Here is a 227,171-nt window from a genome sequence, read left to right as displayed (position 1 = left end):
CCGCGCGGCCGATGTCGCCGCTGAGCACGATCAGCCCCGGGTCGAGGACGACGGCGATGGCGGCGCAGCCGACGGCCAGCCGGGCGGCCACCTCGTCCAGGTAGCGGTCGCCGCCGTTGCGTACCTGGTCGGCGACGGACAGGCCGCTCACCTTGTGGTGCTTGGCCAGGCCCTCAAGCGCCTCGTGGCCGACGAGCCGCTGGAACGAGCCGGACTGCGGGTGGCGGACGTCGGTGGGCAGCGGTTCGCCGGGGACGGGCAGCCAGCCGATCTCGCCCGCGCCGCCGGTGAGGCCGCGGTGCAGCCGTCCCCCGAGCATGACGCCGAGGCCCTGGCCGATACCCGCCCAGATGACCGCGAAGTCTTCGTGCCCGGCGGCGGCGCCGTAGCGGTGCTCGGCCAGCGCGACGAGGTTGACGTCGTTCTCTATCGTCACCGAGGCGCCGAGGGTGTGGCGCAGGCTGGCCAGCACGCCGACGTGCCAGTCGGGCAGGTCGTGGGAGAAGCGCACGTCGCCGGAGCGGGGGTCGACGACGCCACGGGTGCCGATGACGAATGAGCGCAGCTGCGACTGGCTGATGTTGGCCGAAGCACACGCCCGTTGTACGGCAGAGTGCACCGCTTTGACCGGATCCTTGGCGCCCCGCGGATTGACCGTCACCTCGACCACGATTTTACCTGTGATGTCGGCCACACCGACGGTCAGGCTGTCGGGCAGAACTTCCAATCCGGCGACATAGGCGCTCGACGGAACCACGGCGTACAGGGCGGCGTGCGGCCCTCTGCCGCCGGCGCGCTCGCCGACCACCTCCACGAGCCCACGATCTTCCAGTCGGGCGAGGAGCTGGCCTGCGGTTACCTTGGAAAGTCCCGTCTGTTCCCCCAGCTCGGCGCGGGTCAACGGTCCTTGGTAAAGGAGCAGTTCGAGTGCCGATCTGTCGTTCAGCCGGCGCAGCAGCCGCGGGGTTCCCGGGCTTCGGCTCATGAATGCGCCTCCTCTCGTCACGATCGGCTAACGGTCTGTTTCTTTTAATAAAGTTTCTTGTTAGTTTAGCAGCAATCGTTCGGACTGACGATCAGCCAGCCTGGTGCCGACCGTAGGCCAGCACCATGGAAGGGAGAACCCTGTGAGGATCGCGAAGATCACAGCCACTACGGTCACCACAGCCGCTCTGGCTCTTGGCGTGGCCGCCTGTGGAGGCTCCGAGGCGCCGAAGACCTCCGCGGCACCGTCCGAAGGCGCGTCGAGCGCCGCACCGGGCCAGAAGTTCGCGGGTCAGACGCTCACGATGTGGCGTCTGGGCACGCCGAAGGACGTCTCGACCAAGCTCATGAACGACATCAACACCAAGTTCAAGGAGCTCACCGGCGCTGACGTCAAGGTCGAGTTCGTGCCGTGGCCCGACGCCCAGAAGAAGTGGACCACCGCCCTGGCCGCCGGTGAGGGCCCGGACGTGACCGAGTTCGGCAACGACCAGGTCGCCGCCTGGGTCAAGCAGGACGCGCTGCAGGACATCACCGACCTCGCCAAGTCGACCCCCGACTTCCAGTCGATCCCGCAGAACCTGTGGAGCTACGAGACGATCGACGGGAAGATCTACGGCGTTCCGTGGGGCGGCGGCACCCGCGCCGTGCTCTACCGCAAGGACTGGTTCGACGAGCTCAAGATCGAGACTCCGAAGTCCTGGGCCGACATCGTCGCGGCGGCCAAGAAGATCCAGGAGAAGAAGGGCAAGGACGTCGACGGCTTCGCCTTCAACGGCGGCTCCGACGCCAACATGTCCCTCTCCCCGTTCGTGTGGTCGGCAGGTGGCGACTTCGCCGCCTCCGAGGGCGGCAAGTGGGTCGGCAAGCTGACCGAGCCCGGCTTCAAGGAAGGCTTCCAGTTCTACACGGACCTGGTCGCCAAGGACGGCGTGTCCGGCAAGTCCAGGCTCAACCTGAACTCGATCGAGATCGGCCAGCGCTTCGCCGCCAACAAGGTCGGCATGTTCGTGACGGGCGGCTGGGACATCACGACCGTCAAGGAGCAGAGCAAGGGCAAGATCGACGAGTCGAAGATGGCCTTCTTCTCGCTCCCCAACAAGGACGGAAGCGGACCGGCCCCGGCCTTCCAGGGCGGCAACGACATCGCCATCTGGAAGGACACCAAGAACCCCGAGCTCGCGGCCGAGTACATCAAGCTCGCCGCCGGCAAGGAGTTCGGCACCACCTACGCCACCTCGGAGGGCCTGCTCCCGCTCTACCCCGAGGCCCTGGCCAAGCTCGGCGAGGACCCGATGCAGAAGGCGTTCACCGACACCTTCGCGGTCGCCAAGGGCTTCCCGGCCAGCCCCAACTGGGCTGAGGCCAACGACACCAAGGCCGTGCTGCAGAACGCGGCGCGCAAGGTGATCAAGGGCGAGGCGACCGTCGACGAGGCTCTGGCCGCCGCCAACACCGAGCTCGAGTCCATCCTCAACCAGCAGTAAACGATGAGTGATACGTCAACCATCGCCCGAGGCGGAGGTCACCGCGCCTCCGCCTCGGCGCGGCGGGCCAAGCCGCCGCGCCGGCCCAGCGGACTGCCTCCGCGGTTTGTCCCGTACGCCCTGCTCCTGCCCGGCCTATTGGTCATCGCGGTGCTGTTGCTCTATCCGCTGTACCAGATGGTCGACATGTCCTTCCACAAGGTCGGGCTGCGGCAGATCCGGCCGAGGAACCCGCTGCCCGCGGAGTTCGTCGGCGCCGACAACTACACCGCGGCGTTGCAGTCCGACCTTTTCGGCGTGTCCGTCCGCAACACAGTGATCTTCGCGGTCGTCACCGTGGCGCTGACGTTGGTCCTCGGCACCCTTGTCGGGCTGCTCCTGCACAAGCTCGGCCCGAAGATGTCCACCACGGTCATCGTCGGCACCATGGCCGCCTGGGCGGTTCCGCCGACCTCGGCCGCCGTGGTCTGGAAGTGGCTCTTCGACGCCGACGCTGGTGTGGTCAACTGGTTCCTCAACCTGCTGCCCGACTGGTTCTCGCAACTGCTGTTCGGACGCGCGGAGTGGGCGGGCGTGCCGTGGCTGAACGACCCGCTCGACATCTACTTCGTGCTGGTCGTCACCGTGGTGTGGGCGTCGTTCCCCTTCATCGGGGTCTCGATCCTGGCCGGTCTGAAGAGCATCCCGAGCGAGCTGTACGAGGCCGCCCGAGTGGACGGCTCCACCGCCTTCCAGACCTTCAGGAAGATCACCTTCCCGCTGCTGCGGCCGGTCTTCTCGGTCCTGGTCGTGCTCTCCATCATCTGGGACTTCAAGGTCTTCACCCAGTTGTTCATCCTGGCCGGCGGCACCAACATGCCCCGTGAGGCCTTCAACTTCTCGGTGTGGAGCTACATCGAGGCCTTCAGCCCGCCGCCCGACATGGGCCTGGGCTCGGCCATCGCCGTCGTGCTGACCGTGATCCTGCTGCTGATCACGTTCGTGTACGTACGGCAGATCGTGAAGACGGAGGACGTCCGATGAATCCCGTGACCCGCAAGAGGCTCGGCAAGATCGGCCTCAACACGGCCGGCATCGCCGTCTTCCTCTTCGCGATCTTCCCGGTCTACTGGATGATCACGGCTGCCTTCAAGCCCAACGACCAGCTCAACAGCACCTCGTTCATCCCGTTCCCGATGCCGCCGACGCTCGAGCACGTCGAGCGTGCCTTCACCAAGGGCATCAACGGCAACTCCATCTGGACCTACATGATGAACAGCGTGATCGTGTCGGTGAGCACGATCATCATCGGAGCCGTGTTCGCGCTGCTCGCCGCCACCGCGGTCGCGCGCTTCCGGTTCCGCTTCCGGACGAGCTTCCTCATCCTGCTGCTGATCGTGCAGATGGTGCCGTCCGAGGCGCTGCTCATCCCGCTGTTCCTGAACGTGCGCCAGATGGGCCTCTACAACGAACTGCTCGGCCTGATCGTCATCAACGTCGGCCTGACGCTGCCGTTCTCCGTATGGATGCTGCGCACCTTCGTGGCCGCCGTCCCGAAGGAGCTGGAGGAGGCGTCCTGGATCGACGGCGCCAGCCGTTTCACCACCTTCTGGCGGGTCCTGTTCCCGCTGGTCGCGCCGGGCCTGGTGGCCACGAGCATCTTCTCGTTCATCACGGCCTGGAACGAGTTCGTCTTCGCGCTCACGCTGATCGAGGACTCCAGCAAGTTCACGATGCCCAGGGCGCTGTCGTTCTTCGTCGGACAGCGCTCGACGGACTGGGGCGGCATCATGGCCGCGTCGACACTGATGACGATCCCGGTCCTGATCTTCTTCCTGCTGGTGCAACGCCGTATGGTCTCCGGCCTGGTGGCCGGGGCCGTCAAGGGCTAGCACCCCGCAAGCGGCTCGCGCCGCCCGCCGTACAGGCCGCGGCGCGAGCTCACCAACCTCTGTGATGAGGAGATATGAGTCAGAGTGATCGGGGGCTGCGCCGCCTGGCGGCCGGCACATTGCTCGTCGCCTTCCAAGGCACCACCGCGCCCGACTGGGTGCTGAGGGAGCTGGAGCAAGGCCTCGGCGGCGTCACGCTCTTCGGTTTCAACGTCGGCAACCCCGCCCAGGTGGCGGAGCTGACCGGCACCCTGCGGGCGGCCGGGGAGCCCGTCATCTCGCTGGACGAGGAGGGCGGCGACGTCACCCGTCTCGCCTACCACGTCGGCAGCCCCTACCCGGGCAACGCCGCTCTGGGCGCGGTGGACGACGTCGAGCTGACGCACCGGGTCTACCGGGCGATCGGCTCGGAACTCGCCGCCTGCGGGATCAACCTGGACATGGCCCCCGACGCCGACGTCAACACCGCCGACGACAACCCCGTCATCGGCACCCGCTCGTTCGGCAGCGACACCGCGCTGGTGGCCCGCCACACCGTGGCCGCCGTACGCGGCCTGCAGTCGGTGAACGTGGCCGCCTGCGTCAAGCACTTCCCCGGCCACGGCGCGACCCGCATGGACTCGCACCTGGCCATCCCCATCGTGGACGTCACCATGGACGTCCTGTACGAACGCGAGCTCGCACCCTTCCAGGCGGCCATCCAGGCAGGCGCCAAGTCCATCATGACCGCGCACGTCGCGGTGCCCGCGCTCACCGGCGACACCCCCGCCACCCTGTCCGCCGCCGCGCTGAGCGTGCTGCTCCGTCAGGAGCTCGGCTACGACGGCGTCGTCGTCTCCGACGCCCTCGACATGCACGCGATCACCAAGAGCGTGGGCCTGGCGGGGGGCGCCGCGCGCTCGCTGGCCGCCGGGGCGGACATGCTGTGCCTGGGCCCCGTCCCCGGCTACGACGACGTCCAGCGCGTCATCGCCGAGATCGCCGCCACCGTGCCGGTCGAGCGGCTGGAGGAGTCCGCGGCCCGGGTGGCCGCGCTGCGCGAGTGGTTCGGCTCCGGCACCGCCCCCACAGCCGAGCTGAACGTGGTCGGCCTGGCCGCCGCGCGCCGCGCGGTCCGCCTGACCGGCGCCACGAACCCGCTCACCAACCCCCTCGTGGTCGAACTCGACACGCCGCCCACGATCGCCGTCGGCGACGTGCCGTGGGGCCTGGAACTGCCCGAGGCGGAGACGGTCAGGCTGAAGCCCGACGACGCGGACCCGCTGGGGATCTTGGAACGCGCCAGAGGCCGCTCGCTCATCGTCGTCGTCAAGGACGCCCATCGGCACACGGCCAGCCGGCGCCTCGTCACCATGCTGGTAACCGCCCGGCCCGACACCACGGTGATCGAGATGGGCCTGCCCGTGTGGCAGCCCGAGAGTGCCGCCTACATCGCCACGTATGGCGCGGCCAGGGCCAACGCGATGGCCGCCGTCGAACTCCTCACCGCCTGACACCCGGTCCTGGGCTGACCGCGAGTGGGATGACAACCCGTGGGATGACCCAGCGCCGGCGCGACGACCGACTCCGTGGCGCCCTGAAGGGTCAACGGCCCGTAGGTCGGCGTTCAGGCGGCGGCTTCACACGCACCGCCTGAACGCCTGCCCTCCGGGCCCGAACCCCTGGGCCCGGGGACCTTGGCCCGCTACGCGAGCGTCCCGCCCGTCCAGCCGGTCACGGCCGTCCGTAACGCGGCGAGGAACAGCGAGGCGTCCCGGCCGTTGATGAGCCGGTGGTCGTAGGCCAGCCCGATCAGCGCCGGAGCCCCGTCGGCCGGTGAGGTCACGGCCAGCGCGCCGGCCGTGCCGGGGAAGACGAACGGGATCGCCATCTCGACCTCCCCCTCGGTGTGCAGGGTCACGACGAAGTTGGCGCCGGTGAGGTCGGACTCCTTGAAGTCGCCGGTCGTGGCGGCCAGCCGGTGCTTCATGAGCGTGCCCGCGAGGTCCTTGAGGGTACGGCCGGCCGCGTCGTGCACCACCGGCACGTACAGGCCCTCCCCCAGGTCCACCGTCACCCCGATGTCCGGCGTGGCGGACAGAACCGCATGGTTGCCATCAAGCCTGGCGAAGAACAGCGGGAACTCCCCGTGCAGCCCCGCGACCGCCTGGACGAAGATCTCGGCCACGCCCACGGGCCGCCGGACCTCCTTGGTCAGGGCGCTGGCTCGCTCCAGCGCGGGCGTCAGGTTCATGCGCACCGCGACGTAGGCGGCCGGGATGGTCTGGTGGGACAGCTCCACGGCCCTGGCGACGGCACGTTGCACGCGGGGCAGTTCGCGCCGGTCCGCCTGGGTCAGCAGGCGTTCCACGTCGGCCCGCCGTACCAGATGCACGCCTAGACTCGCGACCTGCTCGGGCGTGATGCCGTGCTGGTCGATGAGGACCTGGGCGGGCGCGGTCACCAACGGCCCGGAGCCCGCGGAGGGCATGGCGGGCGGGGAAGGCTCGGCGGTGGAGCGCGCGGAATCCAACGTGGGGGCCGCGGCGGGGTCGGAGCCGATGGTGGCGATGACCTCGTCGGGGCGGCACCAGGCGCCGGCCTTCATCGCGTGGCGCAGGACGCCGGTGGTGTCGGCGGGGAGTTCCTCGGTCGCCTTGGAGGTCTCCACGAGCACGACCGCGTCGTCCTCGTGCACCTCGGTCCCGTCGGGAACCAGCCACTCGACGATCATGTACTCGGTGTCGTTGTTGTTCAGCTTGGGCACGCGCAGCTCAGCCACGGATGACCTCTCTGATGACGCGGTGGATCACGGTCTCGTCCACGACCACTTCGCGCTCCAGGTGGGCGGCGGTGGGGATGACGGAGTCCGCGGAGTGGACGAGCGTCACCGGGCCGGCCAGCCGGTCCCAGTGCCGCCGGTGGACGGCGTGGGCGACCTCGGCCCCCCAGGTGCCGCCCGCGGTGCTCTCCTCGACGACGAAGACGTGCGGCGCGGCGGGCACGTCGACGTCGAACGGGTAGAGGCGCGAGGGGACCAGCAGGGTGCAGGAGATCTCCTCTTCCATCAACAGCGAGTGCATGGCGGCCAGCGCCCGGTGGGCCATACCGCCGGGTGCGACGATCACGCAGTCGGGCCGGGTGTCGAGGGAGACGCGGGCGACGCCACCGGTGTTCTCGACGGTGAAGGGGGGCCGCACGGTGTGCATGGGGCGGGTGTAGAGGACCTTGTCCTCGAACAGGACGCACGGCTCCTCGCGGGCCAGCATCTCCTGGAGGACGGCGAGGTTGTCGTGCAGGTGCGACATCTCGTACAGGGCGAGGCCGGGGATGCCGACGAAGTGCTTCTGCAGGCTCTGGCTGTGGGTGGGGCCGTAGCCTCTGCCGCCGCCGACGGGGCAGCGCACGATCATGCGCATGGGTACGCGGGAGCCGTACATGGAGACGGACTTCGAGGCGAAGTTGAGCAGTTGGTCGAAGGCGAGTGCGGCGAAGTCGCCGAACATGACCTCCACGATGGCGCTGTCGCCGCACAGGGCCAGGCCGGCGGCGACGCCGGTGATCGCGCTCTCGCTGATCGGGGTGGCCAGCACGCGGCCGGGGTGGCGGGTGGACAGGCCGCGGGTGACCTTGAAGGCGCCGCCGTAGGGGTCGAGGACGTCCTCGCCGAGCAGGTACAGGTCCTGGCGGGTGTCCATGAGGGTGTGGAGGGCGGTGTTGAGGTTCTCTGCGACTCTCATGGGCGCGCCCATCGGGACGGCGGACGGGCGACGACGTCGGCGGCGACGGCCTCGACACGGGCGCGGGCGGCCTGGTCGAGGCGTTCTGCCTGCTCGGGGTGGGCGGCGGCGTAGAGGGTGCGCCAGTCGCGCAGTTCGCTCAGAACCTCGGGCGGACGGGTGTCGTCGCCCTTGCTGTGCGGGCCGATCCGATGGGTGGCGAACTCCGCGATCAGCGGGTCGCCCTGCCGTACCCGCGCGATCAGCGGTTCCAGCGCGGTGCGGATGCCCTGCAGCTCGAAGCCCTCCACCAGGTGGTGGCCGATGCCGAAGGCGGCGGCCCGGCCGGCGATCGTGCCGGCCAGGTGCGAGGCGATCGGGGTGGACTGGGCGATGCCGTTGTTCTCGACCACGACGAGGACGGGCAGCCGCCAGAGCGCGATGATGTTGAGCGCCTCGTAGACGGCTCCTTCGCCGAAGGTGCCGTCGCCGATGTAGACGAGCGCGAGCGCGCCGGAGCCCGCCCGCGCGAGGTGCAGGGCGACACCGGCGGCGACGGGCAGGCTCTCGCCCTGGACGCCGGTGGACAGGTAGCCGTCGCGGCGGATGTGCTGGCTGCCGCCGACGCCCGCGCAGACCGCGCCTTCGCGGCCCATGATCTCGGCCAGCAGCCCTTCGAGGTCGCCGAAGCGGGCCAGGTAGTGGCCGTGGCCGCGATGGTTGCTGAAGACGTGGTCGCCGGGGGTGAGCAGCGGGCGCAGGGCCACGGGCACGTACTCCTGGCCGAGGCAGGTGTGCGTGGTGCCGTTGAGCAGGCCCTGGGAGAACAGGTCGAGCAGCTTCAGCTCGAACGCCCTGATCTCCAGCATGAGGGACAGGTCCGCGTCGTCGAGCTTCGGCACCATCGCCCGGTCGAGCGTGGTGGTCATCGGCGCATCACCTCGACGAGCCCGGCGATGGTCGGGTTGTCGAAGAAGTCGTCCAGCTCGATCTCGACGCCGAGGCGCTTGCGGACGCGGGCGATGATCTGGGTGATGGTCAGCGAGTGCCCGCCGAGGTCGAAGATGTCGTCGTGCGGCTCCACCGGCGAGAACTTGAGCACCTCCTCCCAGATCGCGGTGATCTCCGCGAGCAGCGGGTCGCCGGGCGTGGCCTCGGCGGCGGCCTGCCTGGACTCCTCGGGCGCGGCGGTGGCCAGGTCGTGGAAGGGGGTCAGTTCCTTCAGGGGGCGGCCGGGCTCGATGCGGGCCAGGAGCGCCTGGAGGTCGGCGGCGACGCGGCCGGGGTCGGGCAGTTCCCGCGGGTCGTGGCGCAGGCTGGCGGTCAGGCCCTCGGGGCCGTCGAGGAGCTGGAGCTGCAGGGCGCCGCGTACGGCCTCGTTGAAGGCCAGCCACTCGACCTGCCAGCCGGGGATCTCGGGTCCGGCCTTGCGGTAGCTGACGCTGACGGGGGCCAGCGACGCGTGTGGCCTGATCCCCGGTACGGCACGCGCCACGGGCACCTCGCGGAAGCCGTACACGAGACGCAGCTCGGCACGCAGCCCGGCGGCGAAGTCCCCGAACGTCGTGTCGGGAGACGGTTCGCCGAAGACCGGCACCTCGTTGACGAACGCCCCGATCCGTCCGGTCTCGGCGGGCGTGCGGGTGGACAGGTCGACCGCGGTCACGACGTGCTCGTTGCCATAGGAGCGCAGCAGCGTGTGCAGAGCCGCCAGGACGACCTCGAACCTGGTCAGGCCGGGCAGCTCCGGCGGTTCCAGCGTGAACTCCAGCACGCCGCCCTCGCCCGCGCGGCGCGAGCGCAGCCGTCCACCGGGCACCGCCACCTCGCCCGGCTCCCGCCAGCGCGCCGACCAGAACGCCTTGGCGTCCTCCAACTGGGCGGCCACGCGCTCGCGCTGGGCGGCGGCGACGTCGAACGCCGGCAAGGAGGCGGGCTCGCGGCCCTCGTAGAACGCGGCGAGGTCGGCGACCAGCACGTCCTTGGACTGGCCGTCGAAGACCAGGTGGTGGGCGAGGACCAGGAGGCGGTCACCGGCCAGCGTGAAGCGGATCAGCGGCCCCTTCTCCAGGTCGAAGGGCCCGTCGACGGGCTGCGCGTCGAGCGCGGGCCGCAGGGCCGCGGGGATCAGGTGGGGCACGCCGGAGCGTTCCTCGACGGCGCAGGCCAGCAGCGGATGCCGTTCCACGAGCCTGGTCACGGCGGCGGCCAGGCGCTCGCGGTCGGGCGGAGTGGCGAAGCGGACGGTCAAGGGCATGTGGTAAGCCGACCCGGCGCCCATGGTTTCCATGATCCACATGCCGTGCTGGGTGAAGGTCGCTTCGGTCATCTAACAACCTCTCGAAGTGCGTGTTTGTCCACTTTGCCGTTGTGGTTGCGCGGCAGAGCGTCGAGGGAGATGAGGCGGACGGGCAGTTCGTGGGGAGCCAGGCGCTCCTTGAGGAAGATCCGCAGCTCCTCGTGGGTCACCGGGCCGACGACGGCGACCGCGACGGCCTTGCCGAGCGTCGGGTGCGCCACGTCGAAGGCGGCAGCCTCGGTGACGTCGGGGTGCTGGTAGACGGCGTCCTCGACGTGGATGGTGGAGACCTTGTAGGCGCCGGACTTGATGACGTCGCTCTCGCGGTCGACCAGGTAGAGGTAGCCGTCCTCGTCGAGGTAGCCGAGGTCGCCCATGCGGACCCAGCCGGCGCGGAAGACCTCGCCGGTGGCCGCGGCGTCGCCGTAGTAGGCGCGGACCGCGGCGGGCGAGCGCATCCAGACCTCGCCCGTGGTGCCGGCCGGCAGGGGTTCGCCCTGCGCTGTGGCGATCTTCACGGCGCCGCCCGAGGCCGGTCGGCCCACGCTGGACGGTCGGTCGGGGTCGAAGATCATGACGGTCTGGGCGGGCGCGGCCTCGGTCGAGGTGTAGTAGTTGGTGATCGTGGCGTGGGGGAAGGCGTCGCCGAGCCCCACGGCGATCTTGGCGGGCAGCGGCGCGGCGGCCGAGCCGAGCAGCAGCACGCTCGACAGGTCGTGGCGCTCGTGCACGCGGGCGGCGAGCATCTCGATGGCCATGGCGGGGACCACGAAGACCGTGCCGGCCTCGTAGTGCTGGATGAGCTGGGCGAAGCGGCCGGGTGTGAAGCGGGGCAGCGTCACCGTCTCGGGGTGCGCGTCCACCGCGTTGACCAGCATCCACTGACCGGCGTTGGTGCCGATCGGGAAGGCGTGGGCCAGGTGCTTGCTGTGGGCGAAGGGGCGGCGCCGGCCGCCGCAGCCGTGGGCGAGGTTGGCGTGGGTGGCGGAGACGCCCTTGGGGCGCCCTGTGGTTCCGGAGGTGTAGAGGATTTGGGCGAGGGACCCGGGCGCGGGCAGCGACGGCGCGGCCGCGGCGGCCAGGACGTGCGGGACCTCACCCGGGCGTAAGACCGCGCTCGCGCCGCAGTGGGCGAGCATCGCGTCGATGTCGGCCCGCGCGAGCCGGTCGGACAGTGGTACGGCCACGCCGCCCGCCTTCACCGCCCCGAAGAAGGCGACGGCGTAGTCGAGCCAGTCGCCATTGCCATAGACCAGCCCCACCCGGTCACCCTCGCGGACTCCCCGTTCGACCAGCGCGGCGGCCAGGTCGGTCGACCTGGTCTCCCACTCACCGAAGGTCAGCGAGCCCGTGCCGTGGACGGTCATCGCCACGCGACCGGGGTCCGCGGCGGCTCGCGCGCGGAGAAGGGATGGAAGCGTCACGCTCACGATCGCCCCCAGGCTCGGACGTCTTTCTATTAGGAAAGTTTCCTTTTATTTCAACGAGCGCCAGTCTCGCACGCTGCCGCGACGGAGACAAGCCCCGAACCCCTTGCACTGCTGGCCTTGCGGTCTTCGGAAGATCCATGGAACACTCAACAGTAAAGAATCTTTCCAGTAAGGTGCTCTCCATCCAGGAGGCCGGGCAAGTGATGATCAAGGAAAGACTCGCCGAGCTCGTCGCGGAGTCGTCCGACGGTGAGATCAGCGCCCAGGAGGCGCTGACGGCGGGAGTACCGCTCAGCGCGCTCGGACTCACCTCCATCGCGCAGTTACGCCTGATCGACGCGATCGAGTCGGAGTTCGGCGTCGAGATCGACCTCACCGACGAGGGCGTGGCGCTGCTCGACGACCTCGACGCGCTGGCCGGGCGGCTGGCCGCGCGATGAGCGCCGACTTCGCCGCGCGCGACTCGGGCACGGCGCCGCTGACCTGGGGGCAGCGTGCGATCTGGGAGGCGATCCAGCGCACCGCCCCCGACGACCACTACTTCAACTTCGGCCGGGTGCTCAAGGTGCCGGGCCGGCGCTCGGCCGCCGAGGTCACGAGCGCGCTGGGCGCTCTGGTGGAACGGCACGGCGCCCTGCGCACCCGCCTCGGCGACCGGGCCGAGCAACGGCTCTTCGCCAAGGGCGGCCTGCCCGTCGAGGTCGTCGAGGGCGACCCGGGCAAAGTGCTGGACGACCTGGCCGCCACCCGGTTCGACTACTCCGCCGAGTGGCCGCTGCGCGTCGCGCTCGTGGCCGACGGCGACGCGGTCACCCACGCGGTGCTGGTCTTCTGTCACCTCGCCGCCGACGGGATCGGCGCCGAGATCGCCGTCCGCGACCTGCGCGCGCTGATCCTGCGCGGCCACGTGGCCGGGTCCCGCGCCCCGCAGCCGCTCGAACTGGCCCGCTGGCAGGGCGGCGCCGAAGGCCGCCGGGTCGCCGAAGCGGCCGCCGCGCACTGGGCGGAGGAGCACCACCGCGCGCCCGCCACGATGTTCGCCGAGCCGGGCGGCGAGACGAGCACGCCGCCCATCTGGCGGGCGATGCTCCGCTCCCCCGCGCTGGGCCTGGCCGTCCGCGCGATCGCGTACGCCCGGCACACCTCCACCTCGACCGTCCTGCTGGCCGCCACCGCCCAGCTCGCCGGCCGGCACTCCGGCCACGACACCTGCGCGATGCTGCCCATCGTGGCCAACCGCTTCCGCCGCGACAGCCTGGGCATCGTCAGCACGCTCTCCCAGGAGGGCCTGTTCACGCTGGACGTGAGCGGCGAGTTCACCGACGTGCTGAGCGCCGCGGGACCCGCCGCGATGCGCGCCTACCGCTCCGCCTACCACGACCCCGCTGACCGGGCGCGCGTGGTCGCCGCCGAGAGCGAGCGCAGGGGCGAACCCGTCCACCCCAACTGCTGCTTCAACGACATGCGCCTGGCCGACCCGGGCCCCGCGCCCTGCTCGGCAGCCGAACTCGACAAGGCGCTGGAGGACAGCGCGCTGGAGTGGCCGATGAGCCAGGACATGCTCAACTGCAGGTTCTGCGTGCACGTGACCGGCGAGGGCGTCTCGCTGACCGCCGACACCCGCTACCTGCCGCGCCCCGCCATGGAGCGCTACCTGCTGGACCTGGAGTCCCTGCTCGTCGAGACGGCCCGCCGATGACCGTCAGCGCCTACGCAGCCGCCACATCCTGCGAGCAGGGGTCCTCACTGCGGTTCACGCTCTCCGCGCCCGCCGGCGTCGAGGTCGCCGACGTCGCCGACGAGCGCGTCCTCTTCTCCGGTACGGCCACGCGCGACTGGAAGCTGGAGATCGGCGCGGACTGGCCCAGCTCCCTCTACCGGGCCCGGTTCGGCGCCGAGATCCCCTGGCCGCAGAGCCTGCCGGGCGGGCGTCCCTGCCCCGACAACGAGGTCTACTTCGTCGTACGGCAAGCCGTCGCGACGTCCCCGATCCTGGTCAGCCTGCCGTTCACCACCTGGCAGGCGTACAACAGGTCCGGCGTGCCCGGCGAGGGCGTCTACTGGACCGAGTCCCCGCACCGGGCCGCCAGGGTCAGCTTCGACCGCCCCGGCGTCGGCCCCTCCCCCGAACGCTGGGAGCAGGGCATGCTGCGCTGGCTGCGCCCGGCCGGCTACGACGTGGCGTTCTGCTCCAACCTGGACCTGCATGACGGGCTCGACCTGCTGACCCGCCACCGCGTGCTCGTGGTGAACGGCCACGACGAGTACTGGACGGCCGGCATGCGCGACGCCGTCGAGGAGTTCGTCCGCCTGGGCGGCAACGTCGCCTTCTTCGCCGGCAACACCGCGTGGTGGCAGATCCGGCTGGAGGACGGCGGGCGGACCATGGTCTGCCACCGGGACGCCATCGCCGACCCGGTCGCCGATCCGCGCCTGGCCACGGTGGAGTGGTCGGCCGCCGGCCGTCCGGAGAACTCCCTGACCGGCGTCAGCTTCCGTGCCGGGGCGGGGACGTGGGGACCGTACATGCCGCGCATGCTGGAGGAGTCCTACACGGCGCGCTTCGCCTCGCACTGGGTCTTCGAGGGGACCGGGCTGACCGACGGGGACGAGTTCGGGCGGGGCTGCCTGGGCTACGAGACCGACGCGGCCGAGTTCGAGGAGGTGGGCGGGGTGCCGCGGGTGACCGCACGGGACGGCACGCCAGCCTCGTTCGTCGTGCTGGCCACCGCCGACCTGCGCCACTGGGCCTCCTACGGCCAGGGCGGCATGGCCACCATGGGCGTCTTCACCAGCGGTCTCGGCCAGGTCTTCACCGCGGCCACCGTCAACTGGGGCAACACGCTGCACGACCCGGTCGTCGAGCGCATCACCAGAAACGTCATCGACCGCTTCTCCGCCGAGGAGAGCGAGCGGTGGGAGGTCATCGGCCCGAGCGCCGACCTGCGGGCGATGGCCGTGTTCGGCCGCACCCTGTACGCGGCGGGAGCAGGCGGCAGGCTCCTGAGACGCGAGCTGTGCGGCCAGAACCTGCCCTGGGCCGCCACCGCCGCCACCGCCGACCTCCGCGGCCTGGCGGTTCCCAGGGAGGCCGCCGGCGGCCGCGGCGTCGCCCTCTACGGCGTCTCCGCCGAGGGCCGCCTCCTGCAACTCGACGGCACCGGTACGGCCTGGCTCGACCTGGCCCCGGCCCCGGAGAACCCCGTGGGCCTGGCCATAGCCGACTGCGCCTTCTACGTGGCCACCGCCACCGGCGAGCTGTGGCGCCAGCCCTTCGGATCCTCCGGATGGGAGCCGGCCGGATCCTCGGGCGGCGCCGTCAGCCTCGGCGGGATGAACGGGCGCCTGTTCGCGGTGGACGAGCGCGGCCTGCTGCTGACCATGCTGCCCGGAGGCGCGTGGGAGGAGCACGGGCTGGAGGTCCCCGGCACCGTCCTGACGGCCCATGCGGGGCTGCTCGTCGCGGGCGGCCCCGGCCTGCCGCTGCGCCGGCGCCCGCTCAGGAACATCGGGAAACAGCGAGAACCCGGCGACAGAACCGCCAGACATGGCGAGAGCCCGGCGACATGAACCGCCGGACATAGCGGAAGCCGGCCTGAATGCCGGACATAGCGGGAGCCGGCGGTAAGAACCGCCGGCTCCCGGGTGCTCAGGCAGGGTGTGTTACCACCACCACCCTCCTCCCCACCAACGCCTGCGGCAGCCGCCACCCCAGCGGCGCCATCTACGGTGACGCCTCCGCCTGTGGCGACGGCGGTGGCCATGGCCCCAGCCATCCCAGTCTGTCGAGAAGCCGACATTCGCCATGATTCCCCTCCTCATGAACAAGCTCCCTCTGACGGGAGCCCCTATATGCCGACAAATCGACGCTAACACCGCATAAGTCACATATAAGGAGATAAAGGGAGTATTGGTGCGTTCTTGGCGTGCAGCCCCTCAAGCCCAAATCCGCATGGGAACGATCGGTGGAAAGTATCTTGAGGCCTTGGCATTACCGAGGTCAGAAGCGAGCCGCCCAGACCAGTTCGTGCATAAGGGGCCCCGGCATCGCCAGCACCTCCCCGAAATCGGTGGCCAGCGGCGCCAGCTGGGAGGCGTAAGCCAGCACCGCCCGGCGCTTGGCCACCCACGCCTCGCCCTTCAGCGACGGCGCGCGGCAGGGCGCGATGGCACAGGACAACGCCCTGATCGGCGCGCCCGCCCGGGGATGCTCGGCCAGCGCGCCCGCCGCCGCCTCGGTGCCCCACTCGGGCACGACCGAGGCGTACGGCAGGTCGGCGTAGATCCACGGCGCGGGCAGCCCTGCCCCGGCCAGGGTGTCGAGCGCCTGGTCGCGTACCTGGGCGTGGTCGGCGTTGCCGATGCCCATCGGGATCAGGATCCTGGTGGCCGCGCCGGCGTGGGCGCGCAGGAATTCGGCCAGGCCGGCCAGCCGTACGCCGTTGGCGGGCAGATCCGGGTTGTCCAGGACGAGCTGCTCGACGCCGAGCAGGTCGCACGCCCTGGCGTCCTCGGCCCGTCGCTCGCGGGCGGCCTCAGCGGCCGAGGTGAACCCGCACAACCGCTCCCACGCCGACGGCGCGCGGCCGTTCGGCGGCGCGCCGCCGAACACGGTCACGAACACCGCCGGGCGGGGCAGCGCGTTGAGCAGCCCCGACACCGACAGCGCGGCGTCGTCGAAGTGTGGCGAGAGCACAATCGTGCGAAAGCTCACTATCTGGCTCCGTTTCGCGTCAGCGCCAATCCCCGGCTGCCGCGTTTTCGGACGTAGGCCAGGCCGTCGCAGACCTGTTCGAGGGCGGGCGGGGCCAGTTCGCGGCGTTCGGCGACCCGCCAGACGTCCTGCTCGCGCACCCATGGCCAGATCGTGTCGGCCATGCGCTCCTCGGCCAGCGAGATGAGCAGGACCTCCGCGGGCAGATCGTGCAGCACGTCGAGGTCCTGCCCGTAGTACAGCATCTCGCCGAGCAGGTAGACCTTGGCCGGCCAGCGGCGGTGCGCGGCCAGGTCCTCCAGGCTGTCGGGCAGCGCCGCCACGCCGTGCTCGCGTTCCAGGCGGTCGCGGAAGAGCGGATTGGGCTCGGCCGCGCGCACCTCATACCCCTTGGCCAGCAGCCGCGCGGTCAGCGCCCCCTGGCAGGCGCCGACCTCGACCACCGGCCCGTCCTCCGGCACGCACCAGCGCGCCACCCACGCCGCCGTGGCGTCCAGACGGGCCATCTCGTACGGCGAGCCGCGAAACTCCCACGGGTCGTCGGCCAGCGCGGCGTCCTCCCCGAGGCTGGCCGTGAGCGCGTAGAGCCGGTCGGCCCGCCCGGCGTCCACCCGGAAGAACCGCTCCACCGAGGGCACCCGATCGGTGGTGACCAGCCGCTCGGCCACCCGGCTCGCCAGCAGCGCGGCGCCGTGCCGTACCACGAACTCGATCTTCGCGGCCACCTCGGCCGGGGTGAGCGCGGCGGCCTGGTCGGCGAGCACCTGCAGGTGCGCGCTGTCACCCGCCGAGCAGAGCGCCGCGCCCGCGCTCCGCGCCACGGTCCATCCGTGGCGCGCCCGCCGCATGCGGTGGTCGGCGGGCGAGTGGGTCCACACCACCGGGGCGCGCAGGGCGGCCAGGGCTTCGGCCACCTGCTCGGGTGTGGGCGGGGCGGCGGTGTTGCGGCCGGGCTCGACGTACGGCGCGAGCAGGCCGAGCCGCTCGCGCAAGGGCAGTCCGCCCGGCAGGACGAGCGCCGCGGCAGGCACCCCGACCAGCACGTGGACGTCGTCGTCCGGGTGCCGGGTCAGGACGGAGACGAACTCCAGGGCGACGTCCTCGGCATGCAGGACGGCCAGGACAGGCAGCATGGTGGTTTCCCCCGTGAAGTGGTGTCAGCCGGGCCGGATCGCGGCGATGGCCTCGCGCAGCGCCGCCGGCGGGCGGTCGCCGAAACGCTCCAGGTAGGCGGCGGTCTGCTTGGGATCGTCCTTGAGGAACGGGAAGTCGCTGGCGACCATGTGCCGGATCGCCAGCAGCGGCACCGGGCTGCCGAGCGGCCTGAAGTCGGGGTTCCAGAGTCCCGCCTTGGGCGGCGGCCCAGGGTAGAACTCGCCGATCATCAGCCCGGCCTCCACATACTCCTGCTTGAGCTGGAGCTGCGCGGCGTCGATCAGGTCGGCCGCGCGGGCGTGGGGCAGGTCGGGCACCAGCACCAGGATCGTACGGAACTGCGGCGAGACGCCGGCGGGCGCCACCAGCCGCTGGAACCAGGAGCGGTATCCGGCCAGCAGGCCCGACAGCTCCTCCACGGTCGGCTCGCCGGGGCAGACGGCCAGGTAGAAGGTGCCCCGGTCGAGGGAGGTCTGGGCGTAGGGGCAGACGGGGCCTTTCCTGCCGAGGGACGGATGGGGCCGGGTCAGGTACGCGCGCGCCCAGTCGACGATGGCGCGCAGCGGCTTGCCGTACATCTTGACCAGGTCGGAGTCCCCGTCGAGGTCGGCCACTTCGATGAGCGCGCGAGTGGGGTCGGTGGGATCCGTGAGCATGGTTTAGCGGACCTTCCTGGCGAGCATGGCGACGGCGGCGAGTCCCGCGGCGCCCGCCGCGGCCCAGCGCAGGACGGCGTCCTGCCGCTTGGCCTTGGCGAGCGCGTCCGCGTAGGGCGTGGTGGTGTGGGAGACCATGGTGTAGAGGGGAACCCAGCGGCCGGGGAAGATCCTCGCCAACGTCAGATCGGCGCGCTTGCGCGCGTGGTGGAGCGGCGAGCGGACCCGCTCGCGCAGCTCGACGAAGTTCTGCCTGGACAGCTCGTCCAGGACGTCGGTGTGCGGCCGGCGCCGGTGCTCGAACTCGGCGAAGGCGGCGGCCAGGTCGTCGGGATGCTCGTCCAGGCAGGCGTCGAGCACGGTGCAGTCTTCGAGCGCGGAGTTCATGCCCTGACCGTAGAAGGGGTAGACGGCGTGGGCGGCGTCACCGATCAGCACGACCTGGCCCTCGTGGTGCCACGGCGCGGTGCGGATCGAGACGAGATGGCCGACGGGGCGCTCGGCGAACTCCTTGGCCAGGTCGGGGATGAGCGCGAGCGCGTCGGGGAAGCGGTCGGCGAAGAACGCCTCCGGGTCGGTGATGGCGGCGAGCTTGTCGTAGGGCAGGAAGAGGGTGGCGGTGGCGGAGCCGTCCAGGTTCGGGTGGGTGACGATGAGCCCGTCGTCGCCGCCGGGCCACACGTGCAGCGCCTCGTGGTGGCTGGGCATCCTGGGGATGGTCAGCTCTTTGTACCCCCAGGGCAGGTACTCCTGGCGGAAGTCGGCGCGGGCGCCGCGGTGCATGAGCGTCCTGACCGTGGAGAACGCGCCGTCGGCGCCCACGACCGCGTCCGCCTCCGGCAGGGCGCTCAGGGTGGTGTCGAAGTGGAAGGCCACGCCGGCCGCGTCGGCCTGGTTGACCAGGCTGATGACCAGGTCGCGGCGGCGGATCGAGTGCAGGATCTCCGTCTGGCGGTTGCCGTAGGGATGGAAGGCGACCTTGCCGTCGGGCGCGTGTACGGCCCGGCCGCGCATGGGCACGGTCAGCGGCTGGATCTCGGCCATGAGCCCGACGTCGGTGAGCGCCCGCATGCCGCGGGCCGACAGGCCGAGGTTGATCGAGCGGCCCTCTTCGTCGTCGTAGCGGCGCGGGTCCGGCCGGCGTTCGTAGACCTCGACCTGGTGGCCGCGCCTGACCAGGTAGCAGGCGAGCAGGCTGCCCGCGGGCCCCGCCCCCACGATCGCGATCTTCACTGCGCCTCCCGCCGCGCCACGAGCAGTTCGTCGGTGCCCGGCGCCGACAGCGGCAGGCGCTCGACGCCGCTCAGCCCGGCCGCCGAGGCCCAGCCGGCGACCTCGTCGAAGGTGTACAGACGGCCGCCCTGGGTGGCGGCGAGGTTGAGGCTGAAGCCGCCCAGCAAGGCGGTGTCGTGCGCCCTCGCGCCGTCCGGCGGGTCGGCGAAGGGTTCCAGGACGAGCAGGACGCCGCCGGGCCGCAGCGCGCGGGCCGCACGGGCGACCAGGTCGGCGCCGGCCTCGGGGTCGAGGCCGTGCACGACGTTGAACAGCAGCACGGCGTCGTGGCTGCCGTCGATGGGGTCGGCCAGGTCGCCGGGGACGAGCTGGATCCGCTCGGCCAGCCCGGCCTCATCGACGTGGGCGCGGCCCTGCGTGAGCGCGCCGGGCAGGTCGACGACGGTCGCGGTCAGCTCGGGCGCGGCGCGGCAGAAGGCGATGCTGTAGATCGCGTGCCCGCCGCCGATGTCGAGGAGGCTGCCGCCGATCTCCGGGGCGGCCTCGACCACCGCGGGGGCCAGCATTCCGGCCAGCCCCGCCAGCATCGTCTGGAAGTCGCGCACCCGGTCGGGGCTGCGCTCCAGCCAGGGGTAGAACGGCTCGGGCGGGCGCCCGGTGCGTACCGCGTCCTCCAGCCCTTGCCACAGCTCGCCGAGCAGGTCGTGCCAGACGGCCAGGGTGGGCGCGAACCCGCCGTCGGCGTTGCGGTCGAGCCACGGGCTGGCGGGCGGGCCCGCCGTATAGAGGTCACCCGACTTGCGCAGGTAGCCGAAGCCCACGAGCGCGTCGAGCAGAACGGTCAGAGGCTCACCGGGCAGGCCGAGCTTCGCCGCCACGCCCGCGGCGGACTGCGGGCCGGCGCCCAGAACCTCGAAGAGGCCGAGCCGCTGGGCGGTCCCTGCCGCGCGGAAGGCCATGGCGCCGATCAGGTCGAGCATGGCGCCAGGGCCTTGGTTCAGATCACGAAAGGAATGAAGTACGTCAGGATCTAGATAGAGCGGCATCCGAGGGCTCCTCGATGTCGGGCAGTTCCGTCTCCACCCGGCGCAGGCGCGGCTGGAGGTAGGCCAGAGGCGCGAGCACGAGCAGCCCGGCCCCGGCGATCAAGAAGATGAAGGCGATCCCGCGGCCGGGACCGGTGCCGATCAGCGCCCCCACGCTGTCGGCCAGCGCGCCGCCGGGCGCGAGCATCGGCTCGAAGACCCGGTCGGCCAGCGGCCCCGCGGCCAGGTAGGTCAGGACGGTGGCGGCCTGGGTGACCATGCGGACCGCGCTGAGCACGCGGCCCAGCTCGTTCGGCGCGGTCTTGAGCTGGATGACGGTGATCCCGGTCCCCTGCACGAACGGCAGCGTGAACAGGAACGCGGGGGCGACCACGGCGATCAGCCAGGGCGACGGGCTCAGGCTGTGGGCGGCCAGCAGCACGCCGCCCGCGACCATGAAGACGAGCATGCCGCGCACCCGCTGTTTCGGGCCGCCCCAGGCGCTCATCACGAGCCCGCCGGCGAAGATCCCCCCGCCGCCCGCGGCCATGAGCACGCCGAGCACGGCGGCCGAGCCGAAGGACAGGATGAGCGGCTGGACGAGCACGCCGGCGATGCCGAAGAACAGGTTGTAGGCGGCGAGCAGGACGACCAGCCAGAACAGTCCTCGCCTGGTTCGCAGGTAGGACAGGCCGAAGGCCAGGTCGCGCAGCCACGGCTCGGCCGGTTTGCCCTCGCCGGGCCGGGTCACGGCCTTCGGCAGGGGCACCAGGTGGAGCACCACCCGGGAGATCAGGAAGGCCGCCAGGTCGATGACGACCACTCCGGTGAGTCCGACGGCGACCAGCAGCGTGCCGGCCAGCAGCGGCGAGGCGATGCGGACGGCGTCGGCCACCTGCATCATGCCGTTGGCCCTGCCGAGCTGTTCCTTCGGCACCAGCAGGGGCATCATCGAGTGGTAGGCGGCCATCTGCGCGGTGCCGAAGACGGCGCCGACGGCGGTGACGAGGTAGATGTGCCAGACCTGCAGCCCGCCGGTGGCCAGCAGCACCGCCAGGGCGCCGGTGGTCAGCGCGGCGCCCAGGTCGGCGCCCATCATGAGCTTGCGCCGGTCCCAGCGGTCGGCCAGCGAGCCGACCAGCGGCGCGAAGACCACCTCCGGCAGGATCGCGCAGAGCGTGATCGTGACGAACTGGGTGGCGGAGCCGGTCTGCTGGAAGACCCAGACACCCAGCACGAAGCCGGTGATGCTGGAGGTGATGATCGACAGCAGCTGGGAGGACCAGATGATGACGAAGGTCCTAGGCACGACATCCTCCCGGGAGTGTTCCGGAGTCGATCAGGTCGTCGAGGTAGGCGTCGAGCAGGGCGGGCGCGGGCGGGCACACCAGCCCCGCCTGGGCGAGCCTGGCCTCGGTGGCCGAGCAGTCGAAGCGCGGGCGGTGTTCGTCCCCGTGCGCGTCGCCGTACTCGGCGAAGTAGGCGGGGAAGGCGGCGACCGGCAGCTCCTCGCCCTTCTCCAGCCGCTCGCGCACCTCCGCCCGCCACTCCGACGCGGGTGACAGGGCCACGGCGACGCCGTGCGCGACCATGCCGTCCGCGAGCTGGGCCGAGCTGAGCGTGCCCGGGTTGTAGTAGTGGAAGTCGCCTTCGGCTCCGCTCCTGGCCAGGTGGCCGATGGCCGCCGCGACATGGTCCACGGGGGCCATGTCGAGATGTTCGCCGTCGGGAACCGTGCCGAGCAGCGCGCACGTGGCCAGGAACCTGGCCAGGAAGTCGTTCTTTGGCACCTTCCCGGTACGGCTGTCGCCCGAGATCCGCGCCGGCCGGTGGATCGCCACCGGCAGCCCCGCCTCCCTGGCCGCGGCGGCCAGCCGGTCGGCCACCCACTTGCTCTGGTCGTAGCCGAGGTGCAGGTGTTCGGGGTCGGGCAGCAGGTCGCCCTCACGCACCACCCGCTCCCCCGGCGCCAGGTAGACGCCGAGCGTGGAGACCAGGTGCACGGGCGTGGCCGAGCGGGCGGCCAGGCGCAGGATCGCCAGCGTGCCGTCCACGTTGGCGGCCTTGAGCCGGGCGTAGGGGCGGGTGAAGTCGACGGCGCCGCCGTTGTGCAGGATCAGGTCCATCTCGCGGGCGGGCCTGATCGGCCCGGTGGCCAGATCACCGGGTTCGGGGACGATCCTGTCGGTGAACTCCTCCTGCCACAGGCCGTGCGCTTCGAGGTTGCGGCGCAGGCGGTCGGCGGGGGCGGCGCCCCTGACCAGGCAGTGGACGGTCGCCGTCGAGCGGGTCAGCAGATCGGCGAGGAGGTGGGCGCCGAGGAAGCCGGTGGCGCCGGTGAGCAGGACCCGGCCGGGTTCGCGGCGGGGGCGGGCGGGGACCACGGCGTAGTCGGCCGGCAGGACGGCGTCGCCGTACAGGCCGGGCGGGGCGGTGGCGGGGGCGTGGCCGTCGAGGGCGGCGGCGAGCTCGGCCAGGTCGGCGCAGGCGAAGAAGACGGGCAGTTCGACGCGGACGCCGGTGGCGTCGGCGAGGCGGGTGACGGTGCGCGGGGTGAGCAGGGAGTGGCCGCCGAGGTCGAAGAAGTTGTCGCGGCGGCCGGCGCGGACACCGAGCACCTCCTCCCAGACGGCGGCGACGGTCTCCTCGGTGGGGGTGCGCGGGCTCTCGTAGGCGACGGCGGCGATCTCGGGCTGGGGCAGCGCGCGGAAGTCGATCTTGCCGTGCGCGGTGAGCGGCAGGGCGTCCAGCGCGACGGCGGCGGCGGGCACCATGGCGGGTGGCAGCCGGTCGGCGAGGAAGGCGCGTAAGTCGGCGGTGGAGGGCGGGTTGCCGGTCAGGTAGGCGACCAGCCGGCCGCCCGCGGCGGTCACCACCGCCTCGCGGACGCCGGAGTGGGCGAGGCAGGCGCTCTCGACCTCGCCGGGTTCGATCCGGACGCCGTTGATCTTGAGCTGGCGGTCGGTGCGGCCGAGGAAGTCGAGCGTGCCGTCGGCGTGGCGGCGGACGAGGTCGCCGGTGGCGTACATGGTGGCGCCGGGCAGGAACGGGTCGGGCTGGAAGCGGGCGGCGGTCTGCTCGGGGCGTCCGAGGTAGCCGCGGGCCACGCACTCGCCGCCCAGGTGGAGCTCGCCCGGCACGCCGACCGGCGTGGGCCGGCCGTGCCGGTCCAGCACGTACGCGCGCACGTGCGGCAGAGCCGTGCCGATCGGCAGATGGGTGCGGCCGGTGAGCTCGCCCCCGTCGACGGTCCGGTAGACGGTCGCGCAGACCGTGGCCTCGGTGGGTCCGTAGTGGTTGTAGAAGGCGACCCGGCCGCCGGTGAGCGTGGCCCACGCGCGCAGCCGGTCCAGCGGGACGCTCTCGCCGCCGACCATCATGGTGGTGAGCGGGCCGGTGTTCACGGGGCCGTGGCCGGTCAGGTCCTCCACCCACTGCTGCCACAGGGCGCTGGCGGTGTCGACCATGGTGATGCCGAGCCGTTCGCACAGCGCGAGCACCGCGGGGCCGCCGAGCGAGGCGGGGTCGGGGTGCAGGACGAGCGCGGCGCCGCTGACCAGCGCGGGGAAGATGTCGCCGACCGAGGCGTCGAAGCTCAGCGGCGGCACCATGAGCACGCGCTGGCCGGGGCCGAAGCCGTGCGCGTCGCGGAAGGACATGGCCAGGCGCGCGGCGGTGCGGTGCTCGACGACGACGCCCTTGGGCGTGCCGGTCGAGCCGGAGGTGTAGATCACGTAGGCGGCGCCGGGTTCGCTCGCGCCGCCGGGCAGCCGCTCCACGCCCGTCTCGGAGATCACCGCGGCGCAGCCGTCCAGCATGAGCCGGGTCCTGGCCTCCGGCTGGGCCGGATCGACCGGCACGTACGCCGCGCCCGCCTTGAGCACGGCCAGCAGCGCCACGATCGCCTCGGGCCCGGCGCGCATCCTGATACCGACCAGCTCTCCCGGCGCGACGGCGAGTTCCTCCGCCAGCAGGCCGGCCCGCCGGTCGAGCTCGGCGTACGACAGCAGGTTCTCCTCGGTCACCACGGCCGGCGCGTCGGGGGTGCGGGCGACCTGCTGGGCGATGAGCCCGTCGAGCCGGTCGGGCAGCACCAGCGCCAGTTCGGCGGCGGTGAGCATCCGCAGCTCGCTCAGCCGCTCGCCGGGCCGCTCCACCATCTCCTCCAGCAGCCGCCGCAGGTGCGCGGCCATCCGCTCGACGGTGGCGGGTTCGAACAGCTCGCTGCCGTAGGTGAGCATGAACTGCAGGTGGCTCTCGTAGACGACGACGTCGACGGCCAGGTCGAACTTGGCAGGGGCCAGCCCCGAGATGACCGGGGTGCGCTCCAGCCCGGCGAGCGTGAGGCTGCCAGTGCCGTCCGTCAGTCCTTCGTCCGGGTTGTCGAGGTTGAGCATGGCCTGGATGAGGGTGCCGTCCTCGCCCTGCCGGCGTAACGCGGCGACCACCTCGTCGAAGGGCACCTCCCGGTGCGCGAACGACTTCAGCACCCTGCGGCGCACCCGCTTGATCAGGTCGCGCACGGTCGGGTCGCCGGCCAGGTCGGCGCGCAGCGCGAGCGTGTTCACGAACGGGCCGAAGACCTGCTCGAAGTCGACGTCCTCGCGCCCGGCGACGGGGATGCCGACGCAGAAGTCCTCCTGACCCGAGTACCGGGCCAGCAGGGTCTGGAAGGCCGCCAGCAGCACCATGAACGGCGTGCACCGCTCGGCCCTGGCCAGCGCCGTCACCCGCGTCCAGAGCTCGGCGGGCATGCGGTGGATGACCAGGTCACCGGCGCCGGTGGGCGCGGCCGGGCGCGAGTGGTCGGCGGGCAGGTCCAGCGCGGGCACGCCGCCCAGGTCGGCGGTCCAGAAGTCGAGATGCGCGCCGTGGTCCTGCTCGCGCTGGCGCCGGGCATAGTCCGAGTACGGCGGCGCCACCGGCAGTTCCGGCGCCGGTCCGCCCGAGGCGTGGGCCGCGTACAGGGCCGACAGCTCGGGGAACAGGATCCGCTCCAGCGACCAGGCGTCGCCGATGATGTGGTGCAGCACGAACACCAGCACGTGCTCCCGCTCGCCGACGCGCAGCAGGCTCACTCTGGCCAGCGGGCCCGCGGCCAGGTCGAAGGGGCGGTTGGAGCGTTCGGACAGCAGGGCGGGCAGGTCGGCCTCGGTGGCGTCGAGCAGTTCGACGGGGACGGGGGCGGCGGGGCGCACCACGGCGGAGGGGACGCCCTCTGCCTCGGGAAAGACGGTTCGCAGCGCCTCGTGGCGGGTGGCCAGGTCGGTGAAGGCACGCTCCAGGGCGGCGACGTTCAGGGGGCCGGTCAGCCGCTCCGCGACGGCGATGTTGTAGGACGAACCTCCGCTGGAGAGGCGGTCGAGGAACCACAGGCGCTCCTGCGCCCTCGACATGACCGCACTGTGCATGAAGACCTCTCCTTGAGCACCATTTGGGAGGTTCACAAACTCTTAGGAAACTTTCCTATTTATTAGCCGAGTTTGATGCTATACACAGGTGATGACCACAGACAAGGACTTGGCATGACGTCATGGGTGAGCTCGCGGAACGCCGAGAGTTCCGCGCTGGCCGGGCTTGCCGACGCCGTGCTGCAACCCGGATTCAAGGGCACGACTCTGCCCGATTGGGTCCGCAAACGCCTTGCGACCGGCTTAGGCGGCATCGCCCTCTATTCGCGAAATTTGGTAGAAAAAGGACAGATAGAGGCACTTACGGCGGCAATCCGGGCGGAGAATCCGGACGTGATCCTCGCGCTCGACGAGGAAGGCGGCGACGTCACCCGCCTGGAGGCCTTCACCGGCAGCTCGCGGCCCGGCAACCTGGCGCTCGGCGCGGCCGACGACCTCGTGCTGACCCGGGGCGTCGCCCAGGGCATCGGGCGCGACCTCGCGCGCGCGGGCGTGAACCTCAACTACGCGCCGGTCGTGGACATCGACGCGGGCCTGGACAACCCCGTGGTCGGCACCCGCGCCTTCGGCGCCGACCCCGAGCTCGTCGCCCGGCACGCCGCGGCCTGGGTCACCGGCCTGCAGGCGGCGGGCGTGGCCGGGTGCGCCAAGCACTTTCCCGGCCACGGCGCCACCGCCGTCGACTCCCATGACGCGCTGCCCACCGTCGAGCTGCCCGCCGAGGAACTCGCCGTCACCGCCCTCGTCCCCTACAGGGCCGTCATCGCCGCGGGCGTCAAGGCGATCATGACGGGCCACCTGCTGGTGCCCGCGTACGACGCCGGCGCCCCTGCCACGGTCAGCGCGCCCATCATGATGCGGCTGCTCCGCGAGGAACTGGGCTTCGAGGGCCTGATCGTCACCGACGGCATCGAGATGCCCGCCGTCTCGGCCGCGTACGGGCTCGGGGGCACCGCCGTACGGGCGCTGGCCGCCGGGGCCGACGCGCTCTGCGTGGGCGGGGAGAACGCCACGCCCGGCGTGGTCGGGCTCCTGCGCAACAGCATCATGGCCGCCGTCAACGACGGCACCCTGCCCGAGGAGCGCCTGGCCGAGGCCGCCGCCCGCGTCCGGTCCGTCTCCGCGTGGGCCGCCCGCCACCGCGACCCCTTCCCCCGGCTGCCCGGCGACGACGGCTCGGAGGCCGCCGCGCGACGCGCGCTGCGCGTGAGCGTCCGGCGTCCGCCCGCCGGATCGGGCCCGCCGCACGTGATCGAGCTGGACGCCCCCACCAACCTCGCCATCGACCCGGTCACCCCCTGGGGCCTGGGCGTCCCCCTGTCCCGCCTGCTCCCCGGCACCACCGTGCTGCGGCTGAGCGCCCCGGGCGCCGCCGAGCTGGACGAGGCGGTGCGCGCGGGCGCCGGGCGCCCCCTGGTGATCGTCCTCAGGACCGCCTACCGCCACGCCCACCTGACCGGCGCGGCCGACCGCGTCCTGGCCCGCGTCCCCGACGCCGTCGTGGCCGAGCTCGGCGTGCCGGGCGAGCAGGTGCCAGGCGCCGTGCACGTGGCGACGTCCGGCGGGACCACGCTGTGCTGCGAGGTCGCCGCCGAGGCCCTGGCGAACCTGCTCAGGAACTGAGCAGTTCCTCCCTGGCCTGGTCGAGCGCGGCCAGCACCGCGCCACGCAGCACCGGGTTCTGCTCCATCGTGCTGGTGACGACCTGCGGCCGGACGGGGCAGATCCGCGCCACCGCCTCCTCCACCCGCGAGGTCAGGGCCGCGCCGCCCGCGTGGCCCACCTCGCCGGCCAGCACCACCAGCCCCGGGTCGAGGATCACGCACACGGCCGCCACGCCGAGGGCCAGGCGATGGGCCAGCTCGTCGAGCAGCGGGTCGCCCCGCTCCCCCGCCGCCACGGCCACCCGGACCGCCTCGCCGGCCGAGGCGGCGGCGAAGCCGTACCCCTTGGCGAGCTCGGCGACCACTTCGGCGCTGACGAGCGACTGCAGGCCGCCCGCCAGCGTGGGCAGGCGGCCGGGCACGGCGTGGATGTCCTGGGGCAGCGGCACGCCCGGCACGGCGAGGTAGCCGATCTCGCCCGCGCTGCCCGAGCGGCCGCGGTGGAGCTTGCCGCCGAGCATGACCGCGAGGCCGAGGCCGCGGCTGGCCCACAGCAGCACGAAGTCGTCGATGCCCTGCGCCGCGCCGTCGGAACGCTCGGCGATCGCGGCGAGGTTGACGTCGTTCTCGATCGTGACCTCGCGCTTGAGGTCGCCGGCCAGCGCCTCGTGGATGCCCTCGTGCCAGCCGGGCAGGTCGAAGGAGAAGCGCACGTCGCCGCTGCGCGGGTCGACCACGCCGGGCGTGCCGATCACGACGCCGCGCAGCTTGGCCAGGCTGACCTTCGCGCTGCGGCAGGCCTTGACGATCGCGCCGTGCACGACCGGCACGGGGTCGTCGTGGCCGTTGGGGTCGACGCTGACCTCCGCGATCGTGCGGCCGTGGATGTCGGCGATCACGGTGGAGATGAGCTCCGGCCCGACCTCCAGCCCCGCCACGAACGCGCTTGAGGACACCACCGAATAAAGGGCGGCATTGGGCCCGCGCCCGCCGCCCTGCGTGCCGACGACCTCGACCAGCCCCCGCTCCTCCAGTCTGGAGAGCGTCTGCGAGGCCGTCACCTTGGACAACCCCGTCAGATCGCCGATCTGGCCCCGCGTCATGGGGCCGGTGGCCAGCAACAGGTCGAGCGCGGCCCGGTCGTTGATCTCTCTCAGCAACCTGGGCACACCAGGACGTCGCTCCACGCTGTATCCCACCGTCATTCAGTCAAGGTTGTTGGAAGTTTAGCGCTCCAGCTCTTGCGAATCATCGCAGGCGAACACGAGGATGGCTCATGACCATCCCCCGCGGCCCGCTCCTGCTCGGGCTGGGCGTCACTTTGCTCTTCGATGTGCTGCGTGTCTTCCTGCCCTCGTTGATCACGCTCTTCGGCCGCGCGGGCGAGACGCCACCCGAGCTGATGGGACTCTACGCCGCCGTATGGTTCATTCTGCCCTTCCTCGCCGTTCTGGTCAGGCCGAGGTGGGCTCTCGCGGGTGGCGCGGTCGCGCTCGTGCTGGCCCGCCTGCTGCTCCAGGCCGAGATCTCGCAGCTCTACGTCGCCTCGGCGGGCGTCAGCGCCGGTCTCGTCTTCCTGTACGGCAGCGCCCGCACCATGCCCAGATCCTGGGCCGCCCCCGGCGTCATGGGCGGCCTGGCCCTGTCGTTCACCGTCCACTTCCTGCTGGACGGCGTCGACCTGGTCTGGCGCGACGGCCCGGTCGCCTGGCTGGCGACCGCCACGCTGTGCGCCGCGTTCCTAGCCCTGACCTGGAGCTTCCGCCCTTCGGACGCCGATCCGGCCCCGTGGTCGGTGTGGTTCCTGGCGGGCCCGGTGATGCTGGTCGCCGGCATGTCGGCCACCGCGCAACGTACCGGCTCGGGTCCGGGCGGCGGCTGGCTGTGGGTGATGCCCGTGGTGCTGGCGCTGGTCTTCTCCCCCTACCTGGCCACCCGGCCGCCGCGCTCGTCCTGGAGCGCGATCGCCTTCGGCGTGTTGTGCGTGGCGGGCACGGTGTTCCTGCAGCCTTGGGCCGTCGTGGCCGGCGCCGCCGTGCTGATGGCGGTGCCCGGCGGCCCGTCCAGGCGGCCCGGCGCGGCCGTGCTGAGCGGCGGGCTCGTGTTCTTCGTGGGGTTGTTCGTCTACTACGCCGCCTACGACATGAACCTGGGCTTCCCCAACCGGGTCGTGCCCGTCGTGGCGGGCCTGCTGATCGCCGGCGTGGCATTGTCGGCATATTACCGGCACCGTCCGCCGCCTTACGCCCTCGGCCGCATCTGGCCGCTCAGCGCCGCCGCGGTCGTGGTGGCGCTGCTGGCGGGCGCGACGGCCTACCAGCCGGAGCCGGCCGTACAGGCCAAGCAGGGTGACACGCTCAAGCTCATCGCCTACAACATCCGCATGGGCTTCGGCCTCGACGGCCGCCTCTCGCTCGACCGGATCGCCTCCTGGGCCGCCGCGCGCAAGCCCGACATCGTCCTGCTCAGCGAGGTGGATCGCGGCTGGCTGCTCAACGGCGGCCACGACGACCTGGCCCGCATCGCCCGCGGCCTCGGCATGAGCTACTACTTCGCCCCGGCAGCCGACGAGCTGTGGGGCGACGCTCTCCTGACCAACCTGCCCGTCGGCGCGCTGACCTCGCACAAGCTGGGCGGGCACGACTACCCCACCGGCGCCCAGGCCCAGACGTTCACGGTCGAGGTGGGCGGCAAGGAGGTGGGCGTCGTCAACACCCACCTGCAGGCGCCCGAAGGCCAGGCGCCCGAGGTGGCGGCCATCGTCCGCGGCCTGCGCGCGGGCGGGCGGCCCGTGGTCCTGGCCGGAGACCTCAACCTCCGGCGCGGCGACCCGGGCATGCGTGTGCTGGAGTCGGCGGGCCTGACGGACCCGCTGGTCGCGCTCGGCGACCCGCCCACCTCACCGGCCGACGCGCCGAAGGAACGCATCGACCACGTGCTCGTCAGCGAGGGTCTCACGGTCGTGTCGGCGGAGGTGCCGCCCCTGCCGCACTCCGACCACCTGCCCGTTTTGGTGGTCCTGCGCATAACCAGTGTTGACCACCAGGGATAATCGACAACATGCGCCTTTCCGCTCGTGTCGACTACGCCCTCCGTGCCGCCGCCGAACTCGCCGCGGCCGGGGCCGGCCCCACCACCGTGGGCGAGCTCGCCAAGGAGCAGGACATGCCGCCCAAGTACCTGGAGAACATCCTGCTCCAGATGCGCCGCGCCGGGCTGGTGCGCGGCCAGCGCGGCCCGGAGGGCGGCTACGTCCTGGCCCGCCCGGCCGGCGAGATCAGCCTCGCCGACGTCATCAGGGCGGTCGACGGCCCCCTCGCCAACGTGCGGGGCGAGCGCCCCGAGCACGTCGGCTACCGGGGGCCCGCCGAATCGCTTCAGGCCGTCTGGATCGCGCTGCGGGCCACCGAACGCGCCATCCTCGAAGAGGTGACGCTCGACCAGGTGGCCACCGGCACCCTGCCCGAGCGGGTCCGCCAGCTAGCCGCCGACCCCGCCGCCTGGGACTGACCCCGGGACCTGCGCCGGGCCTGGGCCCGGATCGTGGCCTGGATCGGGGTCGGGCCCCCGGCTCGCGCCGCGGGCCGCCGCCCGGAGCAGCAGCAGCGCGGCCAGCTCGACGATCGCCGCGGCGGCCGGGAGCACGGCGCTGCCCCATGCCTCCAGGAGCAGGCCGCCGAGCGCGCCGCCGCCGGACACGCCCACGTAGACCGCGCTGCTGTTGAGCGCGAGCGCCTGCGGGCCGGCCGTACCCGCGAGAGCCAGCAGCCGTGTCTGGGCGGGCGGCGGGATCCACCACGAGACGCCCGCCCACACCGCCAGCAGCGGCAGCAGCGCGAGCAGCGGCACCGGCCGGACGAGCCAGCACGCGGTGAAGGCCGCCATGACGGCGGTGAAGCCGCCGACGCCCACCAGCAGCGCCCGGTCGGCGCCCCACTTGTCGGCCGCCCGGCCTCCGAGCTGCCCGCCGGCGAGCCCGGCCACCCCGGCGAGTACGAAGATCCAGCCCAGCTCCGCCGCCGACACCCCGGCGAGGTCGCGCAGGTAGGGGGCCAGGTAGGTGAGCACCATCATGCTGCCCATCACGATCGCGACGATGCCTAGGAGTCCGAGCAGCACGGGCCGCCTGGCCAGCGGGCGCAGCCGCTCGGCGATCGGCATCGCCGGCGTCGGCGGCAGCTCGGGCAGCGTCCAGCGCACGGCCACCAGCGCGACGACGCCCAGCGCGCCCCCGAGCCCGAACGTGGCCTGCCAGCCGAAGGCGCCGCCGACCCAGGTCCCGATCGGTACGCCCAGCGCGAGCGAGCCGGTCAGCCCGCCCATCACCAGGGCCAGGTACCGCCCGCCGCGTCCCTCCGGCGCGAGCGCGGTGGCGATGGCGTAGGCGGCGGGCACCACCGCGGCGGCGGCCAGCGCGGCCAGCACCCGCAGGCCCATGAGCAGCGCGTACGACTCGGTGAAGGCGGCGGCCCAGTTGGCGGCCACGAACACCAGCAGCGCCCAGGTGACCAGCCCTCTGCGCGACCAGCGCGCGGTCACCACCGAGGCCACCGGCGCCCCGAGCGCGAAGGCCAGCGAGAACACGGTCACCAGCTGGCCGGCCGCCGCTTCGCTGACTCCGAGGTCGGCGGCGATGGCGGGCAGCACACCGGCGATGACGTAATCGTCGGTGGCGAAGGCGAACGTGGTGAACATCAGCGCGAACAACCACGCGGGCATGACTCTCCCCTCGATAAAGGTAACACTCGTTACCCATATAAGGTAACGAGTGTCACCCCACCCGCGTCAAAGGGAAATCCGGATGGCCAGGACGCCCGACCCGCAGCGCCGCTCCGAGCTGCTCGACCAGATCGTCGACTACCTCGCCGACCACGGCCTGTCCACGCTGTCCATGCGGCCGCTGGCCGAGCATCTGGGCAAGTCCACGCGCGTACTGACCCATCACTTCTCCGACAAGGAAGAGCTCCTGTCGGCCACCATGCGCCGCCTCGACGAGCGTCACCGCGCCTGGCTGCGCTCCCTGCCGGGATGGGAGGGCGGCGACAGCGTCGGCACGATCGTGCGCCGCACCTGGGACTGGCAGCTGCGGGAGGAGAACCTGCCCGTCGCCCGCCTCATCCACGAGATCGAGGGCCTGGTCGCGGGCGGCCGCCTGGCCGGGCACGTGCCGGAGCTGCTGTCGGACCGCTCCGCCTTCGTCGCCGGGCTGCTGCGCGAGCGGGGCGTACCGGAGAAGGACGCCCGGCGCATCTCCACGCTGGTCAACTCCGCCTACACCGGCCTGCAGCTCGACTTCCTGACCACCGGCGAGCGCGAGCGCGTGGAGGGCGCGCTCGACCAGCTCACCACGATGCTGGACGCGTGGGTGGCCGAACATGCCCGAGGGTGACGCCGTCTACCGCACCGCCGCCCGGCTGCGCGAGGCGCTCGACGGGCGCGTGCTGACGCGCACGGACTTCCGCGTGCCGCGCCACGCCACCGCCGACCTGTCCGGCCGCACGGTCCTCACCACGGCCTCGTACGGCAAGCACCTGCTCACCAGAGTCGAAGGCGGCCTGACCGTGCACACGCACCTGCGCATGGACGGGAGCTGGCGGATCATGGAACCGGGCCGCCGCCTGCCACCCGGCGACCAGGTACGCCTCGTGCTGGCCACCGCGGAACACCAGGCCGTGGGCCTCAAACTCGGCATGGTGGACCTGGTCAAGGACGAGCGCCAGATCATCGGGCATCTGGGCCCGGACCTGCTCGGAGAGGGATGGGACGCGGCGGAGGCGGTCAGCCGGCTGCGCGCGCGACCGGAGAGAAGCATCGGAGAGGCGCTGCTGGATCAGCGCAATCTCGCGGGCATCGGGACGATCTACCGGGCCGAGACACTCTTCCTGCGCGGCGTGTGGCCATGGCGGAAGGTCGGCGAGATCGAGAGTCTGGACAGCCTGGTCTCGCTGGCGCAGCGCTTGCTGGACGCCAACAAAACACACGCGGGCACGGTGACCACAGGCGACCGCCGTCCGGGCAACCAGACGTGGGTCTACGGCAGGGCCGGGCGACCCTGTCGCCGATGCGGCACCCGCATCAGCCGCGGGGAGATGGGGGCACAACCACAGGAACGCCTGATCCTGTGGTGCGGGAACTGCCAGCCGCGCTAGGCGGCCACCATGTCCTTCACCTCGGGGAACACCGAATCGGAGATCGAACCGGGGACCGACTCGGAAAGGGGCAGACGCTCGTGCTCGGGCGCGTCGGCGAGAACGGGAGCAGCCTGGAGTTCGGCCAGCGCGAACTGGTCGGACACCTCACGAAGCACCTGCGACAACGGCACACCCAAGGCACCGCAGATCGAGGCGAGCAGCTCCGACGATGCTTCCTTCTGCCCACGCTCGACCTCGGACAGGTATCCGAGCGAGACACGCGCAAGCGTCGACACTTCCCGAAGGGTGCGACCCTGACGCACCCGCAGCCGCCGCAACACGTCACCGAGCAGCTGACGCAGCAGAATCATCTGTCGCTCCCTCCCCGGCGCGGATGTCGGCACCACGCCTCGCGCGATCGGACTCTTCTTCTTGGGTTCGTACATACTCCTCGCCGTCATCATCGGGCGTCGCCGCTGCGTCGCACGTGGCTTGTCAGGCCCGCCGGCCGGGCGCTCAATGCTTGCTGATGGCTCACGGACCTCACTCACAGCTCCACCGTACCCGTATCCACCGACACCGCGTCAGACCGTGCTTGGCATGTTCGCTGGGGACGTAACACGGTAATCACCCGGAATGTTCCCCATTGCTCCGCTTCAGCACACCTGCGAGGAGATCGACAGCCTCGTCCACCGTCCTTACCCGGATCTCCTGCCTCGACCCTCCCCGCTCCAGATTTCGCCGCCAAACCTGGTCACCAGGTCCGCTCACGGCGATGTGCACGGTGCCCACGGGCTTGCCGTCCTGCGGGTCGGGTCCGGCCACGCCCGTCACGGCCAGGCCGTAGGTGGCACCGCACAGCTTCGCCGCGCCCCGGGCCATCGCCGCCGCCACCTCGGGGTGCACGGCGCCCTCCCGCCGCAGAAGATCCTCCGGTACGGCCAGCAGCGCCCGCTTCAGATCCGTGGCATAGGCGATCACCCCGCCACGGAACGCCCTGGAGGCCCCCGGCACGCCGGTGAACGCCGAACCCAGCAGCCCACCGGTCAGCGACTCGGCCACGGCCAGGGTCGCGGACTGGCGTACCAGGAGATCGAGGGCCTCGGCGGCGCGGCCGGCGCTCACTCGCCCCGCACCCGCCTGGCCACGCCGCGCAGCCGGATCGCCCGGAACACGTAGTCGACGCCCGTGCCCACGGTGACCACCACCGCCGCCCCCATCACCACCCAGCGCACCGGGTCGGAGCCCCAGGGCAGGATGTACAGGACGATCGCGGCTATCTGCAGCACCGTCTTGACCTTGCCGCCGTAGCTGGCCGGGATGACCGCGTGGCGCAGCAGGACCAGCCGCAGCAGCGTGATGCCGAGTTCACGGCCGAGGATCACGATCGTGACCCACCAGCCCAGCTCGCCCAGCACCGACAGGCTCACCAGCGCCGCCCCGGTCAGCGCCTTGTCGGCGATCGGGTCGGCGATCTTGCCGAAGTCGGTGATCAGGCCGTAGCGTCTGGCCAGCTCTCCGTCGAGATGGTCGGTGATCGAGGCCACCGCGAACACCCCGAGCGCGGCCAGCCGCCAGCCCATGCCGGGCAGGAAGAGGCAGACAACGAAGAAAGGGACGAGCACCATCCGGACGACCGTGAGGACGTTGGCGATGTTCCACGGGCTGACCACCCGGCGCTCGTCCTTCGTCATGGACCGGCCTTGATACGCGCGATCAGGTCGACCCCCTCGGCGTCGACCGCGACCGCGCGCACGATCTGGCCCGGCACCAGGCCGATGCCCTGAACCGTCACGGAACCATCCACCTCGGGGCCCTGGTGGGCCGCGCGGCCCTCGTAGCCGCCGTCGCCGAGGTCTTCTTCGATGAGCACGTCGAGCTCGGTGCCGATGCGCTCCTCCGCGCGCTGCGCGGTCAGCTCCTCGGCCAGCTCGGTCAGCGTCCGCACCCGCTCGTCGACGACGTCCTGGGCGAGCTTGCCCGGCAGCGAGGCCGCCTCGGTGCCGTCCTCGTCGGAGTAGCCGAAGACGCCGATCACGTCGAGCCTGGCCGCCTCAAGGAAGCCCACCAGCTCGCCGAACTCCTCCTCGGTCTCGCCGGGGAAGCCCACGATGAAGTTGGAGCGCACGCCCGCCTCCGGCGCCTTGTCGCGGACGGCGTCCAGGAGCTCCAGGAAGCGCCTGGGGTCGCCGAAGCGGCGCATCCGGCGCAGCACCGAGCCGCTGGCGTGCTGGAAGGACAGGTCGAAGTAGGGCGCGATGCCCTCGGTGCCGGAGAGCACGTCGATGAGGCCGGGGCGCAGCTCGGCGGGCTGCAGGTAGCTGGCCCGCACCCGCTCGATGCCCTCGGTCGCGGCCAGCTTGGGCAGCAGCTTCTCCAGCGCGCGCAGGTCGCCGAGGTCCTTGCCGTAGGACGTGGAGTTCTCGCTCACGAGCACGAGCTCGCGGACCCCGCGATGGGCCAGCCAGTCGGCCTCGGCCAGCAGCTCCTGCGGGTCGCGCGAGACATAGGCGCCGCGGAAGGCCGGGATCGCGCAGAACGAGCAGCGGCGGTCGCAACCCGAGGCCAGCTTCAGCGAGGCGACCGGGCTCTCGTCGAGCCGCCTGCGCAGCACCCTCGGCCCGCTGGCCGGCGCCAGCCCCTCGGGCAGGTCGCCGTGACCTGGGATGGCGGATTTGGGCGCGCTGGCACGATCCACCGGCGAGATGGGCAGCAGGGTACGGCGGTCGCGTGGCGTGTGCGGCGTCAGCGACCTGCCGTCGAGCACGTCGTCGAGGCGCTCGCCGATCTCGGCGTAGTCGTCGAAGGAGATGACCGCGCTCGCCTCGGGCAGAGCCTCGGCCAGCTCCTTGCCGTAGCGCTCGGCCATACATCCGGCCGCGACCACCTTCGCGCCGGAGTCGGCGGCGGCCAGCAGCGTGTCGATCGAGTCCTTCTTCGCAGAATCGATGAAGCCGCACGTATTGACGACGACGACATCGGGGTCGTCGTCACCGAGCTGCCAACCGGCAGCCTCGATGCGCGCGGCGAGCTCTTCGGAGTCGACCTCGTTGCGCGCGCAGCCCAGGGTGATCAGCGATACGGACTTTGACATGGTGAACACTACGGTATCGGGAGTTGGCCACTACCTTCACCGTGGCCGGGGTGCAGATGGCCCGAACGAGCGCCGCACCGTCTCCCCACGCCCGCCGGGCTGGCCCAGATCCTTGCCGTTGACCTGCAGCAAGACCGCTCCGGCATCGCCGAAGAGCAGCTTCATCTGAGTCGGTGCCCGCCACGTCGAGCTCTTGCCCGCCACCAGTGTCCCGGCGAACAGCTTGCGCCCCTTCGCGTCCCGCACGTTCAGATAGGACGAGCGCTTCGCCTCCACCTTCACCACGACAAGATCCTTCATCGCGGGTACGGCCGGCGCCGGCTTCTTCGGCACCGGCGGCGGCTCGGTGAACGGCGTGTTGGGCGGCACGCTGGGCGCGGCCGAGACCGGCGTGACGTCGGCGACCCGCGTCTCCCCCGACCCGCCCATCACCCGCACGACCCCGAACACCACCACGATCGCCAGCGCCACCCCCAGCGCCATCGTCCAGTTGGGCCCGCGCCGCTCGCGCAGCTTCACCCGGCGGTCGGCCTGGAAGATCGTGGCCGCCCGCACCGGCATCGGCACGCCGCCGTGATGCTCGTCATAGAGGTGGACCATGGCCTCGGGATCGAGGCCGACCGCCCTGGCTATCGCCTTGATGTGCCCCCTGGCGTAGAAGTCGCCCCCGCACAGGGAGAAGTCATCGCGTTCTATCGCGTAGATCAGCGCCTCGCGCACGCGCGTGGTCGCGCTGAGCTGACCTACCGTCAGCCCCGATGCCCGTCTGGCCGCCGCCAGCGTGGACCCAATGCTCTGCTCCTGCACGGCAAACGCCTCCCCGCCCCCGACGTTGCGTAGTGGTCCATATTCAACCAGTAATCGCCGGGCGGGGAAGCATTGGGGTCACTCGCCGCGCAGGTCGGCCAGCAAACCCGCGAGTTCGTCGGGCTTCACCATGACCTCGCGGGCCTTGGAACCCTCGCTCGGGCCGACCACGTTCCGGCTTTCGAGCAGGTCCATGAGACGCCCGGCCTTGGCGAACCCGACGCGCAGCTTGCGCTGGAGCATCGAGGTCGAGCCGAACTGCGTGGTGACGATCAGCTCGGCCGCCTGCAGCAGCAGGTCGAGGTCGTCGCCGATGTCCTCGTCGATCTCCTTCTTGACCGTCACCGCGGCCACGTCGTCGCGGTACTCGGCCTGCATCTGCCCCTTGCAGTGCTCGACGATCGCCGCGATCTCCTTCTCGGAGACGAACGCGTTCTGGATGCGGATGGGCTTGCTCGCGCCCATCGGCAGGAACAGCGCGTCGCCCTGGCCGACGAGCTTGTCGGCGCCGGGCTGGTCGAGGATGACCCGCGAGTCGGTGAGGCTGGAGACGGCGAAGGCGAGCCTGGAGGGCACGTTGGCCTTGATCAGGCCGGTCACGACGTCCACGGAGGGCCGCTGGGTGGCGATCACCAGGTGGATGCCGGCCGCGCGGGCGAGCTGGGTGATGCGGACGATGGAGTCCTCGACGTCGCGCGGAGCGACCATCATCAGGTCGGCCAGCTCGTCCACGATCACCAGCAGGTACGGGTAGGGCTGGTAGACGCGCTCGCTGCCCGGCGGCGGCTTGAGCTGGCCCGCCCGCACGGCCTTGTTGAACTCGTCCACGTGCCGGAAACCGCTGGCCGCCAGGTCGTCGTAGCGGCGGTCCATCTCGCCCACGACCCAGTCGAGGGCCTCCGCGGCCTTCTTCGGGTTGGTGATGATCGGGGTGATCAGGTGGGGGATGCCCTCGTAGACGCTGAGTTCCACCCGCTTGGGGTCCACGAGCACCATGCGGACCTCGTCCGGGGTGGCGCGCATGAGGATGCTCGTGATCAGCCCGTTCACGCAGACGGACTTGCCGGCGCCGGTGGCGCCCGCGATGAGCAGGTGCGGCATCTTGGCGAGGTTGGCGACGATCGTGCGCCCCTCGACGTCCTTGCCCAGGCCCACGATCATCGGGTGGTGGTCGGCCTGCGCCACCTGTGCCCGCAGCACGTCGCCGAGCGCGACAAGATCCTTGTCCGCGTTGGGAATCTCCACCCCGATCGCCGACTTGCCGGGGATCGGCGACAAGATCCTGACATCCGCCGATTTAACGGCGTAAGCAATGTTTTTGGTGAGAGCGGTGACCTTTTCCACCTTCACGGCGGGCCCGAGCTCGATCTCGTACCGCGTCACCGTCGGGCCGCGCGTGAAGCCCATCACCTGCGCGTCGATCGTGAACTGCTCCAGCACGCTGGTCAGCGCGTTGACCACGACGGTGTTCGCCTTGGTCTGCGGCTTCGGCGCCGACCCCGGCTTGAGGCTCTGAAGATCCGGCAGCTGGTACGGCCCGGCCTGCGGCGACAGGACAAGTTGCTCCACCTTGCGCGGAGCCGGGCTCGGCTCCGGCAGCTCCGGCTTGCGGGCCTCCGGGCCGGCCGGCGACTCCTCCTCGTCCGTGAGCCCCGGCACGATCTCCGGCGAATGGTCGCCGCGCTTGTCCTTGTCCTTCTCCGCCAGGACCGGCGTGTCATAGGGCTTGACCAGGTCGCCGGCCTCCGGCTCGCCCGGCTTCTTGGCCCTGGTCCGCTTCTTGCCCTGGTCGCCGGGTTGCGCGGGGCCGTGCCGTTCGAACAGAAGATGCTTGAGCTCGGCCAGCCGTTCCGGAATGCGGTGGACCGGCGTGGCCGTGATCACCAGCACGCCGAAGCCCGACAGGATCAGCAGCAGCGGGATCGTGATGAACGGCGGCAGAATGCTGTGCGGCGGCGCCGAGACGATGAACCCGATGATGCCACCGGCCTCCGACACCTTGTCCATGCCGTCGGTCTTGGTCCCCGAGGGGTACGGCACGCCGTTCGCGACGTGGATGACGCCCAGCACGCCGATGAGCAGCGCGCTCCAGCCGATCACCATGCGGCCGGTGTCGGCGTTCTGGTCGGGGTGGCGCAGGAACCGCCAGGCCAGCAGCCCGAGCAGCAACGGCAGCGCCCAGGCCAGCGACCCGAACACACCCTGGACCACGGCGTTGACCACGTCGGAGACCGCGCCCCTGGCGTCGCGCCACGTCATGGCGGCCAGCACGATCGCACCCGCCAGCACCGCCAGACCCACACCGTCACGCCGATGGGCAGGGTCGAGCTCACGGGCGCTGGAGCCGAGCGCACGGGCGGCGCTGCCGATACCGTTGGCCAGCAGCATCCACAGCCCGACGATCAGCTTGCCGATCATCGTGAAGATCCAGCTGATGGGGTCCTGGTGGGTCACGGACGACTTGCGGGCCGAGCCCGTCCCCTTCGCCTTGGGGCGTCCCGCCGACGAGGACGGCCGCTTGGCAGGGGTCGCCCGCGACGAGTTCGACCGCTTCGCCGGCCCCTTCGGTGCGCTTTTCGGCGTACGGGTGGCCATGATGCCAAAGGTACGTCCCCAACCCCCGCCACGGCACAGAGGCTCGCCGTTGCGCCCGAAAAATCCCCTTTCCCCCACCCACCCCACTGGCCCCCGCCGCAACGCGAAGCCGGCACGGGTGGCGAGGGGCGAGGTCAGGGGGTGGGGTGGAGGGTGTCGAAGGCGGACTGCATGGCGTGGACCCGGTCGGCCAGGTCCTTGATGGCGTCCCTGAGGCCGTCGTCGTCCGGGACCGCCACCGTCAGCGTGGTCAGCTGGTCCTCCACGGACTTCAGGCGGTCGGCGAACGTGGTCAGCGCCTGAGCGTTGCGGGTCAGGTCGGGGTCGTTGCGGAGCAGGTCGCGCAGCAGGGCGGCCTGCTCACGCAGCATGTGGCTCTTGCGGGACAGTTCGATGAACACCGCCACCTTGCTCCGCAGCACCCACGGGTCGAAGGGTTTGGTGATGTAGTCCACGGCCCCGACGGCGTAACCGCGGAAGGCGGCGCCCGAGCCGGTGTCGGTTCCGGTGAGGAAGATGATGGGCACGTCACGGGTCTGGTCGAGGCGTTTGATGTGGGCGGCGGTCTCGAAGCCATCCATGCCGGGCATCAGCACGTCCAGCAGCACCACGGCGAAGTCGTGGCGCAGCATCAGCTTCATGGCCTCCTGCCCCGACCTGGCCTTGAACAACTGCTGCTGCAGCGGCCGTAGCACCGCCTCCAGCGCGACCAGGCTCTCGTCCTTGTCGTCGACAAGGAGGATCTTGACCTGGCGGATCATTCTGTACTCTCCTCCGCTTCGGCGACGCGCTCGCCGTCGAGCCAGCCGCGCATCACCTCCAGCAGGTGATCGAGGTCGACGGGCTTGGGAACATAGTCGGACGCGCCGCAGGCGATGGTCTTCTCCCGGTCGCCGGGCATCGCCTTGGCCGTCAGCGCGATGATCGGCAGGTCGGTGAAGCGAGGCATCTGCCGTACGACGCCGAGCGTCTCGTAGCCATCCATCTCGGGCATCATCACGTCCATGAGGACCAGGGCGATCTTCTCCTCGCGTTCGAGCGCCTCGATGCCCTCGCGGCCGTTCTCGGCGTAGATGACCTCCATGCCGAGGCGGCCGAGGACGTGGGTGAGGGCGTAGACGTTGCGGATGTCGTCGTCGACGATGAGCACCCGCTTGCCGGCGAAGGCGGCGCCGACGGGGCCGTCGACGAGCGCGCTGAGCTGGGCCGCCGACTGCCACAGCTCGTCGCCGCTGTCGACGACCGGCCATTCGGCCTGCGGCGGCGGGGCGGCCCGGGTGTCGACGGCCTTGCGCAGCGGCTCGGTGGGCAGCCACGCGGGCTCAAGAGCCGCGGGCTCGGCGCCGCCCGACTCGACGGTGACACTGGTCGCGGGGCAGACGGCGGGCACGAACAGGGTGAACGTGCTGCCGCGCCCGGGTTCGCTGACGGCGTGGATCTGGCCGCCGAGCAGCCGGGCGATCTCGCTGCTGATGGACAGGCCGAGGCCGGTGCCGCCGTACTTGCGGCTGGTGGTGCCGTCGGCCTGCTGGAAGGCGCCGAAGATGGCGGGCAGCTTGTCGGCGGCGATGCCGATGCCGGTGTCGGAGACGGCGAAGGCGATCACGTCGCCGGGCCGGGTGTGGCCGTCGTCGCCCTCGGAGGCGAAGGCGCCGACGTTGGAGACGGCCAGGCGTACCTCGCCGCTGCTGGTGAACTTGACCGCGTTCGACAGCAGGTTGCGCAGGATCTGCTGCAGCCGCCGCTCGTCGTTGAACATCTCCCGCGGTACGCCGGGGTGCACCTCGATCTCGAAGGTGAGACCCCGGTCGACGGTGAGCGGGCGGAAGGTGGCGTCGACGTAGTCGAGGACCTTGCTGAGCGACAGGTTCTCCGGTCGCACGTCCATCCGGCCGGCCTCGATCTTGGACAGGTCGAGGATGTCGTTGATGAGCTGGAGCAGGTCGCTGCCGGCGTTGTGGATCGTGGAGGCGAACTCGACCTCCTGCGCGGACAGGTTGTTCTCGGGGTTGTCGGCCAGCAGTCTGGCCAGGATGAGCAGGCTGTTGAGCGGCGTACGCAGCTCGTGGGACATGTTGGCCAGGAACTCCGACTTGTAGCGCGAGGAGGTGGCCAGCAGGTGCGCCTTCTCCTCCAGCGCGGCGTTGGAGCGGCGTAGCTCTGCCTGCTGGCGCTGGAGTTCGTCGGAACGGCCCTGCAACTGCTGGGCCAGCCGCTGCGACTCCGACAGCAGCGACTCGGTCCTGGCGTTGGCGATGATCGTGTTGATGGCCACGCCGATCGTGACCACGAACTGGTCGAAGAAGGCCAGGTGGACCTCGCTGAAGCGGCTGAAGGAGGCCAGTTCGACGACGCCGAGCACCTTGTCCTCGAACAGGATCGGCAGCACGACCACGCTGGCGGGCGCGGCCTCGCCGAGCCCGGTGTGGACCTTGATGTAGTCGGCGGGCACGTCTTCGAGCAGGATGCGCTTCTTCTCCAGCGCCGCCTGGCGGATCAGGCCGGGGCCCTCGGTGCCGGGGTCGGGGAGCACGTCGCGGTCGTGGGCGGCGCCGTACCCGGCGATGAAGGCGAGCGCGCCGCCGCGCGCGTCGAGGTCGGCGAGGTAGAACGCGCCGAACTGCGCGCTGACCAGCGGGGTGAGCTCGCGCAGGATGAGGTCGGCGACCTCGACGAGGTCGCGGTGGCCCTGCATGAGCCCGGCGATGCGGGCGAGGTTGGACTCCAGCCAGTCCTTGGCTCGGGTGGTCTCGCGCAGGTTGGCGACCATGAGGTTGACGTTGTTCTTGAGCTCGGCGACCTCGCCCTTGGCTTCGAGGCTGATGCTGCGGCTGAGGTCGCCCTGGGCGACGGCGCTGGCGACCTCGGCGATCGCGCGCACTTGGGTGGTGAGGTTGCCGGCGAGCTCGTTGACGTTCTTGGTGAGGCGTTCCCAGGTGCCGTAGACGCCTTCGACCTCGGCCTGGCCGCCGAGGCGGCCTTCTGAGCCGACCTCGCGGGCCACGCGGGTGACCTCGGAGGAGAAGGACGAGAGCGTGTCGACCATGGTGTTGATCGTGGTCTTGAGCTCCAGGATCTCGCCGCGGGCGTCCACGTCGATCTTCTTGGACAGGTCGCCGTTGGCGACGGCGGTGGCCACCTGGGCGATGTTGCGTACCTGGGAGGTGAGGTTGGAGGCCATGAAGTTGACGTTGTCGGTGAGGTCCTTCCAGACGCCGGACACGCCGCGGACCTGGGCCTGACCGCCCAGGCTGCCTTCGGTGCCGACCTCGCGGGCCACCCGGGTGACCTCGTCGGCGAAGGCGGACAGCTGGTCGACGGTGGTGTTGATGGTGTCCTTGAGCTGGAGGATCTCGCCCCGGGCGTCGACGGTGATCTTCTTGGACAGGTCGCCGTTGGCGATGGCCGTGGTGACGACGGCGATGCTGCGTACCTGGGAGGTGAGGTTGGAGGCCATGAAGTTGACGTTGTCGGTCAGGTCCTTCCAGACGCCGGACACGCCCCGGACCTGCGCCTGACCGCCCAGGCGGCCCTCGGTGCCCACCTCGCGGGCCACCCGGGTCACCTCGTCGGCGAACGCGGACAACTGGTCGACCATCGTGTTGATGGTGTCCTTGAGCTGGAGGATCTCGCCCCGGGCGTCGACGGTGATCTTCTTGGACAGGTCTCCCTCGGCGATGCCGGTGGTGACCTGGGCGATGTTGCGTACCTGGGAGGTGAGGTTGTCGGCCATGAAGTTGACGTTGTCGGTCAGGTCCTTCCAGACGCCCGAGACGCCCTTCACCACCGCCCGCCCGCCGAGCTGGCCCTCCGTGCCGACCTCGCGGGCCACGCGGGTGACCTCGTCGGCGAAGGAGGAGAGCTGGTCGACCATGGTGTTGATGGTGTTGGTCAGCTCCAGGATCTCGCCCTTCACCTCCACGGTGATCTTCCGCGACAGGTCGCCCTGGGCCACGGCCGTGGCCACCTGGGCGATGGAGCGCACCTGGGTGGTCAGGTTGTCGGCCATGAAGTTGACGTTGTCCGTGAGGTCCTTCCAGACGCCGGACACGCCCCGGACCTGGGCCTGACCGCCCAGGCGGCCCTCGGTGCCCACCTCGCGGGCCACCCGCGTCACCTCGGCGGCGAACGCGGACAGCTGGTCCACCATCGTGTTGACGGTGTCCTTGAGCTGCAGGATCTCGCCCTTCACGTCAACGGTGATCTTCCGCGACAGGTCACCCTGGGCCACGGCGGTGGCCACGGTGGCGATGTCGCGTACCTGCGTGGTCAGGTTGGAGGCCATGAAGTTGACGTTGTCGGTCAGGTCCTTCCAGACGCCCGAGACGCCCTTCACCACCGCCCGGCCGCCCAGCTGGCCCTCCGTGCCCACCTCGCGGGCCACCCGCGTCACCTCGTCGGCGAACGCGGACAGCTGGTCCACCATCGTGTTGATGGTGTCCTTCATCTGCAGGATCTCGCCGCGCGCGTCCACGGTGATCTTCTTGGACAGGTCGCCGTTGGCCACGGCCGTGGTGATCTGGGCGATCGAGCGCACCTGGGAGGTGAGGTTGTCGGCCATGAAGTTGACGTTGTCGGTCAGGTCCTTCCACGTGCCCGAGACCCCGCGCACGTCGGCCCGGCCGCCGAGCTGGCCCTCCGTGCCCACCTCGCGGGCGACCCGCGTCACCTCGCTGGCGAAGGCCGACAGCTGATCGACCATCGTGTTGATGGTGTCCTTGAGCTGCAGGATCTCACCGCGGGCGTCGACGGTGATCTTCCGCGAGAGGTCGCCCTGCGCGACCGCGGTCGTCACCTGCGCGATCGAGCGCACCTGCGTCGTCAGGTTGGAGGCCATGAAGTTGACGTTGTCGGTGAGGTCCTTCCACGTGCCGGAGACGCCCTTCACCTCGGCCCGGCCGCCGAGCTGGCCCTCGGTGCCGACCTCGCGGGCCACCCGCGTCACCTCGTCGGCGAACGCGGACAGCTGGTCCACCATCGTGTTGATGGTGTCCTTGAGCTGCAGGATCTCGCCCCGGGCGTCCACGGTGATCTTCTTGGACAGGTCGCCGTTGGCCACGGCCGTCGTCACCTGCGCGATCGAACGCACCTGCGTCGTCAGGTTCGACGCCATGAAGTTGACGTTGTCGGTGAGGTCCTTCCACACCCCGCTCATCCCGCGCACCTGCGCCTGACCGCCCAGGCGGCCCTCGGTGCCGACCTCGCGGGCCACCCGCGTCACCTCGTCGGCGAACGCGGACAGCTGATCGACCATCGTGTTCACGGTGAGCTTGAGCTCCAGCAGCTCGCCGGTGGCCTCGACCGTCACCTGCCGGGTCAGGTCGCCCCTGGCCACGGCGGTCGTGACCACCGCGATGTCGCGCACCTGCGCGGTCAGCCGCCCGGCCATGGCGTTGACCGCCTCGGTCACGTCGCGCCAGCTGCCCTGCATGCCCTGCACCTTGGCCCGGCCGCCCAGACGGCCCTCGGTGCCCACCTCGCGGGCCACCCGGGTCACCTCGCCGGAGAACAGCGCGAGCTGGTCGACCATGCGGTTGACGGCCTTGCCCATCAGCCGCAGCCCGCCGCGCAGCGGCCGGCTGTCCTCCTGCAGGTCGACGCGCTGCGACAGGTCGCCGTCCGCGACGGCGTTGAGCACCCGGGTGGCCTTGGCGGCCGGGATCACCAGGGCGTCGATGAGCGAGTTGACCGCGGTGACGTTGCCCGCCCAGGAGCCGGCCCCCTGACTGGGGCTGATCCGCTCGTCGAGGTGGCCCTGCCTGGCGACCTCGGTGCGGACCCTGTTCAGCTCTCTGGACATGTGCTCGTTGCGCTCGACCACCTGGTTGAACGCGACCGCGAGCTCCGCCAGGACCGGGTCGTCCGGCACCGGCAGCCTGCTGCGGAAGTTGCCGTCGCGCAGGCCGTGCAGGGCGACGAGTAACGGGCGCAGATCGGCGGATTGGAGCGCTCCAGGAGCAAGCGATGTGACCATGGCCGCCTTCTTCGCAACTGGAAGTATCAGCGGCTTCAGTCTGCCACTCTGAGTGTGACCGAACTGCCACATCGAGTGATGTTCTAGGAAGACGCGTGGACGCCGCCCGGGTTACGAGCACGGCCTTCGACGGGACGCCCCATGCCCCGGCCGCGGCACGCCGCTTCGTGCGTGACGTTCTCGCCGAATGGCACCTCAGCCACGTCGAAGCGGACGCGGTGCTGCTGACCAGCGAACTCGTCACCAACGCCGTCGTCCACGCGGGCACGGCGATCGAGCTGACCTGCCGCCTCGACGAGGCCGCCACCCCGCCGCGGCTGGAGATCGAGGTGGACGACCACCACCCCTCGCGCACGGTCCAGTCCACCGGTGCCCTGGCCACCTCCGGCCGCGGTCTGGCGCTGGCCGGGATGCTGGCCGACGCGTGGGGGGTCACCTACTCCCGCTCGGCCAAACGCGTGTGGGTGCGCCTGGACCTCATGGACGACGACGGTACGCGGGAGACGGGCGGGCCACCGGCCGCCGCCCCCGCGATCGCCGCCGCGCCCGTGGAGTCGCTGCACGTGGGGGTGATCGTGGCCGACGCCCACGGCCGCGTGCTGCTGTGGAACCCGGAAGCCGAGGCGCTGCTCGGCCGGCCGGCGAGCGAGGCGGTCGGGATGACGCTGGCCGAACTGGTCGCCTGGCGCGGCCACGGCGGCTACGCGCTGACGCTGGACGACATGCTCGGCCTGGGCCGCTGGCGCGGGGCGTCGTGGATGCGTCACCGCGACGGCCGCCTGGTTCCCGTGTACGTCTCCCATCTGCGTACCGGCGGGCGGGCGAGTGACCGCCGGGTGGTGTGGATGGTGGTGGCCGAGGACCACCGCTACGTCCTGGCGCCGCCGTCCACGCCGCTCAGGCGCGAGGCGGGCGAGCGGATCATGGAGGTGCTCGGGCGCGCCCGTCCGCTGACGGAGCGCCTGCAGGCCACGGCCCAGGTGATCCAGGCCTCGTCCGGGGCGGACGCCGCGTACGTGCTGGTCAGGAGCGAGCACGACGACGGCTTCGCCGTGGCGGGCGGCGCGGGCGCGACGGCGGGGCCGGTGAGGGTGCTGGGCGCGGGGGTGTTCTCGCGATCGGGCGCGAGCCCGAGCATGGTGGACGATCTGCTGAGCACGGACGTGGAGCTGGCGCGGCAGCTGCACGCCAGGTCGCTGGCGTGCGCGCCCCTGCGCACGGCCGGTGAGGTCCACGGCTATCTCGTGGTGACCGCGACCGAGCCGGGCCGCTTCGACAGCGCGCTGGCCGCCGGGCTCCAGCACGTCGCCGACCAGGTCGCCCTGCACGTGGAGCGGGAACGGCTGGCCGAAAGCGACCGCGCGCACCGGGGCCGGCTGTCGTTCCTGGCAGAGGCGGGCGAACTGCTGGCCGGCGTGCACGACGAGGAGCTGATCGCGGCGCTGGCGGCCCAGCTCGTGGTGCCCAAGCTCGCCCAGTGGGCGGCGGTGTATCTGACCGATCTGTCGGGCGCGACCCGTCTGGCCCATGTCTGGCACTGCGAGGAGCGGCACAACGCCGAGCTGCGCCGCGTGCTGCCGGCCAGGCCGCAGCCGGAGCTGGGCGAGACCGACTGGCCTCCTGGGGCGGCGACGGTGCTGTCGTTCCCGCTGCTGACCGGCGACAGGTCGCTCGGGGCGCTGGTGCTCGGCCGGGCCGAGCCGATGCTCTCCCACGAGCTGGCCGACCTGCTGGCCGACCTGTGCCGGCTGGTGGCGCTCAACCTGCACACCGCCATGCTCTACGCCCGCCAGGAGAGCACCTCGCGGGTCCTGCAGCGCAGCCTCCTGCCGGTGACCACCTCCTCGATGCCCGGCCTGGAGTCGGCGGTGGTCTACGAGCCGGCCGAGGAGGGCGCGGACGTGGGGGGCGACTTCTACGACCTGTTCGCGGTCGGCGACCGGTGGTGTTTCGCGCTGGGCGACGTCTGCGGCAGCGGTCCTGAGGCGGCGGCGGTGACCGGTCTGGCCCGCCACGCCGTACGCCTGCTGGCCAAGGAGCGCTATCCGATCGCGGCGATACTCGACCGGCTCAACGCGACGTTGATCGACGAGGCGGAGGAGGGCCGGTTCCTGAGCCTGCTGTGCGGGGAGCTGACGCCGCTGCCGCAGGGCGGCGCGCGCTGCGCGATCGCCTCGGCCGGGCATCCGCCGCCGCTGGTGCTGCGCGCGAACGGCGTGGTCGAGACGGTCGCCGCGCCGCAGCTGCTGCTGGGCATCGAAGGCTCGGCGGAGTTCTTCGACGAGAGCTTCGAGCTGGCTCCCGGCGACGTGCTGCTGTGCGTGACCGACGGGGTGACCGAGCGGCGCGAGGGCAAGCGGCTGCTGGACGACGACGACGGGCTGGCGAGGTTGCTGGCCACGTGCGGAGGACTGAGCGCGCACGCGGTCGCCGAGCGGGTACGGCACGCCGTCGACACCTTCGCCGCCGAGCCGTCCCGCGACGACCTGGCGGTGCTGGTGCTGAAGGCGGTCAGGCCGTGAAGCGGTAGGTGGTGCTCGACTCCATGCGCTCGCCCGGCCGCAGCACGGTCGAGGGGAAGCGCGGCTGATTGGGCGAGTCGGGGAAGTGCTGCGTCTCCAGGCAGAACCCGGAGAACGGCCCGTACGGCGTGGCCGTCGGGTCGAGCATGCCGCCGGCGTAGAACTGCAGGCCCGGCTCGGTGGTGGCGACCTCCATGGCCAGCCCGGAGATGGGTTCGACGACCCGGACGCCGCCGTCGAGGACGAAGCAGTGGTCGTAGGCGGCGCCGTACCTCTGCCCGATGACCGTCGGGGTGGTGAAGTCGAACGGGGTGTCGCGCACGGACGCGAGCTCGCCCGTGGGGATCTTGCCGCCGTCGACGGGCAGGTAGCGGCCGGCGTCGACGCGCAGGATGTGGCCGCGGACGTCGCCGCCGCCGGCGAGGTTGAAATAGGTGTGGTTGGTGAGGTTGACGACGGTGGGGGCGTCGGCGACCGCGGTGTAGTCGAGGCGGAGCGCGTCGCCGTCGAGGGTGTAGGTGACGGTGGCGGTGAGCTCGCCCGGGTAGCCCTGGTCGCCGTCGGGGCTGGTGAGGCTGAGGGTCACGGACTTCGGGGAGGTTCGCGCGACGGCCCAGTCGTGCTTGTCGAAGCCCTTGAAGCCGCCGTGCAGGCTGTTGGCGCCGTTGTTGACGGGCAGGGTGTGCTCGACGCCGTCGAGGACGAAGCGGCCGCCGGCGATGCGGTTGGCGTAGCGGCCGACGACGGCGCCGAAGTAGCGGCTGCGGGTGAGGTAGTCGGCGGGGTCGTCCAGGCCGAGCACGACGTTGACGCCGCCGACCTCCAGCGACTGCAGGACGGCGCCGTAGGGCAGCACGCGGGCGCGCAGCGCGCCGGACGCCAGCTCGATCATCTGGGGGCCTCTCCGGTGGATTCGCGGACGATGAGCGCGGTCGGCAGCTTGACGGGCCCGGTCTCCGCGCCCAGGAGCAGGTCGACGGCGGCGCGTCCGGCGGCTTCCGTGGGCATGGCCACGGTGGTGAGCTTGGGCCGGTTGAGCCGGCCCGGCAGGATGTCGTCGACGCCGACCACGCTCACGTCGGCCGGCACGCGTACGCCGAGGTCGGCCAGGCCCTCGATGAGGCCGAGCGCGACCAGGTCGTTGTAGGCGAGCACGCCGGTGGCGCCGGAGTCGGCGACGGCGCGGGCGGCGGCGATGCCGCCCTGCTCGGTGGGCTGGTTGGGCCCGATGACCGGCACGTCCCCGGCGGCGACGCGCATCTCCTCGCTGGTCCACGAGCCGGCCGGGCCCCTGACGTAGGCCAGGCGGCGGTGGCCGAGGCCGCGCAGGTGCTCCAAGGCGAGCGCGGCGCCCCGGGCGACGTCCATGAGGACCCAGGGCAGGCCCTCGACCTGGCGGTTGACGACGACGAACGGCACGTCTTCCGCCAGCCGGACGATCTGGTCGTTGGCCAGGCGCGGGCTGCACAGGATGACGCCGTCGACCTGTTTGGCGAGGGTGCGGAGCAGCTCTTCCTCTGCCCTGGGGTCCTCGTCGGTGTCGGCGACGAACACGTGGTAGTCGTGGCTCCTGGCGTGGCTCTGGGCGGCCTTGATCAGCGGCGGGAAGAACGGGTTGGCGATGTCGGCGACGATCAGGCCGAGGTTCATGGTGCGGCCGGTGGTGAGGGCGCGCGCGGCCCGGTTGGGCCGGTAGCCGAGCTGGTCGGCGGCGGCCAGGACGCGGTCGCGGGTGGCCGGGTTGACCAGGTGCGGGGCGGAGAAGCTGCGGGAGACCGTCGAGACGTGCACTCCGGTGGCGCGGGCCACGTCTCTGATCGTCACCGCCATGGCGTTCCCCCTGCAAACGGTTGCCCACAAACCTTGACGGTTGCGATTGCGGCCGTCAAGGTCAATGCAACCGTTTGCTTTAGGAGAGATGATGACGCGTACGCTCGTGACCGGGAGCGCGGGCAGGCTCGGCCGTAGCGTGGTGAGCGCCCTCGCCGCGGCGGGACACGAGGTGATCGGCATCGACCAGGCGCCCGGCACGCCCGCGCAGGCCGCGGCCACGCTGCCCGCCGACCTGACGGACCTGGGCGAGGCGTTCGAGGTCATGACGCGGTTCCGGCCCGGCGCGGTGGTGCATCTGGCGGCGATCGCGGTGCCGTTCAGCAGGAGCGACGCGGTCACCTTCAAGGTCAACAGCCAGCTCGCGTTCAACGTCTGCCAGAGCGCCGTCCGCTCCGGCGTCGAGCGCGTCGCCGTCGCCAGCAGCCCCACGGTCATCGGGTACGGCACGCCCGGCTGGACCCCGTCGTACCTGCCGATCGACGAGGCGCACCCGCTGGCCCCGTGGAACGCCTACGGCGTGTCCAAGCAGGTGGCCGAGGAGGTCGTCAAAGGCTTCGCGCGCACCGCGCGGACCCGGCTGGCCGTCTTCCGCCCCTGCTACGTCGTGGCGCCCGAGGAGTGGGAGGGCGCGCCCACGCAGCAGGGACACACCATGGCCGAGCGCCTCGACCGGCCCGAGCTGGCCGGAGTCTCCCTGTTCAACTACATCGACGCGCGCGACGCGGCCGACTTCGTGATCACCCTGCTGGAGCGGCTGCCGGACATCCCCAACGGGGAGGTGTTCTTCGCCGGCGCCGCCGACGCGCTCACCCGCGAGCCCTTGTCGGAGGTGCTGCCCAAAGTGGTGCCGAGCACGGCCGGGCTGGCCGACACGGTGGGCGAGACGGTCTTCTCCTGCGGCAAGGCCGAGCGGATGCTCGGGTGGCGGGCCGCGCGCAGCTGGCGGACGGAGCTGGCCTCGTGATCACCGACGTCGTCGTCTCGCCGCGCACCGTCCCGCTGCGCCGTCCTTGGGGCGCCGACGTGCCCTCCAACCACCTGCTCAAGGTCGAGGTACGGCTGGCCGACGGCCGCACCGGCACCGGGTTCTCCTGGACGCCGCAGATCGGGGCGCGAGCCGTACAGGCGCTGCTGGAGAACGAGGTGCGTGCCTTCGTCGCCGGCCGCGAGCCCGACCCCGGCGTGCTGTGGGACCTGCTGTGGCGGCACCTGCGCGAGGCCGGCGGCGGCGGGCTGACCACGATCGCGATGGCCGGGGTGGACCTCGCGCTGTGGGACCTGCGCTGCGCCGGTACGAGCCTGCCCGACGCGCTGGGCCGGCGGCGCGCGTCGGTGCCCGTCTACGGCAGCGGCGTCAACATCCACTACAGCCTGGACGAGCTCGTCGCGCAGGCCGGGCGGTGGAAGGCGGCCGGGTACCCGGGAGTCAAGGTCAAGGTGGGGCGGCCCTCGCTGGCCGAGGACGTGCGCCGGGTGGCGGCGGTGCGGGAGGTCGTCGGGCCGGACGTCCTGCTCATGGTCGACGCCAACCAGCGGTGGGATCTGCCGTCCGCGCGGCGGGCGATCGCGGCGCTGGCCGAGTTCGGGCTGTACTGGGTGGAGGAGCCGCTGCCGGCCGACGACATCGGGGCGCAGGCCCGGCTGCGGGAGTCGGTGCCGGTGCCGATCGCGGTGGGCGAGAGCGCGTACACCGTCTACGACTTCCGCGACCTGCTGGTGGCCGGGGCCTGTGACGTGGTGCAGCCGAACGTGGTGCGGGTGGGCGGGCTGACGCCGCTGCTGCGGATCGCGGAGCTGGCCCGGACCTTCGATGTCCCGACTTTTCCGCATCTGCTGCCGGAGGTGTCAGGGCAGGTGGCCATGGCGTTGCCGCTGCCGTGCATGGTGGAGGAGGTGGAGGACGCCTCGTTCGCGGCCCTGGGGGTGCTGGCGGAGCCGTACCCGGTGGAGATCGTGGACGGGGAACTGCGCACGGCGGGGAACCCGGGGCTCGGCCTGGTCTGGCGCTGAGCTCACCAGGCTTCGCCCAGGGGTTTGATGCTGAACATGCCGCCCGCCCTGTCGTGGAGCGGTTCGGTGAGGTCGGGCTCGCCCTGGGCGGCGAGGATCGGGGCGGCGTAGGTCTCGGAGTCGTCGTGGGAGACGTAGCCGATGGCCTGGGCCTCCTCCAGCGACCACCAGCGGCGGGCGTTGTCGGAGACGCCCCACACCACGTGGTAGCCGGGCGCGGTCAGCGCCGCCTCGACCAGGCGGGTCAGGTCGCCGGGCGAGATCCAGGTGGCCAGACCGCGGGTGTCGCCGGAGGCGTCGTTGCAGGTGCCGAGCCTGATCACGGTGACGTTCATGCCGAAGCGGTCGTGGTAGAGGCTGCCGAGGGCCTCCATGACGACCTTGCTGACGCCGTAGAAGGTGTCGGGGCGGGGGAAGGCGTAGTCGGGCAGGTCCTCGCCGGTGACGGGGCGGGTGTGGAACCCGGCCGCGTGGTGGCTGCCGACCAGGACCACGTGGTTCACGCCTTCCTTCCTCGCCGCCTCCAGCAGGGCGTGGGTGCCGTTGATGTTGGCCTGGACGATGTCGGCCCACGGGTGCTCGCGGCTCTGGCCGCCCAGGTGCAGGACGGCGTCCACGCCTTTCATCGCCGCGGCCAGCGCGGGCTCGTCGTTGAGGTCGGCCCGCGTGAACTCCTCGCCGGGACCCAGCTCGCCGGGCGGCAGCGGGTGCAGGTCGGACAGGCGGACGGTCCTGGACGGGCGGGCGAGGCGGGGCCGGAGGAGGGTGCCGACCTTCCCGGCGGCCCCCGTGACGAGGATGCGCATGAGGACTGTTGTACACAAGTCTGATCGAAATTCACATCCTTGAATATTGACCGTGACACGGGTGCGTCGTTACGTTCACATGAACCAGCTCCACATTTGGAGAACACGTCCACATACGTGAACAGGAGGCGGTCTGATGTCTCGCAACCTGATCGGGGCCGGCGTTGCCATGGCTCTGGCCGTAACAGTGGTGGGTTGTGGATCGCAGTCAGGCTCCGGCACCGGTACGGACGCCCTCGAGATCTGGATCCGTCAGGTGCCCAACTCCCCGTCGCACAAGACCGCCCAGAAGTTCGTGGCGGAGTTCGAGAAGGCCAGCGGCGTCAAGACCAAGCTCGTCTCCCTGTTCGACGACTTCGAGACGAAGCTCCAGCAGCAGGCCCAGGCCAAGGACCTGCCGGACGTGGTCATCAACGACACCGCCCGGCTGGGCAACATGCAGCACCAGGGCTGGCTGCGCGAGGTCGACAAGGCCAAGCTGGCCGGCCAGGACAAGGTCACCGAACTGGCGTGGAAGGCGGCCGCGGCGGGCGACGGCAAGCACTACGCGGCGCCGTTCTCCGCGCAGTCGTTCGCACTGATCATCCGCAAGGACTGGCGCGAGAAGCTCAAGCTGGAACCGCCCAAGACCTGGGAAGACCTGGCCGCGCTCGCCAAGGCGTTCACCGAGAAGGACCCCGACGGCGACGGCACGGCCAACACCTACGGCTTCGTCGCCCCGGCCGGAACCAAGCGCGGCTACGCCTCGTGGTACGTCTCCTCGCTCGTCTACGCCAACGGCGGCGACTTCATCAAGGCCGACGGCGGCGGCAAGTTCAGCTCCAGCGTCAGCGACCCCAAGACGGTCGAGGCGGTCAAGTGGATGCAGGACCAGTTCTGCACCGCCAAGACCGTCAACCCCGGCGCGGTCAGCAACGACACCACCGTCACCCACACGGTGTTCGAGAAGGGCCAGGGCGGCATCTACCTGGTCGGGCCCTACGTCCTGGCCCGCTTCGTCAAGAGCGTGGGCGACGACAAGATCGAGGTCGTCCAGGTGCCCAAGGGCCCGTCCGGCGGACCCGGCACGCTCGGCGAGGGCGAGAACGTCTACCTGATGGCCGGCTCCACGATGGAGCCCGAGCAGCAGAAGTTCGCCGAGTACGCCATTTCCGTCGCCGGCCAGAAGATCGGCATGAACGGCGACAACGAGGGCCCGATCGTCCGCCTGCCCGTCAACCAGGGGGTGGACCTCGCGGCCGAGCGCAAGGACCCGCGCTGGAAGGTCTTCGCCGACGCCTACCCGAGCGCCGTCTACACGCCGCCGGTGCCCGACTGGACGCCGTTCCGCCAGAAGGCCGCCGACGCCATCAACGCCGCCTGGGCCGACTGCGGCAAGGACGTCAAGGCGACGCTGGACGAGCTCAACACCACGTTCACCACGGAACTGACGACCCAGAAAGCGTCATGACCGCCACGTTGTCGCCCCCGCGCACGGGGACCGAGCCGCGCCGCCGCCACAAGCGGATCCGGCGGCGCGGAGCGCTGGTCCCCTGGCTGTTCCTCACTCCGGCCCTGCTGCTGTTCCTGTACTTCAAGTTCATCCCGATCTTCGTGATGATGAAGGACAGCTTCTTCGAGGTCCGGCCCTTCCTCGGCAACCGCTGGGTCGGGCTGGAGAACTACGAGAACGCCCTCACCGACAGCGCCTTCACCTCGGCCATGTGGCACAGCGCGGTGCTGGCCCTCCTGACCACGGCCGGCTCGATCGTGCTCGGGCTGGTGCTGGCCCTGCTGGTCGAGGGCCCCGCCCGCTATCTGTGGTTCGTCAGGACCGCGGCGTTCCTGCCGGTCGTGACCACGATCGCGGCGGTCGCCGAGGTCTGGCGGATCATGTACCACCCGGGCCCCGACGGCCTGCTCAACACCGTGGCCGGCTGGGTGGGCATCGGGCCCCTGTCGTTCCTGTCCAGCGAGGACAGCTCGCTCTGGTCGATCATGGTGATGATGATCTGGCGCGGCGCGCCGTACGACATGATGATCTTCGTCGCGGGGCTGGTCGGCGTGGACCGCACGCTCTACGAGGCGGCGGCCGTGGACGGGGCGACCGTGTGGCAGCGGTTCTGGCGGGTGACGCTGCCCGCGCTGCGGCCGGTGTTCTGGATCCTGTTCACGCTGGCGGCCATCCGCGGGCTGCGCGTGTTCGTCGAGGTGTACGTGCTGACGAACGGCGGGCCGAACGGCTCCTCCGAGGTGCTCATGACGCTGATCTACAAGGAAGGCCTGCAGAACAACCGCTTCGGGCTCGCCTCCGCCGCCTCCGTCGTCCTGTTCCTGGCGACGCTGCTGCTGACCGTGATCGTCCAGGTGCTGCGCAGAAGGCAGGCGCGATGAGGTTCGACAGCACGCTCGGACTGGAGAGCAAGCGCGGGCCGCTCGCGGTCACGCTCAAGACCATCCTGTACGCCGCCATCGTCATCGTCTTCCTCGGGCCACTCGTCGGCCTGCTGATCAACGCCTTCGGCGCGGTGCCCGACCCGACCCGCTTCTCCCTGCCCGACAGCTTCTCCCTGGACAACTTCATCCAGGCGGGCAACCGCAAGGTCTTCCTCTACCTGCTGAACTCGTTCGTGGTCGTCGGGTTCGGGCTGCTGCTGCAGATGATCGTGAGCGTCTTCGCCGCGTACGCGCTGGCCCGCAAGAAGTTCCGCGGGATGACGGTCGTGCTGCTGCTCATGCTGGTCACGATGATGATCCCGGAAGAGGTCATCATCCTGCCGCTGTCGGCGGTGCTCGGCGAACTGCCGCTCATCGGGACCCGGCTCATCGGCACGTACGCCGGGATGATCCTGCCCATCGGCGCCTGGGGCTTCTCCATCCTGGTCATGACCGAGTTCATGAAGGAGGTCCCGGTCGAGCTGGAAGAGGCGGCCAGGATCGACGGCGCGGGCGAGATGCGGACGTTCTTCACGATCATCCTGCCGCTGTGCCGGCCCGCGATCGGCGTGATCGGGGTGTTCGGCTTCACCATGATCTGGGACCAGTACGTGCTGCCGCTGATCGTGGCCACGGACTCCGACCAATGGACCCTGCCCATCGCGCTGCGCTCGCTGCGTTCCGACGAGGAGGTCGGGATCGGCGTCCTGCTGGCCGCTTCGCTGCTGGCGCTGCTTCCTTCGATCATCGCGTTCCTGGCGTTCCAGCGGCAGTTCATGCGCGGTCTGACCAGCGGTGCCATCAAGGGTTAAGTGTCCATGTATATGAACGCCATCCAATATCCTGGACCCTATGGAGTCCTCGATGGTCAAGTCAGCCGAGCGAACGGTTCGCATCCTGGAGACGCTCGCCGCGTCCCCGGACCGCCTCTCCCTGTCGGAACTGCAGACACAGACCGGCTTCCCCCGCAGCAGCCTGCACGCGCTCATGCGCACCCTGGTCGAGCTGAAGTGGGTGGAGACGGACGGCGCCAAGTCGGCCTTCGGCATCGGCCCGCATGCCCTGCTCACGGGGACGGCGTACCTGGACAAGGACCAGGCTCTTCCCTTCGCGCTGGAGACCCTGGACGACCTGCGCGACGAGATCGGGCACACCGTGCACTTCGCCCGGCGCGACGGCGCGCACGTGCTCTACCTGGCCACGCGCGAGGGCCGCAGGACACACCGCGTGATACCGCGCGTCGGCCGCCGGCTGCCCGCCCACGTGACCGCGCTCGGCCAGGCGCTGCTCGCCCAGCTGACCTACGACGAGGTCACGGACCTGCTGCCGGACGAGCTGGTCGGCTACACGCCGCACACGCTGACCGACCACGGGAAGCTGGCCAAGGAACTGGAGCAGGTCCGCACACGTGGGTGGGCGCTCGAAAGCGAGCAAGGGACCCCTGGTGTGAAGTGCGTCGCGGTCGCGGTCGACTACCGCATCCCCGCGACCGATGCCATCAGCTGCTCGATGCCCACCGACCTGGACGACGACAAGCTCGACAAGGTCATCGACGCCGTGATCCGGCACACACGCAAACTGATTGCCACCCTGCGCAGGGAGGGCATTCGCTAGAAAGGACCGTACATGCGTCTTGATGGTGTTCTCTTCTTCCCGGTGACCCCCTTCGGAGCCGACGGCGACGTGGCGGAGACAGTGCTCGCCGAGCACGTCGCGCGAGGGGTCGCGGCCGGGGCGGGAGGAGTGTTCACCGCGTGCGGCACCGGCGAGTTCAACGCGCTGGACCTGGCCGACTACACGCGGGTCGTCAAGACGAGCGTCGCGGCGACGGCGGGCAACGTGCCCGTCTTCTCCGGCGCGGGCGGCGTCTCCGGGCGCGCCTACGCGCGGGCCGCCGCCGAGAGCGGCGCCGACGGGCTGCTGCTCTTCCCGCCCTACCTCGTCTCCTCCCCCACACAAGGTCTCGTCCGGTACGTCAAGGACGTGGCGGCCGAGACGGATCTGCCGCTGATCGTCTACCAGCGCGGCACCGCCCGGTTCACGCCCGAGGCGGTGGCCGAGCTGGCCTCGCTGCCCAACGTGATCGGGTTCAAGGACGGGCTCGGGGACCTTGATCTGCTTCAGCGGATCATCCTCACCGTCCGGCAGGCCACTGACCGGGACTTCACGTTCTTCAACGGGATGCCGACGGCGGAGCTGACCGTACCCGCCTATCGCGGGCTGGGGGTGACGCTCTACTCCAGCGCGGTGTTCGCGTTCGCGCCGGAGATCGCCCTCGCCTTCTACAAGGCGGTGACCGGCGGGGACGAGGAGTTGACCCGGGCTCTGCTCACCCGGTTCTATCTGCCGTTGGTCCGGCTGCGGGATGTTCAGGCCGGGTATGCGGTTTCGCTGGTCAAGGCCGGTGTTCGGCTGCGTGGGCTGGATGTGGGGGGTGTACGGCTGCCGCTGCTGGATCCCGCTCCTGAGCATGTGGCGGAGCTTGAGCGGATCATCGCGGCTGGGTTGGAGCTGGCGGGGGCCTGACCGGTGTTGCGTTCTGGCTTTCGCGTTGACCGGTTGGTGTTCGCTTTGACCGGCGTCTTCGCGCGTATGTTCGCGTTGACCGGTTGGTGTTCGCCTTGACCGGCGTCTTCGCGCGTTCGTTCGCGTTGACCGGTTGATGTTCGCCTTGACCGGCGTCTTCGCGCCTTGTTCGCGTTCGACCGGCGCGCCTTGCGGCGTTGCCGGGGCGCGCGCTTGCGGCGTTGTTGGGAGGCGCGCTCGCGGGAGCCTTTGAGCGGCGGCCCTGGGGGCTTTGGGCGGCGTGCTCGCGGGACCTGGCTACCGCGAGCGCGCGGAGCCTGAGGGATGGGCGGCCGCCGCCGGGCTCGAAAGGCCCGGCGGCGGATGGTTCACACGCGCTGCCAGAGCGCCGGCACGTTGGGCGGCTCCCAGCCGGCTTGCGAGGTGTGGGACTGCAGGCACCGGTAGCTGGAGCCCCCGTACGTCACCCCTGCACCGGCTGTGTACCCGACGCCCGGAGCCCAGGTACCGGTGGGCGGCGGGGTACTGGGAGGCGGAGTGCTGGGCGGCGGGGTCGTGGGCGGGACCCCCGGCACACGGAGCACGAAGTCGAACGTCGCCTCCCGGCGCCCGCCGACCGTCCGGACGGTCATCAGCAGAGCTGGGTTGAAGATGGTGTCGGTGTTGTTACGCGGCTCGCCGGGGAAGTACAGCTGCGTCGTGAGCACGGGCCGGTTCGGCGCCTGCGCCTTGACGTGGATGTGCCGGGTACGCCCCGGGTAGAGGCCGGGCACGATCGTGGTCAGCTTGAAGGCCCCGTTCGCGTCGGTGAACTGGTGGCCGCGGTAGTTGAACCCGACGTTGTCGTAGTTGCCGTTGGTGTCGCACTGCCAGAAGTCCAGCAGAACGTTGGCGAGAGGCTGGCAGGCCAGCCCGAAGACGTATCCGCTGACGGTCAGCCCGGTGCCGGATCCGGGGATCGTGCTGCGCCGGGGCGAGTTGGGCTTGAAGTAGGGGCCTTCCGTCTGCGCCGGCGTCGGGTCGTCGCCGTCGTCGCAGAAGGGCGTGGGGGTCAGTGGCCCGCCCTCGGCCCAAACGGTGCGGGCCAAAGCGGGCGCCCCCGCCGCGAGCAGCGGCACCGGTGTGGCGATGAGGGCTGCTTTCAGAAGGGTTTTGCGGGAGATTGCGGGGGTGTTTCCCTCTTCTTCCATGGGGGGTCCTTCTCCTTGTCAGAGTTGGCCCCAAGTTCGCATCGTGGACATGACTGGAGAACCCTTCATATCTCTATAACGTGGCCCTATGTCAATGTTCAAATCTGAACAACACTGGCGTATGGCAAGACCTGCCAGAAAGGAGCGCCCGCATGCCGTACCCCCTTGAACCTACTCCCGAGGACGCGCGCGCGATGGGAATGGCCGCCCTCGAGTTCGTCCAGAGTTATGTGAACGGCCTCGCCGACCGGCCGGCCAGCGACTTCGACGGCGCCGCCGAACTCGCCGCCGAACTGCGTGAACCCGCGCCCGAACAAGGCCAGCCGTTCGCCAAGCTGCTCGACGTGGTGGCCAGAGGCGCCACCACCGGCGTCACCACGGCCGGACCCGGCTACCTGGCCTACATTCCCGGCGGCGGCCTCTACGCCTCCGTCCTCGCCGACTTCGTGGCCGCCGCCGCCAACAAGTACGTGACCGTCTGGAACCTCGCGCCCGGCTTCTCCCAGATCGAGGCGACGGTACTGCGCTGGCTGTGCGACCTGTTCGGCTACCCGGCCGCCGCGCGCGGCGTCCTGACCTCGGGCGGCTCGCTCGCCAACTTCTCCGCCATCGTCACCGCGCGCACCGCGCTCCTGCCGGAGAACTTCCTCGACGGCGTCATCTACGTCACCGGGCAGACCCATGCCTCCTGCGCCAAGGCGGCGATGCTCGCCGGGTTCCCGCGTGCGAACGTGCGGGCCGTACCCACACGGAACACCCTCTCCATGGACCCGCAAGCACTCGACGCCCTGGTCGACGAGGACCGCCGCGCGGGCCGCCGGCCGTTCCTGGTGATCGGCAACGCCGGCACCACCAACACCGGCGCGGTGGACCCCCTCGACGCGCTCGGCGCGCTCGCCCGCCGGCACGGCCTGTGGTTCCACGTGGACGGCGCCTACGGCGGCCCCTTCCAGCTCACCGAACGCGGCCGGGCGGCCTTCCGCGGCATCGAGACCGCCGACTCGATCACGCTCGACCCGCACAAGGCCATGTTCCTCCCCTACGGTACCGGCGCCCTGCTGGTCCGCGACGGCGCCCGCCTGCGCGCCGCCCACCACGTGGGCGCCGACTACCTCCAGGACCTCAGCGCGGAGGAGGACATCCCGAACTTCACCGAGTACTCCCCCGAACTGACCCGCCGCTTCCGCGGCCTCGCCCTGTGGCTCCCGATCAAACTCCACGGCCTGGCCGCCTTCCGCGCGGCCCTCGACGAGAAGCTGGATCTGGCGAGGTACGCGTACGAGGAACTGGTCGCGGCGGGCTTCGAGGTGCCATGGGAGCCCCAGCTGAGCACGGTCGCGTTCCGTGTACCGGGCGACGACGACCAGGCAAGCCAGGAGCTGTTGCGGCGGGTGAACGCGGGCGGACGCGTGTTCCTCTCAAGCACGCTGGTGGGCGGACGCTTCTTCCTGCGCCTGTCGATCGTCAGCTTCCGGACCCACCGAGACCGCGTAGAAGAAGCCCTCCAAGCCATCGGCCACCCCCACCAGCCCTAGCCACCCCCACGTAAGCCAATCCCCAGATCCCAACAACCGGCTCCGCCTCCCCAAAACCAGACGCGGAGCCACTCCCTCACACCACCGCGGACCCACAACCGGCCCTTCTACACGGTGCGTCCAACCACAGACACACCGCCACTCCGTCACACCGCCGCGCGTCCAACCGCAGCCGACCCTTTCACCCCCCAGCACACGTCCGACCCACAGACGCGAAGCCACTCCTTCACGCCACCGCAGACCCACAACCGGCCCTTCTACACGGTGCGTCCCACCACAGACACACCGCCACTCCGCCACACCACCGCGCGTCCGACCACAGCCAGCCCTTCACCCCGCCACGCGTCCGACCACAGACGGACAGCCAGTCCTTCGCGCCCGAGCACAGCCGACCCTTCACCCCCGCCACGCAAGCCCGGTCAGGTGCGGAGCCGCCCGTCCACCCGCTGCGGGACACCCAGCGGGTTGCCATCCTGCAGTTCGAGCGGCAGCAACTCAGCCGGCCAGTCCTGATAGGCAGTCGGTGCCAGCCACCGATCGATGGCCGTGGCACCAACCGAGGTATGGGCCGCACTGGTAGAGGCGGGCCAAGGCCCACCGTGATGCATGGCCCAGCAGACCGCCACCCCGGTCGGCCAGCCGTTCCAGATCAGCCGCCCGGCCTTGCGCCCGAGCACCTCAGCGACGGAAGCCGCCTCCTCGGGCACGGTGCCGTGCACGGTAGCCGTCAACGACCCTTCCAGCTGCTCGAGTACGGCCGGCAGCTCCGACACTTCCCGATACGTCACCACAATCGACGCAGGCCCGAAGCACTCCTCGGCCACCCGAGGCAGCTTGTCGGCGAACTCCCGGATATCGGCGACAAAGACCGTGGGCGTAACCCCCCAGGCCCCCTCACCCGCCTTCCCCTCGGCCAGTACCCGCAGCCCAGACAGCCGCTCCAGTCCGCCCAGATACCCGTCCCTGATCCGCTCGGCCAGCATCGGCCCGCCCGTGGTCTCCCTGACCGCCGCCGCCAGCCGATCGAGCAGCCCGGCATCCTCCGGCACAAACAAGAGCCCCGGATTCGTACAGAACTGCCCCACCCCCAACGTCAGCGACCCCGCGAACCCGCCGGCCACCTCCTCCGCCCGAGCCGAAGGCAGCACCACCACCGGATTGACGCTGCCCAGTTCCCCAAAGAACGGAACAGGCGTTTCCCGCTGGTCGATCAGCGCCTGAATTGCCTTGCCCCCCGCAACCGACCCGGTGAACCCGACCGCCACCACATCCGGATGCCGTACGAGCCCCGCCCCAGCCCGCATCCCATGCACCAGCCCAAGCAGGTCCGGCGAAGGCAGCGCCGACCGCACCACCTCGGCCACCAGCTCCGAGGTCCGCGGATGCCCAGGATGCGCCTTGACCACCACCGAACACCCAGCTGCCAGCGCCGAGGCGGTATCCCCTCCCGCCACCGAGAACGCGAACGGGAAGTTGCTGGCCGCGAACACCGCCACCACACCGGGCAGCGGCCGCTTCATCCTCCGCACATCCGGCCGGGGCGGCGTCAACGACGGATCGGCATGGTCGATAATCGCCTCGACATGACCACCATCCCTGATCACCTGCGCGAACAGCCGAAACTGCCCGGCACTCCGGGCGATCTCCCCCCGCAGCCGCACCTCACCCAGCGCAGTCTCCCGCTCGGCCACCACCCAGAGATCGTCCGCCCGCGCGATCAACGCATCAGCAACGGCCTCAAGCACCCGAGCCCGCTCATGCACCGAAGCACCCCGCCACCCACCACCCCCGCTTGCCCCGCCAGCCGTACTTGCCCCGCTAGCTCCACCAACGCCACTTGCCTCGCCGACCCCACCCGCCCCACCGACCCCGACAGCTCCGCTCGCCCCACTGACCTCAGCGGCCTCACTCGCCTCACCGACCCCCGCGGCTCTACTTACCCGACTGGCTACGGTGACGGCTGCGGCTGCGGCTGCGGCTGCGGCTGCGGCTGCGGCTGCGGAGACGATCGTGTTGACGCCAGCGCTGTCGGTCTCGGGCAGCGCTTCGCCCACGGTCTCGCCGGTCCTCGGGTCATGTCCGTAGATCATTGCTTGGCCTCCCAGTGCAATATCACACTTCACAACCTATCGCTTGACACCCCCACAGGGCGATTCTTACAGTTGCGACACCTGTCCACAAACCTGTCTTTCGTTCACATATATGGACGGCGGTTTTATGATCATCCAGGAGATCCGTGTCACGCCTGTCGCGTTCCGAGACCCGCCGCTGCTGAACGCCGCCGGCGTCCACGAGCCCTGGGCGCTGCGCACGATCATCGAGGTGATCACCGACGGCGGCCTGTCCGGCCTCGGCGAGACCTACGGGGACCTCGACCACCTGACGAAGATGCGCGAATGCGCGCCCGCCCTCATCGGTGTGGACGTGCACCACACCAACGAGATCTACACCCGCATCAGCGCGATCGCCGGCGACGTCGTCAGCGACCTCCACGGCCTGACCGGTACGTCCACCAAAGAGAAGAGCATCGATCGCATCTTCTCCCCCTTCGAGGTGGCGTTGCTGGACATCCGGGGCAAGGCGGCCGGCGTCCCGGTCTGCGACCTGCTCGGTGGCCGGGTGCGGGAGGCGGTGCCGTACAGCGCCTATCTCTTCTACAAGTGGGACAGCCACCCGGGCGGCACGCCCGACCGCTTCGGCGCCGCGCTCGACCCCGCGGGGCTGGTGGAGCAGGCCGCACTTTTCATCAAGGAGTACGGCTTCCGCTCCATCAAGCTCAAAGGCGGCGTTCTCCCACCCGATGAAGAGATCGCCGCGATCCGGGCGCTGCACGAGGCGTTCCCCGGCGTGCCGTTGCGGCTGGACCCCAACACCGCCTGGACCCCCGAGACGTCCATCCGCGTGGCCCACGAGCTGAATGGCGCGCTCCAGTACCTCGAAGACCCCTGTCCCGAGATTTCCGGCATGGCGAATGTCTCGCAAAATATCGTGACAAAGCTTGCTACCAACATGTGTGTCGTCACCCCCGAACACCTCCCACCGGCCATCGCCTCCGACGCGATCCAGGTACTGCTGCTCGACCACCACTACTGGGGCGGCCTCACCCGCTCCGCCCAGGTCGCGGCCCTGTGCGGAACATTCGGTCTGGAACTGTCCATGCACTCCAACTCCCACCTCGGCATCAGCCTGGCCGCCATGACCCATCTCGCCGCCGCCACCCCCAACCTCACCTACGCCTGCGACACCCACACTCCCTGGCAGGACGGCCAGGACGTCGTCGCCCCCGGAGCCCTGCGCTTCGTGGACGGGGCGGTGCCGGTGCCCGACGGTCCAGGACTGGGGGTCGAGCTGGACCGCGAGGCCCTGGCCACGATGCACGAGCAGTACCTGACCTGCGGACTCACCTCCCGAGACGACACCGGCTACATGCGACGCTTCGACCCCGAGTTCGTGGTGAAGCGAGGCCACTGGTGACCACCCCGAGGCCACTGGTGACAACCCCGAGGCCGTTCGCGACCGCCGCAAGGCAGCCGGCAGAGAGGAACCCCCGGTGAACATCGCCTACCTCTACCCCTGGGACGTCGTAGGCGACCCCACCGCCCCCGGCCGCATCGCCGACCTGGGTGTGGAGGCAGTGGCTCTGGCCGTCTCTTACCACTCCACCCGCGCCGCCACGCCGTACCACCCGAACCACCGCGTTCTGGACGTATCCCACTCAGCCTTCTACCTGCCCATCCGCGAAGAGGCCTGGGGCACCTTGGTCCCCGCCTCTCCCTCATGGACAACCCCCGACGCCTACCTCACGGCCCGGGACGCCCTGAAGGCGGCAGGCCTCAAGGTCCTGTCCTGGACCGTCCTCACCCACAACTCGTTCTTGGGCAGCAAGCATCCGGGCGTCGCCACCCGCAACGCCTTCGGCGACCTGTACCCCCACGCGCTCTGCCCCGCCCACCCCGAAGTCGTCGACTACTGCGAACGTCTGGTCAGCGAAATCCTCACCGTGGGCGAACCCGACGGCCTCATCCTCGAATCCTGCGGCCCCATGGGCTTCGGCCACCAGAACATGCACGAGAAGACCGCCGGAGCCGACTGGAACGGCCCCCTCTGCGACCTCCTCTCCCTCTGCTTCTGTACGGCCTGCGCCTCCCGCTACCCCGAAGGCACCCAAGAGCACGTCAAACAAGTCATCGACACCCAGCCCAACCCCCTCACGACAGAACAGGCTCTGGCCGACCACGCACAGGCCATCCAAGAGGTACGGCTCAGCCTCTCCACCCACCTACGCCAACGCCTGATCACCGTCTCCCGCGAGCTCTCCCCCGAAACCCCGATCACCCTCCACGCCAACCCCGGCCCGTGGGCCGCAGGCGCCTTCGCAGCCCTCCCCAACGGCGAACCCGGCGCGGACGTCCTGGTCGGCAACTGCTGGGGCGACCCCGCCTCCGACGCGGACCGCCTCACCACCCTGGCCAACATGGCCACCACCCCGACCGAAAACACCACCGGCCCCCAGCGGATCGGCGCCTACGTCCTCGCCCTCCCGCCCCGCCCGGCCGACGCCACGGTCCTGGCCGACCAGATGGCCACGTACGCCAAGGCAGGCGCCACCGAGTTCCACCTCTACCATGCGGGTCTCGCCTCCCCCGCCCGCCTGTCCGCCCTCCGCAAAGCCCTCAACCGCTGAACCACACACCACCAAGCCTGAAGCCGCTTCGCCCCGCACCCCTAGATCCCTGCAGGCCAAGCGACCCAGCCCACCCCGGCACGGGCCAACCCACCCAGGCCAACCGGCACTGGCCCAACCGGCCCGGCCAACCAGCACGGGCCAACGGCCCCGCCTAGACAACCGGGGCTGGCCCACGACCTGCCCCAGACCACCAGCGCAGCCCAATGGTCCAGTCCGACCGGCACAGGCCAACAGCCGGAGCCCCGTACCGACAAGCGTCGGTCGTCCGGCAAGCAGCCCGGACAACCAACTGCGGCCGGTGGAACCCAGTCAGCCGTCCACCCCCTGCGGAGCGGCTCAGGCTGCAGCCATGCGAGAGACCGACACCGCCGAATTGGCGGCGCCCAGCACCCACACGCAGGTGACCCGCGATGGCCAGTGCACTAACCCACACGCACGTGACCCAGCCAGCGCACCAAGCTCACGCAGGTGACCCGAAGCAGCCAGCGCGCAGAGCTCGCATAGGCGACCGGCACTGCCAAGCGGGCCGACCCCAAACAGGTATCTGACGCTAGTCAGTGCACGATGCCTCGACCGCGCAGGCTCAGGACCAGCTCTCCAGCCCCGAACCCCCGCAGGTGCCCAACCTCAGCCCGTGACCTGACTCATCCATCGCTCATGCGCTCCGCCGAACGGCCCTTCGCCCTCGGTGACCGCCTTGAGCACCCACCGGGCCGACTCCTCAGCCGCCGCGATCACCTCAGCCGGATACCCAAACCGCACCTGATGCTCGGCGAACTCATCCTCATCATCCAGATAGATAACCCCGGTCCGCTTCTTCACCACGTCGAGATCCAGATCCACCATGGTCACGATGCCGTCCCGCCATTCAGGCACCGTCGTGACGTCCACGTAGATGGCGGTCCGGTGCGGTTCGGCGTTGAACAGCGCCACCCACCACTGATCCCGTGGAAACAACATCACGAACGGCTCTTCCCACACCACCGGCGGTTCGTGTCCCTTTGCCCCGACGGTTCCGGCCCCGGCGCCCACCCAAACGCCATGGGCGTCTTCTCCGAGCCGCCGGGCCGCATGGTGCCAGTGAAGCGAACCGTCAAATTTCCGGAATTCCACCCTCATGTCACGTGACGCTATCGTGCCGCTCCGACGAGGCCGCTCTCGTATGCGGCGATGACAAGTTGTGCCCGGTCACGAGCGTCCAGCTTGGTGAGCAGGCGACCGATGTGTGTCTTGATCGTGGCCAGGCTGAGGTGCAGGTACCCGGCGATCTCGTGGTTGGAAAGTCCTCGAGCGATCAGCGTGAGCACTTCCCGTTCCCGCTCGGTGAGCCCGTCGAGCCCCCCGAACGTGGGCGCGGCAGGCGTCCTGGTGAACTCCTCGATCAATCGCCGCGTGATGGTCGGCGAGAGCAGCGCCTCTCCCGCCGCCACCACGCGGATCGCCGACAGCAGAGCGGCCGGAGGGGTGTCCTTGAGCAGGAAGCCACTGGCCCCGGCCCGCAAAGCCGCATACACATACGCATCAAGGTCGAACATCGTCACGATCAGCACCCTGGCCCCACCGCCCCCGAGCCGCCGGGTGGCCTCGATGCCATCCATTTCCGGCATCCGCACATCCATGAGGACGACATCCGGCCGCACCACCGCGGCCAGCGTCACCGCTTCGAGTCCCGTGGCCGCCTCGCCGACGACCTCCAGGTCGGGCTCAGAGTCCACGAGCAGCCGGAAGCTCCCTCTGAGCAACGCCTGATCGTCGGCCACCAGCACCCGGATCACTGACTCTCCCTGCTCACCCGCCCCGCTCACTGAACTCCCCACCCCGGCGGCCCGTCCTCCCTCGGCGACCTCACGCGCTGAGCGGCTCGTCTCCTCCCTGGACCCTCCCAACGCTCCAGCCAGCATTCCGGACGACTCACCCACGCCCGCGACCGACGTGTCCTCCACGGGATTCCGTGCGGCCGACCGCGCCCTGACCGCCCTGCTCATGGAACCTCCCCGTACGGCAGGGCCGCCCGCACGCGAAAGCCCTTGGCTCCCGGCCCGGCCTCGAAGGCTCCGCCGTACATCATGACCCGCTCCCTCATCCCGACCAGCCCGTGCCCCGCGCCCGTCGCCGGCAGCACACGCCAGCCGGGACCATCGTCCGTGACCTCGATGAGTACCTCCCGCCCGTCTGCGGCCACCGACACGCGGGAGCGAGCGGGGGCCGCGTGTTTGACCACGTTGGTGAGCGCTTCCTGGACGATTCTGTAGGCCGACAGACTCACTCCTTCCGGCACTTCGCTGACATCACCGACGTCGAGTTCGACCTCGACGCCGCCGAGCCTGGCTCGTTCGGCGAGTTCGGGCAGGCCGTCCAGACCGGGTGCCGGGCCGAGGTCGGGTTCCTCGGCGGAGCGCAGCACCCCGAGCATGTGGCGCATCTCGACCATCGCGTTTCTACTGGCCGTCTCGATCACGCCCAGCGCCTCGCGCGCGTCCTCGGGGCGGGTGGAGAACACGTGGCTGGCCACGCCCGCCTTGACCGTGATCAGCCCCACGCTGTGGGCTACGACATCGTGCAGTTCGCGGGCGATGCGCAGCCGTTCCTCGGTGACGGCCTGTTCCGCCCTGCGCGCCGCGTCTCGCGCGGCGAACGCACGGCGCTCACGGATGGCCAATCCAAAGGTGAACGAGATGCAGATCGCGGCCAGGGTCGACGTGGTCTCGCCCATGACCCAGGTGACTCCACCGGGTACGCCGGCGATGAGCAGCGTGACCAGGGCCAGGACGCTGAAGATCGCAATGGAGTTGATCGGCAGTCTGCGCGAGGAGGCGGAGGCGACCAGATAGGCGGCGTAGGCGGGCGCGACGTACGCCAGACTCGGGAAGCCTGACATGATGGCGGCCACGACCGCCGCCGTCACGACCGCGAACACCGCGACCGGCCACAACCGGCGCACCGCCAGCGGCACGGCGAGCGCGAGTGGCAGCGCGAGCCGGATCCAGCCGGGTGCGTCGGCGCCCGCGGTGCCGGCCAGGTAATACAGCGCGCACACCCATGCGAACGCGCAGTCGAGCGCGATGAGCTGGGCGCGGCTGAGCCGCCTGGCGAACAGGTCCACGCGAAGAAAGGTATCCGGAGGTCAGGCCGGGCGCGTCATCCCACGGTCTGACTCTGCGAGCCCCGAATGACACCGTGGTCTGACGGATCCCAGTCCGATGTGCGAACGGCCCGCCGTACCGCACCCTTGATCGCGTGATCGAACTCAGGCAACTGACCAAACGATACGGAGACACGCTCGCCGTCGACGAGCTGAGCTTCCGCGTCGAGCCGGGGCACGTGACCGGCTTCCTCGGCCCGAACGGCGCGGGGAAGTCGACGAGCATGCGGCTGGTGCTCGGCCTCGACGCGCCCACCTCGGGCCACGCGCTGGTGAACGGCGGCCGCTACGCCGACCTGCGCCGTCCGCTCCACGAGGTGGGTGCGCTGCTCGACGCCGGCGCCGTGCATCCGGGCCGCAGCGCCTACAACCACCTGATGTGCCTGGCACTCAGCAATGACATAGGTGCGCGCAGGGTCGCGCAGGTCCTGGAGCTGGTGGGCCTGAGCGGCGTGGCGCGCAAGAGGGCGGGCGGGTTCTCGCTCGGCATGAAGCAACGGCTCGGCATCGCGGCGGCGTTGCTGGGCGATCCGGGGGTGCTGATGTTCGACGAGCCGGTCAACGGCCTCGACCCCGACGGCGTGCGCTGGATCCGCGGGCTCATGCGCGGGCTGGCCGAGGAGGGCAGGACCGTCCTGTTGTCCAGCCACCTGATGAGCGAGATGGCGCTGACCGCCGACCGCATCGTCATCGTCGGCCGCGGCCGGCTGGTGGCGGACGCGACCGTGGCCGACCTCACCGCCGGATACCCCTCCCTGGAGGAGGCGTACATGGCCCTGACGGCCTCCAGCGTCGAGTACGGAGCCGCGCGATGAGGGCGGTCCTCGCGTCGGAGTGGCTGAAGCTGCGCTCGGTCGGCTCCACAGGCTACGCGGTCGGCGCGGCCGCGCTCACGATCGTGCTCGGAATCGTCTGGACCCTCTATGTCGCGAGTCTGGCCGACGCGCGCGGCTCGATCAGCGCCGCGGCTCCAGAAACGGGATTCCTGCCGCTGGTGCAGGTCAGCCTGGCCGTCCTGGGCGTGCTGGCGATCACCTCGGAGCAGGCGAGCGGCATGCTCAGAACCAGTCTGGCCGCCGTGCCCCGGCGTGGGCGCCTGCTGTTCGCCAAGGCCGCGGTGGTCGGCGGCGTGACACTCGCGGCGGGCGCAGCCGTCCTGATCGCCACCTACGCCACAAGCCGCCTCATCGCGGGCGACCGCGCCCTCGGCTTCAACGACATCGGGCTGCTCGACGGCCTGCCCACCGTGCTGGCCTCCGCCCTGTCGGTCGCGGTGCTGGCGCTGGTCGGCCTGGGGCTGGGCGCCGCCACCCGCTCGACGGCCGCCGGCATCGTCTCGGTCGTCTCGCTGCTGTTCGTGCTCCCCGGCGTCGCCACGTACCTGCCCGCTCCGTGGAACACGCGCGTCGCCTCGGTCATGCTTCCCAACCTGGTGCCGCAGATCGCGGGCGACCGCCTGTCCCGCCGCCTCGGCGACGGGGTCCTGCCGCCGTGGGCGGCACTACTCGTCCTCATCGCGTACGGCGTCGCCGCGCTGTTGGCCGGATACCTCCTGTTGAGGAGGCGCGATGCGTGAACCGGCACCACCTGGCGAGCAGGCAGGACCCGTGAGCCGGACATCCCGCCCGGAGCACGCATGCCCAGGAGAAGGGAGACGTGGATGAGTGTGCTGGCCGCTGAATGGCTCAAGGTGAGATCGGTCCGCTCCAGCCATCTGATCGTCGGCATCGGGCTGGGCTCCGTCCTGCTCGCCGCAGGGCTGGCCTGGATGGCGATCGGCATGTACGACGATGCGTCGCCGTCCATGCGGGGCAGCGCCCGCATCGCGGAATTGGAGGAGGTGGTGGTGATCGTTCCGCAGTTGTGCCTGGGCATCCTGGGCGTACTGTCGTGGACGTCGGACCGCGTGCTCCAGACCAGCCTGACCATCGTGCCGCGCCGCTGGCCCGTCCTGGTGTCCAAGGCGGCGGTGGCCGGCGGGCTCGGGCTCGTGGTGGGCGCGGTCACGGTCTTCGGGACGTTCTTCCTGTCCCGCGGAATGCTCGCCGGGCGCTACCCGGTGACCGGCTTCGCCGAGTCCTGGCCGATTCTGGTGCCGACCAGCATCTCCGTGGCGGTCTTCGCTCTGCTCGGGGTCGGGCTGGGCGTGATCATGAGGTCTGCGGCGGGAGCCGTGGCCGTCCTCGTCGGGCTGGTCTACGTCATTCCGATGATCGGCGGCAATCTGCCCGAGCCGTGGAGCGAGCGGCTGGGTTCGGTGATGATCGGGGCGCTGCCCAGGGAGATCGCCGGTGCCTCGCTGGCCTCGTCGGTCTACGGCGAACTGCTTTCCCCGGTCGCCGCCGCGCTCGTTCTGGCGGCGTACGCCCTGCTACCTCTGCTCGCGGGGGCCTGGTTGTTAAGGCGTCGTGACGCCTGACCGCCCGCACAACCTGACCACCGTCAAACCTCGAAGCAGAAGGGCACCGGCATGGCCCGAGGATCCGGGCCCGGGTACGGCCCCGCCGTACCCGGGCAGGGGTGCGGCGTCGCCGTACCCCTGGAGAGGGTGCTAGACCTCCACCACGACCGGGATGATCATCGGACGGCGGCGGTAGGTGTCGCTCACCCAGCGACCCACCGTGCGGCGCACCACGCGGCGGATCTCCTGCATGTCGACGACCCCGTCGGCGGCCTTGGCCTCGAGGGCCCGTTCGATCTGCGGGATGAACTCGTCGAACTGCCTCGGGTCGATCCCGGAGCCCCTGGCGTATATCTCAGGGCCGGCGGTCAGTTTGCCGGTCTGGGAGTCGACGACCACGACCACCGAGATGAAGCCCTCGTCGCCGAGGATTCTGCGGTCCTTGAGCGAGGTGTCGGTGATCTCGCCGACGGACGACCCGTCCACGTAGACGTAGCCGGCGTGGACAGCACCAACGATCTTCGCCCGGCCGTCGATGAGGTCGACGACGACGCCGTCCTCGGCGATCACGATGTGATCGTCGGGAACGCCGGTGAGCGAGGCCAGCCTGGCGTGGGCGCGCAGGTGGCGCCATTCACCGTGGACCGGCATGAAGTTGGAGGGCCTGGTCAGGTTGAGCACGTACAGCAGTTCGCCCGCGGCGGCGTGTCCCGAGACGTGCACCTTGGCGTTGCCCTTGTGCACGACGCGAGCGCCCCAGCGGGTCAGGCCGTTGATGACCTTGTTGACCGCTGTCTCGTTGCCCGGCACCAGCGAACTGGCCAGCAGCACCGTGTCGCCCTCCGCGATGCGGATGGGGTGGTCACGGTTGGCCATGCGCGACAGTGCCGCCATCGGCTCGCCCTGGGAGCCGGTGCAGATGAGGACGACGTCCTCCGGCGGCCATTCCTCGATGTCGCGAGAGTCGACGATCAGCTCCGGCGGCACCTGCAGATATCCGAGGTCACGGGCGATGCCCATGTTGCGCACCATGGAACGGCCGACGAGCGCGACCTTGCGGCCGTACTTGGCGGCGGAGTCCATGACCTGCTGCACGCGGTGGACGTGGGAGGCGAAGCTCGCCACGATCACGCGCTTGTCCGAGGTACGGATGACCTCGTCCACGACCGGGCCGATCTCGCGTTCGCTGGTGACGAACCCGGGCACTTCGGCGTTGGTCGAGTCGGACATCAGCAGGTCGACGCCCTCGGAGCCGAGCCTGGCCATGGCGCCCAGGTCGGTCAGCCGGCCGTCGCTGGGCAGCTGGTCCATCTTGAAGTCGCCCGTGTGCAGCACCAGCCCGGCGGGCGTGCGGATGGCGACCGCGAGCGCGTCCGGGATCGAGTGGTTGACGGCGAGAAACTCGCAGTCGAAGGGCCCGAAGCGGTCGCGCTGCCCCTCCACGACCTCGATCTTGGCGGGCTGGATGCGATGTTCGGTGAGCTTGGCCTCGATGAAGGCAAGCGTCAGCTTGGACCCGACGAGCGGAATGTCGCGCCGCTCGCGCAGGAGATACGGCACGGCGCCGATGTGGTCTTCGTGGCCGTGCGTCAGGATGAGCGCCTCGACGTCGTCGAGCCGGTCCCTGATGTATTCGAAGTCGGGCAGGATCAGATCGACGCCCGGCTGGTCGGGCTCGGGGAACAGAACCCCGCAGTCGACGATCAGCAGCCGGCCGTCGTATTCGAAGACGGCCATGTTGCGGCCGATCTCACCGAGACCGCCCAGCGCGACGATGCGCAGGCCCCCGTCGGCCAGCGGCGGCGGGTCCGGGAGTTCCGGATGCGGATGGCTCATGGTCTACCCGCCTGGAGACGTAGTGTTCGCAAAACTTCCTTGTCCTCCCCGTTCCTATGTATCTGTCAACTTCACTCCGCCGGCCACCAGGCAGGCCCGCAGCTCGGCGATCTGCCTGTCGTCCGCTTCCACGAGCGGCAGCCGTACCGGGCCCACGGGCATTCCGACCAGGCCGAGCGCCGCCTTGGCCATGATCGCCCCACCGGCGCGCAGCATGATGCCGTCAACCACCGGAATCAACTGGTGGTGGATGGCGCGCGCTTGCTCGGCGTGGTTGTTCCGGAACAGCTGGATCATCTTGGCCAGCTCCGCGCCGACCACGTGCCCGACCACGCTTACGAACCCGGCCGCCCCCACCGACAGCCACGGCAGGTTGAGCAGGTCATCCCCCGAGTAGAAGGCCAGGTCGGTGGCGAGCATCACCTGACCGGCGGCGAACATGTCGCCCTTGGCGTCCTTCACCGCGACGATGCGCTCGTGCTGCGCCAGCCGGATCAGGGTCTCGGTGGCGATCGGAACCCCGCTGCGGCCCGGGATGTCGTAAAGCATCACCGGCAGCTGGGTCGAGTCCGCCACCAGCGAGAAGTGTCGGTAGAGCCCCTCCTGCGGGGGCTTGTTGTAGTACGGCGTGACGACGAGCAACCCGTGGGCACCCGCCCGCTCGGCCGCCTTGGCCAGCGTGATGCTGTGGTGGGTGTCGTTGGTGCCCGCTCCGGCAACGACGGTCGCCCGATCACCCACAGTTTCCAGCACCGCCTCCAGGATGCGAGTTTTCTCCTCATCCGAGGTGGTGGGGCTCTCGCCGGTCGTCCCACTGACGATCAGGCCGTCATTGCGCTGCTCATCAACCAGGTAGGTCGCGAGCCGCCGCACAGCGGCATAGTCGACGGCGCCGTCCCGAGTGAACGGCGTGACCATCGCGGTCAGCATGCGACCGAAGGGGGCGTCGGTGGTTCCATTGGGCGAAGCCATAGTGCGAACGCTACCCGGATTCCCCAAACGCCACCGACAGCGCCACCCCGATAGTGGCCTCTGCTGGGGTTTGAGGTCTATCCGTTACGCCAGCGTGTGCTCTCCCTGACGTCCCCTATCCATCCAACTGCACCCCTATGTTACGGCACAGCCAAGTGAACGCCTCCCACCGCCGCGGGCGCGCCCCGATCGGCCGCACGCTTCTCACGTCGGACGTGGTAACCCGCCGTAACGACGCCCCTGACCCGACCAAGTGGTCACCCCCCGATTTACCGCAATCCAGCGGCACATCCTCATTGCCGGGTAACCGACCTGGGATGCCTCTTGAGGGTGTCCTTGCTACGTGGCCGGCCTGGCTCGGACTACTTGCCGGGGAGGCTGCCCGTTGGCGGCCGCCATCTGGCTGGTGTTCTCGCCGACACCGCGATCCGCTGAGCGCTGCCGAGTTTGGAGCGTCTGGCGAGAGGGGCACCCCACCCATCGCTCATGCCCACAGCCCACAGCCCACAGCCCACAGCCCACAGCCCACAGCCCACAGCCCACAGCCCACAGCCCACAGCGACAGGTTGCCCGTAACCACAGCTCAAGGTGCGCAGTCCGAGCCCTCCGATGGACACCACCGCTTACGACCAGGAGCAGTCCCTGATATGGCTGGCGTTTCGTTCGCGCGGCTTGGCCGAATCCGCAGGTCATGGCCTGATGCCGTCTACCTGCTGGTGCAGGCGGCCCCGGACCGGTTTCGGCGCCTGGTCAGGGGTTGCGGTTGGTGGTGGATGTTTGTGGCCAGGGTGGAGGTGGTTACCGGGGGCCCGTATCGCCACATGTGGGGTTTCGGCAGCACGTCCGGTCGTGTCCTGGAAATGGAAGAGGTCGCCGATATGTGCTCGGGGGTACACACATCGACGACCTCTAACGGAGAATCGGTCACCCTTACACCCGCGTTACAGGGTTTCGCGGACAATTTTCCGCCAACGCAAAGTTGGTACTCCAACACTCGGCGATGACGGATGGTTACCTGCCGAATACGGCAACATGGGGCAACGCCTCACACGAACCCCAGGGATGCACTAGTGGCCACCTCTGATCCGGTCTACCTGCGCGTCGTCGAAGACATTCGGCGGCAGATCAACGACGGCACCCTCCTCCCCGGCGCGCCCATCCCCTCACGGGCGCAACTCACCCGTAAATACCAGGTCGGCGAGACCGCGGCGCGTCACGCGCTGCGCGTGCTGGCCGCCGAAGGTCTCATCATCGGCCGCGTGGGCTCCGGCCATTACGTACGGGAACAGCCGGAGCTGTCCCCGTTGCACCGTTGGCGATTTCTCGACCACCCGGCCCCTTTCGCCGCCGACCTGCAGTCGCAGGGCAGGCGTGTGACTTGGGACTGGCACAGCGAACCCGCCGAAGCCGGGCCGGACATCGCCCGGCGGCTGCGTGTCGACGAGTCCGTGACGGTCTCGCGTACCCGATATGTCTTCCGCGGCGACGGCAAGGCGCTGCAACTGGCCACCTCGTATGAGCCGATCGAGTTCGCGGCCCACTCGGAGGACGAACGGCGCAGCCTGGTGACCCGGATGTCCGCACATGGCATCAAGATCACGGAGATCGTGGAGAGCGTGCGCACGCGCGTGCCGCGCCCTACGGAGAGTGACGCTCTGGACCTTCCGGCCGGGGTACACGTTCTCCACGTCGAACGCACTCACTGGGCCGGCGACCGCCCCGTCGAGACGAGCGACATCGTGATCCCCGGCGACCGATTCCAGGTGGTGTACAGCATGCCCATGTAATTCATCGGACGTTCCTTCCGATCAAGTCTGGATTCGACCGTAATCTCTGGTTATCGTCACGGCAATACCTCCGATGTATGGAGTGCCGATGAGTCCAAGGATGCTGGCGGGAATGACCATGGTCGCGGTGATGCTGGTGGCGCCTCCGGCGGGGGCAGACATTCGGGCCGAAGGCGCCCCGGCACACGAAGACCCGCAAACCGACGGACCGCCGACCGGCGACGCCACGACCCGCGCGGCCCTTTCCCAGCAGGCCGGGACAGAGCGGAGAGCGCCCGAAGAGCTGGCGGCCCAGGGATCCACGACGGTGGCGCGGCCCGGAACTGGTGCAGAGTCGCCAGACTTCCCCACGGGTGCCGCGCGACCGGAACCTGCCAAGGGTGCCGCACAGCCGAAGTCTGCCGAGGGTGCCACGCAGCCAGAGTCTGCCGAGGTCTGGGCAGGCTACGGGCCTCCCGTTGGTGCGATGGTCCAGCAGGCTTCCGGCCCGGTGGCGGCCCCTGGGCGTTCTGAAACGGCGAAGTTCCAGAAGGCTGCTGTAGAACCGTACACGCTATGGTTTGACGAGCCGGCGCCTGACTCCAACAGCGGGTGGGAGCAGCGGTCGTTGCCGATTGGTAACGGGGCGCTGGGGGCGACGGTGTTCGGCGGGGTGGCGGCTGAGCGGCTGCAGTTCAACGAGAAGACCTTATGGACCGGTGGGCCGGGGGTCAGCGACTACAACTACGGCAACTGGGACACTTCGCGGCCGGGGACGCTTGAGGGTATTCGCGAACGCATCTGGAAAGAGGGCGGGGTCAAGCCCGAGGACGTACTGGCGGCGTTGGGGCACAAGTCCGACTCGCCGCGCCATCGGCGCTTCGGGGCGTATCAGAGCTTTGGGGACCTCCGACTGACTTTCACCCAGCCACCCACCGCTCCGGACAACCCCTCAGAGCGACCCGCCTCCAGCCCGAAAGCCGCTGATCCGTCGGGCTGGGACGAGGGGGCGGGCTCGGACGAGGGGGCGGGCTCGGCTTCGGGCGAAAGGGCGGGCTCGGACGAAAGGGCGGGCTCGGACGAGAGGACGGGCTCGGACGAGAGGACGGGCTCGGCTTCGGGCGAAAGGGCGGGCTCGGGCTCGGCAGCTTCCGGGTCAACCGCCCCTGGCCTGGCAACCTCCAGCCCAGCAACCCCACGCCTGACGGCCTCGGGTACGACGACCTCAGGGCTGCCAGCCTCGGGTCTGACAGTCCGGGGTCCCGCTGGCTCAGAACCGGCGGACGCCTCCGAATACCGCCGCTACCTCGACATTTCCCAAGCAGTGGCAGGCGTCTCCTACACCTCAGCGGGCGTCGGCTTCACCAGGGAGTACTTCGCCTCCGCCCCGGCGGGCGTGATCGTGGGCCGTCTGTCGGCGAGCGCGCCAGGTCAGGTGTCGTTCAAGGCCGAGATCTCCACTCCGGCCAACCGCACCAGAACCGCCACGGCCGCCGACGGCCGCGTCACGGTCAAGGGCGCCCTGGCCGGCAACGGCATGCGGTACGAGACCCAGCTCCACGTGGTCAACCGGGGCGGAAGCCGTATCGATGGAGCGGATGGGTCGGTGACGGTCACGGGTGCGGACGAGGTGGTGTTGATCCTCGGTGCGGGCACCGACTATGCCGCGAAATATCCGATGTATCGGGGTGATGACCCTCATGCCAAGGTCACCGCTCAGGTGGATCGGGCGGTCAGGCTGGGGTATGACGGGCTGCTCAAGAAGCATCAGGCCGACTATCGGGGGCTGTTCGACCGGATGCGTGTGGAGTTGGGTGGGGTGATGCCGGCCGTACCGACGGACGAGCTTCTTGCCTCCTACGGCGCCGCACCCCAGGCGGATCGCGCGCTTGAGCAGCTTTACTACCAATTTGGGCGATATCTGCTGGTTTCATCTTCCCGGCCGGGATCACTGCCCGCCAATCTGCAGGGTGTCTGGAATGTCCATGAGGCGCCCCCGTGGCAGGCCGACTACCACGTCAACATCAACCTGCAGATGAACTACTGGCCGGCCGAGATGACCAATCTCGGTGAGACGTTCGAGCCGTTTGCCCGCTATGTCGATGGGCTGCGCGAGCCCGGACGGGTGACGGCGCGGCAGATGTACGGTGCGGATGGGTTCGTCGCGCACCATGCCTCGAACATCTTCGGCCACACGGGCGCTTGGGATCATCCCGCCTATTTCTTCCCGGAGTCCGGCGCGTGGCTGGCCGGCCAGCTGTACGACCACTACCGATTCACCCGCGACCGCTCCTTCCTGAAGAAGACCGCGTACCCGGTCATGAAGGACGCGGCGCGCTTCTGGCTCGATTTCCTGCAGACCGACCCGCGCGACGGCAAACTCGTCGCCATCCCCAGCCGCTCGCCCGAACTCGGCCCGTCTGTGGCGGGGGCGTCGATGTCGCAGGAGATCTTGTGGCAGCTGTTCACCGAGGTCAGGGAGGCCGCGCTGCTGACCGGCGACCCGGCGTTCGCGGCGAAGGCCAAGAAGGTGCTCAAGAAGCTCGATCCCGGGCTGCGCATCGGAAAGTGGGGCCAGCTTCAGGAATGGAAGGAAGACCTGGACGACCCGGACGAGACACACCGCCACGTTTCTCATGTGTACGCGCTTCACCCGGGCCATCAGATCTCCCCGCGAACCACTCCAGAGTTCGCGGAGGCCGCCAAGGTCTCGCTGAACGCTCGTACGGACGCGGGGACCGGCTGGAGCAAAGCCTGGAAAATCAACTTCTGGGCGCGTCTGCTCGATGGCGACCGGGCCCACAAACTGCTCGGCGACCAGCTCAGGACCAGCACCCTGCCCAACCTGTGGGGCACGCATCCGCCGTTCCAGACCGACGGAAATTTCGGGGCGACGGCGGGAATGACGGAGATGCTCCTGCAGTCCCATCTGGGTGCCCTTGACCTGCTCCCGGCCCTGCCCGCCGCCTGGGCCGACGGCTCAGTGGACGGCCTGCGTGCGCGCGGTGCGTACACGGTGGGACTGACGTGGAAGGGCGGCGGGCCATCCGAGGTACGGCTTCGCGCTGACAAAACGGGTTGGGTGACGCTACGGCATGACATGTTTCGCATGCCGGTACGCGTCTACCAGAGCGGCCGTCCGGTCGCCGCCGTCCGCCATGGCGACAAGCTCCTCATCACCACCAAATCCAATGCGAACTATCGCATTGTGCCCGCATGAATACTGTCGGTGGCGGTTGATAGAAAGTTCTCGTGCTAGTCAACGACCTGCCCGCTCACGAGCGGCCACGCGAGCGCCTCATGGCGTCCGGCGGCGCCGCCCTCGCCGACCGTGAGCTGCTCGCCGTGCTCCTCGGGTCCGGGTTCCGTGGGGCCGGGGCCGTCGAGCTCGCCGCGCGGGTCATCGAGCACTGCGGTGACCTCGGTGAACTCGCCCGCGCCGAGCCCCATCGCCTCCTCGCCGTCCGGGGCGTGGGGCCTGCGAAGGCCGCACGCGTCGCCGCCGCCTTCCATCTCGTACGGCGGGCGCAGGCCGGGCCGGAACGGGCCAGGATCACCGGGAGCTCCGACCTGGCCGAGGTCACCGCGCCGTTGCTCCGCGGGCACACGCGCGAGCGGCTCGCGATCGTGGTGTGCGACGGCCAGGGCGGCATCCTGCGACGTACCGTCCTGACGGAAGGCGGGGCCGACCATACTCTGTTCCCGGTCCGCGAGATCATCACCACCGTGCTCACCATGGGCGGCGCCGCGTTCGGGGTCGCCCACAACCACCCGGCCGGCACCCTCTCCCCCAGCCACGCCGACCTGACCGCCACGACCCGCCTGGCGGAGGCAGCCGACACCGTGGGCCTGCGCCTCCTCGACCACCTGATCATCACCGACACCGCCTGGCGCCGCATCCCCAACCCGTAGCCGTGCCTTGCCTGGGGGTACGGCTGGGCGGGCTGTTGCCCGGGATGGCGGGTGGTCGGGAGGGCCGAGGGCATGGGCGGGTGAGCCCAGGAGCGGGCGGGCCAGGGGTTAAGGGCGGGCGGGGCGAGGGGCGTGCGCGTTGCGCCGGGAACCACCGGGCAACATCTCGCCGACGCGGCGCCGGACAAGCGTGGGGGTTGCGCCCTGCCTCCCCGATCACCGGAGCGGAGGGCGGCGACATGGACGGGCGGGGTCGGGTTGGGGTTTGGGTGCGGACAGCGGACCGGGTCCGGGATGGGGCAGGGCAGGGCGTGGGTGGAGGGGGCGGATGGGGAGTGAAGGGGGTCTGGGGGTGGCGGGTTGGGGTTTGGGTGGGGTGGCGGTTGGGGTTGGGGTGGGGTGGCGCCGGGGAGTCGGGTTGGGCCCCGGCGCCGGGTAGTGGTTAGTTGGGCTTGCGGCCGATCAGGAGGGTGGTGAGTTCGTTCAGGGCCACCGGGCTGTCCACCTGGAAACCCGCCTCACGCAGCCACCCCTCCCCCTGCGCGATCGTGTACTCCGACGAGCCGCTGAGCAGCGCCATGTTCAAGCTCATCAGCAACCCGAACGCCGACTCCTCCCGCTGGTCGTCGATCATGCTGTCGTAGATGAGCAGCGCGCCGCCCGCGGGCAGGTGGTCGTAGGCGCGCTGGATGATCTGGCGGCGCTGGGACTCGACCCAGTCGTGGAGCACGTGCCCGATCACGTACACCTCGGTCTCGGGCAGCGGGTCGGTGAAGAAGCTGCCGGCCTGGAAGCGGACTCGGGTGCCCAGGTCGGTCGAGGCCACCAGCTCGTCGAACAGCGGGTTGAGGGGGGCCAGGTCGAAGGTGACGCCCTCCAGGTGGGGGTGGGCGGCGGCGATGCGGGTGGTGAGCATGCCGCGGCAGCCGCCGAGGTCGGCGAAGGACTTCACCGAGGACCAGTCGAACTTTTCGGAGATGGGGCGGCCGAGGAGGGTGGCGTAGCCGTCCATGCCTTCGGCGAAGGAGCGGGTGCGCTGGGGGGTGGCGTACAGGGCGGGCATGGGGTCGTCGACCTTGGCGCCGTGGGCCAGGTTGGCGGCGGTCTTGAGGAAGGAGGTCAGGTCGCCCCACGCGGGGTAGAGGCGTCGCTGGTTGAGGGCGAGGAAGCCGCCGATGTACTCGGGGGCGCCGGGGGTGAGGTACGCGCTGGCGGCGGCGGTCGGGCCGTAGCCGCTCGCGTCTCTGGTGAGCAGGCGCATGGCGACGAGCGCGTCGAGGAAGTCGCCGGCGACGTTCTGGTGGAGGCCGAGGTCGTCGCGCAGGCGCTCGAAGGGGACCGGGCCGTCGGCGACCTTGGAGAAGACGCCGAGTTCTACGGCGGCGTAGAGGGCCTGGGCCTCGTAGAAGCCGGTGGCCGTCTTGATCAGAGAAGCTGCGGTCAGCGTCATGGGCTGTCTCCTAGTCCTTGGTGAAGCAGAGGATGAAGGCGTCGCCGCGGGTGCTCGGCGTGTAGGCGGTGGTGGCATAGGCGTGGTACGGCTGCCGCTCGACGACCACGCGGTCGAAGAAGCGCAGGTAGCGTTCGAGGATGGTGGCGGCGGACGCGGTGCAGGTGGCGGCGTCGGGCACGTCGCCGTCGAGGGAGAACATGGGCACGAACGTGCCGCCGGGGCGCAGCGCGCGCACCACCTTGGGCATGAACGCGTCGAGCCTGGCCCGGTCCTCGAAGATGGCCTTGGGCAGTTCGGGGTCGAAGAAGACGCCGTCGTAGCTTTCGGGCCGGAGGGTGTCCACGTAGTCGAAGAAGTCGGCTTCGACGATCTCGAGGGTGGCGGGCACGTCGGGGTTGGCCTCGCGGAACAGCTCGATGACCTTGGGGTGCTTCTCGACGACGGTGTGCCGGTAGGTGTCGGCGCGCCCGGCGATGCGCAGGGCGGAGTAGCCGAGCCCGAGGCCGACCTCCAGGAACTCGCCGCCGCGCTCGCACAGCAGGTCGGCGGAGCGCCACATGAGGGAACGTTCCCAGCCCTGCATGGCCTGGACTTCGCCGATGTAGAGCGTCACCTCTCCTTTCTCGTCGCGCACGAGGTTGATCTCGGTATCCGGAAGGGTCGTCATGTCTCTCCCTTGGTGAGGTGGTCGATGAAGCCGGTGGTGTGGGCGCCTTTGCGGAAGACGGGGGTGGCGAGCACCTCGCGCAGGAAGGCGGCGTTGGTGCGCAGTCCCGGCCCGGAGACGCGCAGCTCGGACAGGGCCCGGTCCATGCGGTCGATGGCCTGGTCCCGGTCGGCGCCCCAGGTGACGATCTTGGCGATCATGGGGTCGTAGTCGGGCGGGATGCGGGTTCCGGCCCGCACGTGGGTGTCCACGCGGACGAACGGGCCGCCGGGCGGCGTGAACTCCTCGATGAGGCCGGGGGCGGGGGCGAAGTTCCGCTCGGGGTCTTCGGCGTTGATGCGGCATTCGAGCGCCGCGCCCCGCCGTACGACGTCTTCCTGCCGGAACGGCAGAGGGTGTCCGGAGGCGACGGCGAGTTGCTCGCTGACCAGGTCGAGGCCGGTGACGAGTTCGGTGACGGGGTGTTCGACCTGGATGCGGCAGTTGGTCTCGATGAAGAAGTAGTCGCCGGTGTCGTCGTCGACGAGGAACTCGAAGGTGCCGAGTCCGCGGTAGCCGATGGCGCGGGCGCCGGCGAGCGCGGCCTGCGCCATCCGCTCGGCGAGCTCGGGCGCGACGGCGGGCGAGGGGGTCTCCTCCAGCAGCTTCTGACGGCGCCGCTGGGTGGAGCAGTCACGTTCGCCCAGGTGTACGGCGTTGCCGTGCGCGTCGCAGATCACCTGGATCTCCACGTGGTGCGCGGCCCGCAGGTAGCGCTCCAGGCAGACCCGGTCGTCGCCGAACAGGAGCTGGGCCTCGGCCCGTACCCGCCGGTAGGAGCCGGAGAAGTCGTCGCCGGAGTACACGATCGCCATGCCGCGCCCGCCGCCCCCGGCGACGGCCTTGATGACGACCGGGTAGCCGACCTCGTCGGCGAGCCGGCGGCCTTCTTCCTCCTCGACCGCGTGCAGGCTGCCGGGCAGGACCGGCACCCCGGCCGCGCTCATGGTGGCGCGAGCGGCGGCTTTGTCGCCCATGGCCTCGATGACGTCGGCGGACGGGCCGATGAACGTGAGTCCGTACTCCTCGCAGATGCGGGCGAACTCCGCGTCCTCCGACAGGAATCCGTAGCCGGGGTGCACGGCGTCGGCGCCGGACTGCAGGGCGGCCTCGACGAGGGCGGCGGCGTTGAGGTAGCTGCGCCGGGCGGGGGCGGGGCCGATCCTGATGGTCTGGTCGGCCCAGTCGGGCGGCGCGTCGGCCGCGGAGTGCACGGCGACGGTCCTGATGCCGAGTTCCCGGCAGGTACGCCCCACCCGGAGCGCGATCTCGCCCCTGTTGGCGATCAGCACGGTGCCGAACATCATCGCGACCCGGGGAAGAGGGTGTCGCAGGCCGAGGAGTCGCCCGGCGCGATGACCACGAGCGGCTGGTCGTACTCGACCGGCGCCGCGTCGGCCGCGGGGATCTCGACGACGCGGCCGGGGGCCTCGGCGACGATCGGGTTCATGAGCTTCATCGACTCGACGATCCCGATCTGCTGGCCGACCTCGACGGTGTCGCCGACGGAGACGTACGGCGCCGCCCCCGGTTCGGGCGCCCGGTAGAAGGTGCCGACGAGCGGGGCCCGCACCTGGATGTGCCCGTCGTCGGGAAGCGGCGGGTCCACCGTCGTGGTCACCACGGCGGGGAAGCCGTCGCTCCAGGTCAGCTCGGCGCTGGCCAGCCCGTGCGAGATCTTGAGCGTGGCCGGCGGATGCGGCAGCAGGGAGACCAGTCTGGTCGCCGCCTCGCACAGCGTGTCGAAGTCGCTGTCGTTGGGGAGCTCGGTCATGGTTTCACCTCCGGGTGAGTTCTGGGACGCCGAAGCGCCGGAACCGGTCGCGGCGCTGCCGTACCAGTTCGGGGCCGGACAGCGGGAGCAGTTCGGCGAAGGCGGCGCGGACGGCGGCGCCGAGCAGGGCGGCGGCCTTGGCGGGGTCGGTGTGCGCGCCCCCGTCGGGCTCCTCGACGACCGCGTCCACCACGCGCAGCCGCAGCAGTTCGCCCGCCTCGACCTTGAGCGCGGCGGCGGCGCGCGGCGCCTCAGCGGCGCTCTTCCACAGGATGGAGGCGCACCCTTCTGGGGTGATCACGGAGTACCAGGCGTTGGCGCTGATGAGGACGCGGTTGGCGACGGCTAGCGCGAGCGCGCCGCCGCTGCCGCCTTCGCCGGTGACGACGGTGACGACGGGCACGGTGAGCTGGGCCATGAGCCGCTGGCTCTCGGCGATGGCCAGTGCCTGGCCGCGTTCCTCGGCGGACAGGCCGGGGTAGGCGCCGGGCGTGTCGACGAGGGTGAGGACGGGCAGGCCGAGCTTGTCGGCCAGGCGCATCAGCCGGCCGGCCATCCGGTAGCCCTCGGGTGAGGGCATGCCGAAGTTGGAGGCCGTGCGGTCGCGGGTGGTGTGGCCTTTCTGGTGACCGATGAGCATCAGCGGGAGGCCGTCGAGGCGGCCGACGCCGGCCACGATCGACGGGGAGTCGCCGAAGACCCGGTCGCCGTGCAGGCGCAGGAAGTCGTCGAGGACGAGGCCGGCGTAGTCGGCGGTGGTGGGGCGGCCGGTCTCGCGCGCCAGCCGTACGACATCCCAGGGTTCACGCGACGGCGGGATGAACGGCGCGACAGCCTCGAAAGCCGGCGAAGCCCCCGAAGAAGCCGATACCAGTGACGACAGCGTCGCGCGCAGCCCGGAGCGCGGCACGATCGCGTCGACCATCCCGTGCTCCAGCAGGAACTCCGCCGTCTGGAAGCCTTCCGGCAGCTCCTGCCTGATCGTCTGCTGGATGACCCGGGGCCCGGCGAAGCCCAGCCGCGCCCCCGGCTCGATGAGGATGACGTCGGCCAGCGTCGCGAACGAGGCGGCCACCCCGCCGAACGTGGGATCGGCGACCACCGAGACCGACAGCACCCCGGCCGCGTCCAGACCGGCGAAGGCCTGGGCGGTCTTGGCCATCTGCATGAGCGCGATCACGCCCTCCTGCATGCGGGCGCCGCCCGAGGCGGTCACGGTGACCAGCGGCGCCCGCTCGGCCGCCGCGGTCTCGGCGGCGAGGGTGACCAGCTCCCCGACGGCGGCGCCGAGGCTGCCGCCGAGGAAGCGGAAGTCCATGACGACCAGCACGACGGGCCGCCCGCCGATCGTCCCGCGTCCGCCGATGGCAGCCTCGTCGAGGCCGGTCGCCGTCCGCGCCGCCGCGACCCTGTCCGGGTACGGCACCGCGTCGACGAACCCCAGCGGGTCCTCCACCACCTCCGGCGTCTCGAAGGGCCGGAACGAGCCCGGGTCGAGCAGCTGCTCCACCCGCTGCCCCGCGGTGACGGGATGATGGCACCCGCACTCGGGGCAGACGCCCAGCGCCCTGCCGAACCGGCGGTGATGGATCATCGCCTGGCAGCGCCGGCAGCGGATCCACCTCTCCTCCACGACTTCCTCCTAGAACGCCGAGACCACGGTGAAGGTCTCGTAGGGCTGCTCGCGGGCGGTGTCGAGGTAGGGGCGCAGCGGGCTGGTGTGGCGGTGGCTGCTGCTGTGCACCCAGTCCTGAAGGTGCTGGGCGCTCTCCCAGTAGCTGGTGACGGCCATGGTGGTCTCGTTCACCTGGGAGTGCAGGAGCTCGTTGCCGAGCATGCCGGGGGTGCCGACGAGCTGCTCGCTGATCTGCTGGTACGTCTTCGACAGCGGCTGCACCTCCTCCTTCGGCACGCGGTACCAGAGGATGACCCGGACCCGCTCGTGGTCGGTCGGCATGGTGGCCATGGAGCCTCCTGTTCGGTAAGGGGCCAGCCGCGCGCGGTTGTCGACGTGCGCGGGGCTGAGTTCGAATTGCCGGAACGCGGACTCGTCGGTCCAGTCGGTGATCACGTAGTAGGCGCCCTCGCCGCGCAGCAGGCTCTGCCCCCGGTTGGCGGGGTGGGCGGCGATGCCCTCGGCGACCTCGCGCCAGGTGCGCTCGAAGGCGTCCTCCTGGCCGGGCCGTACCTGGATGTCGAGCAGCACACGGAAGGTCACAGCGTGTACACCGCCATGGCCTCGACGTTGCCGAGGAAGACCAGCACCGTGATGACGGTCCTGACCATGTTCCACTTGCCGAAGGCGGGACGGGGGTCGCGCTGCGACCAGTCGGCGGGCAGGTCGTCGGGGTCGAGCCGCATGACCCGCTTCTTCAGCACGGCGTTGCGGGTCGCGGAGATCACGATGACCGCGACCAGCGCTGCGATGAGCGTACCGAGCAGGTATCGTGCGCCCTTGGTGGGCGCGACCAGCAGCAGGTAGACGTCGCACGCCAGCACGCCGACCACCATGATCGGCCCGAGCGGGTCGAACCGGGGCGACCAGTACTGGTGCAGCCGCACGTACTCGCCGGCGGGCAGGCGGCGCATCCAGGGCACGCCCCCGATCGCCGACCACAGGAGCATGCCCGCGACCAGGCCGCTCAGCGCGATGGAGATCTGTGAGACCAGGACGCCCATCGGCTCAGCCCGCCGCCTGCTCGACCAGGCCCTTGATCCGCTTCATCTGGACAGCGGTGTTGGTGTTGAGGCGCTCGCGCATGGCGGCGTCGTCCACCGGGGAGACGGGCTTCATCTCGAAGTCCTGGACCCAGCGCATGCGTACCTGGCCGGGCGCGGTCTCGGTGTACTCCCAGAAGAGGTTCATGTACTTGAACCAGCCGGTCTCGACCCGGTGGGCGCGTACGGTCCTGGTCTCGGGGTCGGAGGTGCGCTCGGAGACCCAGCTCCACTTGTTGCCCTGCTGGTCGGGGTGCATGGTGAGCCGGAACCTGATCGTGTGACCGTCGCGGGCGAGGATCTCGGTGGCGGCGTACTCGCTGAACAGCTCGGGCCACGACTCGACGTCGTTGGTCATCTTCCAGACCAGGTCGAGCGGGGCGGCGATGTCGATGGCGTTGTCGGTGTGGCCGGCCATGATCAGGCCTCCCAGTGGTAGAAGGGCGTGGCCATGGCGTCCTTGGGCTCACGCCAGTTCGGGTCGTAGGGCGAGATGAACTCGCTGAGGCCGGTGTTGAGCTCCTTGTAGAGCTCCGTGCTCCTGGCCTTGTAGAGCCCGTCGGTGATGTCCTCGCCGGCCTCGACCAGGTGGAAGTAGAGGTCGTGGAAGCGGAACAGGGTGCGCCGCGAGGCCCCGATGAGGTGGGGCAGCTCGGAGGCGTCCGACTTGGCGAAGAGGGCGGCGACGGCGTCGGCGTTCGCCGCGTCCATCTTCGCCACGATGAGCGTGCGCTGCATGGTCATCCCTTCTGGTGTTGGGTCAGCCGGCGGCCGGCCTGGAAGAGGGTGTCCGGGGGGTTGAAGCTGTAGCTCAGGCGTACGGCGGGCGTCGGCGGCCGGCCGAACCGGGAGCCCGCGGCCACCCGGATCTTGGCCCGCGCGGCGGCGGCCAGCATGTGCTCCTCGCTGGCGCCGCGCACCCACAGGAAGAACCCGCCGTGCGGCGGCCGGGCGAAGCAGGCCGTGCCCAGGCCTTTGACCAGGGCGTCCCGGCGCGCGCCCAGTTCCTTGCGGAGCATGGTGAGCCTGGTGTCGTAGCCGCCGTCCTCGATGAGGGTGGTGACCGCCAGCGAGGCCAGGTGGTTGAGCCCGCCGCCGCTGGACAGCAGCCCGCCGGCGGCGGCCGCGGCGACCATGGGCGGCGCGGCCAGCATCCAGCCGAGCCGCAGCCCCGGGCCGAGCGTCTTGGCGAACGAGCAGAGCCTGACCACTCCCTCATAGCCCGCCAGCGCGGCCATCGGCGCCGGCATGGTCAGCTCGTCCAGGCACAGCTCGGCGTAGGCGTCGTCCTCCACGACGAGGACGTCGTGCTCGCGGGCCACGTCCAGCAGCGCCAGCCGCCGCTCCTCCCCCACCAGCCGCCCGGTCGGGTTGTGGAAGGTGGGGATCAGGTAGGCGAACGCGATCCGCCTGCCCACCGCCCGGTGCCTGCGGATGGCGGCGGCCAGCGCGTCCGGCTCCGGTCCCGCGTCGTCGGCGGCGAACGGGGCCAGGCGTAGCCCCCGGTCGGTGAAGATCTGCTTGCCGTAGTCGTAGGCGGTCGGCTCGCACAGGACCACGTCGCCCGGCTCGGCCAGCGTGGTGGCCAGCATGTGCAGGGCGTGTGAGGTGCCCGCGGTGATCAGGATGTGCTCGGGTCCGCAGCCTGCGCGTTCGGCGAGGGCCTCGCGCAGGGGCTGGACGCCCTGGTTCTCGCCGTAGGTGAGGGCGGCGGGGCCGTACCGGGAGAAGGCCTTGTCGTAGGCGGCGGCGAGCAGGTCCACGGGGAGCAGGGCGGGGTCGAGGTAGCCGGGGGCCAGGTCGGTGATCCCGGGCGGCGCGACGTCCTGCACGATTCCGGTACGCCAGTACGGGCTCACCCCGCGGCCAGCAGGACGGCGCGCAGTTCTTCCGCCGCGGCGCGGATGGAGCTGTGCGGCCTGGCCAGCGCGATGCGCAGGGAGCGGTCGCCCCGGGCGGGCTCGGCCCAGTGGAACTGGGTGCAGGGCAGCGCGTAGACCTGACGCTTGTGCAGTTCGTCCCAGATGTCGTCGCAGCTCAGGTGGCCCAGGTCGACCCGCTCCACGCTGACGCGGCTGTCGGGGTCGGGGAAGCTGACGCCGGGCACGTCGCCCAGGACGCTTCGCACGATCGCGCGGCCTTCGGCGATGAAGGCGTGCAGGTCGGACAGGCCGCCGTTGGCCGCGTCCTCGGCGAAGTGCTCGACGAGGGTCAGGATGAACGGCGAGACGCCGAGCAGGATGTCGGAGTAGATCTTGGGGATCGGCAGGCCGATGTTGCGGCTGTAGGCCAGCAGGCCGACCTTGAGGTCGAGCGTCGCCCAGAGCTTGCCGGTGTCCTCGATGACGACCCACCGGCAGCCGCTGGCCTCCAGCACCGCGTAGTGGTCGTAGTGGGCGCGGGTGTCGAAGCCGCGGAAGGAGGTGTCCAGGGCCAGCACGACGTCGCGCTCCCTGCACACCTCGGCCACCTCGGCCAGCCGCCGGGCCGACAGCACCCGGCCGGTCGGGTTGTTGGGCGTGGTGATGAAGACGCACCCCACCCCCTCCGGTACGGCCAGCGCCGGGTCCCCGGTGTGCAGCGGCTCCTCCTCGACCGGCACCAGCCGCAGCCCCACGCCGCGCAGGATGTCGGGGATGTTGTCGAAGGTCGGATGGACCAGCCCGACCGCGTCCGACGTCGTCACCAGCGACCTGGCCAGGATCTCCATGGCCACGGACGAGGCGTAGCAGCTGAGCACCGCGTTGTCGCCCACGGGGTAGCGGTGCTGGCCGAGCAACTGGAAGAAGGTCCGGTGGGCGGTCCTCTCCAGGTCGGCGATCGGCTGCATCGCGGCCTTCTGGAAGAGCGTGGACAGCTCGTCGATGATGCGCTGCTGGCCGTCGCTGAGCTCCTGGCGGGCGTGGCCGTCGGCCACGTTCAGCTCGCTGTCGAGAGCCAGGATTTCGAGTTCGGTGAGGTTGACATTGCTCGAGATCATCTCTACGCCCCGTCGTGTTCTACCGGGAAATCCGGATGCTGTGCTGGTCAAGCCATTGGTTGATCTGCAGGACCGACTCCATGTCGGTCAGGTCGCGCCACGCCCGCTTGGGCTCGATCGGCGACTCCAGCAGCGCCCTGGCCCTGCCCGTGTCGATGAGCGGCAGGACGGGGGCACCGGAGTCGTCGAGGAGCCGGCCGAGCTCCGACTTCAGCAGCGGCGCGTACCCCGGGTCGCGGCCGGTGGGGAACTGGCTGGGCCCCCGCTCCAGGACGGAGGCGGGCAGCAGGTCGGCGACGGCCGCCCTGAGCAGGCTCTTGGGCTTGCCGTCGAAGGTCTTCATCGCCCACGGCACGTTGAAGAGGTATTCGACGAGCTGGTGGTCGCAGAACGGCCAGCGCAGCTCCAGCCCGCCGGCCAGGCTGACGCCGTCGTCGAGCGCGCAGCCGAACTCCTGCCACCCCTGCAGGTGCAGGTAGTAGATCTCGCGCATGCGCCGCTCGTCCTGGTCCTCCCCCTCCAAGTACGGCATGCCGGCCAGGTCCTCGCGGTACCGGTCGGCGCAGTAGCCGGGCACGTCGAGCTCCTTGAGCAGGTCGGGCGCGAACAGCCCGGTGCCGAGCCCGTCGGGCGGCAGGTGGTGGGCGGTGGCGGCGACCCACGGGTAGGTCTGGGCGGCGACGACCTCGGGCCGGTCCATGCCCATGAAGGAGGCGAAGACGGTGTCGGCCTGCTCGCCGGCCAGCACGACGCTGACCTTCTCGCTGACGCGCCTGGCCAGCGCCCGCAGGGACGCGGGGAACTGGGGCGCGGCGACCGGCAGGTCCTGCTGGGCGGCGACCGCGGTGCGCCGCAGCACCGGGTCGGTGACGGCGACGCCGTCCAGTTCGACGAACTCGTGCTCGGAGCCGATGTGCGCGGCCACCTCGCGGGCGTAGGGCGCGTCCTCACCGGCCCGCATCGGCCCGGGGCCGCCGGCGGCGCCGCCGGGGTAGCCGACGGTGAACGTGCGCAGCGGCCGGTCGCCCCGCTCGGCCCCCCGATCGGCCAAGGTCTTGGCGGCGATCGCGGCGACCGTGCTGGAGTCGAGGCCGCCCGACAGGAGCACGCCCACGGGGACGTCGGCGTCGAGTTGCTGGGCAACCGAGTGTTCGAGCAGCTCGCGGATGCGGGCCACGGTGGTCTCGTGATCGTCGGTGTGCGGCCTGGCCGCCAGTCGCCAGTAGAGGTGTTCGTGGACGCCGGAGCGGCTGACGGTGACGACCTCGCCGGGCCGTACGCGCCGCATGCCCTTGACCGGGCTGCGGCCGACGCTGCTGGTGAAGGCGAGCAACTCGCGCAGGCCGTCGAGGTCGGCCACCCGCTCGACGAGCGGGTGGGCGAGCACGCCCTTCGGCTCCGAGGCGAAGACGACGCCGGAGACGGTCGGGTAGTAGAACATCGGCTTGACGCCCATGCGGTCGCGGACCAGCAGCAGCCGCTCGCGGCTGTTGTCCCAGATCGCGAAGGCGAACATGCCGTCCAGGTGCTCGGGGCAGCGCTCGCCCCACTCCAGGTAGGCGTGCAGCAGCACCTCGGTGTCACTGCGGGTGGTGAACGTGTGGCCGAGCGCCTTCAGCTCGGCCCGTAGCGCGTTGTGGTTGTAGATCTCGCCGTCGAAGGCGAGGACGGCGCCGCCGTGCGCCATGGGCTGGGCGCCGCCGCCCAGGTCGAGCGCGGCTCTGCGCCGGTGGCCGAGCACGGCGCGCGAGGAGGCCCACAGGCCCTCGCCGTCCGAGCCGCGCCACGCGAGCGCGCCGAGCTGCGCCAGCACGATGTTGCGGTCCAATGCGAGATCACGGTGGAAATCCACCCATCCTGCGATGCCGGCCATCCGCCAGTTCCTCCGCGCGATTCGGGGACGCTTGCCCCGGTATGGTGGCAACCCGGTTTCGGCGCGGCCTGTAGCCGTGATCCAGACGGGAGCCAGCCCGCTTGGTCCAGGCGGTGGTAGTGCTGACACCACCCCGGGATCTCTCGTCGCCACCCGGGTCTTTCGCGCCCGATCTCGGTTGACTGGGACCCATGACAGAGACCGCCACCGTGACGACGGACGCCGTACGCCTGATCGACCTCTCCCGCGTCTACGGCGAGGCACCGAACGAGGTCGCCGCGCTGCGCGGGGTCAGCACCACCTTCCCCGCCCGCTCCTTCACCGCGATCATGGGCCCGTCGGGCTCCGGCAAGTCCACGCTGCTGCAGTGCACCGCCGGGCTCGACCAGCCGACCGGCGGGAAGGTGCTCATCGGCGGCGCCGACCTGGGCGAGCTCAACGAGCGCCAGCGCACCGAGCTGCGCCGTGACCGCCTGGGCTTCGTCTTCCAGTCCTTCAACCTCATCGCCTCGCTGACCGCCGCCCAGAACGTGGCGCTCCCGATTCGCCTGTCGGGCCGCCGCCCGCCGCGCGCGTGGATCCGCGAGGTGCTCACGCTGGTCGGCCTCGGCGAGCGCATGGGACACCGCCCGGCGGAACTGTCCGGCGGGCAGCAGCAGCGCGTGGCCATCGCCCGCGCCATCGCCGCACAGCCCGAAGTGATCTTCGCCGACGAGCCCACCGGCGCCCTCGACAGCAAGTCCGGCCGCGAGGTGCTGGCGCTGCTGCGCCGCCTGGTCGACGAGCGCGGCGACACCGTGGTGATGGTGACGCACGACCCGTTCGCCGCCTCCCACGCCGACCGCGTGCTCTTCCTGTCCGACGGCCTGCTGGTGGACGAGCTGCGTCAGCCCAGCTCCCGCACGGTCGCCGCCCGCCTGGCCGAACTGGAGGCGGCGTGACCACCATCTCCGCCCTCCCCGCGCGGCGGGGCGTACGCACCCGCACGCTGCTGTCGGTCGCCTGGCGCACGCTGCGCAGCCGCGTCTCCGGTTTCGCGGGCGCGGTGATCGCGCTCGCCCTGGGCGTCGCCTTCGCGGGCGGCGCGACCTCGATGCTGGCCTCCGGCTCCGCCCTCCCGCCCGAGACCCCCGAGGCGGTACGGCGGGCCGTGTCGGAATCCGGCGCGCTGCTGGTCATGCTGGCCGTGATCGGCGCCTTCGTCACCGTCTTCGTGGTGGCCGGGACCTTCGCCTTCATCGTCGCCCAGCGGCGCAAGGAACTGGCCGTGCTGCGTACCGTCGGCGCCGCGCCCCAGCAGGTGCGGTGGATGGTGCTGGCCGAGTCGACGTTCGCCGCGATCCTGGCCTCCACGCTGGGCGTGCTGCTGGCCGGGCCGCTCATGGCCGCGATGGCGGCGCTGCTGCGCTCGCAGGAGCTCCTGCCCGCCGCCTTCACCCCGAGCCTGTCGCCGGGCGCGCTGACCGGCTGCTTCGCCGCCGGGGTGCTCGTGGGCCTGGTCGCCACGGTGGCCGCCGCCCGCCGGGCCGCCGCCGTCCGCCCCGTCGAGGCGCTGCGCGCCGCGGCCCTGGCCGACCAGCCGATCGGCAAGGGCCGCTGGCTGGGCGGGCTGGCCGCGCTGGCGGCCGGCGGCGGCATGCTGGCCCTGGTGCCGGTGGCGCCGCCGGACGGGCGGATGCCGCTGACCATGTTCGTCTCGATGCCGCTGGTGATCGGCTTCGCGCTGCTGTCACCGGTCTTCGCCTCCTGGACCAGCGCGCTGGTGGCCGCGCCGCTGGCCCGCTGGACCGCCGCCACCGGCGAGCTGGCCAGGGAGAACGTGCGGATGGCGGCCCGGCGCACCGCGGCCACCGCCGCGCCGGTGCTCATCACGGTCGGGCTGGCCGGGTCGCTGCTCGGCGGCACCACGCTGCTCGGCGAGGCGATGGCCGCAGACGCCAGGCAGGTGTGGCGCTCCGACCTGGTCGTGTCCGGCGCCGGGAGCGCCGAGGCGGCCCGGTGGCTGGGTGAGCGGGCCGGGGTGGGCGCGGCCGTACCGGTGACGTCGGGACAGGTGGAGGTGCACGCCAACCGCACCACCCGCACGGTGCCCGCGCAGGGCGTGGACCCGGCCGGGATCGGCGAGGTCATGAACCTCACCAAGGTCGAGGGCAGCCTGGAGGCGCTGCGCGAGGGCGCGGTGGCCGCCGACCGACGGCAGGCCGCGGCGCTCGGGTGGCGGCTCGGCGAAAAGGTGGAGCTGGGGCTCATGGGCGGGGTGAAGGCCACGCCGCGGCTGGCCGCGCTCTACGAGGGGTCCCCGCTGGGCGGCGGGCTGCTCGTGCCGACCGGCCTGCTGCAGGGCGAGAACGCGGGCTGGAGCGCCGTGCACGTGTCCGCCGACCGGCCCGCGGCGATCCGCGCCGAGTTGGAGAAGCGCTGGCCCAAGCTGAAGGTGTTCGACACCGTGGAGATCATGACCATGGTGAGCGGGGCCCGGCAGGAGGGCATGCGCATCGGGGCCATCGCGCTGGCCGGGTTCGCCGTTGCGTACACGCTGATCGCGGTGGCCAACACCTCGGCGCTGTCGTTCGGGGCGCGGCGCGGGGAGTTCGCGCGGCTGCTGTTCCTGGGCGCGCGGCGCGCGCAGGTGCTGCGGATGGCGCTGTGGGAGGCGTTGTGCGTGGCCGCCACGGGCGTGCTGCTCGGCGGCGCGGTCACCGTGGTGGCGGTGCTGGGGCTGCGCGGCGTGCTGGGCGGGCTCGGGCTTGAGGTGCCCACCGCGTTCCCGTGGGCCGAGGCGGGGCTGGTGGCGCTGGCCTGCGCGCTGGTCGTGGTCGTGTCCGCGCTGGTGCCCACGGCGCTGCTGCTGCGCCGCCGTACCTCCGTGGCCGAGGCGGCCGCCTAGCGGCCGCATACCGGACGCGGCCTATCAGGCGCGGCGGCCTATCGGGCGGCCGCTTAGCGGGCGCCCTCGCGCAGGTACCGGAGCACCGCCGCGACCCGGCGGTGCTCCTCGTCGCTCGGCTCCAGCAGCAACTTGGCGAAGATGTTGCCCACGTGCTTGAGCACCGCCGCCTCGGTGACCACGAGCTCGCGGGCGATCGCGCTGTTGGAGCGGCCCTCGGCCATCAGCGCGAGCACCTCGCGCTCGCGCGGCGTGAGGCGCTCCAGGCCGGGGTCCTGGCGGTTCTCCAGTAGGCGCACCACCACGGTCGGGTCGATGGCGGTGCCGCCCGCGGCCACCCGGGTGACGGCGTCGAGGAAGTCCTCGATCTCGCCCACCCGGTTCTTCAGCAGGTAGCCGACGCCCCTCCCGGAACCCGACTCCAGCAGCTCCATCGCGTACGAGCGCTCGACATACTGCGACAACACCAGCACCGCCACCTTCGGGTGCTCGGTGCGGATGCGCAGGGCCGCGCGCAGCCCCTCGTCGCGGAACCCGGGCGGCATCCGCACGTCCACGACCGCGACGTCCGGCAGGTGCCGGTCGACGGCGGCCAGTAACGACGGCGCGTCGCCGACGGAGGCCACGACCCGGTGGCCGAAGCGCTCCAGGATGTGGCGCAGCCCCTCGCGCAGCAGCACCGCGTCGTCCGCGATCACGACGTCCACGTAACCTCCACCCGCAGGGTCGTTCCCCCGCCTTCGGGGCTGGACAGGCTGACCGTGCCGCCCACCGCCGCCACCCGGTCGGCCAGCCCGACCAGCCCGGTGCCCGCGGCGGTGTCGGCGCCGCCGACGCCGTCGTCGCTCACCTGCAGCACGATGCGGCCGGGCGCGTCGCGCAGCAGCAGCTCGGCGCCGCTCGCGCCGCTGTGCTTGGCGAGGTTGGTGAGCGCCTCGCAGCCCGCGAAGTACAGGGCCGACTCCACCGACTCGGGCGGGCGTCCGTGCGAGGTCTCCACGCGTACGGTCACCGGCACCGGACACCGCTCCGCCGCCTCGGCCAGCGCCCCTTCGAGCCCGCGGTCGGTGAGGATGGGCGGATGGATGCCGCGTACGAGGTCCTGGAGCTCGGCCAGCGTCTCCCCCGCCTCGCGGTGGGCCCGCTCGACCAGCTTCCTGGCCTCGGGGTCAGCCCCTGCCAGCTCCATCTTGACCAGTCCGAGCGTCATCATCAGCCCGGTGAGCCGCTGCTGGGTGCCGTCGTGCAGGTCGCGTTCGAGGCGGCGGCGCTCGCTGTCGAAGGCGTCGGCGAGCCGGGCCCGCGAGCGGTCCACCTCGATGAGCCGCAGCTCCAGCTCCTCCTCCGGCGGCTGCGTGAGCAGCGTACGGGCCAGCCCGGCCTCGGCCGCCGCGACGGCGGTCACCAGGTAGGCGGCCAGGACGAGCAGCACCAGCCCGGCCAGCGAGGCCCCCCACGCGAGCGCCGGGTCGGAGGTGACCTTCTGCCAGGACGGGTTGGCCGACGGCGAGAACGGCAGCAGGCGCCAGAACGGGGCCAGCAGCGGGCCACCGGCCAGCAGCGCGAGCACCAGCAGGGCGACGGCGTTGAGCGGGCCGAGCAGGCAGAGCAGCAGCCCGTGCCCGGCCTCGCGCCAGGTGGCCGCCTCACGCAGCAGCGGCCTGCCACGGTGACGGCCACTGTGGGGATCAGGCGCCGGACGGCCGTCGACCAGGCGCAGCCTGGCCCGCTCGACCCGGCCGAGCGTCTCGGCCCAGCGCGGCAGCAGGCGCAGCAGCGGCACGCCGACGACGATGGGGACGGTCACCACGCCGACCACGAGCAGCACGACGGTCCCGGCCAGCCAGACGATCGCGACGAGGAAGCCGCCGAGCAGGTAGGCGACCGAGCGCCAGGGCCGGGAGCTGAGCGGCACCCGCGCCGGCGCGCTGACCAGCCCTTCCCACGGCCCGCCCTCGATCCCCACGATCCTCATCCTAATGAGGGAATTGAGCCTGGTTAGTGGCCCGCGCCAGGCCGGATGGAGGCTCATTGCCGATCTCTCCGGCGCTTCCTAGGCTGCGGGACATGACGCTGACCGGGTACTCCCTGCCGCTGTCCCCGTCCGGAAGCTCCTCCTCCCTCACCTCGCCGCCCTGGTACTTCTCCGGCGAGGTGGTGATGGTCGACTACCGCGTCGACCCGGCCGCCGCCGCCCGCTTCCTGCCACCGGAGCTCGAACTCGGGCCCGACCCGGGGGCCGCGGCCGCGGTGTTCGCCGAGTGGCAGTGGTGCTCGGAGTCGGGCGCGGAGCTGGAGGACCCGGCGGGCAGCCGGTTCTCGGAGTTTCTGATCCTGCTGGGCTGCTCGTTCGGCGGGTCGCCGATGGCGCGCTGCCCGTACGCGTGGGTGGACCAGGCGGTGCCGCTGATGCGCGGCTGGGTCCAGGGCATGCCGAAGCAGTTCGGGTCGGTGCACCTGACCAGGCCGGTCCAGGTGGGCCGGGCGGGGCCGCGCATGGCCGCCGGCGGACGCTTCAGCGCCAGCCTCGCGGTGCGCGACCGGCGGGTGGCCGAGGTGGCGGTGACGCTCGCCGAGCCCGCCGAGCCGCCGCACCTGCACACGGTGCCGCTGGTGCACAACCGGCACTTCCCGGCCTGGGTGCCGGGCGAGAAGCCGCTGTACCAGCTCGTCGCCTCGTCGGTGCGGGACGTGGAGTTCGGGCCGGTGTGGCGCGGCTCTGGCGCGTTCCGGCTGCTGCCCGGCGCGGACGAGGACCTCGCCTCGCTGGCGCCGGTCGAGGTCGGCGCCGGATACGCCTTCAGCTACGCCGAGACGCTGGTGAGCGGCCGCCGGCTGGGCTGAGCGCACACGCGGGCCCCGGGACGGAACACCGTCCCGGGGCTTCTCCATGCTCAAGGTCAGAAGAAGACCACCGTGCCCGCGTGCACCCGGCGGCGGAACGTCCACCACATCCACGCCTGCATCGCCGCCAGCACCGGGACTAGGATGACGAGGAAGCCGCTCAGCACGCTCAGCGTCGCCGGGTCCGCGGTGACGTCCGACAGGCCGCCGGCCAGGCGCAGGCTCGCCAGCACCGCCGGTACGGCCGCCGCGAACGAGGTCAGCGCGACGGCACTGCCGTACCGGGACTTGGCGAGGGCGGCGGGGGCGGCCCAGAGCGCGGCGGCGGCGAGCAGCCCGAGCAGGACGACCGGCACGGTCGTGGCGATCCCGCCGGGGCCGGGCACGGCGAGCTGGGCGAGGGAGGCGAGCGCGAGCAGCCCGGCGGCGGGGCGCGACAGGCGGGTGGCCGTGGCGGTGGCGCGGGCGGCGAGGTCGGCGGGCAGGCGGGCGGCCAGGAAGACGGCGCCGTGCGTGGTGAACAGCAGCACCATCACCACGGCCCACACCGCGGCGTTGATCCCGGCCACGAGCCAGCGGTCGGTCAGCGGCGGCGGGCCGGTCAGCAGCGCGCCCACGAGCAGCCCCCAGAAGACGGCGAACACGCCGCTGGATCCGCCCAGCATCGCGTCCCATCCGGCGCGCCAGCGCGGCGACGGGCGGCGGCTGCGGAACCAGATCGCCGCGTCGCGCACCACCCAGATGAGCAGCCCGGCCACGATGAGCAGGTAGAGGCCGCCGAGCAGGTGGTCCTTCATCAGCGGGAAGGCGCCGGCGAGCACGCCGCCGACGGCCACCAGCCACACCTCGTTGCCCAGGAAGAAGGGGCCGATGGAGGTGAGGACGGCCCGCCGCTCGTACTCGCCGCCGCCGAGGCGGCGCAGCAGCAGCCCGGCGCCGATGTCGAACCCGTCCACGACGAAGTATCCGGCGAACAGCAGGCCCAGCAGGATCGGCCAGAGAAGGTCCATGGTCTGCTCCTTCAGAAGCTGTGGGCAGAGGCGGGCTTGGCCACCTGGTCGAGAGTGGAGCCGAACAGCTCGTCGTCCGGGCCCTTCCGGACGAAGCGCGCGATCAGCACGTAGTCCACGACCGCCAGCGTGCCGAGCACCAACGTGAACCCGACGAAGGAGATCAACACGACGGGGGCCGGGAGATCGGAGACGGCCTTGTCGGTGGTCAGCAGGCCGTAGACGGTCCACGGCTGACGGCCCACCTCCCGCACCAGCCAGCCGGAGATCACCGCGACGAACGGCAGCGGCACCATGATCAGGAGCACGTAGAGCGGGAAGCGCAGCCGTACCACCCAGTTGCGGAACAGCAGGATGAGGCAGACGAGCAGGATGAGCGCCATGATGAAGGCGCTGTTCATCATGATCTGGTACGGCACGCCGATCCACCCTGGCGGCGCCCAGTCACCGGGCCCGAACTGCTGCTCCATGGCCTGTTGCGCCGCCACCAGCCGTTCCGGCTCGCCGTACATCTGGGCGAGTTTGGCCGGTTGGGTCTTCTCGATCACGACCTCCTGCAGGAAGCCCCAGTGGATGATCGAGAACGCGCCGATCGGGGCGGCGATCAGTCCCCAGCGCATCGACCGGCGGAAGACCTCCACCTCCTGCGTGCGCTTGATGAAGTGGTAGGCGCTGATCCCGGCCACGAACAGCCCGCCGGCCAGCACGGCCGCGGAGATCACGTGCAGCAGCGTGTCGATGAGGTTGCTGTTGGCCAGAAGGGCGCCGAAGTCGGTGAGGTAGGCCTGGTCGCCGCGCATCTCGTAGCCCACCGGGTGCTGCAGGAACGCGTTCGCGACCATGATCCAGAAGGCCGAGGCGTAAGCGGTGAGCGCCACCAGCCAGATCAGCGTCAGATGGACGCCCTTGCGGATCCGGTCCCAGCCGAAGATCCACATGCCGAGGAAGGTGGCCTCGGCGACGAACGCGATGAGCGTCTCCAGGGCCAGTGGCACGCCGAAGACGTTGCCCGTCACCTTCGACAGGCCGCTCCAGTTCAGCCCGAACTGGAACTCCATCACCAGGCCCGTGACGATGCCGACCGCGTAGTTGACGACGTAGATCTTGCCCCAGAACTTCGTCATGCGGCGGTAGACCGGGTTCCCGGTGATCGTGTAGGCGGTCTGCATGCCCGCCACGAACAGCACCAGCCCCAGCGTCAGCGTGACGAAGAGGAAGTGGATCGAGGTCGTCGTCGCGAACTGCAGCCTCGACAACAGCAGGTTGTCCATGGTTCACCAGCCTGTCAGTCCAGGTCGGAAGGGGGCGTCCGCCGCAGGGAGGCTTCTGCGCCTACCCCGGCGGACGCAGTGGGCGTGGCCGTCTACTCCCCCGGCTGTAGGCGGCTGTTGACCAGATCGATGAACTCGCTCGGCAGCTTCACACCGCCGACCTCGTCGTCGCCGAGCTTGACGCCGAACTCGCGCTCGACGCGCACGGTCATCTCCAGTACGGCCAGCGAGTCGTAGTCGAGGTCGGCGAAAGGCGTGTCGAGGATGTCGCCGTCCAGGTCGACGGCCTCTCCCTCACCCGCGGCCTCCCTCATGATGCGCCGCAGGTCGTCCAGGGTGAACACGGTCATGGTCGCTCCCTTTCTTCGTTGGGGTGGGCAGTTTGAGCAGAAGGGTGGCCAGCAGCCCGACGCCCGCGCAGACGGCGGCGGCGAGCAGGACCAGCGTGAGCGCCGAGCCGTAGCCGCCGGTGACCGCGGTGCGCAGCGCCTCGGGCAGCGCGCTGACCGTCTCCGGGTCGCCGGCGGCGGTCACGGCCCGGGTGAGCTGGTCCTCCGGCACGCGGGCGGCCAGTTCGGCCCCAAGCCGCGCCTGGAAGGCGCCGCTGAGCGCGGCCAGGCCGAGCGTGCCGCCGAGCTGTCGGCTGAGCGACTGCAGCCCGATCGCCGAGCCGAGGTCCCGGCGGGGCGCGTGGTTCATGACGGCCACGGAGTAGACCTGGAAGATCAGCGCCAGCCCGACGCCGAACACGAGCGCGCCGGCCAGCATCGCCGGCCCCTCCGCCACCGCCAGCGCGACCAGCCCGCCGGTCAGCAGCACGCCGCCGAGCACGGCGAACAGCTGGGGCCGTCCGGCGCGGGCCATGAACGAGCTGAGGCCCAGGGAGACGATCAGCGACCCGGCGGTGAGCGGCATGAGCGCCAGCCCGGCGCCGGTCGCCGACTCGCCGCGGGCCACCATGAGCAGCGGCAGGAAGGTGACCGCCGCGAACATCGTGAGACCGGTGACGAAGCCCTGGACGTTCGCGACGACCAGCACCGGGTCGCGGAAGAGCCGCAGCGGGATGATCGGCTGCTCGGCCCGCCGTTCGACCCGCAGCCAGGCGATCACCAGCACGATCGCGGCCGCGCCGAGACCGACGACGACCGGCGAGCCCCACGCGTAGGCGACACCGGCCCAGCTGCTGACCAGCACCAGGCAGGTGCAGACGCCGCCGAGCAGCGCCGCGCCCAGGTAGTCGATGCGCACCCGCGCCTCGGGCCTGGGCAGCAGCCGGGTCCTGGCGATGAGCGCGACCGAGATCAGCGCCACCGGCACGGTCAGCCAGAACGTCCAGCGCCAGTTGATCCAGTCGGTGATGAGGCCGCCCAGGAACGGGCTGATCGCCGCCGAGGCGTTGAGCGTGGTGGCGAACCAGATCTGGTAGCGCATGCGCTGCTCGGGGGTGAGCAGCTCGGCGTAGATGGCCATGGCCGAGACCATGAGGCCGCCCGCGCCGACGCCCTGGACGATGCGGAACAACACCAGCTGCGGCATCGACTGGGCCAGCGCGCATAGCACCGACCCGGCGGTCAGCAGGGCCAGCGCCAGGATGAAGACCTGCTTGCGGCCGAGGACGTCGCTGAGCTTGCCGTACAGCGGGGTGGTGACGGTGGAGGCGAGCACCGCGCCGGTGGTGACCCAGGCGAACAGGTCCAGCCGCCCGAACTCGCCCACGATCGCGGGCATCGCGGTCGCGGTGATGTTGAGGTCCACCATCGCCAGGAACTGCGCCAGCGCCACGGCGACCAGCGGCAGCGCCACGCCCTGGCGGCGGGTCCCGGCGTTCACCATGGCCGCTCCTCTTCCTCCGCGCGTTCCTCCTCCGGCGCGGGGAACCAGATCCAGAACACTCCGGCCTTGGCGATCTGCTCCAGCAGGTGCATGACCACTCCTCTCACCGCGTCGCCCGGCACAGGACGCGCGCCAGCGCGTCCGGCAGTTCCTCGGGCGAGCCGCCGCGCCAGGCCACGATCCCGTCCGGCCGCACCAGTACCGCCCCGTCCCGCTCCACGCCGTAGCGCGCGGCGAACTCCGGCGCCCGCACGACGTGCACCTCGAGATCCGGTACGGCCGCGCGCCAGCGTTCACCGGCGGACCCGGTCAGCAGGCACGCCTCCCGCCCGACCAGGTCGAGCGTCGAGCGGCCGTCGCCCAGCTGGACATGCGGCGCCCGGGTGCCGGGCTCGCCCGCCGGCTCGGCGTACTCGCCCTCGCCGTAGCGGAAGCCCAGCGTGAGCGTCAGGTCGTCGAGCAGCCCCGCGTCGGCGGCCGGGCGGCCGAAGCCGGTTCCCGAGGTGACCCTGCGCAGGCACTGCTCGACGGTGAACTCCGCCACCGGGGCGCGCTCGGCCTCGTAGGTGTCGAGCAGTTCGGGCCCCGCCTTGCCGCGCAGCACGTGGGCGAGCTTCCAGGCCAGGTTGTGCGCGTCCTGGATGCCGGTGCTGGCGCCGAAGCCGCCGACCGGTGGCATCACGTGGACCGCGTCCCCGGCGAGGAACACGCGGCCTTCGCCGTACCGGGTGGCCGACAGCGCCGACAGCTCCCACGACTGGGTGTCGAGGATGCGCACCGGCAGACCCGGTGCCCCGATCGCCGCCCTGACGAGCTGGACGCAGCGCGGCCACGGGTAGTCGGCCGAGCTCTGGCCCTTGGCCGGGTCGTACTGGATGTAGAGCGTTCCTTGCGTGAGTGTGTCGTCGTGGACGAGCAGCCCCTCGACGGTGTCGTTGACCACCTGGCAGATGGCGAAGCGGCGTTCGCCCAGGTACTCGCGCAGGTCGGCCTTGAACACGATGCTGAGCTGGCGCAGCAGCGCGGGCGTGCCCTTGAGCTCGATGCCGAGGCGCTGCCTGACGCGGCTGCGCACCCCGTCCGCGCCGATCAGGTACCGGGCCCTGATCCGCTCCGCCGAGCCGTCGCCGCGGCTGCGCACGGTCGCGGTGACGCCGTCGCCGTCCTGCTCGAAGGCCGACAGCTCGACGCCGAAGTCGACCCGCGCGCCCAGCTCCACCGCGTGCTGGCGCAGCAGCGGCTCCAGCCGGTCCTGGCTGCACAGCGCCCAGGGCGACGGGCTGAGCCGGTCGAGGTCGGTGGCGGTGGGCAGATCGGCGCGGAACATCTCCTTGCCGGTCAGGCTCTCCACGCGGGCCCGCATCGTGTGCCCGGCGAAGCCCTTGCTGGCCTCCAGTACGGCCGGCTCCAGGCCGACCTGGCGCAGCAGTTCGACCGCGCGCGGGTTGAAGCCGCGCGCCCTCGGATGGATGGACAGGTCGGCGCGGCGCTCCACCACCCGGCAGGAGACGCCGTGCCAGGCCAGGAAGGCGGCGGCCGACAGGCCGACCACGCCGCCGCCGACGATCAGGACCTCGGTCTCGCTCATGGCTTGCGGGCGGTGATGAGCGTGTTGTGCGTACCGAGCTCGGCCTCGGTCAGCCCGGTGAACCCGGCCTTCTCCAGCCAGGAGCGGCAGTCGGCCCGCGTGTACTCGGAGCCGTGCGGCGTGACCATGAGCATGTTGAGGCTGGTCAGCAGCGCTCCCGCGGGGCCCTGGCGGTCGTCGTCGATCATCGGGTCGCAGATCAGCAGCACGCCCCCGGACGGCAGCGCGGAGTAGGCGGCGGCCACGAGCTGCTCGCGCTCGCTCACCCCCCAGTCGTGCAGCACATGGCTCATGACCAGCGCCTGCGCGCCCGGCATCGGGTCCTCGAAGAAGTTGCCCGGGTGGAAGGTGATCTTCCCGGAGAGCCCGAGCTGGGTCATGTGCTCGTGGAAGACCGGCTCGACGCCGGGCAGGTCCATGACGCCCGCCTCGATGTGCGGGTGGCCGCGCAGGATCGCCGCGGCCAGGTTGCCGCGCGCCCCGCCCACGTCGACCACCGAGGTGACCGTGGACCAGTCGAACGCCTCGGCCAGCACTGGGCCGATCATGCCGTTGAGGTAGTCCATGCCGGCGGTGAAGTTCCGCCAGGCGGCCGTGGTGCGGTACTGCTCGGTGAACATCTGCGCGCCGGAGCCCCACCGGTTCTGCGGCTCGCCGGTGCGCAGGGCGTCGATGAGCTGGTTCCAGCGGGCGTCGGCCGCGTTCAGGAAGGCGCCCACGTAGGAGGCGCGGTCGGAGTTGAGGTAGTGCTCGGCCAGCGGGGTGTTGTGGTAGATCTCCCCTTCGCGGCTGAGCACGCCGAGCGCGACGAGCGTGTCGAAGAAGTCGCGGGCGCCGCGTGGATGCAGCTCCAGGCGTTTGGCCAGTTCGTCGGACGAGGCGGGCGCGCCGGACAGGGTGGTGAAGACGCCGAGCTCGGCCGCCGTCAGCACCGTCTTGCGGCTGAAGTAGGCCGTGCCCAGGCGCCACAGCGGCTCTGCGCTGACGGCGGGCGCGGTCATCTCGCTGGTCATACGGGACCTCCATCGGTGGTGAGCTGGAAGGACGGGTTTGCGGGGCCCGGTCGCAACCGGGCGGCGATGCGGGTGCGGGCCAGCGCGAGCGCGGCCGCGACGAGAAGGGGCAGGATCGTGAGCGCGAGGAAGTAGCCGGGCCCGGGGCCCTGCGCGGCCTGCGGTCCGGCGCCGCCGGGCATGGCCAGCCGCGCCAGCTGCCCGCCGACGACGGCGCCGACCGCCCCGGCCAGCCACCACAGCCCCATGAGCTGGCTGGTGGCCCCGGCCGGCGCGACCATGGCGGTCACCCCGAGCCCGACCGTGCCGATGATCAGCTCGGCGATCGACAGCGTCAGGTAGACCACGACCAGCCACAGCGGCGACGCCGCCGGGCTCTGCGCGGCGAAGACCATGAGCAGGAAGCTGCCGGCCGCGATCACCAGCCCGGCCGCCAGCTTCACCGGTACGGCCAGCCGCCCCGCCGGCCCGCCCCACACCCGCGCCAGCACCGGCGCGGCCAGCAGCACGAACAGCGGGTGCAGCGACTGGAACCAGCTCGCCGGCACCAGGAACCCGCCCACCTGCCGGTCGGTCGAGACGGCGGCGAAGTGGTTGAGCACCGAGTTGCTCTGGCTGACCAGCAGGAACAGCACGGCCGTGGTGAGGAAGACCCAGGCGTAGGCGCGCAGCCGTACCCGCTCGTCCGCCGACGCCCGTTTGAGGATCATCCGTGAGTACGGCAGCGGCGCGACGAGCACCAGCAGGCCCACCACGGCCACGAGCACCTCCACCCGCAGCACCCCTTGGACGGCGGCGGCGATCAGCCCCGCCGCCACGACGGCCACCACCACGGCGCTCCAGAGCCGCAGCCGCCGCAGGGTGGCCGGATCGGCGGGCTGTCCGGGCTCGCGCCCGAGTTCGCCGAAGTGCCTGCGGCCCCGGGCGAAGACGGCGATGCCGACGCCCATCCCGATCGCGGCGGTGCCGAAGCCGAGATGCCAGTCGACGGTCTCGCCCACGAAGCCGGTGATCAGCGGCGCGAGCAGCGCGCCGACCTGGATGCTGACGAAGAAGACGGAGAACGCCGCCTCCCGCTCGGCCGCCTGGCCGGGCGGATAGAAGGAGCCGAGCAGCGCGGAAAGGTTGGGTTTGAGCAGGCCGGTACCGGCCGCGATCAGCGTGATGCCGAGGTAGAACGTCGCCTCGGCCGGGACCACCAGCGTGACGTGGCCGCAGGCGATGAGGATCGCGCCGTACAGGACCGCGCGCTGCGGCCCGAAGACCCGGTCGCCCAGCCAGCCGCCCGGCACCGAGGCGACGAACGTGGCCGAGATGTAGAGCCCGACCAGGGCGCCCGCACTGCCGGGAGGCATGCCGAGCCCGTCGGGACTGGTCGCGTAGAGGAAAAGGATGGCCATCATCCCGAAGAAGCTGAATCGCTCCCACAGGTCGGTCATGAACAGCGTGCTGAACCAGCGCGGCTGTCGCCAGGGAAGCAGCGATGGCGCCATGGGCATCCACTCCCGTCGCTCGGGGGCCGGTCCGTCGGCAGCGATGCTGGCACCCGGATCTTGTGCCGGGTTTGTGTCTCCTTGGTGCCCGAGTCGTCTCCAGCGCCGCTCAACGTCCGCACGACGGCCGCCCGGTATGGCTGGGGGATGCGCAGATTCCCCTTCGTCCCCCGCTGCCCCGGCGAGCCGGCGCCCGAGTTCGAGCAGCTCAGGCGGGAGGAGCCGGTGAGCAAGGTGACCTTCCCGACCGGCGACACCGCCTGGCTGGTCACCACCTACGAGGACAACAAGACCGTGATGGGCGACCAGCGCTTCAGCCGGGCCCACACCACCCGGCCGGGCGCGCCCCGCCTGCAGCCGATCCCGCCGGACCCGAACTCGATGTTCAGCATGGATCCGCCCGAGCACACGCGGCTGCGCCGGCTGGTCTCACCGGCCTTCAACAACCGCAGGACCGCCGCGCTGCGCCCCGTCATCGAGCGCGAGGTGGACCTGCTCGTCGCCGCGCTGAAGGAGGCCGGCCCGCCCGCCGACCTGGTCTCGCTGTTCGCCAGGCGGCTGCCGATCACCGTCATCTGCGAGCTGCTCGGCGTGCCCGCCGCCGACCGCGACACCATCGCGGGCTTCGTGGACGTCCTGCTCAGCCTCACCCAGTACCCGCCCGAGCAGGTCGCGGCCACCCGGGCCGAGCTCAAGCGGTACCTGGCCGGGCTGATCGCCGACCGGCGCGCCGACCCGCGCGACGACCTGGTCAGCGAGCTGATCGCCATGCGCGACTCCGGTGACCGGCTCAGCGAGGACGAACTGGTCATGCTCGGCGCCACCGTGCTGACCGGCGGCTTCCTCAGCACCGCCAGCGAGATCGCGCTGTCGTTCCTGTGCCTGTTCCGTCACCCCGCCGAGCTGGAACGGCTGCGCGCCGACCCCGGCCTGCTGCCGTCCGCCGTGGACGAGCTGCTGCGCTACAACGCCCTCACCACCGGCGGCGGCCTCCTGCGGATCGCCACCGAGGACGTGAAGCTGGGCAACGTGACCATCGCCGCCGGCGAGGCCGTGCTGCCCGCGATCTCCTCGGCCAACCGGGACCCGGGCGTCTTCCACGACCCGGACGTGTTCGACGTCGGCCGCGAGGACAACCCGCACCTCACCTTCGGCCACGGCATGCACTACTGCCTGGGGGCGCGGCTGGCCCGGCTGGAACTGGAGATCGCGCTGGCCGGGATGTTGCGCGGCCTGCCCGAGGTACGGCTGGCCGTACCGGTGGAGGAGCTTCGCCCGCAGGGCGGGCACCTCATCCGCGGCCTGCCCGAGCTGCCCGTGACCTGGTGAGGTACCTCAGAGCCTTCTGCGGGGCGTGACCAGGCCGGACTCGAAGGCGATCACCACGAGCTGCGCCCGGTCACGCGCGCTCAGCTTGATCATGGCCCGGCTGACGTGAGTCTTGGCGGTGGCCGGGCTGACCACCATGCGCTCGGCGATCTCCTTGTTGGACAGGCCCGCGGCGACCAGCGCGACCACCTCGCGCTCGCGGTCGGTCAGCACGTCCAGCTCGGGCGTCGGGCGGTCCTCCGTCGACTTGGCGGCGTACTCGTCGATCAGGCGCCTGGTCACGCCGGGGGTGAGCAGCGCCTCGCCCCCGGCCACCACCCGGATCGCCTGCAGCAGCATGGCCGGCTCGGTGTCCTTGACCAGGAAGCCGCTGGCCCCGGCGCGCAGGCTCTTGAAGACGTACTCGTCCAGCTCGAAGGTGGTCAGGATGACCACGCGCACCCCGTCCAGGCGGGGGTTCTCGGCGATGCGGCGGGTGGCCTCGATGCCGTCCATCTCCGGCATGCGCACGTCCATGAGGACGATGTCGGGTCTTAACGTGGCGGCCAGTTCCAGCGCGCGACGGCCGTCGCTGGCCTCGCCGACGACCTCGATGTCGGGTTCGAAGTGCAGCAGCGCCCGCAGGCCCGCCCTGATCAGCGGCTGGTCGTCGGCCAGCACCACCCGGATCACGCCGCCAGCCCCCTCACCGGCAGCCGGGCCGCCACCAGGAAGCCGCCGCCGGGCGCGGGACCGGCGTCGAAGGCGCCGTTCAGCGACGCCGCGCGCTCGCGCATGCCCACCAGTCCGTTCCCCTCCCCCGGCGTGCCGCCCACGCCGTCGTCGCGTACCTCCACCAGCAGCTCGCCGCCCGAGCAGCGCACCGACACCTCGGCGCGGGCCGCCCCGGCATGTTTGATGATATTGGTCAGAGCTTCCTGAACAATCCGGTAAACCGCTAGATCTACGGTTTTCGGGAGTGCGGGGCAGTCGGCGGGCAACGTGAGATCCACTTCGACGCCGCCGGATCTTGCCCGCCGTACCAGCTCGGGAAGGCGGTCCATGCCCGGTGCGGGCGCGAGCGGCTCCTCACCCTCGTCCACGTCGCGCAGCACCCCGAGCGCGCCCCGCAGCTCCACCAGGACCTCCTTGCTCACCCGGCGGATGTCGCCGAGCGCCCGGCGAGCCTGCTCAGGATCGCGGTCGATGAGGTGCTCGGAGACGCCCGCCTGCAGGTTGATCACCGAGATGCTGTGGGCCAGCAGGTCGTGCAGTTCGCGGGCGATGCGCAGGCGCTCCTCGGTCACCCGCCGCCTGGCCTCCTCCTCGCGGGCGCGCTCGGCCTGGGCGACCCGCTCGCGCTCGGCGATCAGCTGCTCGCGGCGGTTGCGCGACATCTCGCCCAGGATGAGGATCGCGACCAGCCAGGTCACGAACCACACCGTCCCCTGCACACCCGGCGGGCGGGTGCCGAACCAGCCCAGCATCAGCGTGCCCACCAGCCAGACCAGCGCGCCCGCTCCTCCAAGCCTGCGGTAGCCGGCGCTCATCACGGTGAACAACGCGATCGACGGCGGGATCGTCGACGCTCCCCCGGGGAAGTCGAGACCCTGGTATACCAGTGCACCGGCGACAACGGCCGCCACTGCCATCGCGGGCGCCCTCTGCAGGAGCAGCAGCGGCAGCGACATCGCCGTCAGCAGCAGAAAGCCCAGCCACAGCGGCAGCGGGCCGGGCGGCGACTCCCGCGCGATGAAGGCGGTCCCCACGATCGTGACCGCGATGACCGCCACCACCTGCGCGACGTCCATCGGGATTCGGCGGATCATACGCAACACTGTAGGCGCTAACCAACGCCACTCGACTGAGCCTGGAAGTCCGCACCAACGGGCTTTGGCAGGGTTGCGGGCATGAAGATCACCGCTAGTGATGTCGTCCCCAACAGGCGCAGAGGCGGCGACATCCGGGTCCTGCTCAGCCCGAAGACCGTGCGGAGCACCTCGGGCTTCATGGGAGTGCTCAGGCTCGCGCCAGGCGAGTTCGTGGCCGAGCACTACCATCCCCACTCCGAGGAGTTCCTTTACGTCGTCCGCGGCACGCTCACCATGCGCGTGGAGGATGAGTCGGTCGAGCTCGGCCCCGGCGACAGCCTGATGGTGCCCATCGGCGCCAAGCACCGGCTCGTCAACACCGGCGCCGAGGAAGGCGAGGCCGTCTTCCACCTCAGCCCGCTCGCTCCCCGTCCGGAACTCGGCCATGTCGACACCGAGGAGCCGCCCCACGCTCACGAGTCCTCCCCCCAGGTAGGCGGGGCGCGGCTGTGAGACGCCGGGTCGTGATCACCGGGATCGGCATGGTCACACCGGGGGGTGTGGGCACCAAGGCCACCTGGGAGATGCTCACCGCCGGACGCTCGGCCACCCGCCTCATCCAGGCCTTCGACGCGAGCCCCTTCCGCTCGCCGCTGGCCGCCGAGGTCGACTTCGACCCCGCCGCCGCGGGGCTCACCGCCCGCCAGGTACGCAGGATGGACCGCGCCGCCCAGTTCGCCGTCGTCAGCGCCCGCGAGGCGCTGGCCGACAGCGGCCTGCCGGAGGTGGACCCCGACCGGATCGGGGTCAGCCTCGGCAGCGCCGTCGGGTGCACGGTCAGCCTCGAAGAGGAGTACGTCGTGCTCAGCGACGCCGGCAAGCGCTGGCTGCTCGACCACGAGTACGGCGTGCCCCACCTGTACGGTCACATGGTTCCGAGCACGCTGGCCGTCGAGGTCGCCTGGGAGAGCGGGGCGGAAGGTCCCGTACAGCTCGTCTCCAACGGGTGCACCTCAGGACTCGACGCCGTCGGGTACGGCGCGCAGCTCGTCGCCGAAGGCACGGTGGACGTGGCGATCGCCGGAGCCACCGACGCGCCCGTCTCACCGATCACCGTCGCGTGCTTCGACGCCATCAAGGCCACCACCGCCGACACCAGCGACCCCGCCGCCGCCTCCCGGCCGTTCGACCGGACGCGCAGCGGGTTCGTGCTCGGGGAGGGCGCGGCCGTACTCGTGCTGGAAGAGCTCGAAGCCGCACGGGCGCGCGGCGCGCACATCTACGCCGAAGTGGCCGGATACGCCGCGCGCAGCAACGCCTTCCACATGACCGGGCTCAAGCCCGACGGCAGGGAGATGGCCGAGGCCATCACCGTCGCCCTCGGCGAGGCCCGCCTCGACCCCACCGCCGTGGACTACATCAACGCCCACGGCTCGGGGACCAAGCAGAACGACCGCCACGAGACCGCCGCCTTCAAGCGCAGTCTCGGGCAACACGCCTACGAAGTGCCGGTCAGCTCGATCAAGTCCATGGTCGGACACTCGCTCGGGGCGATCGGCGCGATCGAGGTCGCCGCCTCCGCCCTCGCGATCGAGCACCAGATCGTCCCGCCCACGGCGAACCTGCACCACCCCGACCCGGAATGCGACCTGGACTACGTACCGCTGACGGCCCGCGACCACAGGACCGACGTGGTGCTGAGCGTCGGCAGCGGGTTCGGGGGGTTTCAGACCGCCATGGTGCTGGCCAAGCACGAGAAGGGAGATTCGTGAGGGAACGCCTCGGCGTCACGGGCATCGGCGTGGTCGCGCCGAACGGCACCACCACCGAAGAGTACTGGGCGGCCACGCTCGCCGGCCGCAGCGGCATCGGCCCGATCACCAGGTTCGACCCCGCCTCCTACCCGGCGCGGCTGGCCGGCGAGGTGCGGGGCTTCACCGCGCGCGAACTGCTGCCCAGCCGGATCACCACCCAGACCGACCACTGGACCCACATGGGCCTCGTGGCCGCCGACCGCGCGCTCGCCGACGCGGGGGTACGGCCGGCGGACCTGCCCGAGTACGAGATGACCGTCGTGACCGCGAGTTCGTCCGGCGGGACGGAGTTCGGGCAGAAGGAGATGACCGGGCTCTGGGGCAAGGGGCCCGACCACGTGGGCGCCTATCAGTCGATCGCGTGGTTCTACGCGGCGTCCACGGGACAGATCTCCATCCGCAACGGGATGCGGGGACCCTGCGCGGCTATCGCCACCGAACAGGCGGGCGGACTGGACGCGGTCGGGCAGGCGCGGCGGATGCTGCGCTCGGGGGCCCGGCTGGCGTTGGTCGGGGGGACCGATGCCTCTCTGTGCCCCTACGGTCTGGTCGCCCAGCTGTCCAACGGCGGATTGAGCACCCTTTCCGATGCTTCTCGGGCTTATGTGCCGTTTGACGAGAAGGCATGTGGCTACGTGCCCGGGGAGGGCGGCGCGATGTTCACCGTCGAGCGCATCGACGGTGGGCGTGGTGCCGGTGAGCGCGGTCCTGGTGAGCAGGGTCCTGGTGAGCACGGTCTTGGTGAGCACGGTCTTGGTGAGCACGGTCTTCGTGAGCACGGTCTGGGTGAGCACCGTCCTGGCGCGCCGATTTATGGCTATATAGCCGGATATGCCGCGACTTTCGATCCTCCCCCGGAGCGGGAGCGCCCGCCCACGCTGACCCGCGCCATCACGCTCGCCCTGGAGGACGCGGGGCTGCGTCCCGACGAGATCGACGTCGTGTTCGCCGACGCCATGGGCCTGCCCCACGCGGACCGGGCCGAAGCGGATGCCCTGAACGCTATTTTCGGTCCCCACAAAGTGCCGGTTACTGCGCCCAAAACCATGACCGGCCGTCTTTATGCCGGCGGCGCGGCATTAGACGTGGCAACAGCCCTGCTGAGCATGCGTGACGGTGTGATTCCGCCGACAGTGGGAACGACAGACCCCGTGCGATCTCTCGGTCTCGACCTCGTCCTCGGGCGGCCCCGCGAGCGCACCCTGCGCACAGCCTTGGTGGTGGCCCGCGGATTCGGCGGCTTCAACGCCGCCCTCGTGCTCACCAAGTGAATCGGGGAGCAGACAATACCAACACGGAATTGACAGCGCAACCAGACTTTCGACCGTTGCCATTCCTTGCCGGGTCTGCTTATTCTGAGTCAACTCCCATGCCAAATCGAAGATGGGCGGCGGCTTGCCTCCGCCCGTCTCCATGCGCTTCGATCCGCATTCAACGGGGTAGGTAAAATGCTGGAGTTCAAAGTTCTGGGGGCACTGGAAGTCCTTGATAACGGCCGTGTATGCACACCCACACCGCCCAAAGTCCTGCGCGTGCTGGCGCTCCTGCTTCTGCGCGCCAACCGCGTCGTCCCCATCGAGACCCTGGTCGAGGAACTGTGGGGCGACAACCCCGCGAGGACCGCGGTCACGACCACACAGACGTACATCTACCAGGTCAGAAAACTCATCGACCGCGACCGGTCGGGCACCGACGAGGAACTCCTCGTCACCAAGTGGCCCGGCTACATGCTTCGGCTCCCCGCGGGGGCGCTGGACGCAGACAAGTTCGAGGCACTCGTCACGCGAGGCCGTACGCACCTGGAGCAGGGCCGCGCCGCAGAGGCGGCGCCGATATTGCACCAAGCGCTGAATTTGTGGACCGACTTACCGCTGGCGAATGTCCCGCAAGGCACCATTCTGGCGACGCACACGCAAAGCCTAATGGAACAGCGCCTACGCGCGATCGAACTGCGCATCCAAGCGGACAGCCAATTGGGCCGCCACGTGGAACTCATCGGGGAGCTGCGCGAGCTGATAGCTGAGTACCCATTCAATGAATGGTTGCACGAGCAGCTGATTTCCGCGTTGAATCACGCCGGACGGCGAAGTGACGCTTTGCTGGCATACCAAGAGATTCGGTCGACATTGCACACGGAACTGGGCCTGGAACCATCGACCCAGCTCCAACGCCTGCAGCACGAGGTCCTGTCCAACCAACCGGTCCGCGTACCCAGGCTGAAAGCCTAGCCGAAACGCCGGCCGTACCGGCGGGACGTCAGGATTTCGTGCAATCCCGCAACACCCTCGCAACACCGGCGCGAGCGCCCCCTCGCGCACCACAACTGAACAGCACAAGCGCCACCCGGGAGTCAACGCACACAGTGACCCTCGCGCACGAAGACCCTCGGCAAGACTCGCGCAGCGCCCCCGCACCCCCCACCGCGAGGCAGCGCGCCCCCCTCGCCGGCAATGCCGCGAGCACCCCCTGCAACACCTCGCGCCCGCGCCCCTCGCGCACAGCACCAGCCGCGCGAGCACCCGTGCGCGCCACCACCCGCGTGAGCGCCCGGTGCGCACCACCACCCGTGCGCCATGCCTCGCCGCGCCCACCCCGCGCGAGCACTCCCCCGCCAGTCCGTGGTCGGCCCTGCCACGTGCGCCACACCCTCGCAACCGCCCCCTGAAGCGCTCAGTTCGGGCGGCATTCGCACCTCCGTGCCATGCCTTGCCAACGCTTCCAGTTCGCTGGCACCCCTGGGCACTCGCGTCTCCCGCAGGCCGCTGCCCCCGCGAATCCCCACGTGATGTGCCCCGCGCGTCCCAAGCGACGCGGGGTCACCCCGCGAGCGATGCCCCAAGCCCGCCCACGGGGGTCCCGGCGCGAGACGCAGGCGTCATCCCGCGCGTGAACCGGGCTGGGCGCGCGACTCCCCGGCGGAAGGCGCCCAGCCCGGAAGCAAGGCGAAAGGCGTGACCCCGGCAACGCAGGGAGTGAGGCCGAGGCCACGCCAGTCGACGACGCCGTAGCGCCATTCGGCGGCGTGGCTCCCGCAGCAGAGGCCACGCACCAAAGTGAACCGCCGTGCGCGCATCCCACTGCGCTGTGACGCGCACACGGCAGATCTGCCTCGGACAGGGAGGGGGATTTAGCCGAAATCCTGCCCGAGAGCCTCAAAGGGCGGGGTCCCCGCAGGGGTGCAACGCTGGGATGACCTGCGGGGACCAGCTCCACCCGGCCGAAGGGGAGACGCAACCCTCGGCCTGTACCAGCACCAGCGCCACGGCGCCGGGCAGGTGATCGTGGTCCTTGTTTCCGACAGCCCCCGGCCCACTAAGCAGTCCGACGGCACCCAGTCACGCGACCGGGAACTCCAGAGCGCCAAGACGCCTACGACAGCCGCAGGCGGGTCCCGGGCCTTGGCACCCGCCCACGACTGCCCATGGGCCGTCGAGAATGGCCCATGGTGCGCGCCGGACCTTGAAGGTCTACAGGCGCGTCACGTCTGGCGAACCGCGTCGCGTGAAGTCAACGCTCTCAACCACTGCCGGGAGCCCCCGCGGAGCCTTCGGTGGAGTCGCTCCGCGGGGACAACTGGCAAATCCCTCGGTGGTCGCAGGCGGCATCTCCCGCGCCGGAGACCCGCCCGCGACCACCCATGGACCGTCATCTGGCCCATGGCGCGCCAGAACCAAGGGGAAAAACGGGTTCCGCGCCGCGTAAGGGAAGCTCAACTGCTTGCGAAGCCGCCGCCCAACCGAGTCGTCCCAGCTACCGACGACGCCCATCTCGCGATGCCCGCACGCGAGCGCTGTCAGTACGCCTCCCCGCACAGCAGGCGCGTCCACATCTCGTCCGTCTTCGCCGCAGGAAGCCACGTCGACTCATGCACGATCACCCGCTTCCTCTCCCTCGTGTATCGCCGTATGAACCGCAGCCCGCCACCTTGGCAGAGCTCGTAGTACACCCTCCTGCAGCAGCACGTATGGTCCTTGACCCGCACCCGCTCCGCCCGAGGGACCGCGACGTCCCAGTCGATCTGCCGTGCCCGGGGCTGCGCGGGAGCCGGATGAGGTGACATGCACTGCCGCTCTTCCAGCACATCCAAAGAATACGTCTAGTTGTATCGCAACGTCTAGCGAGAACGATCGATTCGTCTATTCAGTAGGAGCGTTATGTAGGGGCTCGTACCTGTTCGTCTATCTTGCGGATGTGATCGACTACGACGGTGACACCCACGTCTACATCCAGATCGCGGAGGTTCTACGCCGCCGTGCCGCGGAGCTCACCGCCGGGCAGCCGATGCCGAGTGAGGCCGACATCCAGCAGGAGTTCGGGGTGGCCAGGACCACGGCGCGGCGGGCGATTCACATGCTGCGCGAAGAAGGGCTGATCTACACGGTCCAAGGCGAAGGTACGTTCGTCGGAGCGCCGGAAGACGCGCCTCGTGCGGCACGGAAGACGCCGCTCTACCGGCAGATCGCGCATGACCTGCGGGAGCGGATCACCTCCGGGCAGCTTCAGCCGCGCCGGCCGGTTCCGCCCGAGTCGACCATTCAGCAGCAGTACGACGTGGCGCGCGAGACGGTCAGGCGGGCCATGGCGCTGCTGCGGGAGGAGGGCTGGATCTATACCGTTCCGGCCCGGGGCAGTTTCGTCTCGCCTGAGGACGACTGGCCTACGAAGCGGTGACCAGGCGGAAGTGCAGGCAGACGACCTCTGTTTCGTCGTCCACCTGCTGTCCCTCGCCCGCCCAGTAGCGGCGGTGAACCTCGCCCCAATGCTCGACCGAGCGAAAGCCCTCGCCCTCCGCCTGCGCGAACTCCCAGGTCACGGCAGCGAAAGTCGTCACTTCGACGGAAGTCACCGACACCTCGCCGACCCGGCCGCCGTGGTCGTCGACCAGCACCAGGTGCTCACCGACATGCTCCAGGTCCTCGCCCTCGGCGCGGTAGTCGGACTCCATGAGCCCAGCCGTAGCGGTCTTGGCGCCGGACAGGACCAGGCCGTTGAGTTCTGCGCGCAGCGGGCCGGGGGTGCCGAGGTCCAGCACTCTGAGGCCGTCGATTCTTCCCCACATAGTGGGACTCAGCATAAGTGTGAGGAACGCACTGGTGGTGGTGATGCCTGCCTCTGGGAGGGCGGGCGCGCCGGCCGTACCGTCTGGGCATGGTCGGATGGTGCATCGCGGTGCTCGGCGCGGCCATGCTGGCCGCGCCGAGCACCCAGGCGACGGGCGGGTACATCTGCGTGACCGGCGAGTTCGGTCAGGGATGGCTGAGCGCGGAGGACTGCGCGGGCAACGGACTGCGGGACGTCACAGTGATCATCTGGTACGGCGACGCCGGCACCTACACCTGTGAGCAGGCCACCTTCTATCCCCTGGCCTCCCATCTGGAAGCCAGGGGCTGCACCATCTAGGAGCGAATGCCGGGTGACAGGGCCTCGATCAAGTCGCGGATGGCGGTGCGGTGGTCACCGGGCCGCCACGCGAGGGCGAGCTCGCAGGGAGACAGCCCTGTGACCGGGATCGCCGTGATCCCCGGCCGCCGGTAGATCTCGGCGTTGCCGGCGGCGAGCAGGACGACGGCGTCGCTGCTCTCCAGCGCCGCGAAGGTCTCCTCGGCGTTCGTCACGGTCGCGCACACCACCGGCGGCCGCCCGCCACGCTCACCGGTCGCGAGCCAGTGGTCGCGCAGCGGGCCGGCGCTTTCGGGAAGGGCCAGGAACGCGTCGTCCAGGAGCTCGGAGAAGCCGACCTCGTCCCGTCCGGCCAGCCGGTGTTCCTGCCGGAACGCGACCCAGCGCGGCTCACGGGCCACGACCCGGACGTTGAGATCGTCCTGGCCGGGGATCGGCAGCCAGACGAACGCCACGTCCACCTCGCCCTCGGCCAGGCCCGCCGTGGGGTCGGTCCAGTTGACCTGGCGAAACCGCAGTTCGCAGCCCGGACGCCGGGTGGTGAACCGTTCCCGTATCGCTGCCAGGAAGCCGCGTCCGACGCTGGTGGACATGCCCACGGTGAGCCGTGCGGTTTCGGCGGCGGCGGCGTCGCCGACGGCCCGCTGGGCCTCGTCCCAGCGCTGGAGCAGCTCGCGGGCGATCGGCAGCAGCGCCTGGCCCGGTGCCGTGAGCCGCACCGCGCGCCGGTTCCGGTCGAACAACCTCACCCGCAGCAGATCTTCGAGCTGGCGGATCTGCTTGCTGAGCGTCGGCTGCGCGATGAACAGGCGCTCGGCCGCGCGGGTGAAGCTGAGCTCCTCCGCCACGGCGACGAAATAGCGCAGGTCCCGCAGGTGAGCATCCATAGCCGTTGTCTATTACAGCAGCTATTGGACGTGCCCGAAAGAACCGTTCCATCATTGCCCCTCATGAGCACCACTGAGGATCGCCTGGCGATCATCGAGACCTGCACCCGCATGGCATGGCACACCGACCAGCGTGAGTGGAGCCGCCTGGGCGAGGTGTTCGCGGACTCGGTGACCCTGGACTACACCAGCCTGCACGGCGGCGAGCCCTCCGTGCTGACACCCGGCCAGATCGTCGAGGCGTGGTCGGGCCTGCTCGGCGCGTTCGACGCCACGCAGCACCTGGTGACGAACCACCTGGTGATCGTCGACGACGACACCGCGATCTGCACGGCGTCGTTCCAGGCCACGCACCGCCTCGCCAATCCGTTCGGCTCGCCGCTCTGGACGCTGGGCGGCACGTACCGCTTCGACCTCGTCCGGTCCGGCCACGCGTGGAAGATCAGTGGGGTGGTGATGACCACCACCTGGGCCGACGGCAACAAGGACCTGCTGTCCCTGGCGGCCGGTACCGGATGATCGCGCTCGTGACCGGCGGCAACCGGGGGATCGGCCGGGAGGTGTGCCGCAGACTCGCGGAACTGGGCCACACGGTCCTGCTCACCTCCCGGTCGCCGAATGCCGGGGAGCTCGGCGGCGACATCGTCCGGTTGCAGCTCGATGTCACCTCCGCTGCGGACATCGCGGAGGTGGCTGCCGCGGTCGCCGACCGGTACGGCCGACTGGACGTCCTGGTCAATAACGCCGCCATCACCTACGACACGTGGCAGGACGCCGTGTCCGCCGATCTGGACGTGGTCCGCGAGGCCGCCGAGACGAACCTCTACGGCCCGTGGCGGCTGACCCAGGCGTTGCTGCCGCTTCTGCGCGAGAGCGCGCACCCCCGGATCGTCAACGTGTCCAGCGAGGCGGCCTCGCTGACCAACATGGGCGGTGGCACACCCGCGTACGGCACCACCAAGGTGGCGCTCAACGCCCTGACCCGCATGCTCGCGGCCGAACTGCGCGGCGACGGCGTCCTGGTGAACGCGATCTGCCCGGGCTGGGTCGCGACGGACATGGGAGGGCCGGGCGGCCGTCCGGTCTCCGCGGGCGCGGAAGGCGTCGTCTGGGCGGCCACGCTCCCCGACGACGGCCCGACCGGCGGCTTCTTCCGCGACGGCCGCCCACTCCCCTGGTAACCACTGGTGAGGACGCCTCAATGATCTTGGTGACGGGCGCGACGGGCAACGTCGGCGCCGAAGTGGTCAGTGCTCTGGTCGCGGCCGATGAACCGGTCCGTGCTCTGGTACGGGCTCCGCGCGCCGTACCTCATCTGGACGGTGCCGAGACGGTCACCGGCGACCTCAACCGTCCGGAGAGCATGGCCGCGGCGCTGGCCGGGGCCCGCGCGTTGTTCCTGCTTCCCGGGTACGAGAACCTGCCGGGGCTGCTGGCCGAAGCCCGCCGCGCAGGCGTGGAGCAGGTCGTCCTGCTGTCCGGCGGCTCGGCGGAGAGCGGCGACCCGACCAACGCGGTCACCCGGTACATGGCCGCGTCCGAGTCGGCCGTGCGGGAGTCCGGGCTGTCGTGGACGTTCCTGCGACCGGCCGCGTTCATGTCCAACGCCCTTCGCTGGCTGCCGCAGTTGCGGTCCGGTGATCGGGTGCGGGTTCCCTTCCCTGACGTCCGTACGGCGAGCGTCGACCCGTACGACATCGGGGCCGTGGCCGCCCGCGCGCTGCTGTCGGAGGAGTACCGGGGCGCGATCCTCCAGCCGACCGGGCCGGTCGCGATGACACCCGCCGAGCAGGTTGCCGTGCTGGCCACGGTGCTCGGCCGCGACCTGGAGTTCGTCGGCCTGACGAACGAGGCGGCACGCGCCGAGTTGCTGGCCACCATGCCCGCCGAGTACGTGGACGCGTTCTTCGACTTCTACGTGACCGGCTCACTCGACGAATCGATCGTCCGCCCGGCCGTTCGCGACGTCGTCGGCCGGGAGCCCCGCACCTTCGCGCAGTGGGCAGAAGCTCACGCTGACGACTTCCGCCGAGATCCGGATGAATCAGTGAACGTGCCGGAGGCGGCCTACCCGAACAACGACAAGCCCGCGAATCCTGGACGCTTCGCATCTCCCAACCCGGGTTCTGTCCGACAAGCACGAACGTTGTGGCCCCTGCCGCTCCAAGGGGCGGGGACCCAGCCAACCCACTGCCGGACGGTATTGTCCGTGGGTTGGCGTTCCCCTTAGGCAACGCAGCAGCTTGTAGAGTCCTCGCCCGCCTAAGTGATCGCTCCTGGGCCCAGGTCTGTGCTGGATGCAAACAGTCTGGCCTGGCTGGTGAGTTGGGCTAGCCAGGGTTATGGCAACGTCCAGAAGTTCACAGTGGGGTCGGAGAGTGCTTGAAGGGTGTCCGTACCAATGACGAGCGCGGCGGCCGGCTGATCTTTGTAGGCCAGCATCGCGTACAACACTCCGGCAAATGGCTGCTCTCGAAGCGAGGCCGTGACCTCCTCAACCCGGCCATGGTTGCCGTCGGCCATCGCCCGGGAGCGATCCCGCAGCATGGAACTGAACATGTGCACAGCCGCGAGCCTGCTTCTTCTTAACGCATCTCGGTTGAGCTTGAACGTCTCAACGGTAATCTCCCCTCGAACTGTCAGCGGCTCGTAGTCGCCGGTGCTCAGGATGAACTCCAGGTGATCTGCGGGCTCCTCGCAGGTGGGATCAACGAGCATGGGGCGGCCCAGCTGGTCACGTGGGAAGAGGTCACGTTTGTGATGGCTGTTGCAGTGAGCACAGGCCAGTAGGTGGTTCAACCAGTCGAAGGTCCGCTCCGGTGCCAGGGAGAGCGGTTCGAAGTGGTCGATGTCCGGGCTGAGACCGTCCCCGCAGTACATGCAGCAGTTGATGCCCATGGCCATGAGTTGTAGTTGATCACGAAGATCTCGCTGCAACGCCTTGGCACCCCTCCACATGGATCGGGCACGAACGGGTTTACTCCCAGCGGCTGCCAGTTTGCCGGTCTTGTCACGGAGCTTCTTGACGATTGTCGATGGAAGCTCCCGTCGCTCGATTCGGATCATGATGGCTGGGTGAACCTCGCTGAGACCTCATCCACCCGAGCCAGTAGCGAACTGCTCAGGAGTTCGCGCAAGTGCTTGTACTCCTCGATCTCTGCGTCAGTGGCATGGCCACGTAGTACTGAACGCTCCAATATGACCAACCGGCGGCGTTGCTGTTCTGCCTCGGTGGAGTAGACGCTGTCCAGACCGAAAAGGTCGCTAAGGAGCGCGTCGTCTCCGCTTCCGTAAATGATTCGCTGGTATAGGTCGTCATCCACTACTTCGGGACCCCGCTGCTCTCCTGGTCCGGACAGGCGGATCAATCCACCCGGATCGGCGCTCTGGCAGATGTAAGGGCTGTGAGAGGTGACGATGAACTGGATGTTGGGGAAGTGCGCTTTCAGCCAGAGGCCGATCTTCTTCTGCCAGGTGACATGAAGGTGAGCATCAACCTCATCGATCAGGATGACCCCAGGTGCAAGAATCCTAGGCGAATCCCCCTCCGCACTTAGATGTTCACGGCGATAGGCGAGCTTGCCGGCCAACTTGGCCGATCGGCCATCCCCGTACACGTGATCCAGTTGACGGACCATGTCCAGGACGAGAGCGACAACTGCGCGGTAGCCGTCGCTCAGCTCTTGAAGGGCCAGCGAAACTCCATCGTGCCCAATCCACAGACCGTCACTGTCGATGTGATCGACATGAAAGCCGTCAGGGAGCAAACCGTCGTTGAGTAGATCCACGACGAAAGCGAGGAGTTCCTCAACGCCCGGCCGACCTTCGAGAGCACGCAGGTGGAGGTCGATGAGCCACCTGACACCCTCGGGAAGCGCGGCTCCCTCGAAGAAGAGGGTAGCCAGTCGAGACGTCGCCGCCCTGGTGGTGTACCGATCGGCCTCCAGCGCGCTTCCACTGAGCCGACGGAAGGGACCGTAGCCAGCGATGAACCAGCCCGACGTCTGAGGGTCCCACGGGCCTTGAGTAGCACCATTGCTGTCACCCATTAGCGATGGCTCGAGGTCAGCATCCTCATCTTGAGGACCTTGCCGCCAGCGCAACGAGGCGGTCAAGGGTGAAATTCGGTGTGCAACGACTTCAGAGAATCGATCCTCGCGGCTGGGGATCAACTCAATGTCCACACGACCTTCCTGAAGGCCCTGGGAAATCCAACGTCTGAACGACTCGAAGCCCAAAGAGACAGCAGGACCACTTACGCCGAGGGCGATGGCACGGAGCAATGTCGTCTTACCAGACGCATTACGTCCGGCCAAGACCGTCCAACTGCCGCGTCCTTCGGGGACCGGCAAGCTCAGATCAACGTTCCTGGGGCCGAAGAATCCCTTGATTCCGGATACTTTGATTCTTTTTATATGCATGGTCCACTCCTACCCAGCGATCTGAGTTGTCTCGCCATCGAGTCGCCTGGCTCTGGATCGGCCTCCAAGAGGCGGTAGAGCGGTCACATCTGATCCAACCCCAATCGGCACAGTGACCCTCGCTGTCGGTAAGGCGGCCGACGGGTGGGCTCCGCCGCTGTCATGTCGTTCACAGCGCCGTACCGAAGCCGATCCGAATCAGGACGGGCGCGGGACTGCTGTGTGAGCCGTGCCAGATTGGTTCGACGCCCCGCCGCAGGTTGTGGTCGACGGAGAACTTACGCGGCTACTCTGGTGGCGACACGGAGGACGTCTTCGACCGCGTCTATGCTCCGACCGAAGCTCCTCAGCCGCTACCTCCACAGGTTCGCCGGCCTGGAAGAGCTCAATGGCGTCCTCCAGCTTGGCAGCACCGCTCGCCAGCCGGAGGCGACCGAAAGCACGGTCGGCGTCGATACGGACCACGGCATAGCCGTAGGTGCCAAACCCGACCCCTCGTAGGTCACGGGAGACGACTCGCTGTTTGTTCTGAACGACAACCACCCCTCGGTTCGAATCGTCGTCCTGGTTCTCAGCGTCGTCGTAGAGAAGGTCTGCACCATCGATGAAGAGCTGCTCACAGGCCAGGGCGGTGACGGCAAGACGGCTCCGCTTGAGACGAACACCGGCCTGTCCGAAGTCGGCCAGCGCATAGGCTTGAGGCAAGTCGATGAACGGCAGAGCCGCCTCTTGAACACCTTCCGAACGCTGCGTTGTGGCCACAGGCTTGGCGTGGATGTTCTGGCCGTCCATCTGGCACCGCTTGTGGCCGAAGACCCAACTGGTGAAGGTCGATTCAGACGCAGAGAGCCAGTTCGCCGCTTCGGCTACGCCGTTCAGCGGCGTTGCGAATCGGTCGACCGCCATACCCACCTCCCGATTGCTTCTCACCATGTGGCTAACCCAGGCATCGGGCTCTGATCATACGGAACGGCTCAGCGGAGTCGCGTCATCTTCCCCCGCTTCGATCGGTAGGCAGGTAGCCGATGGAAGGCACCTGCCTGCCGACCACAGACGACGTGTTCACCCGTTGGATTGACACCTACAGCCGCAAGGCTACGAGAACGTGCGAGGGGCGCAGGTTCTGGTCTTGCCCCGGTTTGGTGGACACCTGATCTCTGAGGAACCCTGGTTCCCGGAAGAAGGAGTTCACTGTGCCGAACCACTATCCGCCGGAGTTTCGCCGGCAGATGGTGGAACTGGTGCGCGCGGACGATCGCCGGAGGAACTCGCCAAGGAGTTCCAGCCCTCCGCGCAGTCGATCCGTGTCTGGGTGCGCCAGGCCGATCTGGATGATGTTCGGCGTGCCGATGGCCTGACCAGCGCCGAGAAGGACGAGCTGGCAAGGCTGCGTCGCGTGAACAAGATCCTCCGTGAGGAGAAGGACCACCACGAGGTCTCCCTGGTGGCCCAGGTGCTGGGTGTGTCGCGCCAGGGCTACTACGCCTGGGTGGCTCGCCAGCAGCGCGGCCCGTCGGCTCGGGCACGTCGTGACGCCGAGCTGACCGGCAGTATCCGTGATTATCACGTCTCCGATGAGATCTACGGGGCGCCGCGCATCCACGCCGACCTGCGGGAGATCGACGGCATCAGGATCGGCCGTAAGCGTGTGGCCCGGCTCATGCGAGCAGCCGGGCTGGCCGGGGTGAGCAGGCGCAAGGGCTGCCGCACGACCATCGCCGACCAGCAGGCGGCAGCGGCGTCCGACCTGGTCAAGAGGAAGTTCAGCGCGATCGAGCCGAACCGGATCTGGACCGCCGACGTCACCTACGTGCCGACCTGGCAGGGCTTCGTCTACCTCGCGGTCGTCTTGGATGTCTTCTCCCGCCGGATCGTCGGCTGGGCGATGGCCGACCACATGCGCACCGAACTGGTAACCGACGCGTTGGCGATGGCCATTCACCAGCGCCGCCCCAGCACAGCAGTGATTCACCACAGCGACCAGAGCAGCCGATACACCTCGATCGCCTTCGGCCAGCGCTGCCAGCAGGCCGGCATCCGGCCCTCCACGGGCAGAAACCTGGACGTGCTTCGACAACGCCATCACCGAGAGCTTCTTCGCGTCCCTGGAGTGCGAACTGATCGACCGGCGCACCTCCCGGACCAGATCAGAGGCCGAACGAGCAGTCTTCGGCTACATCGAGGGGTTCTACAACCAGCGCCGCCGTCACTCCGCCAACGGCCAACTCGGTCCCGCCGAGTACGAGCGCCGACAGACACTCAAGCACACCCAAGAAGACGACTATGCTGCCGCGTAGCCGCAAGCCCTGATGCGTCCATCAAACCGGGGCAACTCCAGTTCACCATCTGCGCCCCCCGCCAACTACCGTGTCAGGTGGCCATCTGACGGCTGGCGGGTAGAAGCGGCGGAGTTGTTGATCGCCGATGGAGGTGCCGCGGACTCTACGGCTCACGCCACGCAGGACCGGAAGATGCGCGCCAGACGCGTCCCAAGGTCCTCAAGGTAGCCAAACGCGGAGTTGCGCTGGGTGATGGTCATTCATTCCGGTCGATCCTCGACGGGGGTCAGGCATCGACGCTGGCTGACCGGTCTACGACCCGGGGAGCGCGAGGGGCCGGAGGCCTCTCGCCGGGGGTGCGGGGGCTCGCCCCCGCAGTCACAGCCCGAGCTCTTGGCGCGCAGCGCCCCACCGCGAGGACCACGCCCTTAGGCCCGGGGGTGCGAGGACCAGCCCCAGCCGTCGCTAGAACACGGGGATGATTTCTTCGGGGTCGATGAAGTCCACTGGCACGCCTTCCAGGTCCAGTTCCGGGATGGCCGGGAACGCTATGCCCCAGCGTTCGACGATCGCGCGGACCCTGGCCATCGCCTGGCGCCAGTTCTCCGCCTGTTCCTCATACGACAGCACACCCAGGCCGGCCTCGCGGGCGTGGTCCATCAGGACGCGGTGGTTGTTCAGGAAGTACGGCGGCAGCTCCCAGAACCCCTCCGGCGGCTCCCAGAGGATCATGGAAAGGAACACGAACCCGGCCCGCAACTGCCGGGTGATCAGCGACTTCACGTCCTCGGTCAGCCCCGGCCACTCGTTCTCCAGAATCGTCATGCAAATCTGGAGATGTCGGGACTCATCCCGGCCGATGCGCTGAAACATCTCCCCGAACACCGGATGCCGAGTCCCCGACGCCATCCCCCTGAACAGCGTCGACGCCGCCATCTCGCCCATCATGAAGCTGGTGAACAGGACGGGCAGCGAATACTTGCCCACCGCCGAGCTGTACCCGGTCCAGTAACGCCCGCCGTTGTGATAAAGCCAGCCGATGTTGTTGTGGGCGGCCCTTTCCAGGTCGTCGGCGGGCGTCCAGTCCAGGGGGCCGCCGGGCCACAGGCGGGCGATGGTGCGCTGGCAGCACTCCTCGTGGTTCATCTCGTCGCGGGTGATGGAGAAGAAGCACTTACGTACGGGATCCTCCTCGTGCTTCTCGAAGGCCTGGATCGTCGCACGGGCGAAGACCGCGGGCCCGGAGGCGTCGAAGTTGGCGAGGACGGCGAACCAGTACATGATCCCCAGCCGCTGCTCCCGCGTGAAGTCCTCGGCCACCAGACCGTCCCAGGGCAGGTCGGCCGGGTTCCAGAGCATGGTCTTGGACTTCTCGTAGATCGCCGCGAGCTTCTCGGTCTCGACCCGCCACTCCATCGGGTAGATGTTCGGCTGCGGGATCTCGGGCGCGGGCCAGAAGCCGCCGTCGGGCACGCTGAGGTCGGCCATGTGTGACACCTCCGCCTCCCATCGTGCGGGTCGATGTCATGCGATTTCAAGTACGCGCGCGCTGCGTCACCGCCACACACGCCAGTACGGCCAGCGCGGCCGCCACGGTCACCCACCCGAACCGCTCATCCAGCAGGATCCAGGCCCACACCATCGTGAGCAGGGGCTGCGCGAGCTGTGTCTGCCCGGCCCGCGCGATGCCGCCCTGGGCCAGGCCCGCGTACCAGGGGATGAATCCCAGGAACATGGAGATCAGCCCGACATAGGCGAATCCGGCCACCGCCTCGAAGCTCCACACCACGGGCGTCGTCGCCGCGAGCACCGCGGTGACAGGCAGGGTCACCGGCAGCGAGATCACCAGGGCGTAGGAGATCACCTGCCAGCCGGGCGTGGTGCGGGAGAGCCTGCCGCCTTCGGTGTAGCCGACGGCCGCCGACAGCAGCGCCGCCACCAGCAGCAGGTCCGCCCAGGACGCGCCGCCGCCCTCCGCGCGGGTGAAGGTGAAGGCGGTGATCGCGACGGCTCCGGCCGTACAGGCGAGCCAGAACACGGGCCGGGGCCGCTCCCCCGCCCGCAGCACCGCGAACGCGGCGGTGGCGGCGGGCAGGAGCCCGATGACCACGCCCGAGTGCGCGGTGCCGGCGCCGAGCGACAGCGCGAGGCCGCTGAAGACGGGGAAGCCGAAGACGACGCCAAGGGAGATGAACGCATAAGGACGCCAGTGGTGGCGCGGCGGCAACAGCGGCACCCGGGCGGCGCGCAGGCACACCAGCGCCACCAGCCCCGCGACCAATGCCCGGCCGATCGCCACCAGCCACGGGTCGAATCCCCTCATCGCGAAGACCGTCGCGGGGAACGAGCCGGAGAACGACAGGACGCCGAGGAAGGCCAGCAAGGTACCGCGGCGGGCGTGGGAGACCGCTACTGCGGGAGCGACGATAGCGCTATTCTGTACATTCATGAACAACGATAGCAGTATCGCCCAGATCGCCGCGATGCTGCGCGAAGAGGTCTCGCGCCTCAAACCGGGCGACCGGCTTCCGTCCAGCCGGGAGATCATGCGCCGCCACGGGGTCAGCCCTGTCACGGTGTCGCGGGCGATCGGGCAGCTCACCGCCGAGGGACGGGTGGTGACGCGGCCGGGCGCGGGCGCCTACGTGGCACAACGGCCCGCCGCCCCATCCCCCACAGAAGCGGACATGTCCTGGCAGACCGTGGCCCTGGGCGACCGCGTGGTCGACGACACGGCGGTGACCGCCCTGCTGGCCGGTCCGCCCGACCACGTCATCCCGCTGACCGGCGGCTACCTGAACGCCGCTCTGCGCCCCTCCCACCAGCTCGCCGCCGCCGCGTCCAGGGCGGCGCGGCGGCCTGACGCGTGGTCGGTGCCGCCGCTCACCGGGCTGGCCGAGCTGCGCCGGTGGTTCGCGGTCCAGGCGGGCGGCGACGTGACCGCGGCCGACGCGCTCGTGGTCAGCGGCGGGCAGTCGGCGTTGTCGCTGGCATTCAGGTCGCTGGCGGCGCCGGGCACGCCGATCCTGGTCGAGACGCCCACCTACCCGGGCGCGCTGGCGGCGGCGAAGGCGGCCGGGCTGCGGGCGACAGCCGTACCCATGGATCGCGACGGCGTGCGGCCCGACCTGCTCGCCGAGGCCTTCGCCGTCACCGGCGCGCGGGTCTTCTACTGCCAGCCCACACTGCACAACCCGACCGGCGCCACGCTCTCGCGCGAGCGGCGCGAGCAGGTCATCGGCGTGGCGCGGGCGGCGGGCGCGTTCGTGGTGGAGGACGACGTGCTGCGCTACCTGGCCGACGCCGCGCCGCCGCCGATGGTCTCCATGGACCCCGACGGCACCGTCGTCTACGTCAGCTCGCTCACCAAGGTCCTCGCGCCGAGCCTGCGGGTGGCGGGGGTCGTCGCGCGCGGTCCCGCCGCGCACCGGCTGCGGGCGAGTCAGCTCGTGGAGTCGTTCTTCGTGGCGCGGCCGCTGCAGGAGACGGCGCTGGAGTTCGTGGGCTCGCCCGCGTGGGAGCGCCATCTGCGCACGGTGCACGCCGAGATCGCCCGCCGCCGCGACGCGCTGCTCGCGGCCCTCGCCGCGCGCCTTCCGGCCGCCGCGCCCCATCTGGTGCCGCGTGGCGGCAAGCATCTGTGGGTACGGCTGCCGCCGCACGTGGACGAGCCCGCCCTGGTCGAGGCGGCCTTCCGGAACGGCGTGCTGGTGAGCCCGGGCCGCATGTACTACCCGTCGGAGCCGCCCGGCCCGCGCCTGAGGCTCACCTTCATGGCCGCCACCCACGTGAGCGAACTGGCCGAGGGCGTCAGGCGGCTGGCCGAGGCGATGGGGCCCGGTTAGGAGAGCACCCGGTCGGCGTGTTCGAGGATGATCCGGGCGAGCTGGTCGGGTGCGCGGTGGTTGGCGGTGTGGCCCTGGCCGCGCATGAGCACGCGGGTGTGGTGCGGCAGCACGCGTTCCAGGGCGTCCATGCGCTCGCCGAGGTGGGCCGGGCTCTGGTCGCCGCCGAGCAGCACCACCGGCGCCTGGATGTTCGCGTAGTCGCCCAGCCGGTTGCCGAGGGCGTCGATGGCGGCCAGGTCGTCGAGCTGCCGGGGCGCCAGTGCGCGCAGCCTGGGCATCAGGGCCACCGCGAGCGCCCCCGCCGCCGCCTGCCAGCCCGGAATCTTGATCACCTCCGTGAAGAAGGTCCGCATGGCCTTGGCCGTCTTGCCCCTGGCCATCGCGGCCCGCGCGCGGCGGGTGGTGTCGCCGCCGAGCGTGGTGCCGGTGATGACGGGCGGTTCGTACAGGACGGCTCCGGCGAACGGCCCGGCGCGCAGGGCCTCCAGCGCGACCACGCCACCGGAGGAGTGGCCGACCAGCATGACCTCGCCGCCCATGCGTTCGGCGGCGGCGAGCGTCTCGGTGACCTCGTCCTCGATGGTCACGGCGGGCCCCCGGTCGGGCCGGTACTGAAGCCGGCACGGCACCTCGACCGGATACCGGGCGGCCAGCAGGTCCGCGGGCTTGCGCCACAGGGATCCGTCATCCAGACCCGCGTGCAACACCAGAATTCCCGACATATCGGCAAACCTCCTTAGCAACGCTAAGGACAACTTAGCACTGCTAAGGTGAACTGTGAACAAGAAGCTGACCCGGCAGTCGCTCATCGAGACCGGGCTGCGTCTCCTGGACGAGGTCGGCCTCGACGGCCTGACCGTCCGCAGGCTCGCCGCCGAGCTCGGCGTCCAGTCCCCCGCGCTGTATTGGCACATCCGCACCAAGCAGGAACTCCTGGACGGCATGGCCGACGCCATCGTCCTGGCCGCCGGCATGGGCCCGCCCCTGGACGACGAGCCGTGGCAGGACTGGCTGGCCCGCCGCGCCCGCGCGTACCGCGGCTCGCTGAGCGCGCACCGCGACGGCGCCCGCGTCGTGTCCGGCGCGACCAGCCTCAGCGCCCGCGCGGTCGAGCTGTTCGAGCAGGAGCTGGACGGCATGGTCTCCAGGGGCTTCACGCCCGGCCTGGCCCTGCGCACGATCACCACGCTGACCCACTACGTCAACGGCGTCGTCCTGCACGAACAGGCCGAGCGCGGCGGCCCGTCCGGCGTCCTGCCGGGTCCCACCCTGCTGGCCGCCGTGCACGAGACCGGCGGCCCGCTGGGCGACGACGGCTTCGAGCACGGGCTGCGCGCCTTCGTCGAAGGCACCGCTCAGGCGCTGGCGAAGACCTCGTAGTGCGCGACGGTACGCTCCCGGTCCACCAGGAAGGCGTCGTCGTCGGCGTAGAAGACGGCCCGCGACGGGTCCTCCCCGGCGAAGGCCGCGATGGCTTCCCACGACTCCCAGAACGAGATCAGCAGGAACTCGGTACGGTCACCGTCGTCGCGCCGGGTGAAGCGCACCCCCTGGTTCCCCGGCGTCGAGGTGTAACCGGGAAACCCGGTGCGCAGCAGGTAATCCTCGTAGGCGGAGGCGTCGGCCGTACGGGTCCAGCCACGCCAGATGCGGACGATCATCAGGACTCCTCTCCAAAGAAGACACCACTCAACACGCTACAGTGGTTTCATGCTGGAGCTCGTGCGCGACTTCGTGAACACCTATGACGTGGAGAACGACGCCGACGAGCTGACCTCGCCCGCTGAACTGGCCGTGTGGCTGCGCGAGCGGGGCCTGGCCGGCGAGGGCGACCGCGCGGAGGACGACGACCTGGCCACCGCGATCGCCCTGCGGGAGGGCCTGCGGGCGGCGTTGCGCCGCGGGGAGCCGGCGGATCTGCCGGAGCTGCCGCTCCGGGTCGTGATCGCGGACGGGCCCCGGCTGACACCGGTACGGCCCGGCGTCCCGGGCGCGCTGGCCCGGATCGCGGCGGCCGTACTCGATCCCGGATGGGAGCGTTTGAAGGTCTGCCTGGAAGGCACCTGCCAATGGGCGTTCATCGACTCCTCGAAGAACCGCTCGCGATCCTGGTGCTCCATGAAGGTCTGCGGCAACCGCACTAAAACCCGTGCATATCGGGCAAGGAAGCATGGTTCGCGTCGTCCCCAAGGCTCAAACACCGATACGGTGTAACTCGTGCCTTGTGGCATGACGGCAGGCGAAGGAGCGGGCCGAAAATGGCAGACGTAGGCGTCCGGGCGGCCCGGCGCGAGGATGTGCTCCAGGTTGCGAACGTTCAGGTCCGCGCCTGGCGCTACGGCTATCGGGATTTCCTGCCCGAGGGGCCGCTGGAGCAGATGACCGGTGCGGCGGCCGAGAAGATGTGGCTGCGCCAGTGGGATGAGGCCATCGTCGCCCCGCCCACCTCCCGTCACCGGGTGCTCGTCGCGGTCGAGACCATCCTCGACACCGAGGGCTTCCCCGCGCTGGGCGTCGGCGGCAGCGCCGCGCTCGCCACGCCGCGCGGCGGCGAACGCGTGGTCGGCCTGGCCTCCCACGCCCCCGCCGAAGACCCCGACCTCGACCCGACCGTGGTCTCCGAGATGCTGACGCTGCTGGTCGACCCCGACTTCGTCCGCCGCGGGCACGGCAGCCGCCTGCTCAACGCCACCGTCGACCACCTGCGCGAGGACGGCTACCGCCAGATCGTCACCTGGGCCTTCGCCGACAACTACGCCGTCCTGGGCTTCCTGGAGTCGGCCGGCTGGGGCGAGGACATGGCCGAACGGGTGCTCGACATGGGCCGCCCGATCCGCATGGTCAGGCTCAGCACGGATATCAGCTAGAGGTAGACGAAACATGGCAACTCCTGGTCAGTGGATAGCCGGTGCGCGGCCGCGTACCCTGCCCAACGCCGTCGTCCCCGTCATGGTCGGCACCGGCGTCGCCTTCGGCCTCGGCGCCGTCGGCTGGTGGCAGGCGCTCGTCGCCCTGGCCGTCGCGCTGCTGCTGCAGATCGGCGTCAACTACGCCAACGACTACAGCGACGGCGTGCGCGGCACCGACGACCAGCGGGTCGGCCCGATGCGCCTGGTCGGCTCCAGGGCCGCCACGCCGCGCCAGGTCCTGACCGCCGCCCTGGGCTGCTTCGCCGCCGCCGCGGTGGCCGGCCTGACGCTGGTGATCGCCACCCGCGCGTGGTGGATCCTGCCGGTCGGCGCGGCGGCGATCGCCGCCGCGTGGTTCTACACCGGAGGCAAGCGCCCGTACGGCTACCACGCGCTCGGCGAGCTGTCCGTCTTCGTGTTCTTCGGCGTGGTCCCGGTGGTCGGCACCACCTTCGTCCAGGTGGAGTACCTGTCCGGCCTGGCCTTGGCCGCCTCGGTGCCGGTCGGCCTGCTGTCGTGCTCGATGCTCGTGGTCAACAACCTGCGCGACGTGGTCACCGACGGCCCCGCGGGCAAGAAGACCCTGGCCGTCGTCCTGGGCGCCGAGCGCACCCGCGTGCTCTACGCCGCCTGCCTGGTGCTGCCGTTCGTGATCGTGCTGGCGCTGGTGACGGTCTCGCCGTGGGTGGCGCTGGCGCTGCTGGCCGCACCGCTGGCCATCGCCCCCATCCGTACCGTTCTGGGGGGTGCGGCCGGGCCCGACCTGATCGCCGTCCTCCAGGCGACGGGCAAGCTCCAGCTGGCGTTCGGGCTGCTGTTCTCGATCGGGCTGGCGCTGATCTAGCCGTGCGGGCTCGGATGATCTCTTTGTAGGCCTCGACAAGCGGTGCGGGACAGGCTCGTATGTCCGGATAACTGCCCAGGTCAGCCCCCTTTGGTTCACTGAGGGGGACACCGACCTGGGAGGACCCGATGGAACAACGCGGGATCGAGCTGGTCCCGGCCGGGGAGAGGTATGGCCGCCCGCGTGACCTTCTCTTCCTCTGGACCGGGACGACGATGGGCATCTTCACCCTCGTCTACGGCACCACCATCGTGGCCGCCTTCGGCCTCAACTTCTGGCAGGCCGTGGCCGCCATCGTCGTCGGCAACCTGCTGGCCTTCCCCCTCGTCGGCCTGACCAGCCTCCAGGGCCCGGCCACCGGCACCTCCACCATGGCCGTCTCCCGCGCCGCCTACGGGCCGAAGGGCGCCCGGCTGCTCAGCTTCTTCGGCTGGCTCAACATGGTCGGCTTCGAGGCCGGCGGCATGGTCCTGATCACCTTCGCCGCCCTGTCGCTGCTCGGCCAGGCCGGGGTGGCCACCGAGGGCCTCGGGCTGAAGGTCGCCGTCATCCTGGTCGCCGCCCTCATTCAGCTCGTGCTGCCGCTCATCGGGCACGCCGCGGTGATGAAGGCCCAGAAGTACTTCACCTGGGTCTTCGTCGTCCTCTTCGGGCTCATGGCGATCCTGGTCGGCCCCAAGGTCGACGTGGCGGCGGGCGGCGCCGGCGCGGACTTCACCACGTTCACGGTCGCCGTCGCGCTGATCATGTCGGCCGGCGGCCTGTCCTGGGGACCGCTGGGCGGCGACTACTCGCGCTACCTCCCCGCCGACTCCTCCAAGAAGGCCGTCTTCGGGTACGCCTTCCTCGGCGGCTTCGTGCCGTACGTGCTCCTGATGACCCTCGGCGCGGCCGTCGCCACCGTGGTCAAGGACGCGGCCGACCCGATCTCCGGGCTGCCCGGGGCGCTGCCGTCCTGGTTCGTCGTGCCGTACCTGCTGCTGGCGATCGTCTCGCTGTTCGCGGTCAACACCACCGACCTGTACTCCTCGGGGTTGAACCTGCAGGCCGCCGGCATCAAGGTGAAACGGTGGGTGGCTGTGGTGGCCGACCTCATCCTGTGCGTGATCATCACGTACGTGGCGGTGACGTCGGAGAACTTCAACACGATGCTCAACACCTTCCTCGGCCTGCTGATCATCTGGCTGGCGCCGTGGGCCGGTGTGTACGTCACCGACTGGCTGCGCAGGAAGGGCCGCTACGACGCGCGTGCCCTGTTCGACGAGAGCGCACCCGGCCAGGTCCGCTGGGCGGCGATCATCGCCCAGGTCGCGGGCATGGTGGCCGCTGCCCTCTGGATCAACTCCACCGCGTTCGTCGGATGGATCTCCCAGGCCACCGGCGGCACCGACTTCAGCATCTTCGCCGGGTTCCTGGTGGCCGGGGCGGCCTATGCCGTACTGGATCGCCGGCCCGTTTCCGTTCCTGTTCTTGAGGGGGTTCGATGACACTGCTCGACGTGGCGTACGGCAGGCGGCCGGCTGACACGATCATCACCAACGGCACGCTGGTCAACGTCCTGACGGGCGAAATCTACCCCGCAGAGGTCGGGATATCTCAGGACCGGATCGCCGCCGTCGGGCCCGCCCTCCAGCGCGGTCCGGAGACCCGGGTGATCGACGCCGCGGGCGGGTTCCTGGTGCCCGGCCTGATCGACGGGCACCTGCACATCGAGTGCTCCAAGTTGTCGGTCACCAGCTTCGCCGACCTGGTCGTACCGCTGGGCACGACGAGCGTCGTGTCGGGCCTCGACCAGGTGCTCGTCGTCGAGGGCCTGCCCGGGGTCCGGAAATTTCTGGATGAGTCGAAGAAGACCGGGATGCGGATCTGGTGGGGCGCCCCCGCGAAAGCCCCGTACACCGTGCCCCAGAGCAACGTCGGCTTCACCTTCGGCCCCGACGAGCACCGCGTGGCTCACACCTGGCCCGAGTGCGTGGGCGTGTGGGAGACCGTCCAGGAGATGGTCGAGCACGGCGACCCCGCGGTGATGCAAGCGCTTGAGCTGGCCGAGAAGCACCGGCTGCCGGTCTTCGGCTGCGCCCCGATGTCGGACGCCCGCCGCATCGCGGGCCTGGCCGCCGCCGGCATCCGCCTCGACCACGAGTCGTACTCCCACGGGGAGATGCTGGAGAAGCTGCGCCAGGGTATCTACGCCATTGTGCGTGAATCCTCCGTGGCCCACTTCCTGCAGGAGAACATTCAGGTCGTGAGCAAGGTCGGCGCCCGCAGGGTGGCCTTCTGCACCGACGACGTGCACGCCGCCGACGTCCTGGCCGGCGGGCACATGGACAAGCTGGTACGCATGGCCGTGAAGGCCGGAGTGGACCCGGTCACCGCGATCCAGATGGCCACGGTCAACTGCGCCGAGATGTACCGCATCGACGACAAGGTGGGCAGCATCGCCCCCGGCCGTTTCGCCGACGTGCTGATCGTGGACTCGCTGGAGGACTTCCGCGTCCGCGACGTCGTCGCCGCGGGCAGGCTGGTGGCCCGCGACGGGCGGCTGATCAGCCCGACCGTCCCGCCCGCTCGCGGCCAGGTCACGAAATTTCCGGTCAGGACGGTCACGGCCGACGACTTCGCCCTGCGCAGCGAGCAGGCGGCAGTGGACGTCCTGGCCATCGGCTTCACCGAGCAGGTCTTCGTCCGCAAGCGCCGCGACATCACACTCCCCGTGCTCAACGGCATCGTGGAGCCGAGCGTCGAGAAGGACGCCCTGCTCGTCACCGTCGTGGAGCGCTACGGCAAGACCGGCAACATGCCGGTGGCCGTGGTCAGCGGCATGGGCATCCGCGAAGGCGCCATCGCCACCAGCGCCGCCCCGGACGACAACAACATCATCTGCGTCGGCGCCTCCCGCGCGGACATGGCCCTGGCCGTCAACGCCGTGGCCGAGATGGGCGGCGGCCAGGTGATCGTGGTCGACGGCGAGGTGCGCGAACGGCTCCCGCTCCCCATCGCCGGCATCGTCTCCGACCTGCCCGCCGCCGAGATGGCCGTGGCCGAGCAACGCCTGGACGACCTGGCCCGCGAGCTGGGCTGCGCCCTGCCCTCACCGCTGATGTACCTGTTCTTCCTGTCCATCACCGCGATCCCCGACTACGCCGTGACCGACCTCGGCCTGGTGGATTGCGTCAACCTCGAGGTCGTGGAGGTCATTCAGTGAACGCGTTCATCGCCGGGCTGCCCAAGTGCGAGCTACATCTGCACATCGAGGGGACGCTGGAGCCGGAGCTCAAGTTCGAGCTGGCCCGGCGCAACGGGATCGCGCTGCCGTACGCGGGCGTCGAGGAGATGCGCGCGGCCTACGACTTCGACGACCTGCCCTCGTTCCTCAAGATCTACTACGAGGGTATGGGTGTGCTGCGCACCGAGCCCGACTTCTACGACCTGGCCATGGCCTACCTGCGCAAGGCCGCCTCGCAGAACGTGCGCTACGCGGAGATCTTCTTCGACCCGCAGGCGCACACCTCGCGCGGCGTGCCGTTCGACGTGGTGATCCGGGGCCTGCGCCGGGCGCTCATCGACGCCGAGGCCCAGCTCGACGTGCGGGCGCAGCTCATCATGTGCTTCCTGCGCGACTTCCAGGCCGAGTACGCGATGGCGACGCTGCTGGAGTCGCTGCCCTACAAGGAGTGGATCGTCGGCGTCGGCCTGGACTCCGACGAGAAGGGCAACCCGCCGGCCAAGTTCGCCGCCGTGTACGAGCGCGCCCGCCAGGAGGGCTACCTGCTCACCATGCACTGCGACGTGGACCAGCAGAACTCCGTCGAGCACATCCGCCAGGCGATCCAGGACATCGGCGTCAACCGGATCGACCACGGCGTCAACATCCTGGAGGACCCGAAGCTGGTCGCGGAGGTCTTGGACAAGGGCATCGGCATGACCTCCTGCCCGATCTCCAACGGCTACGTCACCGACTCCATGAAGATCGAGGGCATCCGCAAGCTGCTCGACCTGGGCGTGCGGGTCACGATCAACTCCGACGATCCGGCCTACTTCCTGGGCTACGTGGCCGAGAATCTCGAAGTGCTCAACTTCCCCGACGAGGACCTCAAGCAGTTGCAGCGCAACGCCTTCGAGATCACCTGGCTCCCCCGCCACGTCAAGGACGCCTACATCGCCGAAGTGGACGTCTACGCGCCCTAACGCATGCGCACGGCCAGCATGAAGTCCACCCGCTGGTCCCAGGAGTTGAGCGAGCGGCCGGTCAGCTCCTCGATGCGCTTGAGCCGGTAGCGCAGCGTGTTGACGTGGACGTGCAGGCGTTCCGAGGTCGAGGTCCAGTTGCCCGACTCCTCAAGGAACGCCTGCAACGTCTCCAGCAGATCGGTCTGGTGCGCCCCGTCGTAGGCCTCCAGCGCGCCCAGCAGCCGGGTCCTGAAGGACTTCCGCAGCTCCGCCGGAATCGCCGCCAGCAGCGTGCGGTGGGAACTGACGTCGTCGCCGGTGATCACGCTGATCCGCTCGCCGCTGAGCGCGGCCAGCGAACGCGCGTGCCGGGCCTCCTCGATCAGCCCGCTCAGCGCGGCGGGCCCGGTCGTGACGCTGCTGACGCCGAGCGCGATCCGCCCCTCGCCGCTCAGCCCCGCCTCCAGCCCGCGCGCGCCGGCCATCACGTGCTCGGTCAGCTCCCGCGCGCTGTTGCCCGCCAGCGGGACGAGCGCGATCGCCTCACCGTCCGCGGCTCCGGGCGTGGCGGTCACGATCCCGGGCGCCAGCGGCCGCAACAGCTCATCCAGTACGGCCACGCCCGCGTCCCCCGGCGCCGACAACGCCACCACCAGCAGCCCGTGCTCGGTCTCCACGTGCAACGTGTGCAGGCGGGAGACCACACCGGGCAGGGCCGCGTCCCCCGACTCCAGCAGTTCCAGGAGCTGGTCGAATACGCGCCGCTCGATCCGCTGCGCCGCCTCCAGCCGGGAGCGCTCCAGCGCCACCAGCGCGGCCAGCTCCACGACGAGGTCCTCGTTCTCCCCCTGCGCCTGCTCCCCGGCATAGGCCAGGAACCAGTTGGCGATCCGGTGCGGAGCGCCCTTGCTGATCGGGAAGACCGACAGCCCGCCCACCATCCCCGGCAGGTGGCGCGCGGTCAGGAAGGTGTGGGCCAGCCGCGCCCGTTGCTCATCGGCCAGCGGCTGCGAACCGACGATGACCCGGCCGGTCGGCGACATCACCCAGCACGGCACGTCGAGCTCCCCGGCTACCGCGGTGACGACCTTGGTCAGGCTGCCGCCGTCGACCAGCGTGCTGGCCAGGCGGCGGCGGGAGCCGTACCGCTGACGGGGTGGGGAGCCGAGCTCGGCGATCAGCGCGCGCAGGACGTGCTCGGTGACGTGGCTGAACGGCACCTCGACGGGGAGCGTGAGCAGCGGCAGCCCGGCCTCGGCGCAGGCGTCGACGAGGTCGAGCGGGACGCCCTTGAGTGCGGTGCCGGAGACGAGCGCCGCCACCTCACCCAGAGCTTTCACGAAATGCCGGGATGACTCGGCGCCGGTGTGCCAGGTCAGCTCGGTCAGGACCAGCTCCCCCGGCTTCACGAACCTGCCCGGCTCGGTCAGATCCGTGGTGGACACGCCGCGTACCTGCCGGTCGAGCTGGTCATGCCCGGTCAGCACCTTGAGGTGAAGGTGACGGGCCCGAACCAGCTCCCTCAGCCGCATGGCCAGCCCTCCCGGCGCCAGGCGGCCTCCCAGTACATCCACTCGAACCGGGCCGTCGTCAGCGCCCGGTCGAGGAGCCGCTCGCGGTCGTCGGCGCTCAGGACCAGGCCGTCGAGCAGGTCAAGCGCGCCCGCGACGGTCTCCTGGTAGGACTCGGCGCCGTAGGTCTCGATCCACCAGGCGTAGAGCGGATCGGGCGACGAGCGCCGGAGCAGTGCCTCGCCGACCCTGGCGTAGATCCAGTAGCAGGGCACGATCGCGCCGAGCGCCTCGGGGAAGGTGCCGAGCGAGCAGCTCCTGACCAGGTAGGAGGCGTAGCCGACGGTGGTGGGCGCGGCGGGCAGCTTGCGCGCGTCGGCCTCGTCAAGCCCGAACGCCGCCAGCAGCTCCACCACCAGGCTGTGCTCGACCTCGACCGTCATCGCCGCGTCCCGCGCGAAGCTCTGCACCGAGGACGGCTCCGGCGAACGCGCCGCGCAGGCCGCCTGGGCCCGCGCGTAGTCCGGCAGGAAATGCGCCTCTTGCACGACGTAGTGCCGGAACGCCTCACGCGACAGCGACCCGTCCGTCAGCCCGGCCAGGAACGGATGGGCGAGGATCTGGTCATAGACCCCGCCGACGACCTGCCACACATCATCTCGCAAGCGGCTCACCCGCCCAGGCTATCGGCCCAGGTCGGCGCGCATCACCACCCGGGGCGCGACCTCGATCCCCAGCTCCCGCTCGTGCTCCACGACCTTGCGCGCCTCCGGCCCCCACTCCCGCTCGGGCAGGACCGCGAACCCGTGCCGCTCGTACCAGGGCGCGTTCCACGGCACGTCGCGGAACGTCGTCAACGTCACCGCCGGCGCGCCCGCCGCCCGCGCGTGATCGAGCACCGCCCGCACCAGCCGCCCGCCGATCCCCTGCCGCATCTGACCGGGATGCACCGCGAGCTGGTCGAGGTGCACGTTCCCGTCAACCCACCCGAACATCGCGAACCCCGCCGCCGGCTCGCCCTCCACCAGCACGGTGGAGACGTCGGCGACCTCCTCGACCATCGTCGTCCCCGGCGGAAACTCGATCCCCACCTGCAGGAACAACCCGTCGGCGGCCCGCTCCACCTCGATCAGCCGGGAAAGTTCCCCGGATTCGGCCCATCGCACCATGCCGACACGGTCTCATGTTCCACGACGGTGTGTCGCATGCGTTTAATGTGATGATCGTGTACCCGGCTTGTGCGGAGCCGGGAACCCCCTCCACACGGCGCGCCCGCCCCAACGCGGGCGCGCCGTGTGCCTCTCCTTGAGCACAGCGATGGAGCACAGAGGTCGAGCTCAGAGGTCGAGCAGGGGCTCCAGGCCGACGGTCAGGCCGGGTAGTTCGCGGACCCGGCGGACGCCCAGCAGGACGCCCGGGGTGAAGGCGGCGCGGTTCATCGTGTCGTGGCGGATCGTGAGGATCTCACCGTCGCCGCCCAGCAAGACCTCCTGGTGGGCGATCAGGCCGGCCAGGCGTACCGAGTGGACGTGCACGCCGCCCACGTCGGCGCCGCGCGCGCCGTCCAGCGAGGTGCTGGTCGCGTCGGGCATGCCGGGCAGGCCCGCCTTGGCCCGCGCCTGCGAGACCAGCTCGGCAGTACGGCGCGCGGTGCCCGACGGCGCGTCGGCCTTGTTCGGGTGGTGCAGCTCGACGATCTCGACCGACTCGAAGTAGCGGGCGGCCTGCTGGGCGAAGTGCATCATCAGCACCGCCGCGATGCCGAAGTTCGGCGCGATCAGGCAGTTGGTGCCCGGGAAGCGCTCCAGCCAGCCCCTGACCGTGGCGAGCCGGTCCTCGTCGAACCCGGTCGTTCCCACCACCGGATGCACGCCGTGGGAGATGCACCATTCGAGGTTGCCCATGACCACGTCCGGGTGGGTGAAGTCCACCACCACCTCGGCCCCGGCCAGCCCTTCGATGTCATCGCCCTGGTCGACGGCGGCGACGAGCTCCATGTCGTTGGCCGCCTCGACGGCCTTGCACACCTCGACGCCCACGCGCCCGCGCGCGCCCAATACCCCTACTCTGATCACGCCTCTCACCCTATCCAGCTATCTGTTACGGCAAGCCGGCCACCGCCACCCGCCGCCGTGGGTCTCCGCCGATCGTGGGGATCGCTTCTCACGTCGCACATGGTCCCCGCCGCAACGGCCCACTGTGCCTCGTCCCAGGCGCCGAACCCCACCGCCCGCTGTCGTAGTGCTCCGGCCGCGTGCCGCACAGGCCGGGAACGGCGAAGCCCCGCACTGCCCGGAGAGGGCCGTGCGGGGCTTCGGCGGATGGTCAGGCGATGGCTCGGGCGAAGTCCTTGTCGCCGTACGGGCCGATGACCGCCAGCGTCAGGGGGCGCTTCAGGACGTCGGCGGCCACCGAGGAGATCTCCTCCGGGGTCACCGCGTCGATTCGCGTCAGCACCTCGTCCACGGACATGAGCTCGTCGTAGACCAGTTCGTTCTTGCCGATCCTGGACATCCGGGAGCCCGTGTCCTCCAGGCCGAGGACCAGGCCGCCGCGCATCTGGCCCTTGCCCCTGATGATCTCCTCGGCGGTCAGGCCCTCGTCGATCACGCGGGCCACCTCGTCGCGGCAGATCTGGAGCACGTCGTCGATCTTCGAGGGCAGGCAGCCCACGTAGATCCCGAACTGGCCGGTGTCGGCGTACGCCGAGGTGTAGGAGTACGCCGAGTAGGCCAGCCCGCGCTTCTCCCTGATCTCCTGGAACAGGCGCGACGACATGCCGCCGCCCAGCGCGGCGTTGAGCACGCCCAGGGCGAAGCGGCGGTCGTCGGTGCGCGACATGCCCGTCGTGCCGAGGACCAGGTTGGCCTGCTCGGTCGGACGGTCGATCACGCGTACCTCGGAGCGGGTCGCCGCGCCGGGGCCGCTGGTGCGCGGCGGTGCGCACTCCAGCGAGCCGCCGAGGGCTCCGGCCCGTTCGTAGGCGCGGGCCACCAGCTCCACGACGTGCTCGTGCCGGACGTTGCCCGCCACCGAGACGACGGTGCGCATGGGGCGGTAGTAGCGCTGGTAGTACTCGAGGATGCGCTCCCGGCCCAGGGCGTTGATCGAATCGACCGTGCCCAGGATCGGGCGGCCGATCGGCGAGTCGCCGTACAGGGCGGAGGAGAACTGCTCGTGCACCACGTCCGACGGGTCGTCGTCGTGCATGGCGATCTCTTCGAGGATGACCCCGCGCTCGGACTCGACGTCGTCGGCGGCGATCAGCGAACTGGTCACCACGTCGGAGAGCACGTCGACCGCGAGCGGCAGGTCTTCGTCGAGCACCCGCGCGTAGTAGCACGTGTACTCCTTGGCGGTGAAGGCGTTGATCTCCCCGCCGATGCCCTCGATGGACGCCGAGATCTCCATGGCGTCACGGGTGGGCGTGCCCTTGAACAGCAGGTGCTCAAGGAAGTGGGTCGCCCCGGTGTGCTCGGGGGCCTCGTCACGCGAGCCGATGCCGACCCACATGCCGACCGCGACGGAACGCACGGTCGGCATGGTCTCGGTCACCACGCGCAGCCCACCGGGGAGGACGGTGCGCTGGACTACCCCGGCACCGTCCTTACCGGGATGCAGCGTGGTCGTCGTCACGGGTCCTCCTTCGTCGGCCCCGTGACGCGCGTGCCGTGTCTAATGGTGCCCTCGCTTCGCTCGGTCACGAGTTTCTGTCGTCCTCACCATTGCGAGGGGCGGCGGTGCGGGTCCTGGTGCGGGTACGGCGGGGCTTGTCCTCCCGGGGCCGCTCGTCGGAGTCGCCGGCCGACTCGGCGGGAGCCGCGTCGTCGGAGCCGCCGCCGCCCTCGGCCTTCTCCGCGGCCTCCTTCTCGATGACCTCGACCGGGACCAGGGACAGCTTGCCCCGGCCGTCGATCTCGGCGATCTCGACCTGGATCTTCTCCCCGACGCTCATGACATCCTCGACGTTCTCGATGCGCTTGCCCCCGTGGAGCTTGCGGATCTGCGAGACGTGCAGGAGGCCGTCCTTGCCCGGCATGAGCGAGATGAACGCGCCGAAGGCGGCGATCTTGACGACCGTGCCCAGGTAACGCTCGCCCACCTCGGGCATGTGCGGGTTGGCGATCGCGTTGATCGCCGAACGGGCGGCCTCGGCCGAGGGCCCGTCGGTGGCGCCGATGTAGATCGTGCCGTCGTCCTCGATGGTGATCTCGGCGCCCGTGTCGTCCTGGATCTGGTTGATCATCTTGCCCTTCGGGCCGATGACCTCGCCGATCTTGTCTACGGGGACCTTGATCGTGATGATGCGCGGCGCGGTGGCGTTCATCTCCGCCGGGGAGTCGATCGCCTCCTGCATCACGTCGAGGATGGCCAGGCGGGCGCCCTTGGCCTGCTTGAGCGCGGCGGCCAGCACGGAGGCGGGGATGCCGTCGAGCTTGGTGTCGAGCTGCAGGGCGGTGATGACGTCCTTGGTGCCGGCGACCTTGAAGTCCATGTCGCCCATGGCGTCTTCCGCGCCGAGGATGTCGGTCAGCGTGACGTAGGTGTCACCCTCGCCGATGAGGCCCATCGCGATGCCCGCGACCATCTCGCGCAGCGGCACACCGGCGTCGAGCAGCGACATCGTGGAGGCGCAGACCGAACCCATCGAGGTGGAGCCGTTGGAGCCCAGCGCCTCGGAGACCTGGCGGATCGCGTAGGGGAACTCCTCGCGGGCCGGCAGGACCGGGATGAGCGCCCGCTCGGCGAGCGCGCCGTGGCCGATCTCGCGGCGCTTGGGCGAGCCCACGCGGCCGGTCTCACCGGTGGAGTAGGGCGGGAAGTTGTAGTTGTGCATGTAGCGCTTGGTCCGCTCGGGGTTGAGCGTGTCGATGACCTGCTCCATGCGCAGCATGTTCAGCGTGGTGATGCCCATGATCTGGGTCTCGCCGCGCTCGAACAGCGCCGAGCCGTGCACCCGCGGGATCACGTGGACCTCGGCCGACAGCGCGCGGATGTCCTTGGTGCCGCGGCCGTCGATGCGGATGCCGTCCTTGACGACGCGCTCGCGCATGAGCTTCTTCATGAGCGAGCGGTAGGCGGCCGACAGCTCCTTCTCGCGGCCCTCGAAGGCCTCGGCGAGCTTCTCGACCATGATGCCCTTGACCCGGTCGAGCTCGAGCTCGCGCTCCTGCTTGCCGGCGATGGTGAGCGCGGAGGCCAGCTCGCTCTTGATGGCGCCCTCGACGGCGGTGTAGGCGTCCTCCTGGTAGTCGAGGAAGACGGGATACTCCGCGGTCGCCTTGGCGGCAACCTTGGCGATCTTGTTCTGCGCCTCGCAGAGAACCTTGATGAACGGCTTGGAGGCGTCCAGGCCCTGCGCGATGGTCTCCTCGTTGGGCCCGACGGCGCCTTCGGCGACCAGCTTCAGCGTGTCCTTGGTGGACTCGGCCTCGACCATCATGATCGCGACGTCGCCGTCGTCGAGCACGCGGCCCGCGACGACCATGTCGAACGTGGCCCGCTCCAGCTCGTGGTGCGTCGGGAAGCCGACCCACTGGCCGTCGATCAGCGCGACGCGCACGCCGCCGATCGGACCGGAGAAGGGCAGCCCGGCCAGCTGGGTGGACAGCGAGGCGGCGTTGATGGCGACCACGTCGTACAGGTGCTCGGGGTTGAGCGCCAGGATGGTCGCGACGACCTGGATCTCGTTGCGCAGGCCCTTGACGAACGACGGGCGCAGCGGCCGGTCGATCAGGCGGCAGGTGAGGATGGCGTCCTCGGAGGGACGGCCCTCACGCCGGAAGAACGAGCCGGGGATGCGGCCCGCGGCGTACATGCGCTCCTCGACGTCCACCGTCAGCGGGAAGAAGTCGAGATTGTCCTTGGGATTCTTCGACGCGGTGGTCGCGGACAGGACCATCGTGTCGTTGTCGAGATAAGCGACGGCGGAACCCGCCGCCTGACGCGCGAGGCGGCCGGTCTCGAACCGGATCGTGCGCGTGCCGAATGCGCCGTTGTCTATGACGGCTTCAGCGGTGTGGACACCCTCCACGGGGGACCTCCTTGGTCGGTCGGTCTCCCGCGCCCTCTTTTTCACCGGCACCCTCGTTAGGTGCAGCGCCGGTCTTCGATCGAAGCGCCCGGTTCTTGACCGGAAGCCACTACCGAGGACCGGCCCGCAGGCGTCGCGGGTCGCATGGTGCTTGACGGACGCGGGGGCTCTCAGTGTCTCTGATGTTCAGTTGTCCGGCTCGGCGCGACGCGCCGGGGCCGATATGAGAAGGGAGCGGCCGCTCGGCCGCTCCCTCACCATTCTATCGACGCAGGCCGAGCCGCTCGATGAGCGAACGGTAGCGCTGGATGTCGGTGTTCTGCAGGTACTTCAGCAGGCGGCGCCGGCGACCGACGAGCAGAAGCAGGCCACGACGGCTGTGGTGGTCGTGCTTGTGCGTCTTCAGGTGCTCGGTGAGCTCGCTGATGCGCTTGCTGAGCAGCGCGATCTGCACCTCGGGCGACCCGGTGTCGCCCTCAATGGTCGCGTACTCGGCGATGATTGCCTTCTTGGCAGCGGTGTCGAGGGACACGGCTCTCCTTCAATCTACGGACACGCGGTGAATGGTTCGAATGATGCGAACGACCGTGCGTGCCTACAGTCGCCGCAGCGAAGGCCTCTCAAGGCAGCGCAAGGCGCCGCCGATACAGAGCCGACAACACAGGCTACCACCAGTTGACGGTGTGCGTACTCCGCGTGATCTCACATGCCAAGGTCAGGCCGTGAGCCTGCGGGCTTCGTCCACGTCGGCGTGGATCTGGGCGACCAGCGCCTCGATGGAGTCGAACTTGGTGTTGCCGCGCAGCCTGGCCGCGAAGTCGACCGCGACGTGCGCGCCGTAGAGCTCAAGGTCGTCGCGGTCCAGCGCGTACGCCTCGACGGTGCGCGGCACGCCCTCGAAGGTCGGATTGGTGCCCACCGAGATGGCGGCGGGCCAGCGGCAGCCCTCGTACAGCGCGGGCAGGTTCCCCACGGCCACGCACTGCAGCCAGCCCGCGTACACGCCGTCGGCCGGGATGGCGGTGTGCGGCGGGGTCTCCACGTTGGCGGTGGGGAAGCCGAGCTGGCGCCCGCGCTGGTACCCGCGCACCACCACGCCCTCCACCCGGTGGGGCCGCCCGAGCTCGTGGGCGGAGGTGGCGGCGTCGCCGCCGGCCAGCAGTTCCCTGATCGCGGTCGAGCTGACGCCTTCCACCAGCGGCACGACTTCTACCGAAAAATCGTACTTCTCGCCGAGCGCCCGGAGCGTCTCCACATCACCGGCCGCCTTGTGGCCGAACGCGAAGTTCGCCCCCACCACGACGCTCGCCGCCCGCAGCCGGTCGGCCAGCACCTGCTCGGCGAAGTCGGCCGGGGTCAGCCGCGAGACGTCCAGCGTGAACTCCAGCGTCTCCACCGCGTCGACGCCCAGCTCGGTCAGCAGTTCGGCGCGACGACGCGCGCTCGTCAGCCGGGGCGGATGCGAGCCCGGCCTGACCACCTCCGCGGGGTGCGGCTCGAAGGTCAGGGCGACCGAACGCAGGCCGCGCTCCCCGGCGACCTCGACGGCCCGTGAAACCACCCGCCGGTGCCCGCGGTGCACGCCGTCGAACACGCCGATCGTGACGACGGACCCTCCAGAACGCTGCACGCCCGGCCCCATTCGTATCCCGTGACTCCGTGACGACTTCGGACAGCGACAAGCCTGCCATGCCCGCCGGGACTACCGGCAATCGAGGGGTAACATCGGTCGCACCATGCCTCGATACGCACTGCTGATCCTGCCTGCCTTCAACCGGGTCTACGGTGAGGCCTCCGTCCGTCTGACCCGCTCCGAGCTGGAGGTCTTCGGACTCCGGGCGCTGGAGGGCGAGGTGTCGGGGGTGGAGGAGGCGGTCGTCGGCGGCGTGCCGTACATCTGCTTCGAGACCGCCGCGCCCCTGTCCGGGGGCGACGTGGCGCTGCTGTCGAACCTGTCGTCGGCCTACGCGCTGTTCGGCATGGAGGGCGACCTGCTGCGCCCGCTGACCGTGACCCCGCTCGACCGGCTGAGCAGCGACCTGATCACCATTCAGAAGTACGCGGGCAAGACCAACGAGCACTTCACCAAGCTCCTGCTGAACGTGACCGTGCTCGCCTCCGACTTCGCGCTCGACGGGCATCTGTCGGTGTTCGACCCGATGTGCGGGCGCGGCACCACGCTCAACCAGGCGCTCATGTACGGCTACGACGCCTACGGCATGGACCTGGACACCAAGGACTTCGAGGCGTACTCAGGGTTCCTGAAGAAGTGGCTGCGTGACCGGCGGCTCAAGCACACCGCCGAGACGGTGCCGGTGCGGCGCGAACGCGCGCTGATCGGGCGCCGGTTCAACGTCTCGTTCGCGGCGACCAAGGAGGCGTTCAAGAGCGGCGACACGCAGCGGGTGGGCGTGGCCGGCGCCGACACACTGCGCGGGCGCGACTTCTTCAAGCCGCGCACGTTCGACGTCATCGCCACAGACGCGCCGTACGGCGTGCAGCACGGCAGCCGCAGCGGTGGCGGCGCGTTGTCCAGGAGCCCGCTGGAGCTGATCCGCAAGGCGGTGCCGGTCTGGGCCGAACTGCTGAAGCCCGGGGGCGCGATGGGCATCTCCTGGAACACCTACGGCGGAACCCGCGACGACCTGGCCGCGATCCTGGACGCCAGCGGCCTGGAAGTCCAGAAATTTCCCGACTTCGAACACTGGGTCGACCAGGCCATCGTCCGCGACATCCTGGTCGCCAAAAAGCCCGCCTAACCTGGGCCACCCCTCCCCGAACCGCCCCACGGCCCCACGGCCCCACGGCCCCACGGCCCCACGGCCCCACGGCCCCACGAGGAGCGTGCCTCATCGGCTTGCCCAGGGCCGGGCATACCCGGCACCCACCTGCCCCGGCTCTGCCTCGCCCGAGCAGCTTCCTGCCCTGGAAGCCGGTGGTAAGGCCACCAGGTAGGCGGCGCAGCCCGCCGACAAGCGGCAGGGTGCCCGGTTGGCCGGTTACGTCGGCGCTTGGACCTGACGGCGTGAAGCCGGTGCCGTGGTCGCCAGCTCAACGGTGAAGGCCGCTGAGCCGCGATGAGGCCGGCCGCCGGATGGCGACCGGTTGCGCTGAGCGGTTGGGCTGAGCGGTTGGGGTGAGCGGTTGGGGTGGTGGTTGCGCTGAGCGGTTGGGGTGAGCGGTTGGGGTGGTGGTTGCGCTGAGCGGTTGGGGTGAGCGGTTGGGGTGGTGGTTGCGCTGAGCGGTTGGGGTGGTGGTCGCGCTGAGCGGTTGGGCCGAGCGGTTGGGGTGAGTGGTTGGGAGGGCGTCAGGCGAAGACGGCCAAGGGTTTGGCGCTGTTGCCCTGCTCTTCCACGAGCGCCAGCAGTTCCCCCTCCGGCCCGAACACCCCGATGGGCCCGGCGCCCAACCCCACGGAGGCCACCCGCCCCCCATGCGAGATCACCCGAGCCTGCTCGGCCGTCACGTCCATCCGGGGAAAGGCGGCCGAAACAGCCTCCCCGATCGGCAGCACCACACACGACTCGGCCAACTGCTCGACGGTCCGCGCGAGAGACAGGTCGTAAGGCCCCACCCGGGTACGCCGCAGATACGTGAGATGCCCGCCCACCCCGAGCCCGGCGCCCAGATCCCGGGCCAGCGAGCGGATGTAGGTCCCGGACGAGCACCGCACCGTGGCGTCGACGTCCACGACGTCACCCGAGTACCGCACCCCGGTCACCTCGAACGCGTGCACCGTCACCGGCCGCGCCTTCAGCTCCACGTCCTCACCGGCCCGTGCCCGCTTGTAGGCCCGCTCGCCGTTCACCTTGATCGCGCTGACCTGCGGCGGCACCTGCATGATCGGCCCGCTCAGCGCCGCGACCCCGGCCAGCACCGCCTCCTGGGCCACTCCGGCGGCCGACGCCGTGGTCAGCACCTCGCCCTCGGCGTCGTCGGTGTTGGTCGTGGCGCCCAGCCGGATCGTCGCCTCGTACACCTTCTCGGTCAGCGCCAGGTGCCCCAGCAGCCGGGTCGCCTTCTCCACGCCGATCACCAGCACGCCCGTCGCCATCGGGTCCAGTGTGCCCGCGTGGCCGACTCGCCGGGTGCCGGCGATCCGGCGCAGCTTGCCGACGACGTCGTGCGAGGTCCACTCGGCCGGCTTGTCCACGATGATCAAGCCGCTCTCGGCCATCAAGCCTTCCTCGGAAGTAGTGCCCGGATCCTGTTCATGGTCGTCTCGACGCTGTCGTGGGAGGTGAAGCCGGCCGCACTGCGGTGGCCGCCGCCGCCCAGCGCCGTGCAGATCGCCGCCACGTCCACCGCGCCCTTCGAGCGCGTCGACACCTGCCAGGCCCCCAGGTCGTCCTCCTTGAGAACGACCGCGACCTCGGCCTCGTCGGTGCGCCTGATCACGTCGATGATGGCCTCCACCTCCTCGTACGGCAGCCCGTACGAGGCCCGGTCGAGGTGGGTGACCGACGTCCAGACCAGCCCGTCCTCCAGCGTGACCCGGTCGAGGGCGGCCGCGAGCACCTTGAGATAGCCGAACGGCGAGCGGTCCCACAGCTCCCGCGCGATCTCGTCGGTCCGCAGCCCGGTCGCCACGAGCCTGGCCGCCATCTCGTGCGCCGCGGGGGTGGTCGAGGAGTGGCGGAAGGAGCCGGTGTCGGTCACCAGCCCGGCGTACAGGCACGTCGCGACGTCGCGGTCGAGCGTGCCGCCGAGCCGGTAGATGAGCTGCTCGGCCAGTACGGCGGTCGCCGCCACGTCGGGGTCGATGAGGCTGACCGTGCCGAACCCGGTGTTGGACGGGTGATGGTCGATCACCACGACCTCGCGCGCCTTGCCGGCGTTGGCGGACAGCAGCCCCAGCCGGTCGAGCGTGGACGAGTCGAACGTGATCATCAGCTCGGGCTCGGCGGGAAAGGCGGCGGGCGGCACCAGCAGGTCCTGGCCGGGCAGGAAGCGCAGCAGCCTCGGCACCGAGAACCGCCGGTCGCCGAAGGAGGCCACGACCTTCTTGCCCAGCGAACGCAGCACGGCGCCGACGGCCAGCATCGAGCCGAGCGCGTCCCCGTCGGGCGAGACGTGGCAGGCCAGAGCCACCTCGTCGGCCTGCTCGATGAGCGTGAGCACCCGGGTCCAGGCCGTCTCCCCCACGGCCTGGTGACCGGGACGCTCCGCCGTACCGTCATCGGGAGGAGGAGCCGGGGGCGGGGCCCCCGGGCGGTCCGTCCTGTCACGCACGTCGGGCGTCATGTCGTCGGGTGCCCTGCGCGGCCAGAGGGCTCGTCCTCTTCCTCGTCCTCCGCGTCGGGCTTCTTGTAGGGGTCGGGTTCGCCGGCGTAGGCGGCGTTCTCGGCCTGGCGGGCCAGTTCCTGGTCCTTGGCACGGGCGGCGTTGATCAGGTCGTCGAGCTGACGGGCGCTGTCGGGCAGCGGGTCGTGCTTGAACGTCAGCGTCGGCGTGAAGCGCACGCCGGTCTGCTTGCCGACCTCCGAGCGGATGATGCCCTTGGCGCTCTCCAGCGCCGCGGCGCTGTCGGCCCGCTCGGCCTCGGAGCCGAAGACCGTGTAGAAGACCGTGGCCTCGCGCAGGTCGGCGGTGATCCGCGTGTCGGTCACGGTCACGAAGCCGAGGCGTGGGTCCTTGATCCGCCGCTCCAGCATCTCGGCGACGATCTGCTGGATGCGGTCGGCGAGCTTACGCGCTCGTGCGGCGTCGACCATGTCAGTCCCCCTTTGTCTTACTCTTCGTCGTTGTAGATCCGCTGCCGGGCGGACAGCAGCTCGATCTCAGGGCGGTAGGCCACCAGCCGTTCGCAGGCGTCCAGCACCTCTTTGCAGTTGCCGGCGGAGGCGGAGACGACGGCGATGCCGATCTCCGCGCGCCGGTGCAGGTCGAGGTGGCCGGTCTCGGCCGCGGCGGCACTGGGGTAGCGCCGCAGAACCTCGGCGACCAGGGGCCGCACGACAGATCGCTTCTGCTTCAGCGAACGCACGTCGCCGAGCAGGATGTCCAGGGTCAGAGCACCCACATACATCGTTGGCAACCACCGCTTCGCTCGAGTTCAGAACGCGCGTCCGGCTCCGCTGCGGTGGAAAAGCCCGCCGGGCGCGCGAGAGGCGCCCGGCGGATGGTCCGCCGGGCGCCCGGCCGCGTGTTACGCGCGCGGCTTCTCCCGCATCTCGAACGTCTCGATGACGTCGTCGAGCTTGATGTCGTTGTAGCCGACACCGATACCGCACTCGAAGCCCTCGCGGACCTCGGTCGCGTCGTCCTTGAAGCGGCGCAGCGACGACACCGTGAGGTTGTCGGCGACCACGACACCGTCGCGGATGATCCTGGCCTTGCTGTTGCGGACGATGACGCCCGAACGGACCAGCGAACCGGCGACGTTGCCGATCTTCGGCACCTTGAAGACCTCGCGGACTTCGGCGGTGCCCATCTGCACCTCTTCGAACTCGGGCTTGAGCATGCCCTTGAGCGCCGCTTCGATCTCCTCGATCGCCTGGTAGATGACCGAGTAGTAGCGGATGTCGACGCCCTCGCGCTCGGCGAGGTCGCGCGCCCGGGGCTCAGGCCGGACGTTGAAGCCGATGATGACCGCGTTGTCGTCGGCCACGGCCAGGTTGACGTCGTACTCGGTGATGGCGCCGACGGCGCGGTGCAGGACACGGAGCCTGACCTCGTCGCCAACGTCGATCTTGAGCAGGGCGTCTTCCAGGGCCTCCACCGAACCGGACACGTCACCCTTGATGATGAGCTTGAGCTCGTCGACGCGACCCTTCTCAAGGTCACTGAAGAGCTCTTCGAGGGTACGGCGGCGCGAGGACTTGGCCATGTCGGCGCTGCGCTTGCGCGCGGCCCGCTGCTGGGCGATCTGGCGAGCCATCCGGTCGTCGGTGACCACGATGAAGTTGTCACCGGCGCTCGGCACGGCCGTCAGACCCATGACCAGGACCGGACGCGACGGGTCGGCCTCTTCGACCGGCTCCATGTTGTCGTCGAGCAGCGCCCGGACGCGGCCGAAGGCCTCGCCGCAGACGATGGAGTCGCCGACGCGCAGCGTGCCGCGCTGGACCAGGACGGTCGCCACCGGACCGCGCCCCTTGTCGAGGTGCGCTTCGATCGCGATGCCCTGAGCGTCCATCGTCGGGTTGGCGCGCAGGTCGAGCTCGGCGTCGGCGGTCAGGATGATCGCCTCGAGGAGCTGGTCGATCCCGGTGCCGTTCTTGGCGGAGATGTCCACGAACAGCGTCGAGCCGCCGTACTCCTCCGCCACCAGGCCGTACTCGGTGAGCTGGGCACGGACCTTGTTGGGGTCGGCGCCCTCCTTGTCGACCTTGTTGACCGCGACCACGATCGGCACGTCCGCCGCCTGGGCGTGGTTGAGCGCCTCGATGGTCTGCGGCTTCACACCGTCGTCGGCCGCGACCACCAGCACCGCGATGTCGGTGGCCTTGGCACCACGGGCACGCATGGCGGTGAACGCCTCGTGACCCGGGGTGTCGATGAAGGTGATCTTCCGGTCTTCGCCCTCGTGCGTGGCCCCGACCTGGTAGGCACCGATGTGCTGGGTGATGCCACCGGCCTCGCGGGCCACCATGTTGGTCTTGCGGATGGCGTCGAGCAGCTTCGTCTTACCGTGGTCGACGTGACCCATGACGGTCACGACCGGCGGACGCGCGGCCAGGTCGGCCTCGTCGCCCTCGTCCTCGCCGAACTCGATGTCGAAGGCCTCGAGGATCTCGCGATCCTCCTCCTCCGGGCTGACGACCTGGATGTTGTAGTCCAGTTCCTGGCCCAGAAGCTGCAGGGCGTCCTCGTTGACCGACTGCGTCGCGGTCACCATCTCGCCCAGGTGCAGCATGATCTGCACGAGCGAGGCGGGGTTCGCGCCGATGCGGTCGGCGAAGTCGGACAGCGACGCACCGCGCGGAAGGCGGATCGTCGCACCGTTGCCACGAGCGACCTGCACGCCGCCGATCGCCGGCGCCGACATGTTGTCGAACTCCTGGCGCCTCTGCCGCTTGGACTTGCGCCCACGCGTGGGACGGCCACCGGGACGGCCGAAGGCGCCGGCGGTGCCGCCACCACGACCGCGGCCACCGCCGCCGGGACGACCGGCGAAACCGCCGCCACCGCCACCGGGACCACCGGTGCCCGTGCGCGGACCGGCGCCGCCGCCACCACCGGGACGACCGGCGAAACCGCCGCCGCCACCGGGACGACCGCCGCCGCCACCAGGACGACCGCCACCGCCGCCACCGCCACCGGGACGACCGCCGCCGCCACCGGGGCGACCGCCGCCGCCACCGCCGCCACCACCGGGACCGGCGGGACGACCCTGCGGCATCATCATCGGGTTGGGACGCGGACCACCGGGACGCGGGCCACCGGCGCCGGGACCCGGACGCGGGCCGGCCGCACCGGGCGGGCCGGGACGCGGACCCGCGGCGCCCGCGGGACCGGGACGGCCCTGCGGCGGACGCGGACCCGCGCCATCGCGCGGCGGACCGTCACGACGGTCGCGCGGGCCACCCTGGCCACCGTCGCGGCCGGGGCGGTCGCCACCGGGACGCGGCGGACGGGACTGGCCCATGCCGCTGGCGTTGGACGAGAACGGGTTGTTGCCGGGGCGCGGGCCGCGCGGACCCGGCTTGGGGCCACCGGGACCCGGACGCGGGCCGCCGCCGGACTGGGCGCCGGGACGCGGGCCGGACTGACGGTCGCCGCCGGACTGACGGTCACCGCCGGAAGGACGCTCGCCACCGCGCTCGCCACCGGATCCACCGGGACGGGACGCGGGACCGGGCTTCGGCCCGCCGGGCCCGGGACGGGCGGCGGGACCGGGGCGCGGGCCGGGAGCCGGCCGCGAGCCGGAACCGGAGGGCCCGCTCGGGGTGCTCGGAGCACTCGGGGCGCTCGGGGCACTGGTGCCGCTGTCGAAATGCGCCTGCGGAGCCTCGGAGCGCGGAGCTTCGGGCTGCGGCTGGTGCGGCATCGGAACCGGACCGGGGCGCGGGCCCGGCTTGGGAGCCGGACCAGGCTTGGGCCCCGGACGCGGGGCGGATGGAATCGGCGACTCGGCGCCGTTGCCGGCTTGGCTGTCAGCCGGCCGAGGAGCAGCCCTTGGCGGCTGCGGCTTGTTGGACGACGAACCGCCGCCCTTACTGGACCCACCCTTCGATGCGCCCAGAGCTTCGGTGAGCCTGCGGACCACCGGCGCCTCGATGGTGGAGGACGCCGAACGGACGAACTCCCCCATCTCCTGGAGCTTGGCCATGACGACCTTGCTCTCGACGCCGAACTCCTTAGCGAGCTCGTATACCCGGACCTTCGCCACTGCACTCCCTTACTGGCCCGGGAGGCTGGCTGTGCCGTCCGGACCGTCGCTACCTTGACGTCTTCATCGCCGCGTGCTCATCAGGCGCTCATAGCAATCTGACTCCGCCCATCAACTCGGCGTCCTACATGACATTTCGTGGTTCTCCTCTTCCAGGTGCGCCCGCACACGCGAGACGTCAAGCGGCCCCGGCACGCGAAACGCGCGCGGAAACGCTCGGCGACGCTCGGCAAGCTCCAGACAGCTCGGGTCGGGATGCAGCGATGCACCCCGGCCGGGAAGCCGTCCTCGCAGGTCGGGGACTATGCGATCCTCAACCAGCACCAATCGGAGCAGCTCGGACTTAGCCGTGCGAACCCTGCAGCCCACACATGTTCTCTGCGGGGCTGCCAGGCCACCATATTCCAGCTTACCGTGTTGACGCATCTACGGAACCGGCGGCATCCTCTGCCTGTGCGTCGGAGCGGATGTCGATCCGCCATCCCGTGAGGCGGGCGGCGAGCCGGGCGTTCTGCCCTTCCTTGCCGATGGCCAGTGAGAGCTGGTAGTCGGGCACGATGACGCGCGCGACCCTCCCCTGGAGATCCAGAACCTCGACGTTGGAAACACGGGCCGGCGACAGGGCATTCCCCACGAACTCCGCGGGGTCCTCCGACCAGTCGATGATGTCGATCTTCTCGCCGTGGAGTTCGGTCATCACGTTGCGCACCCGCGAGCCCATCGGCCCGATGCAGGCGCCCTTGGCGTTGACGCCCGGCTTGCGCGAGCGCACCGCGATCTTGGTACGGTGCCCCGCCTCCCTGGCCACGGCGGCGATCTCCACCGTGCCGTCGGCGATCTCGGGCACCTCCAGCGCGAACAGCTTCTTCACCAGCCCGGGGTGCGTACGCGACAGCGAGACCGACGGCCCCTTGTGCCCCTTCTTCACCTGCACGACGTAGGCGCGGATGCGCTCGCCGTGCACGTAGTCCTCGCCCGGGACCTGCTCGTTGTGCGGGAGCACGGCCTCGATCTTGCCGAGGTCGACCAGCACGACGCGGGGATCCTTGCCCTGCTGGATGACGCCGGAGACCAGCTCGCCCTCCCGGCTGGCGAACTCGCCGAAGTTGATCTCGTCCTCGGCGTCGCGCAATTGCTGCAGGATCACCTGCTTGGCGGTCGTCGCCGCGATGCGGCTGAAGTTGCCCGGGGTGTCGTCGAACTCCCGGACGACCTCACCCTCCTCGTCGAGCTCGGCCGCCCAGATGCTGACGTGGCCGGTCTGCCGGTCGAGTTCGGCCCGCGCCTTCTGGGCCGCGCCGTCGGTGCGGAAGTAGGCGATCAGCAGCGCGTCCTCGATCGCCTTGACCACCAGGTCGAAGGAGATGTCCTTCTCCCGCTCCAGGCTGCGCAGGACGCTCATGTCGATGTCCACGAGGCTTCCCCCTTAGCCTTCTTCGCCGTCTGGGTCTTCGTCGTCCAGACGGCGGAATTCCACCTGCACCCGTCCGCGGGTGAGGTCCTGATAGTCGAGCCGGCGCTCAGCGCCGTCGACGGAGAGGTCGACGCCGGCGTCGTCGGCGGTCAGCACCCGGCCCTCCAGGACGGAGCCGTCGCGCAGCTCCGCCTTCACCAGCCGCTTGGCCGCGCGGCGCCAGTGGCGCGGCTCCGTCAGCGGCCGGTCGACGCCTGGAGAGGACACTTCGAGCGTGTAGGCGGATCCGCCCATCGCATCGTCCTCGTCGAGGGCGGTGGAGACGGCCTGGCTCACCTCCGCCACGTCGTCCAGGCTCACGCCGCCGTCGCGGTCGACGACCACGCGCAGCAACCGGCGCTTGCCGGCCGTGGTGACCGTGACGTCCTCCAGATCGAGACCCTCCGCGGCGACGACGGGCTCCAGGAGCTTCATCAGGTGGTCGCGGGATGATGCGCTGCCCATATCGACCTCCCCTATTGTCATGTTCCAGCCGGGCGTACCTCGCCGTCGGCTGTCGGCGTCCATGGCAGCACTGCCAGCGACGACAGTTGACACCCTATCCGTACCAGGGCCCGAAAAGAGCGCCACTCGGCACGCTCGGGTGGCGAGCCGCCGGTGGCAGCGATCGCGGGCGCGAGCCCGTACGATGCTGTCTGCGTCCTGTTTCCCGGAGGTCTCACCCGTGCGCCGTCCACTGTCCCGCCGTGCCGTTCTCGCGGGCGGGGCGAGTCTCGCCGGTGCCGCGGCCCTGGCGGGGTGCAGCGGCTCGGGCGCCCCGGAGGCCACGACCCCCAAGCCGGAGGACCCCGAGCACGTCCTGGCGCGCGAGCTGATCGCCGACAAGGAGCGCACGATCGGCCTCTACACCACGCTGATCACCGCCGGCGGCGAGAAGCTGGCGCCCTTCCGCGAGCGCCACCGGGCCCACCTCGCCGAGCTGCGCCGCCGCTTCCCCGACGCGGCCAAGCTTCCCACCAACCCGCCGACCGCGCCGCCGTCGCCTCCGCCGAAGGTCTCCCTGACGCGGCTGCGCGACGTGGAGCGTAAGGCGGCCGCCCTGCGCCCGCGCCAGCTCGCCGACGCCTCACCCGCCCTCTCCCAGCTGATCGCCAGCATCGGCGCCTGCGAGGCCCTGCACGTCCTGTCGCTGCCGAGGTCCCTATGACCGCCTCCGCAGAGGCATCCGGCGCCGAGCGGCGCCGGGGAGCCGCCACCGATCTGGAACGCCTCCGCAAGGCACTGGCGGCCGAGCACGCGGCGGTCTACGCCTACGGCCTGATCGGAGCCAGGACGACCGGCGCGCTGCGGGCCAGGGTGACGTCGGCGTTCGACGGCCACCGGGCCCGCCGCGACCAGCTACGGGGCCTCATCACCGCCCGCCGGGGCCGCCCGGCCGAGCCGGAGCCCTCCTACGCGCTGCCCGTGACGCCCGGCAACGCCACGGAGGCGATCCGCCTGGCGGTGCACGTGGAACAGGGCATCACCGCGACCTACCTGGAACTGGCCGCCTGCGAGGACGCGGCCCTGCGCCGGTACGCGGCCCTGGCCATGCAGGAGTCGGTGACCCGCTCCTACGGCTTCCGCCCCGCGACGCCGGCGTTCCCCGGCATGCCCGCCCCACCGAAGCCGGCCCCCTCCCCCACCACCAGCCCAGGCTGACACAGGGCAGAGAATCCGCCTCGGTCAGTAGCGGTAGTGGCGGGTACGGCCGCGCCCCAGGGTCTTGGTCACGTGCAGCCCGCCGGGCAGTCGGACGGAAAGGTGGCGGCGCCCGTCAGGGGTCGTCTGGATGTGGAAGCGGCGGTTGCCGAAGCTGTGGCCGACACCGTGGCGCGAAAGGTTGATGCGGAAGGGGCCTACCTTGATGGACTTCCGGTAGTGCCAGCCCATGGAACTCTCCTCGGGATCGGTTACGCCCTGATAACGAGCGACCGGGTGAGGAGAGTTCCGGGGCGTGGCGGTCAGGAGCAGGCGGCGAGGATGCGGGCGGCCGCCTCGTCGAGGGGGATCTCCTCCTTGGTGCCGGAGGCGCGGTCGCGCAGTTCCGCCACACCGGAGGACAGGCCGCGGCCGATCACCAGGATCGTCGGCATGCCCAGCAGCTCGGCGTCCTTGAACTTGACGCCCGGCGACACCCCCGCCCGGTCGTCGACCAGGACGCGCAGGCCCTTGGCGGTCAGTTCTTCGGCCAGCTGCAGGGCGACCTCGATCTGGTTCTCCTTGCCGGTGCCGACGATGTGCACGTCGGCGGGGGCCACCTCGCGCGGCCAGACCAGGCCGAGCTGGTCGTGGGCCTGCTCGGCGATGACGGCGACGGCGCGGGAGACGCCGACGCCGTAGGAGCCCATGGTGATGCGGATGGGCTTGCCGTCGGGGCCGAGGGCGTCGAGGCCGGCGGCGTCGGCGTACTTGCGGCCGAGCTGGAAGATGTGGCCGATCTCGATGCCGCGGTCGATCGACAGCTCGCCGCCGCAGCGCGGGCAGGCGTCGCCGGCGCGTACCTCGGCGGCCTCGATGGTGCCGTCGGGGGTGAAGTCGCGGCCGGCCACGACGTTGACGGCGTGCTTGCCGGGCTCGTTGGCGCCGGTGACCCAGGCGGTGCCGGTGACGACGCGGGGGTCGACCAGGTAGCGGATGCCGAGGTCCTTCAGGACCTGCGGGCCGATGTAGCCGCGGACCAGGCCGGGGTGCTTGGCGAAGTCCTCGGCCTCGAAGATCGCCGGCTCGCCGGGGGCCAGCGCGGCCTCCAGGCGCTTGAAGTCGACCTCGCGGTCGCCGGGGATGCCGACGATGAGCGTCTCGGCCTTGTCGGAGCCGGGCGTGGTGATCTTGACGACGATGTTCTTGAGGGTGTCGGCGGCGGTGATCGACAGGCCGTGGACCGTGTTGACGTGGTCGACGAGGGTCTCGATCGTGGGGGTGTCCGGGGTGTCGAGCACCTGCTGGGCGCCGGCCTCCGCCACCGGGCGCGCGGCGGGCGCGGGGGTGGTGACGGCCTCGGCGTTGGCGGCGTAGCCGCAGGAGTGGCAGGCGACGAAGGTGTCCTCGCCGGTGGGCGTGGGGGCCAGGAACTCCTCGGAGGCCGAGCCGCCCATGGCGCCGGAGGTGGCGAAGACGATCTTGTAGCGGATGCCGAGCCGGTCGAACAGCTTGATGTAGGCCTCGCGGTGCTGCTCATAGGAGCGCTTGAGGCCGTCGTCGTCGAGGTCGAAGCTGTAGGAGTCCTTCATGAGGAACTCCCTGCCGCGCAGGATGCCGGCGCGGGGGCGGGCCTCGTCGCGGTACTTCGTCTGGATCTGGTAGAGCGTGACCGGGTAGTCCTTGTAGGAGGCGTACTCGCCCTTCACCATGTCGGCGAAGAGCTCCTCGTGGGTGGGGCCGAGCAGGTAGTCGGCGCCCTTGCGGTCCTTGAGACGGAAGAGCGTGTCGCCGTACTCGGTCCAGCGGCCGGTGGCCTCGTAGTACTCCCTGGGCAGCAGGGCGGGGAAGAGGACTTCCTGCCCGCCCATCTTGTTCATCTCGTCGCGGACGACCGACTCGACGTTCTTGAGCACGTGCATGCCCAGGGGCAGCCAGGAGTAGATGCCGGGGGCGACGCGGCGGACGTAGCCGGCGCGGACCAGGAGCTTGTGGCTCGGGACTTCCGCGTCTGCCGGGTCGTCCCGCAGGGTGCGAAGAAACAACGACGACATGCGCAGCAACACGGCTACTCCTTGCTCGAACCCGGATGTGAAGGACTACAGGCTATCGACTCGGGGGGCCGCGCCGCGCGGGCTTGCCGCCTCGGCGCCTTCACACTCAGGTCACGAACAACGCGAAGAGCCCCGCCAGCACGGCGGTGACCCCCAGCGCGCGCAGCCGTCCCACGGTGGTACGGCGCAGCCACAGCACGGCCATGACGGTCAGCACGCCGACGACCACGGCCGGGACCGGCCAGAACGTGGCCTCGGTGTCGAGGAACCCGGGCGTCGCCCGGTCGATGACGTCGGCCAGCACCAGGGCGCCGATGCCGCCGGCGGCCAGGTCGCCCCAGAGGTCGCTCCTGCGGGTGAGGTAGCCGAGCATGCCGAGGCCCACGAGCAGCACGAGCAGCACGTTCAGCGCGACGGGCCCGCCGCCCACGACGTCGATGTTGAAGCGGCCCTGGAGCGCGCTGCCGCCCATGGCGGCCACCAGCGACGAGACGGTCGCCAGGAACGTGGTCAGCAGCGCCCATCCGAACCCGGTGCTCGTGGCGCCGAGCGCGATGGTCAGCGCGAGGTAGACGTACGGGTCGTACACGTCGGCGAGCAGGGCGGGCGCGTTGTCGACGACGAACATGCCGAGGAGGCCGACGGCCAGCCCCCCGAGGAAGGCCGCGAGAACGTGGCGTTCGATGCCGCGCTGTCGCCGGTCGTACTCGGCGAAGTCGGCATAGTCGACGGCGCTCGTCTTCTTCTCCATCTCCATTCCCAGGCCACCCTTTCCCCCAGTAACCACTAAAGGCGGCCATTACTCACAGTATGCGGACTTACAGAAAAGGCAAAATTCGGTCAACCGAAGCTAACGGCGAAGCAAGTGCTTGGTTAGTCTTGGAGCATGGATCTGCTGCGTGACACCGTCCGGTCGTACCTGTCCCGCCGCCCGTCCGCGTCGTGGGCGGACTTCGCGCGGGAGCTCGGCGTCGCGGGCCTGGCCGTGCCCGAGGAGTACGGCGGCGCGGGCGGCGGGCCAGCGGAGGTCGCGGCCGTGGCGTGGGAGGTGGGGCGGGCGCTGTCGGCGCAGCCGTTCCTGCAGACGGCGGTGCTGGCGGTGGCGGCGCTCAGGCTCGACGGGGACGCGGCGACCCGCGCACGCCTGCTCCCGCCTCTGGCCGAGGGCGCGATGAGCGCGACCGTCGTGTTCGGCTCGGAGCTGTCGCTGGAGGACGGGCTGCTGACCGGTGAGGCGCCCTACGTCCTGGACGGGGATCTGGTGCTCGTCTACGCCGGCGGGCGCCTGGTCGAGGCCCGGCCGGCGGTGCGGGAGCCGTACCGGACCATGGACCTCACGCGGCCCCTGACCAGGCTCGTCTTCGAACGGACGCCCGCCACCGTCCTGGGCGCCGACCGGCACCAGGACGCGGTGCGCACGCTCGGCGTCGCGGCGCTCGCCGCCGAGCAGGCGGGCGGGGCGGAGCGGTGCCTGGAGGCGTCGGTGGAGTACGCGAAGCAGCGGCGGCAGTTCGGGCGGCCGATCGGGTCGTTCCAGGCGATCAAGCACAAGCTGGCCGACGTGGCGCTGCTGGTGGAGTCGGCCGGGTCGGCGGCGCTGGCCGCGCACGAGTCGGCGGTGAACGCCGCGGTCGCCGGGTCCTACTGCGGAGAGGCCTATCTGCGGGCCGCCGGGGAGAACATCCAGGTCCACGGCGGGATCGGGATCACCTGGGAGCACGACGCCCACCGCCATCTCAAGCGCGCCACCTCCGACGCCCAGCTCTTCGGCACCCCGCTGGGACATCGCGGGGAACTGGCCGCGCACGTGTTCGGCGGCTAACCGCCGAGGAGTTCTTCCCAGGGCTGGCGGGCGTTGGTGCGGCGAGTGGTGTCCAGGGCCTCGGCCAGGCGCCAGAAGCCGGGGCGCACGTGCACGCGGGCCGAGCCCATGGGGTCGACGGCGTGGAGTTCGAAACGGACGCCCATGACGTCCAGGACGGCCGAGGCGTCGCTGCCGGGACCGGCCGCCGTGACCAGGCTGCCGTCGAAGTCGGGGTCTCGCACGTGCTCGGCGAGCAGCGCGGCCACCTCGGCGGCGTAGGGGCCGTCGCGCCACTCGATGTGCCAGCTGTGGTCGGCGCCCCGCCACCAGGTGAGGTCACGGCACGCCTCGATGAAGTCCGCCTTGGTGGCCAGGACCGCCATGACCCGGCCGAACGCCTCGTAGCGGCGCGCGCTGGAAAGCTCGTCGTCGCTCGACCGAGTCCGGCGGAAACCCCTCATGTCTGGGAGCGTGCCATCTTTCTGCCGCCGCAGCGCGTGCTTTCGCCTCACGATCACCCACTCTGATCGTCGTACCACGTATCCCGCAAGCCCCGGACGCGCAGCCGCACTTCCCGCCGGACAGCCGCCCTGATAGTCTCTACCAAGCGAGCGCTTGGTTTACTTGGAGGATGGATGCGGATCAGCCTCGGTTACGAACTGGAGGTTCGCGGGCGTACCCGCGAGGTCGAGCAGCAGGCGTTCCGGAATGTGATCGACCAGGTGGTCCTGGGGGATCAACTGGGCTTCGACACGGCCTGGTTCGTCGAACACCACTTCACCAGGGGTTTCTCCCACTCCTCCGCGCCGGATCTGGTGCTGGCCGCGATCTCTCAGCGCACCGAGCGGATCCACCTGGGGCTGGGCGTGGTGCTGCTGCCCTTCCAGTCGCCCATCCGTACGGCGGAGCGCGTGGCCACCCTCGACGTCCTGAGCGGCGGCCGGGTGGAGTTCGGGACCGGCCGCGGCGCCTCGCCGCTGGAGTACCAGGCGTTCCAGAAGCCGTTCGAGAAGTCGCGGCAGATCTGGGAGGACTCCCTGGAGGCCACGCTGGCCATCTGGCGGGCGGACGGCGAACCGGTCAGCCGGTCGAACGAGTTCTTCGAGATTCCGGACGTGTCCGTGTACCCGCGGCCGGTCCAGGAGCCGTATCCGAGGGTGTGGGTGGCGTCCACGTCCCTGGAGGGCTATCTGGCGGCCGCCAAGCACGGCTACAACCTGCTCGGGATGACGATGCTGAAGGGCATCGACGACGTCGCCGCCGACATCGCGAAATATCGGGAGTGCCTGGCCGACCATGGGTTCGACCCCGCCAGCCGGCGGGTGGCGCTGATGATCCCCTGGTACGTGGGCCAGGCGCGGGACGAGGCGGCCGACGCCGTGCTCTGGTACATCCGGCGCCAGGTCAACCTGGTCACGCCGCCCGACTACTACGACGCCCGCCACGCCACCCACCGCGTACTGGGACAGCTCGCGGCCGGCATGCCGCCCGATGAGGCCATGGCGACGCTGCGCGAGCACCTCATGGTCGTGGTGGACGACGTGGAGGGCTCACGCAAGGCGGTCGCGCGCATCGCCGAGGCCGGCGCCACCGACCTGATCCTGCAGTGCCAGGTGGGCGGGCTGGCGCATCCGCTGGTCACGGAGTCGATGCGCACGTTCATGACCGAGGTGGTGCGCTGATGCGCCGCGAAGGTCTCAGGGAAGGGATGGGGGTGGCCTTCGATGCGATGGCTCACACGTGACGACCTGGGCGCCGCCGGGCGGACGGCGTCCGGGCTGCTGGTGGTCTCGCCGGACGCGGCGAGCGTGTTCCCGCTCGGGCCGGAGGACCGCGCGGACGCCGCCGCGATGACCGGGGCGGCGCTCAAGGGCGCGGGCGTCGGCGCGCGGGACCGCGTGGTGGTGGCGCTGGCCGAACCGGCCGGCGCGCTGTGGGCGGGCGCGGCGGCGGACGTCGCGCAGGCCGCCGCCTCGGTCGGGCCCCGGGGGCGGATGCGGCTGCACCACGCGCTCACCTCGGTCGGGGCCACTGCGCTGGTGGCGACGCCGACCGGGGCCATGGACTTCCTGGCCCGCCTGCACCTGGAGTTTCTGCTCGACCCGCTGGATCTGGGGCTGCGCACGATCGTGCTGACGGGTGAGAACGCCGCCAAGCGGACGATGGCGTATCTGGCCAAGGAGTTCGACGCCGCGGTGACCGAGGTGTACGCGAGCCCGTTCACCGGGGCCGCGCTGGCCTGCCGTACCGCGGAGGAGGAGCCTTTTGTGCCGCTGGCCGAGGGGCTGGTCGGGCTGGCGGCGCTGGGCAAGGACGCGCTCGATCCCGGGGCGGGCGAACCGGCCGAGGTGGTGATCACGCCGCGCGGGCACGCGACGCTGGGTGACGCGGTGCTGCGTACCGGGCAGGTGTCGCGGGGCGGGCTCGCGCCCGCGCACACGGTCGGCGAGCACGTGCTCGTGCGCGGGGTGTGGGTCTCGCTGCTCCGGATCCAGAAGGCGCTGGCCAAGGTGGACGGGGTGTCGGGCTGGAAGCTGACGGTCAGCCGCCAGGGCACGCTGGACGCCGCCGTGCTGACGGTCGTCTTCAACCGGGCGAGCCTGGTCGAGAACCCGATGTGGAAGTCACGCATCCGGCAGGCCGTCCACGGGCTGACGCCGGTGCAGATCGGGGTGGAGGTGGCGCCCGAGGTGTCGGAGGCCGTCACGCCCGGTGTCGTGGAGGACCTGCGCGGCCATCACCTGGGCCGCGATCGCAGCCTGGCCGGCTGAGGAGGCGCGATGGAGAGTGTGCCCGGCTGGGGGACGCTCCCCCGCATGCTGCGCGCGCAGGCCTCGGCGTATCCGGACACCCTCGTGGTGGAGGGGCCGGTCCGCCTCACCCTGCGCGAGCTGCGCGAACAGGCCGCCGCGGTGGCGCGCGGGCTGATGGCGCTTGGCGTCGGGCCCGGCGACCGCGTGGCGGTGTGGGGGATCAACGACGCCGCGTGGGTGGCGCACGCCTTCGGCGTCTGGGACGCGGGCGCGGTGATCGTGCCGCTCTCCTCCCGGTACAAGGGGTTCGAGGCCGCGGAGATCATCGCGAGGACGGGCGCGGAGGTGCTGGTCACCGGTCCTGGCGCGGGCGGCGCCGTCCTGGCCGACCTGCTGTCGCCCCTGCCGGACCTGCGCCACGTGATCGTCCCCGACGGGGTACGGCGGGCCGCCACGCTGACCGCCTCCGAGCTCGTGGAGATCGGCGAGGGCGACGTCGAGGCCAGGGCGCTGGCGGTGAAACCGGACGACCTGTGCGAGATCATGTCCACGTCCGGCACCACCGGCACCCCCAAGGGCGTCATGCTCGACCACGCCCAGGTTTTGCGCGGCTACTGGGACTGGGCCGAGATCGTCACCCTGGGCCCGGACGACCGCTATCCGGTGATCGCGCCGTTCAACCACGGCTTCGGGCTCAACGCCGGGCTGATCGCCTGCGTCCTGCGCCGGGCGACGATGATGCCGGTCGGGGTGTTCACCCCCGATGCCCTGATGGCGCTGGTGGAATCGGGAAAGGTGAGCATCCTGGCGGGTCCGCCCACGTTGTTCGCCCGGCTGCTGGACGAGCTCGACCGGCGCGACTGGGACGTCTCGTCGCTGCGGGTGGCGATCTGCGGGGCGGCGTCGGTCCCGGCGCCGCTGATCACGCGGCTGGTTGAGCGGGTGGGCCTGGAACGCATGATCAACGCCTATGGGCTCATGGAGGGCACGGTCGTGTCCATGACGCGGGCCGGCGACCCGATCGAGGTGATCGCGACGACCACCGGGCGGGCGGTGCCGGGGATCGAGGTGAAGATCGTCGACCTGGCGGGCGAGGAGGTGCCGCCCGGGGAGCGGGGCGAGGTCCTGCAGCGCGGGTACGGGGTGATGCGCGGCTACTGGGGCGAGCCCGGCAGGACGGCGGAGGCGATCGACGCCGACGGCTGGCTGCGCACCGGCGACGTCGGCGTGCTGGACGAGGCGGGCAACCTCAGCATCGTGGACAGGAAGAAGGAGCTGTTCATCGTCAACGGCTTCAACGTCTCGCCCGCCGAGGTCGAGGCGCTGCTGCTGCGGGAGGGGTCGCTGGCCCAGGCCGCGGTGGTCGGGGTGCCGGACGACGACTCGGGCGAGGCGGGCTGGGCGTTCGTGGTGCCGCGTTCCGGTGCGCGGGTGGACGGCGAGGCGCTGCGGGCGTGGGCGCGCGAGAACATGTCCAACTTCAAGGTGCCGAAGCGGGTGATCGTGGTGGAGGAGCTGCCCGCCAACCCGAACGGCAAGACCGACAAGATCGCCCTCCGCCGGATGGCCGCAGGGGATATTTCCTGACCTGCGGTTTTAGCCGCGCTGGCCGGTCTTTCGCGGATTAGGGTGGAACCGCACCGCCTGCCTCAGGGCGGTGCGCGGATCCGTCGCAACCGCTACGTTGACACCGAGGCCGCGCTCGGGATCATGCCCGGACTCTGCCGGAATTGCGGGTGTTCGCGAAAGATGGGTTCGTACGCACGAGCGACCGGGGATACCTCGTTGAGGTTGGCCGATCGCACCTACTAGGACGTGTCCCCCGCTCCTGAGGAGGCAGGCGTGTCGTTGCGCGTGGCGGTAGTCGGGTCGGGCCCGGCGGGCATCTACACGGCGGAGGCGCTGGTCAAGCAGTCGGCCGAACCAGTCGAGGTCGACGTGCTCGAACGGCTGCCCACGCCGTACGGGCTGGTCCGCTACGGGGTCGCCCCCGACCACACCTCGATCAAGTCCATCGCCAACTACCTGCGCAAAGTGCTCGAACTCCCCCAGGTGCGCTTCCTCGGCGGCGTCACCCTCGGCGAGCACCTGTCCGTCGAGGATCTCCTGGCGAGCTACGACGCCGTCGTCTACGCCACCGGCGCCATGGTCGACCGGCGCATGGGCATCCCCGGCGAGGATTTGCCCGGCAGCGTGGCCGCCACCGACTTCGTCAACTGGTACTGCGGCCACCCCGACGTCGACCCCGGCCGCTTCGTGCTCGACAGCCCCGAGATCGCCGTGATCGGCGTCGGCAACGTGGCCGTCGACGTGGTGCGCGTCCTGGCCAAGACGGCGGAGGAGCTGGCCGCCACCGACGTCCCCCACGACGTGCTCGAACGCCTGGCCGACAGCCAGGTCAAAGCCATCCACATGATCGGCAGGCGCGGTCCCGAGCACGCCAAGTTCACGCTCAAGGAGCTGCGCGAGCTGGGCGAGCTGGCCAACGCCGACGTGTGCGTACGCCCCGACGAGGCCGTCGTGCTCGGCGCCGACTTCCCGCGCCAGATCCGCGGCAACATCGACGTGCTGCAGTCATGGGCGGCCCGCGCCCCCGTCGGCCGCCCGCGCCGCCTGGACGTGCGGTTCTGGCTGCGCCCGGTGGAGATCCTCGGCACCGACCGGGTCGAGGGACTCAAGCTGGAGCGCACCCGCCTGGAGGACGGCCGCGTCGTCGGCACCGGCGTGTACGAGACGCTGCCGGTCGGCATGGTGCTGCGCTCGGTCGGCTACCAGAGCGTGCCGCTGCCCGGCGTGCCGTTCGACACGGGCTCGATGACGGTCCCGAACGAGGCGGGCCGCGTGCGCGAGCGCGAGTACGTGGCGGGCTGGCTCAAGCGCGGCCCCACCGGGGTGATCGGCACCAACAAGTCCGACGCCGCCGAGACCGTCCGCACGCTGCTGGCCGACCTCGCCGGCCACGACAGGGTACGGCCCGCCTCAGTCGAGGACCTGCTGCGCTCGCGCGGCGTCGAGCCGGTCACCTACGAGCACTGGCTGCGCATCGAGGCCGCCGAGGAGGCACTGGCCAGGACGCTGGGCCGGGGCGAGCGGGTCAAGCTGGTCGGGCTTGACGCGATGCGCGACGCAGTCCAAGGCTGAGCACGGCGATCCCGAGGGCGAGCACGAGCGTGGTCGCCACGCCGCCCTCGGGCCCGAACAAGCCTCCGGTGACCACGTCGGGGCCGTTCTCCTTCAGGTCGACGATCGCCATCATGCCGGTGCCGGTGCCGCTGACCTCGAAGCCGAAGACGTTGCCCTGGGCCCAGTTCCACGCCGCGTGCCACAGGCACACGCCCCAGAGCGCGCCCTCCCACAGCGCGTACAGGCCGAGGAGCACGCCGACGAGCACCAGGTTGACCAGGCTGAGCGCGTTGACGCCGGGATTGAGCAGGTGGAGGGCGGCGAAGAGCATCGAGGACAGGCCGACGCCCACCACGGCCCCGTAGCGCGCGCCGACCACCGGCAGCAGGAAGCCGCGGGTGACGATCTCCTCGGTGGAGCCCTGCACGACCCAGCCGGCGAACACCAGGATCGCCGGGCCGATCGCCGCCACGCCCTGCGGCACGTTCTCGGTCAGCGTGAAGCCCGGCACGACGAGGATGGCGGTGACCAGGCCGAAGGACAGGACGCCGGTCAGCAGGCCGCGGGCGGAGCGCCAGGCGGCGTGCTCGCGGGTGAACCCGAGTGTGCGGAAGCCGCGTTCCTCGAACAGGCCGATCCACAGCCAGATCAGCAGCGCGACCGGCGCGAAGCCGGTGACCAGGTTCACCAGCATGCGCAGCGCCGGGTCGGCGGGCAGGCCGGTGAACGTCAGGACGATCGCCCCGATGAGCCCGCCCAGCAGGATCGCGGCCACGGCGACGACGAGGGCGAGGATCGGATGGGTGCGCCGCTTGCCCGAGGTGGCCAGAGCGAAGAGCGGATTGTCCGTCACGGTCAGGAACCTTACTTCCTGGAACGCCGCCGGCGGGCGACGTACGCGACAACGGCCACCAGTGCTCCGGCGGCGACCACCACGAGCCCCGCGACGAAGATCAGGGCGAGGACGTCCAGGGCGTCACCGGGCACGCCCGGCTGCCAGATGCGCCAGGCGAACCAGCCCGAGGCCAGCATCGCGAGCATCGACAGGCCGACGATCACGAGGCCCCAGTAGAGGACGCGGACGGCCCAGTCGCCCACGGTGCGCTTCGGCCGCTCGGCCACGGGCGCGGGCTCACGGGCCGCTCCCGGGGCGGGTCCGGTCGCGCTGCCGGCGAGGGCGAGGACCAGGCCGGGCTCGCGGATCTCGGTGACGGCGGCGGGGAGCCCGGCGAGGCGGGCCGCGGTGACCGGGCGGCCGCCGCGCAGGGTCTCAGCCAGGGCGGGGGTCAGCTTGGAGTGCGCGCCCCTGCCGCGGATCATGCCCTGGTCCAGGACGTACTCGACACGGTCGGTGGCGCTGAGGAAGACCTGGGCGGGCGCGGAGAGGCCGGACAGGTCGATCGGGAATCGCCCGGCGCCGCTGAAGCAGCAGTCGAGGACGACCACGGTGTGCCCGGCGGCGGTCCCGGCCAGCTCCCGCGCGACGGCGGCGACCGGCACCGAGGTCGCGGCCGGGTCGTCGCGGCCGGTCGCCGAGGTGGTCAGCAGCAGGCCGCCGGGGGTGGCGACGGCGTGGCAGGCGATGTAGAGCAGCAGCACGTCGTCGGGCTCGCGGTCGCCCAGGAAGGCGGTGATCTCGGCCAGCACCTCGCCCTGGGTGCCGTCGACCAGTTTCCGCAGGGCGAAGCCCGCGAGCAGGGCCTCGCCGAGCGCGTCCGTATCGCTCGCGGGCGACCGTAATTGGGCCATCCCGGGGTCGGACTGGGTGGCGGTCACGATCATCAGCGCCTCGCGGGCTGCCGGCATGGGACCTCCCAAGCTGTGAGATGCTCGGCGAGCTTGCCAGCGCCGCGTTTCCGGAGGAGAACATGCGTGTCACCGTTGGGCATCGGCCGATCACCGGGTTCGCGGAGGAGTACCGGCTGCAGCAGAGCCGATACCCGATGACCCCGGCCGGCTGGCAGCCGGTGCACACGGTCTATGTTCCGGCCGACCGTTTCTCGGCCGACACGGTCGCGACGTGGGGCGGGCAGGCGCTGGAACTGATCGAGACCCACCTGCCGGGTCCCGGCGAGCTGGCCGAGGTGTTCGGGGTGAGCGAGGACCTGGCTCCCGGCGTGCACCGGCGGCTGCTGGAGAAGCTGGCCGCCGAGCCGGTCGAGGACCTGCGCATCGACTTCGAGGACGGCTACGGCGTGCGTCCCGACGACGAGGACGGCCACGTCGAGCAGGCCGCCGCCGCGGTGGCGGCGACGCACGAGGAGGGACGGCTGCCGCGCAGGTGGGGCCTGCGGGTGAAGTCGTTCGCCGACGCCGACCCGGAGCGCTCGGTCCGCACGCTGGACGGTTTCCTGACCGAGGTCGTGGCCCGGATCGGCGCCCTTCCACCGGGGTTCGCGCTGACGTTCCCCAAGGTCCTGATGGAGAACTACCTCGGCCAGTTCACCGCCTTCCTGGAGGATCTGGAGAAAGGGCTCGGGCTCGGCCCGCTGCGCTTCGAGATCCAGGTGGAGGCGCCGCAGACGCTACCGTTCCTGCGCGCCGACCTGGCCGGCGGCCGGCTGGCCGCGGCGCACTTCGGCGTCTTCGACTACACCGCCGCGATCGGGCTGCCGCCGCACGAGCAGCGCCTGGACCACCCGGCCTGCGACCACGCCAGGCACGTGATGCAGACGGCGTTCGCGGGCACCGGGGTCGAGCTGTCGGACGGCTCGCTGGCCGCCGCCCCCGCGTCGTCCGCGACGGCCGACGTGCACGCGCTGTGGCGCCGGCACGCCGAGCTGGTACGCCATTCGCTGGCCCACGGCTTCTACCAGGGCTGGGACATGCACCCGTCGCACCTGGTGAGCAGGTTCGCCACCGTCTACGCCTTCCACCTGGCCACGTACGAGGGCTACGCGGCCCGGGTGGCGGCCTGGGAGCAGCAGCGGCAGGTGGAGGGCGTCATGGACGAACCGGCCACCGTCAAAACTCTCGTGACGGCACTTTCGCGGGCCCGGTCCGCATTGGGGGAGTTCCCCGGAAACCCCGCCTGAACCGGCGCTGTAGGGCAACCTTGACTGGAGGGTTGTCCGTGGGCTGTCTGGATTGTCAGGGAATCGGGTGCAGTGGACGGGTAGCGCACCATATAGCCTCAGATCCATGACCGGATCCCTCCTTGAGGTGATCGCGCTGAATGTGCGCGACGCCGTGGCCGCCGAACGTGGTGGCGCCGACCGCCTTGAGGTCGTCGCCGACATGGCCGCCGACGGGCTCACCCCAGCGCCGGAGACGGTCGCCGCCATCGCCGCCGAGTGCGCGCTCCCCCAGATGGTGATGCTGCGCGGCGAGCCCGGGTTCACGGCCGACGCCGAAGCGCTCGACCGGCTCAGGAACGACGCCAAGGCGCTGGCCCAGGCCGGTGCCGCCGGATTCGTGTTCGGGTTCCTCGACGCCGACGGCGTCGTCGACCTGGCCGCCACCGAAGCCATGATCCACGCGGTGTCGCCGCTGCCGTGGACCTTCCACCGCGCGGTCGACTACGCCGCCGACACCTCCGCGAGCTGGCGCGCCGTCCGGCTGCTGCCGAACCTGGCCACCGTGCTCACCTCCGGCTCGCCGTCCGGGGTGGGCGACGGGCTGCCGGTGCTCAAGGCCCGGTGCGAGGCGGGCGACGCGGGGCTCATCCTCGCCGGGGGCGGCCTGAAGCCGCCGCACGTGCGGGCCCTGCTCGACTACGGCATCCGCGCCTTCCACGTGGGCAGCGCGGTCCGCACGTCCTGGACCGAACCGGTCGACCCGTCACTCGTCGCCCGCTGGCGCTCCCTGATCGACCGCGACTAGATCTCACCGCCCCGGGCCCGAGGGTCCGCCGGTGGCACGCCCCGGCCGACCCGGGCAGCCCTCCCCGGCCCCGGGACAGGCCCGTGCAGGCCCCTGATCGTCGGGTTTGGACCCCGGGGTTTGCCTCGGCGCCGCCGGGTGGCCCAGGGGGCGCTCGTCGCGGCGGGATGTGCGCGAGCCTTCACGAGCGGCCGGGACGGAGGCCCGCCCGTTACGGCGAGGGGGTGGGCGCGGCTTCGCCGTAACGGGGAGGCGCGAGAAGGCACGAACGAGCGCGAGCGGGCCGTCAGGACGCCCGCATCAGGACGCCTCTAGCAAACGCTAGGCACTCAGCAGGTGCGGCACAGTCAGGTCGCGGAAGGCCGTGGACAGCGCGGGGCGGGTCAGGCGCTGGAACAGGGCGCCGGACGCGCGGTGCGGGAGGTCGACGGTGCGCAGGTGACGGAAGCCGCGCTTGCGGTAGTACTCCTGCAGGCCGGGGTTGGACTTGGCGCAGTCCAGGCGGAGCCAGGGCAGGCCGACGGCGTGCGTGGTGGCGCCGGCCCAGTCCAGGAGGGCGTCGCCGAGTCCGCTGCCCGACCAGGGGCGGGCCACCGCCAGTTTGTGGACGTAGAGGGCGGCGCGGGGGCGGTCGGCCGGGGTCCAGAACTCGGGGTCGGCCTGGCTGTCGAGGGCGATGGTGGCGACGGGCGGCGCGGCTTCGTCGAAGTCGAGGTAGCGCAGTTCGTCGTCGACGAGGTAGAGGACGTGGGAGTCGATGAGGGGCGCGATGCGCTCGGGGCCGAATCCGCCTCGGGGCCACTGGCGGATCCCCCGGGAGTGGAGCCAGTCGGCGGTGTCGGCGAGCAGGGTGAGGACTCCGCCCAGGTCAGCGGGTACGGCTCGGCGCAGGGTGAGCGGGTGAAGGAGGGTGTTCGAGTGCATGGGTCTACCCTTCGTTGCGCTGGGTGTCCGGGAGAACACATCTCGTGTGCACTTCACGGCACGCGGCAGCTAAACGGATATGTCTGGATAAATTACGATTTAGGGGAGCATGCACCACTCCCCCGCCCAGCGAAGTCAGATCTCGCTGCGCGCGGCCGTTGGGATCACCCCCAACCGAGCTCGATCAGCGGCTGCCGAGCTCGTATCTGATCAAGTGCTTGTCGGCGGGAAGCACCGACACCGCGACACGGACCGGCGCGTCCTCCCGGTCGTAGCCGACTCGGACATACACGACGACCGGCGTCCCCAGCTCCAACTGGAGCCGTTCGACCTCCGCCTGGTTGGGCATCCTGGCCCAGATGTCGTCGACCACGCGGATCTGCGCGTGCCCGAGTTCCTCGAGTACCCGGTTCGCGCCGCGTCCGATGTCGCCCGGCCTGGCGATCTCGGACTCGGCGACCAGGTCATGCGGGAAATAGGAATCGTTGGTGTTGTAGGGCTGGCCGTCGACGAAACGCAGGCGCCGCCGTACCACTGCCAGTTTTCCGTCGTCGAGCTCCAGCCTGCTGGCGATGTCCTCAGCCGGTTGGACCGTCAACACTTCGATGAGCTGGGAGGGCTGGCGGCCTTCCTGGCTGACGGCGTACGCGAAGGCCTCCCGGGGAACTCCCGTGGGTTGCGGCTCCAGTTCGCGTTGCGGATGCATCAGCAGGGCGCGTCGTTCTCTGACGATCGTGCCGCGCCGGGGAGCGCGCGTGACGAGGCCTTCGTTGACCAGTTCCGCGACTGCGAGCCTGACCGTGTTACGGCTGACGCCGTGGCGCGCGCGGAGCTCCTCCTCGGTCGGCAGCTGCGCCCCGGGGCCGTAGTCGCCGGAGTAGATGGCTCTGCGAAGCTCCGAAGCCACCTGCTGATACAGCGACGGTCTTGCCACTTTCACCCCTTTTGTTCCAACAATTTAGACGATCTGGTTCTAGCAGGCCACAACCCCTTGACCGAACGGCCTTGACAGCCGCATCATCCATTCGTTGGTACAAATCCATCGAAAGGCCGGTGAGGGGGTGAGGGCCGGTGTTGCCGGTCCGCGCGGGTGCGCCGTTTGCGAAGCAAGCGAGCTTGCGAAGCTACCCGCCCTGGCACGATCCCCGTGAGGCAACACGTTTACTGCGTTACGCGTTGCATCGCCAGGGGTTCACCCACACCTACCAGAGCAACGGGAACGGTATGTCCGTGCTGTCCGTGCTAACCGAGTTGACCGTGTGGTGCAGAGACGAGTTCTTTGTCTGGCATGAGGAGGGCGTCGAAGTCAGCCACCCCATCGACGACCCGGTTGGCGCAGCACAACGGATCGCCGACCGCCGTCGGCGACCACAGTCCTCTCCCTCGGAGTGTTCTCCAGCAGAGCACTCCCCCACCGACTCCGCACGCGAACACTCGGCCTAGGACTCCATCCCTCGCCGGAGTCCTGGCGCCGCCCGCGTCGGAGAAAGGAAACGCACCCTGGCGGGTCCCCCACGCCCGCCAGGGTGCGTTCTCCTGTAGAGCGCCTTCCTCGTGCGAACCTTCCCTTCACGCGAGCCCCCTCGCCCGTGCGGACCTTCCCCTTCGTACGGGCCTTCTCATGCGCGCGGCCCTCTCGCCCGTGCTGGCTTCTCTCACCCCCACGATCCGTTACGGCAAGCCGCCCCACCCCCACCCGCCGACCGTGGCCGGGCCCCGTCCAGGGGCACGGTCGTCCAGCGTGCGGGGCGGGCCGCCGTTACGCCCGCGCCGTCGACCGGGACCTGATATACCGGGGGGCCACGAGGCCGGGCTTGACAGGCGGTTTCGGTTGGACGGTAAGTGGGTTGCAAGGACTGTCTACAAAGGTCTGGCGGCATGCGAGTCCCTCTTCGAGCATCCGGATCACTGGCCGTGGCCGTGGCCGTGCTGGTCTGCGGGTGCGGGTCCACGGGTGAGCCCGTTCGGCGGGCCGATCCGTCGCCGCCCTCGCCCGGCGTGACCACGTCACCCGCTCCCAGCGCGTCTTCCTCACCCGGGTATGTGACCGAGGGGATGGTGGGGTTCTACTCGGCGGAGCCGTTCACGATCGACATCAAGGGTGTGGAGCGGACGCCCAAGCTCACCGTGCTGCGCATGGAGATCATGACCACCGCCAACCGGAACACCAAGGGTGATTTCGGGTACGGGAGTGTGCCCAGCGACTTCGCGCGGTTCCGGCTGTTCGATCCGGTGGGCGGGAAGGTGTACTTCACGCTGCGGGCCAAGAGCGATGACGACGCGTTCGGGACGCGGCACACCATGAAGGGCAACGGGTTTCCCGAGGACTTCGTGCCGGGAGTGCGGTATCCGGTCGAGGTGTACTTCCCCTTGCTGCCGCCCGGGGTCGGGGCCGTCTCCGTCGTGCCTGATCTGCCGATGGGGCCGATGACCGGGATCCCCGTCGCCGATACCGCGCGCGAGCCCGTCGCCCGCGAGCGCGGCGCTTCCGGGAGGCCCAAGGCGGGTGAGGTGTTCCAGTGGCCGGTCGTGCTGCCCGAGGGCGACCTCTGGTCCGGCGTCTCCGACGTGCGCGAGCTCGTCGAGACGCCGAAGAAGACCACTCTGCAGGAGGGCGCCAAGGAGACGATCGGCCTGCGCACCGACGTGCTGTTCGCCTTCGACCAGGCCACGCTCGGCGCCAGGGCCGCCGCCGTGCTGGACGAGGTCGCCGAGGAGACCCGCAGGCGCGCCGATCCGGCCAGGCCGCCGGTCACGATCGTCGGCCACACCGACACCAAGGGCGAGGACGCGTACAACCAGACGTTGTCGGTCCGGCGGGCCCAGGCGGTCAAGGAGTATCTGGCGGCCAAGCTCGGCGTCGGCTACCGGTACGTGACCGAGGGCAAGGGCGAGAGTGCCCCGATCGCCAAGAACGACAAGCCGGACGGCGGCGACAACCCCGGGGGCCGGGCACGCAACCGGCGCGTGGAGATCTCCTACACGATCAAGCAGCAGGCCCCGGACGTGACCGCCACCACGGGCCCCTCGGCCGGCGAGGTACGCGGCCCCACCGGCCGGAACGCGCCGTTCCGGCCGGATCCGGGCGCGCCGGTGGCCGACTTCACCTGGACGTTCACCAACAAGGACGATCAGCTCAAGGTCGAGGTGCTGCCGCTCTATCGCGACGGTGCCTATCTGGTGGCGACCTTCGACGTCACGGCCGTGCGGACCAACGTGGTGTTCGTGCCGGCGCCCGCGCCGTTCTCCGGGTGGGAGCACGAGTTCTCGGCGGCGGCCGGCTTCGGCGCGTTCACGCTGGAGGACCCGGCCACCAAGGCGCGCTACCACCCGCTGAAGATGTCCACCGAGTTCGTCGAGAACCACGTCCCCGCGTTGCAGACCGGCGAGAAGAGCCGCGCCTACGTGTACTACCCGGCCCCGCCGGGCGACCGCACGTCCCTCACGCTCCGGGTGGCCAACGGGCCGTCCCCCAGCGTTCCCATCACTCCGTGATCATCCGCCAGCCGACCAGGGTGAGGGCGTCGTCCACGGCCGTGAACACCGCGCTCACCCGCGATCCGCCCTCGGGTTCGCCGGCCCCTTCCCACGAGCCGTGCACCACGGCGTCCGGCGCCTCGTCCAGGCGGACCACGACCACGATCTCGCCCTGGCCGAAGGGCCGGTGGCTGACCACCCAGCTCTCCACCGTCCCGACGGGCCGGACCGCCACCCAGCGACGTCCCTCGCCCCGGCACCGGGCGCAGAAGGCCCGCGCGGGGAAGCGCCGCAGCCCGCACCCGTCGCACTCCTGGACGGCGAACTCCCCCGTGGCCACCCGCTCCCACCACTCCCGCGAGTCCCGGTCGGGCGTGGGCCTGGTTTGCGCGGGCATTCAGGGGCTCCTCAGGATCAGGGCGGAGGTGGCGGGGAGGATGTAGCCCGGCTGGGAGGTCGACAGCGCCACCCGGGCCCCGGGCACCTGCCGGTCCCCGGCCTCGCCGCGCAGCTGGGAGACGGCCTCGGCGATGTGGTTGATCCCGTGGACGTAACCCTCCGACAGGAAGCCGCCGTGGGTGTTCACCGGCGGGCCCTCGCCGGAGGCAGCGAAGGGGCCGCCGTCGCCCTTGGAGCAGAAGCCGTAGTCCTCCAGCTGGACCAGCACCGAATAGGTGAAGCAGTCGTAGAGCTGGGCGAGGTCGATGTCGGCCGGGGTGAGGCCGGCCTGGCCGTACAGGCGGGGGGCGAGGGCCGCGGCGGCGCTGACGGTGGGGTCCGCGCCGGACAGGAAGGACTGACCGCCGCCCCAGGCGGCGGCCGAGATCAGCACCGGGGTACGGCGCAGCGACCGCGCCCGCTCCGCGGTGGTGATGACCAGCGCGCACGCCCCGTCGGTCTCCAGGCAGCAGTCCAGCAGCCGGAACGGCTCGGCGATCCAGCGGCTGGCGAGGTAGTCGTCGAGGGTGATGGGCGTGCGCATGAGGGCGCGCGGGTTCTTGGCGGCGTGCGCGCGCTGGCGGACGGCGATCCGCCCGAGGTGTTCCTCGGTGGTGCCGTACCGCAGCATGTGGGCGCGGGCGGCGAGGGCGAAGTGCTGGACGGGGGCGGTCAGGCCGTAGGGGGCCTGGTACTGGACCTCCGGGCTGGGGTTGGCGGCCTGGCCCATGCGGAACTCGGAGCGGGCGTTGATGGCCCGGTAGAAGACGACGGTGTCGGCCAGGCCGGCGGCCACGGCGAGCGCGGCCTGGCCGGCGACGGCGTGGGAGACGCTGCCGCCGCCGAACTGGTCCAGGTACCAGGACGGGTCGTCGAGGCCGAGGGCCGGGCCGACGAGCGAGGGCGGGGCCGAGTCGCCGACGCGGTGGGTGGCCAGGCCGTCGACGTCGGACGGGTCCAGGCCGGCGTCCGCCAGCGCGGCCATGATCGCGCGGCAGGCGAGAGTGAGGGTGCTGACCTGGGAGTTCTTGGTGAAGGGGGTGTAGCCGACGCCGACGACGGCGGTGCGGTCCGTGAAGTTGAGCAAGCGCTTGGCCACGCTTCCGAAGCTAGGCTTGCCGCGCGCCGCGTGTCAACGGGATCAGAAAAGGCTCTGCCCATCCAAGCAAGCGCTTGGTAAGCTAGTCTCAGCATCCACGACGAGGAGGCCACGGATGAGCACACACGCAGCCCGGCTGATCAGGCCGGACGGGTGCGACGCCCACTCGTCGTACAAGCGTGGGATTCACAACGGAGCCGCCATGCCGAACGGCCACAACGGGCAGCACGACAGCCGGCGCTTCCGGAACGTGCTCGGCAGGTTCGCCACCGGCGTCGTGGCCATCACGGCGCTCGACCCGGAGAGCGGCGAGCCGTGCGGCCTGGCCGCCAACGCCTTCACCTCCGTCTCCCTCGACCCGCCGCTGGTCGCCTTCTGCGTGGCGCACACCAGTACGAGCTGGCCGAAGGTGCGCGGCGGCAAGGTGATCACCGTGAACGTCCTGGCCGAGCACCAGCAGCCGGTCTGCGCCCAGCTGGCCAACCGGGGCGGCGACAAGTTCGCCGGGCTGGAGTGGACCGGCTCCCCCTCCGGCAACCCGGTCATCGAAGGCGCCCTGGCCTGGATCGACTGCGTGGTCGAGGCCGAGCACCTCGCCGGCGACCACATGATCGTGGTGGCCCGGGTGCTGCAGCTGGACACCCACGCCGAGGGCGGGCCCCTGGTGTTCTTCCGCGGGGGCTACGGGAGGTTCAGTGAGCCTTCGTGAGCAGGCGCGGGCCTGGCTGGAGGAGCAGCTGTCCACGACGTTCGCGCACGTGCGCGGCCTCGGCGGGCCCGGTCGCGAGCACGAGGGCCACGAGGAACGCCACGCGTGGGAGAGGCACCTGGGCAAGGCGGGCTGGACCTGCCTGAGCTGGCCCACACGGTACGGCGGGCGCGCGGCCTCACTCGCCGACCAGATCGCCTTCTACGAGGAGTACGCCAGAGCCGGGGCCCCCGCCCGTGTGGGCCACATCGGCGAGGGCCTGATCGGGCCGACGATCCTGGAGTTCGGCACCGAGGAGCAGAAGGCCCGCTTCCTGCCGGGGATCCAGTCGGGCGAGGAACTGTGGTGCCAGGGGTATTCGGAGCCGGAGGCGGGCTCGGACCTGGCCAACGTCCAGACGAGAGCGGAGATGTCGGGTGATGAGTGGGTCGTCACCGGGCAGAAGGTGTGGACCTCCCTGGCGCACGTGGCCGACTGGTGCTTCGTGCTGTGCCGTACGGAGAAGGCGGAGAAGAGGCATCACGGGCTGTCGTACCTGCTCGTGCCCATGGACCAGCCGGGCGTCGAGGTCCGGCCGATCGTCCAGCTCACCGGCACCTCCGAGTTCAACGAGGTCTTCTTCGACGGCGCCCGCACGCACCGCGGCCACGTCCTCGGCGCGCCCGGCGACGGCTGGCGGGTGGCGATGGCCACGCTCGGCTACGAACGCGGCGCCTCCACACTCGGCCAGCAGATCGGCTTCCGCCGCGAACTCGACCGGGTCATCGAGGCCGCGAAGCTCAGCGGCGCGGCCGGCGACCCGGTGATCCGCGACCGGCTCGTGCGGTCGTGGCTGGAGCTGGAGGTCATGCGGCTGAACGCGCTGCGCGACCCTCAATCGCCGATCACCAAGCTCTACTGGTCGGAGTGGCACCGGCGGCTCGGCGAATTGGCCCAGGAGGTCCAGGGCCGGGCCGGGCTGGTCGCCGAAGGCGGCAAACTGAACGACCTCCAGCGTCTCTACCTGTTCAGCCGCGCCGACACGATCTATGCCGGGTCCAGCGAAATCCAGCGCAACCTCATCGCCGAGCGCACCCTGGGACTACCACGATGACGACTCCCCCTCCCTACCCCAGCGCGCACGGCCTGCTCGACGGCAAGGTCACGCTCGTGACCGCCGCGGCCGGGGCCGGGATCGGCTATGCCACCGCGCGCCGCTGCGCCGAGGAGGGCGCCACGATCGTCATCTCCGACCGGCACGAGCGCCGCCTGTCGGAGGCGGCCGAGGCGCTGACCGGGCTGACCGGGGTGAAGCCGCTGGCCGTACCGTGTGACGTGACCTCGCAGGCGCAGGTGATGGCGCTGTTCGACGCGGTGGTCGAGGCGCACGGGCGCCTCGACGTGGTGGTCAACAACGCCGGACTCGGCGGTACGGCGAGCCTCGCGGAGATGACCGACGAGGAGTGGCACGCGGTGATCGACGTGACGCTCAACGGCACCATGCGCTGCACCCGGGCCGCGCTCCAGCACATGATCCCGCAGGGCCGCGGCGTGATCGTGAACAACGCCTCCGTGATCGGCTGGCGGGCCCAGGCCGGCCAGGCGCACTACGCGGCGGCCAAGGCCGGAGTCATGGCGTTGACCAGGTGCGCGGCCCTCGAAGCCGCCACGGACGGCGTCCGGATCAACGCGGTCGCGCCGTCGCTGGCCATGCATCCGTTCCTGGCCAAGGTCACCAGCGACGAACTGCTCGCCGAGCTCACGGCCAAGGAGGCCTTCGGCCGCTCGGCCCAGCCGTGGGAGGTGGCCAACGTGATCGTCTTCCTGGCCAGCGACTACTCCACGTACATGACCGGTGAGGTCGTCTCGGTCTCCAGCCAGCACCCCTGATGCATATCCTGCCTCTCAGGATATAGTGGAGACATGAATATCACGGAGCCCATGTTCCTGGCGCTGACCGCGCTGGTGGACGAGCCCCGGCACGGCTACGGCATCGTGCAGGAGGTCTCGGGCCTGTCCGGCGGCCGGGTCCAGCTGAAGATCGGCACGCTCTACGGCGTGCTCGACCGGCTGGCCGCCGAGGAGCTGGTCGAGCTGGACCGTGAGGAGGTCCTGCAGGGACGGCTGCGCCGCTACTACCGCCTGACCGACAAGGGCGCCGAGGCTCTCCGGCAGGAGGCCGACCGGGTCGCCCGGACCGCCGCCCTGGCCACCTCCAGGCTGCGCGCCAGGAACACCGCCATCGGGGGGACGGCGTGAGCCTGCTGGAGTTCCACTACCGCAACGTGTTGCGGATGCTGCCGGCCTCCTACCGTGCCGAGCGCGAGGAGGAGATGGTCGCGGCCTACCTGGAGTACGCGGGGGACGCCCCCGACGAGGTCAACCCCCGGCCGCGCTGGGGCGAGGTCCTCAGCGTCATGGGACTGGCCCTCAGGGTCCGCCTGGCGGGCGCTTCCGGGCCGCCGGTCTACTTCGCCTGGGGCGAGACCGTGCGCATGATCGCGTTGTTCGGGCTGGCCCTGCAGGCGATGTTGTCGGCTCCCTCGTTGCCGTTCCTGCCGGGGATGAGCGAGAACGAGCAGTTCTTCGGCGCGGCGGGATCGGCCGACCGGCTGTTCAACATCGGCGAGGTCCTGCTCCACAACCTGTGGCTGGTCGCCTACGTCGCCCTGGCGCGAGGGGCCGTGCGCACGGCCAAGACGGCGGCCGTGCTGGTCTTCGGCTGGTCGTTCCTGGTGCCCCTGGTGAGCGACTGGCGCGCGATGGAGACCGGCTACACCGTGCTGTCGGCGGCGCCGGTCCTGGCCCTGCTGCTCGGCTACCACCGCGACGTGCCGCCGCCGCGCCGGTCCTGGTGGGTGGCTCTGCTGCCGCCCGCGGTCGCGGCGGCGGCCCTGTACGCGGTCAACCGCTATCTGACGGACCACCTGGCGGACGGCTACACGACGACGATGGAGACCCTCTCGGCCTGGACCGGCGTGCACGGCATCGTCGTCGTCGCCCTCACCGCCGCCGCCGCGGCGGCGCTGACGCTGGGGGCGGGCGGGCCCGCACTGCTGGCACTGGCCTTCTACGCGATCGTGACGCTGCTGGCCAGGGTGCCCGACCTGTACCACTTCCACGGCGGTGTCGAGGAGATCTGGCAGGTGGCGGCGGTGCAGTGCTGGGTGCTGGGCGGGCTGACGTTCATCCTGGCGGTGGTGGGAGTGTGGAGACTGCCGATTCATAGGAGACTCCAGGAAAGATCGGTCTAGGCGACCGGGCCGCGCGGACTTACCTTCCCATGTATGGGCACCACGGGCCGCGCGGCCCACATCCTCGACGTCCTGATCACCGAATTCGGCGACTCCATCAAGCGCGACCCGCACGCCTTTTCCCGGAAGTTCAGGAAAATGGCGGCTTCGCCGTTCGCGTTCTACCGTGGCAGCGCCAGCGTGTTCTACGCGGACATGACCGCCGAGTACGCCGACGACGCCTATCTCGACGAGCTCACCAGCCGGGTCTGGATCCACGGCGACCTGCACGCCGAGAACTTCGGCACCTACATGAACGCCTCCGGCTCGCTCGTCTTCAACGTCAACGACTTCGACGAGGCCTACGTCGGCCCCTACACCTGGGACCTGAAGCGCTTCGCCGCCAGCGTGGCGCTCATCGGATACGGCAAGGCGCTGTCGGACGAGGCGATCTCCACGCTGGTGACCGAGTTCGGTACCGCGTACCTGGCCGAGCTGGGCGGCATCGCGCACGGCGGGGACGACGCGATCGGCTCCCTCACACTCGACACCACCAGCGGCGTGCTGCACCGCGTGCTCCAGACGGCCCGGCTGAGCACCCGCGTGGCCATGCTCGACCTGGAGACGGTGATCGACGATTACGACCGGCGCTTCGCGCTCATGGAGGGCCGCACGGCGGTCTCGCCGCAGGACAGGGAGCGGGTGGTGGCGGCCTTCCAGGACTACCTGCACACGCTGCCCGGCGGCGCGAACCCGGTCGAGCACCACATCAAGGACGTCGCGCTGCGCAAGGGCGTCGGCATCGGCTCGGCCGGGCTGCCCTCCTACAACCTGCTGCTCGAAGGCCGCTCGCAGGCGCTGGAGAACGACGTCATCCTGTACATGAAGCAGGCCCAGGTGCCCGCGGTGGCCAGGCACATCACCGACGAGCGGGTCGCCTCCTACTTCCTGCACCAGGGCCACCGCACCGCCGAGTCGCAGCGCGCGCTGCAGGCCTACGCCGACCCCTGGCTCGGCTACACCAGCCTCGACGGCGTCGGGCAGCTCGTCGCGGAGGTCTCGCCCTACTCCGCCGACCTCGACTGGGACGACGTGAACGAGCCGGAGGAACTGCGCTCGATCATGCGCGACCTGGGCCGGGCGGTGGCGCGCATGCATTCGGTGGCCGACGACGAGAGCAGTCACGATCTGGTGGACTTTTCGACGGAAGAGTCGATTGTGGCCGTAGTCGACAGCGATTCGACAGGATTTGTTGCGACGTTGGTGAATTTTGCACACCATTACGGGGCACAAGCCCGCAAGGACCATCAAACGTTTGTCGACCTCTTCAGGAACGGCCGAATCCCCGGACTATGATCCGCTTCTCCCTTCCCGATCCTGCCCACCGGCTGGCCGGTGTCCGCCTGTGGCAGGAGCTCGGGCTGCCCTCGGTCGACTTCATGTACGGCGCCGCCGGCTGGACACTTGCCATCCCCCGCCCGCCCGTGCACCGGATGGAGTACCTCCTGGAACTGCGCCACCGCGCCGGCGGCGTGGAGACCATCCTCGACCCGAGCAACCCCTTACGCGTGCGCGGCGTCTTCGGGCCGAAGAGCGTGCTGGAGTTCCCCGAATACTCCCCGCCCGGCTGGCTCGCCTTCCCCGCCTCCTCCGGCGGCACCAGCGTGTGGGCGCCGGAGGGTGTCGGCGGCGACTTACCCCTGCTCGTGGTCCACGACGGGCCCGAGTACGACGACCTGGCCGGTCTCACCCGCTACCTGGCCGCCGGGGTCGCCGGCGGCTGGCTGCCGCCGCTGCGCGCGATCCTGCTGCATCCCGGCGACCGCAACGCCGACTACTCGGCCAACCCGGACTACGCCGACTTCCTGGCGGCGCAGCCGTACCGGAGCGCGACCGTGCGCATCGGGATGGGCACCAGCCTCGGCGCGCTCGCCATGCTGCACGCCCAGTGGCGGCATCCCGACCTCTTCGACGCGCTGTTCCTGCAGTCGGGCAGCTTCTTCCAGCCGCGCTTCGACGCCCACGAGCGCCGCTTCCCCTACTACGAGCGGGTCACCCGCTTCGTCGAAGAGGTCCACAAAGGTACGGCGGTGCGGACCGTACCCACGGCGATGACCTGCGGCGGCATCGAGGAGAACATCCACAACAACCGCGCGATGGCCGCCTCCCTGCGGACCCAGGGGTACGCGGTGACCCTCCGGGAAGTGCCCGACGTGCACAACTACACCGCCTGGCGCGACGCCTTCCATCCCCACCTGACGCGGCTGCTGCAGGACGTGTGCTCATGAGACGCGAGTTGGTCGACGGCGTCCTGGCCTACGGCCACTGGGGGCGGCCGATGCTGGTCTTCCCCTCCGAGCAGGGACGGCCCTCGGACTTCGAGGACAACGGCATGCTCGGCGCGATCTCCGACCTGGTCGAGGCCGGGCGGGTCAAGGTGTACTGCGTGCCGAGCAACGACCGCGAGTCCTGGTCGAACCGGTCGATTCCGCTGGAGGAACGCGCCCGGCGGCACACGGGCTATGAGCAGTGGATCGTGGAGAAGGTCGTCAACGCCATCGACGAGGACTGCGCGGGCGCCGACGACATCATCACGTTCGGCTGCAGCCTCGGCGCCTACCACGCCGCGAACTTCGCACTGAAGCGGGCGGATCTGTTCCCGCTGGCGATCGGGCTGTCGGGCAACTATGACCCCTCCGCCTGGCACGGCTGGGGCGAGCGCGGCGAGGCCGCGTACTTCAACAACCCGCTCGACTACGTGCCGCACCTGCACGGCGACCACCTCGACTGGCTGCGCGGGCGGCTCAGCGTGCTGCTGGTGTGCGGGCAGGGCCAGTGGGAGGACACCACCGGCTCACTGGAGAGCACCAAGCGGCTGGCCGCCGCCCTGACCGGCGTCGGCATCCGGCACGAGCTCGACCTCTGGGGCCGCGACGTGCCGCACGACTGGCTGTCCTGGCGGGCACAGCTCGCCCACCATCTGGGGAGGTTCGTGTGAAGCACCTGGTCGGACTGCTGCTGGGGACCGAGGAGGACTGGCCGGCCGCCTTCGAGGAGATCATGCGCAGGGCCATGCCCGCCTACGAGGTGGAGCGGGTCACCATCGAGCCGTTCGGCCTGCGCGACGAGCCGCGCTACGACGTCGTCATCGACCGGCTCGCCTACTGGTACTACCACCCGCGCGAGTGGCTCAAGAAGATCGCGATGATGGACGACGTCTACCTGCTCAACAGCCCGTTCACGTTCCAGTCGATGGAGAAGCACACCGCCTACTGCGCGATGATGCGCCTCGGGCTGAAGGTGCCGGACACGGTGCTGGTGCCGTACAAGAACCCGCTCGACAACGCGCGGTACGCCTACACCTCGGCGCGTTACAACAAGGCCTTCGACCTCGACGCGATCGCCGAGCGGATCGGCTACCCGCTGTTCATGAAGCCCTACGACGGCGGGGCCTGGCGCGGGGTCTCGCTCGTGCGCGACGCCGACGAACTGCACCGCGCCTATGACGAGAGCGGCGAGATGCTCATGCATCTGCAGAAGGCCGTCGACGGGTACGACGCCTTCGCCCGCTCGCTGTCCATCGGCGCCGAGACCATGGTCATGCGCTTCCACCCGGAACAGCCGATGCACGCGCGGTACTCGGTGGACCACTCCTTCCTCTCGCCCGAGGTCGGCGAGGAGGTGGTGACCATCGGGCGGCTGGTGAACGCGTTCTTCCGGTGGGAGTTCAACTCCTGCGAGACCCTGGTCAAGGGCACCGGCGTGCACCCGATCGACTACGCCAACGCCTGCCCGGACGTGGCGCTGACCAGCCTGCACTACTACTTCCCCTGGGCGATGAAGGCGCTGGTGAAGTGGACGGTGTTCTGCGCGGAGACCGGCCGCAAACCGCGCATCGACCTCGACACCCGCGAGTACTTCGCCGTCGAGGGCTCCTACGCCGAACGGCTGGCGGCCTACCGCACGCTGGCCGACGCCTACTTCGAGACCGACCGCTACCACGAGTTCTGCGCGGAGCGCCTGGCCCACCTGGACGAGGCGGTGCTCGACTGGGTGGCGGGACCGTCGTTCGACCGGCTGCTGATGAACGCGGTGACCGCCACCTACCCGGCGCACGAGCACGACCGGTTCATCGCGCACTTCCGCGGGCTGCTGGCGTTGTGGGTGAAGGACAACTCGTGACCTGGTGACCGACCGGTCGGTATGGCATGCTTCCGGAACATGACTCTGTTCTCGGTGGAAGGCAAGAAGGTCGTCGTCACGGGCGGCTCCCGCGGCATCGGCCGGATGATCGCGGCCGGATTCGTGGCGGCGGGAGCGGAGGTGTACATCTCCGCCCGCAAGGCCCACGAGGTGGCCAAGACCGCCGCCGAGCTGGGCTGCGCCGGAGTGCCGGCCGACCTGTCCACGCCCGAGGGGGCGGACGAGCTGGTCTCCGCCGTGGACGGCCCGCTCGACGTGCTGGTCAACAACGCCGGCGCCACATGGGGCGCGCCGCTGGAGGAGTTCCCGCCCGAGGCCTTCGACAAGCTCTGGAACATCAACGTCAAGGGCGTCTTCTACGTGACGCAGCGCTTCCTGCCCCAGTTGCGCGCCGCCGCCAGCGCCGACGTGCCCGCCCGGGTGATCACGATCGGGTCCGTCGACGGCATCCGCGTGCCCGGCCTGGAGAACTACGCGTACTCGGCCGCCAAGGCGGGCGTGCACATGCTCACCCGGCACCTGGCCCGCCAGCTCGCGCCCGCCCACATCACCGTGAACGCGATCGCGCCGGGCCCGTTCGAGTCCAAGATGATGGCCTTCGCCCTGGACGACCCGGCCACCCGCACGCTGATCGCCTCCCAGGTGCCGATGGGCCGCATCGGCCGTCCCGACGACATGGCCGGAGCCGCCATCTTCCTGGCCTCCCGCGCGGGCGCGTACCTGACCGGGACGGTCATCCCGGTGGACGGCGGCATCTCCTGCTGACGCCTTCGCGGGGTAGTCTCGGCGCGCGTGAACGTCTACGTGGGGAACGCCGGCCAGGACGCGGCGCTGGACAAGGGCTGGCTGCTCGGGCACTTCAAGGAGGCCGGGCTCCGGCACAGCGAGGATGTCGAGATCAAGTGGGGCGTCCACGCGGCCGGGGACAAGCGGCCCGCCTGGGTGCGCGGAGAGGTGCGCACGGCGTTGCTGGTGCTGATCAGCGGGCGCTTCCTGGTCGAGCTGCCCGGCCGGGACGTCCTGCTGGAGCGGCAGGGCGACTACGTGGTCTGGGGCCGCGGCGTGGACCACTCGTGGGTGGCCGAGGAGGACTCGGTGGTGCTGACCGTCCGCTGGCCCTCGGTGCCGGGGTACGCGTGACACCCGGCACCGGTGCGCGGCGTCAGAGCAGTTCGCCCAGGGCGACGGCGAGGTTCTTGGCGGCCTGCGGGGTGTGGCTCAGGTAGAGGTAGGGCTCGGTGAGCTCCAGCTCGATGACCGCCGGCCGGCCGTCCGGGAGCCGGACCAGGTCGACGCGGGCGTACAGAAGGGCCTGGGGGATGGCGGCAAGCACCTTCTCGGCCAGTTCGACCTGGTCCGGGGCAGGATCGCGCAGCTGCGCACGGGCGTTGTCGGCATTGGTCATGCCCGGGGCGAGCATGGGCGTGCGCCGGACGGCGTGGCTGAGGCGGCGGTTGAAGTACAGCAGCGAGGTCTCGCCCTCGCTCTCGACCATGTCGAGGTAGGGCTGGACCATCGGCGTACGGCCCGCGGCCTCCAGAGCTGCGGCGTGGGCCTGGGCGGCGGCGGCTTCGGTGGTTCTGATGGTGTCGCGGGCGCCCGCGGAGACGGCGGGCTTGACGACGAACTCCTCCCAGTCGGGCAGGTCGTGCGAGGACCAGTGGGTGGGCACGATGGGGACGCCGAGATCGCGGAGATAGGTCTTGTCGGTATTGCGCTCCAGGACGTCGGCGGGGTTGAGCAGCCGGGTCACCGCTTCGGCGCGGTGCGCCCAGGCCAGGAAGTCGGCCCTGCGGTCGGTGTAGTCCCACACCGAGCGCACGACCGCCGCGTCGAAGGAGCTCCAGTCGACGTCGGGGTCGTCCCACCGGACCGCGCGGCCCTCGATGCCGTGCTCCCGCCAGGCGGCGAGTGCCGGGTCACGCTCGTCGTCGTCGTTCCCGGGGTCAGCAAAAGTCACATATGCACACGTAATCATCCAGGAATGCTAATACGGCGCGAGCCGGGCCTTAGAGGGACCCGGCTCGCACGCTCACGTCCGGGCTAGTCGTCGATGGCGACGCCGGTGTGGCTGCCGTTCGCGCTGGTCACGGCGTTGCCCAGGATGTTGTTGACGTTCGTGGCGCCGTGGCCGCCAACGTTGCTGGCGACGACGTTGTTCACGTTGTTGCCCGACTGCTGGGATTCGGAGTTCCAGCTCGCGTTGTTGTTCGAGGAGTCCGCGTGAGCGGGGGCAGCGAGAAGCGTGGTGCCCGCGGCAGCGGCGACGACGAGACCCGTCATGCAGAGCTTCTTGAACATGCCTGTGTCCTTCCGAGGAGGATTACTGGGTGTGGCTCCGCCGGCTCGCCTGTGGCCGGACGGATGGGGAAGGTTCAACGGTGATCGTCTAGTAGAAGACGTAGATGACCGTGATGCTGCCGTTCGTGGTGGTCACGGCGTTGCCGCCGAGGTTGTTGACGTTGGTCGAGCGGCCGCCGCCCGCGTTGACGGCAGCGATCTCGTTGAAGTTGTTGCCGGACTGCGAGGAATCGCTGTTGCTGCTCCCGTTGCCGTTCCAGCTGTCCGCGTGCGCAGGGGCCGCCAGCAAAGTGACGCCCGCCACCGCGGCCACAACGGCGCCGGTGGCACACAACTTCTTGATCACTTCTGCTCCTTCATCGTCTTGTGACAGGCCGCACGCAGGGCCCAGGCATGCGACCGCCCCTTTGACTCACCTTGACCCGGAGGGGTCAAAGCCAATGTGATCGTATAACCGAGAGTGGTGTTTGGGTAGCTGTTAGTAATCAGAACATTATTCTGGAGCTCCCGCTGACAGAGGGTGTCAGCGGGGCGGCCCTAGCGTGCGCGCATGATCTACGAGCTGCGCCGCTACACACTGCGGCCCGGAGCCCGCGACACGCTCGTCGAGCTGTTCGAGCGCGAGTTCATCGAGACGCAGGAGGAAACCGGGATCGAGGTGGTCGCGCTGTTCCGCGACCAGCGGGCGCCCGACACCTTCACCTGGATCCGGGCCTTCCCCGACATGGAGAGCCGGTTCCGGTCCCTCACGGACTTCTACACCGGAGCCGCGTGGAAGACCCACGCGGAGGCCGCGCGGGCCACGATGGTCGACACCGACGACGTGCTGCTGCTGCGGCCCGTGCTGTTGCCGCCGTTCGCCGGGCTGAGCGGGGGCTCCGGCGAGGCCGCGCCGTACCGGCTGACGGTCTTTCCCGTCGCGGAGGGGTCCGTCGCGCGCTTCGCCGCGCTCGCGGAGGGGGCGGCGGCCTGCTTCGCGACCGAGCACGCCGTGAACACCTATGCCCGGCTGCCGGTCAGGGAGGGGGAGAACGTCTTCGTCCGGTTCACCAGGGGCGAGGACGCGCCGGCCGTGCCCGCCCTCGACGACCACCTCACCGGGCCGCCGCGGCACTTCCTCCTGCACCCCACGGAACGCAGCCACGTGCGCTGACGGGCGCGGAAAAGGGGAGGAAGGCCCTCTGTCCGGGTCGATAGGTTGGCGTGATGGACGGGATCGTGGTGGTGGTCAGCGGGCCGCCGGGGGCGGGGAAGAGCACGGTGGGGCGGCTGCTGGCCGACGATCGCGAGCTCAGCGTGCATCTGCGCACCGATGACTTCTGGGCCTTCATCAGGAAGGGCGGCATCGCGCCGTACCTGCCCGGGGCGGGGCGGCAGAACGAGACGGTGATGAGCGTCCTGGCCGGCTGCGCGTTCGGCTACGCGGCGGGCGGATACTACGTGGTCGTGGACGGCGTGGTGGGGCCCTGGTTCGTGGAGGCGTTCACGCGGCGGGCGCAGGGGACGCCGCTGCACTACGTGGTGCTGCGGCCCTCACGGGAGACGACGCTCACGCGGGCGACGGGCCGGGGCGCGGGCGCGCTGACCGACCCGGAGCCCGTGCTCAGCATGTACGCCCAGTTCACCGACCTGGGTGAGCTGGAGCCACACGCCTTCGACTCCTCCGCGCTCACCCCGGCTGAGACCGCCGAAGCGCTCGGCGAGGCCCTGGCGGACGGCGGCTACCTGCTCACGTGAGCAGCGCTTCGGCGCCGCGTCCGCCTCGGTCACCGTGACACCCACCGGGCGGCGTGATGGCGCGCCCGGCCATCTGCTCCCAGCGAGGCGCCGTGGGTGTTCGCCCGGTTCAGGTGGGCTGGGCGGCGCCGTACACCGGCTCCGGGGGCGGGGCCTGTGCCAGGAGGGCGGCCACGGCGGGGCCGAGGTCGGCGGGGTTCCAGCGGGCGGTGGTGGTGACGGCGGGTCCGTGGTGCCAGCCGGTGGCCAGCGCGACCGTGCCGCCCTCGACCTCGAAGACCCTGCCGGTCACCGCGGCCGACTCCACCGAGCCCAGCCAGACGACCAAGGGGGCGATGTTGGCCGGGTCCATGGGGTCGAAGCCGGTCTCCGGTCTCGCCATGGTCGTGGCGAAGACCTCCTCGGTCATGCGGGTGCGGGCGGCGGGGGCGATGGCGTTGACGGTGACGCCGTAGCGGGCGAGTTCGGCGGCGGCCACCTGGGTCAAGGCGGCTATGCCGGCTTTGGCGGCGGCGTAGTTGGACTGGCCGACGCTGCCCATGAGACCCGCGCCGGAGGAGGTGTTGATGACGCGGGCGTCGACCGGGTCGCCGGACTTGTGGCGTTCGCGCCAGTGGGCGGCGGCGTGGCGTAAGGGCAGGAAATGGCCTTTCAGGTGGACGCGCAGGACGTCGTCCCATTCCTGCTCGGTCATGGAGACCAGCATGCGGTCGCGCAGGATGCCGGCGTTGTTCACCAGCACGTCGAGGCGGCCGTAGGCGCTGACGGCCGACTTGACGAGGCGGGCGGCGCCGTCCCAGGTCGCGATGTCGTCGGCGTTGGGCACGGCCTGGCCGCCCTCGTCGCGGATCTGGGCGACGACCTCGTGCGCCGGGCCCGAGGAACGGCCGGCGCCGTCGCGTTCGGCGCCCAGGTCGTTGACGACGACGCGGGCGCCCTGGCGGGCGTACTCCAGCGCGTGTTCCCGGCCGATGCCGCGACCGGCGCCGGTCACCACCACGACGCGACCCTCACAAATGCCCACACGACCTCCAATGATCCTTTTATCGCGCTATTTCAGCAGAAGTTAGCCAGCTCCAGGCAGGGGTCTCGCCGCCTCCGTGTACCTGGATCTGCGCGCCGGTCACGTATCCCGGCGCGGCCAGCCACAGGCAGGCCGCCGCCACGTCCTCCGGCCGGGCCATCCTCCCGGCCGGGATGGTGGCGCCGACCTGCTCGAACGCGCCGCCGTAGTGGCCGGCCGCGTTCTCCGTGGCGGCCAGGCCGACGACCACGGTGTTGACCCGGACCTCGGGCGCCCACTCGGCGGCCAGGCACGCGGCCAGGTGGTGCAGGCCCGCCTTGGCCGCTCCGTAGGCCGAGGTGCCCGGGGACGGGCGGACTCCGCTGGAGCTGCCGATCATGATCACCGAGCCGCCCGTCTCCCTCAGCAGCGGGTGGGCCCGCTGGCTCATCAGCAACGGGGCGACCAGGTTGAGCTCGATCACCCGGGCATGGAGCCTGGGCGAGGAGCCGGCCAGCGGCGCGTGGGGCGAGCCGCCCGCGTTGTTGACCAGCACGTCCAGCCGGGAGAGTCCGCCCAGCAGTCGCTCGACGTCCTCGGGGTCGCGCACGTCCGCCCGCACGAACCGCACCGGGCCGCCGGACTCAGACGACGAGCCGGACGGCGGGCCAGGCGACGAGCCGGACGGCGGGCCAGGCGACGAGCCGGACGACGGGCCGGGCGGGGGCGTGCGGGCGCAGACGGTCACGGTGGCGCCGGCGGCGGCGAAGGCGTGGGCGATGCCGGCGCCGATGCCCTTGGTGCCGCCGGTGATCAGTACCTGGCGGCCGGTGTAGTCGTAAGTGGCGGTCACGGGTGCTACCGTACCAAGCAAGCGTTAGGTGCGACTATGGGAGCGCTATGGGGATCACGGTGCGCGGCGGGCCGGTCGCCGAGGTGGTGGTGGAGGTGCCGCCGGTCAACGCGCTGGCGGTGCGCGACTGGCACGACCTCGCCGACGCGCTGACCGGGACGGGCGCCGACCCGGCGACCCGCGCGGTCGTGCTCAGGGCCGAGGGCCGCGGCTTCAACGCGGGCGTCGACATCAAGGAGATGCAGCGGACCGACGGCCACGCGGCGCTGGTGGGCGCCAACCGGGGGTGCTTCGCCGCCTTCGCCGCCGTCTACGACTGCCAGGTGCCGGTGATCGCGGCGGTGCACGGGTTCTGCCTGGGCGGCGGCGTCGGCCTGGCCGGCAACGCCGACATCGTGGTGGCCAGCGACGACGCGTACTTCGGGCTGCCGGAAGTGGATCGCGGCGCGCTCGGCGCGGCCACCCACCTGGCCAGGCTGGTGCCGCAGCACCTGATGCGCGCCATGGTCTACACCTGCAGGAACGTCACCGCCCGGGAACTCCACGCCTTCGGCTCCGTCTTGGAGGTCACCACCCCGGACAAGCTCCGCGATACCGCCATGGAGGTCGCGGGCCGTATCGCCGAGAAGGACCCCCACGTCATCCGCCGCGCCAAGGAGTCGCTCAACGGCATCGACCCCGTGGACGTCAAGCGCAGCTACCGCTTCGAGCAGGGCTTCACCTTCGAGCTGAACCTGCTCGGCGCCGGCGACGAGCACAGGGAGAGGTTCCTGCGGTGACCAAGGTCATGACGATCGAGCGGGTCGTCGCCGAACTGGAGAGCGGGATGACGATCGGCGTCGGCGGCTGGGGCTCGCGCCGCAAGCCCATGGCGCTCATCGGAGGCATCCTGCGCTCACCCCTGAAAGACCTCACGATCATCTCGTACGGCGGCGCCGACGTCGGCCTCCTGTGCGCGGCGGGCAAGGTACGCAGGGTCGTCGCCCCGTTCGTCACCCTCGACTCGATCCCGCTGGAGCCCCACTTCCGCCGGGCCAGGCAGGAGGGAACGGTCGCGTTCACCGAGTACGACGAGGGCATGTTCATGTTCGGCCTGCTGGCGGCGGCGCACCGGCTGCCGTTCCTGCCGACGCGGGCGGGTCTCGGGTCGGACGTGATGCGGGTGAACCCGGAGCTGCGAACGGTCCGCTCGCCGTACACGGAGGAGGAGCTCGTCGCGGTGCCCGCGCTGGAGATGGACGCGGCGCTGATCCACCTCAACCGGGCCGACGCGCGCGGCAACGCGCAGTATCTGGGCCCGGACCCCTACTTCGACGACCTCTACGCGAAGGCCGCGAAGAAGACCTACGTCTCGTGCGAGCGCGTCGTGGACACCGCGGACCTGCTCAAGGCGGGCCCGGTGCAGTCGTTGCTGGTCAGCCGGTCGATGGTGGCGGGGGTGGTGGAGGCGCCCGGCGGCGCGTGGTTCACCAGCTGCGAGCCCGACTACGGCAGGGACGAGGAGCGTCAGCGGCGCTACACCACGACGGACTGGCGGGAGTTCCTCAATGGGCAGTGAGCGAACCCGACGCAGTGAGCGGAGTGGAGGCCCGACGAAGGAGGGACTCCGCGTAGCGAATGAGGAGCGGTGAGCGAACCGATGAGCACAGCTGATGTGTGCGTGGTGGCCTGCGCGGAGGCGTTCAGGGGGGACGGCGAGATTCTGGCGGCGGGCATCGGGGGCGCGGTCACCGTGCTGGCGGCGCGGCTGGCCAGATCGGTGTTCGAGCCGGACCTGATCACCCACGACGGCGTCTGCCTGCTGACCGGCGACATCCCGGCCCTGGGCGCGGCGCCGCGGGTGGTGGAGGGGTGGCTGCCGTTCCGCGACCACCTGTGGCTGGTCCTGAACGGCCGGCGGCACGTCATGCTCGGCGCCTCCCAGATCGACCGGCACGGCAACACGAACATCTCGGCCATCGGCGACTGGGCGCGGCCGAAGGCGCAGCTGCTGGGCGTGCGCGGCGCGCCGGGCAACACGCGTTGCGACCCGACCAGCTACTGGATCCCCCGGCACACGCCGCGCGTGTTCGTGGAGAAGGTGGACGTGGTCAGCGGGCTGGGCACGGACCGGGGCGCGTACGACCTGCGCCGCGTGGTGACGAACCTGGCCGTCCTGGACTTCGGCGGGCCGGGCGGGACGATGCGGCTGGTGTCCACGCATCCCGGGGTGAGCGTCGACGAGGTGGTCGCGGCCACCGGGTTCGCGCTGGACGTGCCCGGCGAGGTGCCGGAGACCCGGCCGCCGACCGAGGAGGAGTCAGCGGTGCTGACCGCCCTCGATCCCGGCGGGCTGCGGGAGAAGGAACTCGCGTGAGGACGGCGCTGACCGACCTGGTCGGCTGCCGCCATCCGATCGTGCAGACCGGGATGGGGTATGTGGCCGGCGCCCGGCTGGCCGCGGCCACGTCGGCGGCCGGTGGGCTCGGGATCATCGCGGCCGCCACGATGTCGGTCGGGCAGATGACCGAGGCGATCAGGAGCGTCAAGGAGCGTACCGGCGCGCCGTTCGGGGTGAACATCCGGGCCGACGCCGACGACGCCGCCGAGCGGGCCGAGGTGATGATCAGGGAGGGTGTCCGGGTGGCCTCGTTCGCGCTGGCGCCCAAGCGGGAGCTGATCGCCCGGCTCAAGGACGCGGGCGTGGTCACGATGCCGTCCGTGGGCGCTCGCAGGCACGCGGAGAAGGTGGCGGCGTGGGGCGCGGACGCGATGATCGTCCAGGGTGGCGAGGGCGGCGGCCACACCGGCCCGCTGGCGACCACGCTGCTGCTCCCCCAGGTGGTCGACGCGGTGGACGTGCCGGTGGTCGCCGCGGGCGGCTTCTTCGACGGGCGCGGCCTGGTCGCCGCCCTGGCGTACGGCGCGTGCGGCATCGCGATGGGGACCAGGTTCCTGCTGACCAAGGACTCCCCCGTGCCCGACGCGGTCAAGCAGGTCTACCTGGCGGCCGCGGAGACCCTCGTCACCACGAACGTGGACGGCGTGCCGCACCGGGTACTGCGCACGCCGTTCGTTGACTCGCTGCAGCGCACCCGGCTGCTCAGGGCCGTGCTCAACGGCGCCCGCTTCAAGAAGGTCTCCGGCCTGTCCTGGGCCGGGCTGCTGCGCGAGGGCCGGCGCATGAAGCACGGGCGCGAGCTCACGTGGGCCCAGGTGCTCCAGGCGGCCAACACCCCGATGCTGCTGAAGGCCGCCATGGTCGACGGCCGCGCCGACCTCGGCGTGATGGCCTCCGGCCAGGTGGTCGGCGTCATCGGCGACCTGCCCACGTGCGCGGAGCTGATCGAGCGGGTCATGGACGAGGCCGAGACGACCCTGCGCGGGCTCACACCACGCTGAGGCCGCGAGCCAGCAGGAGCGCGGCCGCCTGGGTCTGGTTGATGGTGGCGCCGGAGAACGCGCGCAGCTTGGCGTCGTCCGGCTCGCCGAGGTCGGCGCCGCGCAGGTCGGCGTCGGCGAACACGGCCCTGAGCACCTTCGTGCCGATCAGCCGGCAGTCGCTGAAGACGGCGTCGGTGAAGTCGCAGCCCGACAGGTCCGCCTCGTCGAAGCGCACTCCCTCCAGGAACTGGCCGCGCAGCGAGCAACCGCCCAGGTTGGCCATCATCAGGTTGCACCGGCTCACCTTGAAGCCGGTGCCGCGCGAGGCGGTCAGCGAGGTGCCGATCATGCGGCAGCCGCTGAACACGGCGTCGGTCATCAGCGCGCCGCCGAACCTGGCCGACGACAGGTCGACGTCCGTGAAGACCGCGTCGAGCAGGTCCGCGTCGGTGAACACCGCGCCCAGCCCGCCGCCGCCGGTGAACACGGCGCCGTCGAGGTCGGCCTTGCGGAAGTCGGCGCCGTCCAGGACGCAGGACTCGAAGCGGGCGCCGCCCAGCGAGGCGCCCCAGAAGTCGGCGCCGGTCAGGTCGCACTCGCGGAAGACGTGGGTCTCCTCCGCGGCGAGGCGTTCGGTCAGGGCTTGCCGGGAAAGGTCCTCGCCGTCGAAGTTCACGACGTCATAGGGTACCGGTGATCGCTTCGGCGGCGGCCTGGCCGCAGACGCGGGCGGAGCCGTACGTGGCGATGTGGACGGAACCCAGGTCGGTGCGGGCGGGCAGGCCCATCTCGACCACCACCGCGTCGGGACGCGCGCTGAGCAGGTGGCGCAGCGCCTCGCCCTGCCAGGCGTAGCGATGCGCGTCGCGCACCACGATCACCAGCGGACGGTCCTCGGCGTCCTGCAGGAGGCTCTCCAGGGCGGCGCCGGTGGCCTCGCCGGCGGCCAGGCGGGTCACGGCGGTGCCGGGCAGCATCCTGGACAGCGGCTCGCCGACGCCCCACGGGGTGCCCTTGTCGATGGCCAGGTTCATCTCCGGCGACAGCTCGATGACCTGGGCGGGCCGCTTGATCGGCAGCGTGGGCGCGGCCGACCTGCGGGTGATGCGCAGGGCCCGGCGCGCGGCGTCGAGGCCGATGCGCTCGCCTGAGCCGTTGACGCCGCCGTGGCCGGAACCGGCGACCGGCCCGCCGGACAGGGTCCTGGCGCGGGCGGCGACGGTCCAGTCGGCCAGTTCCGTCACCCTGCGGGCGGCGTCGGCCAGGCGCTCCTCGGGCAGGAGCCCGTCGGACACGGCCGCGGCGATGGCGTCGCGCACCGAGATCGCGGTGGCCTCGTCGGCGTGCTCGCCGCCGACGCAGATGGCGTCGGCTCCGGCCGCGATGGCGCGGGCGGAGGCGCCGCCGATGCCGTACGCGCCGGAGACCGCGGCCATCTCGATGCCGTCGGTCACGATCATGCCTTCGAAGCCCAGCTCGTTCCTGAGCAGCCCGGTCAGCACCTTCTGGCTGAGCGTGGCGGGGGCGTTGGGGTCGTGGGAGGGGACGAGCAGGTGGCCGGTCATGACCGCGCGCACCCCCTCGTCGATCGCCGCGGCGAAGGGGGCGAGCGCCTCCTCGATCTCGCCGCCCACGACGGGGACGCCGTGGTGGGAGTCGACGGAGGTGTCTCCGTGGCCGGGGAAGTGCTTGGCGCAGGCGGCCACGCCGGCCGACTGCAGGCCGCGTACGAAGGCTCTGGTGTGGCGGGAGACGAGGTCGGAGTCGGCGCCGAAGGCGCGCAGGCCGATGACGGGGTTGTCGGGGTTGGAGTTGACGTCGGAGGAGGGGGCGAAGTCGACGGTCACGCCGGCGGCGGCCAGATCGCAGCCGAGGTCGCGGGCGAGCGCCTCGGTGAGCTCGGTGTCGTCCACCACGCCGACCGCGTAGTTGCCCGGCCGGCTGCTGCCGGTGGCGACCTCCAGCCGGGTCACCTCGCCCGACTCCTCGTCGGTGCCGACCAGGACGGCGGGGTTCTCGGCGCGCAGGGCGGCGGTCAGTTCGGCCACCTGGGGGACGCTCGCGATGTTCCGGGAGAAGAGCACGACGCCGGCCAGTCCGTCACCGAGCCTGCGCAGCAGCCAGTCGGGGGGCGTCGTGCCTTCGAAACCGGGCAGGAGGACGGCGTCAGCCAGGCGCAGGAGGTCACGGCTCAAGGGCATGACCCGAAATCTAATAGGAAAGTTTCCTATTTGCTAGAGGCATTTTCAGACGTCAACACGGATGATCCGAAGACCGTCCGTGATGAATTCGGCGACAGTACGGACTCCTGAGGCTTCCAGCCCCTTGTGGGACACGCGAAATCCGGTCGCGCCGGCCGTACCGGAGAGGTATCCGCGGTGTCCGTCGAAGTGCCGGATGTGCGGGTTTGCGGCCAGAACGGCTTCCGCGTCGGTCTCGGGCGGCCGGCTGGAGACGGCCGAGCAGACGAACTCGGCGCCGGCCGAGGGCGAGGAAGGATCAAGAAAGTCTGCTTTGAGATCGCACGCCCAGTGATTGTGAACGTCGCCACTCAGCACCACCAGGCCGCCCGCCGCGGCCAGGATGCGGGCGCGCTCGGCCGGATGGCCGTCCCAGCTGTCCAGGCGCAGGTTCGGCGCGGGGCCGGGGACGAAGCGGCGGGCGAAGAACAGCGGCTGCACCAGCACCTTCCAGCGGACCGGCGTCGTGGTCAGGCGCGACAGCAGCCACTGCTCCTGCGCGGCGCCGAGCATCGTGGCGGCGTCGCGGTGCTGGCGCACGTCCAGCAGCATGAAGTCGGCGACCTGGCCGTAGGTGCGCCGCCGGTACATCTGCAGCGCGCCCGCCTCGGGACGGACGCGTAAGGGCATGTGCTCGTAGTACGCCTGATAGGCGGCGGCCCGGCGGCGCAGGAAGGCGGCGGAGCCGTCGCCCCTGCCCCGGTAGTTGTCGAGCACCTCGTGGTCGTCCCAGGTCGCGACCCAGGGGGCGGCGGCGTGGGCGGCCCGCAGATCGGGATCGGACTTGTAGCGGGCGTAGCGGGCTCGGTAGTCGGCCAGCGTGACCGCCTCACCCGGCCGGTCCAGGCGGCGTACCGGGTCGGCGGCCTGCCGGCTCTCGTAGATGTAGTCGCCCACGTGGAAGACCACGTCGGGACGCTCGTCCGCCAGGTGTCTCAGGGCGGTGTAGCGGCCGTGCTCGTAGCGCTGGCAGTTGGCCACGGCGAAGCGTACGAGATCGGACGAGGCGGGGTCGGCGGCCGTCTTCGTGCGTCCTGCGGCGCTGAGGTCGGCGCCCGCGCGGAACCGGTAGAAGTACTCCGTGCCCGGCCGCAGGGCCGCCACCCGCACGTGCACGCTATGCGCCCACTCGGGCAGCGCCCGCGCCGTGCCCTGCCGCACGATCTTGGTGAACCGTTCGTCCGCGGCGAGCTGCCATCCGACCTCGACCGCCCGGCCGGGTACTCCGGTCAGCCGGGTCCACAGGATGACGCCGTCCGGCAGTGGCTCCCCCGATGCCACGCCCAAGGTGAAGGGGTTGACCATACGTTCAATGGTGACTCACAACCGCTCCACGATGGTGACGTTCGCCTGACCTCCCCCCTCGCACATCGTCTGCAGCCCCCAGCGCCCGCCGGTGCGCTCCAGCTCGTGCAGCAACTTCGTCATCAGCACCGCGCCGGTCGCGCCGAGCGGGTGGCCCAGGGCGATCGCGCCGCCGTTGGGGTTCACGACGGCCGGATCGGCGCCGCTCTCCTTGATCCACGCCAGCGCCACGGAGGCGAACGCCTCGTTGATCTCGATCACGTCGAAGTCGCCGATGGACATGCCCGTCCTGCCGAGCGCGTGCGCGGTCGCGGGGATGGGCGCCGACAACATCTCGATCGGGTCGCCGCCGCGCGCCGACAGATGATGCACGCGGGCGCGCGGGGTGAGCCCATGCTCCTGTACGGCTCGCGCCGACGCCACCAGCAGCGCGGCGGCGCCGTCGGAGATCTGGGAGGCCAGGGCGGCGGTCAGCCGTCCGCCGTCGAGCAGCGTCTTCAGCCCGGCCATCTTGGCGGCGGTGGTGTCGCGGCGCGGCCCCTCGTCCACGGCGGCGCCCTCGTAGGGGACGATCTCGCCGGCGAAGCGGCCGGCGTCGATGGCGTGGATCGCGCGGTGATGGGAGGTGAGGGCGAACGCTTCCATGTCATCTCTCGACACATCCCACTTTTTCGCGATTAGTTCGGCTCCGTGGAACTGGGAGACCTCTTGCGTGCCGTACCGCTGGGACCAGCCTTTGGAGCCGCTGAACGGCGTCTCGTGGCCGAGCTCGCGGCCGGCCAGCATCGCTTGGGAGATGGGGACCATGCTCATGTTCTGCACGCCACCGGCCACGACGAGGTCGCTGGTGCCCGACATGACGGCCTGGGCGGCGAAGTGCAGGGCCTGCTGGGAGGAACCGCACTGACGGTCGACCGTGACCCCCGGAACCTGCTCGGGCAGACCGGCGGCCAGCCAGCAGGTACGGGCGATGTCACCCGCCTGCGGCCCCACCGTGTCCACACACCCGAACACCACGTCCTCCACGGCCGCCGGGTCTATGCCGGTGCGCTGCACCAGTTCCTTGAGCACGTGCGCGCCCAGGTCGGCGGGGTGGGCGGCGGCCAGCCCGCCGTTCCTGCGCCCGACCGGGGTCCTGACCGCACCGACGACGTACGCCTCGTTCATACCCATCATCCTAGCAAGCGCTTGGTCGCTTGCCAGCGAGCTCCCGGCCCAATCCCCAGGCCCAACCCCAAAAAGGGGTGGGTGGGGTGGTTGGGTGGGGTGGGGTGGAATCGGGTGGGGGTCCGGGTGGTTGGGGGTGCTTGGGCGGGTGAGCTGGGCGTGTTACGTGAACAAGCGATTGTGCGAGGGCTCATAATGGAGGACGTGACAACGCGAAAGAACTCCGGCGCGACCGCCACCCCGGCCAAGCGCCAGCGCGCGACCTCGTCCGGCTCGGCCTCCGAGCGCCGTGACCACCTCGTGAAGCTCGCCGCGGAGCTCTTCGCGCGCAAGGGCTTCCAGGCCACGACCGTGCGCGAGATCGCCGACGAGGCCGGGATCCTCTCCGGAAGCCTCTACCACCACTTCGACTCCAAGGAGACGATCGTCGACGAGGTGCTCTCCACCTTCCTCGACGACCTCATCGCCCGCTACCGCGCCGCGCTGGAGTCCGGCGGCGAGCCGCGGGCCGTGCTCTCCGAGATGGTGCGCATCGGCTTCGGCACGCTGGAGCCCCACCGCGCCGCGATCACCGTCATGCAGAACGACTGGAACTACCTGCGCCAGTTCGAGCGCTTCAACTACCTCGTCAAGGCCGAGGACGAGGTCGAGCAGATGTGGGTCGCGCAGATCAAGGCGGGCCAGGCGGCGGGGCAGTTCCGCGGCGACGTCGATCCCAAGCTCACCTACCGGATGATCCGCGACACGATCTGGGTGGCGGTGCGCTGGTTCCGGCCCGGCGGCAGGCTCAACACGACGGGCCTGGCCGAGCACTACATCACCGTGCTGTTCGACGGCCTGGCCACGGGCGAGCGCACCACGCAGAAGGCATGAGCCTCCGCAAAGCCGTCCGCTTGGCGCTGCAGGAGGTGGCCGACGCCGGCAAGGCGCCGCAGATGCAGCGCTACATGAAGTCGGAGATGCCGTTTCTCGGGGTGTCGGCCGGGCCGCGCCGTACCGCGCTGAAGAAGGTTTTCGCCGCGCACCCGCTCGACGGCGCGCCCGAGTGGCGGCGCGCGGTGCTGGAGCTGTGGCGTGAGGCGGAGTTCCGCGAGGAGCGCTACGCCGCGATCGAGCTGTCCGGCTACCACCGCTACCGCGAGCACCAGACGCTCTACACGGTGCCGATGTACGAGGAGATGGTGGTCACCGGAGCCTGGTGGGACCTGGTGGACGAGATCGCCACCCACCGGGTCGGCGGGCTGCTGGCGGCCTTCCCCGACTCGATGCGCCCGCTCATGCTGCAGTGGGCCGGCCAGCCCGATCTGTGGAAGCGCCGGACGGCGATCCTGTCGCAGAACCGGTTCAAGCAGCGCACCGACACCGCCCTGCTGTTCGCGTGCATCGAGCCGAGCCTGTCGGACAACGACTTCTTCGCCCGCAAGGCCATCGGCTGGGCGCTGCGCGAGTACGCGAAGGTCAGCCCGAGCGAGGTGGTGCGCTACGTCCAGGCCAAGGGCATCTCGGGCCTGAGCCGGCGCGAGGCGCTCAAGAACATCGCTATCGAGTCCACAACGCCTCCTGCACCGCCTGCACCAGGGCCATCAGCCCAGGAGTGACGCTCTCGCCGCGCCAGGCCAGTCCGTAGGTCAGGCGCAGGTCGGCCCCTTCCAGCGGGACGAACCTGACGTCCTCCCTCCGTACGGTCCTGGCTACGAGCTGGGGGATCGGCAGCAGCCCGGCACCGGCGGCGACCAGGTCGAGGGCGGCGGCGTAGTCGTCCTCTGCCACCTGCCGATGCCGTCCCGGCAGGCCCGCCAGCCGCCCGCCGGGCACGAGCAGGTCCTGCCCGCTCAGCTGCTCGGCCAGCACCCGGTTACGCCACGGATGATCAGCCGGTACGGCCAGCCGATCCACCGTCACGTGAAAACGGGCCCCCGTGGTGAACCTGGCCGGGGCGGGAAAGGCGACCAGGGCCGCCGACACCCGCCCCTCGTCGAGCGCCTGGGCGGCGGCGGCCCGCCCGGCCGGGCGGAGCTCGACGGCCAGGGACGGGCCGCGGGCGGCCAGCCGCCGCACGATCCGCGCCGCCAGCGCCCCAGCCAGCGGTGGATAAGCGAGATGGATAATCGCCTGAGTCAGCCGGGCGGCCTCGTCGGTGAAGCCCTCGACCGCGGCCAGCACCTGCTCGGCCTGTGCGAGCAGGGCCGCACCGGCGGGGGTCAGCCGTACCTCGCGGGCGTTGCGCTCGAAAAGCTGGAGGTGGAGGGCATTCTCCAGTCGGGTGATGGCCTGGCTCATGGCGGGCTGCGACATGCCCAGGTCGGCGGCGGCCCGCGAGAAGCTGAGCCGCCCGGCCACGCGGGCGAAGCAGTGGATCTCCTTGAGCATAAGCAACACAAATAGATGATGCATCATCACGGAGATCGAAGGCACGATCCAGAGGTCTTCGTCACCGGCTTGGGAGCAGTGAAATGTCGTCGTCCACCGTGCTCGGATATCCCCGCATCGGCCCGAACAGAGAGCTGAAGCGCGCCCTGGAGTCCTACTGGGACGGGCGCACCACGCGCCGGGACCTTGAGGAGGAGGGCGCCCGGCTGCGGGCCGCCACCTGGGGCCGCCTGGCCGGGCTGGGGCTCGGGGAACTGCCGTCCAACACGTTCTCGTTCTATGACCAGGTGCTCGACACCGCCGTGCTGCTCGGCGCGGTGCCGGAGCGCTATCTCGCCGCCGAGGACCCCTATTTCGCCATGGCGCGCGGCACCGACGGGCTGGCGCCGCTGCGGATGACCAAGTGGTTCGACACCAACTACCACTACATCGTGCCGGAGATCGGCCCTGAGACCGTCTTCAGGCTCGACGCCGCCAAGCCGCTGGCGGAGGTGCGGGAGGCGCGTGCGCTCGGCCACGAGACACGGCCCGTCGTGGTGGGCCCGGTGACGTTCCTGTCGCTGTCCGGGGCCCTGGAGCGGCTGGAGGACGTGCTCGGCCCCTACGAGGAGCTCCTGGCCGCCCTGGCGCGCGAAGGAGTGGCCTGGGTGCAGCTCGACGAGCCCGCGCTCGTCACCGACCTCACCCCCGCCCAGCTCGACGCGGTCCGCGCCGCCTACGCCAGGCTCGGCGCCGCGCCCGTCCGGCCCAAGATCCTCGTCGCCTCCTACTTCGGCGACCTGGGCCCGGCCCTGCCCGCGCTGGCCGCCACCCCGGTCGAGGGCATCGGACTCGACCTGGTCCGCGGGTCCGTGCCCGAGATCGCGCTGGACGGCAAGACCGTCTTCGCGGGCGTCGTCTCCGGCCGCGACGTCTGGCGCACCGACCCCGGCCGCGCCCTCGCCCGGCTCCGGGGCCTGCGCGCCGGCCGGGTCGTGGTGAGCACCTCCTGCTCGCTGCAGCACGTCCCCTACGACGTCGCCGCCGAGGACGGTCTCGAACCCGCGCTCGTCGCCCGGCTGGCCTTCGCCGAGCAGAAGGTGGCCGAGGTGGTCGAACTGGCCCGCCTGCTGGCGGACGGCTCCGCCGTACCCTTTGACGAGGCTCCCGTCGCCACTGCGAGCGCCACCCACGAGGTACGGCCGGCCCGCAGCCCCTACCCCGTGCGGGCCGCGGCGCAGGCCGGGCACCTCAAGCTGCCCCCGCTGCCGACCACCACGATCGGATCGTTCCCGCAGACCGGCGAGCTGCGCGCGGCGCGCGCCGGCGTCGTGACCGGGGCGCTGGCGGAGGACGACTACGAGAAGCTCGTCGAGCGCGAGATCGAGCACGCCATCCAGGTGCAGGAGGACCTCGGCCTGGACGTGCTCGTGCACGGCGAGCCCGAGCGCAACGACATGGTGCAGTACTTCGCCGAGCACCTCGACGGCTTCGCCGTCACCAAGAGCGGCTGGGTGCAGTCGTACGGCTCGCGCTGCACCCGCCCGCCGATCATCCACGGCGACGTGCGGCGCCCGGCGCCCATCACCGTGCGCTGGGCCACCTACGCGCAGTCGCTCACCGATCGCCCCGTCAAGGGCATGCTGACCGGGCCGGTGACGATCGTGGCCTGGTCGTTCGACCGCGACGACCTGCCGCAGCGCGACGTGGTTCTCCAGGTGGCCGACGCGATCGCCGAGGAGGTGCGCGACCTGGAGGCGGCCGGGCTCTCCGTCATCCAGGTGGACGAGCCGGCCCTGCGTGAACTGCTGCCGCTGCGCGCCGCCGAGCAGCCCGCGTACCTGGAGTGGGCGGTGGCCGCCTACCGCAGGGCCACGTCGGTGGTCGCCGACCGCACGCAGATCCACACGCACCTGTGCTACTCCGACGCCGACCAGATCCTGACCGCGATCGACGGCCTGGACGCCGACGTCACCACCATCGAGTCGGCCCGCTCGGGACGCCGCATCCTGGACGCGGTGAGCGGCTACGCGCGCGGTCTCGGGCCGGGCGTCTACGACATCCACTCGCCGCGGGTTCCGTCGGCCGACGAGGTCGAGGAACGGCTGGCCGCCACCCTGAAGGTCCTGCCCGGCGACCGGGTGTGGGTGAACCCGGACTGCGGTCTGAAGACCCGCACGTACGCGCAGGTGGAGGCGTCGCTCGGCAACGTGGTCGAGGCGGCCCGCCGCGTGCGCGCCACGCTCTGACGGCGCTCAGCCGGTTTCGTGGAGGCGCCGGAAGTCGTCGAGGTTCTGGCGGTAGTGGGCCAGGTCGGCTTCCAGCGCATCCCGGGTGAAGCGTTCGGGGTTCTCGCGGTGGACGACCGTGCCCGTATGGGTCCAGAAGGCGTCGGCGGGCACGCGGTCGGCGCCGATGGGGACGAAGCGCAGGGCTTCGGCCACCGCGTCGGCCGCCAGCTCCCATCCGGCGACGACGCTCTCGTAGGCGTCGTCGCCGGCGGCGGGGCCGGCGGCGAACTCGAGGTCCTCGGCCAGGGCCCGGCGCGCGTAGACGCCGGCGACGACCACCCACTGCCCGGCGTCGATCAGCCGGGAGATGCCGGGGCCGAAGCGCAGTTCGTGCCGGCGCGCGGCCTGCTCCCCCTCGTAGGGCACCTCGACCTCGATCGTGCCCAGGCGCAGCGTCCAGGCGTCCTCGCCGGCCTCGGGCTCTGCCGTCTCGCCGCCTTCCGGGACGGCCAGGTCGAGGTAGACGTAGCCCTCGGCCAGCGATCTGGCCCGCTCAGGCATACTCGGCCACCAGGTTCCGGTAGGTGTCCCTGACGATGAGAAGGCGGTCGAGGTCGAACCGGCCGGGTTCGCTGGCCCGCAGCTCCAGCCCGCGATCGGACCAGAAGGCCGTCTCCGGCACGGCGTCGTCGCCGGGACGGATGAACTTGACGGCCTCCTCGACGGCGGCGGCGGCGATCGCCAGTGCCCTTCTGGCCTCGGCGGCGTCGTCCACGGGCACGTTGCCCGCGCTCAGGTCGGCCACCCACAACCACTCACCGGCGTCGAGCAGCTCGGAAGGCTCGGGGCCGCCGAAGGTCGGGTAGCCGGCCGGGATGACGGGCCGCGCGGGCAGGCCGAACAGGAACTCGCGCTCGGTGCCGCAGCCCTGGCAGCGCCCGGAGTAGCGGTCGGCGCGCTCGCCCTCGGCTTCCACCAGTCCCCTGCTCCAGGTCGTCTCGACGGAGCCGCACTGCTCGCACGGGTTCAGGTCGAGGTAGAGGTGCGCCTCGTCCCTCGTCCGCGCCACCGCGAATCCCATGGCCGTCCCTTCGTCCGCCTCCATCATGGCGCATCCGCCGGCTCACGCAGGAACTCGAACGAGACCGCGCGGTGCCCGCAGACGCACGGCTCGTCGTCCGGGCAGAGGCACTCGTAGGGGAAGTAGCCGGTGGTGTTGGCGAGCTGGCGGGCCCGCTGGGCCCGGTCCGTCGGCGGCGTGCGGCCGTCCAGGAGCTCGCGGATCGTCTGCCGGACGGAGACGCGCTCGTCGACGCGCCCGCGCCCGTCCACGAGCCTGACCAGGGCGTCGGCGAGCGCGGGCGGCAGCTGGCCGCGCAGGTGCGGGTTGTCGCCCACGCCCAGCGAGGCCGCCGCCTCCACGAGCACACGCAACCGCGCCGGTCTCTGGTACGGCGTGGCCGTGTCGACCTGGCGCACCGCCTCCCGCAGCCGGGCGATCGCCTTATGGTCCTCCACGGACAGCGTGGTGGGGGCGGTGGCCGGGTCGGCGGGCGGGTCGCGCCTGAGCATGGGGGCGCCGACCGGCACGCCCTGCAGCGCGCTGATCAGGGCGGCCGCTTCTCCGGCCGCGTCGCGCTCGATGGCGCCGAACGAGCCGAGCGCGGCCACCTGGTAGCGCACCACCCCCCGGTGGGCGGTCGCGGTGAGCGGTTCGCCGCGGGTGGCCCGGTGTGCGGACAGCTCGATGGCGACCGGCCGCCGCCCGGGAACGACGACGTCGAGGAGGGCGTCGCCGTACACCCTGATCTCGGCGCCGGCCTGTTCGGCGGCGCGCGCGACGGCCGCGGCGGCGGCCCGCACAGGCGGGACGGCCGGCTGGCCGAAGACCGAGTACAGCGCGTTGACGTGAACGGGCGCGAGCTGTCCCGCCCGCGCGGCCAGGATCATGCGGGTGCGCGCCTCGATGCCGCCGACCTTGATGCCGGCCTGGGCCGCGGCCTCACGCAGCTCGTTCTCGCGCTGGGCGCGCAGCGGCTTGGGGGCGTCGGCGAGCGCCCGTACCGCGGTCCTGACCCGCACGAGCGCGGGGACGTCGTCGGCGCCCATCGCCGGGTCGGCCGGGAGTGAGCCGTCGTTCATGATGCCGCCGGGAGGCAGCCCGGCGCTCTGGCGGGCGATCTGCGTGGCCGTCTTGAGCAGGACCTCGGCGGCGTTGTGGGCGGCGACCTCCAGCACGAGCCGGCCCGGCCGGCCGAGCTGCGGGTAGACGTCCACCTGGCCGGGCGGGACGTCGGACTTGGACACCAGCAGTTCCAGGCTGCCGCCCGGCCACTCGACGGTGAAGCGGCCCGGTCCCGCCGGGGTGATCGAGGTGACGCCCGCGGCGTTGGCCAGGCGGTCCAGGCCGGTCGGCGAGGTGTCGAGCGCGCCGATCGCGGTCGCGGAGTCGACGACCGGGCCGGCGCCCGTGTTGAGCAGGTCGGCGATCGAGCCCTGGCGCGGCACGGTCTTCACGCGCGGGCCGTCGCCCCAGGGCGGTGGCGGCGCCGGGTGCCCCCTGGCCTCGATGTCGGCGGCGATCGCCTCGATCGCCTGGGCCAGGTTGAGCTGGGCCACGGCGTCGGTGGCCCGGTTCCACAGGCCGGACAGGTGGGCGTGCTCGTTGAGGCGCGGGGTCAGGCAGTGGTCCTGCCCCTCGCGCAACTGCTCGCCGGGCAGGAACGTGCGGACCACGCCCTGGCTCTGGCCCCGCTGGTTGGCGATCTCCTCCTGAAGGGCGTGGCTGATCTCGTGCACCAGCGTGGACTCGACGGCGTACGGGTGCAGCCTTGGCCTGATCACCGCTACGAGGGCGTCGTCCTGGTTGGTGCCGGTGGAGATCCGGGCGTTGTCGGCGGCGCCCGGGTCGCCGATCGTGAAGCGTACGTACAGGATGCCGTGCTGGGCGGTGACGACCTCCATGGTCTGGCCGTCGGCCAGCCAGCGCAGGGCGGTGACGCCGCCGCCGAAGGAGCTCGGCGTGAGCTGGATGGCCGTCAGCTCGTTGTGGTCCAGGTCGGGCATGGAGGCCGGGCGCGCGTCGAGGGCGAACGGCGAGCCGGGCAGGGCGGGCGACGGCGCGGACGGGCCGGGGGTTCCCGGAGACGGCGGTGCCGACGGGCCGGGCGAGGCCTGGGCGGCGCTGCCGGCGGCGGGGGCCCCTGAGGCGGGGGTTCCCGAGGCGGGGGTTCCCGAGGCGGGCGGGAAGGCCGGGGCGGGGGCCGCGTACGAGATCTTACGGCTGTCCAGCTCGGCCCGGATCTTGTCCGAGAGCGTGCCTTCCACGGGCGAGGTGTGGAAGAGGTGACGCAGGTCCAGGTTGTGGTCGCGGGACAGCTGGACGAGCCGCTCCGGCACGGTGCCGAACGCCTCGGCGAACCCGAGGTCCCGCTCGTCGCTGCGGACGGTGCCGTTGGGGCCGAACAGGTAGCCGCGCACGGTGCCGTCGTGCTCGGTCACCGTGAGATGGACGGGAACCTGTTCGTCGAAGGCCCGCCGCCTGGCTTCGACCAGCGGGCCGAGCGGGTCGGCCGCCGTGGCCACCTTGTCCGTGAACACCGTGCCGTCCTGCGTCGAGGACGGCGTGAAGGCCCAGCCCGACCCGAGCGGCACGCCGGCTTCGATGTCGGCCATCATGGCCTCGTAGTCGCCCTCGAACATGGCGACGACGACGGTGGCGGTGCCCACGTTGGGGATCTCGTGGCGCTTGCCGTACTTCACGCGTCCGCGTGTGGTCCGCGTGACCCGCGTCAGCGTCGCGTCGTAGGCGACATGGAGCTCCACCTTGATCAGCTTGCCGCGCTGGTTGTCGGTGCCCTCGTCCCGGTTGCCCAGCGACGTGGTGACGCGGTCGCTGGACTGGTCTCCGCCGGTGTAGCCGCCCTTCAGCGTGGTCACCGACTCCCCGCCGCCGACGCCCCTGGTGAGGGGGAACAGATGGCTGCGGCCCGTGGACCCGCTGGCCATCCGCTGGAAGCGGGCGATGCGGCCGAGCTCACGCGCGTCCAGGGGGCCGACCACGACCGCGCTCACGTGCGACCGCGCCTTGAAGCCGAGGTCGACGGCGGCGCCTGAGGCCGTGGTCCGGTTCAGCCGCCCGTTGTTCAGGCCGCCCTCGCCCGCCATCCGGCTGAACAGGGTCGCCAGCGCCAGGTCGTTGATCAGCGCCTCGATCTCGTGCATGCGCTCGCGCAGGGCGCGCTTGCTCAGGTGGCGCTTCTTGACCAGCGCGTCACCGAGGTTCTTGGTGATCGACTTGTCGGCGACCAACGTCTCGGTGGTCGCCATGACCGGCAGCCGGCGGACCGGCCGCGGGTCGACCTCCACCTTCGTGCCCGGAGTGGCAGGAGCGGCCGGGGCGTTCTCCGCCGGCATGACCTCGTCGCTCTCGATGAGGCGGACCATGTCGACCTTGAGCTTGACCGTCTCCTTCGCGGGCCTCCCGGGATGGAACACCTTGTCGGCCAGGCGGCGCGGGCCCCTTCTGAGAGCGGCGAAGCGCACGCGCTCGGGCCTGCGCTCCACCTCGATGGTCACCGTGCCGGTCTGCCTGACCCGGTGCATGTCGGCGTCGCCGCCGTAGCGCTCGACCGAGGTCTCCTGGCTGGCGTAGGAGCCGGAGCGGGAGCGGTTCCTGTCCGTGGACGCGGACATGTCCTGGCCGCCCGATGTCTCCGAGTCGGCGCCCTTGAGCTCCGTGCCGAGGCTGCGGCCGACCGACTGGGTGACGCCGTCCTCCTCGTAGGTGTAGTCTTGGTGGAGGGGCACCTTGGTCTTCGTGCGGCCCAGGTCTTCCGCCTTGCGGTTGAGCTCTATCTTGATCCTGACGATGAACCGCTCGGCCCTGCCCGTCGAGCCGACCCGCATCGTGAACGAGTCCGTGTGACCGCGGCCGAGCATGTTGTCGATCTTTCCGCGCCAGCGTTTGCCGGACAGCGAGCCGTCCAGCTTGTCCAGCACGGCCGGGTCGCTGAGCAGCGAACCGGGTGCGATCTTCTCGATGGCGTCGCGGACGGCGTCGAAGATCTCGGTCCGCTTGCCGTTCTTGGTGAACGTGGCGCTGTCGATCTTGGTCATGCCCATCCGGGTGGCGATGTGATCCGGCAGGATCACCTCGCGCACCTTCGCGGCCAGCTCCCTCGCCCTGGTCATGCGCGAGCCCTCCGGCGCCTTCGTCAGCTCGGCCATGCCGGGCAGCTTGGCCAGAGCGTCGAACAGCGCCTGCGGCGTGTGCCGGTCGGACAGCTTGACCTCCGGCAGCCCCGCGGCGTTGTGCGCGCGCAGCTCCGTGAGGTAGCGCTTGGCCAGCGGGACGGCGACCGTGCGGTCGATCTCCAGGTTTCCGTCGAGAAAGCGCTCCACGGCGTCGGCGAGCTGGTGCAGGGGCAGTTGCAGGTCGCCCTGCGCGTACATCCGCAGGACGACCTCCTCCGGCACCGAGAACAGGACGGTGCGGCCGTCCACGGTCACGGTCCTGATGCTGGCGCGATCGCCCGGGTCGAAGGCGGACATCGGGAACTCCGCCGAGGCGCGGAAGAGGTACTGCTGGCCGATGTCGATGGTCAGCCGCTCGCGGCCCCAGATCAGCAGCCTGGAGGCGTTTCGGCCCTTGTTCCAGGAGGCGTTCGCGCCGGTGCTGGGGCCGAGGCCGCCGTTGTCGGCCTCCTGGTGGCCGAACTCGCCGCCGCCGTTGGGTCCGAGGTTGGAGGACGTGCCGAGGGAGGTGCCCTGGCTGAACAGCTGCAGGAAGATGTCGCCGATCACGAGCGGGCTCGACGTCAGGAACTGCATCTGGCCGAGCTTCCAGTCAAGCTTGAGCCACCCGTGCGCCGGCCCGAACCTCCCCTGCCCCCGTACGGCGAAGCGCGTCAGGTACGGCGACTTCCTGAACGGGTGCGCCGAGACGTTGTGCACCCCGAGGAAGGCGGCGATGTGGTGGAAGGCGGGCGAGGCCCAGCCCATCAGCCGGGGCACGATCTTCTTGGCCGCCTCCAGGAAGCCGCGTGTGTCGACGTGGAGCAGCGTGGCCTGGTCGATCAGGTCCGCGGGGATCGCCTGCCACTCCCCCGGCGGACGGCTGGGGTCGCGCATCAGGTCGGTCGGCGTCATCATCGTGATGACCACGGGCCGGTTGGACAGCTCCACCGGCGGCTTGCCCTCCTGCCGCAGAGTGACCTTGACCCGTCCCTTGGTCTGGGAGGCGGCCATCGGCGTCGAGGTCTCGATGAGCGTCACGTCGTTGCCGGTGTCGCCCATGCTGGAGCCGCTGTTCTTGCTGACCCCGGTGCCGGCTCCGGTCCTGGCGCCGTACTTGGCGCCCTCGGTGTCCGGTGCGGGGGCGTGACCGGCGTTCACGCCGCCGTTGGCGTTGGTGGAACGGCCGTGCCCCGACGAGGTGACGCCGGTGTTGGAGCCGATGTTGAGCAGCGCCATCGCCCGCTTGTCGGTGGTGGCGACGACCTCGGTGGTGTCGAGGTCCGCGCTGAGGTCGACCTCGATGGCGAAGTGCTCGGTGGCGTGGAAGCGGCTGTTGAGCGTCAGGTCGAAGTGGATGTTCTGCTGGATCGCCTGGTTGAGGCCGGTCCTGACGCGCAGGTTGGTCAGCTGGCTGGACACCTCGACCAGGTTGTCGTACTGCGAGGCCGCCTTGAGCGCGTCGTTCGTCGGGAAGAGCGGCCGGCCGTTGACGATGGGGGGCAGCAGGCCGAGCCGAGTCAGATTCTTGATCGTGTCTTCCAGGACCTCGGGAACATTCGACACCTCCCTGACCAGAGCGAACACCGCGTCCGGGATCTGGTGCGCGTCATCGCCCTGCCAGATCGGCCGGGCGTCCTCGCCCTTGATCGGGTCCTTCAGCTCCTTGGGGTCGTCGCGCAGGAGGATGCGGCCCTTGCTGTCGCGGCGCGGGGTGCCGTCCCGCTTGTACCGCACGGCGGCGGGGTCGAAGGGCAGGCCGGCGCGGGCCGCGTCCGACTCGGCCATGACCATGTGGAGTTCGCCCGCGGTCTCGATCGTGTCGAGCGACGTGCCGCTCTCCAGCGTGATCCGCAGCTCGGCCGTGTAGCCGACGATGATGTTCTGCTGGTGCTCCATGCTGCGGTCCACTACGGGCTTGTACGCGGTACCGCCCGCGCTGACCCCCTCGGACCTTGACCTGCCGTGGCCGCTTCCCGCACCCCACTTGCCCTCGGCGGTGGTGTTCAGGAGCTCCGCGGCCTCCTCGCCGAGGTCGTCGAACACCTGCTCGGTGCTGACGGAGCCGTCGACGGAGTACCCGAACGACTGGCCGCCGTTCGCGGTGGTCACCGCGACGCCCAGGTCCTCTCTCCAGCGCTCGTCGGTCGAGACGCCCACCCGGCGGGCCTGGCCGTACACGGGGGTCGTGACCACTTCCACGCGCGCGTAGGGGCGGCCGTTCCTGGTGAGCTGCGCCTGCACGCCGGAGTTGATGGAGTTGGCCATCTGGCTGTGCCACTTCTCGTACAGGAAGGTGCGCAGCTGGTGGCGTAGGTCGGTGCCGATGTCCGCGGCGCTTCCGAGCGCCGTCACGGCCTTCTCGAACATCTCCTGGGTTCCGCTGATCCCGAGCAGCAGGTGCGGGGGGAATCCGTCGACCAGGTTGGAGACGCCGGGGAACCTGGCCTCCAGCTCCGCCATCGTGGTGGACTTGTCGTCGGAGGGGTCGGTGTGCGCCATGCCCACCCACATCCGCACGTCCTTGGCGTCGCTCCTGGTCCCGGTGCTGACCGAGTCGATCTGCTTCCAGCCGTCCTTCTGGGACGTGCGGATGTCGATCTGCCACTCGGCCTCGGCGGCGAACAGGGTGGACTCGCCGCGGTTGTCCTCGACCGCGCCGCCGACCACGTGGTCGGTGGAGCTGCCGTTCACCGAGCGGGTACGGGAGTAGTTGAAGTCGGCGCCCGGGCCAGACGTCCTGATCACCGCTTCGATGGCATCCCTGAAGTCGTTGCCCTCGGGCAGGAGCTTCACGAACGGCAGCAGGCCCTTCGCCTTCCCGCCGAGCTTCACGGCGTGCGCGCGGGCGTAGGCGGCCGCGACCGTCAGCCCGCCCTGCGGCAGGCGGCCGACCATCATCTCGGAGGCGTTCGCCGCGTGCCCGAGAACCTCGACCATCTCCTTGGTCGACAGCTTGATCCGCAGCTCGCCCTGGTGGTGGACGCCGACCCTCAGGACCGCGCCCTCCTGGGTCACCAGGCGCCGGAAGTGGGCCTTCAGCACTCTCTGGAGCTGGTCGGGGGTGAAGGTCTGGTCGATCTTCTGGGCGCGCATGGCCGCGTTGAGCCGCTCGGTCAGCCTCGTGATGTGCGGCAGCCGGTCGGTCACCATCGCGTTCGGCAGGATCTCCCGGTCGGGCACCGCCTCGCGCAGCGCGGCGTCGTAGGCGCCGAGCAGGTTCTTGGCCTCCGCCTCCGTGTCGGCCAGCGCGCTCGCGGCCGCGGCCACGACGCCGGGGGAGGCGCTCTTGTGCCAGTCCAGGTCGGCGGCCAGCTTCGCGTAGCCCTCCTGCGCCGCCTTCGCGGCATCCCGCGCCTTGGTGTAGGCGGTGACGATGCGCTGGTGGCGCCTCTGGATCTCCAGGTGCTTCTTCGCCTCCGCCACCGCCCGGCGCTTGCGCTCGGGGGCGAACTTGTCGCGCTCCCCCGCGGCCTTCTTCGCCTCCTTCCTGGCCTTCTTCTTGTCCTCCTTCGCCTGCTCGACCGTCTTCTCGTGCGAGGTGATCCGCGCGTCCAGGCCGGCGACCGCCTGCGTCAGGGCGTCGGCCTGCTCCTGGGCGAGCCGCGCCGAAGCTTCCACCGGAGTCTCGGGGGCGGGCGGCGGCGGTGGGCGCACGCCCTGGTTACCGGTCTGCTCCGGGGACACCGGCGCGCTCGCGCCGCGGCGTTCCAGGTCCTCGGCGATGACCTGGATCAGGCTGAGCAGGTCGCGCTGCTTGGCCGGGTCGTTCGTCTCCAGGTAGCGCCTGGCCAGGTGGCGGTGCTCGTTGTAGCGGGCGGCGACACACGCGTCGGTGGTACGGCCGGCCAGCCGGTTCAGGGTGTTCCTGATCACGCCCTGTCTCGGGGGCGCGGCCAGGTCCTGCAGCGCGTGGGTGATCTCGTGGACCAGCGTCGTGGAGACCAGGCCGGGGTGCAGGCGCGGCGACAGGTGCACCACATGAGGGTCGGCGGCGGTGCCCGCCCCGACCGTGACGGTGGCGTGCGTGTCGAGGCCCGGCCGTTCGTAGCGCACCTCGAAGTGCTGGGTGCCCTGGCCTTCAGAGGTGACCCGGATCTGCGGGCCGGAATCCGACCACGCGATCGAGCGGACGTTCCCGCCGAAGTCGCTCGGCTTGATCGCGTTGCCGTTGATCAGTGCCTTGACCTCGGGGTCGGCGAGGTCGTTGAGCGGGGTGGGACGGGTGTCCGCGGCGAACGGCGTCCCCGGGACCGCCAGCGAGGTGCGCGGACGGCGGCGGCCCGGCGGTGCGGCGGCCGGCGTCCTGCGGGTGGTGCTCGGGCTGGGCGTGGTGGTCCGCGGGGTGGCGAGCGCCGTGACCCGTCTGGTCAGTTCGTCGGCGGCGGACTTGTGGTACTCGGGGGCCAGCCCGAGGTCGCGCGCGGGGTTCTCCTCGACGAGGGTGCTCGCGCGGGTGCCGGGGTTGGCGGCGAGCACCGCGTGGGTCACCTCGGTCGCGGCCTGCCTGGTCTGCGGGGAGCGCTGGGCGAGGAGGGCCAGCGCGTCGAGCGCCCCCTCCGCCTCCGGCCGTCCGGTCGTCCGCGCCATCTCCGCGCCGAGCCACGCCGCCGCCTGCGCGCGCAGGCGGTCCTCGCGCGCGCCGTCCTTGGCGTTCTGCTCCAGCGACCGCGCGGCCTCGGCGAGCGCTTCAGCCGACAGTTGTACGGCCCGGCCGCCGTCGTCGGCCAGCAGCACGCTGCCGTCCTGGAGCCAGAGGCCTTCCGGGGCGAGGTGGATCAGGGCCTCGTCGATCGCCTTCTTGGCGGCGAGCTTGGCCTTCCGCTTCTGGGCGGGCGAGGGGGTGGGGCCGGGCGCCGTCTGATTGCCCGTCTGGCCGCCGCTCTGGCCGGTCTGCTGGCCGCTCTGCGGGCCGGTTCGCGGGCCGGTCTGCTGGGTGGTTCCCGGGGCCGGGACCGGGGTGGGCGGCTGGCCGGGCTGCGGGGTGAGGGCGGGGTCCGGCGTGGTGCCGGGGCTCTGCTGGGCGGCGGGGTCCGGGCCCGAGGTGGCCGTCTGGGTAGCTCCGGGGTCGGGGGCGGACGTCTGCCCTGTGGCCGGGGCCTGGCCTTGCGACGCGCCCGGGTCGGGAGCGGGCGCGGCATGGGGATCCGGCGCGGAGGCCGCGTTCGGCGCCTGGCTCGGCGCCGCGTTGGGGTCCGGAGCCGCTGGGGCGGCGTTCGGGTCCGGAGCGGACGCGGCGGTGGGGGCCTGGGGTTGCGATGCGTTGGGGTCCGGGGGCTGGGGCGCGGGGGCGGCGTTGGGGTCCGGGGCGGGCGGCTGGGCCTGGTTCTGGCCGGATCCGGTGTGCTGTCCTGACCCCGTGTTCGCGGCCGGGTTCTGCGACGTGTTGGGGGGCTGGGGCGTGTTGGCGGCCTGGGGCTGGGGCGCGTTGGGGTCCGGCGGCTGGGGCGCGTTGGGGTCGGGGACGGGGGCCGCGTTCGGGTCGGGCTGGGCGGTGTTCGGGGCGGGCTGCGTGGAGGTGTTGCGGCCGGTGCGCGTGGCGGGGTCGGGGCCCGGCTGCTGCTGGTTCTGGCCGCTCTGGCCGGTGCGGCCGGGCGTGCCCGGCGTGTTCGGGTTGTTCGCGCCGGTGCCGGGGGCGGTGTTCATGCCGCCGGTCGGCACCGGGCCGCCCGGCTGGTTGGTGCCGGGGCCACTGCCGGTGCCCGGCGGGGACGACGGCGGCGGGGGCGTGTCGCCCGAGCGTGCCAGGTCGGCGGCGTTGGCCAGGTCGTTGGCCGAGGCCAGCGAGGACAGCGGGTGGGTCACCGCGGTGAAGACGTCGGGGTTGAAGGGGCTGATCGTCCCGGTACGGCCCACGCCGCCCATGAACGCCCCCAGCATGGCCTCCGCGGTGAACGGATTGCCCGGCGGCTGCTGGTAGACGAACGTGTTGGCGGCCATGCTGCCCACCGGCGAGGCGAAGGCGTTGGTGATGCCGGTGGTCAGCGCCCGTCCCCCGAAGCCGGGCACGTAACGGGTGACCCGGGAGATGGGCCTGGTCAGCCACATGCCGACCCCGGCGCCCACGCCCGCGCCGACCGCGGAGGCGGCGGTCTTCTTCCAGTCCCACTCGGTGCGCGTGCCCATCTTCATCTGCTGCCACTGGGCCATGGCGTCGATGAAGGTCTCTTCGCCGATCTCCTCGATGAGTTCCTTGCCGAGCGGCGTGGACAGCAGCCGCAGCAGCGCGGCGCGGCCGGTGGCGCCGCTGAGCACGGTGAGGCGGGCCAGGCCCGCGGCACCGACCTCGCGCCCGGCCATGGCGGCGAGCCTGGACAGGACGCGGGTGATGGCGGCGCGCAGGGCGGTGGCGAAGGGGCCGACGAGCGGCGCGGAGGAGCCGGCGGTGAAGAACGCCACGAACAGGGCGATGGCGATGGCGACGACCGTGACCCAGAAGGCGACGTTGACGGAGAGCTTCGAGTACTGGGTCTCGATGGCGAAGTTGCCGGCCTCCAGCGAGCGGGCCTCGGCGTCGCGGGCGATGCCGACCATGCCGGCCTGCGGCCCGCACAACTCCTGGGCCCGCCCGACAAATCCGTACATGGAGGGGGTGGCGCACCCGGAGACGATCTTCCTCGCGGCCCGGCCGGCGTCGTCGAGCTGGGCCGTGGCGCCGACGCCGAGATCAGCGTAGGACTGGGCGAGCTTGGACAGGGCGTGTTCGCTGGCCTTGGGCCACTTCTGGCCGCCCGAGAGCATGGGGATCAGCCAGTGGTTGACCCAGTCGGGGAGTGTGGAGTTCTCCCAGGCCGGCCGCACGTCTCTGTCGATGAGCGCCCAGCCCTGTGGCCGTCCGCCGCCCGCGCCCAGGACCTCGGAACCGGTGCCGGGCTGCCCGCCGCTGGTCGTCGTCACGCCGTTCCCGTCATCCGCTCCTCAGTGTCAGACTTCTTTGGTCTGGGCGCGGGCCAGCATTTCCTGGCCCATCCCGGTATCGGTGGTGCGTACGTTGTCGACGACCTGGCGGGCACGGTCCCCCACGTCGCGTAACTGGTTCGGCAGGTCGACGAAGCGGTAGACCAGCTTGTACGGCCCGTCGTCCTGGAAGTGCTTCTGCCAGAAGGCCTTGCCCTCCAGGCCGTCGCCCCAGGGCGTGGTGGCGAGGCAGGCCCGTACCTCCGCGGCCAGCCGCTCGACCTCCCGCTCCATGTCGCCGGCCATCGTGGACCACTGGTTGATGCCCTCGTAGGCGACGGGCTTGTAGATCTCGATGCCATGCTCGTCCCGGCTCATCTACGCCCGCCCATCTGATCGGCCAACTGGGCCATCACGGTTTCGAGGTCGCCGTCGAGATGCGCCTGCATCTGCTCGGCGGGGATCAGCGGCGAGAAGAGCTCCAGGAGTTGCTCGCGGACCTTCTCACCGGCCCGCTGGACGGTCTCGGTGATCGTGTCGGCGAGGGTCCTGGCGTCGGGGTGCCGGTAGATGCGCGGATCGAGGTCGAGCCTGATCAGCTCACCGCGCGAGCCCACGGTGGCGTTGACGAGCCCGTCGCGCGACTTCTCCGTGACCTGCAACGACCTGGCTCTGGCGTGGAGTTCGGCCCCCTCGCTCTGGAGCCGCGTGAAGGTCGTGCGGAGCTCGTCGGCGTACGCCTGCAGACCCGCGGCGTCCCTGCCGTTGGAAGACTCCATCTCACCTCCCTGACCACACAGGTGTTAAGAGGTAGTTTCCGACACATGAACACCATTCGACAAGATCGTGCGCAAAAATCCGGGATTCAGGGGTTGATGTCGAGTGCCTGTTCGGAAGGTTTGCCCGTTTCCGCACGGGAGACCCAGCGCCGGTAGACGCCGCGTTCGGCGCGTTCCATCCCCAGGGCCAAGGCCTCCGGCGCCGAGCCGCCCAGATACTCCAGCAGCAACGCGTCCTCACGCTCGTCGCGGACCAGGAACTCCCGCCCGCCCCACGCGCACACGGTGAACACCGCCCACAGGGCCTCGCACTCGGCCGCGGGCACGATCCTGACGTGGCAGCCCGGCTCGACCTCCGTGAAACCCTCGGCGGGCTCGTCGCGGCGCAGCCGTACCCAGACCTCCAGGGCGGTGGCGTCGGGGCTGGCGGGGTAGTCGGCGCCGCGCCAGCGCGCCCGGTAGCCGCTCACGCGGCCCGCCCGATCGCGAACCAGCGGCGCAGGTCGCCGTGGTAGACCGCGCGCCGGACCTCGGTTCCGGCGGTGGTCAGCTCCCAGATCTCCGCGCCGTGGGTGAGGGCCACGCCGTACACCTTGTACTCGCGGATCACCTGGTCGCGGTTGGGCACCAGGCCGAGCCCGACGAAGGGCGGCTCCTCGACGACCCACCCGGCCACCGCCTCGCGCCCCGCCTCGTCGGTCCCCCCGTACGGCGTGCGGTACATCTCCAGGCCGACCGGCCGCCAGCGCAGCAGGTTGAGCGTGCCCTCGGAGGTGAGGAAGCCCGGCTGCGCGAGCGCGTCGGCCAGCACGGCGGGGGTGGCGATGTGCGAGACGTCGAGGGCGTGGTGGCAGTAGCCGGAGACCCTGGGTTCGCGCTCGATCAGCAGGTCGTGGATCTCGGTCGGGTGCAGGAGCTTCTGCACCACCGGCACGCCGGAGTCCGGCGCGAGCGCCAGGTCCTGGACCAGGGTGGGCACGGCGAGCCTGGCGACGGTGCCCGACTCCAGGTTGAAGTTGACGGCCATGCCGGGGTTGATCGCCAGCCCCCAGCGCGGGTCGGGCCAGCCCGCGGCCAGCTCGACCATGGACACGATGCGGAAGTGCTCGGTGATGTGGCCGAACCCGGTGGCCATGGCCTCGGGCGAGGTGTAGGCGAGCACCCACGTACGCCCGTCCGCCTCGGCGGTCGGCCACACGATCGGCTCGGTGCCTTCGAAGGCCGCCCGCGACATCGGCAGCGCCAGGTCGGCGTCCTTCAGCAGGCTCAGGCAGAGCGCGGTACGCCCCTCCTCGAACGCCGCCCAGAGCCGTTCCTCGAAAGACTCTGGGCGCTCCTCGGAAGGCTCTGGGCGCTCCTCGGAAGGTTCCACCACCCTCACCCGAGCCCGTGCCGCTCGCCGAACTCCTCGGCCGTGATCCCGAACAGCACGATGTCGTCGTAGCGCCCCTGGTGGAAGCGGCCCCTGCGGCGCCGGCCCTCCTCGGTGAAGCCGAGATGCCGGTGCAGCGCCAGCGAGCCCGTGTTGGAGGCGTAGACGGTGGCGTCGCACTTCTGGTAGCGGCGCTCACCGAACATGTACCTGAGCAGGATGACGACGGCCTCGGCGGCGTAGCCGTGGCGCTGGTGGGCGCGGCCGACGGCGACGCCGTACTCGAAGGTGCCGTGGTGGGGGTCCACGGCGTGGGTGCTGATGGTGCCGACCGGCTGCCCGCCGGCCCGCTCGGCGATCGCCAGGCGCAGGGTGTCGGGGCCCTGGTCCTTCTCGGCCACTTCCTTGGCCCACTGCCTGGCCCGTTCCGCCGAGCGCGGCGGGAGGAGGCGGTCGCCGTTGCTCTGGTCCTCGGAGTTCTCGTCGAACTCCCTGAACGCCGCCCAGTCCTCGGGCTCGATGGCGCGCAGCCGTACGCGCTCGCCCGTCCATGCCGAAGTCATGCACCCCATGATCCCCGCTATTTGAGCGCGCCCGTCGTCAGCCCCGACTGGATCTGACGCTGGAAGACCGTGTACACCACGAGCATGGGCAGGATGGCCAGGGTCAGGGCGGCGAAGAGGGCGGCCCAGTCCTGGTCGTAGCCCGCGGCGGTGGAGATGTCGGCGATGCCCTGGGTGAGCACCCACTTGTCGCGCTCCTGCAGCAGCACCAGGGGCAGCTGGTACTGGTTCCACTGGCCCAGCACGTTGAAGATCGTGATGCTGATGAGCCCGGGTCTGGCCATCGGCATCATGATCTGGAAGAAGACCCTCGTATGCGAGGCGCCGTCCACCAGGGCCGCTTCCGCCACCGCCGTCGGCAGCGTACGGAAGAAGGCGGCCAGGAAGAAGATCGTGAAGGGCATCGAGTACGCGATGTAGACCAGCACCAGCCCCGCATGGGTGTTGAGGCCGATGAAGGGGCCGACCAGCGGCACGTTGCCCATGTTCTGCACGACGAAGAACAGCGGCGTCAGGGCCAGGTAGACCGGGAAGGCCAGGCCGGACACGAACATCAGGTAGATGGCCCGGTTGCCCTTGAAGGGGTAGCGCGCCAGCACGTACGCGGCCATCGAGCCGATCAGCATCGTGCCGAACGTGCTGAAGGAGACGACGACGACGCTGTTGAGCATGTACTGCCCGATGTTGGCCTGCTCCCAGGCGCGGGCGAAGTTGTCCCAGCGCAGGGAGGCCGGAAGCGACCAGGCGTCGCCGAAGATCTCGTCCTCGCTCTTCACCGAGGCGAGGAAGGTCCACACGATCGGCACCACGACGAGGACGGTCCAGACGAGCAGCGCCAGGTGGGTCAGCAGGGACAGCGGGCCGAGCTGCCGCTTGCGCTCCTTCTTGGCGATCTTGCGGGAGTTCGCGACCGTCCACGAGATCAGCGTTGTCATTAATACTCGATTCGTTCACGCCGGGACAGCCGCAGCGACAGGATCGCGAAGCCGACGGTGAAGAAGAACATGATGACGCCGAGCGCGGAGGCGTAGCCGAACCTGAAGTACTGGAAGGCGTTGCGGTAGATCTCTGCGGCCATCACGGTCGTGGAGAAGTCGGGGCCGCCGTGCTGGTCGGTCATGACCCAGACGATGGCGAACACGTCGAGCGCCAGGACGCCCAGATACACCCAGGCCACCTGGACGGTGTCCCACAGCAGCGGCAGCGTGACGCGGAAAAACAGGCTGATCCGCCCGGCCCCGTCGATCTGCGCGGCCTCGAACATGTCGTTCGGGATCGAGGCGAGCCCGGCCGAGAACAGCACGACGTAGAAGCCGACGGCCTGCCAGACCATGACGCCGAGCACCGACCAGAAGGCGATCCCGGGATCGGAAAGGAAGCCGATCGGCTTGACGCCGAGCGCCATCAGCGGGCCGTTCAGCATGCCGCTGCCGTCGGGCCTGAACACCTGCTGGAACAGCACGGCGACCACGGCCACGGCGAGCACCTGCGGGAAGAAGAACACCACCCGGTAGAAGCCGGAACCGGCGATCCCGCTGGTGCCCTTGGCCCCGCCCACGTTGAGCAGGAAGGCGAAGAACAGCGCGATGACGATCGTCACGACCGGCAGCAGCACCAGCAGCGCCGCGTTGTGCGTGACCGCCTTCCAGAAGACGCTGTCGTCGAAGAGCCGCCGGTAGTTGTCCAGCCCGATGAAGTTCGGCGTGCCGGACACGCCCCGCCAGTCGGTCAGCGAGATCTGGAACGCCTGGATGTAGGGCGAGATCACGTAGACCAGGTAGAGCGCCACCGGCGCGACGAGAAACGAGCCGATGAAGAGGGTACGGCGGTGCCGCTGAAACCACGACGGCACCGCTGCGGCCGGAACTCCCATGTCAGCGCTTGAATTTCTTGATCGAGGAGTCGCCCTTGATCTCGTCGGCCTTCTTCTGCATGCGCTCCAGGAACTTGTCGGGCGTCAGCCGCCCGCTCATGAGCTCGCCGGTCGCGGCCGCGCTCTCGTCCTTGAGCTGCAGGTACCAGGCGTTCCACCGGAAGTAGACGGTGTTCTCCCCGGCGGCGGCGTAGGCGTCGGAGGCGCTCTTGACGCCGGTCGACAACTGCAAGCCCTCGCCGGCGCCCTTGACGGTGGGCACGGTGGAGACGAGCTGGCTGAACTCACCCGCGGCCTTCTTCGACAGCATGGCCCGCAGGTACTCCATGCCGCCCTTCGCGTTGGCGGCCTTCGCCGGGACGATGAAGTTCTCGCCCGGCTGCGTGTGCAGCGCGCCGTGCGGGAGCTTGTCGGAGCCGGTGACGTCCGGGACGGGGAACATCGCGTAGTCGAAACCGGGCGGAGTGGTGGTGCGCTGCTCGTTCTCCAGCCAGGAGCCGGAGGGGAGCATGGCCACCTGGTACTTGTTCTGCGCGGTCTGGGTCTGCACGTGGTCGAGGCCGGCGGTGCCCTCCATCAGGTACTTGGCGCCGATCTCGGCCCAGCGGGTGGCCGACTCCTTGAGCGCCTCGGCCTTCCAGGCGCCGTCCTCGAGGTTGTCGAGGTTGAGCAGGATCTCCTTGCCGCCGATCTTCGCGGCCGTGACGAGGATGGGGTCGAGGGCGTAGCCGGGGTGCTTGCCGGCGTAGGTGAAGGGCGCCATCTTGCCGGACTTCTTGATCGTCTCACAGAGCTTGACGAAGTCCTCCCAGGTCTTCGGCGCCTCCCAGCCGTTCTCCTTGAACGCCTTCATCGAGTACCAGATGCCGTAGATGTAGTTCACGTACCCGACGACCGAGAACTTGCCGTCGTAGGTGCCGATCTCGATCACGGCCGGGTCGAGCGTGTCGCGGACCTTGACCGCCGGGTCGTCCCAGCTCTCCATGTCCAGCAGCGGGGTCAGGTCCTGCAGCTGCCCGTCCTGGGCCAGGGCGCCGAAGTCCATGGCGTTGGCGCCGGAGTTGTCGATCACGTCGGGCGGGTTGCCGCCGGCGAAGCGCGGCTGCAGGACCTTCGTGATCTCCTTGGTGAAGTTGTGCTTGATCGCCACATCGGGATATTTGGTCTTGAACAACGGCTGGTGGATGTCCGTGGCGTACTTGTGCCCGAAGCCGCCGTCGAAGATCCAGACCTCCAGCGCCTTCGCGGCGCCCGGTGCGGTGCTCGCGGGTGTCTGGGGCGCCGGGGTGGCGCACGCGGCCAGGGCCCCGGCGACGGGAACGAGGGCGGCGCTGCGCAAGAGCTGGCGCCGGGAAAGATGGGGGGTGTCGGACATTGCTATGACTCCTTATGCTCCGCGTCTGATGCGACCTGCGTAGCGGCTCTCCAGTGCCTTGTTGTGTTCGTCCCCGCCGGTCACGTTGACCGACAGGTAGACAGGGGGCGTCTCGCCGAGCGCGACCAGTTCCTCGACCGCGGTGGTGACGACCATCTGCGCGAGCAGCGCGGAGGTGACCGTCGAGACGGCGCCGTAGGTGCCGCCGCCGGGCAGTTCGAGGATGGCGTCGCCGTACGGCGAGCCGTTGTCGAGCACGACGTCGGCCAGGTCGAGCAGCTTGCGCCCGGACGGGTGCCGGGAAGGCATGGCGCCGCTGTGCTCGACCGAGGTGAGGGCGATCAGCGTGTGCCCGCGTTCCTTGACGATCCTGGCCAGCTCGACGACGGTGCCGTTGACGCCGGAGCTGGAGATCAGGACGAACACGTCCTGCGGTTCGACGGGCGCCAGGTCGTAGATCTGCTGGGCGATCTTCGGGTCGCGCTCCAGTTCGCTGGTGAGCACGCTGACGGGCTGCCCGCCGTACAGGACGAGGTCGCGGGGGCTGAGGCGGTTGCTGGGCACGAGGCCGCCGGCCCGTCCGGCGATCTCCATCGCGATGGCCTCGGAGTGACCGGAGCCGAACGCGTTGACGACGCCGCCGCCGCGCAGCGAGGTCACGATGAGCCTGGCCGCCTGGCGCACCTGGTGCTCCTGGCGGGAGATCACGGACTTGGCCAGGTCCAGGACTTGTGTTGCGTAGGACATTCAGCCTCTCTCGACTCGGTGGCTCTCGACCGCGCTGATCGTCCGCTCGAAGGCCTCGTTGGTGCGTTCGTAGGTGCGCTGGGCGACGGCGACGTAGACGGCGTCCAGGACGAAGAGCTGCGAGTGGACGGCGGCCAGTCCGCCGAGCCTGAACGTGGTCTCCCTGCTGGCCGTGGTGAGCACCAGGTCGGCCAGGTCGGCCAGCGGCGAGCGGGCGAAGGAGGTGACCGCGACCGTCAGCGCGCCGTGTCCGGACGCCTCGACCAGGGCCTCCATCACCTCGCGGGTACGCCCGCGGTGGCTGATGCCGACCGCCACGTCACCGGGAGCGAGCAGGGCGGCGTCCGACAGCGCCACGTGCGCGTCGCACGCGCTCCAGCCCGGTATCCCGATGCGGCGTAACCTGCCTTCGAACATCGTCGCCACGTTACCGCTGGTGGAGACGCCGACCAGGAGGACACGGCGGGCGGCGACGATCGCGTCGGCCACACGGGCGACGGTGTCGAGGTCGAGCTGGGCGGCGGTGTCCTGAATGAGCCGGGTGTCGGCGGCCGCCATGACCTCGATGGCCGTGTCGAGCGGGTCGTCGGGCCCGATCTCGTGGCCGACGCCCGCGCCCCAGCCGGCCTGCGCGGCCCTGCCGGTCTCGGTGGCCAGCGCCACGCGCAGCTCGGCGTAGCCGGAAAACCCGAAGGCGCGGCAGAACCTGGTCACGGTCGCGGGCGAGCTGCCCGCCCGTTCCGCCAGCGCGATGATCGTGGACCTCGCGGCTTCGGCCGGGTCGCCCAGAATCACCTCGCCCACGCGGCGTAGCGCTTCCGGCAATCCCGGCAGTTCTGTCTCAACGCGCCCAAGGGCCCCTGAAGTCACGAATATTCCTTCCGAATACTCGGTCTTCCGGCGAAAATTATTCTTGCTTCCCGGCCGAGTCAAGACCCAAAATCGGGACCGTGACTCATTCGTTGGTCGTCGGCGTGGACGCCGGCGCGACCTCCACCCGCGTCGCCGTCCACACGCTCGACGGCGAGCGCGTCGGCTACGCGCGGGCGGGTGCGGGCAACCCCTCCGCCCACGGCGCGGAGAAGGCGGTGGCCAACATCGCCACCGCCCTGCGCGAGGCGCTGGCCTCGGCGGACGCCACCGCGGTCGTGGGCTCGCTGGCGGGCATCGCCGGCAAGCAGGACGTCATGGACGTCGAGCTGGCCCGGCTCTGGGCCGAGCACGGCATCCCCCGGGCGCCCGAGATGATCGGCGACGTGGCGATCGGCTACGTCGCCGGATCACCCGCCTCGGAAGGCTCGTTGCTGTTGTCCGGAACCGGGGCGATCGCCGCCCGAATCTCCGGCTATCGCCAGTCGGTCATCGCCGACGGGCTCGGCTGGCTGCTGGGCGACGCGGGCTCGGGCTTCTGGATCGGCCGCGCCGCCGCCAAGGCCGTCGTGCACGGCCTCGACCGCGGCGAGCCCGCCGGAGAGCTGTCCGAACTGGTCGTCACCCACTTCCTCGGCACCGAACGCGGCGCGACCCCACGCGCCACGGCCGACCGGATCGTACGGCTCGCGCAGGCCGACCACATGCGCCTGGCCGCGCTGTCCGCCCTGGTCAGCCAGGCCGCCTCGGCGGGCGATCCGATGGCCGGGAAGATCGCCCGCGAGGCGGCCGGGCAGCTGGTGGCCACCGTGCGCCGCGTGCACACGACCGGGCCCGTGGTGCTGGCCGGCAGCGTGCTCACCAACCCGGGGCCGGTGCGGCAGGCCGTACAGGAGTTGCTGGGTGACACGCCCGTGCGCACGGCGCGGGACGCGGCGGGGGCGGCGGCGTGGCTGGCGGCCCGCGACCTGCTCGGATCACGGGCCGCGGAGCTGCACGGGAGGTTCGTGGCTACTTCCTGATCACGTGCTCCTCGCTGACGAGGAGGCGGACCACGCCGAGCTGGGCGTCTTCGGCGTCCCAGACCCACCAGTCCTGGCCCACCGCCGCTGACTGGTCATCCGGGTTCATGGCGTACCCGCCGTCGGGCTGGGGCTGGACGATCTGGTAGACGACCTTGAGCCCGCGCCGCTCGGCCTCGGCGGCGACCTCGCTCACCTGCTTGTCCCCGACCGTGTACCCCGCCAGCGAGCCGCCGTCCATCGTGGCCCGGTTGCCGTTGGCGTAGGGCTCGTCCGCCTTGGCCGGGCGGCCGGCCTTGATCCACGCTCCGGACGCATTCTGCGAGAGCGTGAGCACCATCGTGCAGTCCGGGGCGGTGATCTTGCAGTCCTTGGGGTCGCTGTCGATGGCGATGCTGCTCGACTGGCCGATGTCGCCGCCCGTGCCGAGCTGGAAGATCTCCCCCACCTGGCGCGGCGAGGCGGGTTCGAGCTGGAGCTTCACGTCGAGGCCGACGGCGTGGAAGGCCTCCTCGTACCTGGCCGGGTCGGCGAACGGGTCCTTGATCCTGGCGACCCACATGCCGTTCTCCAGCTTGATGTCCATGGCCGCGTTGGCGTAGGAGGTGGCGCTGCCGGGCGTGTTGAGGATGCTCGGGCCGAGCACGACCGCGGCCGCCAGCGCGGCGGTGACCACGCCCGCCGCGGCCAGGCGCTTCCACGGCGGGCGACGCGGCTCCTTCACCGGCTCCTCCGCGATGATCGAGGCCAGCAGCGTCCGCGCCCCCGCGCCGGACGCCTGACCCGCCAGATCCTCGTCGCCCACCCGGGCGAGCTGCCGCAAGTCGTTCATGCTGACTCCATCGCGAGGTTGTGGGCGGTCACTCCGGCCTTGGACAGTGCGCGGGAGAACCGCTTGCGGGCGCGGTGCAGGCGGATGCGGACCGCGTTGCGTGACACGCCCAGGACCGTGGCGATCTGGGCGTGGTCGAGTCCTTCCCACGCGACCAGCGAGAGCAGCTCGCGGTCGTCGGCGTTCAGCTCGCGGAAGGTGCGGGCGATCGCGCCCGTCTCGACCGAGCTGTCCGGGGTGCGGGAGTAGAGGTCGGCGACGTCGACGTTCAGCTCGGCGCTGCGCTGCTGCCTGCGGAGCCGGCCGCGGCGGTGGTTGGCGAGGGTGTTGCGGGCCACGCCGTACAGCCACAGGCGGGCCTCGTCGCCGTCCGGCAGCCGGTCGGCGCGCCGCCAGGCGGTCGCGTAGGTCTCGGCCACGATGTCCGCCGCGTCCTCGGGGATCTCGCAGCGGCGCATGGCGTAGCCGAGGATCTGTTCGTAGGTCGCCGCGTAGATCGCGGCGAACCGGTCGGCTTGGGTGCTCACATCATGTCCATGTCGGGGATGGACCGAGCATTTCAGGAATTATGCGGAGGTCAGGAGGGCGGCGCTGCCGTAGGAGCCGCCGAAGCCCGTCACCAGCGCCACCTCACGGTCCTCCCGCAGCTCCCGTACGGCCTGCGCCACGTTGTTGAGCCCGTGCACGTACCCCTCGGAGAGCAGCCCGCCGTGCCGGTTCACCCAGGCGTGGCGGCGCTCCAGGAGGTAGCCGTCCAGATCCTCTGCCAGCCCGAAGTCGGCCAGCTGCCTCGGCACCAGCCACGAGTAGGCGTCGTAGAGCAGCGCGGCGTCCACGTCGGCCGGCTTCATGCCCGAGGCCCGCCACAACATCGGGGCGACGTGTTCGGAGAAGATCGCGCTGACGTCGGGGGCGCGGTCCATGGCCGAGCATCCCGGGCCGCCGCCGCGCACCACCGCGTGGACGCGCGGGCCGGCGAGTACGCCGCTGACGACCAGGGCGCAGGCCCCGTCGGTCTCCTGGCAGCAGTCGGCGGTGCGCAGGGGCGTGCACACGTACGGCTTGGACTGATAGTCCGCCCAGGTCAGGGGTTCGCGGCGGAGGGCACGCGGGTTGGTGGCGGCGTTGTCGCGCGACTGGGCGACGACGGCGTGCAGGTGCTCCTCGGTCAGGCCGGTGTCGTGGAGGTATCGGGTGGCGGCCAGGGCGAACAGGGGGATGGGTCCGGCCATGCCGTACCGGCGGGTGAGCTCTTCCTGGGGGCCGGTGGAGGCGACGTTGAGCCGCTTGCCCGAGCGGCCGTTCAGCGCCCGATAGATCACGATATTTCGTGCCAGACCGCAGTGGATCAGCATCGCGGCGTCGCCCAGGATGGAGGCGGCCTGGGTGCCGCCGCCCGCGATGTCGTTGTGCCAGCCCAGCCGTTCGATCCCCAGGGCTCTGGCGACCTGGACCACCGGGACGGAGTCGTTCATGTGGTAGCTGAGCAGGGCGTCGACCTCGGCGGGCTCGATCCCGGCGTCCCGGCAGGCGTCCTGGACGGCCTCGACGGCCAGATCCAGCTCACTACGGCCCGAGGCCCTGGTGAGCGCGGTCATCCCCACGCCCGCGACCGCCGCCCGGCCGGAGAAGGGCTGCATGTCCCGGCTCCCTTCTCGACGGCCGCCCACCGGGCCGGGGCGCGATCCGTCCCGGCGGGCGACGACAGTCGTCACGCTAGCCCGGCGCCCGTTGTTAGGCAAGCGCTTGCTCGGTTACCGGATGCTCGCGAAAAGTCACCGACACGAAACCGGGACTCGATCCGATGAAAGGCCGATGATGAAAGCCGATAAACGAGGTGATGGATGGATCTGCGCCAGGTGCGTTACGCCATTGCGATCGCGCGGGCGGGCAGCCTGCGCCGCGCGGCCGGCGTCCTGCACATCGCCCAGCCCACCCTCTCCGAGCAGCTCAAGGCGCTGGAGAGAGAGATCGGCGCGGAGCTGTTCACCCGCTCGTCCAGCGGCGTGCGGCTCACCGAGGCGGGAGAGGTGTTCCTCGCCCAAGCCACCGTCGCCGTGGACGCCTTCGAGCGCGCCGTGGCCGCCGCCCGCGGCAAGGGGCAGGCGCTGCGCATCGGCGTGGCGGACGGGCTCGGCGACGTGCAGGCGCGGCTGCTGTCCCACCTGCCCGGCGGGCCCCGGCTGCGCGTGGCGCCCATGAGCACCGCGGAGCAGATCGTCTCGATCACCGACGGCAGCCTGCAGGCGGGGCTCGGCTACGCCCCCGGCACGCTGCCGCGCGGCGTGGCCCGCACGCTCATCCAGCGCGCCGCCGTCCACGCCCTGCTCCCCCGCGAGCACCCGCTGACCGGCCAGGACGCGCTGCCCCTGGCCGCCCTGGCCGCCGAGCCGCTGGTCATGCCCGAGTCGGACGGCGGCCGCTTCCTGTCCGGCTTCGTCCGCCACCGCCTGCACCCCCGTCTCGGCCCGGCCGCCGCCACCCACGACCTGGCGGTGAACCTGGTCGAGTCCGGCGCCGGCTACACCCTGTGCGTACGCAAGGGGACGCCCGTGCCGGAGGCGCTGGCGTTCGTGCCGATCGCGGAGGCGGTGCCGCCCATCGAGGTCGTCTTCCTGTGGAACCGCCAGGCGGAGGTGCACGACCTCGTCACCGCGGCCCGTCAGCTCGCGCGCTCCGGTTAGACGTTATGGTCTACCGATGCGCATCTCAGAGCTGAGCGCCGAGTCCGGTGTCGCCCTGCCGACGATCAAGTACTACCTGCGTGAGGGCCTGCTGCACCCGGGTGAGCAGCGCTCTGCGACGCGCGCCGACTACGACGACACGCACCTGCGCCGGCTCCGCCTGATCCGCGCCCTGCTGGAGGTGGGCAAGCTCCCCGTCGCCTCGATCAAGAAGATCATCGAGGCGGTGGACGACGAGAGCCTGCCCGTCCACACCATGCTCGGCACCGCCCACTACGCCCTCGCGCCCGAGGTCTCCCCCGCCGAACCCGGCGACGAACTGGAGGCCGCCCGCGCCGAGGTGGACCGGGTGGTCGCCGAGCACGGCTGGCGGGTCCTCCCCGACGCGCCGCCCAGGGCGGAACTGGCCGAGATCCTCCTCAGAATGCGCAGCCTGGGCATGAAACCGGACCTCGCCCCCTACGCCGAGGCCGCCGACCGGATCGTGCGCGAGTTCGAGATGGCGACCATCCCGTTCGACGGTCCGCGCGACGCCGCCGTGGAGGCGCTGGTGCTCGGCACCGTCCTGTACGGCAAGGCGTTCGACGCCCTGAGGCGCCTGGCCCAGGAGTCGGAGTCGGCCCGCCGCCTGAAGCGCTGATTCAGGCGATCACGTGGGTCTCGCCGCCGTCCACCAGGAGCGAGGCGCCGGTGACGAAGGAGGCCGGTTCCCCGGCCAGGAACGCCACCACGTCGCCGATCTCCTGCGGGCGGCCGATGCGGCCCATCGGCGTGGCGGCGGCACGGGCGGCGAGGTTCTCGGCGCTGCCGGACAGCTCGCGCAGGCGGTCGGTGTCGACCGAGCCCGGCAGGACATTGTTGATCAGGACGCCTTCCGCGGCCACCTCCCTGGCCAGGGTCCGTACGACGCCCGCGACCGCCGACCGGGTGGCGTTCGACAGGGCCAGGCCGTCGAGGGCCTCGCGGACCGAGCGGCTGGTGATCGTGACGATGCGGCCCCAGCGGCGCGCGCGCATCTCCGGCAGCACGGCGTGGATCAGGCGGACGGTGCCGAGCAGGTTGCGCTGGACGGCCACGTCCCACTCGGCCAGGCCCATGTCCACGAAGCGGCCGGCGGGCGGGCCGCCCGCGTTGGCCACCAGGATGTCCACAGGCCCGAGGACGTCGCGGGTCTCGGCCACCACGCGCGCCGCCGCCGCGGGGTCCTCCACGTCGGCGAGGACGGCGTGCACGACGCCGCCGAACTCCTGAAGCTCGACCACCGCGTCCGCGAGGCGCTCGGGGTTGCGCGCGCTCACGCAGACGTTGGCGCCCTCCCTGGCCAGAGACTTGGCCGAGGCCAGGCCGATGCCCGCGCTGCCGCCGGTGACCAGTGCTACCTTGCCCGCGATGCCGAGATCCATACGGGCGACTATAAGCCGATCATGGGCGTATCCGCGTGAGCTTGTCGGGGTTCAGGACGCCGAGCATGGTGACGATCTTGCCGTCCCGGATCTCCAGGCTGACGAGCTGGTCGGCGCCGCCCACCGTGGTGAGCAGCGCCGGATGGCCGTTGGTCTCGCCGAGCCGCATCTCGCCGAACAGGTAGCGCGACATGAGGCCGTTCAGGAAGGCGATGACCTTGTCCCGGCCGTGGATCGGCTTGAGTGCCGCGCGCACCTTGCCGCCGCCGTCGTTCCAGATGACCACGTCCTCGTGCAGGAGCGAGGTGAGCGCGGCCATGTCGCCGCCGGCCGCGGCCTCCATGAAGCGGGTCAGGAGCTCGGTGTGCTGCTGGGCCGTGGGGGTGAAGCGGTCGCGGCCCTCGGCCAGCCGTACGGTCGCCCGGTGGTGCATCTGCCGGGCGTTGGCCTGCGTCACGCCGACGATCTCGGCGATCTCCGGGTACGGGAGCTCGAAGGCCTCCCGGAGCACGAAGACCGCCCGC

General features: G+C 70.8%; 202 protein-coding genes and 2 pseudogenes (2 of these 204 only partly in view). 85 read left to right on the top strand and 119 right to left on the bottom strand.

Features of this window, described 5'->3' with window-relative positions:
* A protein-coding gene (locus tag ACIBI5_RS19245; RefSeq protein ID WP_397248459.1) for an ROK family protein crosses the window boundary here: on the bottom strand, positions 1-985 show its 5' portion. Its footprint begins 164 nt before the window's first position; only the first 985 of its 1,149 coding nucleotides appear in the window; its start codon is at positions 983-985; the stop codon falls past the left edge of the window.
* A 142-nt stretch (positions 986-1,127) separates the two neighbouring features.
* On the opposite strand from ACIBI5_RS19245, the gene ACIBI5_RS19240 reads away from it, so the two are divergent.
* From ACIBI5_RS19240 to ACIBI5_RS19225, 4 genes are all read left to right on the top strand, one after another.
* Entirely contained in the window at positions 1,128-2,471 is a 1,344-nt protein-coding gene (locus ACIBI5_RS19240; RefSeq protein ID WP_397248457.1) for an extracellular solute-binding protein, read from the top strand.
* Positions 2,472-2,474: 3 nt separating this feature from the next.
* Positions 2,475-3,494, top strand: coding sequence for a carbohydrate ABC transporter permease (locus tag ACIBI5_RS19235; RefSeq protein WP_397248455.1), 1,020 nt, complete (start codon positions 2,475-2,477; stop codon positions 3,492-3,494).
* Positions 3,491-4,342, top strand: coding sequence for a carbohydrate ABC transporter permease (locus ACIBI5_RS19230; protein WP_397248453.1), 852 nt, complete (start codon positions 3,491-3,493; stop codon positions 4,340-4,342). Before ACIBI5_RS19235 ends, ACIBI5_RS19230 begins: the two co-directional genes overlap by 4 nt.
* A 74-nt stretch (positions 4,343-4,416) precedes the next feature.
* Positions 4,417-5,835 (top strand): glycoside hydrolase family 3 protein, encoded by a 1,419-nt coding sequence (locus ACIBI5_RS19225; RefSeq protein ID WP_397248451.1) that lies wholly within the window; start codon positions 4,417-4,419, stop codon positions 5,833-5,835.
* 191 nt (positions 5,836-6,026) lie between these two features.
* Here ACIBI5_RS19225 and ACIBI5_RS19220 read toward each other — a convergent pair whose 3' ends face one another.
* From ACIBI5_RS19220 to ACIBI5_RS19200, 5 genes are read right to left on the bottom strand one after another with little or no spacing between them, the layout of a single operon-like run.
* The gene (locus ACIBI5_RS19220) at positions 6,027-7,103 is read right to left on the bottom strand and encodes a 2-oxo acid dehydrogenase subunit E2 (RefSeq protein WP_397248449.1); all 1,077 of its coding nucleotides are present in this window, start codon (positions 7,101-7,103) and stop codon (positions 6,027-6,029) included.
* On the bottom strand, positions 7,096-8,061 hold the full coding sequence (locus ACIBI5_RS19215) for an alpha-ketoacid dehydrogenase subunit beta (RefSeq protein ID WP_397248447.1): 966 nt from the start codon (positions 8,059-8,061) through the stop codon (positions 7,096-7,098). Before ACIBI5_RS19215 ends, ACIBI5_RS19220 begins: the two co-directional genes overlap by 8 nt.
* Positions 8,058-8,969 carry a thiamine pyrophosphate-dependent dehydrogenase E1 component subunit alpha gene (locus tag ACIBI5_RS19210; RefSeq protein ID WP_397248445.1) on the bottom strand — a complete coding sequence of 304 codons (912 nt, stop codon included), beginning with the start codon at positions 8,967-8,969 and terminating at the stop codon, positions 8,058-8,060. Before ACIBI5_RS19210 ends, ACIBI5_RS19215 begins: the two co-directional genes overlap by 4 nt.
* Positions 8,966-10,369 carry a condensation domain-containing protein gene (locus ACIBI5_RS19205; RefSeq protein ID WP_397248443.1) on the bottom strand — a complete coding sequence of 468 codons (1,404 nt, stop codon included), beginning with the start codon at positions 10,367-10,369 and terminating at the stop codon, positions 8,966-8,968. Before ACIBI5_RS19205 ends, ACIBI5_RS19210 begins: the two co-directional genes overlap by 4 nt.
* Positions 10,366-11,769, bottom strand: a complete 1,404-nt coding sequence (locus ACIBI5_RS19200; protein WP_397248441.1) for a class I adenylate-forming enzyme family protein — start codon at positions 11,767-11,769, stop codon at positions 10,366-10,368. The genes ACIBI5_RS19205 and ACIBI5_RS19200 overlap by 4 nt, the downstream gene beginning before the upstream one ends.
* Before the next feature lie 203 nt (positions 11,770-11,972).
* On the opposite strand from ACIBI5_RS19200, the gene ACIBI5_RS19195 reads away from it, so the two are divergent.
* From ACIBI5_RS19195 to ACIBI5_RS19185, 3 genes are read left to right on the top strand one after another with little or no spacing between them, the layout of a single operon-like run.
* On the top strand, positions 11,973-12,209 hold the full coding sequence (locus ACIBI5_RS19195) for an acyl carrier protein (RefSeq protein ID WP_184966776.1): 237 nt from the start codon (positions 11,973-11,975) through the stop codon (positions 12,207-12,209).
* Positions 12,206-13,468 (top strand): condensation domain-containing protein, encoded by a 1,263-nt coding sequence (locus ACIBI5_RS19190; protein WP_397248439.1) that lies wholly within the window; start codon positions 12,206-12,208, stop codon positions 13,466-13,468. Before ACIBI5_RS19195 ends, ACIBI5_RS19190 begins: the two co-directional genes overlap by 4 nt.
* On the top strand, positions 13,465-15,339 hold the full coding sequence (locus tag ACIBI5_RS19185; RefSeq protein WP_397248437.1) for a N,N-dimethylformamidase beta subunit family domain-containing protein: 1,875 nt from the start codon (positions 13,465-13,467) through the stop codon (positions 15,337-15,339). Before ACIBI5_RS19190 ends, ACIBI5_RS19185 begins: the two co-directional genes overlap by 4 nt.
* 430 nt (positions 15,340-15,769) lie before the next feature.
* On the opposite strand, the gene ACIBI5_RS19180 is transcribed toward ACIBI5_RS19185, so the two are convergent.
* The 7 genes from ACIBI5_RS19180 to ACIBI5_RS19150 are packed head-to-tail and all read right to left on the bottom strand — an operon-like array spanning position 15,770 to position 25,963.
* Positions 15,770-16,483 carry a PIG-L family deacetylase gene (locus tag ACIBI5_RS19180; protein ID WP_397248434.1) on the bottom strand — a complete coding sequence of 238 codons (714 nt, stop codon included), beginning with the start codon at positions 16,481-16,483 and terminating at the stop codon, positions 15,770-15,772.
* Entirely contained in the window at positions 16,483-17,616 is a 1,134-nt protein-coding gene (locus ACIBI5_RS19175) for a hypothetical protein (RefSeq protein ID WP_397248432.1), read from the bottom strand. Before ACIBI5_RS19175 ends, ACIBI5_RS19180 begins: the two co-directional genes overlap by 1 nt.
* A 24-nt stretch (positions 17,617-17,640) precedes the next feature.
* Entirely contained in the window at positions 17,641-18,294 is a 654-nt protein-coding gene (locus tag ACIBI5_RS19170) for a DUF6875 domain-containing protein (protein WP_397248430.1), read from the bottom strand.
* A gap of 3 nt (positions 18,295-18,297) precedes the next feature.
* A complete protein-coding gene (locus tag ACIBI5_RS19165; RefSeq protein ID WP_397248428.1) occupies positions 18,298-19,527 on the bottom strand; it encodes an FAD-dependent oxidoreductase in 1,230 nt (409 codons plus the stop codon).
* The gene (locus ACIBI5_RS19160) at positions 19,524-20,507 is read right to left on the bottom strand and encodes a methyltransferase (RefSeq protein WP_397248426.1); all 984 of its coding nucleotides are present in this window, start codon (positions 20,505-20,507) and stop codon (positions 19,524-19,526) included. Before ACIBI5_RS19160 ends, ACIBI5_RS19165 begins: the two co-directional genes overlap by 4 nt.
* A 43-nt stretch (positions 20,508-20,550) precedes the next feature.
* Complete coding sequence (locus tag ACIBI5_RS19155) at positions 20,551-21,861, bottom strand: MFS transporter (RefSeq protein ID WP_397248424.1); 1,311 nt, start codon at positions 21,859-21,861, stop codon at positions 20,551-20,553.
* Positions 21,854-25,963, bottom strand: coding sequence for a thioester reductase domain-containing protein (locus ACIBI5_RS19150; RefSeq protein WP_397248422.1), 4,110 nt, complete (start codon positions 25,961-25,963; stop codon positions 21,854-21,856). The genes ACIBI5_RS19155 and ACIBI5_RS19150 overlap by 8 nt, the downstream gene beginning before the upstream one ends.
* A gap of 114 nt (positions 25,964-26,077) precedes the next feature.
* On the opposite strand from ACIBI5_RS19150, the gene ACIBI5_RS19145 reads away from it, so the two are divergent.
* Positions 26,078-27,586, top strand: a complete 1,509-nt coding sequence (locus ACIBI5_RS19145) for a glycoside hydrolase family 3 protein (protein ID WP_397248420.1) — start codon at positions 26,078-26,080, stop codon at positions 27,584-27,586.
* Here ACIBI5_RS19145 and ACIBI5_RS19140 read toward each other — a convergent pair.
* A complete protein-coding gene (locus ACIBI5_RS19140; RefSeq protein ID WP_397249137.1) occupies positions 27,576-28,754 on the bottom strand; it encodes an ROK family protein in 1,179 nt (392 codons plus the stop codon). The two genes, ACIBI5_RS19145 and ACIBI5_RS19140, sit on opposite strands and share 11 nt — an antisense overlap.
* 89 nt (positions 28,755-28,843) lie before the next feature.
* Between ACIBI5_RS19140 and ACIBI5_RS19135 the strand changes: the two genes are divergently transcribed.
* On the top strand, positions 28,844-30,619 hold the full coding sequence (locus tag ACIBI5_RS19135; protein WP_397248418.1) for an endonuclease/exonuclease/phosphatase family protein: 1,776 nt from the start codon (positions 28,844-28,846) through the stop codon (positions 30,617-30,619).
* Positions 30,620-30,627: 8 nt separating this feature from the next.
* Complete coding sequence (locus ACIBI5_RS19130) at positions 30,628-31,077, top strand: RrF2 family transcriptional regulator (protein ID WP_397248416.1); 450 nt, start codon at positions 30,628-30,630, stop codon at positions 31,075-31,077.
* Here ACIBI5_RS19130 and ACIBI5_RS19125 read toward each other — a convergent pair.
* Positions 31,048-32,286: an MFS transporter gene (locus ACIBI5_RS19125; protein ID WP_397248414.1), complete on the bottom strand. Its 1,239-nt coding sequence runs from the start codon at positions 32,284-32,286 to the stop codon at positions 31,048-31,050. The genes ACIBI5_RS19130 and ACIBI5_RS19125 overlap by 30 nt on opposite strands.
* Before the next feature lie 82 nt (positions 32,287-32,368).
* On the opposite strand from ACIBI5_RS19125, the gene ACIBI5_RS19120 reads away from it, so the two are divergent.
* Positions 32,369-32,956, top strand: coding sequence for a TetR/AcrR family transcriptional regulator (locus ACIBI5_RS19120; RefSeq protein ID WP_397248412.1), 588 nt, complete (start codon positions 32,369-32,371; stop codon positions 32,954-32,956).
* Complete coding sequence (locus ACIBI5_RS19115) at positions 32,943-33,716, top strand: DNA-formamidopyrimidine glycosylase family protein (protein ID WP_397248410.1); 774 nt, start codon at positions 32,943-32,945, stop codon at positions 33,714-33,716. Before ACIBI5_RS19120 ends, ACIBI5_RS19115 begins: the two co-directional genes overlap by 14 nt.
* On the opposite strand, the gene ACIBI5_RS19110 is transcribed toward ACIBI5_RS19115, so the two are convergent.
* The 8 genes from ACIBI5_RS19110 to ACIBI5_RS19075 form a co-directional block, all read right to left on the bottom strand.
* The gene (locus tag ACIBI5_RS19110) at positions 33,713-34,069 is read right to left on the bottom strand and encodes a helix-turn-helix domain-containing protein (RefSeq protein WP_184966807.1); all 357 of its coding nucleotides are present in this window, start codon (positions 34,067-34,069) and stop codon (positions 33,713-33,715) included. The two genes, ACIBI5_RS19115 and ACIBI5_RS19110, sit on opposite strands and share 4 nt — an antisense overlap.
* 256 nt (positions 34,070-34,325) lie before the next feature.
* The gene (locus tag ACIBI5_RS19105; RefSeq protein WP_397248408.1) at positions 34,326-34,823 is read right to left on the bottom strand and encodes a CinA family protein; all 498 of its coding nucleotides are present in this window, start codon (positions 34,821-34,823) and stop codon (positions 34,326-34,328) included.
* A complete protein-coding gene (pgsA, locus tag ACIBI5_RS19100) occupies positions 34,820-35,392 on the bottom strand; it encodes a CDP-diacylglycerol--glycerol-3-phosphate 3-phosphatidyltransferase (RefSeq protein ID WP_379625429.1) in 573 nt (190 codons plus the stop codon). Before pgsA ends, ACIBI5_RS19105 begins: the two co-directional genes overlap by 4 nt.
* Positions 35,389-36,792 carry a 30S ribosomal protein S12 methylthiotransferase RimO gene (rimO, locus tag ACIBI5_RS19095; RefSeq protein WP_397248407.1) on the bottom strand — a complete coding sequence of 468 codons (1,404 nt, stop codon included), beginning with the start codon at positions 36,790-36,792 and terminating at the stop codon, positions 35,389-35,391. Before rimO ends, pgsA begins: the two co-directional genes overlap by 4 nt.
* Before the next feature lie 36 nt (positions 36,793-36,828).
* Positions 36,829-37,599, bottom strand: a complete 771-nt coding sequence (locus ACIBI5_RS19090; protein ID WP_397248405.1) for a helix-turn-helix domain-containing protein — start codon at positions 37,597-37,599, stop codon at positions 36,829-36,831.
* A gap of 78 nt (positions 37,600-37,677) precedes the next feature.
* On the bottom strand, positions 37,678-40,194 hold the full coding sequence (locus tag ACIBI5_RS19085) for a DNA translocase FtsK (RefSeq protein ID WP_397248404.1): 2,517 nt from the start codon (positions 40,192-40,194) through the stop codon (positions 37,678-37,680).
* Positions 40,195-40,328: 134 nt separating this feature from the next.
* Positions 40,329-40,955, bottom strand: coding sequence for a two-component system response regulator (locus tag ACIBI5_RS19080; protein ID WP_397248402.1), 627 nt, complete (start codon positions 40,953-40,955; stop codon positions 40,329-40,331).
* Positions 40,952-46,168, bottom strand: coding sequence for a HAMP domain-containing protein (locus ACIBI5_RS19075; RefSeq protein ID WP_397248400.1), 5,217 nt, complete (start codon positions 46,166-46,168; stop codon positions 40,952-40,954). Before ACIBI5_RS19075 ends, ACIBI5_RS19080 begins: the two co-directional genes overlap by 4 nt.
* A 95-nt stretch (positions 46,169-46,263) precedes the next feature.
* Here ACIBI5_RS19075 and ACIBI5_RS19070 point away from each other — a divergent pair, with 95 nt between their 5' ends.
* Complete coding sequence (locus ACIBI5_RS19070; protein ID WP_397248398.1) at positions 46,264-48,690, top strand: SpoIIE family protein phosphatase; 2,427 nt, start codon at positions 46,264-46,266, stop codon at positions 48,688-48,690.
* On the opposite strand, the gene ACIBI5_RS19065 is transcribed toward ACIBI5_RS19070, so the two are convergent.
* On the bottom strand, positions 48,680-49,582 hold the full coding sequence (locus tag ACIBI5_RS19065; protein ID WP_397248396.1) for an aldose epimerase family protein: 903 nt from the start codon (positions 49,580-49,582) through the stop codon (positions 48,680-48,682). The genes ACIBI5_RS19070 and ACIBI5_RS19065 overlap by 11 nt on opposite strands.
* On the bottom strand, positions 49,579-50,520 hold the full coding sequence (locus ACIBI5_RS19060) for a LacI family DNA-binding transcriptional regulator (protein ID WP_397248394.1): 942 nt from the start codon (positions 50,518-50,520) through the stop codon (positions 49,579-49,581). Before ACIBI5_RS19060 ends, ACIBI5_RS19065 begins: the two co-directional genes overlap by 4 nt.
* An 88-nt stretch (positions 50,521-50,608) precedes the next feature.
* Here ACIBI5_RS19060 and ACIBI5_RS19055 point away from each other — a divergent pair, with 88 nt between their 5' ends.
* Both ACIBI5_RS19055 and ACIBI5_RS19050 read left to right on the top strand, forming a co-directional pair.
* Positions 50,609-51,487 (top strand): NAD-dependent epimerase/dehydratase family protein, encoded by an 879-nt coding sequence (locus ACIBI5_RS19055; protein WP_397248392.1) that lies wholly within the window; start codon positions 50,609-50,611, stop codon positions 51,485-51,487.
* Entirely contained in the window at positions 51,487-52,533 is a 1,047-nt protein-coding gene (locus ACIBI5_RS19050) for a mandelate racemase/muconate lactonizing enzyme family protein (protein WP_397249135.1), read from the top strand. Before ACIBI5_RS19055 ends, ACIBI5_RS19050 begins: the two co-directional genes overlap by 1 nt.
* 2 nt (positions 52,534-52,535) lie before the next feature.
* On the opposite strand, the gene ACIBI5_RS19045 is transcribed toward ACIBI5_RS19050, so the two are convergent.
* Positions 52,536-53,339 (bottom strand): NAD-dependent epimerase/dehydratase family protein, encoded by an 804-nt coding sequence (locus ACIBI5_RS19045; protein ID WP_397248390.1) that lies wholly within the window; start codon positions 53,337-53,339, stop codon positions 52,536-52,538.
* A 136-nt stretch (positions 53,340-53,475) separates the two neighbouring features.
* Here ACIBI5_RS19045 and ACIBI5_RS19040 point away from each other — a divergent pair, with 136 nt between their 5' ends.
* From ACIBI5_RS19040 to ACIBI5_RS19020, 5 genes are read left to right on the top strand one after another with little or no spacing between them, the layout of a single operon-like run.
* Positions 53,476-54,789: an extracellular solute-binding protein gene (locus tag ACIBI5_RS19040; protein WP_397248388.1), complete on the top strand. Its 1,314-nt coding sequence runs from the start codon at positions 53,476-53,478 to the stop codon at positions 54,787-54,789.
* Positions 54,786-55,712: a carbohydrate ABC transporter permease gene (locus tag ACIBI5_RS19035; RefSeq protein ID WP_397248386.1), complete on the top strand. Its 927-nt coding sequence runs from the start codon at positions 54,786-54,788 to the stop codon at positions 55,710-55,712. The genes ACIBI5_RS19040 and ACIBI5_RS19035 overlap by 4 nt, the downstream gene beginning before the upstream one ends.
* The gene (locus ACIBI5_RS19030; protein WP_184966839.1) at positions 55,709-56,566 is read left to right on the top strand and encodes a carbohydrate ABC transporter permease; all 858 of its coding nucleotides are present in this window, start codon (positions 55,709-55,711) and stop codon (positions 56,564-56,566) included. Before ACIBI5_RS19035 ends, ACIBI5_RS19030 begins: the two co-directional genes overlap by 4 nt.
* Positions 56,567-56,606: 40 nt before the next feature.
* Positions 56,607-57,368, top strand: a complete 762-nt coding sequence (locus tag ACIBI5_RS19025) for an IclR family transcriptional regulator (RefSeq protein WP_397248384.1) — start codon at positions 56,607-56,609, stop codon at positions 57,366-57,368.
* A gap of 12 nt (positions 57,369-57,380) precedes the next feature.
* Positions 57,381-58,280 carry a 5-dehydro-4-deoxyglucarate dehydratase gene (locus ACIBI5_RS19020; protein ID WP_397248382.1) on the top strand — a complete coding sequence of 300 codons (900 nt, stop codon included), beginning with the start codon at positions 57,381-57,383 and terminating at the stop codon, positions 58,278-58,280.
* 368 nt (positions 58,281-58,648) lie between these two features.
* Here the strand turns inward: ACIBI5_RS19020 and ACIBI5_RS19015 are convergent, their stop codons facing one another.
* On the bottom strand, positions 58,649-59,470 hold the full coding sequence (locus ACIBI5_RS19015) for a carbohydrate-binding protein (protein WP_397248380.1): 822 nt from the start codon (positions 59,468-59,470) through the stop codon (positions 58,649-58,651).
* 152 nt (positions 59,471-59,622) lie between these two features.
* Here ACIBI5_RS19015 and ACIBI5_RS19010 point away from each other — a divergent pair, with 152 nt between their 5' ends.
* Positions 59,623-61,005: a pyridoxal phosphate-dependent decarboxylase family protein gene (locus ACIBI5_RS19010; RefSeq protein WP_397248378.1), complete on the top strand. Its 1,383-nt coding sequence runs from the start codon at positions 59,623-59,625 to the stop codon at positions 61,003-61,005.
* Between the two features lie 419 nt (positions 61,006-61,424).
* Here ACIBI5_RS19010 and ACIBI5_RS19005 read toward each other — a convergent pair whose 3' ends face one another.
* The gene (locus ACIBI5_RS19005; RefSeq protein WP_397248376.1) at positions 61,425-63,095 is read right to left on the bottom strand and encodes an aldehyde dehydrogenase (NADP(+)); all 1,671 of its coding nucleotides are present in this window, start codon (positions 63,093-63,095) and stop codon (positions 61,425-61,427) included.
* 112 nt (positions 63,096-63,207) lie between these two features.
* Here ACIBI5_RS19005 and ACIBI5_RS19000 point away from each other — a divergent pair, with 112 nt between their 5' ends.
* Complete coding sequence (locus ACIBI5_RS19000; RefSeq protein ID WP_397248374.1) at positions 63,208-64,479, top strand: glucarate dehydratase family protein; 1,272 nt, start codon at positions 63,208-63,210, stop codon at positions 64,477-64,479.
* Between the two features lie 76 nt (positions 64,480-64,555).
* Entirely contained in the window at positions 64,556-65,689 is a 1,134-nt protein-coding gene (locus ACIBI5_RS18995) for a hypothetical protein (RefSeq protein WP_397248372.1), read from the top strand.
* Positions 65,690-66,319: 630 nt separating this feature from the next.
* On the opposite strand, the gene ACIBI5_RS18990 is transcribed toward ACIBI5_RS18995, so the two are convergent.
* The 3 genes from ACIBI5_RS18990 to ACIBI5_RS18980 form a co-directional block, all read right to left on the bottom strand.
* Positions 66,320-66,811 (bottom strand): DUF402 domain-containing protein, encoded by a 492-nt coding sequence (locus ACIBI5_RS18990; protein WP_379618240.1) that lies wholly within the window; start codon positions 66,809-66,811, stop codon positions 66,320-66,322.
* Between the two features lie 11 nt (positions 66,812-66,822).
* Positions 66,823-67,467 carry a response regulator gene (locus tag ACIBI5_RS18985; RefSeq protein ID WP_397248370.1) on the bottom strand — a complete coding sequence of 215 codons (645 nt, stop codon included), beginning with the start codon at positions 67,465-67,467 and terminating at the stop codon, positions 66,823-66,825.
* A gap of 206 nt (positions 67,468-67,673) precedes the next feature.
* Complete coding sequence (locus ACIBI5_RS18980; protein WP_397248368.1) at positions 67,674-68,795, bottom strand: sensor histidine kinase; 1,122 nt, start codon at positions 68,793-68,795, stop codon at positions 67,674-67,676.
* A gap of 134 nt (positions 68,796-68,929) precedes the next feature.
* On the opposite strand from ACIBI5_RS18980, the pseudogene ACIBI5_RS18975 reads away from it, so the two are divergent.
* From ACIBI5_RS18975 to ACIBI5_RS18965, 3 genes and pseudogenes are all read left to right on the top strand, one after another.
* Positions 68,930-69,571 (top strand): annotated as a pseudogene (locus ACIBI5_RS18975) (ABC transporter ATP-binding protein); the annotation flags it as partial.
* A gap of 74 nt (positions 69,572-69,645) precedes the next feature.
* Positions 69,646-70,410, top strand: coding sequence for an ABC transporter permease (locus tag ACIBI5_RS18970; RefSeq protein ID WP_397248366.1), 765 nt, complete (start codon positions 69,646-69,648; stop codon positions 70,408-70,410).
* A gap of 84 nt (positions 70,411-70,494) precedes the next feature.
* Positions 70,495-71,253, top strand: coding sequence for an ABC transporter permease (locus ACIBI5_RS18965; protein ID WP_397248364.1), 759 nt, complete (start codon positions 70,495-70,497; stop codon positions 71,251-71,253).
* A gap of 132 nt (positions 71,254-71,385) precedes the next feature.
* Here the strand turns inward: ACIBI5_RS18965 and ACIBI5_RS18960 are convergent, their stop codons facing one another.
* Complete coding sequence (locus ACIBI5_RS18960; protein WP_379618230.1) at positions 71,386-73,071, bottom strand: ribonuclease J; 1,686 nt, start codon at positions 73,069-73,071, stop codon at positions 71,386-71,388.
* Positions 73,072-73,125: 54 nt separating this feature from the next.
* Positions 73,126-74,043, bottom strand: a complete 918-nt coding sequence (gene dapA, locus ACIBI5_RS18955) for a 4-hydroxy-tetrahydrodipicolinate synthase (protein ID WP_397248362.1) — start codon at positions 74,041-74,043, stop codon at positions 73,126-73,128.
* A 1,070-nt stretch (positions 74,044-75,113) separates the two neighbouring features.
* Here dapA and ACIBI5_RS18950 point away from each other — a divergent pair.
* The 3 genes from ACIBI5_RS18950 (at position 75,114) to ACIBI5_RS18940 (ending at position 79,721) form a co-directional block, all read left to right on the top strand.
* Positions 75,114-75,830, top strand: coding sequence for a GntR family transcriptional regulator (locus tag ACIBI5_RS18950; protein ID WP_397248360.1), 717 nt, complete (start codon positions 75,114-75,116; stop codon positions 75,828-75,830).
* 112 nt (positions 75,831-75,942) lie between these two features.
* Positions 75,943-79,029, top strand: coding sequence for a glycosyl hydrolase family 95 catalytic domain-containing protein (locus ACIBI5_RS18945; RefSeq protein WP_397248358.1), 3,087 nt, complete (start codon positions 75,943-75,945; stop codon positions 79,027-79,029).
* A gap of 32 nt (positions 79,030-79,061) precedes the next feature.
* Positions 79,062-79,721, top strand: a complete 660-nt coding sequence (locus tag ACIBI5_RS18940; protein ID WP_397248356.1) for a RadC family protein — start codon at positions 79,062-79,064, stop codon at positions 79,719-79,721.
* Positions 79,722-80,163: 442 nt separating this feature from the next.
* On the opposite strand, the gene ACIBI5_RS18935 is transcribed toward ACIBI5_RS18940, so the two are convergent.
* The 12 genes from ACIBI5_RS18935 to asnB are packed head-to-tail and all read right to left on the bottom strand — an operon-like array spanning position 80,164 to position 91,225.
* Positions 80,164-81,171, bottom strand: coding sequence for a methyltransferase (locus ACIBI5_RS18935; RefSeq protein WP_397248354.1), 1,008 nt, complete (start codon positions 81,169-81,171; stop codon positions 80,164-80,166).
* Positions 81,172-81,181: 10 nt separating this feature from the next.
* On the bottom strand, positions 81,182-81,841 hold the full coding sequence (locus tag ACIBI5_RS18930; RefSeq protein ID WP_397248352.1) for a class I SAM-dependent methyltransferase: 660 nt from the start codon (positions 81,839-81,841) through the stop codon (positions 81,182-81,184).
* Entirely contained in the window at positions 81,838-83,187 is a 1,350-nt protein-coding gene (locus ACIBI5_RS18925) for an acetyl/propionyl/methylcrotonyl-CoA carboxylase subunit alpha (RefSeq protein ID WP_397248350.1), read from the bottom strand. The genes ACIBI5_RS18930 and ACIBI5_RS18925 overlap by 4 nt, the downstream gene beginning before the upstream one ends.
* Positions 83,184-83,654 carry a biotin/lipoyl-containing protein gene (locus ACIBI5_RS18920; RefSeq protein ID WP_184966878.1) on the bottom strand — a complete coding sequence of 157 codons (471 nt, stop codon included), beginning with the start codon at positions 83,652-83,654 and terminating at the stop codon, positions 83,184-83,186. Before ACIBI5_RS18920 ends, ACIBI5_RS18925 begins: the two co-directional genes overlap by 4 nt.
* Before the next feature lie 4 nt (positions 83,655-83,658).
* Positions 83,659-85,287, bottom strand: a complete 1,629-nt coding sequence (locus ACIBI5_RS18915) for an acetyl-CoA carboxylase carboxyltransferase subunit alpha (RefSeq protein ID WP_397248348.1) — start codon at positions 85,285-85,287, stop codon at positions 83,659-83,661.
* A gap of 9 nt (positions 85,288-85,296) precedes the next feature.
* A complete protein-coding gene (locus ACIBI5_RS18910; RefSeq protein WP_397248346.1) occupies positions 85,297-85,872 on the bottom strand; it encodes an antibiotic biosynthesis monooxygenase family protein in 576 nt (191 codons plus the stop codon).
* Positions 85,869-86,333, bottom strand: a complete 465-nt coding sequence (locus tag ACIBI5_RS18905; protein ID WP_397248344.1) for an anthrone oxygenase family protein — start codon at positions 86,331-86,333, stop codon at positions 85,869-85,871. Before ACIBI5_RS18905 ends, ACIBI5_RS18910 begins: the two co-directional genes overlap by 4 nt.
* A gap of 4 nt (positions 86,334-86,337) precedes the next feature.
* Positions 86,338-86,790, bottom strand: coding sequence for an SRPBCC family protein (locus ACIBI5_RS18900; protein WP_397248342.1), 453 nt, complete (start codon positions 86,788-86,790; stop codon positions 86,338-86,340).
* Positions 86,791-86,792: 2 nt separating this feature from the next.
* A complete protein-coding gene (locus tag ACIBI5_RS18895) occupies positions 86,793-87,110 on the bottom strand; it encodes a TcmI family type II polyketide cyclase (protein WP_184966897.1) in 318 nt (105 codons plus the stop codon).
* 2 nt (positions 87,111-87,112) lie between these two features.
* Positions 87,113-88,231: a PLP-dependent aminotransferase family protein gene (locus tag ACIBI5_RS18890; protein ID WP_397248340.1), complete on the bottom strand. Its 1,119-nt coding sequence runs from the start codon at positions 88,229-88,231 to the stop codon at positions 87,113-87,115.
* Positions 88,228-89,352, bottom strand: a complete 1,125-nt coding sequence (mppP, locus tag ACIBI5_RS18885; protein WP_397248338.1) for an enduracididine biosynthesis enzyme MppP — start codon at positions 89,350-89,352, stop codon at positions 88,228-88,230. The genes ACIBI5_RS18890 and mppP overlap by 4 nt, the downstream gene beginning before the upstream one ends.
* Before the next feature lie 19 nt (positions 89,353-89,371).
* On the bottom strand, positions 89,372-91,225 hold the full coding sequence (gene asnB / locus ACIBI5_RS18880) for an asparagine synthase (glutamine-hydrolyzing) (RefSeq protein ID WP_397248336.1): 1,854 nt from the start codon (positions 91,223-91,225) through the stop codon (positions 89,372-89,374).
* Positions 91,226-91,416: 191 nt separating this feature from the next.
* Between asnB and ACIBI5_RS18875 the strand changes: the two genes are divergently transcribed.
* Entirely contained in the window at positions 91,417-92,166 is a 750-nt protein-coding gene (locus ACIBI5_RS18875; protein WP_379618196.1) for an ABC transporter ATP-binding protein, read from the top strand.
* On the top strand, positions 92,163-94,112 hold the full coding sequence (locus ACIBI5_RS18870) for an FtsX-like permease family protein (protein WP_397248334.1): 1,950 nt from the start codon (positions 92,163-92,165) through the stop codon (positions 94,110-94,112). Before ACIBI5_RS18875 ends, ACIBI5_RS18870 begins: the two co-directional genes overlap by 4 nt.
* A 53-nt stretch (positions 94,113-94,165) precedes the next feature.
* Here ACIBI5_RS18870 and ACIBI5_RS18865 read toward each other — a convergent pair whose 3' ends face one another.
* Positions 94,166-94,819, bottom strand: coding sequence for a response regulator (locus tag ACIBI5_RS18865; RefSeq protein WP_397248332.1), 654 nt, complete (start codon positions 94,817-94,819; stop codon positions 94,166-94,168).
* Entirely contained in the window at positions 94,807-96,087 is a 1,281-nt protein-coding gene (locus ACIBI5_RS18860) for a sensor domain-containing protein (RefSeq protein WP_397248330.1), read from the bottom strand. Before ACIBI5_RS18860 ends, ACIBI5_RS18865 begins: the two co-directional genes overlap by 13 nt.
* Positions 96,088-96,179: 92 nt before the next feature.
* On the opposite strand from ACIBI5_RS18860, the gene mppR reads away from it, so the two are divergent.
* On the top strand, positions 96,180-96,956 hold the full coding sequence (mppR, locus tag ACIBI5_RS18855) for an enduracididine biosynthesis enzyme MppR (RefSeq protein ID WP_397248328.1): 777 nt from the start codon (positions 96,180-96,182) through the stop codon (positions 96,954-96,956).
* Between the two features lie 56 nt (positions 96,957-97,012).
* On the opposite strand, the gene ACIBI5_RS18850 is transcribed toward mppR, so the two are convergent.
* The 7 genes from ACIBI5_RS18850 to ACIBI5_RS18820 all read right to left on the bottom strand — a co-directional run bounded on the left by ACIBI5_RS18850 (position 97,013) and on the right by ACIBI5_RS18820 (position 105,164).
* A complete protein-coding gene (locus ACIBI5_RS18850; protein ID WP_397248326.1) occupies positions 97,013-97,966 on the bottom strand; it encodes a cytochrome d ubiquinol oxidase subunit II in 954 nt (317 codons plus the stop codon).
* A gap of 11 nt (positions 97,967-97,977) precedes the next feature.
* Complete coding sequence (locus ACIBI5_RS18845; protein ID WP_397248324.1) at positions 97,978-99,237, bottom strand: cytochrome ubiquinol oxidase subunit I; 1,260 nt, start codon at positions 99,235-99,237, stop codon at positions 97,978-97,980.
* A 92-nt stretch (positions 99,238-99,329) separates the two neighbouring features.
* Entirely contained in the window at positions 99,330-99,587 is a 258-nt protein-coding gene (locus tag ACIBI5_RS18840; protein ID WP_379618182.1) for an acyl carrier protein, read from the bottom strand.
* Positions 99,532-101,070 (bottom strand): MFS transporter, encoded by a 1,539-nt coding sequence (locus ACIBI5_RS18835; RefSeq protein WP_397248322.1) that lies wholly within the window; start codon positions 101,068-101,070, stop codon positions 99,532-99,534. The genes ACIBI5_RS18840 and ACIBI5_RS18835 overlap by 56 nt, the downstream gene beginning before the upstream one ends.
* 103 nt (positions 101,071-101,173) lie before the next feature.
* On the bottom strand, positions 101,174-102,658 hold the full coding sequence (locus tag ACIBI5_RS18830; protein ID WP_397248320.1) for an FAD-dependent monooxygenase: 1,485 nt from the start codon (positions 102,656-102,658) through the stop codon (positions 101,174-101,176).
* Positions 102,655-103,671, bottom strand: a complete 1,017-nt coding sequence (locus ACIBI5_RS18825; protein ID WP_397248318.1) for a methyltransferase — start codon at positions 103,669-103,671, stop codon at positions 102,655-102,657. The genes ACIBI5_RS18830 and ACIBI5_RS18825 overlap by 4 nt, the downstream gene beginning before the upstream one ends.
* Complete coding sequence (locus tag ACIBI5_RS18820; protein WP_397248316.1) at positions 103,668-105,164, bottom strand: peptide MFS transporter; 1,497 nt, start codon at positions 105,162-105,164, stop codon at positions 103,668-103,670. Before ACIBI5_RS18820 ends, ACIBI5_RS18825 begins: the two co-directional genes overlap by 4 nt.
* A 147-nt stretch (positions 105,165-105,311) precedes the next feature.
* On the opposite strand from ACIBI5_RS18820, the gene ACIBI5_RS18815 reads away from it, so the two are divergent.
* Positions 105,312-106,493, top strand: a complete 1,182-nt coding sequence (locus ACIBI5_RS18815; protein ID WP_397248314.1) for a cytochrome P450 — start codon at positions 105,312-105,314, stop codon at positions 106,491-106,493.
* Positions 106,494-106,499: 6 nt separating this feature from the next.
* On the opposite strand, the gene ACIBI5_RS18810 is transcribed toward ACIBI5_RS18815, so the two are convergent.
* Positions 106,500-107,165: a response regulator transcription factor gene (locus ACIBI5_RS18810; protein WP_379635699.1), complete on the bottom strand. Its 666-nt coding sequence runs from the start codon at positions 107,163-107,165 to the stop codon at positions 106,500-106,502.
* On the bottom strand, positions 107,162-108,301 hold the full coding sequence (locus tag ACIBI5_RS18805) for a sensor histidine kinase (RefSeq protein ID WP_397248312.1): 1,140 nt from the start codon (positions 108,299-108,301) through the stop codon (positions 107,162-107,164). Before ACIBI5_RS18805 ends, ACIBI5_RS18810 begins: the two co-directional genes overlap by 4 nt.
* 81 nt (positions 108,302-108,382) lie before the next feature.
* Here ACIBI5_RS18805 and ACIBI5_RS18800 point away from each other — a divergent pair, with 81 nt between their 5' ends.
* The 5 genes from ACIBI5_RS18800 (at position 108,383) to ACIBI5_RS18780 (ending at position 114,768) form a co-directional block, all read left to right on the top strand.
* Positions 108,383-108,796, top strand: a complete 414-nt coding sequence (locus tag ACIBI5_RS18800; RefSeq protein ID WP_184966935.1) for a cupin domain-containing protein — start codon at positions 108,383-108,385, stop codon at positions 108,794-108,796.
* Positions 108,793-110,055 carry a beta-ketoacyl-[acyl-carrier-protein] synthase family protein gene (locus tag ACIBI5_RS18795; RefSeq protein ID WP_397248310.1) on the top strand — a complete coding sequence of 421 codons (1,263 nt, stop codon included), beginning with the start codon at positions 108,793-108,795 and terminating at the stop codon, positions 110,053-110,055. Before ACIBI5_RS18800 ends, ACIBI5_RS18795 begins: the two co-directional genes overlap by 4 nt.
* Positions 110,052-111,368 carry a ketosynthase chain-length factor gene (locus ACIBI5_RS18790; RefSeq protein WP_397248308.1) on the top strand — a complete coding sequence of 439 codons (1,317 nt, stop codon included), beginning with the start codon at positions 110,052-110,054 and terminating at the stop codon, positions 111,366-111,368. Before ACIBI5_RS18795 ends, ACIBI5_RS18790 begins: the two co-directional genes overlap by 4 nt.
* Positions 111,369-111,545: 177 nt before the next feature.
* Positions 111,546-112,325 (top strand): BTAD domain-containing putative transcriptional regulator, encoded by a 780-nt coding sequence (locus tag ACIBI5_RS18785; RefSeq protein ID WP_397098095.1) that lies wholly within the window; start codon positions 111,546-111,548, stop codon positions 112,323-112,325.
* 1,963 nt (positions 112,326-114,288) lie between these two features.
* Entirely contained in the window at positions 114,289-114,768 is a 480-nt protein-coding gene (locus tag ACIBI5_RS18780) for a GntR family transcriptional regulator (protein ID WP_397248306.1), read from the top strand.
* Here ACIBI5_RS18780 and ACIBI5_RS18775 read toward each other — a convergent pair.
* Positions 114,755-115,156 (bottom strand): ASCH domain-containing protein, encoded by a 402-nt coding sequence (locus tag ACIBI5_RS18775; RefSeq protein ID WP_397248304.1) that lies wholly within the window; start codon positions 115,154-115,156, stop codon positions 114,755-114,757. The two genes, ACIBI5_RS18780 and ACIBI5_RS18775, sit on opposite strands and share 14 nt — an antisense overlap.
* Before the next feature lie 89 nt (positions 115,157-115,245).
* Here ACIBI5_RS18775 and ACIBI5_RS18770 point away from each other — a divergent pair, with 89 nt between their 5' ends.
* Positions 115,246-115,497, top strand: a complete 252-nt coding sequence (locus ACIBI5_RS18770) for a hypothetical protein (RefSeq protein WP_397248302.1) — start codon at positions 115,246-115,248, stop codon at positions 115,495-115,497.
* On the opposite strand, the gene ACIBI5_RS18765 is transcribed toward ACIBI5_RS18770, so the two are convergent.
* Positions 115,494-116,384 carry a LysR family transcriptional regulator gene (locus tag ACIBI5_RS18765; protein WP_397248300.1) on the bottom strand — a complete coding sequence of 297 codons (891 nt, stop codon included), beginning with the start codon at positions 116,382-116,384 and terminating at the stop codon, positions 115,494-115,496. The genes ACIBI5_RS18770 and ACIBI5_RS18765 overlap by 4 nt on opposite strands.
* A 63-nt stretch (positions 116,385-116,447) precedes the next feature.
* Here ACIBI5_RS18765 and ACIBI5_RS18760 point away from each other — a divergent pair, with 63 nt between their 5' ends.
* From ACIBI5_RS18760 to ACIBI5_RS18750, 3 genes are read left to right on the top strand one after another with little or no spacing between them, the layout of a single operon-like run.
* Positions 116,448-116,903 carry a nuclear transport factor 2 family protein gene (locus tag ACIBI5_RS18760; protein ID WP_397248298.1) on the top strand — a complete coding sequence of 152 codons (456 nt, stop codon included), beginning with the start codon at positions 116,448-116,450 and terminating at the stop codon, positions 116,901-116,903.
* Positions 116,900-117,565: an SDR family oxidoreductase gene (locus tag ACIBI5_RS18755; RefSeq protein ID WP_397248297.1), complete on the top strand. Its 666-nt coding sequence runs from the start codon at positions 116,900-116,902 to the stop codon at positions 117,563-117,565. The genes ACIBI5_RS18760 and ACIBI5_RS18755 overlap by 4 nt, the downstream gene beginning before the upstream one ends.
* Positions 117,566-117,585: 20 nt before the next feature.
* Positions 117,586-118,614, top strand: coding sequence for an NAD(P)H-binding protein (locus ACIBI5_RS18750; protein ID WP_397248295.1), 1,029 nt, complete (start codon positions 117,586-117,588; stop codon positions 118,612-118,614).
* A 110-nt stretch (positions 118,615-118,724) separates the two neighbouring features.
* Here ACIBI5_RS18750 and ACIBI5_RS18745 read toward each other — a convergent pair whose 3' ends face one another.
* The 3 genes from ACIBI5_RS18745 to ACIBI5_RS18735 all read right to left on the bottom strand — a co-directional run bounded on the left by ACIBI5_RS18745 (position 118,725) and on the right by ACIBI5_RS18735 (position 121,711).
* Positions 118,725-119,450 carry an HNH endonuclease gene (locus tag ACIBI5_RS18745; RefSeq protein ID WP_397248294.1) on the bottom strand — a complete coding sequence of 242 codons (726 nt, stop codon included), beginning with the start codon at positions 119,448-119,450 and terminating at the stop codon, positions 118,725-118,727.
* Positions 119,447-120,805, bottom strand: a complete 1,359-nt coding sequence (locus ACIBI5_RS18740; protein ID WP_397248292.1) for an AAA family ATPase — start codon at positions 120,803-120,805, stop codon at positions 119,447-119,449. Before ACIBI5_RS18740 ends, ACIBI5_RS18745 begins: the two co-directional genes overlap by 4 nt.
* Before the next feature lie 198 nt (positions 120,806-121,003).
* Positions 121,004-121,711, bottom strand: a complete 708-nt coding sequence (locus ACIBI5_RS18735; RefSeq protein WP_397248290.1) for a hypothetical protein — start codon at positions 121,709-121,711, stop codon at positions 121,004-121,006.
* Between the two features lie 323 nt (positions 121,712-122,034).
* On the opposite strand from ACIBI5_RS18735, the pseudogene ACIBI5_RS18730 reads away from it, so the two are divergent.
* Positions 122,035-123,102, top strand: a pseudogene (locus ACIBI5_RS18730) (IS3 family transposase).
* Positions 123,103-123,549: 447 nt separating this feature from the next.
* On the opposite strand, the gene ACIBI5_RS18725 reads toward ACIBI5_RS18730, so the two are convergent.
* Together ACIBI5_RS18725 and ACIBI5_RS18720 are read right to left on the bottom strand one after the other, a co-directional pair.
* Positions 123,550-124,572, bottom strand: coding sequence for a hypothetical protein (locus ACIBI5_RS18725; RefSeq protein ID WP_397248288.1), 1,023 nt, complete (start codon positions 124,570-124,572; stop codon positions 123,550-123,552).
* Positions 124,573-124,618: 46 nt separating this feature from the next.
* Positions 124,619-125,533 (bottom strand): DMT family transporter, encoded by a 915-nt coding sequence (locus tag ACIBI5_RS18720; RefSeq protein WP_397248286.1) that lies wholly within the window; start codon positions 125,531-125,533, stop codon positions 124,619-124,621.
* Between ACIBI5_RS18720 and ACIBI5_RS18715 the strand changes: the two genes are divergently transcribed.
* The gene (locus ACIBI5_RS18715; RefSeq protein WP_397248284.1) at positions 125,532-126,929 is read left to right on the top strand and encodes a PLP-dependent aminotransferase family protein; all 1,398 of its coding nucleotides are present in this window, start codon (positions 125,532-125,534) and stop codon (positions 126,927-126,929) included. The two genes, ACIBI5_RS18720 and ACIBI5_RS18715, sit on opposite strands and share 2 nt — an antisense overlap.
* Here ACIBI5_RS18715 and ACIBI5_RS18710 read toward each other — a convergent pair.
* On the bottom strand, positions 126,926-127,654 hold the full coding sequence (locus tag ACIBI5_RS18710) for an alpha/beta fold hydrolase (RefSeq protein ID WP_397248282.1): 729 nt from the start codon (positions 127,652-127,654) through the stop codon (positions 126,926-126,928). The two genes, ACIBI5_RS18715 and ACIBI5_RS18710, sit on opposite strands and share 4 nt — an antisense overlap.
* 55 nt (positions 127,655-127,709) lie before the next feature.
* Here ACIBI5_RS18710 and ACIBI5_RS18705 point away from each other — a divergent pair, with 55 nt between their 5' ends.
* Positions 127,710-128,312: a TetR/AcrR family transcriptional regulator C-terminal domain-containing protein gene (locus tag ACIBI5_RS18705; RefSeq protein ID WP_397248280.1), complete on the top strand. Its 603-nt coding sequence runs from the start codon at positions 127,710-127,712 to the stop codon at positions 128,310-128,312.
* On the opposite strand, the gene ACIBI5_RS18700 is transcribed toward ACIBI5_RS18705, so the two are convergent.
* Positions 128,288-128,593 (bottom strand): antibiotic biosynthesis monooxygenase family protein, encoded by a 306-nt coding sequence (locus ACIBI5_RS18700; RefSeq protein ID WP_397248278.1) that lies wholly within the window; start codon positions 128,591-128,593, stop codon positions 128,288-128,290. The two genes, ACIBI5_RS18705 and ACIBI5_RS18700, sit on opposite strands and share 25 nt — an antisense overlap.
* Before the next feature lie 49 nt (positions 128,594-128,642).
* Between ACIBI5_RS18700 and ACIBI5_RS18695 the strand changes: the two genes are divergently transcribed.
* The 6 genes from ACIBI5_RS18695 (at position 128,643) to add (ending at position 134,873) form a co-directional block, all read left to right on the top strand.
* Complete coding sequence (locus tag ACIBI5_RS18695; protein ID WP_397248276.1) at positions 128,643-129,146, top strand: CGNR zinc finger domain-containing protein; 504 nt, start codon at positions 128,643-128,645, stop codon at positions 129,144-129,146.
* A 44-nt stretch (positions 129,147-129,190) separates the two neighbouring features.
* Positions 129,191-129,799 carry a GNAT family N-acetyltransferase gene (locus ACIBI5_RS18690; protein WP_184966975.1) on the top strand — a complete coding sequence of 203 codons (609 nt, stop codon included), beginning with the start codon at positions 129,191-129,193 and terminating at the stop codon, positions 129,797-129,799.
* Positions 129,800-129,812: 13 nt separating this feature from the next.
* Complete coding sequence (locus ACIBI5_RS18685; RefSeq protein ID WP_397248274.1) at positions 129,813-130,685, top strand: 1,4-dihydroxy-2-naphthoate polyprenyltransferase; 873 nt, start codon at positions 129,813-129,815, stop codon at positions 130,683-130,685.
* 128 nt (positions 130,686-130,813) lie between these two features.
* On the top strand, positions 130,814-132,172 hold the full coding sequence (locus ACIBI5_RS18680) for a purine-cytosine permease family protein (RefSeq protein WP_397248272.1): 1,359 nt from the start codon (positions 130,814-130,816) through the stop codon (positions 132,170-132,172).
* A complete protein-coding gene (locus ACIBI5_RS18675) occupies positions 132,169-133,890 on the top strand; it encodes an adenine deaminase (RefSeq protein ID WP_397248270.1) in 1,722 nt (573 codons plus the stop codon). Before ACIBI5_RS18680 ends, ACIBI5_RS18675 begins: the two co-directional genes overlap by 4 nt.
* Positions 133,887-134,873: an adenosine deaminase gene (gene add / locus ACIBI5_RS18670; RefSeq protein ID WP_379635667.1), complete on the top strand. Its 987-nt coding sequence runs from the start codon at positions 133,887-133,889 to the stop codon at positions 134,871-134,873. The genes ACIBI5_RS18675 and add overlap by 4 nt, the downstream gene beginning before the upstream one ends.
* Here the strand turns inward: add and ACIBI5_RS18665 are convergent.
* From ACIBI5_RS18665 to ACIBI5_RS18630, 8 genes are all read right to left on the bottom strand, one after another.
* Positions 134,870-136,387 (bottom strand): PucR family transcriptional regulator, encoded by a 1,518-nt coding sequence (locus tag ACIBI5_RS18665; RefSeq protein ID WP_397248268.1) that lies wholly within the window; start codon positions 136,385-136,387, stop codon positions 134,870-134,872. The genes add and ACIBI5_RS18665 overlap by 4 nt on opposite strands.
* Complete coding sequence (locus tag ACIBI5_RS18660; RefSeq protein WP_397248266.1) at positions 136,378-137,040, bottom strand: TenA family protein; 663 nt, start codon at positions 137,038-137,040, stop codon at positions 136,378-136,380. The genes ACIBI5_RS18665 and ACIBI5_RS18660 overlap by 10 nt, the downstream gene beginning before the upstream one ends.
* 9 nt (positions 137,041-137,049) lie before the next feature.
* Positions 137,050-137,535: a GNAT family N-acetyltransferase gene (locus ACIBI5_RS18655; RefSeq protein ID WP_397248264.1), complete on the bottom strand. Its 486-nt coding sequence runs from the start codon at positions 137,533-137,535 to the stop codon at positions 137,050-137,052.
* A gap of 168 nt (positions 137,536-137,703) precedes the next feature.
* Positions 137,704-138,441, bottom strand: a complete 738-nt coding sequence (gene dapB, locus ACIBI5_RS18650; protein ID WP_397248262.1) for a 4-hydroxy-tetrahydrodipicolinate reductase — start codon at positions 138,439-138,441, stop codon at positions 137,704-137,706.
* 250 nt (positions 138,442-138,691) lie between these two features.
* Positions 138,692-140,002, bottom strand: coding sequence for a M16 family metallopeptidase (locus tag ACIBI5_RS18645; protein ID WP_397248260.1), 1,311 nt, complete (start codon positions 140,000-140,002; stop codon positions 138,692-138,694).
* 64 nt (positions 140,003-140,066) lie between these two features.
* Entirely contained in the window at positions 140,067-142,400 is a 2,334-nt protein-coding gene (locus ACIBI5_RS18640) for a polyribonucleotide nucleotidyltransferase (RefSeq protein ID WP_397248258.1), read from the bottom strand.
* Positions 142,401-142,662: 262 nt separating this feature from the next.
* On the bottom strand, positions 142,663-142,932 hold the full coding sequence (gene rpsO, locus ACIBI5_RS18635) for a 30S ribosomal protein S15 (RefSeq protein ID WP_184966993.1): 270 nt from the start codon (positions 142,930-142,932) through the stop codon (positions 142,663-142,665).
* 183 nt (positions 142,933-143,115) lie between these two features.
* On the bottom strand, positions 143,116-144,042 hold the full coding sequence (locus tag ACIBI5_RS18630; protein WP_397248256.1) for a bifunctional riboflavin kinase/FAD synthetase: 927 nt from the start codon (positions 144,040-144,042) through the stop codon (positions 143,116-143,118).
* Between the two features lie 94 nt (positions 144,043-144,136).
* On the opposite strand from ACIBI5_RS18630, the gene ACIBI5_RS18625 reads away from it, so the two are divergent.
* On the top strand, positions 144,137-145,159 hold the full coding sequence (locus ACIBI5_RS18625; RefSeq protein WP_397248254.1) for a TRM11 family SAM-dependent methyltransferase: 1,023 nt from the start codon (positions 144,137-144,139) through the stop codon (positions 145,157-145,159).
* Positions 145,160-145,707: 548 nt separating this feature from the next.
* Here the strand turns inward: ACIBI5_RS18625 and truB are convergent.
* From truB to rimP, 8 genes are all read right to left on the bottom strand, one after another.
* The gene (gene truB, locus ACIBI5_RS18620) at positions 145,708-146,577 is read right to left on the bottom strand and encodes a tRNA pseudouridine(55) synthase TruB (RefSeq protein ID WP_397248253.1); all 870 of its coding nucleotides are present in this window, start codon (positions 146,575-146,577) and stop codon (positions 145,708-145,710) included.
* Positions 146,577-147,632 carry a bifunctional oligoribonuclease/PAP phosphatase NrnA gene (locus ACIBI5_RS18615; protein ID WP_397248251.1) on the bottom strand — a complete coding sequence of 352 codons (1,056 nt, stop codon included), beginning with the start codon at positions 147,630-147,632 and terminating at the stop codon, positions 146,577-146,579. The genes truB and ACIBI5_RS18615 overlap by 1 nt, the downstream gene beginning before the upstream one ends.
* 8 nt (positions 147,633-147,640) lie before the next feature.
* The gene (gene rbfA, locus ACIBI5_RS18610; protein WP_379618097.1) at positions 147,641-148,114 is read right to left on the bottom strand and encodes a 30S ribosome-binding factor RbfA; all 474 of its coding nucleotides are present in this window, start codon (positions 148,112-148,114) and stop codon (positions 147,641-147,643) included.
* A 17-nt stretch (positions 148,115-148,131) separates the two neighbouring features.
* Positions 148,132-148,428 (bottom strand): DUF503 domain-containing protein, encoded by a 297-nt coding sequence (locus ACIBI5_RS18605; protein WP_379618095.1) that lies wholly within the window; start codon positions 148,426-148,428, stop codon positions 148,132-148,134.
* A gap of 120 nt (positions 148,429-148,548) precedes the next feature.
* Positions 148,549-151,734, bottom strand: a complete 3,186-nt coding sequence (gene infB / locus ACIBI5_RS18600; protein ID WP_397248249.1) for a translation initiation factor IF-2 — start codon at positions 151,732-151,734, stop codon at positions 148,549-148,551.
* 111 nt (positions 151,735-151,845) lie between these two features.
* Entirely contained in the window at positions 151,846-152,160 is a 315-nt protein-coding gene (locus ACIBI5_RS18595) for a YlxR family protein (protein ID WP_397248247.1), read from the bottom strand.
* Complete coding sequence (gene nusA / locus ACIBI5_RS18590) at positions 152,144-153,148, bottom strand: transcription termination factor NusA (RefSeq protein WP_379618089.1); 1,005 nt, start codon at positions 153,146-153,148, stop codon at positions 152,144-152,146. The genes ACIBI5_RS18595 and nusA overlap by 17 nt, the downstream gene beginning before the upstream one ends.
* Positions 153,149-153,160: 12 nt before the next feature.
* Complete coding sequence (gene rimP, locus ACIBI5_RS18585) at positions 153,161-153,652, bottom strand: ribosome maturation factor RimP (RefSeq protein WP_397248245.1); 492 nt, start codon at positions 153,650-153,652, stop codon at positions 153,161-153,163.
* Positions 153,653-153,872: 220 nt separating this feature from the next.
* Here rimP and ACIBI5_RS18580 point away from each other — a divergent pair, with 220 nt between their 5' ends.
* Together ACIBI5_RS18580 and ACIBI5_RS18575 are read left to right on the top strand one after the other, a co-directional pair.
* Positions 153,873-154,355: a hypothetical protein gene (locus tag ACIBI5_RS18580; protein WP_397248243.1), complete on the top strand. Its 483-nt coding sequence runs from the start codon at positions 153,873-153,875 to the stop codon at positions 154,353-154,355.
* Positions 154,352-154,849: a ferritin-like domain-containing protein gene (locus tag ACIBI5_RS18575; RefSeq protein WP_397248241.1), complete on the top strand. Its 498-nt coding sequence runs from the start codon at positions 154,352-154,354 to the stop codon at positions 154,847-154,849. Before ACIBI5_RS18580 ends, ACIBI5_RS18575 begins: the two co-directional genes overlap by 4 nt.
* A 24-nt stretch (positions 154,850-154,873) precedes the next feature.
* On the opposite strand, the gene ACIBI5_RS18570 is transcribed toward ACIBI5_RS18575, so the two are convergent.
* The 3 genes from ACIBI5_RS18570 to ACIBI5_RS18560 form a co-directional block, all read right to left on the bottom strand.
* Positions 154,874-155,080 (bottom strand): DUF4236 domain-containing protein, encoded by a 207-nt coding sequence (locus tag ACIBI5_RS18570; RefSeq protein WP_184967012.1) that lies wholly within the window; start codon positions 155,078-155,080, stop codon positions 154,874-154,876.
* A gap of 71 nt (positions 155,081-155,151) precedes the next feature.
* Positions 155,152-156,894, bottom strand: a complete 1,743-nt coding sequence (locus tag ACIBI5_RS18565) for a proline--tRNA ligase (RefSeq protein WP_397248239.1) — start codon at positions 156,892-156,894, stop codon at positions 155,152-155,154.
* A 94-nt stretch (positions 156,895-156,988) separates the two neighbouring features.
* Positions 156,989-157,639, bottom strand: coding sequence for a hypothetical protein (locus ACIBI5_RS18560; protein WP_397248237.1), 651 nt, complete (start codon positions 157,637-157,639; stop codon positions 156,989-156,991).
* 129 nt (positions 157,640-157,768) lie between these two features.
* Here ACIBI5_RS18560 and ACIBI5_RS18555 point away from each other — a divergent pair, with 129 nt between their 5' ends.
* A complete protein-coding gene (locus ACIBI5_RS18555) occupies positions 157,769-158,704 on the top strand; it encodes an acyl-CoA dehydrogenase family protein (protein ID WP_397248235.1) in 936 nt (311 codons plus the stop codon).
* Here the strand turns inward: ACIBI5_RS18555 and ACIBI5_RS18550 are convergent.
* Entirely contained in the window at positions 158,701-159,147 is a 447-nt protein-coding gene (locus ACIBI5_RS18550) for a hypothetical protein (RefSeq protein ID WP_379635639.1), read from the bottom strand. The genes ACIBI5_RS18555 and ACIBI5_RS18550 overlap by 4 nt on opposite strands.
* 174 nt (positions 159,148-159,321) lie before the next feature.
* Between ACIBI5_RS18550 and ACIBI5_RS18545 the strand changes: the two genes are divergently transcribed.
* From ACIBI5_RS18545 to ACIBI5_RS18530, 4 genes are all read left to right on the top strand, one after another.
* Positions 159,322-160,368 carry an LLM class flavin-dependent oxidoreductase gene (locus ACIBI5_RS18545; RefSeq protein ID WP_397248233.1) on the top strand — a complete coding sequence of 349 codons (1,047 nt, stop codon included), beginning with the start codon at positions 159,322-159,324 and terminating at the stop codon, positions 160,366-160,368.
* Positions 160,369-160,410: 42 nt separating this feature from the next.
* Positions 160,411-161,457 (top strand): hypothetical protein, encoded by a 1,047-nt coding sequence (locus tag ACIBI5_RS18540; protein WP_397248231.1) that lies wholly within the window; start codon positions 160,411-160,413, stop codon positions 161,455-161,457.
* A gap of 9 nt (positions 161,458-161,466) precedes the next feature.
* Entirely contained in the window at positions 161,467-163,026 is a 1,560-nt protein-coding gene (locus ACIBI5_RS18535) for an AMP-binding protein (RefSeq protein ID WP_397248229.1), read from the top strand.
* A gap of 255 nt (positions 163,027-163,281) precedes the next feature.
* On the top strand, positions 163,282-164,580 hold the full coding sequence (locus ACIBI5_RS18530; protein ID WP_397248227.1) for an FAD-dependent oxidoreductase: 1,299 nt from the start codon (positions 163,282-163,284) through the stop codon (positions 164,578-164,580).
* Here ACIBI5_RS18530 and ACIBI5_RS18525 read toward each other — a convergent pair.
* Together ACIBI5_RS18525 and ACIBI5_RS18520 are read right to left on the bottom strand one after the other, a co-directional pair.
* On the bottom strand, positions 164,534-165,415 hold the full coding sequence (locus ACIBI5_RS18525) for a CPBP family intramembrane glutamic endopeptidase (protein WP_397248225.1): 882 nt from the start codon (positions 165,413-165,415) through the stop codon (positions 164,534-164,536). The two genes, ACIBI5_RS18530 and ACIBI5_RS18525, sit on opposite strands and share 47 nt — an antisense overlap.
* 11 nt (positions 165,416-165,426) lie before the next feature.
* Positions 165,427-166,368, bottom strand: coding sequence for a caspase domain-containing protein (locus tag ACIBI5_RS18520; RefSeq protein WP_397248223.1), 942 nt, complete (start codon positions 166,366-166,368; stop codon positions 165,427-165,429).
* A 62-nt stretch (positions 166,369-166,430) separates the two neighbouring features.
* Here ACIBI5_RS18520 and ACIBI5_RS18515 point away from each other — a divergent pair, with 62 nt between their 5' ends.
* Together ACIBI5_RS18515 and ACIBI5_RS18510 are read left to right on the top strand one after the other, a co-directional pair.
* Complete coding sequence (locus ACIBI5_RS18515; protein ID WP_397248222.1) at positions 166,431-167,597, top strand: DUF6986 family protein; 1,167 nt, start codon at positions 166,431-166,433, stop codon at positions 167,595-167,597.
* A gap of 106 nt (positions 167,598-167,703) precedes the next feature.
* Positions 167,704-168,384, top strand: coding sequence for a copper homeostasis protein CutC (locus ACIBI5_RS18510; RefSeq protein ID WP_397248220.1), 681 nt, complete (start codon positions 167,704-167,706; stop codon positions 168,382-168,384).
* Between the two features lie 321 nt (positions 168,385-168,705).
* On the opposite strand, the gene ACIBI5_RS18505 is transcribed toward ACIBI5_RS18510, so the two are convergent.
* Complete coding sequence (locus ACIBI5_RS18505) at positions 168,706-169,308, bottom strand: GNAT family N-acetyltransferase (protein ID WP_397248218.1); 603 nt, start codon at positions 169,306-169,308, stop codon at positions 168,706-168,708.
* Positions 169,309-169,492: 184 nt separating this feature from the next.
* The gene (locus tag ACIBI5_RS18500; RefSeq protein ID WP_397098147.1) at positions 169,493-170,242 is read right to left on the bottom strand and encodes a GntR family transcriptional regulator; all 750 of its coding nucleotides are present in this window, start codon (positions 170,240-170,242) and stop codon (positions 169,493-169,495) included.
* A gap of 944 nt (positions 170,243-171,186) precedes the next feature.
* Here ACIBI5_RS18500 and ACIBI5_RS18495 point away from each other — a divergent pair.
* Entirely contained in the window at positions 171,187-172,803 is a 1,617-nt protein-coding gene (locus ACIBI5_RS18495; protein WP_397248216.1) for an OmpA family protein, read from the top strand.
* On the opposite strand, the gene ACIBI5_RS18490 is transcribed toward ACIBI5_RS18495, so the two are convergent.
* Both ACIBI5_RS18490 and ACIBI5_RS18485 read right to left on the bottom strand, forming a co-directional pair.
* Positions 172,793-173,182, bottom strand: coding sequence for a Zn-ribbon domain-containing OB-fold protein (locus tag ACIBI5_RS18490; protein WP_397248214.1), 390 nt, complete (start codon positions 173,180-173,182; stop codon positions 172,793-172,795). The two genes, ACIBI5_RS18495 and ACIBI5_RS18490, sit on opposite strands and share 11 nt — an antisense overlap.
* Positions 173,183-174,322 (bottom strand): thiolase C-terminal domain-containing protein, encoded by a 1,140-nt coding sequence (locus ACIBI5_RS18485; RefSeq protein WP_397248212.1) that lies wholly within the window; start codon positions 174,320-174,322, stop codon positions 173,183-173,185. It abuts the gene before it with no gap.
* Between the two features lie 202 nt (positions 174,323-174,524).
* On the opposite strand from ACIBI5_RS18485, the gene ACIBI5_RS18480 reads away from it, so the two are divergent.
* From ACIBI5_RS18480 to ACIBI5_RS18430, 11 genes are read left to right on the top strand one after another with little or no spacing between them, the layout of a single operon-like run.
* On the top strand, positions 174,525-175,031 hold the full coding sequence (locus ACIBI5_RS18480; protein ID WP_397249133.1) for a flavin reductase family protein: 507 nt from the start codon (positions 174,525-174,527) through the stop codon (positions 175,029-175,031).
* Positions 175,018-176,124, top strand: a complete 1,107-nt coding sequence (locus ACIBI5_RS18475; protein WP_397248210.1) for an acyl-CoA dehydrogenase family protein — start codon at positions 175,018-175,020, stop codon at positions 176,122-176,124. The genes ACIBI5_RS18480 and ACIBI5_RS18475 overlap by 14 nt, the downstream gene beginning before the upstream one ends.
* Positions 176,121-176,900: an SDR family oxidoreductase gene (locus tag ACIBI5_RS18470; protein WP_379618043.1), complete on the top strand. Its 780-nt coding sequence runs from the start codon at positions 176,121-176,123 to the stop codon at positions 176,898-176,900. The genes ACIBI5_RS18475 and ACIBI5_RS18470 overlap by 4 nt, the downstream gene beginning before the upstream one ends.
* Before the next feature lie 33 nt (positions 176,901-176,933).
* Complete coding sequence (locus ACIBI5_RS18465) at positions 176,934-177,269, top strand: PadR family transcriptional regulator (protein WP_397248208.1); 336 nt, start codon at positions 176,934-176,936, stop codon at positions 177,267-177,269.
* Positions 177,266-178,264, top strand: coding sequence for a hypothetical protein (locus ACIBI5_RS18460; RefSeq protein ID WP_397248206.1), 999 nt, complete (start codon positions 177,266-177,268; stop codon positions 178,262-178,264). The genes ACIBI5_RS18465 and ACIBI5_RS18460 overlap by 4 nt, the downstream gene beginning before the upstream one ends.
* A gap of 33 nt (positions 178,265-178,297) precedes the next feature.
* Positions 178,298-179,599, top strand: a complete 1,302-nt coding sequence (locus tag ACIBI5_RS18455; protein ID WP_397248204.1) for a DUF2252 domain-containing protein — start codon at positions 178,298-178,300, stop codon at positions 179,597-179,599.
* Complete coding sequence (locus tag ACIBI5_RS18450) at positions 179,596-180,531, top strand: alpha/beta hydrolase (RefSeq protein WP_379635621.1); 936 nt, start codon at positions 179,596-179,598, stop codon at positions 180,529-180,531. Before ACIBI5_RS18455 ends, ACIBI5_RS18450 begins: the two co-directional genes overlap by 4 nt.
* The gene (locus ACIBI5_RS18445; protein ID WP_397248202.1) at positions 180,528-181,241 is read left to right on the top strand and encodes an esterase family protein; all 714 of its coding nucleotides are present in this window, start codon (positions 180,528-180,530) and stop codon (positions 181,239-181,241) included. Before ACIBI5_RS18450 ends, ACIBI5_RS18445 begins: the two co-directional genes overlap by 4 nt.
* Positions 181,238-182,425, top strand: a complete 1,188-nt coding sequence (locus ACIBI5_RS18440; RefSeq protein WP_397248200.1) for a hypothetical protein — start codon at positions 181,238-181,240, stop codon at positions 182,423-182,425. Before ACIBI5_RS18445 ends, ACIBI5_RS18440 begins: the two co-directional genes overlap by 4 nt.
* 39 nt (positions 182,426-182,464) lie before the next feature.
* Positions 182,465-183,211: an SDR family oxidoreductase gene (locus ACIBI5_RS18435; protein ID WP_397248198.1), complete on the top strand. Its 747-nt coding sequence runs from the start codon at positions 182,465-182,467 to the stop codon at positions 183,209-183,211.
* A 27-nt stretch (positions 183,212-183,238) separates the two neighbouring features.
* Complete coding sequence (locus tag ACIBI5_RS18430; protein ID WP_397248196.1) at positions 183,239-183,586, top strand: signal peptidase I; 348 nt, start codon at positions 183,239-183,241, stop codon at positions 183,584-183,586.
* Between the two features lie 22 nt (positions 183,587-183,608).
* Here ACIBI5_RS18430 and ACIBI5_RS18425 read toward each other — a convergent pair whose 3' ends face one another.
* The 3 genes from ACIBI5_RS18425 to ACIBI5_RS18415 all read right to left on the bottom strand — a co-directional run bounded on the left by ACIBI5_RS18425 (position 183,609) and on the right by ACIBI5_RS18415 (position 185,093).
* Entirely contained in the window at positions 183,609-184,406 is a 798-nt protein-coding gene (locus tag ACIBI5_RS18425) for a RimK family alpha-L-glutamate ligase (RefSeq protein ID WP_397248194.1), read from the bottom strand.
* 83 nt (positions 184,407-184,489) lie between these two features.
* Entirely contained in the window at positions 184,490-184,747 is a 258-nt protein-coding gene (locus ACIBI5_RS18420) for a hypothetical protein (protein WP_397248192.1), read from the bottom strand.
* Between the two features lie 88 nt (positions 184,748-184,835).
* Entirely contained in the window at positions 184,836-185,093 is a 258-nt protein-coding gene (locus tag ACIBI5_RS18415) for a hypothetical protein (protein ID WP_379618021.1), read from the bottom strand.
* Between the two features lie 204 nt (positions 185,094-185,297).
* Here ACIBI5_RS18415 and ACIBI5_RS18410 point away from each other — a divergent pair, with 204 nt between their 5' ends.
* Positions 185,298-185,900, top strand: a complete 603-nt coding sequence (locus ACIBI5_RS18410; protein WP_397248190.1) for an NIPSNAP family protein — start codon at positions 185,298-185,300, stop codon at positions 185,898-185,900.
* A 53-nt stretch (positions 185,901-185,953) separates the two neighbouring features.
* Positions 185,954-186,484 carry an AAA family ATPase gene (locus tag ACIBI5_RS18405; RefSeq protein ID WP_397248188.1) on the top strand — a complete coding sequence of 177 codons (531 nt, stop codon included), beginning with the start codon at positions 185,954-185,956 and terminating at the stop codon, positions 186,482-186,484.
* A 109-nt stretch (positions 186,485-186,593) separates the two neighbouring features.
* On the opposite strand, the gene ACIBI5_RS18400 is transcribed toward ACIBI5_RS18405, so the two are convergent.
* Both ACIBI5_RS18400 and ACIBI5_RS18395 read right to left on the bottom strand, forming a co-directional pair.
* Positions 186,594-187,508 carry an SDR family oxidoreductase gene (locus ACIBI5_RS18400; protein ID WP_397248186.1) on the bottom strand — a complete coding sequence of 305 codons (915 nt, stop codon included), beginning with the start codon at positions 187,506-187,508 and terminating at the stop codon, positions 186,594-186,596.
* A gap of 19 nt (positions 187,509-187,527) precedes the next feature.
* Positions 187,528-188,340: an SDR family oxidoreductase gene (locus tag ACIBI5_RS18395; protein ID WP_397248184.1), complete on the bottom strand. Its 813-nt coding sequence runs from the start codon at positions 188,338-188,340 to the stop codon at positions 187,528-187,530.
* 47 nt (positions 188,341-188,387) lie between these two features.
* Here ACIBI5_RS18395 and ACIBI5_RS18390 point away from each other — a divergent pair, with 47 nt between their 5' ends.
* The 4 genes from ACIBI5_RS18390 to ACIBI5_RS18375 all read left to right on the top strand — a co-directional run bounded on the left by ACIBI5_RS18390 (position 188,388) and on the right by ACIBI5_RS18375 (position 191,721).
* Complete coding sequence (locus ACIBI5_RS18390) at positions 188,388-189,119, top strand: enoyl-CoA hydratase family protein (protein WP_397248182.1); 732 nt, start codon at positions 188,388-188,390, stop codon at positions 189,117-189,119.
* Positions 189,120-189,127: 8 nt separating this feature from the next.
* Positions 189,128-189,898, top strand: a complete 771-nt coding sequence (locus ACIBI5_RS18385) for a CoA transferase subunit A (RefSeq protein ID WP_397249131.1) — start codon at positions 189,128-189,130, stop codon at positions 189,896-189,898.
* An 81-nt stretch (positions 189,899-189,979) separates the two neighbouring features.
* Entirely contained in the window at positions 189,980-190,696 is a 717-nt protein-coding gene (locus ACIBI5_RS18380; RefSeq protein ID WP_397248180.1) for a CoA-transferase subunit beta, read from the top strand.
* Complete coding sequence (locus tag ACIBI5_RS18375) at positions 190,693-191,721, top strand: NAD(P)H-dependent flavin oxidoreductase (RefSeq protein ID WP_397248178.1); 1,029 nt, start codon at positions 190,693-190,695, stop codon at positions 191,719-191,721. The genes ACIBI5_RS18380 and ACIBI5_RS18375 overlap by 4 nt, the downstream gene beginning before the upstream one ends.
* On the opposite strand, the gene ACIBI5_RS18370 is transcribed toward ACIBI5_RS18375, so the two are convergent.
* The 4 genes from ACIBI5_RS18370 to ACIBI5_RS18355 are packed head-to-tail and all read right to left on the bottom strand — an operon-like array spanning position 191,708 to position 196,415.
* On the bottom strand, positions 191,708-192,379 hold the full coding sequence (locus tag ACIBI5_RS18370) for a pentapeptide repeat-containing protein (RefSeq protein ID WP_397248176.1): 672 nt from the start codon (positions 192,377-192,379) through the stop codon (positions 191,708-191,710). The two genes, ACIBI5_RS18375 and ACIBI5_RS18370, sit on opposite strands and share 14 nt — an antisense overlap.
* Positions 192,380-192,383: 4 nt before the next feature.
* Complete coding sequence (locus tag ACIBI5_RS18365; protein ID WP_397248174.1) at positions 192,384-193,904, bottom strand: glycoside hydrolase family 3 protein; 1,521 nt, start codon at positions 193,902-193,904, stop codon at positions 192,384-192,386.
* A 45-nt stretch (positions 193,905-193,949) separates the two neighbouring features.
* Positions 193,950-195,248 carry an alkaline phosphatase D family protein gene (locus tag ACIBI5_RS18360; protein ID WP_397248172.1) on the bottom strand — a complete coding sequence of 433 codons (1,299 nt, stop codon included), beginning with the start codon at positions 195,246-195,248 and terminating at the stop codon, positions 193,950-193,952.
* Between the two features lie 15 nt (positions 195,249-195,263).
* On the bottom strand, positions 195,264-196,415 hold the full coding sequence (locus tag ACIBI5_RS18355; RefSeq protein ID WP_397248170.1) for an acetyl-CoA C-acetyltransferase: 1,152 nt from the start codon (positions 196,413-196,415) through the stop codon (positions 195,264-195,266).
* 195 nt (positions 196,416-196,610) lie between these two features.
* On the opposite strand from ACIBI5_RS18355, the gene ACIBI5_RS18350 reads away from it, so the two are divergent.
* Positions 196,611-197,288 carry a TetR/AcrR family transcriptional regulator gene (locus ACIBI5_RS18350; RefSeq protein WP_221340958.1) on the top strand — a complete coding sequence of 226 codons (678 nt, stop codon included), beginning with the start codon at positions 196,611-196,613 and terminating at the stop codon, positions 197,286-197,288.
* Positions 197,285-198,013 carry a DNA alkylation repair protein gene (locus ACIBI5_RS18345; RefSeq protein WP_397248168.1) on the top strand — a complete coding sequence of 243 codons (729 nt, stop codon included), beginning with the start codon at positions 197,285-197,287 and terminating at the stop codon, positions 198,011-198,013. Before ACIBI5_RS18350 ends, ACIBI5_RS18345 begins: the two co-directional genes overlap by 4 nt.
* Here ACIBI5_RS18345 and ACIBI5_RS18340 read toward each other — a convergent pair.
* Positions 197,955-198,785 carry a LysR family transcriptional regulator gene (locus tag ACIBI5_RS18340; RefSeq protein ID WP_397249129.1) on the bottom strand — a complete coding sequence of 277 codons (831 nt, stop codon included), beginning with the start codon at positions 198,783-198,785 and terminating at the stop codon, positions 197,955-197,957. The two genes, ACIBI5_RS18345 and ACIBI5_RS18340, sit on opposite strands and share 59 nt — an antisense overlap.
* 83 nt (positions 198,786-198,868) lie before the next feature.
* Here ACIBI5_RS18340 and metE point away from each other — a divergent pair, with 83 nt between their 5' ends.
* Complete coding sequence (metE, locus tag ACIBI5_RS18335) at positions 198,869-201,013, top strand: 5-methyltetrahydropteroyltriglutamate--homocysteine S-methyltransferase (protein ID WP_397248166.1); 2,145 nt, start codon at positions 198,869-198,871, stop codon at positions 201,011-201,013.
* 6 nt (positions 201,014-201,019) lie between these two features.
* Here the strand turns inward: metE and ACIBI5_RS18330 are convergent, their stop codons facing one another.
* The 13 genes from ACIBI5_RS18330 to ACIBI5_RS18270 all read right to left on the bottom strand — a co-directional run bounded on the left by ACIBI5_RS18330 (position 201,020) and on the right by ACIBI5_RS18270 (position 220,706).
* The gene (locus ACIBI5_RS18330) at positions 201,020-201,556 is read right to left on the bottom strand and encodes a hypothetical protein (protein WP_397248164.1); all 537 of its coding nucleotides are present in this window, start codon (positions 201,554-201,556) and stop codon (positions 201,020-201,022) included.
* Positions 201,549-202,103 (bottom strand): hypothetical protein, encoded by a 555-nt coding sequence (locus ACIBI5_RS18325; protein ID WP_397248162.1) that lies wholly within the window; start codon positions 202,101-202,103, stop codon positions 201,549-201,551. The genes ACIBI5_RS18330 and ACIBI5_RS18325 overlap by 8 nt, the downstream gene beginning before the upstream one ends.
* Positions 202,100-213,127 carry a hypothetical protein gene (locus tag ACIBI5_RS18320; RefSeq protein ID WP_397248161.1) on the bottom strand — a complete coding sequence of 3,676 codons (11,028 nt, stop codon included), beginning with the start codon at positions 213,125-213,127 and terminating at the stop codon, positions 202,100-202,102. Before ACIBI5_RS18320 ends, ACIBI5_RS18325 begins: the two co-directional genes overlap by 4 nt.
* Positions 213,128-213,154: 27 nt before the next feature.
* A complete protein-coding gene (locus tag ACIBI5_RS18315) occupies positions 213,155-213,505 on the bottom strand; it encodes a hypothetical protein (protein WP_397248159.1) in 351 nt (116 codons plus the stop codon).
* Positions 213,502-213,906: a YbaB/EbfC family nucleoid-associated protein gene (locus tag ACIBI5_RS18310; RefSeq protein ID WP_397248157.1), complete on the bottom strand. Its 405-nt coding sequence runs from the start codon at positions 213,904-213,906 to the stop codon at positions 213,502-213,504. The genes ACIBI5_RS18315 and ACIBI5_RS18310 overlap by 4 nt, the downstream gene beginning before the upstream one ends.
* Before the next feature lie 86 nt (positions 213,907-213,992).
* Entirely contained in the window at positions 213,993-214,376 is a 384-nt protein-coding gene (locus ACIBI5_RS18305; RefSeq protein WP_397248155.1) for a hypothetical protein, read from the bottom strand.
* A complete protein-coding gene (locus tag ACIBI5_RS18300) occupies positions 214,373-215,278 on the bottom strand; it encodes an SseB family protein (RefSeq protein ID WP_397248153.1) in 906 nt (301 codons plus the stop codon). The genes ACIBI5_RS18305 and ACIBI5_RS18300 overlap by 4 nt, the downstream gene beginning before the upstream one ends.
* Before the next feature lie 5 nt (positions 215,279-215,283).
* A complete protein-coding gene (locus ACIBI5_RS18295; protein ID WP_397248151.1) occupies positions 215,284-215,841 on the bottom strand; it encodes a GNAT family N-acetyltransferase in 558 nt (185 codons plus the stop codon).
* Positions 215,842-215,858: 17 nt separating this feature from the next.
* Complete coding sequence (locus ACIBI5_RS18290; protein WP_397248149.1) at positions 215,859-216,776, bottom strand: carbohydrate ABC transporter permease; 918 nt, start codon at positions 216,774-216,776, stop codon at positions 215,859-215,861.
* Positions 216,776-217,714, bottom strand: a complete 939-nt coding sequence (locus ACIBI5_RS18285; RefSeq protein ID WP_397248147.1) for a carbohydrate ABC transporter permease — start codon at positions 217,712-217,714, stop codon at positions 216,776-216,778. The genes ACIBI5_RS18290 and ACIBI5_RS18285 overlap by 1 nt, the downstream gene beginning before the upstream one ends.
* A 1-nt stretch (position 217,715) precedes the next feature.
* Positions 217,716-219,089 (bottom strand): N-acetylglucosamine/diacetylchitobiose ABC transporter substrate-binding protein, encoded by a 1,374-nt coding sequence (gene ngcE / locus ACIBI5_RS18280; RefSeq protein WP_397248145.1) that lies wholly within the window; start codon positions 219,087-219,089, stop codon positions 217,716-217,718.
* 12 nt (positions 219,090-219,101) lie between these two features.
* Positions 219,102-219,836 carry a sugar isomerase domain-containing protein gene (locus tag ACIBI5_RS18275; RefSeq protein ID WP_397248143.1) on the bottom strand — a complete coding sequence of 245 codons (735 nt, stop codon included), beginning with the start codon at positions 219,834-219,836 and terminating at the stop codon, positions 219,102-219,104.
* Positions 219,837-220,706, bottom strand: a complete 870-nt coding sequence (locus ACIBI5_RS18270) for a MurR/RpiR family transcriptional regulator (RefSeq protein WP_397248141.1) — start codon at positions 220,704-220,706, stop codon at positions 219,837-219,839.
* A gap of 80 nt (positions 220,707-220,786) precedes the next feature.
* Between ACIBI5_RS18270 and ACIBI5_RS18265 the strand changes: the two genes are divergently transcribed.
* Positions 220,787-221,728: an N-acetylglucosamine kinase gene (locus tag ACIBI5_RS18265; RefSeq protein WP_397248139.1), complete on the top strand. Its 942-nt coding sequence runs from the start codon at positions 220,787-220,789 to the stop codon at positions 221,726-221,728.
* On the opposite strand, the gene ACIBI5_RS18260 is transcribed toward ACIBI5_RS18265, so the two are convergent.
* Genes ACIBI5_RS18260 through ACIBI5_RS18250 form a run of 3 tightly spaced genes read right to left on the bottom strand, consistent with a single transcriptional unit; the run spans position 221,718 to position 224,200 of the window.
* Positions 221,718-222,560 (bottom strand): hypothetical protein, encoded by an 843-nt coding sequence (locus ACIBI5_RS18260; protein ID WP_397248137.1) that lies wholly within the window; start codon positions 222,558-222,560, stop codon positions 221,718-221,720. The genes ACIBI5_RS18265 and ACIBI5_RS18260 overlap by 11 nt on opposite strands.
* Positions 222,557-223,087, bottom strand: coding sequence for an RNA polymerase sigma factor (locus tag ACIBI5_RS18255; protein ID WP_397248135.1), 531 nt, complete (start codon positions 223,085-223,087; stop codon positions 222,557-222,559). The genes ACIBI5_RS18260 and ACIBI5_RS18255 overlap by 4 nt, the downstream gene beginning before the upstream one ends.
* A gap of 39 nt (positions 223,088-223,126) precedes the next feature.
* Entirely contained in the window at positions 223,127-224,200 is a 1,074-nt protein-coding gene (locus ACIBI5_RS18250) for an acetyl-CoA acetyltransferase (protein ID WP_397248133.1), read from the bottom strand.
* A gap of 204 nt (positions 224,201-224,404) precedes the next feature.
* On the opposite strand from ACIBI5_RS18250, the gene ACIBI5_RS18245 reads away from it, so the two are divergent.
* Positions 224,405-225,244: a LysR family transcriptional regulator gene (locus ACIBI5_RS18245; RefSeq protein WP_397248131.1), complete on the top strand. Its 840-nt coding sequence runs from the start codon at positions 224,405-224,407 to the stop codon at positions 225,242-225,244.
* A 16-nt stretch (positions 225,245-225,260) separates the two neighbouring features.
* Positions 225,261-225,884 carry a MerR family transcriptional regulator gene (locus tag ACIBI5_RS18240; RefSeq protein ID WP_397248129.1) on the top strand — a complete coding sequence of 208 codons (624 nt, stop codon included), beginning with the start codon at positions 225,261-225,263 and terminating at the stop codon, positions 225,882-225,884.
* Between the two features lies 1 nt (position 225,885).
* Here the strand turns inward: ACIBI5_RS18240 and ACIBI5_RS18235 are convergent, their stop codons facing one another.
* Both ACIBI5_RS18235 and ACIBI5_RS18230 read right to left on the bottom strand, forming a co-directional pair.
* Positions 225,886-226,647, bottom strand: coding sequence for an SDR family NAD(P)-dependent oxidoreductase (locus ACIBI5_RS18235; protein ID WP_379625040.1), 762 nt, complete (start codon positions 226,645-226,647; stop codon positions 225,886-225,888).
* A gap of 19 nt (positions 226,648-226,666) precedes the next feature.
* Positions 226,667-227,171 carry the 3' portion of an RNA polymerase sigma-70 factor gene (locus tag ACIBI5_RS18230; RefSeq protein ID WP_397249127.1) on the bottom strand. Its footprint extends 350 nt past the window's final position, so 505 of the gene's 855 nt are visible here — the last part of the coding sequence; its start codon lies beyond the right edge, outside the window; the stop codon is at positions 226,667-226,669.

Origin of the sequence: Nonomuraea sp. NPDC050540 (genome assembly GCF_044457485.1) — a bacterium.
Lineage (GTDB): Bacteria > Actinomycetota > Actinomycetes > Streptosporangiales > Streptosporangiaceae > Nonomuraea.
This window is presented reverse-complemented; position numbering and strand designations above follow the sequence as displayed.

Bases quoted from the DNA above. Each gene is read 5' to 3' on its own strand.
- ACIBI5_RS19210 (WP_397248445.1), bottom strand. From the start codon at position 8,969: ATGACCACCACGCTCGACCGGGCGATGGTGCCGAAGCTCGACGACGCG.
- ACIBI5_RS18830 (WP_397248320.1), bottom strand. From the start codon at position 102,658: ATGAGCGAGACCGAGGTCCTGATCGTCGGCGGCGGCGTGGTCGGCCTG.
- ACIBI5_RS18895 (WP_184966897.1), bottom strand. From the start codon at position 87,110: ATGCAGCGCACGCTCATCGTGGCGAAGATGGACGCGGCGAACGCCGAC.
- ACIBI5_RS19030 (WP_184966839.1), top strand. From the start codon at position 55,709: ATGAGGTTCGACAGCACGCTCGGACTGGAGAGCAAGCGCGGGCCGCTC.
- ACIBI5_RS18725 (WP_397248288.1), bottom strand. From the start codon at position 124,572: ATGGCCGACCTCAGCGTGCCCGACGGCGGCTTCTGGCCCGCGCCCGAG.
- ACIBI5_RS19005 (WP_397248376.1), bottom strand. From the start codon at position 63,095: ATGATCTACGGACATGACCCGAGGACCGGCGAGACCGTGGGCGAAGCG.
- ACIBI5_RS18520 (WP_397248223.1), bottom strand. From the start codon at position 166,368: ATGCCGGCAGCCCGCGAGGCGCTGATGATCGTGACCGCCACCCAGTCC.
- ACIBI5_RS18465 (WP_397248208.1), top strand. From the start codon at position 176,934: ATGAATATCACGGAGCCCATGTTCCTGGCGCTGACCGCGCTGGTGGAC.
- ACIBI5_RS18760 (WP_397248298.1), top strand. From the start codon at position 116,448: ATGAGCACCACTGAGGATCGCCTGGCGATCATCGAGACCTGCACCCGC.
- ACIBI5_RS18775 (WP_397248304.1), bottom strand. From the start codon at position 115,156: ATGTGGGGAAGAATCGACGGCCTCAGAGTGCTGGACCTCGGCACCCCC.
- ACIBI5_RS18970 (WP_397248366.1), top strand. From the start codon at position 69,646: ATGAGGGCGGTCCTCGCGTCGGAGTGGCTGAAGCTGCGCTCGGTCGGC.
- ACIBI5_RS19060 (WP_397248394.1), bottom strand. From the start codon at position 50,520: ATGGCGGTGACGATCAGAGACGTGGCCCGCGCCACCGGAGTGCACGTC.
- ACIBI5_RS19080 (WP_397248402.1), bottom strand. From the start codon at position 40,955: ATGATCCGCCAGGTCAAGATCCTCCTTGTCGACGACAAGGACGAGAGC.
- ACIBI5_RS18360 (WP_397248172.1), bottom strand. From the start codon at position 195,248: ATGGTCAACCCCTTCACCTTGGGCGTGGCATCGGGGGAGCCACTGCCG.
- ACIBI5_RS19205 (WP_397248443.1), bottom strand. From the start codon at position 10,369: ATGACCGAAGCGACCTTCACCCAGCACGGCATGTGGATCATGGAAACC.
- ACIBI5_RS18570 (WP_184967012.1), bottom strand. From the start codon at position 155,080: ATGGGCTGGCACTACCGGAAGTCCATCAAGGTAGGCCCCTTCCGCATC.
- ACIBI5_RS18260 (WP_397248137.1), bottom strand. From the start codon at position 222,560: ATGAACGACTTGCGGCAGCTCGCCCGGGTGGGCGACGAGGATCTGGCG.
- ACIBI5_RS18480 (WP_397249133.1), top strand. From the start codon at position 174,525: ATGCCGAACGGCCACAACGGGCAGCACGACAGCCGGCGCTTCCGGAAC.
- ACIBI5_RS18960 (WP_379618230.1), bottom strand. From the start codon at position 73,071: ATGAGCCATCCGCATCCGGAACTCCCGGACCCGCCGCCGCTGGCCGAC.
- ACIBI5_RS19135 (WP_397248418.1), top strand. From the start codon at position 28,844: ATGACCATCCCCCGCGGCCCGCTCCTGCTCGGGCTGGGCGTCACTTTG.
- ACIBI5_RS19055 (WP_397248392.1), top strand. From the start codon at position 50,609: ATGATGACGCGTACGCTCGTGACCGGGAGCGCGGGCAGGCTCGGCCGT.
- ACIBI5_RS18900 (WP_397248342.1), bottom strand. From the start codon at position 86,790: ATGGCCGGCCACACCGACAACGCCATCGACATCGCCGCCCCGCTCGAC.
- ACIBI5_RS18755 (WP_397248297.1), top strand. From the start codon at position 116,900: ATGATCGCGCTCGTGACCGGCGGCAACCGGGGGATCGGCCGGGAGGTG.
- asnB (WP_397248336.1), bottom strand. From the start codon at position 91,225: ATGGCCGGCATCGCAGGATGGGTGGATTTCCACCGTGATCTCGCATTG.
- ACIBI5_RS18860 (WP_397248330.1), bottom strand. From the start codon at position 96,087: ATGAGGATCGTGGGGATCGAGGGCGGGCCGTGGGAAGGGCTGGTCAGC.
- ACIBI5_RS18905 (WP_397248344.1), bottom strand. From the start codon at position 86,333: ATGGGCGTCCTGGTCTCACAGATCTCCATCGCGCTGAGCGGCCTGGTC.
- ACIBI5_RS19085 (WP_397248404.1), bottom strand. From the start codon at position 40,194: ATGGCCACCCGTACGCCGAAAAGCGCACCGAAGGGGCCGGCGAAGCGG.
- ACIBI5_RS18920 (WP_184966878.1), bottom strand. From the start codon at position 83,654: ATGACCGAGCTCCCCAACGACAGCGACTTCGACACGCTGTGCGAGGCG.
- mppP (WP_397248338.1), bottom strand. From the start codon at position 89,352: ATGATCTCGAGCAATGTCAACCTCACCGAACTCGAAATCCTGGCTCTC.
- ACIBI5_RS19110 (WP_184966807.1), bottom strand. From the start codon at position 34,069: ATGATTCTGCTGCGTCAGCTGCTCGGTGACGTGTTGCGGCGGCTGCGG.
- ACIBI5_RS19015 (WP_397248380.1), bottom strand. From the start codon at position 59,470: ATGGAAGAAGAGGGAAACACCCCCGCAATCTCCCGCAAAACCCTTCTG.
- ACIBI5_RS19065 (WP_397248396.1), bottom strand. From the start codon at position 49,582: ATGATCGAGCTGGCGTCCGGCGCGCTGCGCGCCCGCGTGCTGCCCTAC.
- ACIBI5_RS18275 (WP_397248143.1), bottom strand. From the start codon at position 219,836: ATGTCCTACGCAACACAAGTCCTGGACCTGGCCAAGTCCGTGATCTCC.
- ACIBI5_RS18380 (WP_397248180.1), top strand. From the start codon at position 189,980: ATGAGCACAGCTGATGTGTGCGTGGTGGCCTGCGCGGAGGCGTTCAGG.
- ACIBI5_RS18555 (WP_397248235.1), top strand. From the start codon at position 157,769: ATGGATCTGCTGCGTGACACCGTCCGGTCGTACCTGTCCCGCCGCCCG.
- ACIBI5_RS18715 (WP_397248284.1), top strand. From the start codon at position 125,532: ATGAACAACGATAGCAGTATCGCCCAGATCGCCGCGATGCTGCGCGAA.
- ACIBI5_RS18315 (WP_397248159.1), bottom strand. From the start codon at position 213,505: ATGAGCCGGGACGAGCATGGCATCGAGATCTACAAGCCCGTCGCCTAC.
- ACIBI5_RS19170 (WP_397248430.1), bottom strand. From the start codon at position 18,294: ATGCTCACGGATCCCACCGACCCCACTCGCGCGCTCATCGAAGTGGCC.
- ACIBI5_RS18675 (WP_397248270.1), top strand. From the start codon at position 132,169: ATGACACTGCTCGACGTGGCGTACGGCAGGCGGCCGGCTGACACGATC.
- ACIBI5_RS18515 (WP_397248222.1), top strand. From the start codon at position 166,431: ATGCGTGTCACCGTTGGGCATCGGCCGATCACCGGGTTCGCGGAGGAG.
- ACIBI5_RS18310 (WP_397248157.1), bottom strand. From the start codon at position 213,906: ATGGAGTCTTCCAACGGCAGGGACGCCGCGGGTCTGCAGGCGTACGCC.
- ACIBI5_RS19025 (WP_397248384.1), top strand. From the start codon at position 56,607: ATGGAGTCCTCGATGGTCAAGTCAGCCGAGCGAACGGTTCGCATCCTG.
- ACIBI5_RS18285 (WP_397248147.1), bottom strand. From the start codon at position 217,714: ATGGGAGTTCCGGCCGCAGCGGTGCCGTCGTGGTTTCAGCGGCACCGC.
- ACIBI5_RS18685 (WP_397248274.1), top strand. From the start codon at position 129,813: ATGGCAACTCCTGGTCAGTGGATAGCCGGTGCGCGGCCGCGTACCCTG.
- ACIBI5_RS18420 (WP_397248192.1), bottom strand. From the start codon at position 184,747: ATGTTCAAGAAGCTCTGCATGACGGGTCTCGTCGTCGCCGCTGCCGCG.
- ACIBI5_RS18575 (WP_397248241.1), top strand. From the start codon at position 154,352: ATGACCGCCTCCGCAGAGGCATCCGGCGCCGAGCGGCGCCGGGGAGCC.
- ACIBI5_RS18945 (WP_397248358.1), top strand. From the start codon at position 75,943: ATGACCATGGTCGCGGTGATGCTGGTGGCGCCTCCGGCGGGGGCAGAC.
- ACIBI5_RS18935 (WP_397248354.1), bottom strand. From the start codon at position 81,171: ATGACGCTGACCGCAGCTTCTCTGATCAAGACGGCCACCGGCTTCTAC.
- ACIBI5_RS18535 (WP_397248229.1), top strand. From the start codon at position 161,467: ATGGAGAGTGTGCCCGGCTGGGGGACGCTCCCCCGCATGCTGCGCGCG.
- ACIBI5_RS19040 (WP_397248388.1), top strand. From the start codon at position 53,476: ATGTCTCGCAACCTGATCGGGGCCGGCGTTGCCATGGCTCTGGCCGTA.
- ACIBI5_RS18505 (WP_397248218.1), bottom strand. From the start codon at position 169,308: ATGCACTCGAACACCCTCCTTCACCCGCTCACCCTGCGCCGAGCCGTA.
- ACIBI5_RS18765 (WP_397248300.1), bottom strand. From the start codon at position 116,384: ATGGATGCTCACCTGCGGGACCTGCGCTATTTCGTCGCCGTGGCGGAG.
- ACIBI5_RS18455 (WP_397248204.1), top strand. From the start codon at position 178,298: ATGGGCACCACGGGCCGCGCGGCCCACATCCTCGACGTCCTGATCACC.
- ACIBI5_RS18410 (WP_397248190.1), top strand. From the start codon at position 185,298: ATGATCTACGAGCTGCGCCGCTACACACTGCGGCCCGGAGCCCGCGAC.
- ACIBI5_RS18710 (WP_397248282.1), bottom strand. From the start codon at position 127,654: ATGTCGGGAATTCTGGTGTTGCACGCGGGTCTGGATGACGGATCCCTG.
- ACIBI5_RS18990 (WP_379618240.1), bottom strand. From the start codon at position 66,811: ATGAGGGTGGAATTCCGGAAATTTGACGGTTCGCTTCACTGGCACCAT.
- ACIBI5_RS18690 (WP_184966975.1), top strand. From the start codon at position 129,191: ATGGCAGACGTAGGCGTCCGGGCGGCCCGGCGCGAGGATGTGCTCCAG.
- rimP (WP_397248245.1), bottom strand. From the start codon at position 153,652: ATGGGCAGCGCATCATCCCGCGACCACCTGATGAAGCTCCTGGAGCCC.
- ACIBI5_RS18250 (WP_397248133.1), bottom strand. From the start codon at position 224,200: ATGCAGCCCTTCTCCGGCCGGGCGGCGGTCGCGGGCGTGGGGATGACC.
- ACIBI5_RS18965 (WP_397248364.1), top strand. From the start codon at position 70,495: ATGAGTGTGCTGGCCGCTGAATGGCTCAAGGTGAGATCGGTCCGCTCC.
- ACIBI5_RS18665 (WP_397248268.1), bottom strand. From the start codon at position 136,387: ATGCGGCTGAGGGAGCTGGTTCGGGCCCGTCACCTTCACCTCAAGGTG.
- ACIBI5_RS19230 (WP_397248453.1), top strand. From the start codon at position 3,491: ATGAATCCCGTGACCCGCAAGAGGCTCGGCAAGATCGGCCTCAACACG.
- ACIBI5_RS18680 (WP_397248272.1), top strand. From the start codon at position 130,814: ATGGAACAACGCGGGATCGAGCTGGTCCCGGCCGGGGAGAGGTATGGC.
- ACIBI5_RS18235 (WP_379625040.1), bottom strand. From the start codon at position 226,647: ATGGATCTCGGCATCGCGGGCAAGGTAGCACTGGTCACCGGCGGCAGC.
- ACIBI5_RS19020 (WP_397248382.1), top strand. From the start codon at position 57,381: ATGCGTCTTGATGGTGTTCTCTTCTTCCCGGTGACCCCCTTCGGAGCC.
- rbfA (WP_379618097.1), bottom strand. From the start codon at position 148,114: ATGGTCGACGCCGCACGAGCGCGTAAGCTCGCCGACCGCATCCAGCAG.
- ACIBI5_RS18655 (WP_397248264.1), bottom strand. From the start codon at position 137,535: ATGGTGCGATGGGCCGAATCCGGGGAACTTTCCCGGCTGATCGAGGTG.
- ACIBI5_RS18925 (WP_397248350.1), bottom strand. From the start codon at position 83,187: ATGATGTTCGGCACCGTGCTGATCGCCAACAGGGGCGAGATCGCGCTC.
- ACIBI5_RS18240 (WP_397248129.1), top strand. From the start codon at position 225,261: ATGCGCATCTCAGAGCTGAGCGCCGAGTCCGGTGTCGCCCTGCCGACG.
- pgsA (WP_379625429.1), bottom strand. From the start codon at position 35,392: ATGACGAAGGACGAGCGCCGGGTGGTCAGCCCGTGGAACATCGCCAAC.
- ACIBI5_RS18435 (WP_397248198.1), top strand. From the start codon at position 182,465: ATGACTCTGTTCTCGGTGGAAGGCAAGAAGGTCGTCGTCACGGGCGGC.
- ACIBI5_RS18770 (WP_397248302.1), top strand. From the start codon at position 115,246: ATGGTCGGATGGTGCATCGCGGTGCTCGGCGCGGCCATGCTGGCCGCG.
- ACIBI5_RS19000 (WP_397248374.1), top strand. From the start codon at position 63,208: ATGGACGGCGGTTTTATGATCATCCAGGAGATCCGTGTCACGCCTGTC.
- ACIBI5_RS19145 (WP_397248420.1), top strand. From the start codon at position 26,078: ATGACGTCATGGGTGAGCTCGCGGAACGCCGAGAGTTCCGCGCTGGCC.
- ACIBI5_RS19160 (WP_397248426.1), bottom strand. From the start codon at position 20,507: ATGCTCGACCTGATCGGCGCCATGGCCTTCCGCGCGGCAGGGACCGCC.
- ACIBI5_RS18750 (WP_397248295.1), top strand. From the start codon at position 117,586: ATGATCTTGGTGACGGGCGCGACGGGCAACGTCGGCGCCGAAGTGGTC.
- ACIBI5_RS19195 (WP_184966776.1), top strand. From the start codon at position 11,973: ATGATCAAGGAAAGACTCGCCGAGCTCGTCGCGGAGTCGTCCGACGGT.
- ACIBI5_RS18560 (WP_397248237.1), bottom strand. From the start codon at position 157,639: ATGGAGATGGAGAAGAAGACGAGCGCCGTCGACTATGCCGACTTCGCC.
- ACIBI5_RS18630 (WP_397248256.1), bottom strand. From the start codon at position 144,042: ATGGGGCCGGGCGTGCAGCGTTCTGGAGGGTCCGTCGTCACGATCGGC.
- ACIBI5_RS19225 (WP_397248451.1), top strand. From the start codon at position 4,417: ATGAGTCAGAGTGATCGGGGGCTGCGCCGCCTGGCGGCCGGCACATTG.
- ACIBI5_RS18605 (WP_379618095.1), bottom strand. From the start codon at position 148,428: ATGTATGTGGGTGCTCTGACCCTGGACATCCTGCTCGGCGACGTGCGT.
- ACIBI5_RS18350 (WP_221340958.1), top strand. From the start codon at position 196,611: ATGGAGGACGTGACAACGCGAAAGAACTCCGGCGCGACCGCCACCCCG.
- ACIBI5_RS18470 (WP_379618043.1), top strand. From the start codon at position 176,121: ATGACGACTCCCCCTCCCTACCCCAGCGCGCACGGCCTGCTCGACGGC.
- ACIBI5_RS18745 (WP_397248294.1), bottom strand. From the start codon at position 119,450: ATGATCCGAATCGAGCGACGGGAGCTTCCATCGACAATCGTCAAGAAG.
- ACIBI5_RS18450 (WP_379635621.1), top strand. From the start codon at position 179,596: ATGATCCGCTTCTCCCTTCCCGATCCTGCCCACCGGCTGGCCGGTGTC.
- ACIBI5_RS18720 (WP_397248286.1), bottom strand. From the start codon at position 125,533: ATGAATGTACAGAATAGCGCTATCGTCGCTCCCGCAGTAGCGGTCTCC.
- ACIBI5_RS18815 (WP_397248314.1), top strand. From the start codon at position 105,312: ATGCGCAGATTCCCCTTCGTCCCCCGCTGCCCCGGCGAGCCGGCGCCC.
- ACIBI5_RS18700 (WP_397248278.1), bottom strand. From the start codon at position 128,593: ATGATCGTCCGCATCTGGCGTGGCTGGACCCGTACGGCCGACGCCTCC.
- ACIBI5_RS18845 (WP_397248324.1), bottom strand. From the start codon at position 99,237: ATGGACAACCTGCTGTTGTCGAGGCTGCAGTTCGCGACGACGACCTCG.
- ACIBI5_RS18595 (WP_397248247.1), bottom strand. From the start codon at position 152,160: ATGCGTCAACACGGTAAGCTGGAATATGGTGGCCTGGCAGCCCCGCAG.
- ACIBI5_RS18405 (WP_397248188.1), top strand. From the start codon at position 185,954: ATGGACGGGATCGTGGTGGTGGTCAGCGGGCCGCCGGGGGCGGGGAAG.
- ACIBI5_RS18835 (WP_397248322.1), bottom strand. From the start codon at position 101,070: ATGGTGAACGCCGGGACCCGCCGCCAGGGCGTGGCGCTGCCGCTGGTC.
- truB (WP_397248253.1), bottom strand. From the start codon at position 146,577: ATGGCCGAGAGCGGCTTGATCATCGTGGACAAGCCGGCCGAGTGGACC.
- ACIBI5_RS18695 (WP_397248276.1), top strand. From the start codon at position 128,643: ATGCTGGAGCTCGTGCGCGACTTCGTGAACACCTATGACGTGGAGAAC.
- ACIBI5_RS19120 (WP_397248412.1), top strand. From the start codon at position 32,369: ATGGCCAGGACGCCCGACCCGCAGCGCCGCTCCGAGCTGCTCGACCAG.
- ACIBI5_RS18875 (WP_379618196.1), top strand. From the start codon at position 91,417: ATGACAGAGACCGCCACCGTGACGACGGACGCCGTACGCCTGATCGAC.
- ngcE (WP_397248145.1), bottom strand. From the start codon at position 219,089: ATGTCCGACACCCCCCATCTTTCCCGGCGCCAGCTCTTGCGCAGCGCC.
- ACIBI5_RS19045 (WP_397248390.1), bottom strand. From the start codon at position 53,339: ATGCGCATCCTCGTCACGGGGGCCGCCGGGAAGGTCGGCACCCTCCTC.
- ACIBI5_RS18850 (WP_397248326.1), bottom strand. From the start codon at position 97,966: ATGGACCTTCTCTGGCCGATCCTGCTGGGCCTGCTGTTCGCCGGATAC.
- ACIBI5_RS18295 (WP_397248151.1), bottom strand. From the start codon at position 215,841: ATGACTTCGGCATGGACGGGCGAGCGCGTACGGCTGCGCGCCATCGAG.
- ACIBI5_RS18325 (WP_397248162.1), bottom strand. From the start codon at position 202,103: ATGATGGAGGCGGACGAAGGGACGGCCATGGGATTCGCGGTGGCGCGG.
- ACIBI5_RS19150 (WP_397248422.1), bottom strand. From the start codon at position 25,963: ATGCACAGTGCGGTCATGTCGAGGGCGCAGGAGCGCCTGTGGTTCCTC.
- ACIBI5_RS18550 (WP_379635639.1), bottom strand. From the start codon at position 159,147: ATGAGGGGTTTCCGCCGGACTCGGTCGAGCGACGACGAGCTTTCCAGC.
- ACIBI5_RS18365 (WP_397248174.1), bottom strand. From the start codon at position 193,904: ATGCCCTTGAGCCGTGACCTCCTGCGCCTGGCTGACGCCGTCCTCCTG.
- ACIBI5_RS19215 (WP_397248447.1), bottom strand. From the start codon at position 8,061: ATGAGAGTCGCAGAGAACCTCAACACCGCCCTCCACACCCTCATGGAC.
- ACIBI5_RS18245 (WP_397248131.1), top strand. From the start codon at position 224,405: ATGGATCTGCGCCAGGTGCGTTACGCCATTGCGATCGCGCGGGCGGGC.
- ACIBI5_RS18490 (WP_397248214.1), bottom strand. From the start codon at position 173,182: ATGCCCGCGCAAACCAGGCCCACGCCCGACCGGGACTCGCGGGAGTGG.
- ACIBI5_RS18510 (WP_397248220.1), top strand. From the start codon at position 167,704: ATGACCGGATCCCTCCTTGAGGTGATCGCGCTGAATGTGCGCGACGCC.
- ACIBI5_RS18840 (WP_379618182.1), bottom strand. From the start codon at position 99,587: ATGACCGTGTTCACCCTGGACGACCTGCGGCGCATCATGAGGGAGGCC.
- dapA (WP_397248362.1), bottom strand. From the start codon at position 74,043: ATGGCTTCGCCCAATGGAACCACCGACGCCCCCTTCGGTCGCATGCTG.
- ACIBI5_RS18805 (WP_397248312.1), bottom strand. From the start codon at position 108,301: ATGATCCGCCGAATCCCGATGGACGTCGCGCAGGTGGTGGCGGTCATC.
- ACIBI5_RS19190 (WP_397248439.1), top strand. From the start codon at position 12,206: ATGAGCGCCGACTTCGCCGCGCGCGACTCGGGCACGGCGCCGCTGACC.
- ACIBI5_RS18340 (WP_397249129.1), bottom strand. From the start codon at position 198,785: ATGCTCAAGGAGATCCACTGCTTCGCCCGCGTGGCCGGGCGGCTCAGC.
- ACIBI5_RS18545 (WP_397248233.1), top strand. From the start codon at position 159,322: ATGCGGATCAGCCTCGGTTACGAACTGGAGGTTCGCGGGCGTACCCGC.
- ACIBI5_RS18445 (WP_397248202.1), top strand. From the start codon at position 180,528: ATGAGACGCGAGTTGGTCGACGGCGTCCTGGCCTACGGCCACTGGGGG.
- rimO (WP_397248407.1), bottom strand. From the start codon at position 36,792: ATGTCAAAGTCCGTATCGCTGATCACCCTGGGCTGCGCGCGCAACGAG.
- ACIBI5_RS19130 (WP_397248416.1), top strand. From the start codon at position 30,628: ATGCGCCTTTCCGCTCGTGTCGACTACGCCCTCCGTGCCGCCGCCGAA.
- ACIBI5_RS18800 (WP_184966935.1), top strand. From the start codon at position 108,383: ATGAAGATCACCGCTAGTGATGTCGTCCCCAACAGGCGCAGAGGCGGC.
- mppR (WP_397248328.1), top strand. From the start codon at position 96,180: ATGACGCTGACCGGGTACTCCCTGCCGCTGTCCCCGTCCGGAAGCTCC.
- ACIBI5_RS19075 (WP_397248400.1), bottom strand. From the start codon at position 46,168: ATGGTCACATCGCTTGCTCCTGGAGCGCTCCAATCCGCCGATCTGCGC.
- ACIBI5_RS18930 (WP_397248352.1), bottom strand. From the start codon at position 81,841: ATGACGACCCTTCCGGATACCGAGATCAACCTCGTGCGCGACGAGAAA.
- ACIBI5_RS19010 (WP_397248378.1), top strand. From the start codon at position 59,623: ATGCCGTACCCCCTTGAACCTACTCCCGAGGACGCGCGCGCGATGGGA.
- ACIBI5_RS19235 (WP_397248455.1), top strand. From the start codon at position 2,475: ATGAGTGATACGTCAACCATCGCCCGAGGCGGAGGTCACCGCGCCTCC.
- ACIBI5_RS18820 (WP_397248316.1), bottom strand. From the start codon at position 105,164: ATGGCGCCATCGCTGCTTCCCTGGCGACAGCCGCGCTGGTTCAGCACG.
- ACIBI5_RS18390 (WP_397248182.1), top strand. From the start codon at position 188,388: ATGGGGATCACGGTGCGCGGCGGGCCGGTCGCCGAGGTGGTGGTGGAG.
- ACIBI5_RS19175 (WP_397248432.1), bottom strand. From the start codon at position 17,616: ATGCTGCCTGTCCTGGCCGTCCTGCATGCCGAGGACGTCGCCCTGGAG.
- ACIBI5_RS18355 (WP_397248170.1), bottom strand. From the start codon at position 196,415: ATGAACGAGGCGTACGTCGTCGGTGCGGTCAGGACCCCGGTCGGGCGC.
- ACIBI5_RS19185 (WP_397248437.1), top strand. From the start codon at position 13,465: ATGACCGTCAGCGCCTACGCAGCCGCCACATCCTGCGAGCAGGGGTCC.
- ACIBI5_RS19115 (WP_397248410.1), top strand. From the start codon at position 32,943: ATGCCCGAGGGTGACGCCGTCTACCGCACCGCCGCCCGGCTGCGCGAG.
- ACIBI5_RS18495 (WP_397248216.1), top strand. From the start codon at position 171,187: ATGCGAGTCCCTCTTCGAGCATCCGGATCACTGGCCGTGGCCGTGGCC.
- ACIBI5_RS19035 (WP_397248386.1), top strand. From the start codon at position 54,786: ATGACCGCCACGTTGTCGCCCCCGCGCACGGGGACCGAGCCGCGCCGC.
- ACIBI5_RS18825 (WP_397248318.1), bottom strand. From the start codon at position 103,671: ATGACCAGCGAGATGACCGCGCCCGCCGTCAGCGCAGAGCCGCTGTGG.
- ACIBI5_RS18735 (WP_397248290.1), bottom strand. From the start codon at position 121,711: ATGGCGGTCGACCGATTCGCAACGCCGCTGAACGGCGTAGCCGAAGCG.
- ACIBI5_RS18290 (WP_397248149.1), bottom strand. From the start codon at position 216,776: ATGACAACGCTGATCTCGTGGACGGTCGCGAACTCCCGCAAGATCGCC.
- ACIBI5_RS18625 (WP_397248254.1), top strand. From the start codon at position 144,137: ATGCCTCGATACGCACTGCTGATCCTGCCTGCCTTCAACCGGGTCTAC.
- ACIBI5_RS19125 (WP_397248414.1), bottom strand. From the start codon at position 32,286: ATGCCCGCGTGGTTGTTCGCGCTGATGTTCACCACGTTCGCCTTCGCC.
- ACIBI5_RS18330 (WP_397248164.1), bottom strand. From the start codon at position 201,556: ATGCCTGAGCGGGCCAGATCGCTGGCCGAGGGCTACGTCTACCTCGAC.
- ACIBI5_RS18540 (WP_397248231.1), top strand. From the start codon at position 160,411: ATGCGATGGCTCACACGTGACGACCTGGGCGCCGCCGGGCGGACGGCG.
- ACIBI5_RS18385 (WP_397249131.1), top strand. From the start codon at position 189,128: ATGACGATCGAGCGGGTCGTCGCCGAACTGGAGAGCGGGATGACGATC.
- ACIBI5_RS18740 (WP_397248292.1), bottom strand. From the start codon at position 120,805: ATGCATATAAAAAGAATCAAAGTATCCGGAATCAAGGGATTCTTCGGC.
- ACIBI5_RS18345 (WP_397248168.1), top strand. From the start codon at position 197,285: ATGAGCCTCCGCAAAGCCGTCCGCTTGGCGCTGCAGGAGGTGGCCGAC.
- ACIBI5_RS18785 (WP_397098095.1), top strand. From the start codon at position 111,546: ATGCTGGAGTTCAAAGTTCTGGGGGCACTGGAAGTCCTTGATAACGGC.
- metE (WP_397248166.1), top strand. From the start codon at position 198,869: ATGTCGTCGTCCACCGTGCTCGGATATCCCCGCATCGGCCCGAACAGA.